General features: G+C 48.4%; 202 protein-coding genes and 1 pseudogene (1 of these 203 cut by a window edge). 107 read left to right on the plus strand and 96 right to left on the minus strand.

Annotation, left to right across the window (positions count from 1 at the left end; genetic code table 11):
- Positions 1-295 precede the first annotated feature (295 nt).
- From ACMHKJ_RS03500 to ACMHKJ_RS03510, 3 genes are all read left to right on the plus strand, one after another.
- Complete coding sequence (locus tag ACMHKJ_RS03500) at positions 296-1081, plus strand: endonuclease/exonuclease/phosphatase family protein (protein ID WP_413492113.1); 786 nt, start codon at positions 296-298, stop codon at positions 1079-1081.
- A gap of 141 nt (positions 1082-1222) precedes the next feature.
- A complete protein-coding gene (locus tag ACMHKJ_RS03505; RefSeq protein WP_413492114.1) occupies positions 1223-2410 on the plus strand; it encodes an NAD(P)/FAD-dependent oxidoreductase in 1188 nt (395 codons plus the stop codon).
- Between the two features lie 14 nt (positions 2411-2424).
- Positions 2425-2817: a helical membrane plugin domain-containing protein gene (locus ACMHKJ_RS03510; protein WP_067368292.1), complete on the plus strand. Its 393-nt coding sequence runs from the start codon at positions 2425-2427 to the stop codon at positions 2815-2817.
- Positions 2818-2877: 60 nt separating this feature from the next.
- Here the strand turns inward: ACMHKJ_RS03510 and ACMHKJ_RS03515 are convergent, their stop codons facing one another.
- Complete coding sequence (locus ACMHKJ_RS03515) at positions 2878-4314, minus strand: amino acid permease (protein WP_413492115.1); 1437 nt, start codon at positions 4312-4314, stop codon at positions 2878-2880.
- Positions 4315-4462: 148 nt separating this feature from the next.
- Between ACMHKJ_RS03515 and queE the strand changes: the two genes are divergently transcribed.
- Entirely contained in the window at positions 4463-5134 is a 672-nt protein-coding gene (queE, locus tag ACMHKJ_RS03520) for a 7-carboxy-7-deazaguanine synthase QueE (RefSeq protein WP_413492449.1), read from the plus strand.
- 121 nt (positions 5135-5255) lie between these two features.
- On the opposite strand, the gene queD is transcribed toward queE, so the two are convergent.
- Positions 5256-5618: a 6-carboxytetrahydropterin synthase QueD gene (gene queD, locus ACMHKJ_RS03525; RefSeq protein WP_413492116.1), complete on the minus strand. Its 363-nt coding sequence runs from the start codon at positions 5616-5618 to the stop codon at positions 5256-5258.
- 269 nt (positions 5619-5887) lie between these two features.
- On the opposite strand from queD, the gene ftsB reads away from it, so the two are divergent.
- The 4 genes from ftsB to truD are packed head-to-tail and all read left to right on the plus strand — an operon-like array spanning position 5888 to position 8527.
- A complete protein-coding gene (gene ftsB, locus ACMHKJ_RS03530) occupies positions 5888-6202 on the plus strand; it encodes a cell division protein FtsB (RefSeq protein WP_413492117.1) in 315 nt (104 codons plus the stop codon).
- A 26-nt stretch (positions 6203-6228) separates the two neighbouring features.
- Positions 6229-6996 carry a 2-C-methyl-D-erythritol 4-phosphate cytidylyltransferase gene (ispD, locus tag ACMHKJ_RS03535; RefSeq protein WP_413492450.1) on the plus strand — a complete coding sequence of 256 codons (768 nt, stop codon included), beginning with the start codon at positions 6229-6231 and terminating at the stop codon, positions 6994-6996.
- Positions 6997-7004: 8 nt separating this feature from the next.
- Entirely contained in the window at positions 7005-7484 is a 480-nt protein-coding gene (gene ispF / locus ACMHKJ_RS03540; RefSeq protein WP_413492451.1) for a 2-C-methyl-D-erythritol 2,4-cyclodiphosphate synthase, read from the plus strand.
- Positions 7481-8527, plus strand: coding sequence for a tRNA pseudouridine(13) synthase TruD (truD, locus tag ACMHKJ_RS03545; RefSeq protein ID WP_413492118.1), 1047 nt, complete (start codon positions 7481-7483; stop codon positions 8525-8527). Before ispF ends, truD begins: the two co-directional genes overlap by 4 nt.
- Before the next feature lie 64 nt (positions 8528-8591).
- On the opposite strand, the gene ACMHKJ_RS03550 is transcribed toward truD, so the two are convergent.
- Positions 8592-8993, minus strand: a complete 402-nt coding sequence (locus ACMHKJ_RS03550) for a YfeK family protein (RefSeq protein ID WP_413492119.1) — start codon at positions 8991-8993, stop codon at positions 8592-8594.
- Positions 8994-9162: 169 nt separating this feature from the next.
- Here ACMHKJ_RS03550 and surE point away from each other — a divergent pair, with 169 nt between their 5' ends.
- The 4 genes from surE to rpoS all read left to right on the plus strand — a co-directional run bounded on the left by surE (position 9163) and on the right by rpoS (position 12850).
- Positions 9163-9924 carry a 5'/3'-nucleotidase SurE gene (gene surE, locus ACMHKJ_RS03555; RefSeq protein ID WP_413492120.1) on the plus strand — a complete coding sequence of 254 codons (762 nt, stop codon included), beginning with the start codon at positions 9163-9165 and terminating at the stop codon, positions 9922-9924.
- Entirely contained in the window at positions 9921-10547 is a 627-nt protein-coding gene (locus ACMHKJ_RS03560) for a protein-L-isoaspartate(D-aspartate) O-methyltransferase (RefSeq protein ID WP_413492121.1), read from the plus strand. The genes surE and ACMHKJ_RS03560 overlap by 4 nt, the downstream gene beginning before the upstream one ends.
- 141 nt (positions 10548-10688) lie before the next feature.
- Positions 10689-11798: a murein hydrolase activator NlpD gene (gene nlpD, locus ACMHKJ_RS03565; protein ID WP_413492122.1), complete on the plus strand. Its 1110-nt coding sequence runs from the start codon at positions 10689-10691 to the stop codon at positions 11796-11798.
- Between the two features lie 50 nt (positions 11799-11848).
- Entirely contained in the window at positions 11849-12850 is a 1002-nt protein-coding gene (gene rpoS / locus ACMHKJ_RS03570) for an RNA polymerase sigma factor RpoS (protein ID WP_413492123.1), read from the plus strand.
- Positions 12851-13011: 161 nt separating this feature from the next.
- On the opposite strand, the gene mutS is transcribed toward rpoS, so the two are convergent.
- Both mutS and ACMHKJ_RS03580 read right to left on the minus strand, forming a co-directional pair.
- Complete coding sequence (gene mutS / locus ACMHKJ_RS03575; RefSeq protein ID WP_413492124.1) at positions 13012-15573, minus strand: DNA mismatch repair protein MutS; 2562 nt, start codon at positions 15571-15573, stop codon at positions 13012-13014.
- Positions 15574-16362: 789 nt separating this feature from the next.
- Positions 16363-16542: a hypothetical protein gene (locus tag ACMHKJ_RS03580; RefSeq protein ID WP_413492125.1), complete on the minus strand. Its 180-nt coding sequence runs from the start codon at positions 16540-16542 to the stop codon at positions 16363-16365.
- 600 nt (positions 16543-17142) lie between these two features.
- On the opposite strand from ACMHKJ_RS03580, the gene ACMHKJ_RS03585 reads away from it, so the two are divergent.
- The 3 genes from ACMHKJ_RS03585 to ACMHKJ_RS03595 are packed head-to-tail and all read left to right on the plus strand — an operon-like array spanning position 17143 to position 20413.
- Positions 17143-18120, plus strand: a complete 978-nt coding sequence (locus ACMHKJ_RS03585) for a hypothetical protein (RefSeq protein WP_413492126.1) — start codon at positions 17143-17145, stop codon at positions 18118-18120.
- Positions 18120-19262, plus strand: a complete 1143-nt coding sequence (locus ACMHKJ_RS03590; protein ID WP_413492127.1) for a BamA/TamA family outer membrane protein — start codon at positions 18120-18122, stop codon at positions 19260-19262. The genes ACMHKJ_RS03585 and ACMHKJ_RS03590 overlap by 1 nt, the downstream gene beginning before the upstream one ends.
- On the plus strand, positions 19262-20413 hold the full coding sequence (locus tag ACMHKJ_RS03595) for a DUF4056 domain-containing protein (protein ID WP_413492128.1): 1152 nt from the start codon (positions 19262-19264) through the stop codon (positions 20411-20413). The genes ACMHKJ_RS03590 and ACMHKJ_RS03595 overlap by 1 nt, the downstream gene beginning before the upstream one ends.
- Here the strand turns inward: ACMHKJ_RS03595 and ACMHKJ_RS03600 are convergent.
- The 5 genes from ACMHKJ_RS03600 to ACMHKJ_RS03620 all read right to left on the minus strand — a co-directional run bounded on the left by ACMHKJ_RS03600 (position 20393) and on the right by ACMHKJ_RS03620 (position 26159).
- Positions 20393-20872 carry a GNAT family N-acetyltransferase gene (locus ACMHKJ_RS03600; RefSeq protein WP_413492129.1) on the minus strand — a complete coding sequence of 160 codons (480 nt, stop codon included), beginning with the start codon at positions 20870-20872 and terminating at the stop codon, positions 20393-20395. The two genes, ACMHKJ_RS03595 and ACMHKJ_RS03600, sit on opposite strands and share 21 nt — an antisense overlap.
- An 83-nt stretch (positions 20873-20955) precedes the next feature.
- Positions 20956-22038 (minus strand): aldehyde dehydrogenase family protein, encoded by a 1083-nt coding sequence (locus ACMHKJ_RS03605; RefSeq protein ID WP_413492131.1) that lies wholly within the window; start codon positions 22036-22038, stop codon positions 20956-20958.
- Between the two features lie 19 nt (positions 22039-22057).
- Positions 22058-23056, minus strand: coding sequence for a long-chain-fatty-acid--protein ligase (locus tag ACMHKJ_RS03610; RefSeq protein ID WP_413492132.1), 999 nt, complete (start codon positions 23054-23056; stop codon positions 22058-22060).
- 515 nt (positions 23057-23571) lie between these two features.
- On the minus strand, positions 23572-25044 hold the full coding sequence (locus ACMHKJ_RS03615; RefSeq protein ID WP_413492133.1) for a DASS family sodium-coupled anion symporter: 1473 nt from the start codon (positions 25042-25044) through the stop codon (positions 23572-23574).
- 176 nt (positions 25045-25220) lie between these two features.
- The gene (locus tag ACMHKJ_RS03620; protein ID WP_413492134.1) at positions 25221-26159 is read right to left on the minus strand and encodes a helix-turn-helix domain-containing protein; all 939 of its coding nucleotides are present in this window, start codon (positions 26157-26159) and stop codon (positions 25221-25223) included.
- Positions 26160-26241: 82 nt separating this feature from the next.
- Between ACMHKJ_RS03620 and ACMHKJ_RS03625 the strand changes: the two genes are divergently transcribed.
- On the plus strand, positions 26242-26844 hold the full coding sequence (locus ACMHKJ_RS03625) for a TetR/AcrR family transcriptional regulator (protein WP_413492135.1): 603 nt from the start codon (positions 26242-26244) through the stop codon (positions 26842-26844).
- Positions 26845-26908: 64 nt separating this feature from the next.
- Here the strand turns inward: ACMHKJ_RS03625 and ACMHKJ_RS03630 are convergent, their stop codons facing one another.
- Complete coding sequence (locus ACMHKJ_RS03630) at positions 26909-27559, minus strand: LysE family translocator (RefSeq protein ID WP_413492136.1); 651 nt, start codon at positions 27557-27559, stop codon at positions 26909-26911.
- A 381-nt stretch (positions 27560-27940) separates the two neighbouring features.
- On the opposite strand from ACMHKJ_RS03630, the gene ACMHKJ_RS03635 reads away from it, so the two are divergent.
- From ACMHKJ_RS03635 to loiP, 6 genes are all read left to right on the plus strand, one after another.
- Positions 27941-28363 carry a hypothetical protein gene (locus ACMHKJ_RS03635; protein WP_413492137.1) on the plus strand — a complete coding sequence of 141 codons (423 nt, stop codon included), beginning with the start codon at positions 27941-27943 and terminating at the stop codon, positions 28361-28363.
- Positions 28363-28842 carry a hypothetical protein gene (locus tag ACMHKJ_RS03640; protein WP_413492139.1) on the plus strand — a complete coding sequence of 160 codons (480 nt, stop codon included), beginning with the start codon at positions 28363-28365 and terminating at the stop codon, positions 28840-28842. The genes ACMHKJ_RS03635 and ACMHKJ_RS03640 overlap by 1 nt, the downstream gene beginning before the upstream one ends.
- A gap of 515 nt (positions 28843-29357) precedes the next feature.
- On the plus strand, positions 29358-30671 hold the full coding sequence (locus ACMHKJ_RS03645) for a dicarboxylate/amino acid:cation symporter (RefSeq protein ID WP_413492140.1): 1314 nt from the start codon (positions 29358-29360) through the stop codon (positions 30669-30671).
- A 444-nt stretch (positions 30672-31115) separates the two neighbouring features.
- Positions 31116-32774 (plus strand): fumarate hydratase, encoded by a 1659-nt coding sequence (locus tag ACMHKJ_RS03650; protein WP_413492142.1) that lies wholly within the window; start codon positions 31116-31118, stop codon positions 32772-32774.
- A 26-nt stretch (positions 32775-32800) separates the two neighbouring features.
- Entirely contained in the window at positions 32801-33391 is a 591-nt protein-coding gene (gene cobO, locus ACMHKJ_RS03655) for a cob(I)yrinic acid a,c-diamide adenosyltransferase (RefSeq protein ID WP_413492143.1), read from the plus strand.
- Positions 33392-33660: 269 nt separating this feature from the next.
- Positions 33661-34413: a metalloprotease LoiP gene (gene loiP / locus ACMHKJ_RS03660; protein ID WP_413492144.1), complete on the plus strand. Its 753-nt coding sequence runs from the start codon at positions 33661-33663 to the stop codon at positions 34411-34413.
- Positions 34414-34488: 75 nt separating this feature from the next.
- Here loiP and ACMHKJ_RS03665 read toward each other — a convergent pair whose 3' ends face one another.
- The 22 genes from ACMHKJ_RS03665 to ACMHKJ_RS03770 all read right to left on the minus strand — a co-directional run bounded on the left by ACMHKJ_RS03665 (position 34489) and on the right by ACMHKJ_RS03770 (position 52775).
- Positions 34489-35397, minus strand: coding sequence for a LysR substrate-binding domain-containing protein (locus ACMHKJ_RS03665; RefSeq protein ID WP_067368221.1), 909 nt, complete (start codon positions 35395-35397; stop codon positions 34489-34491).
- A 30-nt stretch (positions 35398-35427) separates the two neighbouring features.
- Positions 35428-36489 (minus strand): nicotinate-nucleotide--dimethylbenzimidazole phosphoribosyltransferase, encoded by a 1062-nt coding sequence (gene cobT, locus ACMHKJ_RS03670; protein ID WP_413492145.1) that lies wholly within the window; start codon positions 36487-36489, stop codon positions 35428-35430.
- Positions 36490-36596: 107 nt separating this feature from the next.
- Complete coding sequence (gene cobC / locus ACMHKJ_RS03675) at positions 36597-37223, minus strand: alpha-ribazole phosphatase (RefSeq protein WP_413492146.1); 627 nt, start codon at positions 37221-37223, stop codon at positions 36597-36599.
- A gap of 2 nt (positions 37224-37225) precedes the next feature.
- Positions 37226-37993: an adenosylcobinamide-GDP ribazoletransferase gene (gene cobS / locus ACMHKJ_RS03680; protein ID WP_413492147.1), complete on the minus strand. Its 768-nt coding sequence runs from the start codon at positions 37991-37993 to the stop codon at positions 37226-37228.
- Positions 37990-38535, minus strand: coding sequence for a bifunctional adenosylcobinamide kinase/adenosylcobinamide-phosphate guanylyltransferase (gene cobU / locus ACMHKJ_RS03685; protein WP_413492148.1), 546 nt, complete (start codon positions 38533-38535; stop codon positions 37990-37992). Before cobU ends, cobS begins: the two co-directional genes overlap by 4 nt.
- Positions 38532-40067: a cobyric acid synthase gene (locus ACMHKJ_RS03690; RefSeq protein ID WP_413492149.1), complete on the minus strand. Its 1536-nt coding sequence runs from the start codon at positions 40065-40067 to the stop codon at positions 38532-38534. The genes cobU and ACMHKJ_RS03690 overlap by 4 nt, the downstream gene beginning before the upstream one ends.
- A complete protein-coding gene (locus tag ACMHKJ_RS03695) occupies positions 40064-40912 on the minus strand; it encodes an ATP-binding cassette domain-containing protein (RefSeq protein WP_413492150.1) in 849 nt (282 codons plus the stop codon). The genes ACMHKJ_RS03690 and ACMHKJ_RS03695 overlap by 4 nt, the downstream gene beginning before the upstream one ends.
- On the minus strand, positions 40909-41586 hold the full coding sequence (locus tag ACMHKJ_RS03700) for an energy-coupling factor ABC transporter transmembrane protein (protein ID WP_413492151.1): 678 nt from the start codon (positions 41584-41586) through the stop codon (positions 40909-40911). Before ACMHKJ_RS03700 ends, ACMHKJ_RS03695 begins: the two co-directional genes overlap by 4 nt.
- Positions 41573-41851 carry an energy-coupling factor ABC transporter substrate-binding protein gene (locus ACMHKJ_RS03705; protein ID WP_067403461.1) on the minus strand — a complete coding sequence of 93 codons (279 nt, stop codon included), beginning with the start codon at positions 41849-41851 and terminating at the stop codon, positions 41573-41575. The genes ACMHKJ_RS03700 and ACMHKJ_RS03705 overlap by 14 nt, the downstream gene beginning before the upstream one ends.
- Positions 41848-42582 (minus strand): energy-coupling factor ABC transporter permease, encoded by a 735-nt coding sequence (locus ACMHKJ_RS03710; protein WP_067368195.1) that lies wholly within the window; start codon positions 42580-42582, stop codon positions 41848-41850. The genes ACMHKJ_RS03705 and ACMHKJ_RS03710 overlap by 4 nt, the downstream gene beginning before the upstream one ends.
- Before the next feature lie 15 nt (positions 42583-42597).
- Complete coding sequence (locus ACMHKJ_RS03715) at positions 42598-43323, minus strand: cobalt-factor II C(20)-methyltransferase (protein ID WP_413492152.1); 726 nt, start codon at positions 43321-43323, stop codon at positions 42598-42600.
- 13 nt (positions 43324-43336) lie between these two features.
- Positions 43337-44119, minus strand: a complete 783-nt coding sequence (cbiK, locus tag ACMHKJ_RS03720; RefSeq protein ID WP_413492153.1) for a sirohydrochlorin cobaltochelatase — start codon at positions 44117-44119, stop codon at positions 43337-43339.
- 17 nt (positions 44120-44136) lie between these two features.
- A complete protein-coding gene (locus tag ACMHKJ_RS03725) occupies positions 44137-44925 on the minus strand; it encodes a cobalt-precorrin-6A reductase (protein ID WP_413492154.1) in 789 nt (262 codons plus the stop codon).
- Complete coding sequence (locus ACMHKJ_RS03730) at positions 44922-45647, minus strand: precorrin-3B C(17)-methyltransferase (protein WP_067368188.1); 726 nt, start codon at positions 45645-45647, stop codon at positions 44922-44924. Before ACMHKJ_RS03730 ends, ACMHKJ_RS03725 begins: the two co-directional genes overlap by 4 nt.
- Positions 45641-46708 (minus strand): cobalt-precorrin 5A hydrolase, encoded by a 1068-nt coding sequence (locus tag ACMHKJ_RS03735; RefSeq protein ID WP_413492155.1) that lies wholly within the window; start codon positions 46706-46708, stop codon positions 45641-45643. Before ACMHKJ_RS03735 ends, ACMHKJ_RS03730 begins: the two co-directional genes overlap by 7 nt.
- Positions 46683-47462: a cobalt-precorrin-4 methyltransferase gene (locus tag ACMHKJ_RS03740; RefSeq protein WP_413492156.1), complete on the minus strand. Its 780-nt coding sequence runs from the start codon at positions 47460-47462 to the stop codon at positions 46683-46685. The genes ACMHKJ_RS03735 and ACMHKJ_RS03740 overlap by 26 nt, the downstream gene beginning before the upstream one ends.
- Positions 47455-48024, minus strand: coding sequence for a decarboxylating cobalt-precorrin-6B (C(15))-methyltransferase (locus ACMHKJ_RS03745; protein WP_413492157.1), 570 nt, complete (start codon positions 48022-48024; stop codon positions 47455-47457). Before ACMHKJ_RS03745 ends, ACMHKJ_RS03740 begins: the two co-directional genes overlap by 8 nt.
- Positions 48024-48638, minus strand: a complete 615-nt coding sequence (locus ACMHKJ_RS03750; RefSeq protein ID WP_413492158.1) for a cobalt-precorrin-7 (C(5))-methyltransferase — start codon at positions 48636-48638, stop codon at positions 48024-48026. The genes ACMHKJ_RS03745 and ACMHKJ_RS03750 overlap by 1 nt, the downstream gene beginning before the upstream one ends.
- Positions 48635-49792, minus strand: coding sequence for a cobalt-precorrin-5B (C(1))-methyltransferase CbiD (cbiD, locus tag ACMHKJ_RS03755; protein WP_150385000.1), 1158 nt, complete (start codon positions 49790-49792; stop codon positions 48635-48637). Before cbiD ends, ACMHKJ_RS03750 begins: the two co-directional genes overlap by 4 nt.
- A 2-nt stretch (positions 49793-49794) precedes the next feature.
- Positions 49795-50424, minus strand: a complete 630-nt coding sequence (locus tag ACMHKJ_RS03760; RefSeq protein ID WP_413492159.1) for a cobalt-precorrin-8 methylmutase — start codon at positions 50422-50424, stop codon at positions 49795-49797.
- A 9-nt stretch (positions 50425-50433) separates the two neighbouring features.
- Positions 50434-51393, minus strand: a complete 960-nt coding sequence (cbiB, locus tag ACMHKJ_RS03765) for an adenosylcobinamide-phosphate synthase CbiB (protein ID WP_413492160.1) — start codon at positions 51391-51393, stop codon at positions 50434-50436.
- Entirely contained in the window at positions 51390-52775 is a 1386-nt protein-coding gene (locus tag ACMHKJ_RS03770; protein ID WP_413492161.1) for a cobyrinate a,c-diamide synthase, read from the minus strand. The genes cbiB and ACMHKJ_RS03770 overlap by 4 nt, the downstream gene beginning before the upstream one ends.
- 796 nt (positions 52776-53571) lie before the next feature.
- Between ACMHKJ_RS03770 and cobA the strand changes: the two genes are divergently transcribed.
- The 12 genes from cobA (at position 53572) to ACMHKJ_RS03830 (ending at position 66624) form a co-directional block, all read left to right on the plus strand.
- Positions 53572-54357, plus strand: coding sequence for a uroporphyrinogen-III C-methyltransferase (gene cobA, locus ACMHKJ_RS03775; RefSeq protein ID WP_413492162.1), 786 nt, complete (start codon positions 53572-53574; stop codon positions 54355-54357).
- Positions 54358-54514: 157 nt separating this feature from the next.
- Complete coding sequence (gene cobD, locus ACMHKJ_RS03780) at positions 54515-55627, plus strand: threonine-phosphate decarboxylase CobD (RefSeq protein ID WP_413492164.1); 1113 nt, start codon at positions 54515-54517, stop codon at positions 55625-55627.
- Positions 55620-56480: a GHMP family kinase ATP-binding protein gene (locus tag ACMHKJ_RS03785; protein WP_413492165.1), complete on the plus strand. Its 861-nt coding sequence runs from the start codon at positions 55620-55622 to the stop codon at positions 56478-56480. The genes cobD and ACMHKJ_RS03785 overlap by 8 nt, the downstream gene beginning before the upstream one ends.
- Before the next feature lie 345 nt (positions 56481-56825).
- Entirely contained in the window at positions 56826-57197 is a 372-nt protein-coding gene (locus tag ACMHKJ_RS03790; RefSeq protein WP_413492166.1) for a hypothetical protein, read from the plus strand.
- 150 nt (positions 57198-57347) lie between these two features.
- Positions 57348-58004: a precorrin-2 dehydrogenase/sirohydrochlorin ferrochelatase family protein gene (locus tag ACMHKJ_RS03795; RefSeq protein ID WP_413492167.1), complete on the plus strand. Its 657-nt coding sequence runs from the start codon at positions 57348-57350 to the stop codon at positions 58002-58004.
- 846 nt (positions 58005-58850) lie between these two features.
- Entirely contained in the window at positions 58851-59294 is a 444-nt protein-coding gene (gene glmS, locus ACMHKJ_RS03800) for a methylaspartate mutase subunit S (protein ID WP_067424063.1), read from the plus strand.
- A complete protein-coding gene (gene glmL / locus ACMHKJ_RS03805) occupies positions 59294-60685 on the plus strand; it encodes a methylaspartate mutase accessory protein GlmL (protein ID WP_413492169.1) in 1392 nt (463 codons plus the stop codon). Before glmS ends, glmL begins: the two co-directional genes overlap by 1 nt.
- A 21-nt stretch (positions 60686-60706) precedes the next feature.
- Positions 60707-62152 carry a methylaspartate mutase subunit E gene (locus ACMHKJ_RS03810; protein ID WP_413492170.1) on the plus strand — a complete coding sequence of 482 codons (1446 nt, stop codon included), beginning with the start codon at positions 60707-60709 and terminating at the stop codon, positions 62150-62152.
- A complete protein-coding gene (locus ACMHKJ_RS03815; RefSeq protein WP_067403519.1) occupies positions 62152-63393 on the plus strand; it encodes a methylaspartate ammonia-lyase in 1242 nt (413 codons plus the stop codon). Before ACMHKJ_RS03810 ends, ACMHKJ_RS03815 begins: the two co-directional genes overlap by 1 nt.
- Positions 63394-63402: 9 nt before the next feature.
- Positions 63403-64776: an acyclic terpene utilization AtuA family protein gene (locus ACMHKJ_RS03820; protein WP_413492171.1), complete on the plus strand. Its 1374-nt coding sequence runs from the start codon at positions 63403-63405 to the stop codon at positions 64774-64776.
- Positions 64773-65090, plus strand: coding sequence for a DUF4387 domain-containing protein (locus tag ACMHKJ_RS03825; protein WP_067368143.1), 318 nt, complete (start codon positions 64773-64775; stop codon positions 65088-65090). Before ACMHKJ_RS03820 ends, ACMHKJ_RS03825 begins: the two co-directional genes overlap by 4 nt.
- A 241-nt stretch (positions 65091-65331) precedes the next feature.
- Positions 65332-66624: a dicarboxylate/amino acid:cation symporter gene (locus ACMHKJ_RS03830; protein ID WP_413492172.1), complete on the plus strand. Its 1293-nt coding sequence runs from the start codon at positions 65332-65334 to the stop codon at positions 66622-66624.
- A gap of 119 nt (positions 66625-66743) precedes the next feature.
- On the opposite strand, the gene nirD is transcribed toward ACMHKJ_RS03830, so the two are convergent.
- The 5 genes from nirD to ACMHKJ_RS03855 all read right to left on the minus strand — a co-directional run bounded on the left by nirD (position 66744) and on the right by ACMHKJ_RS03855 (position 72893).
- On the minus strand, positions 66744-67082 hold the full coding sequence (gene nirD, locus ACMHKJ_RS03835; RefSeq protein WP_413492452.1) for a nitrite reductase small subunit NirD: 339 nt from the start codon (positions 67080-67082) through the stop codon (positions 66744-66746).
- A gap of 2 nt (positions 67083-67084) precedes the next feature.
- Positions 67085-69625 (minus strand): nitrite reductase large subunit NirB, encoded by a 2541-nt coding sequence (gene nirB / locus ACMHKJ_RS03840; protein ID WP_413492173.1) that lies wholly within the window; start codon positions 69623-69625, stop codon positions 67085-67087.
- A 219-nt stretch (positions 69626-69844) separates the two neighbouring features.
- Positions 69845-71110, minus strand: coding sequence for an MFS transporter (locus ACMHKJ_RS03845; protein WP_413492174.1), 1266 nt, complete (start codon positions 71108-71110; stop codon positions 69845-69847).
- An 83-nt stretch (positions 71111-71193) separates the two neighbouring features.
- Complete coding sequence (locus ACMHKJ_RS03850; protein ID WP_413492175.1) at positions 71194-72165, minus strand: sugar phosphate isomerase/epimerase family protein; 972 nt, start codon at positions 72163-72165, stop codon at positions 71194-71196.
- Between the two features lie 17 nt (positions 72166-72182).
- A complete protein-coding gene (locus ACMHKJ_RS03855) occupies positions 72183-72893 on the minus strand; it encodes a UTRA domain-containing protein (protein WP_413492176.1) in 711 nt (236 codons plus the stop codon).
- Positions 72894-73463: 570 nt separating this feature from the next.
- Between ACMHKJ_RS03855 and eutS the strand changes: the two genes are divergently transcribed.
- The 23 genes from eutS (at position 73464) to ACMHKJ_RS03970 (ending at position 95883) form a co-directional block, all read left to right on the plus strand.
- Complete coding sequence (gene eutS / locus ACMHKJ_RS03860) at positions 73464-73799, plus strand: ethanolamine utilization microcompartment protein EutS (RefSeq protein ID WP_067368124.1); 336 nt, start codon at positions 73464-73466, stop codon at positions 73797-73799.
- Positions 73800-73826: 27 nt separating this feature from the next.
- The gene (eutP, locus tag ACMHKJ_RS03865; protein WP_413492177.1) at positions 73827-74273 is read left to right on the plus strand and encodes a EutP/PduV family microcompartment system protein; all 447 of its coding nucleotides are present in this window, start codon (positions 73827-73829) and stop codon (positions 74271-74273) included.
- Positions 74274-74285: 12 nt separating this feature from the next.
- Positions 74286-75053, plus strand: coding sequence for an ethanolamine utilization acetate kinase EutQ (gene eutQ / locus ACMHKJ_RS03870; RefSeq protein WP_413492179.1), 768 nt, complete (start codon positions 74286-74288; stop codon positions 75051-75053).
- 11 nt (positions 75054-75064) lie between these two features.
- On the plus strand, positions 75065-75910 hold the full coding sequence (gene eutT / locus ACMHKJ_RS03875; RefSeq protein ID WP_413492180.1) for an ethanolamine utilization cob(I)yrinic acid a,c-diamide adenosyltransferase EutT: 846 nt from the start codon (positions 75065-75067) through the stop codon (positions 75908-75910).
- On the plus strand, positions 75900-76922 hold the full coding sequence (gene pta / locus ACMHKJ_RS03880; protein ID WP_413492181.1) for a phosphate acetyltransferase: 1023 nt from the start codon (positions 75900-75902) through the stop codon (positions 76920-76922). Before eutT ends, pta begins: the two co-directional genes overlap by 11 nt.
- A gap of 38 nt (positions 76923-76960) precedes the next feature.
- A complete protein-coding gene (eutM, locus tag ACMHKJ_RS03885) occupies positions 76961-77254 on the plus strand; it encodes an ethanolamine utilization microcompartment protein EutM (RefSeq protein ID WP_067368103.1) in 294 nt (97 codons plus the stop codon).
- 143 nt (positions 77255-77397) lie between these two features.
- A complete protein-coding gene (gene eutN / locus ACMHKJ_RS03890; protein ID WP_067368098.1) occupies positions 77398-77685 on the plus strand; it encodes an ethanolamine utilization microcompartment protein EutN in 288 nt (95 codons plus the stop codon).
- 38 nt (positions 77686-77723) lie between these two features.
- Positions 77724-79157: an aldehyde dehydrogenase family protein gene (locus ACMHKJ_RS03895; RefSeq protein WP_413492183.1), complete on the plus strand. Its 1434-nt coding sequence runs from the start codon at positions 77724-77726 to the stop codon at positions 79155-79157.
- A 69-nt stretch (positions 79158-79226) separates the two neighbouring features.
- Complete coding sequence (gene eutJ, locus ACMHKJ_RS03900) at positions 79227-80072, plus strand: ethanolamine utilization protein EutJ (RefSeq protein ID WP_413492184.1); 846 nt, start codon at positions 79227-79229, stop codon at positions 80070-80072.
- Positions 80062-81264 (plus strand): iron-containing alcohol dehydrogenase, encoded by a 1203-nt coding sequence (locus ACMHKJ_RS03905; protein ID WP_413492185.1) that lies wholly within the window; start codon positions 80062-80064, stop codon positions 81262-81264. Before eutJ ends, ACMHKJ_RS03905 begins: the two co-directional genes overlap by 11 nt.
- Before the next feature lie 45 nt (positions 81265-81309).
- Positions 81310-82581 carry an ethanolamine utilization protein EutH gene (eutH, locus tag ACMHKJ_RS03910; protein ID WP_413492186.1) on the plus strand — a complete coding sequence of 424 codons (1272 nt, stop codon included), beginning with the start codon at positions 81310-81312 and terminating at the stop codon, positions 82579-82581.
- Positions 82578-83996: an ethanolamine ammonia-lyase reactivating factor EutA gene (gene eutA, locus ACMHKJ_RS03915; RefSeq protein ID WP_413492187.1), complete on the plus strand. Its 1419-nt coding sequence runs from the start codon at positions 82578-82580 to the stop codon at positions 83994-83996. The genes eutH and eutA overlap by 4 nt, the downstream gene beginning before the upstream one ends.
- Before the next feature lie 11 nt (positions 83997-84007).
- Complete coding sequence (locus ACMHKJ_RS03920) at positions 84008-85369, plus strand: ethanolamine ammonia-lyase subunit EutB (protein ID WP_413492188.1); 1362 nt, start codon at positions 84008-84010, stop codon at positions 85367-85369.
- 18 nt (positions 85370-85387) lie between these two features.
- A complete protein-coding gene (gene eutC, locus ACMHKJ_RS03925; RefSeq protein ID WP_067368074.1) occupies positions 85388-86281 on the plus strand; it encodes an ethanolamine ammonia-lyase subunit EutC in 894 nt (297 codons plus the stop codon).
- Positions 86282-86294: 13 nt separating this feature from the next.
- Entirely contained in the window at positions 86295-86951 is a 657-nt protein-coding gene (gene eutL, locus ACMHKJ_RS03930; RefSeq protein ID WP_413492189.1) for an ethanolamine utilization microcompartment protein EutL, read from the plus strand.
- Between the two features lie 165 nt (positions 86952-87116).
- Positions 87117-87686 (plus strand): BMC domain-containing protein, encoded by a 570-nt coding sequence (locus ACMHKJ_RS03935; protein ID WP_413492190.1) that lies wholly within the window; start codon positions 87117-87119, stop codon positions 87684-87686.
- Positions 87679-89031, plus strand: a complete 1353-nt coding sequence (locus tag ACMHKJ_RS03940; RefSeq protein ID WP_413492191.1) for a 4Fe-4S dicluster domain-containing protein — start codon at positions 87679-87681, stop codon at positions 89029-89031. Before ACMHKJ_RS03935 ends, ACMHKJ_RS03940 begins: the two co-directional genes overlap by 8 nt.
- A 2-nt stretch (positions 89032-89033) precedes the next feature.
- Complete coding sequence (locus ACMHKJ_RS03945) at positions 89034-89588, plus strand: BMC domain-containing protein (RefSeq protein ID WP_067368057.1); 555 nt, start codon at positions 89034-89036, stop codon at positions 89586-89588.
- 34 nt (positions 89589-89622) lie between these two features.
- A complete protein-coding gene (gene eutR / locus ACMHKJ_RS03950) occupies positions 89623-90654 on the plus strand; it encodes an HTH-type transcriptional regulator EutR (RefSeq protein ID WP_413492192.1) in 1032 nt (343 codons plus the stop codon).
- Between the two features lie 289 nt (positions 90655-90943).
- Positions 90944-91987 (plus strand): L-asparaginase 2, encoded by a 1044-nt coding sequence (gene ansB, locus ACMHKJ_RS03955; protein ID WP_413492193.1) that lies wholly within the window; start codon positions 90944-90946, stop codon positions 91985-91987.
- Between the two features lie 280 nt (positions 91988-92267).
- Positions 92268-94229 (plus strand): TonB-dependent receptor plug domain-containing protein, encoded by a 1962-nt coding sequence (locus ACMHKJ_RS03960; RefSeq protein WP_413492194.1) that lies wholly within the window; start codon positions 92268-92270, stop codon positions 94227-94229.
- Between the two features lie 12 nt (positions 94230-94241).
- Positions 94242-94961 carry a (2Fe-2S) ferredoxin domain-containing protein gene (locus tag ACMHKJ_RS03965; RefSeq protein ID WP_413492195.1) on the plus strand — a complete coding sequence of 240 codons (720 nt, stop codon included), beginning with the start codon at positions 94242-94244 and terminating at the stop codon, positions 94959-94961.
- Positions 94962-94965: 4 nt separating this feature from the next.
- Entirely contained in the window at positions 94966-95883 is a 918-nt protein-coding gene (locus ACMHKJ_RS03970; protein WP_413492196.1) for an ABC transporter substrate-binding protein, read from the plus strand.
- A gap of 8 nt (positions 95884-95891) precedes the next feature.
- Here ACMHKJ_RS03970 and ACMHKJ_RS03975 read toward each other — a convergent pair whose 3' ends face one another.
- Positions 95892-96614: an NUDIX hydrolase gene (locus tag ACMHKJ_RS03975; RefSeq protein WP_413492197.1), complete on the minus strand. Its 723-nt coding sequence runs from the start codon at positions 96612-96614 to the stop codon at positions 95892-95894.
- A gap of 201 nt (positions 96615-96815) precedes the next feature.
- Between ACMHKJ_RS03975 and ACMHKJ_RS03980 the strand changes: the two genes are divergently transcribed.
- Both ACMHKJ_RS03980 and ACMHKJ_RS03985 read left to right on the plus strand, forming a co-directional pair.
- Positions 96816-97838 carry an SPFH domain-containing protein gene (locus tag ACMHKJ_RS03980; protein ID WP_413492198.1) on the plus strand — a complete coding sequence of 341 codons (1023 nt, stop codon included), beginning with the start codon at positions 96816-96818 and terminating at the stop codon, positions 97836-97838.
- Positions 97835-98761, plus strand: coding sequence for a diacylglycerol kinase catalytic domain-containing protein (locus ACMHKJ_RS03985; RefSeq protein WP_413492199.1), 927 nt, complete (start codon positions 97835-97837; stop codon positions 98759-98761). Before ACMHKJ_RS03980 ends, ACMHKJ_RS03985 begins: the two co-directional genes overlap by 4 nt.
- 657 nt (positions 98762-99418) lie before the next feature.
- Here ACMHKJ_RS03985 and ACMHKJ_RS03990 read toward each other — a convergent pair.
- The 8 genes from ACMHKJ_RS03990 to ACMHKJ_RS04025 form a co-directional block, all read right to left on the minus strand.
- Positions 99419-99643 carry a hypothetical protein gene (locus ACMHKJ_RS03990; RefSeq protein WP_413492200.1) on the minus strand — a complete coding sequence of 75 codons (225 nt, stop codon included), beginning with the start codon at positions 99641-99643 and terminating at the stop codon, positions 99419-99421.
- A 280-nt stretch (positions 99644-99923) separates the two neighbouring features.
- Complete coding sequence (locus ACMHKJ_RS03995) at positions 99924-101291, minus strand: NCS2 family permease (protein ID WP_413492202.1); 1368 nt, start codon at positions 101289-101291, stop codon at positions 99924-99926.
- A gap of 61 nt (positions 101292-101352) precedes the next feature.
- Positions 101353-102669 (minus strand): guanine deaminase, encoded by a 1317-nt coding sequence (gene guaD / locus ACMHKJ_RS04000; RefSeq protein ID WP_413492203.1) that lies wholly within the window; start codon positions 102667-102669, stop codon positions 101353-101355.
- 62 nt (positions 102670-102731) lie between these two features.
- Complete coding sequence (locus tag ACMHKJ_RS04005) at positions 102732-105602, minus strand: molybdopterin-dependent oxidoreductase Mo/Fe-S-binding subunit (RefSeq protein ID WP_413492205.1); 2871 nt, start codon at positions 105600-105602, stop codon at positions 102732-102734.
- Between the two features lie 3 nt (positions 105603-105605).
- The gene (ygfM, locus tag ACMHKJ_RS04010) at positions 105606-106382 is read right to left on the minus strand and encodes a molybdopterin-dependent oxidoreductase FAD-binding subunit (RefSeq protein WP_413492206.1); all 777 of its coding nucleotides are present in this window, start codon (positions 106380-106382) and stop codon (positions 105606-105608) included.
- 57 nt (positions 106383-106439) lie between these two features.
- A complete protein-coding gene (ssnA, locus tag ACMHKJ_RS04015; RefSeq protein ID WP_413492207.1) occupies positions 106440-107768 on the minus strand; it encodes a putative aminohydrolase SsnA in 1329 nt (442 codons plus the stop codon).
- Between the two features lie 3 nt (positions 107769-107771).
- Positions 107772-110882: a putative selenate reductase subunit YgfK gene (ygfK, locus tag ACMHKJ_RS04020; protein ID WP_413492208.1), complete on the minus strand. Its 3111-nt coding sequence runs from the start codon at positions 110880-110882 to the stop codon at positions 107772-107774.
- 336 nt (positions 110883-111218) lie between these two features.
- The gene (locus ACMHKJ_RS04025; protein ID WP_413492209.1) at positions 111219-111893 is read right to left on the minus strand and encodes an NTP transferase domain-containing protein; all 675 of its coding nucleotides are present in this window, start codon (positions 111891-111893) and stop codon (positions 111219-111221) included.
- A gap of 59 nt (positions 111894-111952) precedes the next feature.
- Here ACMHKJ_RS04025 and yqeC point away from each other — a divergent pair, with 59 nt between their 5' ends.
- From yqeC to ACMHKJ_RS04045, 4 genes are all read left to right on the plus strand, one after another.
- Complete coding sequence (gene yqeC, locus ACMHKJ_RS04030) at positions 111953-112768, plus strand: selenium cofactor biosynthesis protein YqeC (protein ID WP_413492210.1); 816 nt, start codon at positions 111953-111955, stop codon at positions 112766-112768.
- Positions 112769-112807: 39 nt separating this feature from the next.
- A complete protein-coding gene (yqeB, locus tag ACMHKJ_RS04035; RefSeq protein WP_413492211.1) occupies positions 112808-114424 on the plus strand; it encodes a selenium-dependent molybdenum cofactor biosynthesis protein YqeB in 1617 nt (538 codons plus the stop codon).
- Between the two features lie 157 nt (positions 114425-114581).
- Positions 114582-115130, plus strand: a complete 549-nt coding sequence (locus tag ACMHKJ_RS04040; RefSeq protein WP_413492213.1) for a toxin-activating lysine-acyltransferase — start codon at positions 114582-114584, stop codon at positions 115128-115130.
- A complete protein-coding gene (locus ACMHKJ_RS04045) occupies positions 115127-115471 on the plus strand; it encodes a hypothetical protein (protein ID WP_413492214.1) in 345 nt (114 codons plus the stop codon). The genes ACMHKJ_RS04040 and ACMHKJ_RS04045 overlap by 4 nt, the downstream gene beginning before the upstream one ends.
- A 26-nt stretch (positions 115472-115497) precedes the next feature.
- Here ACMHKJ_RS04045 and ACMHKJ_RS04050 read toward each other — a convergent pair whose 3' ends face one another.
- Positions 115498-115881 (minus strand): LysE family translocator, encoded by a 384-nt coding sequence (locus tag ACMHKJ_RS04050; protein WP_413492453.1) that lies wholly within the window; start codon positions 115879-115881, stop codon positions 115498-115500.
- A gap of 20 nt (positions 115882-115901) precedes the next feature.
- Here ACMHKJ_RS04050 and ACMHKJ_RS04055 point away from each other — a divergent pair, with 20 nt between their 5' ends.
- From ACMHKJ_RS04055 to ACMHKJ_RS04065, 3 genes are all read left to right on the plus strand, one after another.
- Positions 115902-116048: a hypothetical protein gene (locus ACMHKJ_RS04055; protein WP_413492215.1), complete on the plus strand. Its 147-nt coding sequence runs from the start codon at positions 115902-115904 to the stop codon at positions 116046-116048.
- A 48-nt stretch (positions 116049-116096) separates the two neighbouring features.
- The gene (locus ACMHKJ_RS04060; RefSeq protein ID WP_413492216.1) at positions 116097-116990 is read left to right on the plus strand and encodes a PhzF family isomerase; all 894 of its coding nucleotides are present in this window, start codon (positions 116097-116099) and stop codon (positions 116988-116990) included.
- A 241-nt stretch (positions 116991-117231) separates the two neighbouring features.
- Positions 117232-118437 (plus strand): mechanosensitive ion channel family protein, encoded by a 1206-nt coding sequence (locus ACMHKJ_RS04065; protein WP_413492217.1) that lies wholly within the window; start codon positions 117232-117234, stop codon positions 118435-118437.
- Between the two features lie 91 nt (positions 118438-118528).
- Here ACMHKJ_RS04065 and ACMHKJ_RS04070 read toward each other — a convergent pair whose 3' ends face one another.
- Positions 118529-118861, minus strand: a complete 333-nt coding sequence (locus ACMHKJ_RS04070) for a hypothetical protein (protein ID WP_413492218.1) — start codon at positions 118859-118861, stop codon at positions 118529-118531.
- Positions 118862-119195: 334 nt separating this feature from the next.
- On the opposite strand from ACMHKJ_RS04070, the gene ACMHKJ_RS04075 reads away from it, so the two are divergent.
- Both ACMHKJ_RS04075 and fghA read left to right on the plus strand, forming a co-directional pair.
- Complete coding sequence (locus ACMHKJ_RS04075; protein WP_067368004.1) at positions 119196-120305, plus strand: S-(hydroxymethyl)glutathione dehydrogenase/class III alcohol dehydrogenase; 1110 nt, start codon at positions 119196-119198, stop codon at positions 120303-120305.
- Between the two features lie 232 nt (positions 120306-120537).
- Complete coding sequence (gene fghA / locus ACMHKJ_RS04080) at positions 120538-121368, plus strand: S-formylglutathione hydrolase (protein WP_413492220.1); 831 nt, start codon at positions 120538-120540, stop codon at positions 121366-121368.
- A 40-nt stretch (positions 121369-121408) separates the two neighbouring features.
- Here fghA and ACMHKJ_RS04085 read toward each other — a convergent pair whose 3' ends face one another.
- Positions 121409-121945, minus strand: a complete 537-nt coding sequence (locus ACMHKJ_RS04085) for an RNA 2'-phosphotransferase (RefSeq protein WP_413492221.1) — start codon at positions 121943-121945, stop codon at positions 121409-121411.
- A 94-nt stretch (positions 121946-122039) separates the two neighbouring features.
- Entirely contained in the window at positions 122040-123263 is a 1224-nt protein-coding gene (locus tag ACMHKJ_RS04090; RefSeq protein WP_413492222.1) for an MFS transporter, read from the minus strand.
- 246 nt (positions 123264-123509) lie between these two features.
- Here ACMHKJ_RS04090 and ACMHKJ_RS04095 point away from each other — a divergent pair, with 246 nt between their 5' ends.
- Entirely contained in the window at positions 123510-125132 is a 1623-nt protein-coding gene (locus ACMHKJ_RS04095) for a DUF4139 domain-containing protein (RefSeq protein WP_413492223.1), read from the plus strand.
- Positions 125133-125232: 100 nt separating this feature from the next.
- Here ACMHKJ_RS04095 and ACMHKJ_RS04100 read toward each other — a convergent pair whose 3' ends face one another.
- The 12 genes from ACMHKJ_RS04100 to ygeW form a co-directional block, all read right to left on the minus strand.
- Complete coding sequence (locus tag ACMHKJ_RS04100; RefSeq protein ID WP_413492224.1) at positions 125233-126177, minus strand: hypothetical protein; 945 nt, start codon at positions 126175-126177, stop codon at positions 125233-125235.
- Between the two features lie 197 nt (positions 126178-126374).
- Positions 126375-127199 carry a fimbrial biogenesis chaperone gene (locus tag ACMHKJ_RS04105; RefSeq protein ID WP_413492454.1) on the minus strand — a complete coding sequence of 275 codons (825 nt, stop codon included), beginning with the start codon at positions 127197-127199 and terminating at the stop codon, positions 126375-126377.
- Positions 127153-129705: a fimbria/pilus outer membrane usher protein gene (locus tag ACMHKJ_RS04110; RefSeq protein WP_413492225.1), complete on the minus strand. Its 2553-nt coding sequence runs from the start codon at positions 129703-129705 to the stop codon at positions 127153-127155. The genes ACMHKJ_RS04105 and ACMHKJ_RS04110 overlap by 47 nt, the downstream gene beginning before the upstream one ends.
- A 38-nt stretch (positions 129706-129743) precedes the next feature.
- Positions 129744-130454: a fimbrial biogenesis chaperone gene (locus tag ACMHKJ_RS04115; RefSeq protein WP_413492226.1), complete on the minus strand. Its 711-nt coding sequence runs from the start codon at positions 130452-130454 to the stop codon at positions 129744-129746.
- Positions 130455-131048 (minus strand): fimbrial protein, encoded by a 594-nt coding sequence (locus tag ACMHKJ_RS04120; protein WP_413492228.1) that lies wholly within the window; start codon positions 131046-131048, stop codon positions 130455-130457.
- Complete coding sequence (locus ACMHKJ_RS04125; protein ID WP_413492230.1) at positions 131014-131712, minus strand: fimbrial biogenesis chaperone; 699 nt, start codon at positions 131710-131712, stop codon at positions 131014-131016. Before ACMHKJ_RS04125 ends, ACMHKJ_RS04120 begins: the two co-directional genes overlap by 35 nt.
- Positions 131713-131792: 80 nt before the next feature.
- Positions 131793-132347, minus strand: a complete 555-nt coding sequence (locus ACMHKJ_RS04130) for a fimbrial protein (protein ID WP_413492231.1) — start codon at positions 132345-132347, stop codon at positions 131793-131795.
- A 752-nt stretch (positions 132348-133099) separates the two neighbouring features.
- Positions 133100-134035, minus strand: a complete 936-nt coding sequence (gene arcC, locus ACMHKJ_RS04135) for a carbamate kinase (RefSeq protein WP_413492232.1) — start codon at positions 134033-134035, stop codon at positions 133100-133102.
- A 47-nt stretch (positions 134036-134082) separates the two neighbouring features.
- Positions 134083-135474, minus strand: a complete 1392-nt coding sequence (gene hydA / locus ACMHKJ_RS04140) for a dihydropyrimidinase (RefSeq protein ID WP_413492234.1) — start codon at positions 135472-135474, stop codon at positions 134083-134085.
- Between the two features lie 58 nt (positions 135475-135532).
- Entirely contained in the window at positions 135533-136750 is a 1218-nt protein-coding gene (locus ACMHKJ_RS04145; protein WP_067367972.1) for a YgeY family selenium metabolism-linked hydrolase, read from the minus strand.
- Positions 136751-136829: 79 nt separating this feature from the next.
- Positions 136830-138029: a diaminopropionate ammonia-lyase gene (gene dpaL, locus ACMHKJ_RS04150; protein WP_413492236.1), complete on the minus strand. Its 1200-nt coding sequence runs from the start codon at positions 138027-138029 to the stop codon at positions 136830-136832.
- Positions 138030-138087: 58 nt separating this feature from the next.
- A complete protein-coding gene (gene ygeW / locus ACMHKJ_RS04155; protein WP_413492237.1) occupies positions 138088-139275 on the minus strand; it encodes a knotted carbamoyltransferase YgeW in 1188 nt (395 codons plus the stop codon).
- Between the two features lie 590 nt (positions 139276-139865).
- On the opposite strand from ygeW, the gene ACMHKJ_RS04160 reads away from it, so the two are divergent.
- On the plus strand, positions 139866-141773 hold the full coding sequence (locus tag ACMHKJ_RS04160; protein WP_413492239.1) for a sigma 54-interacting transcriptional regulator: 1908 nt from the start codon (positions 139866-139868) through the stop codon (positions 141771-141773).
- Positions 141774-141844: 71 nt separating this feature from the next.
- Here ACMHKJ_RS04160 and nfsB read toward each other — a convergent pair whose 3' ends face one another.
- On the minus strand, positions 141845-142498 hold the full coding sequence (gene nfsB / locus ACMHKJ_RS04165; protein WP_413492241.1) for an oxygen-insensitive NAD(P)H nitroreductase: 654 nt from the start codon (positions 142496-142498) through the stop codon (positions 141845-141847).
- A 122-nt stretch (positions 142499-142620) separates the two neighbouring features.
- Between nfsB and ACMHKJ_RS04170 the strand changes: the two genes are divergently transcribed.
- On the plus strand, positions 142621-142992 hold the full coding sequence (locus tag ACMHKJ_RS04170) for a winged helix-turn-helix transcriptional regulator (protein ID WP_413492242.1): 372 nt from the start codon (positions 142621-142623) through the stop codon (positions 142990-142992).
- A gap of 146 nt (positions 142993-143138) precedes the next feature.
- Here the strand turns inward: ACMHKJ_RS04170 and xdhC are convergent, their stop codons facing one another.
- Genes xdhC through xdhA form a run of 3 tightly spaced genes read right to left on the minus strand, consistent with a single transcriptional unit; the run spans position 143139 to position 146805 of the window.
- The gene (gene xdhC / locus ACMHKJ_RS04175) at positions 143139-143618 is read right to left on the minus strand and encodes a xanthine dehydrogenase iron sulfur-binding subunit XdhC (RefSeq protein ID WP_413492243.1); all 480 of its coding nucleotides are present in this window, start codon (positions 143616-143618) and stop codon (positions 143139-143141) included.
- Positions 143615-144493, minus strand: coding sequence for a xanthine dehydrogenase FAD-binding subunit XdhB (gene xdhB, locus ACMHKJ_RS04180; RefSeq protein WP_413492244.1), 879 nt, complete (start codon positions 144491-144493; stop codon positions 143615-143617). Before xdhB ends, xdhC begins: the two co-directional genes overlap by 4 nt.
- A 5-nt stretch (positions 144494-144498) precedes the next feature.
- Positions 144499-146805, minus strand: a complete 2307-nt coding sequence (gene xdhA / locus ACMHKJ_RS04185; RefSeq protein ID WP_413492245.1) for a xanthine dehydrogenase molybdenum-binding subunit XdhA — start codon at positions 146803-146805, stop codon at positions 144499-144501.
- A 945-nt stretch (positions 146806-147750) separates the two neighbouring features.
- On the opposite strand from xdhA, the gene ACMHKJ_RS04190 reads away from it, so the two are divergent.
- Together ACMHKJ_RS04190 and ACMHKJ_RS04195 are read left to right on the plus strand one after the other, a co-directional pair.
- A complete protein-coding gene (locus ACMHKJ_RS04190; RefSeq protein ID WP_413492246.1) occupies positions 147751-148212 on the plus strand; it encodes a hypothetical protein in 462 nt (153 codons plus the stop codon).
- The gene (locus ACMHKJ_RS04195) at positions 148209-152051 is read left to right on the plus strand and encodes an FKBP-type peptidyl-prolyl cis-trans isomerase (protein ID WP_413492247.1); all 3843 of its coding nucleotides are present in this window, start codon (positions 148209-148211) and stop codon (positions 152049-152051) included. The genes ACMHKJ_RS04190 and ACMHKJ_RS04195 overlap by 4 nt, the downstream gene beginning before the upstream one ends.
- A 596-nt stretch (positions 152052-152647) precedes the next feature.
- Here ACMHKJ_RS04195 and ACMHKJ_RS04200 read toward each other — a convergent pair.
- Positions 152648-153277 (minus strand): response regulator transcription factor, encoded by a 630-nt coding sequence (locus ACMHKJ_RS04200; RefSeq protein WP_413492248.1) that lies wholly within the window; start codon positions 153275-153277, stop codon positions 152648-152650.
- Between the two features lie 405 nt (positions 153278-153682).
- On the opposite strand from ACMHKJ_RS04200, the gene ACMHKJ_RS04205 reads away from it, so the two are divergent.
- The 5 genes from ACMHKJ_RS04205 (at position 153683) to ACMHKJ_RS04225 (ending at position 160211) form a co-directional block, all read left to right on the plus strand.
- Complete coding sequence (locus tag ACMHKJ_RS04205; protein WP_413492249.1) at positions 153683-154681, plus strand: LacI family DNA-binding transcriptional regulator; 999 nt, start codon at positions 153683-153685, stop codon at positions 154679-154681.
- A gap of 842 nt (positions 154682-155523) precedes the next feature.
- Positions 155524-156432 (plus strand): EamA family transporter RarD, encoded by a 909-nt coding sequence (gene rarD, locus ACMHKJ_RS04210; protein ID WP_413492250.1) that lies wholly within the window; start codon positions 155524-155526, stop codon positions 156430-156432.
- Positions 156433-156535: 103 nt separating this feature from the next.
- A complete protein-coding gene (gene purT / locus ACMHKJ_RS04215) occupies positions 156536-157714 on the plus strand; it encodes a formate-dependent phosphoribosylglycinamide formyltransferase (RefSeq protein ID WP_413492251.1) in 1179 nt (392 codons plus the stop codon).
- Positions 157715-158107: 393 nt separating this feature from the next.
- Positions 158108-159697 (plus strand): phosphoethanolamine transferase, encoded by a 1590-nt coding sequence (locus ACMHKJ_RS04220; protein WP_413492252.1) that lies wholly within the window; start codon positions 158108-158110, stop codon positions 159695-159697.
- A 4-nt stretch (positions 159698-159701) separates the two neighbouring features.
- Entirely contained in the window at positions 159702-160211 is a 510-nt protein-coding gene (locus tag ACMHKJ_RS04225) for a WG repeat-containing protein (protein WP_413492253.1), read from the plus strand.
- A gap of 21 nt (positions 160212-160232) precedes the next feature.
- On the opposite strand, the gene ACMHKJ_RS04230 is transcribed toward ACMHKJ_RS04225, so the two are convergent.
- A complete protein-coding gene (locus ACMHKJ_RS04230) occupies positions 160233-160745 on the minus strand; it encodes a DUF3592 domain-containing protein (protein ID WP_413492254.1) in 513 nt (170 codons plus the stop codon).
- Positions 160746-161078: 333 nt separating this feature from the next.
- On the opposite strand from ACMHKJ_RS04230, the gene ACMHKJ_RS04235 reads away from it, so the two are divergent.
- Both ACMHKJ_RS04235 and yjiA read left to right on the plus strand, forming a co-directional pair.
- Positions 161079-163229 carry a carbon starvation CstA family protein gene (locus tag ACMHKJ_RS04235; RefSeq protein WP_413492256.1) on the plus strand — a complete coding sequence of 717 codons (2151 nt, stop codon included), beginning with the start codon at positions 161079-161081 and terminating at the stop codon, positions 163227-163229.
- A gap of 155 nt (positions 163230-163384) precedes the next feature.
- Positions 163385-164344, plus strand: coding sequence for a GTPase (gene yjiA, locus ACMHKJ_RS04240; RefSeq protein WP_413492455.1), 960 nt, complete (start codon positions 163385-163387; stop codon positions 164342-164344).
- A gap of 92 nt (positions 164345-164436) precedes the next feature.
- Here the strand turns inward: yjiA and ACMHKJ_RS04245 are convergent, their stop codons facing one another.
- The 4 genes from ACMHKJ_RS04245 to ACMHKJ_RS04260 form a co-directional block, all read right to left on the minus strand.
- A complete protein-coding gene (locus ACMHKJ_RS04245; protein WP_413492257.1) occupies positions 164437-165744 on the minus strand; it encodes an L-cysteine desulfidase family protein in 1308 nt (435 codons plus the stop codon).
- 466 nt (positions 165745-166210) lie between these two features.
- Positions 166211-167581: a C4-dicarboxylate transporter DcuC gene (gene dcuC, locus ACMHKJ_RS04250; RefSeq protein ID WP_413492258.1), complete on the minus strand. Its 1371-nt coding sequence runs from the start codon at positions 167579-167581 to the stop codon at positions 166211-166213.
- A 2-nt stretch (positions 167582-167583) separates the two neighbouring features.
- Entirely contained in the window at positions 167584-168831 is a 1248-nt protein-coding gene (gene pepT, locus ACMHKJ_RS04255; protein ID WP_413492259.1) for a peptidase T, read from the minus strand.
- A gap of 408 nt (positions 168832-169239) precedes the next feature.
- Positions 169240-170586 carry an MATE family efflux transporter gene (locus ACMHKJ_RS04260; RefSeq protein ID WP_413492261.1) on the minus strand — a complete coding sequence of 449 codons (1347 nt, stop codon included), beginning with the start codon at positions 170584-170586 and terminating at the stop codon, positions 169240-169242.
- Positions 170587-170859: 273 nt separating this feature from the next.
- Here ACMHKJ_RS04260 and ACMHKJ_RS04265 point away from each other — a divergent pair, with 273 nt between their 5' ends.
- From ACMHKJ_RS04265 to mtr, 4 genes are all read left to right on the plus strand, one after another.
- Positions 170860-171753 (plus strand): diaminopimelate dehydrogenase, encoded by an 894-nt coding sequence (locus tag ACMHKJ_RS04265; protein ID WP_413492262.1) that lies wholly within the window; start codon positions 170860-170862, stop codon positions 171751-171753.
- Between the two features lie 416 nt (positions 171754-172169).
- On the plus strand, positions 172170-172268 hold the full coding sequence (tnaC, locus tag ACMHKJ_RS04270; protein WP_413492264.1) for a tryptophanase leader peptide: 99 nt from the start codon (positions 172170-172172) through the stop codon (positions 172266-172268).
- 142 nt (positions 172269-172410) lie between these two features.
- Positions 172411-173808 (plus strand): tryptophanase, encoded by a 1398-nt coding sequence (gene tnaA, locus ACMHKJ_RS04275; protein WP_413492265.1) that lies wholly within the window; start codon positions 172411-172413, stop codon positions 173806-173808.
- Between the two features lie 82 nt (positions 173809-173890).
- The gene (gene mtr / locus ACMHKJ_RS04280) at positions 173891-175135 is read left to right on the plus strand and encodes a tryptophan permease (protein WP_413492266.1); all 1245 of its coding nucleotides are present in this window, start codon (positions 173891-173893) and stop codon (positions 175133-175135) included.
- A 130-nt stretch (positions 175136-175265) separates the two neighbouring features.
- On the opposite strand, the gene ACMHKJ_RS04285 is transcribed toward mtr, so the two are convergent.
- Both ACMHKJ_RS04285 and ACMHKJ_RS04290 read right to left on the minus strand, forming a co-directional pair.
- Positions 175266-177377 (minus strand): peptidase domain-containing ABC transporter, encoded by a 2112-nt coding sequence (locus tag ACMHKJ_RS04285; protein WP_413492267.1) that lies wholly within the window; start codon positions 177375-177377, stop codon positions 175266-175268.
- A gap of 289 nt (positions 177378-177666) precedes the next feature.
- Positions 177667-178932 (minus strand): annotated as a pseudogene (locus tag ACMHKJ_RS04290) (HlyD family secretion protein); the annotation flags it as partial.
- Positions 178933-179467: 535 nt separating this feature from the next.
- On the opposite strand from ACMHKJ_RS04290, the gene ACMHKJ_RS04295 reads away from it, so the two are divergent.
- The 4 genes from ACMHKJ_RS04295 (at position 179468) to ACMHKJ_RS04310 (ending at position 182118) form a co-directional block, all read left to right on the plus strand.
- On the plus strand, positions 179468-179761 hold the full coding sequence (locus ACMHKJ_RS04295; RefSeq protein ID WP_067367890.1) for a hypothetical protein: 294 nt from the start codon (positions 179468-179470) through the stop codon (positions 179759-179761).
- Between the two features lie 371 nt (positions 179762-180132).
- On the plus strand, positions 180133-180423 hold the full coding sequence (locus ACMHKJ_RS04300) for a class IIb bacteriocin, lactobin A/cerein 7B family (RefSeq protein ID WP_413492268.1): 291 nt from the start codon (positions 180133-180135) through the stop codon (positions 180421-180423).
- 549 nt (positions 180424-180972) lie between these two features.
- Positions 180973-181266 carry a class IIb bacteriocin, lactobin A/cerein 7B family gene (locus ACMHKJ_RS04305; RefSeq protein ID WP_413492269.1) on the plus strand — a complete coding sequence of 98 codons (294 nt, stop codon included), beginning with the start codon at positions 180973-180975 and terminating at the stop codon, positions 181264-181266.
- 555 nt (positions 181267-181821) lie between these two features.
- Positions 181822-182118: a hypothetical protein gene (locus tag ACMHKJ_RS04310; RefSeq protein WP_413492270.1), complete on the plus strand. Its 297-nt coding sequence runs from the start codon at positions 181822-181824 to the stop codon at positions 182116-182118.
- Positions 182119-182267: 149 nt separating this feature from the next.
- Here the strand turns inward: ACMHKJ_RS04310 and ACMHKJ_RS04315 are convergent, their stop codons facing one another.
- Together ACMHKJ_RS04315 and ACMHKJ_RS04320 are read right to left on the minus strand one after the other, a co-directional pair.
- Positions 182268-183095, minus strand: coding sequence for a phosphoenolpyruvate hydrolase family protein (locus ACMHKJ_RS04315; protein ID WP_413492271.1), 828 nt, complete (start codon positions 183093-183095; stop codon positions 182268-182270).
- A gap of 11 nt (positions 183096-183106) precedes the next feature.
- Positions 183107-184321 carry a Tm-1-like ATP-binding domain-containing protein gene (locus ACMHKJ_RS04320; protein ID WP_413492272.1) on the minus strand — a complete coding sequence of 405 codons (1215 nt, stop codon included), beginning with the start codon at positions 184319-184321 and terminating at the stop codon, positions 183107-183109.
- A 222-nt stretch (positions 184322-184543) separates the two neighbouring features.
- On the opposite strand from ACMHKJ_RS04320, the gene ACMHKJ_RS04325 reads away from it, so the two are divergent.
- Positions 184544-185194 (plus strand): TetR/AcrR family transcriptional regulator, encoded by a 651-nt coding sequence (locus ACMHKJ_RS04325; RefSeq protein WP_413492273.1) that lies wholly within the window; start codon positions 184544-184546, stop codon positions 185192-185194.
- Positions 185195-185199: 5 nt separating this feature from the next.
- Here the strand turns inward: ACMHKJ_RS04325 and ACMHKJ_RS04330 are convergent, their stop codons facing one another.
- Positions 185200-185685, minus strand: a complete 486-nt coding sequence (locus ACMHKJ_RS04330) for a hypothetical protein (RefSeq protein WP_413492274.1) — start codon at positions 185683-185685, stop codon at positions 185200-185202.
- 210 nt (positions 185686-185895) lie between these two features.
- Between ACMHKJ_RS04330 and ACMHKJ_RS04335 the strand changes: the two genes are divergently transcribed.
- Positions 185896-187512, plus strand: coding sequence for an amidohydrolase family protein (locus ACMHKJ_RS04335; RefSeq protein ID WP_413492275.1), 1617 nt, complete (start codon positions 185896-185898; stop codon positions 187510-187512).
- Between the two features lie 73 nt (positions 187513-187585).
- On the opposite strand, the gene fbpC is transcribed toward ACMHKJ_RS04335, so the two are convergent.
- The 7 genes from fbpC to ACMHKJ_RS04370 all read right to left on the minus strand — a co-directional run bounded on the left by fbpC (position 187586) and on the right by ACMHKJ_RS04370 (position 196029).
- Positions 187586-188626, minus strand: a complete 1041-nt coding sequence (gene fbpC, locus ACMHKJ_RS04340; RefSeq protein WP_413492277.1) for a ferric ABC transporter ATP-binding protein — start codon at positions 188624-188626, stop codon at positions 187586-187588.
- 16 nt (positions 188627-188642) lie between these two features.
- On the minus strand, positions 188643-190721 hold the full coding sequence (locus ACMHKJ_RS04345) for an ABC transporter permease (protein WP_413492278.1): 2079 nt from the start codon (positions 190719-190721) through the stop codon (positions 188643-188645).
- A 180-nt stretch (positions 190722-190901) separates the two neighbouring features.
- The gene (locus tag ACMHKJ_RS04350) at positions 190902-191933 is read right to left on the minus strand and encodes an ABC transporter substrate-binding protein (RefSeq protein WP_413492279.1); all 1032 of its coding nucleotides are present in this window, start codon (positions 191931-191933) and stop codon (positions 190902-190904) included.
- 16 nt (positions 191934-191949) lie between these two features.
- A complete protein-coding gene (uhpC, locus tag ACMHKJ_RS04355; protein ID WP_413492280.1) occupies positions 191950-193254 on the minus strand; it encodes an MFS transporter family glucose-6-phosphate receptor UhpC in 1305 nt (434 codons plus the stop codon).
- An 84-nt stretch (positions 193255-193338) separates the two neighbouring features.
- On the minus strand, positions 193339-194886 hold the full coding sequence (locus ACMHKJ_RS04360) for an MASE1 domain-containing sensor histidine kinase (RefSeq protein ID WP_413492281.1): 1548 nt from the start codon (positions 194884-194886) through the stop codon (positions 193339-193341).
- 3 nt (positions 194887-194889) lie between these two features.
- Complete coding sequence (locus ACMHKJ_RS04365; RefSeq protein ID WP_413492282.1) at positions 194890-195519, minus strand: response regulator; 630 nt, start codon at positions 195517-195519, stop codon at positions 194890-194892.
- A gap of 165 nt (positions 195520-195684) precedes the next feature.
- Positions 195685-196029 carry a YacC family pilotin-like protein gene (locus ACMHKJ_RS04370; RefSeq protein ID WP_413492283.1) on the minus strand — a complete coding sequence of 115 codons (345 nt, stop codon included), beginning with the start codon at positions 196027-196029 and terminating at the stop codon, positions 195685-195687.
- A 207-nt stretch (positions 196030-196236) separates the two neighbouring features.
- Between ACMHKJ_RS04370 and cueO the strand changes: the two genes are divergently transcribed.
- Positions 196237-197868, plus strand: coding sequence for a multicopper oxidase CueO (gene cueO / locus ACMHKJ_RS04375; RefSeq protein ID WP_413492284.1), 1632 nt, complete (start codon positions 196237-196239; stop codon positions 197866-197868).
- 186 nt (positions 197869-198054) lie between these two features.
- Positions 198055-198594 carry a hypoxanthine phosphoribosyltransferase gene (gene hpt / locus ACMHKJ_RS04380; protein WP_413492285.1) on the plus strand — a complete coding sequence of 180 codons (540 nt, stop codon included), beginning with the start codon at positions 198055-198057 and terminating at the stop codon, positions 198592-198594.
- A 488-nt stretch (positions 198595-199082) separates the two neighbouring features.
- Here hpt and ACMHKJ_RS04385 read toward each other — a convergent pair whose 3' ends face one another.
- Both ACMHKJ_RS04385 and can read right to left on the minus strand, forming a co-directional pair.
- A complete protein-coding gene (locus ACMHKJ_RS04385; RefSeq protein ID WP_413492286.1) occupies positions 199083-199673 on the minus strand; it encodes a hypothetical protein in 591 nt (196 codons plus the stop codon).
- Between the two features lie 231 nt (positions 199674-199904).
- On the minus strand, positions 199905-200564 hold the full coding sequence (gene can, locus ACMHKJ_RS04390) for a carbonate dehydratase (protein ID WP_413492287.1): 660 nt from the start codon (positions 200562-200564) through the stop codon (positions 199905-199907).
- A gap of 183 nt (positions 200565-200747) precedes the next feature.
- Between can and ACMHKJ_RS04395 the strand changes: the two genes are divergently transcribed.
- From ACMHKJ_RS04395 to ACMHKJ_RS04425, 7 genes are all read left to right on the plus strand, one after another.
- Positions 200748-201674 (plus strand): ABC transporter ATP-binding protein, encoded by a 927-nt coding sequence (locus tag ACMHKJ_RS04395; RefSeq protein WP_413492288.1) that lies wholly within the window; start codon positions 200748-200750, stop codon positions 201672-201674.
- Entirely contained in the window at positions 201671-202441 is a 771-nt protein-coding gene (locus tag ACMHKJ_RS04400; protein ID WP_413492289.1) for an ABC transporter permease, read from the plus strand. The genes ACMHKJ_RS04395 and ACMHKJ_RS04400 overlap by 4 nt, the downstream gene beginning before the upstream one ends.
- A gap of 360 nt (positions 202442-202801) precedes the next feature.
- Complete coding sequence (locus tag ACMHKJ_RS04405; RefSeq protein WP_413492290.1) at positions 202802-204256, plus strand: serralysin family metalloprotease; 1455 nt, start codon at positions 202802-202804, stop codon at positions 204254-204256.
- Positions 204257-204375: 119 nt separating this feature from the next.
- Positions 204376-204678, plus strand: coding sequence for an AprI/Inh family metalloprotease inhibitor (locus ACMHKJ_RS04410; protein ID WP_413492291.1), 303 nt, complete (start codon positions 204376-204378; stop codon positions 204676-204678).
- Positions 204679-204805: 127 nt separating this feature from the next.
- Positions 204806-206566, plus strand: a complete 1761-nt coding sequence (locus ACMHKJ_RS04415; RefSeq protein WP_413492292.1) for a type I secretion system permease/ATPase — start codon at positions 204806-204808, stop codon at positions 206564-206566.
- Positions 206556-207872: an HlyD family type I secretion periplasmic adaptor subunit gene (locus ACMHKJ_RS04420; RefSeq protein WP_413492293.1), complete on the plus strand. Its 1317-nt coding sequence runs from the start codon at positions 206556-206558 to the stop codon at positions 207870-207872. The genes ACMHKJ_RS04415 and ACMHKJ_RS04420 overlap by 11 nt, the downstream gene beginning before the upstream one ends.
- Before the next feature lie 4 nt (positions 207873-207876).
- Entirely contained in the window at positions 207877-209217 is a 1341-nt protein-coding gene (locus tag ACMHKJ_RS04425; protein WP_413492294.1) for a TolC family protein, read from the plus strand.
- On the opposite strand, the gene panC is transcribed toward ACMHKJ_RS04425, so the two are convergent.
- The 5 genes from panC to sfsA form a co-directional block, all read right to left on the minus strand.
- Positions 209195-210055, minus strand: coding sequence for a pantoate--beta-alanine ligase (gene panC, locus ACMHKJ_RS04430; RefSeq protein WP_413492295.1), 861 nt, complete (start codon positions 210053-210055; stop codon positions 209195-209197). The two genes, ACMHKJ_RS04425 and panC, sit on opposite strands and share 23 nt — an antisense overlap.
- A gap of 52 nt (positions 210056-210107) precedes the next feature.
- Entirely contained in the window at positions 210108-210590 is a 483-nt protein-coding gene (folK, locus tag ACMHKJ_RS04435) for a 2-amino-4-hydroxy-6-hydroxymethyldihydropteridine diphosphokinase (RefSeq protein ID WP_413492296.1), read from the minus strand.
- Positions 210587-211969 (minus strand): polynucleotide adenylyltransferase PcnB, encoded by a 1383-nt coding sequence (gene pcnB / locus ACMHKJ_RS04440; RefSeq protein ID WP_413492297.1) that lies wholly within the window; start codon positions 211967-211969, stop codon positions 210587-210589. Before pcnB ends, folK begins: the two co-directional genes overlap by 4 nt.
- Before the next feature lie 688 nt (positions 211970-212657).
- Positions 212658-213113: an RNA polymerase-binding protein DksA gene (gene dksA, locus ACMHKJ_RS04445; RefSeq protein WP_413492456.1), complete on the minus strand. Its 456-nt coding sequence runs from the start codon at positions 213111-213113 to the stop codon at positions 212658-212660.
- A 187-nt stretch (positions 213114-213300) separates the two neighbouring features.
- The gene (gene sfsA, locus ACMHKJ_RS04450; RefSeq protein ID WP_413492299.1) at positions 213301-214011 is read right to left on the minus strand and encodes a DNA/RNA nuclease SfsA; all 711 of its coding nucleotides are present in this window, start codon (positions 214009-214011) and stop codon (positions 213301-213303) included.
- Positions 214012-214103: 92 nt separating this feature from the next.
- Between sfsA and hrpB the strand changes: the two genes are divergently transcribed.
- From hrpB to ACMHKJ_RS04470, 4 genes are all read left to right on the plus strand, one after another.
- A complete protein-coding gene (gene hrpB, locus ACMHKJ_RS04455) occupies positions 214104-216554 on the plus strand; it encodes an ATP-dependent helicase HrpB (protein ID WP_413492300.1) in 2451 nt (816 codons plus the stop codon).
- Between the two features lie 257 nt (positions 216555-216811).
- The gene (gene mrcB / locus ACMHKJ_RS04460; RefSeq protein ID WP_413492301.1) at positions 216812-219322 is read left to right on the plus strand and encodes a bifunctional glycosyl transferase/transpeptidase; all 2511 of its coding nucleotides are present in this window, start codon (positions 216812-216814) and stop codon (positions 219320-219322) included.
- Positions 219323-219454: 132 nt separating this feature from the next.
- Entirely contained in the window at positions 219455-219733 is a 279-nt protein-coding gene (locus tag ACMHKJ_RS04465) for a type II toxin-antitoxin system RelE/ParE family toxin (protein ID WP_413492457.1), read from the plus strand.
- Positions 219733-220098 carry a HigA family addiction module antitoxin gene (locus ACMHKJ_RS04470; RefSeq protein ID WP_413492302.1) on the plus strand — a complete coding sequence of 122 codons (366 nt, stop codon included), beginning with the start codon at positions 219733-219735 and terminating at the stop codon, positions 220096-220098. The genes ACMHKJ_RS04465 and ACMHKJ_RS04470 overlap by 1 nt, the downstream gene beginning before the upstream one ends.
- 96 nt (positions 220099-220194) lie before the next feature.
- Here the strand turns inward: ACMHKJ_RS04470 and fdnI are convergent, their stop codons facing one another.
- From fdnI to ACMHKJ_RS04490, 4 genes are all read right to left on the minus strand, one after another.
- Entirely contained in the window at positions 220195-220854 is a 660-nt protein-coding gene (gene fdnI / locus ACMHKJ_RS04475; RefSeq protein WP_413492303.1) for a formate dehydrogenase-N subunit gamma, read from the minus strand.
- Entirely contained in the window at positions 220847-221740 is an 894-nt protein-coding gene (gene fdxH / locus ACMHKJ_RS04480) for a formate dehydrogenase subunit beta (protein ID WP_413492304.1), read from the minus strand. The genes fdnI and fdxH overlap by 8 nt, the downstream gene beginning before the upstream one ends.
- Positions 221741-221749: 9 nt before the next feature.
- Positions 221750-224797, minus strand: coding sequence for a formate dehydrogenase-N subunit alpha (gene fdnG, locus ACMHKJ_RS04485; protein ID WP_413492305.1), 3048 nt, complete (start codon positions 224795-224797; stop codon positions 221750-221752).
- A 272-nt stretch (positions 224798-225069) separates the two neighbouring features.
- Complete coding sequence (locus tag ACMHKJ_RS04490; protein WP_413492307.1) at positions 225070-225855, minus strand: AraC family transcriptional regulator; 786 nt, start codon at positions 225853-225855, stop codon at positions 225070-225072.
- 360 nt (positions 225856-226215) lie between these two features.
- On the opposite strand from ACMHKJ_RS04490, the gene ACMHKJ_RS04495 reads away from it, so the two are divergent.
- The 4 genes in view from ACMHKJ_RS04495 to dmsD are tightly spaced (at most 12 nt apart) and all read left to right on the plus strand, a layout consistent with a single transcriptional unit that may run on beyond the window.
- Positions 226216-228636 carry a DMSO/selenate family reductase complex A subunit gene (locus ACMHKJ_RS04495; RefSeq protein ID WP_413492308.1) on the plus strand — a complete coding sequence of 807 codons (2421 nt, stop codon included), beginning with the start codon at positions 226216-226218 and terminating at the stop codon, positions 228634-228636.
- On the plus strand, positions 228633-229277 hold the full coding sequence (locus ACMHKJ_RS04500; protein ID WP_413492309.1) for a DMSO/selenate family reductase complex B subunit: 645 nt from the start codon (positions 228633-228635) through the stop codon (positions 229275-229277). The genes ACMHKJ_RS04495 and ACMHKJ_RS04500 overlap by 4 nt, the downstream gene beginning before the upstream one ends.
- On the plus strand, positions 229270-230181 hold the full coding sequence (locus tag ACMHKJ_RS04505) for a dimethyl sulfoxide reductase anchor subunit family protein (RefSeq protein ID WP_413492310.1): 912 nt from the start codon (positions 229270-229272) through the stop codon (positions 230179-230181). Before ACMHKJ_RS04500 ends, ACMHKJ_RS04505 begins: the two co-directional genes overlap by 8 nt.
- A gap of 12 nt (positions 230182-230193) precedes the next feature.
- A protein-coding gene (gene dmsD, locus ACMHKJ_RS04510; RefSeq protein WP_413492311.1) for a Tat proofreading chaperone DmsD crosses the window boundary here: on the plus strand, positions 230194-230686 show its 5' portion. 83 nt of this gene lie beyond the right edge of the window; 493 of the gene's 576 nt are visible here — the first part of the coding sequence; it begins with the start codon at positions 230194-230196; its stop codon lies beyond the right edge, outside the window.

Raw genomic sequence — 230686 nt, forward strand, 5'->3', positions numbered from 1 at the left:
TGACAGATATTATAAAAACAACTGAATAAACAACACCGCCGCCGTTTTTTCCTCCGCTGATATTCCCCGGTTATCCTTCTCCTGGACAATGTTGCATAACTTAAAGTAAGAGCCACCGGGAAAATTGCCGGAATAATACTCCGCTGGAACATATCTTCCGCAGTAGTATGTGATAAAAAAAGAAATAGACGAATTTACACAGAAAGACCACTCAGTACCGTAAAGTATGTAATAAAATTTGTTAAGATAACGGACACAGATAACGGGTGTAGACGCAAATAACCTGAGGGTCGTGTTGAACAAGAAAAAAACCTGGTCAGTCCGCTATGTTGCAGGGCTTCCGGCTCAGCAAATTCCACCTATGTCAGCAGATATGTTGGGATCCCGGCTTCCGGTAGGCTTACCTATCTCCACACCGGCGCAACCTATTCGTGTTGTCGTCTGGAATATCTATAAACAGCAGCGACCAGACTGGCAGAAAACGCTTGATAAACTGCTGTGTGACACACATCTGGCTTTATTACAGGAAGCCCAGCCATCGCCGGGATTGGTTAATCTATCGGCAAAACATCTGCTTATAGCGGATCAGGTTCCTGCGCTCCGCTTTCAGCAGCACCCTTCAGGTGTGATGACACTCGCAACTTCGCATCCTATCTATTGCTGTCCGCTACAGCAGAAAGAGCCGTTATTACGTCTGGCAAAATCGGCTCTGATTACGGTTTATCCGTTACCGGATGGTCGCCAACTGATGGTAATAAATGTTCATGCAATTAATTTTAGTTTTGGTGTAGATGTGTACCGCCGTCAGTTAAATACGATTGGTTCGCAGATCCGTTGTCATATCGGACCGGTTATTATGGGCGGGGATTTTAATACCTGGAGCAGGCAGCGAATGAATATATTGAAACGGTTTGCCCGAACCCTGCGTCTGAAAGAAGTTATTTTCCCCCATGACATCCGAACCAAGGTATTCGGGCATCCGCTGGACTATTTATTTTATCGCGGATTCAAATTGATACAGTCAGATGTCATGCTGACTGATGCCTCGGATCATCATCCTTTGATTGCAGAATTTCAATAATAAGAACCGTATCATATAAATGATATATTAATATAAATTATGTAAGTAAATATAATTATCAACCTGCTATAGTTAAACCGGTGTTATTGTTTTGTGTTGTTTATTTAATTTCATTGTTAAATAATTTACCGGAGAAACTAAATGCAGCGTATTGTCATTGTAGGTGGCGGGGCTGGCGGCACGATGGTCGCGAATATCCTGACTAAGAAGTTGTTAAATGATATTTATCAGAAGAAAGTAGAGGTTGTACTGATTTCAGACAGTGAATGGCACTATTATAAACCTGCGTTTATGTATGTTGCGTTTAATCTGTATCAAAAAGATGAGTTACGTAAATCTCAACGCTCTCTGCTGCGTCCTGAAATTAAGTTTGTCCATGATCGGGTTGAGCATTTTGATTTTGCTTCGCAGACATTGCAGGGAAAAAATGGCACAAAATACGGCTATGACTATCTTGTTATTGCCACCGGCTGTCAGCCAAGACCTGAACGTATCTCCGGGATGAAAGAAGCTGCCGATCATTTCTATCAGTACCAACCTGCCCGTCAGCTGGCAGAAAAACTGGCTAAGTTTGAGAAAGGCCGGATTTTCATTACAGTCTCTTTCCCGAATACACCGAATGTTCCTCATCAGTGCGGTATCGCCCCGATGGAAACGACACTGATGCTGGATGATTATTTCCGCCAGCGCCGTGTCCGTCAGGATATCGAGATTGTTTATACCTACCCGACCGTCTCCCAGTTATTACGCAACTGTCTGTTTATGCAAAAGGATGTGTGTGAAGTTCTGCCGGCTGTTTTTCAGGAGCGTGATATTCAGGCTCAACGCGGTTTTACCTTAGAACGCGTTTGTCCGGAGAAAAAAATCGCCTATTCGAAAGAGGGTGAAGAGCAGCCGTTTGACCTGCTGATAGGCACTCCGCCTATCTCAGCCGTCGAAGCAGTACGTAATACCGGACTGTGTGACGGCGATCCGGAAGAGGGATGGCTGCCGACTGATCCGGAAACATTGCAGGTTTATGGGCTGAAAAACGTGTATGTGTTAGGGGATACCGTGGATCTGCCGGTCAGCAAGGCTGCGGGCAGTTGTCATAACCAATCCACGGTTGTGGTGGATAATATTATCGGTGAGATGCGTTTCGGCTATACCACTGCTATTTATGACGGGCGTGTTCAGGCGGTAGCGCAGATGGGGCTGAATGCAGGTATGCCGCTTCAGTATGATTACAAACATGATGTTGTACCGACACCGCCGACAAAACTGGGCGGATTACTGCGCACCGGTTTTAACCGCGGGCTGTACTGGTCAACTGTCCGTGGCCTGGTATAAGAGAGGAACTGATAATGCCGACAACTGAACACAACACTGAACAGGCACCGCAGGCGCCGGAATTTTCTGCACAAACACGGGACAAACTGGCAGTATTAATGCAGATGAACCGGTTTGATAACGTGATAGATGCGCTCTCTTTAGTCGCCGACCTGGTTGATATCATCGGAAAGAACGAGGTGAGTAAGCTGGCAGATAATACAGAATCTGCCATTGCCCAGTTATGGGAAGGTGGCCTGGCACTGAATCAGGCTAAAATGGAGATGATGTATAATGATGAGAAATACAACTTCCGCAATACATACAAATTACTGAAAGATCCTGAGACATTAAAAGGTATTCACATGGTGCTCAGAACCTTGCAGATTATGGGATCCCGCGTTCAGCGTATTGACAGTGAACCCTGATTATCGATAAAAAAGGGGAGCTGATAGCTCCCCCGTTCTATGTTATGTCACTGATCGGAATTAATGCATAAACGGTAATGCACCGTTTACACGGTAATAATTAGTGATGAAACCAATGAGAGACAGTGCTATTAATGCAAGAATAGTGCGGGTCTTTTTATAGAAGGCCAGCGTCAGAATGACCACCCAGCCCATCCCTACAGCAAGTGCCACCCTGGTATCCGGGAAATAGCCCAGCAGTACGATAACAAAAACCATAAATACAATAGTGACAGCAGGTGCTACCGGCCACATCGGCACCGGGAACTTCAGGGTTTTGACTTCTTCCGGTGTCATCTGACGGCGCATTGCCACCTGGGATAACAGAATCATCAGCCAGACCCAGACGGTCGCAAAGGTCGCAATAGAGGCGATAATGATGAAGATTTTTTCCGGCACCAGATAGTTCAGCACCACACCGGCAAGCAGCACGATACTCATTACCAGCACTGTCATCCATGGTACGCCATTTTTTGTCAGCTTCATGAATGATTTAGGTGCCTGACCTTCCTGTGCCATGCCGTACATCATACGCCCTGCACCGAAAATATCGCTGTTGATGGCAGACACTGCCGCAGTAATCACTACCAGGTTCAGAATATTTGCCGCATAAGAGATATTCAGTTTTTCGAAAATCTGTACAAACGGGCTGCCGTTATGACCAATTTGGTTCCACGGGAAAAGACACATCAGGATAAACAGTGTCAGTACATAGAATAGCAGAATACGCAGCGGTACGGCGTTGATCGCTTTCGGAATGGTTTTTTCCGGATCCTGCGCTTCGCTCGCGGTGATACCGATAACCTCAATCCCGCCGAAAGCAAACATCACAATGGCAAGGGAGGCTATCACCCCACTTATACCGTTCGGCATAAAGCCGCCGAACTCCCATAAATTACTGATACCGGTAGGATGATCTGTTGCCTGACCAAAGCCGAATATCATGATGGCGGCACCACCGACAATCATGGCAATAATGGCGGTAACCTTAATGATTGACAGCCAGAATTCCATTTCGCCAAATATTTTCACGTGGCATAAGTTCAGCGCACCAATAAAGCAGACAATCCCCAGCACCCAAATCCATTGATCCACATCCGGGAACCAGAGTTTCATATAGAAGCCGAATGCAGTGACATCCGCGAGACACACGATGAGCATTTCGAAGACATAGTTCCAGCCGGTCAGAAAGCCTGCCAGCGGTCCCATATAATGGCTTGCATACTGTGAAAACGATCCCGGTACCGGATGGTGAACCGCCATCTCGCCCAGCGCACGCATTACCATAAATACGGCTGCGCCCCCGACAAGGTAAGCCAGCAGAACAGCAGGACCCGCCTGCTCAATTGAGGCTGCGGAGCCGTAAAACAGGCCGGTGCCTATCGCAGAGCCGAGCGCCATAAAGCGGATATGCCGCCCTGTCAGCCCGCGCTTTAGCGTGGTGCTATTTTCATTCATCTATTTATCCCGTCGCTGTCATGACATGCAGCGTTTTTTCTGGTGTGGAACGCGGTCAAATTCAGCCCGGTACTTTACCATAAAGAGTCATACCGGCGGGATAATTATCTGCAATAATAGAGCCTCAAACGCAAGGAAAAGATGAGTGATGCATTACCCAATTAATGAAATTTTTCAGACATTGCAGGGCGAAGGAGTATTTACCGGCGTACCGGCTATTTTTGTTCGTCTTCAGCGCTGTCCGGTCGGGTGCAGTTGGTGTGATACAAAACACACCTGGGAGCAGGACCCGGAAAAAATCTGTTCAGCTGATGTGATGATGAATAAAACACAGGAAGATGACCGCTGGGCATCTCTGAGTGCGCAAGACATTATTATGCAATTTACCGCGCAGGGTTACACAGCGCGGCATGTGGTGGTAACCGGCGGAGAGCCGTGTCTGTATGATTTGCAGCCACTGACAGCAGAACTGGAAGCGCAGGGCTGGCAGTGTCAGATTGAAACCAGCGGCACACAGCCGGTCTTGTGCAGTGAAAAAACCTGGGTTACGGTTTCTCCGAAAGTGAATATGCGGGGGGGTTATGATGTTTTAACCTCTGCGCTTATCCGCGCGGATGAAGTGAAACACCCGGTCGGGCGGCAGCGGGATATTGATGAGCTGGATTTATTGCTGGCGAAACTGCCGTCCGGTAAATATCCGGTGGTGGCATTACAGCCGATCAGCCAGAAACCGGCGGCAACGGAGCTGTGTATTAAAACCTGCATCGCCCGTAACTGGCGTTTTTCAATGCAGACTCATAAATACCTTAATATACTCTGAATAATTCGGGATGCCTGTAGGCTGGCTTTGCGCAGTCAACAGCATCCTGAAGTATGACAAGTATATCGCCTGATATCATCAGGACAATCAATGCCCGGCTGTCCGGACATTGATTATGTGATTATTGACCCCGGTAAACACAACCGGCGGTGCAGGTTTCTTTAACCATCACCGCACTCAGCAGCGGCAGCAGGGGTTTGGTCTGTTGCCAGATCCAGTGTGCCAGTACTTCGCTGGTCGGGTTTTCCAGCCCCGGGATCTCATTGAGATAATGATGATCCAGTCTGTCATAAATGGGCTTAAATGCCTGTTTCACCTCAGCAAAGTCAATCAGCCAGCCGGTATGGGGATCCACGTCACCACTCAGTTCAAGACGGATCAGAAACGAGTGTCCGTGCAGACGTCCGCACTTATGACCTTCCGGGACATGCGGCAGGTGGTGGGCGGCTTCGAACTGAAATTCTTTAAAAATAGTGGTGATCATGATGTTCTCCGGATGATGACGGACAAAAAATGGTATTTTACGCAAAAATAACCGGAAATGTTACCGATAAACGGCAAAGCAACTGACAAATATTGCTTATACCGCAGCCCTGTTTTATCTGTCGTCCGTGATTTTTGATTCAGTCCGGTATTGACGGATAAATACCGCTCCTGCTGAATGTTTACTGATCTTATTACGGAATAACCGAGGGAGTAGTAGCATCTGCGCCGATCTTATGGGAAGATTAGCCGATCTTTTCGGGGGCAGTGATGGGCAAACTGACGCTATTACTCTTAATAATTCTGGGCTGGCTGCAATATTCATTGTGGTTAGGGAAAAATGGTATTCACGACTATGTACAGGTCAGTGAAGACGTCGTTGCATCAGAACAGGTGAATGTGAACCTCAAAGCCCGTAATGAACAGCTGTTTGCTGAGATCGGGGACCTGAACGACGGGCTGGAAGCTATTGAAGAACGCGGGCGCAGCGAGTTAGGTATGATCAAGCCCGGTGAAAGCTTTTACCGCGTCCTGTCTGAAAAGCGGACTCCGCAAAATGTGCAGTCGCAAAGCCGTACTAACTAATCCCTATGATGATAATTCCTTCCGTAATGACCGGCTCACAACCGGCACCGGACATATCCGGTATTTCTGATCCCGTTCCGGTGACAGCGCTGATCCCCGCTGCCGGTATTGGTACGCGGATGCAGTGTGAATGCCCCAAACAATATCTTATCATTGCCGGAAAAACCATTTTAGAACATACCCTTGCCATCTTACTGGCACATCCCCGTATTTCACAGGTGGTTGTGGCACTGCATCCGGATGATACGGTGTTCAGGACTCTGCCGGTGGCACAACATCCCCGCATCCGGACAGTCACCGGTGGCGGCGAGCGGGCAGATTCAGTCCTGGCCGGTCTTGATTATCTGGCGGCTCATGTAACTGAAAAAAGCTGGGTTCTGGTTCATGATGCAGCGCGCCCCTGTTTGCATATCAGCGATTTAAACCGCCTGCTGGCTGTGCTGTCTGAAGAAAATATGGACGGACAGATCCGCGGGGCGATTCTGGCGTCGCCGGTTCGCGACACCATGAAACGGGGCGTGACATTATCCGGACATACAGGCATCGACCATACAGTGGATCGCACACAACTGTGGCATGCACTGACCCCGCAATTTTTTCCGCTTCATCTGTTGCGTACCTGTCTGCAACAGGCGCTTTCTCAGCGGGCGGTGATAACCGATGAAGCATCCGCACTGGAATTTTGTGGTTATCAGCCCCTGTTGGTTACCGGACGTGCGGATAATATTAAAGTCACACAGCCGGAAGATCTCGTGCTTGCCGGGTTCTACCTGTCCAATAACAATAAGGAATAAACATAATGATGAGAATCGGACACGGTTTTGATGTTCATGCTTTCGGCGGCGAAGGCCCGATTGTGATTGCCGGTGTGCGCATCCCTTATGAACAGGGGTTACTGGCACATTCTGATGGTGATGTTGCCTTGCATGCCGCGACAGATGCCTTATTAGGTGCGGCGGCGATGGGTGATATCGGTAAGTTATTTCCTGATACCGATCCCGCCTATAAAGGTGCGGACAGCCGTGTTTTGCTGCGTGAAGCATTCCGCCGCATTCAGGAAAAAGGCTATAAACTGGGCAACCTGGATATCACTATTATTGCGCAGGCCCCGAAAATGTTGCCGCATATCCCACAGATGCGAGTCAATCTGGCGGAAGATTTACAGTGTCACATGGATGACATCAATGTGAAGGCGACCACGACTGAAAAGCTCGGCTTTGTCGGACGTAAAGAAGGGATCGCCTGCGAAGTCGTCGTATTGCTTGTTAAGGTTGCACAATGAGCCTGAATGTCAGTTGGCTTCACGGAAAACCGGTTGCGACCGGCATATTAAAAGCACAGCCGGAAGATTTCTTTGTTCAGGAAGACCTGGGATTTGAGCCGGATGGCGAGGGCGAACATGTCATGGTGCGCGTCCGGAAAGCCGGCTGTAACACACGGTTTGTGGCGGAACAACTGGCAAAATTTTCTAAAATCGCAGCCCGATCAGTCAGTTATGCAGGGCTGAAAGATCGCCACGCAGTGACTGAACAATGGTTCTGCCTGCAAATGCCGGGCAAAGAGACACCGGATTTCAGTAAGCTGGAAGTGGAAGGCTGCGAAGTGCTGGATGTCACCCGGCAGAAACGTAAGTTGCGCATCGGTACACTGAAAGGTAATCACTTTACCCTCGTGTTGCGCCAGATTAGTGATCGTGCGGCTGTGGAACAGCGTTTGCAATCCATTACTGAGCAGGGTGTACCGAATTATTTCGGCGAACAACGTTTCGGGCGCGGTGGTCAGAATCTGTATTTTGCCCGCCGCTGGGCAAACGCAGAGATCAATGTAACCGATCGAAGCAAGCGCAGTTTTTATCTTTCTGCGGCGCGCAGTGCGATGTTTAACTCGGTGGCAGATGCCCGCATTACTCAGCATTTACAGGCAACAGTGCTGTCCGGCGATGCGGTACAGCTTGCCGGTCGCGGCAGTTGGTTTGTTGCACTGACGGATGAACTGGCAGATGTACAGCAGCGCCTTGATAACCGGGAGTTGCGTATTACGGCACCGTTACCGGGTAAAGGTGATTTGGGTACTCAGGATGCTGCGCTGATATTTGAAACGGAACAATTGGCTGACTGGCAGACATTATGGCAGTTGGCGGCAAATGAAGGGGTGGAGAATACCCGCCGCGCCGTCATGCTGTATCCGGAAAATTTTGTCAGTGAATGGATAGATGACGAAACTGTCCGGCTTTCGTTCTTCCTGCCGGCAGGCTGTTTTGCGACCAGTGTTATCCGCGAAGTGATTGAGCTGGCAGCCGATCAGGCTGCAGAGTTCAGCGAATAGTTAAGCAGGTAGCTCAGAGAATAAAAACGGGCAGGTGATACGATCACTTTGCCCGTTGTATTTTTTATTGTGCTTTCACGGCTTTATCTGTCTCTGACAGTAATTGTGTCAGATATACCTGTGCATCAACAGGCGGTTGCCCCGGAAGTTTCACCTGATAGGGCGTTCCGGTAATGGAGGACTTTGATGCTACGTTATCCACAAATTGTTCTGCGGTTTTCAGCCGTTTTTTAGTTTTTCCCAGTTTCAGCCGCAGGTGAGACTCTGCCTCTGCGGCATTATGCTCACTGCCATTGCGGATAAAGAGTAGTTGTTCCTGCTTACCGACAGCAATCAGTAAATTATCGACTCTGGTCTCTTCCTGCGGAGTCAGCGCAAACGCTTCAGATACCAGTAAAAGACCCGCAGTCAGCGCCGTAATAATGACGGAAAAAAAGCGGACTGTTTTTTTGTGCGGTGTATACATTCAGAGATCCTGTCAGTCATAACAAAGTTATGAAAAGTATCATGGCGATAAATATGTAAAAAGCAATCAGACTAAATCTGTTATAACGCTTTTTTATCGCTGTTAACTTGATAAAATAGTTTACCATTGTGAAAGATAATCTGTTGCTGATAAAGAAAAGGATACCGTTTTGCTGCGAATTCTGGTGAGTAATGATGACGGCGTCAGTGCGCCGGGGATCCGGGCGCTCTCTGAGGCGCTGCGGCGTACTTATCATGTGCAGGTTGTCGCCCCCGATCGCAACCGCAGCGGGGCATCTAATGCCCTGACGCTTGATCGTCCGTTGCGGACAGTCATTCATGAAAACGGTGATATTGCGCTGGTGGAAGGGACACCGACAGATTGTGTTTATATCGGTGCCAATCATCTGATGCGTCCGCGCCCGGAAATCGTTGTTTCCGGCATTAACTGCGGGCCGAACCTGGGTGATGATGTTATTTACTCAGGAACGGTTGCCGCCGCCATGGAAGGACGGCATCTCGGGTTACCGGGAATTGCCGTTTCACTCAACGGTGACACACATTATGATACCGCCGCACAAATCACCTGCCGCCTGCTCGCCATGTTACAGCAGGTTCCGTTGCGGGCGGGCAATATCCTCAATGTGAATGTGCCGGATGTACCACTCAGTGAAATCAAAGGAATCAAAGTCACCCGTTGCGGCACGCGCCGGGCGCCGGACGTGGTGTACACTCAGTTGGATCCGAAAGGCAATCCGCTTTACTGGCTGGGGCCTCCGGGTGATAAACTGGATACCGGACCGGATACTGATTTTGCTGCAGTGGATGCGGGTTATGTTTCCATCACCCCCCTGCAGGTTGATTTGACCGCTTATAATGTACAGGCAAAAATTGAAGACTGGCTGAAAAAAACAGGAGAGGCAGAGGAATGATCCGCCGGGTAGTACTGGATCTGATAACACAGTTACGTCAGGCAGGGATCCGCGATGAACGTCTGTTACAGGCGATGGCGGCTGTCCCCCGGGAAAATTTTGTCGACGAAGCCCTGACTCACAAAGCGTATGACAATACGGCATTGCCGATAGGCTACGGGCAGACAATCTCCCAGCCTTTTATGGTGGCGAGAATGACAGAACTTCTGCAACTGACGCCGCAGGCACATGTGTTGGAAATCGGTACCGGTTCCGGCTATCAGACAGCTATCCTCGCGCATCTTGCCGCTCACGTTTATTCTGTGGAGCGGGTCAAAGGGCTGCAATGGCATGCCCGGCGCCGTTTAAAACAGCTGGATCTGCATAATGTTTCTGCCCGCCATGGTGATGGCTGGGAAGGTTGGTCATCCCGTGCCCCGTTTGACGGTATTATTGTTACCGCCGCCGCCAGTGAAGTGCCGGTCGCACTGCTCAATCAACTGGCGGATAACGGGCGGATGGTGGTGCCGGTCGGTGAACAGCAGCAGACTCTCAAATTTATCCGTCGTCAGGGCAATGATTTTCATACTCAGTCGATCGGAACTGTCCGGTTTGTTCCTCTTATCCATGGTGATTTGGAATAAAAATGGCGATTTCAGTAACAACACTTTTTCATTTCGCTTAGTATCTGTTTTAATAATACAATCCTGCCATGCAGACGATTTTCGCATGGCGATTTTCTGATTGTCAGTTTTCGCAACCTTTCCAGTTTTGGGAGAAGAAATATGAACTCAAGAAACCCTATGAAAACAATGCGATGGGTTGCTTTTGGGTCGCTGGCGAGCACGGTTTTGGCCGGATGCTCAACGCCGTATCATGCCGCACCAATCAGTAGTGTGGAAGAGAGCAGCAGTGCGCCTGTGATGACGGCGGGTAATGACAACAATAATTCTTCGGTTTCCACACCGATGCCGGGACGTCCGCAACTCAGCTCAGAAAATTCACAGCCTGTGAGCCGGACAGCGGTACAGCAACAGCCGCGTTCCGCAAATATTCAGACCAGTAATGATGGTCGTATCCGCTATAACCGGGATTATGAATCTATTCCGAAAGGCAGTTACAGCGGAAATACGTATACCGTTCAGCGCGGTGACACCTTATTTTATATCGCTTATATTTCCGGATCTGACTTCCGCGAACTGGCATCACAGAACAATATTCCCGAGCCTTACGGCCTGAACGAAGGGCAGGTGATACGGTTAAGCAATGGCGGCGGTAATAACATTGCACCGGTCAGCGGCGGCACTCAGATAGCAACAAATAAGAATACTCCGCAAAACAGGGTGGTTGATTCTCAACCAACTAATGCGTATTCTGAATCAGCAGGCGCAACATCAACCGGCGGTAAGATGCTGTCACCACAGGTCACCGCACAAGCGAAGGGTAACTCAGGCGCAGTCACACCAGCCGTCGTTAAGTCACCTTCAGTCACAACCAGCGCGCCTGTTGCCGTAAATAGTGGTTCCTTTAAATGGGGCTGGCCAGCGGAAGGCAATGTCATTTCCAACTACACAGGACCTACCAGCGGTAACCGGGGTATTGATATCGGTGGTACACGTGGACAGCCTGTTTTTGCTTCAGCGCCGGGTAAGGTGGTTTATACCGGCAATGCGTTACGCGGTTACGGCAATCTGGTTATCATCAAACATAATGATGATTTCCTGACGGCATACGCACATAACGACACCATTTTGGTTAAAGATCAGCAGGATGTTGCTGCCGGTCAGAAAATTTCCACAATGGGCAGCAGCGGAACCACATCAGTCAGATTACATTTTGAAATTCGTTACAAGGGAAAATCAGTCAACCCGTTGCAGTATTTACCGCAGCGATAAACGGCAGAACAGCTTGTTCTGCCTGAATTATCTAGGGTAGGAGCAAGCTGATGAGCCGTAATTCACTGAACGTTAACGAGTCATACGACGAAACATTTGTCGCAGAGCAAGCTGAAACTGAGGAAGAAGAGGCGCTGTTTGATGAAAAACAGCAGTCAGAAGAGGCGGAACAGGATGACCTCAGCTCTGATATTGAGTTATCACAGAATGTCAGTCAGCGTGTCCTGGATGCCACTCAGATTTACCTGGGTGAGATAGGCTTTTCACCACTGCTCAGCGCAGAAGAAGAAGTTTTTTTTGCACGACGCGCATTGCGGGGCGATCCCGCTTCGCGTCAGCGTATGATTGAAAGTAACCTCCGTCTGGTGGTTAAAATCTCACGTCGCTACAGTAACCGTGGTCTGGCGCTTCTGGATCTTATTGAAGAGGGAAACCTCGGATTGATCCGCGCAGTCGAAAAATTTGATCCGGAAAAAGGATTCCGTTTTTCAACCTATGCCACCTGGTGGATCCGTCAGACTATCGAACGGGCTATCATGAACCAGACCCGCACCATCCGCCTGCCAATTCATATTGTCAAAGAACTGAACGTTTACCTGCGAACCGCCCGTGAATTAGCACAAAAACTTGACCATGAACCTACTGCGGAAGAAATAGCACAACAGCTTGATCGTCCGGTGGATGATGTCACCCGTATGCTGCGTCTTAATGAGCGCATTACGTCAGTGGATACGCCGGTCGGCGCGGATTCAGATAAAGTGCTGCTGGATATTCTATCTGATGAGAATGAGGTCACGCCGGAAAACCGCCTTCAGGATAACAATATGCAGCAGAGTATTGTTAAGTGGCTGTTTGAGCTCAATCCGAAGCAACGGGAAGTTCTTGCGCGCCGTTTCGGGCTGCTGGGCTATGAAGCGGCAACACTGGAAGACGTGGGGCGCGAAATAGGATTAACCCGTGAGCGTGTGCGTCAGATTCAGGTGGAAGGATTACGCCGCCTGAAAGACATTCTGCATAATCATGGGTTATGTGAGAATTCATTATTCAACTAATTGACTGGCTGAATAATGGCTCTCAAAATCGTCACGAGTAATAAGTTAACGAATACTATTTAACGGTAAGCATTAACAGTAAATAATAACGGTAAATAATAACGGTAAATAATTAAAAGGGGGAATCGCTTCCCCCTTTTCGCTGTCTTTTTTTGATTGTCTCAGAGCATATCTTTCAGTCGATACAGTAAGTCCAGTGCCTGGCGCGGTGTCAGCGAGTCAGGATTGACGGATGCCAGCGCATCCAGCGCAGGGGAGGATTCTCCGGGGGTATCCAGCAGTGTCATTTGCGGCGTAGCCACATGCCCGGCTGTTGCATTCAGTGACAGCGTTTCAAGCTCACGCAGTTTCTGTTTTGCCCGTTTAATCACATCACGCGGTACACCGGCGAGCAGTGCAACTGCCAGACCATAGCTTTTACTTGCCGCGCCATCCTGCACACTGTGCATAAACGCAATAGTATCGCCGTGTTCAACGGCATCAAGATGAATATTGGCCACACCTTCCAGTTTTTCCGGCAGTGTTGTCAGCTCAAAATAGTGAGTGGCAAACAGCGTTAGTGCTTTGATACGGTTTGCCAGGCTCTCTGCACAGGCCCAGGCAAGAGAGAGCCCGTCATAAGTGGATGTGCCGCGCCCGATTTCATCCATCAGTACCAGGCTTTGCTCCGTGGCATTATGGAGAATATTGGCAGTTTCCGTCATTTCCACCATAAAGGTGGAGCGGCCTGATGCGAGATCATCAGAAGCCCCGACACGCGTGAAAATCCGGTCTACCGGGCCAATCAGCGCTTTTTCTGCCGGCACAAAACTGCCGATATACGCCAGTAAGGTGATCAGCGCAGTTTGCCGCATATAGGTACTTTTACCACCCATATTCGGACCGGTAATGATCAGCAGGCGGCGCTGTGGTGACATAGTCAGCGGGTTGGCAATAAACGGCTCAGCCAGCACATGTTCAACCACCGGATGGCGTCCGCCGGTTATCCGGATACCGGTTTTATCTGTCAGTTGCGGACAGGTATAGTTCAGTGTTTCCGCCCGCTCTGCCAGATTCGTCAGCACATCCAGCTCTGCCAGTGTATCGGAGCTGCGTTGCAGCGCTTCCAGATGTGGCAGCAGCAGATCAAACAGTTCCTCGTACAGCCCTTTTTCAATCGCGAGCGCTTTGCTTTTGGATGTCAGGACTTTATCTTCATACTCTTTCAGTTCAGGAATAATGTAGCGTTCGGCATTTTTCAGTGTCTGGCGGCGCACATAGTGGATTGGCACCAGATGGCTCTGCCCGCGGCTGACCTGGATGTAGTAGCCGTGAACGCCGTTGAACCCGACTTTCAGCGTATCAAGACCCAGTTTTTCCCGCTCACGGATTTCCAGCCTGTCGAGATAATCAGTCGCCCCGTCTGCCAGCGCGCGCCACTCATCCAGCTCTTCGTTATAGCCCGGAGCGATAACGCCGCCGTCACGCACCAGTACCGGCGGTGCTTCCACGACAGCCCGTTCCAGCAGCGCCTGTAATTCATCAAACTGACTTATACGTTTTTGTAATGTTTCAATATAGGGATCGGTAATACTGCTCAGCTGTGCCTGAATATCCGGATACTGAGTGAATGCATGACGCATCCTGGCCAGATCCCGCGGGCGGGCTGTGCGCAGAGCAAGGCGCGCAAGAACACGTTCGAGATCGCCGATTTGGCGCAGGAACGGTTGGATATCAGGGCTGATGCCCATCAGTGCGCCGATGGTTTTCTGGCGGTTTTCCAGCACAGTGCGATCCCGCAGCGGAGAGTGCAGCCAGCGCTTGAGCATCCGGCTGCCCATTGGTGTGACGCACAGATCCAGAACGGATGAGAGCGTATTCTCTGTTCCGCCGCTGAGGTTTTGGGTGATTTCCAGATTACGGCGGGTGGCGGCATCGAGGATCACATTTTCCTGAAGGTTTTCCAGCGTCACACTGCGGATATGCGGCAGTGAGGTGCGCTGAGTATCTTTCACATATTGCAGCAGACAGCCCGCCGCCTGTAGTGCAAGAGGTGCGTTTTCCACACCGAACCCATGCAGGTCGCGGGTGCCGAACTGTAAATTCAGCTGCTGGCGGGCAGTACCGATTTCAAATTCCCAGAGAGGGCGACGGCGCAGACCCTGCTGATGCTGAATAACAGCAAAATCAGTCATGTCTTCCGGATAGAGTAACTCGGCCGGGCGCGTGCGTTGCAATTCTGCCGCCATCGCGTCTTTATCTTCCAGCTGTAAAATACGAAAGCGACCGGATGTAATATCCAGTGTGGCGTAACCGAACCCGCGCGCATCCTGCCAGACTGCTGCCAGCAGGTTATCCTGGCGCTCTTGTAACAGCGCTTCATCACTGACGGTTCCGGGTGTCACAATGCGGATTACTTTGCGTTCAACGGGTCCTTTGCTGGTGGCAGGATCGCCGATTTGTTCGCAAATCGCCACAGACTCCCCGAGCTGTACCAATTTTGCCAGATACCCTTCCACAGCATGATGTGGTACACCCGCCATAGGAATAGGTTGTCCGGCAGTCTGACCGCGTTTGGTCAGCGAGATATCCAGCAACTGCGATGCCCGTTTGGCATCGTCAAAAAACAGCTCATAGAAATCCCCCATGCGGTAAAACATCAGGATATCAGGGTGCTGGGCTTTCAGCCGGAAGTACTGTTGCATCATGGGTGTGTGTGAGTCGAGATTCTGGTTGTCAGTCATAGGTATTCTGTGGTCACGCTGAAAAAGTTGTTATTTATCAACCATACGCATTGCTGTACGGTTTTCGCCAATACGTTTAAAATAGCACAGATTCTGATGGAAAAGGGACATCCTTCATACAGTGGCGTGAATTATTAAAAAAGATGGAGTGGGATCGCAGATTTAAGTCTTCCTGCGACTAACCGGTTTTTAATACTAAGTGGTAGTTAAAGAAATTGTAACCATTAAAAAGCCACGCAATTTTCATTACGTGGCTTGGGAGGGTAATAGCTGATATAAAAATATCAGTTATTTTACTATTAAACGCGTTATTGCAAACTACATCACAGATAAACGGTTAATTTGATTTTAAATATTGAGCGGAGTTCTAATCCGTGAACAGACACTCTCTATTTATCTGAATTAATAATATTATATACGGGCTGCTATCCGTAGTTTTAAATATCAACTCAGTAATGCTACACTCAGAACTAATAAGGGTGCCGAACTATTTTCATGTCTTAACAAAAAGAATATGAGGTACTATTAACGGTTGCTCGGGCACAATATCCGTTTTTACTTAATACTTATGTAATAAAGTATCTTATTTTCAACAATAATAATAATCTTAAGTAAAAAGGTTTTATCTTATGTGCTTAGCCCTAATTTAGAACATTTCACGATAATATCAACAAGTAAATGTGAAATTTGTTTTAATTAGGTAAATACCTCACTTTTTTACTGTATATTCAGCGGGAGTCTATTATTGTTTTGTTAATCAACATATGTGAACCTGTGATGTATTATTTATTATACTTCTGAGTAAGCGGTTGATCTCACGGTGTACTTACCATTTGCATCTTCACCACCCCGGAAGATATACAGACGGCCAGGGATAAAGAAGAAATTGAATGTTTTGCGATCTTCAATTTCAAAATTAAACTCGTGTGTACTGATTAACCCACCATTCGTGGTTGAAAATAGCTCCATAGATTTACTTTCTAAGCTAACTGCACAGAGGTAAGTTGTGGCAGTAAGGTCATCATAAGCAGCTTGCATAATATCATAATAACGGCCGAAGTTTTTGATAACAATACTTTCACCAAGCGTACCATTATCATAAATAGGCTTGATCAGATAATTACTGCCTTCATCTTCTGCCAGAATATAGTTTTTTTGCCAACCTGATATACAACAGTCAGTGGATAAATATGTCCGAACTCACCTTTATAAACTGTCTTAATTGTAGTTTTACGAGTCATTGTATTACTCCGTTTGTGGATTAAGCTTAGTATTACGTGGTTCGGCAATAGCTGTAAGGGAATGGAGTAATGCCTGCAATATTGAAAGCTAATGACCTTATTATTTTAATTATTGTAAATAAAATAAAAATATATGAGAATATTATATAGATGTTTTATTTGTTTTTTATAGAACATAAGATAATAACCCAATGCTATTATCGCGATACGAGATAATACCATTGGGTGCGTAGCAATAATTGTTAATATCCGCACATAATGTTCGCAATTTAAGGTGTTTAGCCGTTAGAATTCACCACCATTTAATTAAATAATACCGGCTTATATTATGTTACGCCCGATACTCCATTCCCTGATTATTACCGGCTCCCTGAGCCTGAGCGCTTTTTCCTTTGCTGACGGACCTTTACTTTCATTAAGTGTCAGCCAATCCGGGGCTGCATCACACAATGATGACGGCTCAATTGATGCGACGCGCCCGTCAGAATCCCAATCCCGTATTCTGCCTATCTGGGGTGATGACGCCCGCGCCCGGGGATATGATATCCCGGAGCCGTTTGGTATCGGTTATAACTATATGAATCTGCACCAGGATATTGTGGTAGATAAAATCGGTTTTATTTCACCCCGAATTCCCGGTTTAGAAGATATCATTGATGTTGATGCCGGACATACGCGTGAAAAGAGCGAAACGCATATGTTAAAACTGGATTCCTGGATATTTCCGTTTATGAACGTTTATGGTTTGTACGGAAAAACAAAAGGATCTTCAAATGCGGCGATTAACAGTATTAAACTCGGTGGGCAGGATGCAGGTTATGATCCCATGGATTTTAAACTTGATTTTGAAGGGAAAACTTACGGCGCTGGTATGACGCTTGCCGGTGGGTATGAACAATTTTTTGGTACAGTCGATTTTAACTATACCAAGACAAACCTGGATATTCTCGACGGGGATATTAAAGCGCTGGTTATTTCACCGCGTGTTGGTTATGAATTTATTTTTTCGCCGTTAATTTCCGGACAGGGTAATACAAAATTACAGGTCTGGACCGGGGCAATGTATCAGGATATTACCCAGCGCTTTAAAGGGGATATCAGCGGATTAAATTTACCCCCTGATTTTCAGGAATTAGTGGGTATGTTTGACTCTGATATGAAATTCGATGTCGAACAACACCTTGCTCATAAATGGAGCAATTTAGTCGGCGCACGTTTAGAAGTAACCCGCAATTTTAATATTATTTCAGAAGTGGGTTTTAATAATCGTAATAGTTTCTTTATCTCCGGCGAGTTCCGTTTTTAATGACGTTTCGTATTTACGTTACCGGGCTGGTACTGATCGGCCTGGTAACTGCACACACAGCAACTGCCTCCGTTTTACCTTCCCGTGACGATATTGATCATGCGTTGTCCGGGCTTGGCAGTAATAATCAGTTTGATCGAAGTAAAACCATTGACTGGGGTGTTTTACCTGGTCCTTTTTATACCCCGGAGCTGGAATTAGGCGTCGGTGTTGCATTGGTGGGGATGTATCAGGCGGACCGTGCTCCGGAGAGCAAAATTTCCACACTGTCACTCAGCGGATTTGCATCATCAACCGGGGCTTTCGGGCTGAATCTGAATAACTATACGTATCTTGATGATGACCGCTGGCGTTTTTATCTGAGCGGCACACTCAATAATGTTCCGACAAACTATTGGGGAAAAGGCTATCAGGCAGGGCGCCACAAAGATCATTTTGCTGAATATAAGTCACAGCAGCTGCGGCTGACGCCGTCACTGTTACGCCGGGTGGCTGATAATACGTATCTGGGATTGGGCTGGGATTTCAGCACACTGAATGTGGCATCACCGGATAAACCATTTCGTGATTATATGGCGACAAATAATGTTGGTTCACATTCGGTGAATTCCGGTGTCAGTGCCACATTCAGCTATGACAGCCGGGATTTCCTGCCGAATGCACGTCACGGACAGGCACTTGATCTCCGCTATACTTATTATGCGCCGTCAATCGGCAGTGACAGCCGCTTTAATACCACTGAAATTCAGTACAATTATTATTATCCGCTGGATGAAAAAAACGTTCTGGCATTTGATAATTTCGCGCGCTTTGCGTCCGGCGATGTACCGTGGGATCAATTTTCTCACCTGGGAAACGGGCGGCAGATGCGCGGCTATTACAATGGTCGTTATCAGGATAATCATATTTTTGCCACTCAGGTGGAATACCGTCGCAAGCTGGACTGGCGACACGGTATTGTATTCTGGGCGGGCAGCGGAACAATGAGTGACAGCGCACGCCATCTCGGTGGCGGTCACTGGTTGCCTAATGCGGGTGTGGGGTACCGGTTTGAATTTAAGCCACGGATGAATGTGCGGCTTGATTTTGGTGTCGGTAAGCAGAGCAGCGGTTTTTATTTCCAGGTCGGGGAAGCATTCTGATGCGCGGCATTATCACCGGTATTGCGTTTATTTTACTGCTGTCCGGTTGTCAGAGCCGGGTGGCAGATATTCCGTTTGTGACGGCGAATCTCACGCCACAGACCGGCGAAGTTGCCAAACAGGTATTTCCTGTCTCTGAGAAAGTCCCTGCGCCGGAAGGGCTGCGTCCTTGCTGTGCGTTCGGGTATGACCTGGGCACAAAACTGGGTCCGGTTCCTGTTCCCTTTTACCGGATAGGTAATGTTCTGACGACAGAAAGCCTGGGCGAGCATGCCTATAATGACAGTTTTTGGCTCGGGATAACGGAAGTCATTGGTTTAAGTAGTGAAAATTTAGGTATTATTTATTCCCTCAAAGGGGGATTTATTGATATCGCCCATGTACGGGATACCGCAGATTACACCTATTACTTGTTCACACAGATTTACCCGCGCCTTGGTGAGGCGTGGATGCTGACATTAACTGATGAGCTGGCCTCCCGCCGTATTCAGTTCCGGGCGTTTACGCCGCCGGATAATGCCGGCGATCGCTATACACTGAGTGTGTATCTGGCCGCACGCCTCGCGTTCCGGATAGCGGTATGGCATGAAATCGCCCAATGGTACGGTTATCATTCTGTTCCGGGGTTTTCAGAAGAAATCTCGGCATTTACCCCGGAAGATCTCTATTCGAATCTGCTGGGTGCCCGTCTTGCAATAACCTTGCTGCTTGAGGGACACGGTAGGTCGGTTGCGGATTTTAACCGTGGAATGCAGGGCATTTTACCATCAGCACTGGCACAGTTATCCGTGCAACCTGCGGATGCAACGCGTGCTGCATTTGACAGTATTGACGGGCGCTGGTGGGATAAACGTCAGCGGGTGCCGGAGAAATTTCTGGTGTTGTACCGGGATTATAATGTGGAGGATGATCGTTTGCCGTCGCAGCCGGAGCAGGAAACGGAGACTGCGATGCGATTGGCGCTACCGCAGCATTATCGCAACTGGTCACTGGCGGATTTAGCCGCATTTGAATTATGGCCTGCCCGCGATATGGGTAATTTACCGGCTACGGTGCTACCGTTTACAGAGCGTGATTTTCCGGCATTGATCCGGCATGCGGCGGCGGTTGACGCAAAAACTGCGCCGCCATCAGTGCAGAGAGATAAGTAACAGCGGCAGTACCCGCCCCGGCATAGATTCCGATGGTGTTTCTCCGATTCGGATAGCGCCCTGGCGGATATAAAAAGCTTCTGCATTCGGATCTGCATCGATCAGCAATGCACTCACGCACTGTGCCTGTGCCGCTGAAACTGCCCAGTGATACAGCGCACTTCCAATCCCGAGCCGTAAATAATCCGGATGAACAAAGAGTTTGGACAGCTTGCCGTTCTCTTCCTGGCGGTTGATTGTCAACTGAACTATTCCGGCGATTTTTCCGTTGATACGGGCAGTCATCAGCCAGGAGTGGTCAAAGTCGGCCGCCGTAATGGTCAGATCATCACGACAGGTTGCCATAAATTTTTCATCATATCCCCAGTACTGCTTTGAGCGCAGACACAGAGTTGTCAGGTATTCGGCTTCGTCGCGCTGAGGTGGAGAGAGTAAAAAAACGGGTGCTGCGATGGTCATCAGACTCAGATCCGTGGTTATGATGAGACACCTGATGATACCAGATCATGTGTCAGGCTGCGTAAGTTTGATGTGTGCGGACGTTACATGTTCTGCTGTGCCGTCAGAGTCGTTTTTGCCTTACTTTCATCGATGATAAATGTGACGGTGGAACTGAGGCAAAGCGGATGATTATGCATCTGCCCCGCGGCACAGTGACGGGTAAAGCGTGAGGCTTTTATCGCCGGCAGATCAGCGCGTCCGTGATAACTGAGCGTCTCAAGCTGCCCCGGCCAGTGTTTTGCTGCCCGTTTCAGGTTTTCTTCCGTATCACCTGCGATTAAATTAAACCCGTACGGTAAAAACTGGTCAGGATCACATGTCCGTTGCAGTGTTATTCCCCAGCCCGAACCGGGGCTGTAAGCGGCGGGTTTTAATGGCGGAGTCAGAATATGGCGCAGTGTCAGTTCTTTGCTTTTTGCCATCTGTAATAAACGGACCGATTCCGGCAGGCGGGGCAATTCATCAAGAAGCTGAACCAGTGAGAGATAAAGCCGTTCTGCTATCATCGGGCTGTCCAGCAGGATAAAGCGTGGCGAGCTGTTTACCTGCTGTGAGAACAGGCAGGTATCCCACAAAATCAGTTCCGGCGCAGGCAGATCCGCACCACATATCGCCATCGCACTGATTTTCGGTGCCGATTCGATAAGCCGGATATACGATGGTGTGATAGTCCGCCAGTGGCGGATAAGAGCATCATCACCTGCCGTGATAACGGTATCCGTGCCGCGCAACAGAGCGGCATCACTCAGCCCGGGGCAAACAACATCATACTGCGTATTGCCCGGGTCCAGATGTCGGCACAGCGTTGTCAGCCACTCCCGGTGGTGCCGGGTTTTAATGCGGATGGCAGATCCCGTAAGGCAGGCGGCAAGAAAGGTATCCAGAGTACTGAGCGGGTTGCATACGTCATCAATGATAAGGACTTGTTCCGGTGCCAGCCAGGGAGCTTGTCCCGGATCTTTTTCTGACTGATGCTCCAGTGCATTACTGTCCGCCAGCCATTGCAGGCGCAACTGACAGAATGATTGTGTTGCCGGATCAGCTGAAAACAGCAATTTCCGGGTCTGCGGGTCACTGAGCCAGGTTTTTACCGCGCTGATGCGTTGTCCTATCTCATCTGTCATAACATATACCCTTATTCATTTAAACTGCAGATTCGTTAGCGGCACAGTTGTTTTCCGGGGATGTAACAGTGCGGTGATAATGAATCCGGGGCAGTACGCAGCCGCATGGGCAGCCGGTTTCCTGCTCACATTCATCCATTGTCAGCAGGCGTTGGGCTGATAACCGGGTAAGAAGCGGCGTTTCAAGCTGAAGAAGCCCGCGTTTTCCGGGCGCCACCGGGTTGCCGTCTTCACCAATGAGGGCAACGCGGGCGAATGCAGGGATATGAAAATAGCCTTCTTTGCAGCTGATATAATGCAGCGGGTGTTCAGGAACGCCGTAAATTTCACGCAGATCAGTTGACGCTGCACGGAGTGTCAGCTGTAATTTTCCTGTCACTGCCGGGCTGTCAATATACTGCCCGCGCCCGGTTAAACCTTTAACCGTCCCTTTCAGCAAAAACGGCTCAGGGCAGTGCTGCGCGAGACGTTCCATGTGATGCGTTAACCCTAAGATATAAACAGGATCGGACTCTTCTGCCCAGCGTTTCAGTACAGACCAGGCCAGTGCCGCGTCTGTGTTTCCGCCGGCCGATACAGTACAAACACACTCTTTGACCGGGGCAAATAATGTTAAGCCCGGGAAAATCGCGGTATCACCATCCCGCACAGCAGTGATTAAACCGTCTGACAGCAACAGAAAACGTGATGGTGTAGTGGTCGTGAGTCCGTTCTCTCTGAGAATCGTCTTCATGGCGCGCTGAATGTGTCTGGTATTTTTATCATCAGTTTGTATTGCCGGGCATATACTGTTAAACAGTCCGGCAGGAATAACCGGGGACGGGCAGGCGTTATATAGCCGTGCGTAGACAGGATTATGTTCACGGTGGTAATTATCGGCTTGTGTCAGCGCCTGTTGATAGCGTGTTTCTGTTGAAGGCGTGACAGCGGAATAAGGTGCGGGGATATCTGCGAGCTGCTCAATAGCCCGGGTAGCCTCTGTATCGGCGGACTCCGGCTGTATTTTCATTGTCTGCATAATCCCTTCCGTGAAATAACTGATAAGACAGACCGGTTATTATATAAGGATTCCTCATCCGATAATTCTTAATTATACCCTTATTCATTCAAACTGCAGGTTCGTTGGCTGCACTCAGCCAGCCGGGTCACATACTGATGTATGCTCCCCGGCTATCTTCCCTTGCCGGCTGCCTGCATTCTGAATGACGTTGGGTATACCCTTATTCATTCAAACTGCAGGTTCGTTAGCTGCACTCAGCCAGCCGGGTCACATACTGATGTATGCTCCCCGTCTATCTTCCCTTGCCGGCTGCCTGCATTCTGAATGACGTTGGGTATACCCTTATTCATTCAAACTGCAGGTTCGTTAGCTGCACTCAGCCAGCCGGGTCACATACTGATGTATGCTCCCCGTCTATCTTCCCTTGCCGCCTGCCTGCATTCTGAATGTCGTTGGGTATAAACACAAAGGCTATCCGGAAAATATTGAGCCCGGATATTCCTGAGCGGAAATAGCTGTTTTGTGACAATACATTACCAGTATCCGAGGAATTTCCACCACAGGCTGCCGGTAACAATCCAGATAATCAGATTAACAATGCTCATCACCAGTCCTGTTTTCCACCATTCACCGAGAGTGGCATAGCCGGAGCCGAAAATAATCGGCGCTGTTCCTGTGCCGTAATGGGTCAGAGACATCATCAGGGAAGATGAGAATGCCAGTGTTAGTCCGAGCAGCATAGGCGGGGCGCCGAGTGATAATCCGGCGGCATAAAAGGCGGCAAACATGGCTGTAATATGAGCGGTGGTGCTGGCAAAGAAATAATGAGAATAGACATAGAACAGAACCAGCAGCAGCATGCCGCCCATCCAGCTTATTCCCATGTGGTCGATACCGCTGCCGACGGTGAGCGACACCCATTTTATCAGCCCGAGTTTTCCGAGGAACGACGCCATCATCACCAGGGCGGCGAACCAGACTACCGTATCCCATGCGCCTTTGTTTTTCAGAATATCATCCCAGCAGAGCACACCACTGCACAGCAAAGCGGTAAGGCCGATAAAGGCGGCGGTTGTCGGATGAACATTGTGTTCTGCACCGAACAGCAGGCCCGGAATACCTGCCCACAGTGCCAGAAGCAGGATAAATACGCCGAGTGTGATTTTTTCCGGCAGGGAAACGGGTCCCAGTTCATTGAGCCGCGCGCGGGCGAAATCCGGCGCATCAGGTGTGGCGGTAATCTCCGGTTTATACAGGAAATAAATAACCAGCGGCATAGTGATGAGTGAAATAAGCGCAGGTAAAAAGGCGGCAACAGCCCACATGGACCAACTGAGTTCGCTGCCGGCACCGGCTTCCTGAACAATCAGAGTGACAATCAGCGGGTTAGGTGCGGTGGCCGTAATAAACATGGCGGAGGTGATAGGGTTGGTATTGTAATTAACGAGCGCAAGATAGCGTCCTATTTTACCTGACGTACCATCTTCCGCTTTTGAATTAAAACTGTCAGCGATGGAGCGCATTATCGGGTGAATTATCCCGCCGCCACGGGCGGTATTACTCGGAGTCACCGGGGCAAGAACCGTTTCGGCAATGGCCAGGGAATACGCAATTCCCAGCGTTCGTTTGCCGAACAGTGAAATAAAATAGTAGCCGATACGCGCACCCAGCCCGGTTTTATTCAGGCTCAGGGAAACCATAATAGAAATACCGATAAGCCAGATCAGTTCATTGGAAAAGCCGCTTAGTGCATCATTAATTGCACCTTTGACTGAATCAGGATTAGTCACGCCGGTTACGGCAACCAGCGCAATGGCCACAATAGCGACAGCGCCGATAGGCAGCGCTTTACCGATAATCGCCGCGATAGTCCCGACAAACAGAGCGAGCAAATGCCAGGCATTCGGATCAACCTTGTCAGGAACAGGAATAACAAACCAGATAATTAAGGTAATCGTGATAGCAATTAAGGCGGGAACCGGTTTAAGCGGGGTCAGTTTATTCATAAATCCATCCGTAGTGATTTTATTTAACTGCCGGTGGGTGAATGCTCAGTACTGATATATTATATTGATTTTCTGGTGGTTGTATTTTGACCGGAATCGATTTTTTACTATCAGCCGGCTATTTTTATGTTACAAAAAATAAACCGGCGCAGTATTAATAATTGGCGGGGTATAACTCAGAGGACAGGAATATAGTAATCGACCCGCAGCCGTTGCGGCAAATTGTCACTTATTTCTTCTGTGCGGGTATGTTTTTCAATATCAAGGCCGGGACGACGGCATAATCCAAGCTGCGGTAATGAATAAAGGTACATATTGAAGGTAAAGTCGCGGTAATCACTGAATAAACCATCAAAATGAAACTTTGCGTATTTCCCACGGCTGATAACCGCCGGTGTGAGCTGATTTTCCTGACGGATTAACTCAGCATCATCAACACCGATATGATAGCTGATAGCAATACCTTCCGGATCATCGGCCATATTGTCCCAGGCAGTCCGGACATAACAGTGCTGAATATCCGGTGATACCAATTGGAAAAAATCGCGCCAGAATGTACAGCGGATCTCTTCATGTAAATGCCCTATTTCATCTAATGATGACAGATAGTGATAACCTTTTTCATGCAAAGAGATAGCATCCAGAACCACAATTTCCGGCTGTGGCAGCGCGGTTACGTCTGTGCGCAGCGGAGGTTGCAGCGTGTTCAGATCCCAGTTCGGACTCTGGCGGTACTCTGTCGGTGTCATCTCAAACACGGCTTTAAAACGCCGGGCAAAGGATTGCTGAGAATCAAACTGATATTTAAGGGCGATATCCCCGATATTTTTTGTGGTCAGGCGCAGCTCAGTCGCGGCTTTGGTCAGGCGACGCCTGCGGATATACCCGGCGAGTGTCAGGCCGGTAAACCGTTTGAAGATCCGCTGGAAATACCATTTGGTATAACCGGATCGCTCTGCAACCACATCCAGTTGCAGTGATTTATTCAGGTTATGCTCAATCCATAAAATAATGTCTTTTATCACGCTGAGATAAAAGGCATTTTCATCCTGTTCTTTCTCCGGAACTGATGATAAATCAACGGGTTCGGATGTGGCGGTGTTATGTTTCAGCATACGGATTTCCGGCTCATTGGCACACAAAAAAATACTGTGATACGATTACATACCAACGGTATGTAACAGGGTTATATTTACCATGAACACATTGACCGGGCAACAGGAAAGTTCAGCGCGAACGCGCCTGGCATTGCTCAATTCTGCTCATCAGCTTTTTATTGAAAAGAGCTATCAGGCGGTTTCTGTTGATGAAATTGCCCGTGATGCCCGGGTAACAAAGGGCGCTTTTTATCATCACTTTAAAAATAAACGTGATGTGTTACTGCACTGCTATGAAGCACAGTTACAGCGGATAAGCGCCCGGCTTGATGCCATTGTGCCGCCGGAGGATAAATGGCAGGAACTGGAAGACATTGTCAGTTGTTTTATTGATTACCTACAGGGGCATTACCGCGAGCTTATTCCTATTCAGGAAGTTATGTCTGTGCTCGGCTGGTATGAATTTGAACATATTAACCGGTGTTATATCAGCAGGCGGGTTGATAGTATTCTCAGTGATCTGAAAGCAGAGCAGTGTATTAAAAACTATAACATCGATCTGCTGTGCAGCTTAATCCACGGCTTTATGAGCCATATTACGCTGAATATTAAAAACCTGGTCGATTATCCGGATTTTAAAGAAAATTTTATTGAAATTTATAATAATTTTCTGCAAACACTAAGGAAGATCCCGGATAATTAAAGCGGCTGTAAATGACCGAATCGGTTTTTTAGTTTTGATGACATTATTCCGTGTGAAAACGGGGCTAAGACGGATTTTTAAATGTCATATGAAGTATTTTCAGTCCGACCATTCCGAGAATAACACCCGCCGTTTTATCTATCCAGTATGCGCAGCGGTTAAATTGATGGCGTACCGCCGGGCGGGTCAGAAGATACATAATCAGACTATCCCATATTAACACCGCCATTATCATCCAAAGCGCGATGCCGGTTTTAAATAATGCAGAATTATCCTGACTTTCCAGTACGACAGTGAACAGACTTAAATAGAATAATAAATTTTTCGGGTTTAATAACCCTGATGATAAGCCAACCAGGAATTCCTTAAAAAAAGTACTCTGACGGCGTGATTCTGTATTTTCAGCAGCCTGTGCCATCAGAAAAGCATAATCCGATTTTTTTGCCCGCAGTGCCTGCCACGCGATATAAAGCAAAAATAACCCGCCAAATAACTTTATGATGATCATCAGCGTGACTGATTGCGCGAGAATAGCGCCGGCACCGGCTAAACAGAGCATAATATAGAGCGCATTAGCCGTAACAATACCGGAGACTACACCGAATGCGACCCACCGGGTATTGCGCAGTGTGCTTTTAATAATCAACAGAAAATCCGGTCCCGGGCTTATCAGTGCAATAAAGTGGGCAAGAGCAACTGCCATAAAAATCATCATGCGGGCCATCCGGTAAATAAAATAATCGCAGAAAAAAACATAACACCGAACGGGTTACGGTTGTACGTTAATATGCAGGAAGTGCACATAATGCACAACAACCCCGCAGGGCGGTAACAGGTAATGATTAATAACGGATTACATCATTTATTTTTCTGATAATTACATCGTTAGAAAAATAAGGTGGATTGGTGATAGTGGAAAAGAATCTGCGGTAATAACAGGTTTATCCACTGTATAAAAATAATCATTCTGCTATTCAGGTCATTTCCTCATTATTCTGTCTTTGCAGATAAAACATACCGGAAACTGTATCTGTACCCCCGGAAATAATGATTGATAATATCGGGCTTATAGTCATCAAATATAATGAGATAGCAAATGAAAACCACATTAAAATTAAGTGTATTAGGTTTTGTTGTTTTACTGGCAGCGGCATGTGACAGTCTGGATCCTGATAGTACAAAAAATGAGTTTTGGTACAGTAATCCGGCGAACAGCGCTCTGACATTTAAGGTGGATGATAAAGACTATACCCTTGAACCCGGAACTACCGGCAGTCTTAAATTATCACCTGGTATGCACAGCATTCAGAATGCAAAAGGTGAGAAATACAATTTTATGGTGTATGAAAATAACAGTGGCGGCATTATTAATCCGGATAATCACGTTTATTATATGTTATCGGAAATCTATGCGACAGAAGGTCAGAGTACCCGTTTTAAACCGGTACTTTTTGATGTCACTATTAATGGTCATGAATTACAGATGCCGGTACGCAGCAGTAATGCAGTAATGCAGTAATGATTGATCATAACCTGTTTAATTGCAGCTATCCGGTTGGTAAGCCATTCCCTGATGAAATTACCACCGGTGACCGCAAGTCAGTCGGTAATATTAAAACAAAATGTTTTGATAAGGCAGAATTAGTCGCTTATATCGCATCTGATTATGGTCAAAAATTGGCTCCGGCGGCTCCCGGAAATGAAATCAAAGACAGTGTGAATATGACCTTTGATTATACCATTCCGGTACCTGCTTTTAAGGATGCAGAGACACAGAAGCAGGCTGTAAAATTAACCGGTCTTCTGACACAGATAAAAGAGTCAGATAATGCGGATATTCACGATAAGCTCAATGATGAAATCCATCAGACAACAATGGCTTTTGTTTCTGCTTCGGCAAAAAGTGGCTCTTCAAATACCGTTGCAGAGAATGAGTATCACAATGATTTTATGAAACAGACAGGTAATTTCCGTGGTTATGGTATTCTGCCAAAATAAACGGATTACAGGATGGTTTTCAGAGAGGGCAGCACTGTGTGCAGCCCTTTTTTTATAAATAAAATTAATAAAAAAGAAGATATTGGTGTTTTTATCAGCAACAAAAAATTAAACAATAAAGCGCGTCATATCAAATAAAAAAGGAGTATGATTTTCTGAGAGCCATATTTCTTAATGAAAAACAGGCCATTCGTATAAAAAACAAACATCATTGTTGATGTGATGTGAATAACGTTAATAAAGTAACTTTATTGCGTAACATCGATTACGTGATCCTTAATCTGCAACAAAATAATGGCTGAATTGTGTTCAGTTCAGTGGGTAAAATTACGCATTGCTATGTGAATGGCGGTGTATTTTATTGATCATTTTGTTAAAGGCAGACGTCAGTATTGTTCTTAACTCCCCTTCTTTCTGTGTATGGTTTTTTCTGTTGCAGGCAATAACAGAGATAATCAATCAGATTTATTTAAGTCTCCCGGGAGAATAATACACATCAGCATAACGGAGATAGTATGAAGTCAAAAAGTTTAACGACCTGGATTGTCGTCGCATTATTTTTCGGGGTGATCGTCGGATTTGCTTTGAATAATCTGGCAACGGCTGAATTTAATCAGCAGTATTCTACCGATATTTCAATTGTCACTGATATCTTTTTACGCCTGATCAAGATGATTATCGCCCCGTTAATACTCTCCACGCTGGTGGTGGGAATTGCAAAAATGGGCGATGCAAAAACCCTCGGACGGGTTTTTTCCAAAACGCTATTTCTGTTTATTTGTGCATCATTTATTTCAATCACCCTCGGGCTGGTGATTGTTAATCTGCTTAAACCCGGGGCTGGTATTAATTTTGTGGCACCCGCTGATGCCACTATAGATAATGTTTCTGTAGTGTCATTTTCGGTGAAAAATTTTATCGCGCATTTGATCCCGACCAGCATAGTTGATGCAATGGCGCGCAATGAAATATTGCAAATTGTTGTATTTTCAATCTTTATGGGAATTGCCCTTTCCGCCATCGGCGAAAAAGGCCGGCCGATTCTGGCTCTGCTGGAATCCGTTGTCAGCCTGATGCTGAAACTGACCGGCTATGTGATGCTGTTTGCGCCATTAACGGTGTTTGCGGCTATTTCAGGCATGATTGCAGAGCGCGGGCTGGTGGTCTTGCTGAACGCCGGGATTTTCATGGGTGAGTTTTACCTGACCCTGGCGACATTGTGGCTGGTATTAATTGGTTTGGCGGTGCTGATTGTCGGGCGTTGTGTTTTGCGCCTGACTAAGGGGATAACTGAGCCAGCTTTGCTGGCATTCACCACTTCAAGCTCTGAGGCGGCTTTTCCGGGCACGCTGAAACAACTGGAGCAGTTTGGTGTTTCTAACAAAATTGCCAGTTTTGTTCTGCCTATCGGCTATTCCTTTAATCTTGTCGGTTCAATGGCATATTGCTCTTTTGCGGTTATTTTTATCGCGCAGGCGTGCAATATTGACATCTCTGTGGGCGATCAGGTAACTATGCTGCTTATCCTGATGCTGACTTCCAAAGGAATGGCCGGGGTGCCGCGGGCATCGCTGGTGGTGATCGCCGCCACACTGACGCAGTTTAATATCCCGGAAGCCGGGCTTATCCTGCTGATGGGGGTTGATCCGTTCCTGGACATGGGGCGTTCAGCGACAAATGTGATGAGCAATGCAATGGGCGCTGCGATTGTCGGGCGCTGGGAAGGTGAGCATTACGGGGAAGGGTGCCACGGAAAGCCGCCGGTGATCTCTGTACAGGCATCTGATGACGATTTAACAGAGCCGGCGCCTGTCAGAACTGTCATCTGAACCGGACTTCACATGCTGTAAAAACGCAGGCCGTATTTTCCGGCCTGCATTTTTTTGTTCGCGACAGAATATCCTATGACCAGCTTAACACTTTTACACTTTAGTTATTTTGTATTTAGTAGTCTGGATCTCATTTTTTATAAAATAAAGTTTGGGTTTTTATTTTATAAATTTATAACCATCATTAAATATGATTTTAATATGTTATTTTATCATTTTAAATTCGTTAATTAATATTGTATTTTATTGTTTTATAACTTATTTATTATTTTAATGAAAATGTAGTGATATACATTGGTTTATTCTTTAAATTCACCAACTCCTTCATTTTAATCATTTGTTTTCAGCGGCGATAAACAACCATAATCAGTCAGGATATGTCTATTTTTAAATCTTATGTCGGATGTTCTTCATTCTCTTTCTGATTTAATACGAGTGAATATAATGACAAATAAAACTTTTGAGTATCAGGATCCTTTCCCGTTATCTGAAGATAAAACGGATTATTATTTGCTGAGCAAGGAGCACGTTTCAACGGTGACATTTGAAGGTCGTGAAATGTTAAAAGTTGAACCGCAGGCTCTGACACTCATTGCTGAGCAGGCCGTCCATGATGCCTCCTATTTCCTGCGCCCGGCGCATCAGCGCCAGGTTGCCCAGATATTAAGTGATCCGCAGGCCAGCGAAAACGACAAATATGTCGCGCTGCAACTGCTGCGTAATGCCGAAATTTCGGCGAAAGGCGTGCTGCCGAACTGCCAGGATACCGGAACGTCCACGATTGTGGCGAAAAAAGGTCAGCAGGTATGGACCGGCGCAAATGATGCTGAGTGTTTATCCCGTGGTATCTACAATACTTTCCGTCGCGAAAACCTGCGCTACTCGCAAAATGCGGCGCTGGATATGTACCGGGAAGTGAATACCGGCACCAATTTACCGGCACAGATTGATATTTTTGCAACCGAAGGAGCAGAATATCACTTCCTGTTTGTCAACAAAGGCGGCGGCTCAGCAAATAAAACGGCACTGTACCAGGAAACAAAAGCTATTCTGGAACATGACCGTCTGAAAGCCTTTCTGATTGATAAAATGAAATACCTCGGTACAACGGCCTGTCCGCCGTACCATATTGCATTTGCTATCGGCGGTACTTCACCGGAAATGAACCTGAAAACCGTAAAACTGGCATCCACCAAGTATTACGACAATCTGCCGGACAGCGGCAATGAGCTGGGTCGTGCATTCCGTGACAGAGAGCTGGAGCAGGAACTGTTGGAAGCGACCCGCGAATTTGGTTTCGGGGCACAGTTCGGCGGTAAATATTTTGCGCATGATATCCGGATTATCCGCCTGCCGCGTCATGGCGGTTCATGCCCTATTGGTTTGGCGCTCTCTTGTTCATCTGACCGTAATATCAAAGGGAAGATAACAAAAGACGGGATCTGGCTGGAGAAACTGGAGTACAACCCGGGAAGCTACATTCCGGAGTCCATGCGTACTGAAGATGAAAGTAACATGGTTAATATCGACCTGAACCGGCCGATGGCAGACATTCTGAAAGAGCTGAGCAAGTATCCGGTTTCAACCCGCGTATCACTCAGCGGACCGCTTATTATTGCCCGTGATATCGCACACATGAAACTGAAAGAGCGTGTGGACAGAGGCGAGGGCTTACCGCAGTACTTCAAAGATTATATGGTGTACTATGCGGGACCGGCGAAAAAACCGGAAGAGCTGGTTTCCGGCTCTCTGGGGCCGACAACCGGTAACCGTATGGATCCGTATGTGGACTTGTTCCAGTCGATGGGCGGCAGTATGCTGATGCTCGCGAAAGGAAACCGCAGCCAGGCAGTGACGGATTCCTGTAAAGCACACGGCGGTTTCTATCTGGGCAGTATCGGCGGATCAGCGGCTATTCTGGCACAGGAATATGTGAAGAGCCTGGATATCCTGGAGTACCCTGAGCTGGGTATGGAAGCGGTCTGGAAAATGGAAGTGGAAGGGCTCCCGGCATTTATCCTTGTGGATGATAAAGGGAACAATTTCTTCGAGCAGGTTCAGACTAAAAAATGTGATAAATGCGTGGCGGGTCAGCCTGCCTGAGCCAACACTTTCCCTGAGGAGTTTGCATGAGTGACGAACGTTATCAACAACGACAACAGAAACTGAAAGATCATGTCGATGAGCGCGTTGCCGCTGCTCAGAAAACCGGTGGCGTTCTGATGGTATTCACCGGAAACGGGAAAGGGAAATCCACAGCGGCTTTCGGGACGGCAACCCGCGCCATCGGACATGGTATGAAAGTCGGTGTTGTGCAGTTTATCAAAGGTCAGTGGGAATGCGGCGAGCGCAATGTTCTGGAAAAACTGGGCGTTGAGTTTCATATCATGGCGACCGGTTTTACCTGGAACACGCAGGACAAAGAAGGTGATACCCGTGCGGCACAGGAAGTGTGGCAGTACGGCAAGGCAATGTTACAGGATGCATCTTATGATCTGGTTATCTTTGATGAACTGACCTATATGGTGCGCTACGGGTATGTTGACCTGGATGAAATTATTTCCTTACTGAAAAATCGTCCGGAAAATCAGAGTGTGATTATTACCGGGCGGGGCTGCCACCGGGATATCACGGATTTGGCCGATACCGTCAGTGAGTTGCGACCGGTCAAACACGCCTTTGATGTCGGTATTGCTGCTCAGAAGGGTATTGACTGGTAAGTCTCTGCTCTGCTGTGAATTCTGCTGTATCTGTTTTAAATATCGCCTCCGTTATTCACGGGGGCGATTTTTTATATAGTTATATAAAAAATACTAATGATTTAATGGCAGTGTAACCGTATTTTATTACCCATAAAAATGAGTTTTTGATCCCGGAATGAGAACATTCTGTGATTTTTCAGAATAGGCTGCTTCCGGTCTGTGACTGAAAATTGTTACTTTCTGATACGTCGTATAAAACTAATTTATAATAAATGGATAGGGAAATAATGAAACTGAAAACAGCTCTGGCTATTGCATTAACAACAACAGTACTTGCAGGGTGCCAGAACATGAATTATGACGCACTGGCGCAATCCGGCGGACAGTTATTTCAGGCCGCAACATTAACGGATGCGGATATGGTGAAACTGACTGACGGCGCCTGTAAAGAAATGGATGCGCAGAACAAGGTTGCTCCGGCATCAAGTAAATACACTGCCCGCATGAATAAAATTGCCAAATCATTAGGTTCTAATATTGATGGCACTAATGTTAATTATAAAGTGTATATGACAGAGGATGTGAATGCCTGGGCAATGGCAAATGGCTGTGTGCGTGTATACAGCGGCCTGATGGACATGATGACTGACAATGAGGTTGAAGGTGTTCTGGGTCATGAAATCGGTCACGTTTCCCTTGGTCACTCCCGTAAAGCGATGCAGGTTGCTTACAGCACCGTTGCAGCAAAAACAGCGGCAGGCTCTGCCGGGGGTATCGCATCACAGCTGAGTAACTCTCAGTTTGCTGATATGGGTGTGAAGTTAGTGAATTCGCAGTTCTCTCAGCATCAGGAATCAGAAGCGGATAATTACTCTTATGACCTGCTGAAAAAACGTAACATTTCCACCGAAGGGTTGGCAACCGGGTTTGAAAAATTCGCCGCTCTGGATAAAGGCAAGAGCAGCATGTTTGACTCTCACCCGCCATCAACTGAGCGCGCTGAGAATATCCGCAACAGAATCGCGAAAGACAAAAAATAAGTCTCAGTGTCTTTGATGCAAAAGAAAAAGTGATACCGTGAGGTATCACTTTTTTTGTCCGGTACTTGTTTGGTATTAAGGCAATATCAGCTCTTTTTCCCGTGATTTCTGATGGATCCAGTCACTGAATTTACGCAGATTCAGGGATCCCTTTTTGTCCTCTTTATAGGTGAGAACAAAACGGTTGCCGGTGCTCATCGGCAGGTCGCACGGAATAACCAAATCACCGTTTTCCAGATCTTTTTGTATCGCAAAGCGCGGCAGAAGTGCCACACCGAGATTGGAGCGGATTGCGGAGATAAGCATAGAGAGCAAATCAAAGCGCGGGCCGACACGGGTTTTCGGATTGTGAATTCCGGAAAGCTGGAACCAGTCACTCCACGCGTCCAGCCGTGTGGTCTGGTGCAGCAGGGTAAATTCTTCCAGTACCTGGCTGGTGGTGAGTTTGACACTGTCATCACACAGCATCCGGCTGCATACCGGTACCAGTTCTTCTTCAAACAGATATTCAAAGTCCGGCCACGGATTGCAGAAATCTTCCCGCATAATTGCCGCGTCATATTTCAGGCTGGTAAAATCGGATGGTGTGGTTAATGCACTGATGCTCAATGCGATTTCCGGATGTTTCTCACGAAACCCCTGAAGATTGGGGATAAGCCAGTGTGTGCTGAATGTCGGCGTGACCGCCAGTTCAAACAGTTGCTGGGAGGATTGCCAGGACATAATATCCTGCGTGTCTTTCTCCAGTTTATCCAGAGTTTCATGTACCAGCCCGAGGTAATGTTTTCCCGCATCACTGAGAAAAATACGTTTACGGACGTGATGAAACAGCGACACATTTAAAAACTCTTCCAGCCCGGCTATCTGGCGGAAAACGGCACTCTGGGTCAGTGATAGCTCTTCCGCTGCCCGCGTGTAGCTTTCATATTGTGCGACAGCCTCAAAGGTTATCAGTAAATCCGTTTTTGGGATCTTCTTTCGCATTGCGTTTTACTCCCTAAAAAAATATCCATTTTACCGGGTCGGAGACGGCGGCAGCGAGAAACCACTGGCGGCCTGATGTCCCATATAGCAGTACATACTGCACGCGGCGTTGATGACTGACATTGCTAATGCCGCGCCACTGCCTTCACCCAGGCGGAGATCTAAATATAAGAACGGTTTGAGTCCGAGTTGCTCTAAGGCGATACCCGCGCCTTTTTCCGCAGAAAAATGAGACGGGATCAGATAATCACGGACTTTTGGTGCCAGGCGACAAGCGGCTATCGCACAAGCGTAGGATAAAAAACCATCAAGAACAACCGGGATACCGCAGGCGGCAGCGCCAAGGATAACCCCGGTCATCCCGGTCAGGTCATACCCGCCGATTTTGGCAAGCACATCAACCGCATCCGCCGGGTCCGGCTGATTCAGCGCGATAGCCTGACGCACTATCGCTTCTTTATGGGAAACGCGATCCAGCGGAAGATTGGCACCGATCCCGACAGTATCATGTGGATCAAGCCCGCACAGCACACTGATCATGGCTGAGGCCGGAGTGGTATTGGCAATACCCAGCTCACCGGTACCGATCACGCGGATACCCTCTGCCACGCGGGTTCTGACTAATTCTGCACTGGCTACCAGCAGGTGTTCGGCATCCTGGTAAGACATTGCCGGACCTTTGGCGATATTGCCGCAGCCCCGTGCCAGTTTCAGGCTGATCATGCCGTCGATAGGCTCACAATCAATACCGATATCCACCGGCAGCACGCTGGTTCCGCTGCTGCGGGCAACCGCACAAACACCGGTCAGCTGCTTTTGGATATTACGTGCCTGAATAGCGGTAACATTCTGTGGTGTGACGGCGACGCCTTCTTCAAATACGCCGTGATCCGCACACATCACAATAATTTCTTTTGGTAAATCATCGAGTTTATCAATACCCGGCATGCCTGCGAGGAGAACAGCAAGGTCTTCCAGCCGTCCCAGGCTGCGCGGGGGCTTGGCTAATCCCCCGATATGCTGCTCTGCCATCTGCATGGCGGTGTGATCCAATGGCGGTATTGCACGGATCAGGTCTTCCAGTGTCGTCATTGTCGTTTGCTCACATTATTATTTTATAATTAAACAACAGGCGTATACCCTTATTCATTCAAACTGCAGGTTTGTTGGCTGCATCCTGAATGACGTTGGGTATATAATTAAACAACAGGCGTATAAGGTGACCGCCCGTTAAATACAGATAACGTCATAAATCCGGCGCGGCATTCGACCACGCTGTAACTGTCCTGCTCACAGGGAAACTGCCACATGGCATCAGCAGGCAGACCAAACCAGCGGGCAATCATCAGCCCCAGAACACCTTTATGTGCCACAATAAGCCGGGTGCCGGGGTTGCCTGCTGCTTGCTGGCGCAGCGTGTCAGCAAGAGTTTGTACCCGCGCGGCGAAGACCGGAAACGGCTCTCCGTTTGTAGGCGTCGCGTTCTGCCAGTCATTTATCCAGCCTTCCCAGTCTGCCGGGAAACGGGTGGCTATCTCACTGAAATGGCACATTTCCCAGTCACCGAAGTCCATTTCATTCAGTTGTGGTTCAGTGGTGTATGTTTTTCTGTCCGGCGCAATAATATGTTCTGCGGTTTGTTGAGCACGCAGTAACCCGCTGGTCAGCACGCTATCAATATGTACCTGCTTCAGATAGTCCGCGACAGCGGCGGCTTGGTTGTGACCGGTATCTGTCAGGGGAAGATTCGTGCTGCCGTAAAATAAACAGTCCCGGTTACCGGTGGTTTCACCGTGACGGACAAGAATAAAGCGGCTGAGGCTCACAGTCACATCCAGAAGAGTGCGAGCAGAAACAGAATCTCTCCGCACTCTTCAGCGGCACCGAGGGTATCTCCGGTTTGTCCGCCGAGGTGATGACAAAAATAGCGCCCGAGCCCGTAAATAATAAAGGCAGTAATAATCAGCGCGCCAAATGCTTTCATGCCGCCGAGCAGCGTAACAATGACGGCGCCGGTTGCCAGCGTGGTGATAAACCGGCGCAGGCTGATGCGCCCGATATAAATATTGCCCATACCTTCCCCTTCGCGGGCGTAGCGCTGGTTATACATCAGCAGCGACATACAGGTGCGCCCGGCGACCGGAGCACAAACCAGCAGCCCGGCGGCGGTCATCAGAGAGAGGGGATGTAACATAAGGACTTCATAAGCGGCGGCTGATTTTGCCATCAGCGCAAAAACCAGCGCCAGACAACCATGCGTACCGATGCGGCTGTCGCGCATAATCTCCAGCATCCGCTCTCGTTTCCGGGCGGAGAAAATACCGTCGCAGGTATCAGCCAGACCGTCGAGATGAAACCCTCCGGTCAGTAACATCAGGGCAAATACATATCCGAGTGCTGCAATCAGCGGGCTTTGCGCGGAGTAATCTATCCAGACGGTGAACAGTGCAGCGATGACGCCGACAATTAGTCCGGCAACCGGAAAGTACGGAACCCCGCGGCGGTACTCCTGAAATTCAGTTCCTTCACTCCAGTGCGCAGGCACAGGGATGCGGGTGATAAATTGCAGTGTCGCCCACAGGTATTTCAGATTCATTTGATTTGAACTCCGATCCCGGAAACGACCAGCCAGACCTGTTCTGCCTGACGGGCAAGCTTTTGGTTAATACGCCCGGCGATATCCACAAAGTGGCGCGCCAGGCGGTTTTCCGGCGTGATGCTCATGCCCAGCTCATTAGTGACGATATACACCGGGCATTCGCTCTCTTTGCAGGCATCGATGATATGGTCGATTTCGCTGTTGATGCCGATTTCCAGTTTTGCATAATCCAGCGTATCGGGATCAGCGCCCCCTGAGGCATCATAAAGCAGGTTGGCGATAAGTGTGGTGATGCATTCCAGCATAATCCCTTCGCCGGGTTTGCGCTCATAACGGATGGCATCTGCAATGTTTTTAAAGCCCTCCCGGGTCCGCCAGTGCTGCGGGCGATCAGCTTTATGGCGGGCGACACGTGCCGCCATTTCATCGTCAGTAATGACAGATGTGGCGATATACAGTGCGCTGTGGCACCTTTCCGCGACAAGATTTTCGGCAAAACTGCTTTTTCCGCTGCGGGCGCCGCCGGTGATAATAATCATGCTGTTTTTTCCTTGTGCGCGCGCATCAGACGGGTGATCTCTGCGATATCCAGATGTTCCCGCATCTGTGCGGCGAGAATATTGAACTGCTCTTCCTTGTGCAGGGCATAATCAAAAATACTTTCGGGCAATGGCTCAAGCCCTTTAGATTCCCGTAATTTATTTAGCAAAGGGCGGGTGAAATTATTTCTGTCGAATATTCCGTGCAGATAAGACCCCATCACGCTGCCGTCCGGGCTGACTGCGCCATCTGCATGATTGCAGGGCTCCCGGTTTTTCTGATGCATGTGCGCAAACGCCAGTGCATCCGGACCTAATTCTGATACGCCCATGTGGATCTCATAACCGCTGACCGGCTGTGTGGTGCATGCCGACCAGATCCCCGGCAGTGTGCTGCTGATGGTTCCGGCGGTTTGTGTGGTATTTTTTTCCGGGGAAAAACGGGTGGTGATATCGAGCAACCCCAGTCCCGGTAAATCTGACATGCCGGATTCGATATCGTCATAAATATGTTTGCCGAGGATCTGATACCCGCCGCAAATACCGGCAACCGGCGTGCCTTTTGCGTGTTGTGTCAGGATCGTTTTATCCATGCCTTTCTGGCGCAGCCACAGCAGATCACCCAGGGTATTTTTACTGCCCGGGATAATCAGCAGATCCGGTTCACCGAGGGCTTTCGGATCTGATTCATAACGCAGGCGGACATCCGGTTGCGTGGCAAGGGCATTAAAATCAGTAAAATTAGCAATGTGCGGTAACTGAACCACGACAATATCCAGCACTTTCTCTGTTTTGCCGTCATATTTACCGACCTGCAATGCCACGCCGTCTTCATCTTCCAGATCGACATCCAGCCACGGTAACACGCCCAGAACCGGAACGTTGGTGAGCCCTTCGATCTGTGTGATCCCGGGCATTAACAGAGCAACATCGCCACGGAATTTATTGATGATAACCCCGATTACCCGGGCGCGTTCCTGATCACTGAGCAGGGCCAGGGTGCCGTAAATAGAGGCAAATACCCCGCCGCGATCGATATCTGCCACCAGGATCACGGGTGCGTCGATCATCTCCGCCATACCCATATTGACAATGTCGCCATCGCGCAGATTGATCTCCGCAGGGCTGCCCGCACCTTCCAGCACGATGATGTCGTGCTCAGCGGCAAGACTGTTATAGACCTCGTGGATCAGTGTCCGCAGCTGTGGTTTATAGTTGTGATATTCCACCGCGTCCATGTTGTTGGCGACTTTACCCATCAGTACCACCTGAGATTTGCGGTCAGAGGTCGGTTTGAGTAAAACAGGGTTCATGCGCACATCCGGCTCAATACCGGCGGCTTCCGCCTGAAAAATCTGGGCGCGTCCCATCTCCTTGCCGTCACGGGTGATCCCCGAGTTCAGTGCCATGTTCTGTGATTTAAACGGGGCGCAGTGATAGCCGTCCTGAGAGAAAATCCGGCAGAATCCGGCGACTAATACACTCTTTCCGACATCGGAAGCAGTGCCCTGGATCATCAGTGAAACTGTCATGCCATTACCTCTAGTGTCCCGGCGGCGGGAGTTGTTTGCTGTTGCAGTTGTGCAAACAGCGCCTGTTCAGTTTTACACAGCGGCAGACCGGTCTCACAGTGAAGTTTGACCAGCCAGGGCTGTTCCAGACCGGCGGCGGTTATCATCTCTTTTTGCAGAAAAACCGCTTCCGGTGTGCCGTGGCCACACACTTCGCCGTGCGACATCACGTAAATACCATCACAAACCTGATAGATAAGGTCAATATCATGGCTGGAAATGACAATGTGTTTGCCTGCGGCGGCAATGCGGGCGAGCAGGGAAATCATATGTTGCCGTCCGGCGGGATCAAGTCCGGCGGTGGGTTCATCGAGCAACAGATAGTCCGATTCCATGACCAGCGCACCGGCGATCGCGACCCGTTTTTTCTGTCCGAAACTCAGGTGCTGAATCGGCTTATCGCGGAAAGAGAGCGCATCGACCAGGCGCAGCGCTTCATCAGTCCGGCGTTTTATCTCTGCTTCATCCATCCCGAGATTACGCAGGGCAAAGGCGATATCGCTGTCCACGTCAGTATAAAAGATCTGTAAATCCGGGTCCTGGAAGACTGTCACAACGTGTGAACGCAGCTCAAGAAGGGCTTTTTTGTTATAATTCAGCGGCTTGCCATGCCAGAGAACCTGTCCGTGCTGCGGTTTGAGAATACCGGATAAATTCATAAACAGGGTGGATTTTCCACAGCCGTTTGCGCCGATAATTCCGGTTACCTGATGCTCACTGAAATCCATTGTCAGGTTTTTCAGAATATTATCATCCTGATAGCGGAAAGTGAGGTCATTAACGGCTAATTGAGGGCGCTGGTTCATATATGAAAATTCCCCTGATATAACTTCACATCGAGTGCAACCGACATCTGCTGATAGCGCATCATGACTCTGGAAAATAGCATGGTTACCAGCATGGCCAGCGAGCGGTAGCCCGTACACAGGTTGCGGTAGCCGAAGCGCAGGGACTGTGCGTGATAAATCACTGCGGCTTCTTCCAGAAAGATAAAAATAAACCGCCACGTCAGCAGGATTTGTTCGATAAGCACCAGCGGAATACGTCCGTGTTTCATCAGTTTTATCAGCTGTTCAAACGGCATATTGAGCATAAACCAGAATGTCGCGGCAAGTGCCGCCATACTGCGCCAGAATGTCAGATTTGCTGTTGCAATACCTGCGGGATCTAATCCTATCCAGTACTTTCCGAGATGAATACTCCACAGTAATACATCCGGCTGGCGGGCAAAGGAAATAATAATGGCCACCAGACCGACCGCCAGAAAACTGAACGGGATCAGCAGCCATTTCAGATAGCGCAGCGGTGATACCCGTAATAACCAGCAGGTAAACGCTGCGATAATAATAAGTAAAGCCGCCTGGCCTGCCGGAGGCAGGCTCATCGCCAGCACCATCATCAGAACGTAGAGGGCGAATTTCGTCCTCGGATCACGCTGACGCCAGCGGCTTTGATAACTCAGCGCATCAAGGCTTTGCATTTTTCCGGCCGCTGCGGTAGTAACCGAGCACATAGAAAATAACTGCGGTGCCTAAACAGCCCTGTAAGGTAAATAACAGGCTTTCGATTTCACCACTGGCCGGTTCATACAGGGATTCAAACCAGGGTTCATAATCCGGCGCGATAGCAAGGATCTGCTGTTCAGCCTGATCATCTGATCCGCCATATTCACCACCGTGATCGATAAAAAACGGGATGATAAAAATAGCGATGGTCAGAAACAGTAAAATCAGTGTCTTTTTCATGCCCGTACCTCATTTCCCACCAGGTTTCGTTTCACTAACTGGTCATAAACCATCACAGTGAGCAGACCTTCAGCAATGGCAATCGGCACCTGAGTCAGACAGAAAATACTCATGAATTTCAGGATAGCCGCGCCCATACCCATTTGTGGATCAGGGAAGGCGACACCGAGCTGAACAGAGGTGACAAAGTAGGTGGTCAGATCGGCAAACACCGCCACAAGGAAGACGCAGACATCTTTACGCCAGCCGAGTTTGGTGGTGAAACGCCAGATAAGATAACCGACCATCGGTCCGATAACTGCCATCGACATGCCGTTGGCACCCAGTGTGGTCAGCCCGCCGTGTGCCAGCATCAGTGCCTGGAACAACAGAACAATAGAGCCGAGCACCGCCACAACTGACGGCCCGAACAGAATAACCGCCAGCGCCACCCCGGTCGGGTGAGAGCAGCTTCCGGTTACTGACGGGATCTTCAGTGCGGAGAGCACAAAGATAAATGCGCCGCACAGTGCCAGCAGTACTTTCTGGTTGGCATCTTCCTGAACAATCGCTTTGAGACGGACAATCCCTGCCACAAGAAACGGCAGGAAAATCAGCCACCAGGCAATAGCCCACATCGGCGGTAAAAAGCCTTCCATGATATGCATGGCAAAGGCTTCCTGAGGTGCGATCATCAGCAAAATTGTGACGGCGGCACCGGTTAACGAGAACTGCGTGAGTTTCTGTTGCATAACAACCTCACCGAATTATTTCCGGGTTTTATTAATTAATACCGTTGAGAAATAAGGCAGTGTCTGTTCGTCGTCTATCTCATCCAACCGTGTCCAACACTGTTCGCTTTCCAGCGTCGCGTCGGCCATCAGTATGGCATGGTCAAATAAGTCATGGCGGCGGAGCAGATCGCGTACCTGTTGTAAACGACCATAAACTTTCATTAAAACAATACAATCGTGATGGGTAATCGCATGCTCAAGTTCTTCGGGCGATGCGGTACACGCCATAACGGCAAGGCTCTGGGTTTCCATCGCCAGCGGCACAACCGCGCGTGAGGCGATGGCGGCAAACGAGGTCACGCCCGGTACGACTTCCAGCCATGGCTGGTTGCCGATGCGTTCCAGTAAGGAGACCCAGGTACTGAACAGCATGGAATCACCCAGGGTAATGAAACCGACTTTTTTACCGTCAGCCACATCTTCCTGAATTGCTTTTGCAACATCATCCCAGACTGCTTCTTTCGCTTCCTGCGGGGCTTTCATCAGGAAGTGATAGGTTTTCACCGTGGTTTTTCCGGTGATATACGGGGCAACAATAGTATGTGCCAGGCTCGGGGCATCTTTTTTCCCGGCCGGTGCATACAGAATGTCCAGTTCACTGATGATCCGCGCACCGCGTACTGTAATCAGATCGCTGGCGCCGGGACCGGTGCCGATAGCGTAGAGTCTGCCCTGTGGTTGTTCTGTTTGTTCGCTCATGTATGTAAGGACCTTACTCCGCGTTATCCATTGTTTGTGCGAGATGTTCGACAAACATCTGGCGGATCATGTTGTTTTCGCCCATGCCCTGTAACCATGGCATAGCTTCAATACCGGCCTGCTCAAGCTGTGTGCGCCATGAATCTTCTTCGTCAGATGCCATGTCGTTAATGGCATGGTCACCGGCAACCAGCATCAGCGGCATAAGATGCACTTTGCGGATATTGTCGGCTTTCAGTCCTTTGATAATTAAATCAATTTCAGGATAGCTTTCGACGGCACCAACGCGACCCGGAAAACCGCTGTTGGTCATCATGTGATCAAGACAGGCGTATGCGGAGAACGCATGGTGCGAGGCACCGTGCCCCATAAAGACCACGCGTTCATCGTCTTTGAGTTCCGGCATCTGGAAATGCAGAGCATCAATCAGTTGTGAGTAATCGTCAAAGCTGCTCAGCAGTGGTTTACCCACGCGCAGATAACGGAAGAACGGACGGTATTTTTCGACCTGGCTGACAATTTTTTCGTACTCACCGCCATTAATCACATGCAGAGACTGTATCGCCACATCCTCATAACCCTGCTCGTGCAGGTGACGCAGTGCTTCTTCGGGGTTATCGATATGCAGGTTATCGCGCGTTTTTAATTTGCGGATAATCATACCGGACGTAAAGGCACGGAAAAAATCACGGCCGGGAAACGCTGCCGCGAGCTGTTTTTCACAGCTTTCAATATTTTTTTCCCTGGTTTCCGCGTAACTGGTGCCGAAACTAATCACTAATAACGCTTTTTTCATCTCATAACCTCAGTAAATCAACAGACAGAAAAACGGGATATCAGATACTGCTCTACCCCGGAAAGATTATTTAATTCAGTTACATCACCGGACACCTGTGTCTGCGGGCGAACCACCACAATGCAGGGGATCCCCAGCGCCAGGCAGGGTGCTACTTTCTCACTGAATCCGCCCTGAGCGCCGGACTCTTTGGTGATAACCACATCCGCATTACAGTAGCGGTAAAAGGATTCATTAAACTCAGCAGAAAACGGGCCTTTCAGGGCAAAAATCTGGTCGATAGTCAGCCCGTAAGATTCACACTGTGCGAGAACATCCTGTGTCGGTAAAACGCGTGCCAGTACGGTTTTACCCGGCAGGTGCGCAATATAGTCCGCCAGTTGTTTACTGCCCGTTGTCAGTAAAATCCGCTCCCCGAGCTGCATTGCCAGTTCACAGGCGCTGTCAATGGAGTCCACTTTATGCACCAGCGGGTTATCAACGGTGTCAATGTGACTCGGGCGGTTATAACGCACCAGCGGAATTTCCAGCTCGCGCTGCACCTGTAAGATATTCTCACTGAGTACAGCGGCGTACGGATGGGAGAGATCAGCCAGTACGCTAATCTCATGACGGCGGCAGAAATCTGCCATCTCATTTGCATCCATCCGGCCCTCGAGGATCTCACCCTGTAACCCCGCAGCCTGCTGACGACCTGCCGGCGTGGCGACAGAGAGCTTGTAAGCCACTCCCTGTGCATCCAGGCGCTCACAGAGCAGGCGGGCATCCCCGGTCCCGCCGAAAATCAGCAGCCCGCGCGGGATCACAGTACGTATCCCCGTGGTGTGATCATCAGGTCATCACTGATATAAGTGGATTTATTACCGACGATCACCAGGCTTGTCATATCAACGCGCTCATATTCCATCTCACCGAAGGTGGTTATCCACTTCTCTTCTTTCTTACGCGCTGCCGCTTTGACAACCCCGACCGGCGTTGTGGCTGCTTTGTACGGCGCCATCAGTTCAAATGCACGCGCCAGATGACCTTCACGACCATGGCTGCGGGGGTTATAGAAACAGATAACAAAATCAGCATCAGCTGCTGCAATAACGCGTTTTTCGATGACTTCCCACGGCGTCAGCAGGTCACTCAGACTGATGTGGCAAAAGTCATGCATCAGTGGCGCACCCAGCAGGGACGCGGCGGCGATACTGGCGGTAATGCCCGGGACAACACGAACTTTGATATCCCGTTTTTCTTTGGTGACAATTTCGAGGATAAGCCCGGCCATGCCGTAAATACCGGCGTCACCGCTGCATACCATCGCAACGTTTTTACCTTCCTGTGCCAGATCGATAGCCAGACGGCAGCGCTCAATCTCTTTACACATCCCGGTTTTGATCACTTCTTTATCGCCTACCAGAGGTTTCACCAGATGGGTATAGGTTTTATATCCCACAACCACTTCCGCTTCTTTCAGTGCGGCGATGGCTTCTCCGGTCATCATGGCTTCGCTGCCGGGACCAATGCCTATAACGGTTAACATATTGTTTCTGCTCCTAACGTAATGGTGATCCCCTGGTCTTTACGGGTTTGTCCGATCAGGTGACCACGGCTCATAAGCCAGGCCACCGGTTGGGAAACACTCCCTACGCCCACGGTTTTCTTAACAAATTCGGATGCCGGGAACTGCGCCGCAACGGGTGCCAGTTCCTCAGCACTGAAAACAGTAAATGGCACGCGGTAATGCTCCGCGAGTGCCAGTAAAGCTGGTTCTTCTGCTTTTAATTCGATGCTGCCGATAGCCCGGACGGCCTGCGGCAGCAGATTATTTTCTGCCAACTGCTCTGCAAACAGGCGCAGGACCGCCTCAGTTGCAGTTTCTTTCCGGCAACCCATGCCCGCTATAATCCGGCGCGGAATAAGTTTATAAACCGGTATAGACAGTAATATTTCTTCACTGCGATAGCTTACACAGACTAAAGCATCCAGTTCCGGCAGATTGCGCAGGTTATCCACCTGTATCAATCCGGGAGTGGCGTACTTATCCTGTTCACCGGCAACGTCCGGATGCCACCAGATCCCGATACGCTGACCGCTGACCATCATCTGATTTAGCGTTTTGACGGTTTGACGGAAATCGGTGAATGTGGCATCCATCTCCTGAGCCAGCAGATCAAAACTGGTTACCTGATTGACATCAGTGGCGGTGGTTATCACCGCCTGTCCGCCGATCCGCTCTGCCAGCCAGACTGCCAGTTCATTTGCGCCGCCGAGATGTCCGGAGAGCAGGCTGATAATAAACTGCCCTTTTTCATCCATCACAATTACGGCAGGATCACTCATTTTGTCTTCAATTACCGGCGCGAGAACGCGCACCGTGATACCGGTTGCACCAATCACGATTAATGCATCGTTATCACGGAATGCCTGTTGCAGCCCTGCTCTGAAACCACCGATAAAGGGCTCAAAGCCGTCTGACACCAGTTTTTCGCTGGTGTAACAGGTCACCGGTAGCAACGGGCGGATTTTTTCCGCCAGTGCTTTGCCGCCCGGTGTCAGACAAAACAGCGCAATGCGCTTACTCTGAGGCTTTCCGGTATTCATGGCTGAAGCCTGCATCGTACAGTTTGGAATAATGGTATTCGTTGCCCAGGAAAGGCCCGACCAGAATCAGCGCTGTTTTGCGGATTTTCGCATCACGTACCGCGACAGTGATATTTTCCAGTGTGCTGCGCAGCACCTGACAGTCCGGCCAGGTGGCTTTGTACACCACGGCAACCGGGGTTTCTGCCGGATAACCGCCCCCGGTTAATTGTTCAACCACACCGGAGATATCCTGCACGGAGAGGAAAATAGCCATAGAGGTCTGGTGAGCGGCAAAGCTGCGCAGGCTCTCTTTCGGCGGCATCGGCGTGCGGCCTTCAATGCGGGTGATAATCAGGCTTTGTGACACTTCCGGTACTGTGTATTCCACGCCCAGTTCTGCGGCAGCGCCCAGGAAAGAACTGACTCCCGGGATCGCACTGAAGCCGATATTGTGCTCATTGAGCACTTCACCCTGTTCGCGGATGGAGCCGTAAATAGAGAGGTCACCGGTCTGTAAGCGCACCACCAGTTTGTTACTTTTCACACCATCAACCATGACAGTGATGATATCGTCCAGGGTCATGCCCGCGCTGTCATAGCTCACAACACCGTCTTTGCAGTAATCCAGAAGCTCTGTATTAATCAGTGATCCGGCATAAATGACGATGTCAGCCTGTTGTAAAATACGGTAGCCTTTCAGGGTGATAAGACTGATATCCCCGGGACCGGCGCCCACAAACCAGACTTTTTGGTGGTCAAACTGTTCAGCCACAACGGGCCTCCTTACGACAGGAAATAAGATAGGTAGGGTTATTCGGTTTAAAATAGTAACTGTGTCCGAGCGCGGTCATGTGACCCGCCTGTAATTCACAGCAATCCAGCTCAGTAACTTCGCACTGTTTCAGATGGGTAATCGCCTGCGTCAGGTTATCCAGCAGGATAAAGGTCATGACCAGGGTGCCGTCGTTATGCAGATGGTCAAGTGACCAGTCGATAATCTCTGTGAGATTGCCGCCGGTGCCGCCGACAAATACGGCATCTGCTTTTTCGGCGATTTCCACAGGCGCATACGCTTCAATCAGGCGGATCTGCGGGCACTGAAAGTGGAGGCAGTTCTCTTTGATAAGTGCGACGGCGTCCGGTTTTTTTTCGATGGCAATAATATCCAGCGCCGGATAGCGGAGTGCAGCTTCAATAGCAATGCTGCCGGTGCCCGCGCCCACATCAATCAGCCGTGCAGCGCCCTGTAAATCAAGCCGTGAGAGCGCAAGCGCCCGCACCGGCTCTTTGGTCATCGGGATTTGCTGCCCGCGCAGAAAAAGTGCGTCTTTCATCAGAAAACCTCACTGCCTTTTTTGTCGATTAACACGACATTCATGTCGTAGTCGCCCATAACCTGATCCGCATTGAGAATGGTTATCCGTTCATTGCGCATCGACAAATTTTCACCAATTATCAGGCGGCGGTTCTGTCGGCGCTGAATAATTTCAGAGGCAATTTCTTTAGGGCCGATATTTTTATCTGTGACCATACCAATACGCTCATGACCGAGCAGCCAGTCAAAGTCCGGGCTGCGGTTATGGCTGCTGGTGAGATAGATATCATTCATATCCATGCCCACTTTGGCGCACAGATACTGCACCGAGCTTATCCCCGGGATTATCTGTACCTGCTCCGGTGCAAAGGTGTCACAAATTCGTTTGCCGATACCGAAATACATCGGGTCGCCGGACGCGAGGATCACAATACGGCGATCAAGACGTTCCGCTATCCAGTGCATCAGTCCGCTGACATCGGCATCAATTACTTTGGTTTCAATATGCAGATCGGCAAATTCATTCAGGTGACGCTGTCCGCCGATTAAAATATCCGCACCGGAAATTGCATCAGTTGCCCGCCGGGTCAGATACGCCTGTGACCCCGGACCCACGCCGGTTACATAAATCATCGGAATCCCTCCGTAATGGCGCTCAGCGGACGGTTTGTCCCCAGCACCTGATTATCAAATGAGAACAAAATGGCATCGCATTGCGGCGGTGAATCAGAAAAGCGCAGCATCTGATTAACGCGATCACAGATTTTCTCTGCAATGCGCGGGTAAACCGCCTGAAAGCCCTGAGCATTGATAAGCTCAATTGCTGCTTCTGTTGTGGTGCAGTCGTCAACTTCCTGTAACAGGGAGAGCGGCGCGCCGATTAAAGCAAGATTTGAAATGAGTGTTTCCATCCTCGCATCCGCAATATGGCTGTGAGTGTGGAAAATACCGGCGGCGATTTTAACCAGCTTGCCGAAATGCCCGAGGATCACGACATGCTCGAATTTCAGCCGCGTGACTTCCTGCAACATGTAACCCACAAAGTTACTCATGGTGACGACATAGTTGCCGTCCAGCCCGAGCTGTTCATTAACAAAACGCTCGCCGTGGTTGCCCGGCACTAAAAAGATCCGAGTCAGACCCTGCGCACGTTTCATCTCTAATTCAATGGAGAGCGAGCGCTTCCAGCTCTCTTCCGACATCGGTGTGACAATACCGCTGGTGCCGATCACGGAGATCCCGCCGAGAATACCCAGGCGTCCGTTATAGGTTTTTTTCGCGCGCTCTTCGCCTTCGGGGGCAAAAATCGTGACATCCGCACCCCGGTTTGGTCCGATGGCTTCACGGACAGCGGCTTCTATTGTCTGGCGCGGGGTTTTGTTGATCGCGGCATCGCCTATCGGCAGCCCGACCCCGACTTTCGTTACCCGCCCGACACCTTCACCACCGTCTAATGTGATGATTCCACTGTCATTGATAACCACGCGGGCAAAAATCAGCATGCCGTGGGTGGCATCAATATCATCACCGCCATCCTTGCGGATAGCGGCGGTGGCGGTTTGTCCGCAAATCAGCGGCTCTTCCACATTCAGGGACAACGCGACACCAGACGGTGTGACGATAGAGACCTGCTGAATAACTTCCTGACGCAACACCATCAGCGCAGCGACTTTCGCCGCTGCTGTCGCACAGGAGCCGGTTGTATAACCTTTGCGCAGTGCTTTGCCTTTGTGCCAGACAACACCGGTTCCGTTGTCATCTGTGGCTGTGGTGTTTTCCTGCGTCATGATTACGCCTCCGGCATCCGGTAGAGGATAGCGTTAATAATCGCGGCGGCAACATTACTGCCGCCTTTACGCCCGAGGGCGGCGATGCACGGCAAATTACTCGCCGCAAGAGCATCTTTGGATTCAGCCGCGCCCACAAAACCGACCGGGACACCGACAACGGCAACCGGTTTTTCTGCGTGCTCCATAACCCGGAACAGGGCGGTCGGTGCATTACCGAAGACAAAAATTTTCTCACCCGGCTCCTGCATGGCGATATCAACCGCGGCCATCGAACGGGTGATTTGCTGTGCTTTTGCTGCGGCAACCACTCGCGGGTCGCTGACATAGCAGCGGCATTCTGAGCCGTATTGTGCCAGGCGGTTTTTATTGATCCCTGACAGCGCCATGGTGGTATCGGTATAAAGCGTACAACCGCGGGCGATACCGTCGCGGAGAGTCTCAATCACTCCCTCAGAGAAATGCAGAATATCCAGCCAGTCAAAATCAGCCGTTGTGTGGATAGCGCGCTTGATAATGGCGGCGTGATCATCACTGGTAAAGCGGTACTCCGGGCGAGAATCCCGGATAATGTCATCAATGATCAGGAAACTATTTTTTTCGATTTCCTGCGGTTGTTGTATATAACTCATCATTTTCCCTTACAAAATCCACTGTGACAGAAGATAAACGACAGCAAACAGTGCCAGCGCGGCGGAGGAAGCAACCCACATCAACCGGATGGTGCTGAGAATATCGTCTGCATTAATTTCCCGCGTATCGTTGCCGAGCCATGGTTTATCAACTAACTGACCAAAATAGGTATTCGGGCCGCCGAGGCGGACACCGAGCGCACCGGCAACCGTTGCTTCTGACCAGCCGCTGTTTGGGCTGCGGTGATTAGCGTGGTCGCGCAGTCCGATGGTGTAAGCGAGCTGGTTATTGAGTTTTAAGATACGGGCGGCAAAGGTGAACAGCAGCCAGCTCAGGCGTGCCGGAATATAATTGGCGACATCATCCGCGCGGGCGGAAAACATCCCGATATCGCGGTATTTATCATTTTTATAGCCCACCATGGAATCGAGAGTATTGACGGCTTTGTATGCCATCGCCAGTGGTGCGCCACCGAGTAATAAGAAGAACAGCGGGGCTATCACGCCATCGACGGTATTTTCTGCAACCGTTTCAGTGACTGCCCTGGTGATTTGCGGCGGCATCAGTTCGCTGGTATCCCGCCCGACAATCCATGAGAGTTTTTCTCGGCTTTCGGCTAAATTTCCGGCTTTCAGGGCGTGATACACCCGCATGGCAGAATCCTGTAAACAGCGGGTTGCCAGCGCGGTGTAAGTCATCCAGACAGTAACCAGCCAACCAAGACTGGTTTCGAGATAAAAGGCCAGCGCCAGCACGCCGTAGCTGATAACCCAGGTGCCGCCGACAATCACAATCCACAGTACGATGCCGCCCCGGCGCAGTGCGGCGTCACTCCGGCAGCGGCTGCGGATCATACGTTCTGTTTTGCGGATAGCATTGCCAATCCAGCGGATCGGGTGCGGCCAGTGCTCCGGGTCACCGAGGCGCCAGTCGAGGAGAAAGGCAATCAGCCAGCTCAGCAGTGTCATAACACGCACCGCGCAAGAGAGAACCAGTGATCGAGTAATCCCGGACGCTGGGCAAAATGCACATGCAGATAACCGGCAAAGGTATTTCCGACCTGGTAACCGCCCGTCCAGCGTTTTTGCACTTCGCCGTCCCGCTCTTTGATAAATTCAAACGCAGGCGCCAAATCAGTCACGAAATCAGAATAATGGAACTCATGCCCGCGCAGGCGATCACCTGCTTTAACCAGTGTGGTATCTGTCAGCGCGGTTCCCTCACAGTAGCCGAAACGCCTGAGACGGTTACCCATTGTGCTGTGTCCGCTGATAATGCCGGTCATCGGGTAAGCCTGGTTGTTGCTGTCGGTCAGGGTGTCCCCGAGATACATCAGACCGCCGCATTCAGCATAAACAGGAATACCGTGCTGGTGGGCGGCAAGTAAAGCCTCCCGCATCTCTTTATTGGCGGACAGTTGCTCTGCGTAAACTTCCGGGTAGCCCCCGCCGATATAAATCATATCGCACGCGTCAGGCAGTTTTTTGTCATGCAGCGGGCTGAAAGTGATGATTTCTGCGCCGGAATGGCGGATGAGATCCAGATTATCGGGATAATAGAAGTTAAAGGCGGCATCCTGTGCCACCGCGACTGTCAGACCGCGTCCGGCATCCGGAGTGGTCAGAAGCGGAGTCGCACAGACCTGCGGTGCCTGCCACTGTGTCAGTGTGAGTAACTTGCTGATATCGGTTGTTTTTTCAATCTGCTCAGCCAGCCGCTGCCAGCGTTCTGTCTGTTGTGTCTGCTCCTGCGGCGGAATAAGTCCCAGGTGGCGGGAAGGCAGTTCAATATCGGACATAACCGGAATGTAGCCGAGAACAGGCACGTCGCAATAATGTTCAATCGCGTGTTTCAAAAGCTGATAGTGATTGTCACTGTTGACCCGGTTAATCAGCACACCGGCAATATTCAGTGTCGGGTCGAAATGCTGAAAACCCATAACAGAGGCGGCAATAGAAGTGGAAACCGCTTTGCCGTCGACCAGTAAGATGACCGGACAGCCGAGTTGTTTTGCCATCGCGGCAGTACTGCAATAGTGCGGATCAGTACCAAAACCGTCATAGAGCCCCATCACGCCTTCAATAACACCTGCGTCTTTATCCTGCATATAATGATGAAACTGAGAAGTCAGGATGGATTCCGGCAGCATAAAAGCGTCCAGATTACGGGAGGGGACACCGGTTACTGTGGTATGCCAGCTGCTGTCGAGATAATCAGGGCCGACTTTGCAGGGCTGAACCGTCAGTCCGCGGGCACTCAGCGCCCGCATAATTCCCAGCGTAATGGTGGTTTTACCGCAACCGCTACTGGTTCCGGCAATAACAAAAACCTGTTTTTGTGCCTTATTCATACGCTACCTTTGACACTATATTGTTGCCAAAAAAACGTCCTGATAACAGGAAAGCAAAAAAAGGTTAAATAAATTAACCCGGTGACTGTCTTTTTATTTTCATGATCATTAGCAAAATGAAAAATGCTGAACAGCGACATGAAAAAAATTAATGATCATTTAATTAACATTGCCGATTTTTGATATAGTAAATTTGTTACGGCTATTTATATTCGGGTTTAATAAAACATAAAACTCTGTTTTTATATATCGACATATTACAGTTTGTGATGTTGTTCACATAAATACTTGATTTGTGATCAAGATAAATAAAAACAGATCTATTTAATTTCACAAATAGACATTAATATGTGAAATAAATGTTCTTATTATCATAAGTTGTTAATTTAAAATAAAACAATAGTAATTTGTTTGTTGTTGATAATGACTTGGTTTTAGGCGGATCATGTAAAAAATCATTTATTTCATGTGTTTGAAAATTATTGATCTTCTTGATTTTTTTGTATGAACTCTTCCGTAGCGTGAACGTATTATTGAGACATAAATCATGTATTTTTTTCTGTTATTATTCGATAATACAAAATATTAAACAGAATTGTCTTTATTAAGCATTTATCGTGAGCAGATCAAAGAATATCGGTAATGATTAATTAATACTGCTGTTCATCTATTAAGACATCATTAATAAGACGTATTTTTAATAGTCATCAGGGTGTAAGTATTACCAGCACAAATGATGATGATAACAATGGTGTTGTTTCTTTCTGTTGATTACTTTAATTGATAAGGCAATAAAATGAGCGAAGGTAAAGTATGGCTTGTCGGAGCCGGACCCGGAGATGCATCATTAATTACCGTAAAGGGACTTCATTGTATACGCCATGCCGAAGTATTAGTGCATGACCGTCTTGTCAATCCTGAGTTAATCGCTTGTGCGCCGTCCGGATGCAAAATTATTAATGTCGGCAAAACACCGAACCATCATCCGGTTCCGCAGGATGAAATTAACGACATTCTGGTGAAATACGCGTCAGAAGGCAAAAATGTTGTCCGTCTGAAAGGCGGGGATCCGTATGTATTTGGCCGTGGCGGTGAAGAGGCGGAATCACTGGCACAAAAAGGGCTGGATTTTGAAGTCATCCCGGGGATCAGTTCTTCTATCGGCGGGCTGGCATACGCGGGTATCCCGGTCACACACCGCGACCACGCATCCAGCTTCCATGTTGTCACCGGTCACATGTGTCAGGGGAATGAACCTCAGAACTGGCAGGCGCTGGCCGCATTAAGCGGTACCCTGGTTATTCTGATGGGGATGACCCGCCTGGCAGAAATCAGTCAGTTATTAATTGATAACGGAAAATCGCCTGATACCCCGGCGGCTGTTGTGATGTATGCAAGCCAGCAGCGCCAGCAGGTGGTTACCGGCACACTGACCACATTACCGGACGAAGCCGCGCGCCTTAAACTACACCCGCCGGCACTGATTGTTGTCGGGGATGTGGTTAATCTTCATCAGGTTCTGGCATTTGCTGCCACACAAATTGATATTACGCAGGAACCCCCGTTAGAAGCGGTGTCATAGTGTTATCCTTAAAATAATATTACCCAACGTCATTCAGGATGCAGGCAGGAGGCAAGGAAGACTGACGGGGAGCACAGATAAACTATGTGACCCGGCTGGCTGAGTACTGCCAACGAACCTGCGGTTTGAATGAGTAAGGGTATAAGCATCCGGTTGTATGCAGATCATACTGTGTGCAGCCTCAGATTTGGAGGAGGCTATGAGTGAACACGGTGGTAATGTAGTTGAAGTGGCTGAGCATCTGGGGATCTCACCCGCATCAATTTTCGATTTTAGTGCCAATATTAATCCGCTGGGACCACCCGACCGGGTTAAAGCCATTATCCGCGACAACTTATCCGTTATTGAGCGCTATCCTGATATTGAATACCGTTACCTGCACGCTGCACTGGCTAAAGGTGCCGGATGTGAACTGGGGCAGGTCATTGCCGGGAACGGTGAAACCGAACTGATTTACTCGCTGGTGCGCCATCTGAACCCGCACAGCGCACTATTATTAACCCCCGGATTTGCCGAGTACCGCAGAGCACTGGAACACCTGGGTTGTGACATCATTGAACACGCACTGACAGAAGAGAATGACTTCCAGCCGGATGACTCTCTGCTGGCAGATATTGAAGCCCGCCGCCCTGATTGTGTTTTTATTGCCACACCGAATAACCCGACCGGTTTGATGCCGGATATTGCATTGCTGCATAAACTGGTTTCTCTGTGTGAATCCCGCCATATCCATCTTATTGTCGATGAAGCTTTTATTGATTTCCTGCCGGAAGGCTCACCGCTGACCGCACGTCTGCCGGAAACCCGCTATTTGTATCTGCTGCGCTCCCTGACGAAATTTTTTGCCATTCCGGGACTGCGCCTGGGTTATCTGCTTTGCGGTGACAGTCATGTTATCAGTAATCTGAAAGGATGGCGGGAGCCCTGGACGATTAACGGACTGGCGGCGCTGGTGGGAGAAGTCCTGCTGGATGATAAAGAGTATATCTGTAAAACTCAGGAACTGATTGCTTCACAGCGTGAGTATTTGTGTCAGGAATTGCGTCAGTTTCCGCTGCTCAAAATCCGCGAGCCGACAGCAAACTATATTTTTATCCGCTGTCTTAATGGTGTGGAATTACAGTCTGCCCTGCTTAAATATAAGCTGCTTATCCGCCGCTGCCAGAACTATCCGGGGCTTGATGGCTCGTATTACCGCATCGCTGTCCGCAGCCAGGCGGAAAACCGCCATCTTATCGGCGCATTAAAACAGGTATTCCAACATGGCTGAGGCACACTGTCCGGCATCCTGTGGTGAATTATTACAGGGATGGATCCTCGGGGGCGAGAAACTGGTTTCCTGTCCGATCAACTGGTTCAGCTATGTATCTGTCACTGAAGATGTGCCGCTGGGGCTGGAGCGCCCCCGCATGCGCCAGATGCTGGAGCGGGTACTCAGGCATCTGGATATTGTTCCGGAAGCGACCGGCATGCTGCGTATTGAATATGACTCAACAATCCCTGTCGGCAAAGGGCTGGCGAGCAGTACCGCAGATATTGCAGCAACTGCACAGGCAACGGCGCGGTTTTACGGACACGAATTATCACCGGAAACCCTGGCAGCACTGTGTGTGGATATTGAACCGACAGACAGTACGCTTTTCTCTTCTCTGACACTGTTTGATCATCAGACTGCCGGCACGCAAATCTCTCTCGACTGGGCACCAGACCTGAACATTCTGTTACTGGAAAGCCCGGATATTGTGCTGACAGAGGATTTTCATAAGCGGGATCGCCGTGCGGCGTTGTTAGCCCGTGAAACTCAGCTGGAACAGGCGTGGAAGTGCCTCAATACAGCCTGTGAACAGCAAAGCCCGCAACGCCTGGGGGAGGCCGCAACACTGAGTGCGATAGCCAGCCAGGATCTTCTGCCCAAGCCCGGTTTTAACGGGCTGTTTGAACTGGCAGAGCAAAATAAAATTTACGGGCTGAATGTCGCACACAGCGGCAGTGTTATCGGGCTTATCTACGATGATGTACAGCACGATAAAGATTTTATTTATGACTGGATCCAGCGCCACCAGCTGGATATATTTTATCCTCAAGTACACGAAGTGTGCATGACGCCGGGCGGCGTTCGCTAATCCCGCGTCATCCTTCAGCCTGTGGCTGTGTTGGCTGCGCTCAGAAATCCGGGTCACATACTTGTGTATGCTCCCCGGATTTCTTCACTTACCGCCTTGCCACAGACTGAATGATTATCCGCGTCATCCTTCAGCCTGTGGCGGTGTTGGCTTCGCTCAGCTATCCGGGTCACATACTGATGTATGCTCCCCGACTATCTTCACTTGCCGCCTTGCCACAAACTGAATGATTTAGCGGATATATTTCACCTTTTTTAAAATCTTAATTCTTACAAATTGAATTTTATCTCTGTCTTTTATAAATGTTCATGTAAAAGGCAGATAACGGGCAGGCGAACGAAAAGCATGCGCGCCATGGATGGCGCGCCTGAGCTTACAGGGATGTATTTACAGCGACTTTTCGTTTTGCCCGTTATCAGCCCGCCCCCGGTGCTGAAATTAGTACTCCCTGATGCCAAATCCGCGTCATCCTTCAGCCACAAACTGAATGATTTAGCGGATACATTTTCGCCTTTATTTTTAAATCTGAATTCTTTCAAATTGAACGCGATCTCTGCCTTTTATAAATGCCCATGTAAAAGGCAGATAACGGGCAGAGAAACGAAAAGCATGCGCGCCATGGATGGCACGCCTGAGCTTACAGGGATGTATTTACAGCGACTTTTCGTTTTGCCCGTTATCAGCCTATCTACCGAAGCTGAAATCAGCACTCCCTGATGCTAAAGACATTCCTCCATACCCCTGTTTGCCCGCCGACAGTTTCCGGCGCTGTACCGCAAAGTCAGCAGCGGAGTGCTGCGTGGATGACGCGGGCGGGATATGATGCGAAAAATACTTTCTGACCGAATAATCCGGAGAAAAAACATTATGCTGCGCTATCCGTTGTTTTGTGACTTACAGGGAAAAATGTGCCTGATTGTAGGCGGGGGAGAGGTTGCTCTGCATAAATGTCAGGCGCTGTTGCAGGCCGGCGCAAATGTCACTGTAGTTGCACGCTATTTTCACAGCGACTTTGCCACACTGGCGGAACGCCCGCAACTGACATGCACTGAAGCGCCGTTTGACAGCACGTTGTGGCCGGATGATTGCTGGCTGGCATTTGCAGCAACTGATTCACCGGAGGTTAATCAGCAGGTACTGGCTCTGGCAAACAGGCACCGCTGCTTTTGTAATGTGACTGACTCACCGGAAACCGCCTCATTTATCTCTCCTGCGACAATTGATGTACTGCCGGTACAGATAGCGCTGATCTGCGGCGGAAACCCCGTATATACCCAATTCCTGAAACACCGGGTGATGCAGGCAATACCCGCAGATGCCCCGGTGAAACTACAGCTTGCCGCCCGTGTCCGGGAGCAGGTAAAAGCCACAAATGCCTCCCGTGATGCCAAGCGGCTGTTCTGGCAAAAATTCTTCACAGATACCGCACTGGAACAGCTTTTATCATTACAGGATGATGATCTGCTGACAGATTACCTTTCCTATCTGCTGGCACAGTTTACCGAAGAGCAGGGTACGCGCTGAAACATACTTTAAGATTATCGTCATGAGCATATACCCTTATTCATTCAAACTGCAGGCTCGTTGGCCGCGCTCATCCGGCCGGGTCACATACTAATGTATGCTCCCCGTCAGTCCTCCCTTGCCGCCTTCCTGCATCTTGAATGACGTTGGGTATAGACGCCCGGTATATATTGATAAAACCGGGCTTTTATTTATGGATAAGAATAATATTATTACCGCGTTTTTTGAGCTGAATGGTTTAGTTTAAAATTATAATGCGTAAAATAACCAAAATAAACTAACGGTATTATCATATTAATAGTAATTAATTTACTTTTCCGCATCATTTATTTTTATATGTTTCATAATATTGACGTTTCATCATTAAATAAGATGTACGTCACACTATTAAGGTGATGTGTATCAAAATGCATTCATATCAAATATACTGTAAAATATAGTTTAAATGTTAAAATTTAATTGTTGTTTTTATTTGATCCAATAATATAACGATGATCACAAAAACAAGAATGATTTATTATCCATTATATTTAAATAATTGTTAATTAAAGTTTTTATATGTTTATTTTAATGGTATCCATATGATTTTTATCATAAATTTAATGTGATCCGCGTCTTGTTTTGTACCTTACTAAAAACCATTCCGTTTTTGCAAGATATCCTTACTTTATATCAATTGTTTTTAAATCCCCTGGATTGCACATTAGAATCAGTGGAAAGTTAAGGGATTAAATAGGAATGAATACATAATTTGTACTTAGTTATCTTCTTAATTAACGCCAAACGGATTTTATAAAAATTGTATTGACTTTAATTCCGAACATTTAGTCTATTTAGAGGTATATCATGCAGAATCCTACCATTGTTATTGGTGTAATTGGTGCCGATTGCCATGCCGTCGGTAACAAAGTTTTAGATCGCGTTTTCGCGCAACACAATTTCAACGTGATCAATCTTGGTGTCATGGTAAGCCAGGACGAATATATTGATGCTGCCATTGAAACCGGTGCGCAGGCAATTGTTGTTTCTTCTATTTACGGACACGGTGAAGTTGACTGTTTAGGAATGCGCGACCGTTGCATCGAACGTGGTCTGGGTGAAATTCTGCTGTATGTCGGCGGTAACCTGGTTATCGGTAAACAGGCACCGGCTGAAATCGAGAAAAAATTCTCCGCTATGGGCTTTAACCGCGTGTTCTTCCCGAATACTGACCTGGAATTTGTCTGCGATATCATGAAGAAAGATATCGAGAAAAGCCTGTCAGCTAAAAAAGAAGGAATGACCGCGTAATGATCTCTGTCTCTATAGATATCGGTTCTACCTGGACGAAAGGTGCCGTGTTCGACGTGGGCAGTGATGATCATATTGATGTAAAGAATTATGCCCTGACCCCTACGACGACCGACCATCTGGCTGACGGATTTTTTACGGTACTGAATAAAATCCTCAATGTGTCTGATGCACGTCCTTTACTGGAAGCAGGAAAGATAGATATCAGCTATTCCTCTTCTGCAAAAGGCGGGTTAGCGGTAGCGGCACTTGGTCTGGTTCCGACTATAACCCTGGAGTCGGCGAAAGTTACCGCTCACTCAGCGGGTGCAAAAGTGTCACAGCACTTTGCTTATAAACTTAACCGGACTGATATCCGCGCACTCGAACAGACACCTCCGGATATTTTTCTCTTTACCGGCGGGACGGATGGCGGCGATGTCGGGTACGGACTACAGAATGCCAGAATGCTGGCGGAATCTGACCTGAACTGTTCCATCATTTATGCGGGTAACCGCGATATTCAGGATGATGTTGCTGAGATCCTCGGCCATAAAGATCTGACTATCGTAAACAATATTTTACCCAGTCTGGATAGCCCGAATCCGTTCGATGCACGTAAAGCTATCTGTGACATCTTTCTTAAAAAGATTGTTAAGGGCAAGGGACTGGATGTCATCGTTGAACAGACAGGCGAAGAGCCTCGTCCGACACCGTTCTCTGTCTTTGAATTAGTGCAGCAAATACGTGACACCATTCCCGGCTGGGAAGAGTTTGTTCTGATGGATATGGGTGGCGCAACGACGGATGTCTATTCGTCCTGCAACAACAGTTTACTGCCGGATACCATTTTACACGGTATTCCGGAGCCGAAAGTGAAACGGACGGTGGAAGGTGACCTCGGTATGCGGGTGTCAGCAGTCATCGCCGGTGAAGCAGGCCGTGAGCTGGCAGAAGCACAGTTTGTCAACCATCCGGAGCAACTGGACGCGTTTTACCGGTATACCCATTACATCAACGCGCATCCTGATTATTTGCCGCAGACAGACGAAGAACGTGTTTACGACCATCTGTTAGCAGGAATTTGTGTCGCCCTCGGTACAGAGCGCCATGCAGGGACCAAACAACAGGTCACAACATGCGCAGGAACGGTGGATTTACAGATCGGACGTGATTTATCACGCGTTCGTAAAATCATCGGCACCGGCGGCTGGTTATCACGCACGGATGATTTTGCCATTCAACAGTATATGAAGTACCGCAAATTCGATAACAAAGGCCGCCAGATTTTGCTGCCGGACGAATTTGAGTATTACCGGGATTCACAAGGATTATTTCCTCTGTTAGCCAATGTCGCCTGTCGGCATCCGAAAGCAGCAGCTCAGACTGGCGTACAGATTTTGACCAGATAGCGATATTATTGGAGCCATTAAATGGAACTGAAAAATAAAAAGATTGCGATCGATGACTTTATGTCTGAGCGCAAAGACGTTTTAAAGACCTGGGTAACAGGGAAAGATGTAACCAATTTTGAAGATGGCGTGAAATATCAGTCGACTATCTCTGCTGATAAAAACTTTGCGAAAAAATTATTTGAAGCAGACCGCGATGGCATCACATTAAGCCAGCCGCGTGCAGGTGTGGCATTAATCGAAGAGCATATCGAGCTGCTGAAAAAATTACAGGTTGAGTGTGACCTGCTGCCGACAACTATCGATGCGTATACCCGTCTGAACCGCTATGAAGAAGCGGCTGTCGGTATCCAGAAATCAGTTGAAGCCGGTACATCCAAACTGAATGGTCTGCCGGTGGTAAACCACGGTGTGGCAGCCTGCCGTCATATTACTGAATCCCTGGATAAGCCTCTGCAGATCCGTCACGGGACACCGGATGCCCGTCTGCTGTGCGAAATCTCCATGGCGAGTGGTTTCACCAGTTATGAAGGCGGTGGTATCTCTTATAACATCCCTTACGCAAAACGTGTCACCCTGGAAAAATCTATCCGTGACTGGCAGTACTGCGACCGCGTAATTGGTTTATATGAAGAAAATGGTATCCGTATCAACCGTGAGCCATTCGGTCCGTTAACCGGTACGCTGATCCCGCCATTCATTTCTCATACTGTGGCGATTATCGAAGGTCTGGTTGCACTGGAGCAGGGTGTTAAATCTATCACTGTCGGTTACGGTCAGGTCGGTAACTTAGTGCAGGATATCGCGGCAATCCGCTCTCTGCGTGAACTGTCCCACGAATATTTCCGCTCTTACGGCTTCGAAGATTATGAACTGAGTACCGTATTCCATCAGTGGATGGGTGGTTTCCCTGAAGATGAATCCCGCGCAGCGGCAGTTATTTCCTGGGGTGCAGCGGTCGCCGGTATGTCCGGTGCAACTAAAGTTATCACCAAATCTCCGCATGAAGCATTCGGTATCCCGACTGCAGAAGCGAACTGCCAGGGTCTGCGTGCTTCAAACCAGATGCTGAACATGATGCGCGACCAGAAATTCCCGCCTTGTAAAGACGTCGATCTGGAAGTGGAACTGATTAAACGTGAAGTTCACGCTGTCATGAAGAAAGTGCTTGAGCTGGGTAACGGTGACATTGCAGTCGGTGCTGTCCGCGCATTTGAAGCCGGTGTACTGGATATTCCGTTCGCTCCGGCGATGTGTAACTCCGGCAAAATGCTGCCTATCCGCGACAACAACGGCGCAATCCGTGTGTTCGACGCAGGTGCCGTTCCTCTGCCGGCTGATGTACTGACTATGCACCAGGATTTCGTTGCTGAGCGCGCCCGTGTTGAAGGCCGTGAAGCTTCATTCCAGATGATTATTGATGACATTAACGCAGTATCTCACAGTAAATTGGTAGGAAGACCATAATGAAAATTAAACATGCATTGTTCACGGCGGGTAACTCATCTTTCTATTTTGATGATCAGCAGGCGATTAAAGACGGCGCAGGTCACGATGGTTTCGTTTATACCGGTAAGCCGGTAACGCCGGGCTTTACTGCAATTCGTCAGGCAGGTGAGTGCGTATCAGTTCAGTTAGTCCTCGAAAATGGTTCTGTGGCTATCGGTGACTGTGCGGCTGTTCAGTATTCCGGTGCGGGTGGTCGTGACCCGTTATTCCTGGCGGAAAACTTTATTCCGTTCCTGGAAAAACACATCAAACCACTGTTGGAAGGCCGTGATATCAGTGAATTCCGTGCTAACGCCAAGTTCTTCGATGAACTGAAAGTGGAAGGCAAACAACTGCATACTGCTATCCGTTATGGTCTGTCTCAGGCACTGCTGGACGCTGCGGCATTAGCAACTAACCGTGTGAAAGCGGAAGTTGTCTGCGACGAATGGCATCTGCCGGTTGTAGCTGAGCCGATTCCTCTGTTTGGTCAGAGCGGTGATGACCGTTATAACGCTGTTGACAAAATGATCCTCAAACACGTTGATGTGCTGCCGCACGGTCTTATCAATAACGTGGATGAAAAACTGGGTCGTCAGGGTGAGAAACTGCGTGCATACGTTTCATGGCTGGCAGAGCGCATCGTTGAATTACGCACAGAAGACAGCTACAAACCTTCTCTGCACATCGACGTTTACGGCACTATCGGTATCATTTTCGACAAAGATCCAATCCGTTGCGCAGATTATATTGCAAGTCTGCAGGAGCAGGCCGGTGATTTAGAACTGTACATCGAAGGCCCGATTGATGCCGGTAACAAACCAGACCAGATCCGCCTGATGAAAGGCATTATGGATCACCTGAAAAAAATCGGTTCAAAAGTCAAAATTGTTGCTGACGAATGGTGTAACACCTGCCAGGACATCATTGATTTCACTGATGCAAAATGCTGTGACATGGTTCAGATTAAAACCCCTGACCTGGGTTCAGTTCATAATATCGCTGACGCAGTGCTGTATTGCCAGAAGAACGGTATGGAAGCATACCAGGGCGGTACTTGTAACGAAACAGACGTCAGTGCACGTACCTGTGTTCACATCGCTATCGCAACACGTCCGATGCGTATGCTGATCAAGCCGGGTATGGGCTTCGACGAAGGTATGAATATCGTTAACAACGAAATGAACCGCACACTGGCTGTACTGAAAGCAAAAGGGTAAGGAAACATTATGTCTGAGACATTTAAAATTCTGTCTCCCACTGCCATTCTGGGGTACGGATTTCCCGAAGAGAGTTTCATGAAGGCGATGGAAGAATCGCCGGACCTTATCGCCGTTGACGCCGGGTCTTCTGACCCGGGTCCGCACTACCTCGGTTCAGGTAAAGCATTTACCGACCGTGCCGGTGTGAAACGCGATCTGCGTTATATGCTGAAAGCCGGTGTGAAAAATAACATTCCGGTTGTTATCGGGAGTGCAGGTGGTTCCGGCGCGCAGCCGCATCTGGAATGGTGCCGTGAAATCATCCTGGAGCTGGCGAAAGAAGAGAACCTTTCTTTCTCTATGGCGCTTATCCCGGCTGATGTTGATAAGAAAACCGTTCATGAAGCACTGGATGCCGGTAAAATCACACCATTGCATTTCGTGCCTGAACTGACCCACGAAGTTATCGACGAAAGTACGTATATCGTTGCACAAATGGGTATCGAGCCGTTCCAGGAAGCGCTGGCAGCGGGTGCTCAGGTTGTTCTGGCCGGTCGTTCTTATGACCCTTGCTGTTTCGCGGCACTGCCGATTATGAAAGGGTTTGATGAAGGTCTGGCACTGCACTGCGGTAAAATCCTGGAGTGTGCGGCAATCGCCGCAACACCGGGTTCCGGTTCTGACTGTGCGATGGGTATCATCGACAAAACCGGCTTTACCCTGAAAGCGTTCAACCCGCTCCGTAAGTTCACTGATACCTCTGCAGCGGCGCATACCCTGTATGAGAAATCAGATCCGTATACTTTACCGGGTCCCGGCGGTGTGCTGGATCTGAAAGAGTGTAAGTTTGAAGACTTGGGTAACGGACAGGTTCGCGTAACCGGTTCACGCCACGTTGCAACGCCGTACACGGTTAAACTGGAAGCAGCACGTCCGGTTGGTTATCGCACCATCACCATCGCGGGGACACATGATCCAATCATGATCGCCGGAATGGATAAGATTTTGGTTGAAGTGCGTAAGAGTGTTGAGAAAAACCTCAGTATTGACCCTGACAGTGTGAAAATGAATTTCCACCTGTATGGTAAAAACGGTGTGATGGGTGATGCAGAACCAGAAACCGTGACTAAGAGTTATGAACTGGGAATTCTGTTAGATGTTGTTGCACCGACTCAGGAGCAGGCTGACAGTATTTGTTCTCTGGCACGTTCCACCATGCTGCACTACGGATACGACGGTCGTATCGCTACAGCGGGTAACTTAGCCTTCCCATTCTCACCATCGGATATTCGTGCCGGTAAAGTGTATGAGTTCTCCATCTATCACCTGATGGAATATACACCGGACATTAAATTTAAATTCCGGATGGAGAATGTGACACCAGAAGGAGTGACGAAATGAAACAGTCAATTTTAGAATTAGCAAAAGTTGTGCGTTCTAAAAACTCCGGCCCGTATGAAATTGTAATGGATATTTTATTCAAGGATAAAGCAACTTATACCGCGGTAAAGAATTCAAAACAGTTTAATAAAGAAGTCGTGGCTGGTTTATATTGTGTTAAACCTGACTTTATCGATAATATTGTTTGGTTTGACCCGGCTAATGCTGTAAAAATCGTAATGCCGAGACATATTGTTTCTGGTGCTGTCGGTGATACCGATGTTTATGGTGCTCAGCAACATGCGCCTTTGTTAAAACTGGAATTTGATATTTAGTTAATATCAACACTCCATCATCTCTATAGTTCGACAACTCGGTGTGGTGAGAGAGGCGCTTACTCTATCCCTCTCCCCGCATCGATTTCAGAAACAGAAATCGTCATTTTTCTCAGTATGTTGTCTAAATTTATTTAATATTTAAAGTCATGGAAGACCGGGTAAAAATAACTGAAATAAAATTTCAGAGGATATTAAGTGAGTTGAGAATAAATGCGACCCAACACAGAATGGAATTATTATGAAATCGAAGAGTTTAACTACTTGGATAGTCCTTGGTCTTATTATCGGTATCATTGTTGGCTTTAGCTTTAATGAAATGGCCTCGGCTGAATTTACTAAGGTCTATGCAAAAGATATTTCAATTATTACTGATATCTTCTTAAGACTGATTAAAATGATTATCGCACCATTGATTATATCAACACTGGTTGTTGGTATTGCGAAAATGGGTGATGCGAAAACGTTAGGTCGTGTTTTCTCTAAAACATTATTCTTATTTATCTGTGCATCGTTTATCTCAATCCTGTTAGGACTGGTTATTGTTAACCTGTTCCAGCCGGGTGCCGGGATCAACTTTGTGGCAGATACTGCGGTTGCAGTTGAAGGTTTGGTTGAGCCAGTTCCATTCTCGTTCAAAACCTTTATTGCTCATGCTATCCCGACCAGTATCGTTGACGCCATGGCGCGTAACGAAATCCTGCAAATCGTTGTATTCTCAATCTTTATGGGTATCAGCCTTTCCGCTATCGGCGATAAAGGCCTGCCGATTGTGAATGTGCTTGAGTCTCTCGTCAGCCTGATGCTGAAATTAACCGGCTATGTCATGCTGTTCGCACCGCTGACTGTATTTGCCGCAATTTCAGGCATGATCGCAGAGCGTGGTCTGGGTGTTCTGGTCAGTGCCGGTATCTTTATGGGTGAATTCTACTTCACACTGGCGCTGCTGTGGATCATTCTGATTGGTCTGGCGGCCCTGGTTGTCGGTCGTTGTATTTTCCGTCTGACTAAAGGTATCACTGAACCTGCACTGCTGGCATTCACCACATCAAGTTCTGAAGCTGCATTCCCGGGTACCCTGGAAAAACTGGAAGAATTCGGTGTTTCCAACAAAATTGCCAGTTTCGTATTGCCTATCGGTTACTCTTTTAACCTTGTTGGTTCAATGGCTTACTGCTCGTTTGCAGTCATCTTTATCGCCCAGGCATGTAATATCACCTTAACAACAGGTGAGCAGATTACCATGCTGCTGATTCTGATGCTGACATCCAAAGGGATGGCGGGTGTACCACGCGCCTCTCTGGTTGTTATCGCGGCAACACTCAACCAGTTCAACATACCGGAAGCGGGTCTGATATTACTGATGGGTGTGGATCCATTCCTCGACATGGGTCGTTCAGCAACGAACGTGATGAGTAATGCGATTGGTGCTGCAATGGTCGGTCGCTGGGAAGGTGAGCACTACGGTGAAGGCTGCCGTGGTAAGCCAAAGGCTGTCATTGAACCTCCGGTGTCGCAGGCAACCACTGCCTGACCATTGATAGCTCAACATAATGCAGTCAGAGCGGTACGGTAAGACATATCACCTGTACCGCCCGTAAAAGAAATGTGTTGTCAGCGAAACGCAAAAGGACCTCCGCCTTTTGCGTTTTTTTATTGTTGTGGTGCCGTATGAATGCGGATCGCTCCGCCTTCTGTCCGTACGGCAAAATGGGCAACAGAATAGGCGGCATCCTCAAGACACAGACCATCCGTTAAGCGAAAGTGCTGTTTTTTCAGCGGGCTGACAATCCACAATTCATTGTCATGTTCTGCGATTAACCCACGTGACAACACACTGGCTTTTGCAAAGGGATCAATATTGCTTAATGCAAAAATCTGGTCGTCATTGTAAGGGCGGAACAGCGCAACCTGCTCTCCATTTACCAGTGCACAAACGCCGGTTCCCGGCGTGATATCACTTACCTGACATACTGTTATCCAGTGGCTCATCATTACTCCTCCCCGATAAGTGTTACAGCTATCCGTTCTTCAGGACGGGCCGGGCGATGTTGTAAGCGCTCACTGACTATTTGTACATCCGGGTCCGGCAACGGGCTATTAATAAAGTGATTAAAGCGCTGACGTGCATGCAGATTATCCACGGTTTCCTGCCATTCGCAGATGACTTTTTTGCGCAGATGAGTCAGTTCCTGCTCCAGTTGGGTATTCAGCCCGAGTTTGTCGCTGACAATCACATCACGCAGATAATCAATGCCGCCCTCCAGGCTTTCAAGCCAGGTGGATGTCCGGTTCAGTTTATCCGCAGTACGGATATAAAACATCATAAACCGGTCGATATAGCTTATCAGTGTCTCTTTATCGAGATCCGCCATCAGCAGATCGCCGTGACGCGGTTTCATACCGCCGTTACCACAGACATACAGATTCCAGCCTTTGTCCGTGGCAATAATTCCGATATCTTTTCCCTGTGCTTCTGAGCATTCGCGGGTGCAGCCGGAAATACCAAATTTCATTTTATGCGGTGTGCGGATGCCTTTATAGCGGTGTTCGAGTTCAACACCCAGCCCGGTACTGTCCCCGACACCGAAGCGGCACCAGGTTGACCCGACACAGGTTTTTGCCATACGCAGTGCTTTGGCGTAGGCGTGCCCGGTTTCAAACCCGGCAGCAATCAGTTTTTCCCAGATAGCCGGGAGATCCTGTTTATGTGCGCCAAACATAGCCAGACGCTGAGAGCCGGTAATTTTGGTGTATAAATTGTATTCCTGTGCAATGGTACCGACAGCAAGCAAGCCCGCCGGGGTAATTTCTCCGCCCGGTGAGCGGGGGATCACAGAATATGTGCCGTCTTTTTGTATGTTGGCGAGAAAATTATCGTTGGTATCCTGGAGGGAAACCAAATCATCCCGCAGGATATAATCATTCCAGCAGGACGCCAGCAGAGAGCCGATGGTTGGTTTGCATACTTCACAGCCATAACCTTCGCCGTATTTTTTCAGCAGGTCATCAAAGTTCTTTATTTTTTCCACGCGGATCAGGTGATACAGCTCCTGGCGTGAATACGCAAAGTGTTCACAAAGGTGATGATTAACCTCAATACCCAGGTTAGTCAGTTCGGCATTCAGTACCTGTGTTATCAGCGGAACACAGCCACCGCAGCCGGTGCCGGCTTTGGTTTGTGCTTTGATAGCCGCGACGGTCTGGCAGCCGTTTTGAATAGCCTGAATAATGTCACCTTTGGTGATATCAAAGCAGGAGCAAATCTGCGCGCTGTCCGGCAGGGATTCAACACCAATAGCCGGTTTACTGCCTGCATGAGCCGGTAAGATCAATGTATCCGGATTTTCCGGTAGTTCGATACGGTTCAGTGACAATTGCAGCAAAGTACCGTAATCTTCAGTATCACCGACCAGCACCGCTCCCAGCAGATATTTATTGTCCTTACTGACAATAAGACGTTTATACACCTCATTCGCTTCATCCAGATAAATATAGCTGTGGCAACCGTCTTCGTGACCGTGTGTATCCCCGATCCCGCCGACATCCACACCCAGCAGTTTCAGTTTTGCGCTCATATCTGCGCCGGTAAACTGATTATCATTGCCCAGCAGGCTATCAACCGCAACCTGTGCCATTTTATAGCCCGGGGCAACCAGTCCGTAGGTTTTGCCATGCCACGATGCACATTCGCCGATGGCGTAGACATCCGGGTCAGAGGTCTGACACTGGTCATTAATCACCAGACCGCCGCGTTCAGCAACGACCAGCCCGCACTGACGGGCAAGTTTATCCCGCGGGCGGATCCCGGTGGAAAATACGACAAAATCGGCTTCCAGTGATGACCCGTCGGTAAAGTGCAGAATTTTACGACTGTTACCGCTGTCTGAACGGGTGATTTCTGCGGTGTTTTTACGGGTGTGAACGGTCACACCCATCCGCTCAATTTTTTGTTTCAGTTGCTCACCACCCAGTGCATCAAGCTGTTCCGCCATTAACACCGGCGAAAACTCGATTACATGGGTTTCAATACCTAAATTTTTCAGTGCTCCGGCGGCTTCCAGCCCTAATAACCCGCCGCCGATAACCACACCTTTGCGGCTGCGGCGGGCGCAGGCTTCAATAGCATTCAGATCTTCTATCGTCCGGTAGACAAAGCAGTCCTGAGTATCATTGCCTTTGATAGGCGGAACCCACGGGTACGATCCGGTGGCGGTCACTAATTTGTCGTAATGAACGGTGCGTCCGGTATTGGTGTGCAGCACTTTTTCCTGCCGGTTAATGGTGATTACCCGTTCACCGGTCAGTACAGTGATATTGTGCTTTTCATAAAAACCCGGTTTAACGAGGGACAGCTCTTCCGCCGTGTGATGGGAAAAGTAAGAGGAAAGATGCACCCGGTCATAGGCTACGCGCGGCTCTTCACAAAAAACGGTAATATCAAAATACCCGCTTCCGGCTTTATCGGTAAGTTCTTCAATAAAGCGATGCCCCACCATGCCGTTACCGATTATCGCTAACTTGACGTTGCTCATTTAAGCCTCATATTTTGTATGGATTAAGGCTAAAAATACGGCGATCCGGGTTTTTCTCATTGATGTATATCAAATGCAGCTTAATCAATTCAGCTAATGTAAAACAAAGATGTGATTATTTTTTGTCAATACCTCTCAGGTGGTAGGTATGACTCCGGTTTAATGCAGTTATGCCGCTGAATAGTCAGCGGCATAACCGGTACCGGAAAGAGTAAGCGATTACTGTGCAGCTAATTCAGCCCGTGCTTTACGCTTTTTAATATTAATAATTAAAATACCGGAAGCAAAAGCACCACAGAAAGCAAATAATGCCATTAAACCAAAGACGATTTTATAGCCTGTTATGCCCGGGTAGATATCCAGAATATGACCATACAGACTGAAGCAGAACATGGCAGGTGCGTAGCCGATAAAGCTGCCCAGCGCCATGGCAGAGCCGGTATTGGACTCTTTAATATTAGCTTCACCGATAGGTGCAAAGAAAATAGCACGTTGCGTGAAGACGATGGTTCCGAAGCCCAGCGTACACACCATGCCTAAATAAACCGGCATACTTTCATGCGGCAGGAAAATAAAGACAACCAGTACGATCACACTGAGAATAAAGGTATAGAACAGGTATTTGGTTGGTGATTTTAATATTTTATCAGCAATTAACCCACCGATAGGACCACCGACCATTTTCAGACAATATTGATTCAGAATACCGTAAACACCCACTAATGCGATAGGCAGTGCATAAATATTACTCAGGAACGGAATGAAAAAGGTTAATCCGCAATATACCGCGTAGACAAAGAAAATACTCAGGGCGATAAGCCACACGGTGCCGTCTTTTAATACTGCACCCACACCCGGTTTTTTCTCTGTACTTTCTTCTTTGGTTATCTCTTTTGTGACAACGGTTTTGTCATCTTTCAGGAACAGGAAGATAACACCACCAACAAGAATAGCCATGCCGGAATAGAATAAAATGCCCATTTTAAAACCAAGTAAACCACTGCCGAACCAGGTAAATACCGCCAGTGCGGAAAACGCAACAATGGTGTCGATAACACCGCGACCGGTTTCAAAGAAACCAAAAATCCGCCCTTGTTGCGAGCTGTTACCCAGCAAACTGACGGATTTTAATAATACCGGCCAGTTGAGCATGTCACAGGTAACACCAAATAATGCCCAGACAAATAATATTCCCCAATAGCCCGGCATAGTGGATAAATAAATACCCAGTAATCCGGTTGCTATTAATGAAAATGAAATTGTCAGACGGCGGGGCAATTTATCTGAAAAATAGATAGATAAAAAGAAGCCGATGGTAGTGACAACGGAATTTACCGACATCGCATTACCTATCTGACCATTTGTCAGATGAAAGAATTCCTGCATCGGAATATAAAATGCATCTTTAAGTGAAGGCAGTTTATATATCGTACCGCCGCATAAAACTAATAAGCTGAATATTGCCCATCTTTTTTTATCAAGCATAGTGCCTCCAGCCTGAAAAGTAGTTTACTTTTTCAGCCAGTATGAATTGTTATTTTCAGAGTTTTCTGTGTATAGAGCAGGTATTAATTAGAGTATAGAAGAGCCTCAGTTTTAATTTCATTTATTATTTTACGGACATAATTGATTTGATTAATGGCATCCTTTTTTTCCAGGGCTAAACGGGCACTTATTTCATTTTCCGGCAGCGGTGTTTCACTCATCTGACGCCACGGGATCCACGGGTCGGCAACTTCATCTGCAAAACGGAATGCCGGTGCGTAATAATCCACTTCTTCTTCCAGCCCGTAAGAAATAACCTGCGGACGCTCTCCGCCCAGACATATCAATGCCTGCAGCATCTCTTTAAACGGCAGATTTCCCTCGCCGGAGCGGCAGGCTTTATGACCGAAACCCTGTCCTTCTTTCAGGATCACCGCATCTTTGATATGCACCTGAGTGATATGCCCCTGCATGGCAGACAATGCATCCATCGGCAATTCGCAGGCATTGATCATATTACCGAAATCAAATAGCAGAGTAAGTTGCGGGAAACCGGCATTTTTTATCAGCTCAACCAATTCATGGCTTTTTAAATCCTCATGTTGTTCGAGGACAAATGTCAGGCCGCTGTGCTGATAAGTTTCTTTGAGATAGCGCAGGTCGGCGGCAATGGTTTTTAACACCTCTGACAGTAAACCTTCATAACGCGGATAGAAACGGACAGAGCTTGCGCCGGTTTTCAGTGCAATTCTGATAGCGTCATCAAGGGTTTTATTGTCTGACGCACTGGTTTCAATATTAATATCGAGATTATAACGCGTTGCTTTTTCGCCGAACTCTGCCAGTTTTTCATCATTCATGGTGGACAGCGATTGTGTTTCACCATCCAGCACATGTATTTTGACACCCGGCAAATTATGCTCGTGTGCAATATCAAGAAGATCGCCGGGTAGCAGTTTTTCAAAACGCATATTCAGGTGGTAGGCATACGCGTGCAGATACAGCGGCAAATTATCTGCACGTTCAATAATCCGGCGGGCTTCATCTGAAGTCATGGGTATATTTCCTTATCTCAAAGCTCAACAAAAAAATTAACAGATTCAAAACGCCAATATTCGATATCTATCTGAACAATATTATGTGCAGGATCGCAGCGGTATTTTTCGACCCGGATCCCCGGCGAATTGGCGGTACAGCCGATTTCTTTACTGGCCGCTTCAGGCATACGGGCAGGTTTAAATGCCAGGCTTGCCGTGGTGGTGGTGAGGTGGTATTCCTCTTCCCAGATAGCGGCAAAAGAGTGATTATCCAGTTTGTCAGTAAATCCGGGACCGACTGCCGGGTTGATATACGTCTGGTGCCGGAATACTTTATGCCCGTCGAGTGCGCCCCAGCCACAGATACAATAAACCGGCTCTCCTGCCGCAAGCCCCAGTTTTTCAGCTATTTCCGCAGGCGGGTTGGTTATCAGTGATTTATCACTGTATTCCCACGACGGCTCCCGCCCCTGTGCTCTTGCTGCCTGATTAAAACTGGCGGGTGATTTCGGGTTGTAATTAAACCGCGGAAGCGCGGCAAACCAGCCACTGCGGTTTTTGCGGAAAATTTTCCCGTCACTTTCCATGCTCAGTAATGCCTGGCGCAGTGACATCCGGTTAACACCGAGCTGTTCCGTTAGCGTGCGCTCAGCGGGTAATTTATCGCCGGGTGTAATTACGCCGTCTGTAAGCAGTATTTCTAATTTTTCTCTGGCAAGGTCAGCCGCAGTTTGTGAGTTTTTCATATTATTTATTTTTGGTTTAAACCAGATTGATTGTAAGTTACGTCAGTCGCATTGCGCGCGCAAGTGAGGAACCCGGGGATAAGTGTCAATTTGCGAGATACTTCACATTCTGATACTCCCCGGTGACAGGGAAAATAACAGATCAATTCATTATATGGTAAATATTTGCTGTTCATAAACGATACCCTTATTCATTCAAACTGCAGATTTGTTGGCGGAACGACGCTACCCGGGTCACATACTTGCGTATGCTCCCCGTCTATCTTCCCTTGCCGCCTTCCTGCATCCTGAATGACGTTGGGTATAGCGATAATAAGCAACCTGTTGAATTACGTATTTATATGTAAGTGATAATATGTATTTTCGTTATTTCCTGCCGATTTATCTTTTTTGTCACAATACGATCATGATGAAACCTCACTATTTCCCCTCCGTGATCTCTGCCTGTTACAAATTAACATTTCTGTCAATTAGTGATCTGTTTCAACTTTTGGGCGTGCTTGCCGATTTTTGTTATCCCCTTTTTAAGAGTATGACTAGGATTGAATTAATTCTTATGAGGAGAGTGCGATGGAAAAGGAACGTATCATCCAGGAATTTGTTCCCGGTAAACAGGTAACCCTGGCGCATCTGATTGCGCATCCCAGCCCGGATCTGGCTAAAAAAATCGGGGTTCCCGGTGCCGAAGCCATCGGCATTATGACACTGACGCCCGGCGAAACCGCCATGATTGCCGGCGATATTGCCACTAAAGCCGCTGGTGTTGAAATCGGTTTTCTTGACCGTTTTACCGGTGCGCTGGTGATTTACGGCTCAACCGGGGCGGTAGAAGAAGCCTTGATTCAGACTGTACGCGGACTGAGCCAACTCCTCAAATACGCTATTTGTGATATCACCCGCAGCTAGCCGGGTGCAGTTAAGGATGCCGTCTGAATGAAACGAATTGTGTTTGTGGGTGATGTGGGAGCAGGAAAAACGACATTATTCAATGCGTTGCAGGGTGATTTTGAACTGGCACGTAAAACACAGGCGATTGAATTCAATGAAGAAGGTCGTGTTGATACACCGGGTGAATATTTCAGCCATCCCCGCCTCTACCATGCATTGATTAATACGCTGGCAGACTGTGATGTTCTGATCTACGTCCACGCAGCAAACAATCCGGAGTGCCGTATTCCGTCCGGATTACTGGACATCTACTCTCACATGCGTCGTTTTGCCGTGATAAGCAAAATTGATGCAGCCGATGCAGATGTGCCGGCAACCCGTGAACTTCTGGCCTCACGCGGCTTTGAAGAACCGATGTTTGCTATCAACAGCCTGAATCCTGACGACATTCTGCCAGTGAAACAGTTTTTGGCCTCACTCGACAGCCAATAAGAGGAATATCCGATGAAGAAATTAATTACGGCCAATGACATCCGGGATGCACACGCAGCGGGCAAAACCCGTCTCGATGTTGTGCTAAAAGGTAGCATTATTACCCCGGAAGCCCATGTTGTGGCTGAACAATTGGGCTTTGCCATTTGCGAAGTGGCGACTGCACAAAATACCGCGCTGACAGCAGCGCCGGTTGCAGCAACCGCCGGAACAGAACCCAATATTTCATCCGCAGAGCGGCAGAAAATCCGCGAATGCATCATTGCACAACTGCCTGCCGGTAATGTGACTGAAACCCTGATCGCCCAGTTGGTTGATAAAGTGGTTCAGGAGCGTATGGCGCAGATCAAAGCAAAAGTGGCGGCATTTAAACCGGCCGCTGCTGAGAACACCGATACCCCGAATACCCAGAGCTACCGCAGTGTTACCGGCAAAGGCGGCATTAAAGTTGTCGACAGCAGTTCGGTAAAATTCGGTAATTTTGATGGTGCCGGTCCGCACCGTGTCGGGATTGCTGATTTGATAACTGCGCAGGATAACAGCAGCATGGCTGCCGGCTTTATGCAGTGGGACAAAGGTTTCTTCCCGTGGACACTGAATTACGATGAAGTGGATCTGGTATTGGAAGGTGAGCTGCATGTGCGCCATGAAGGCGAAACTATGATAGCGAAAGCCGGTGACGTGATGTTTATTCCGAAAGGCTCTGCTATTGAGTTCGGAACAACTTCCACTGTCCGTTTCCTCTATGTGGCCTGGCCGGCTAACTGGCAGGAGTGCTGAGGAGTATCGCCATGACCTTTATCACTGAAGACTGGCTGCGCGACAACTTTACCCTGAGTGAAGGCAGTGAAATTCATCTGCCTGCGGACAGCCGCATGACGCCGTCCGCCCGTGAATTGATTGAAGGCCGCCGTTTACAGGTGAAATTTCAGGATAAACAAGGTCGTCTGTTTGTGGAAAAACCGGATGCGTCCGGTAAAACCGAAACGGTCGTCCCTGATCTGAAAGCAGTACACGGATTAACCAGTAAAGATAAAGCGGATGTTGCAGCCTGCGAGCTGTGCCATCAGCCGGTGGCGAAAAAGCCTGATACCCTGACGCATCTGAATGGTCACACCATGGTTGCTAAAAATGATCCGCGTCTGGCATTTCGCGCCGCGCTGGATGCAACCATTGCAGAAGCGGTCTGGTTACAGACTGAATTTGCCCAGACGCCGCTGAAAGGCTGGCTGGCAGATATCCGATCTGTTCTCGGCAATATTATGCGTGCCGATGCACTGAACGAGCCGTTAGACGACCAGCGTATTGCAGACCTGAGTGCGGATGAGCTGCATAAGCTCTCTCATAACCCGCTGAAATACCTGGGTCACGACCATATTGTTCCGGATGTGAGCCACGGGCGTGATTCCGCAATACTGAATCTGCTGCGCACCAAAGTCCGTGAAACAGAAGTCAGTGCCGCGCGTATTTATATCGATTGTTATTTTCAGGTTATCCGTCCGGACATTATGCAGGCGCTCAACCGCCTTTCAAGTGCGGTCTATGTCCTGATGGTGATGGTGGTCCGCGAAGGCGGTTTTATGACCACACAAGCCCTGAAACAGGCGCTGACCAAAGGAGAAACACATGCTCATTGAACGATGTCGTCAACAGGCAAAACGGAACCCGCCACGGGTGGTTCTGCCGGATGCACTGGATGAGCGGGTTATCCACGCGGCGCGTTACCTGAAACAAAATGGTCTGGCTGAGCCGGTTCTGCTGGCAAACCCGTTTGCACTGCGTGACTTTTCACTGCGCACGGGTGTCATTATGGACGGACTGACCACGATTGACCCGGATAATGCTGATGAATGGCGGGCAGAATTTGCCTCTGCGATCACTGAACGTCTCGGCGAAAAAGCGCCGGAAGATGCGGATAAAGCCATGCGCCAGCCGCTCTGGTTTGCCGCAGCAATGGTTGCTGCCGGAAAAGCGGATCTGTGTGTGGCGGGGAATATCTCGTCAACGGCCGCCGTACTGCGTGCCGGACTGAAAGTGATTGGTCTGAAGCCCGGTGTTAAAACATTATCCTCTATTTTCATCATGTTGCCGCCGGGAACGGAAGGCAATGTACTCGGTTTTGCAGATTGCAGTGTCGTACCTCAACCCACTTCAGCACAACTGGCGGATATCGCGCTGAGCAGTGCTGAAACCTTCACCGCAATCACCGGCGAAACCGCGCGCGTCGCAATGTTATCGTTTTCATCCGCAGGCAGTGCCAAACACCCGAACGTGGCAATGGTGCAACAGGCAGTAGAAATGATCCACGCACGCGCACCGCAGTTAAAGGTGGATGGCGAATTGCAGTTTGATGCGGCGTTTGTGCCGGATGTTGCTGCAAAAAAAGCGCCAGACAGTGAGTTAAAAGGCCGCGCAAATGTCATGGTCTTTCCGTCACTGGAAGCCGGTAATATCGGTTATAAAATTGCCCAGCGTCTTGGCGGTTACCGGGCTCTCGGCCCGCTGATTCAGGGATTAAACGCACCGGTACATGATTTATCACGCGGCTGTAATGCCCGCGACATCATTGAACTGGTGCTGGTAGCACAAACACAGTTAGCTCAGGCAGAACAACCTGTTCTCCGCCCTGAAGCAGAAAACGTTATTTAAACCGGTCCCTGATGGGATCTCAATGAGAGGAAGATATCATGGAAGCATTAGGACTGATCGAAACTAAGGGTCTGGTTGCATTAATCGAAGCATCTGACGCGATGGTCAAAGCAGCACGCGTTAAATTAGTCGGCGTTAAACAAATCGGCGGCGGTCTGGTAACTGCTATGGTGCGCGGTGACGTTGCAGCATGTAAAGCAGCTACTGACGCAGGTGCAGCAGCAGCTCAGCGTATCGGTGAACTGGTTTCTGTACACGTTATTCCGCGTCCGCACGGTGACCTGGAAGAAGTGTTTCCTATCAAAATGTCCAGCGATCAATCTATCGATTAATTGTTGTTAGCGTGGCGTTGATCTGACGCCACGCTTATTTAATCTCCCCGGTTTTTTTGCTGTCACTCAGACGGCAGGGGATTTTTTTACCTGAAATCCGTAGCCGGCTGTATTCAGGCTGCTGAAATATAAAGGAGGTGAACATGAAACTCGCTGTTGTTATCGGACAGATCGTGTGCACCGTGCGTCATCCCGGATTGGATCACGACAAATTACTGCTGGTGGAAATGATTGACCGCCAGGGAAATCCAAACGGTGAGGTGGCCGTCGCAACCGACAGTATCGGTGCGGGTAATGGTGAATGGGTGCTGATCGTCAGCGGAAGCTCGGCGCGGCGTGCCCAGAACAAAGAAGCATCACCGGTTGATCTCAGTATCATCGGCATTGTGGACGAGGCCGTTATGGAAAGTCAGGTGATTTTTCATAAATAAATCGCCGCAACGAGTCACAGAAAGAGGCGTGGGTGAATATGGATCAGAAAGAAATTGAAAATGTGGTCAAAGCAGTTCTGGCCAGCATGAGTGCAGGCGCACAACCGGCTGCATCAGCAGCACCACAGCAGGCGTCAGCCTCACAGAATAATGGCTCCGGGGTTTTCGACTCATTAGATGACGCCGTACTTGCCGCAAAAGAAGCACAAAAATCATTAAAAACTGTCGAAATGCGCAAACGCTGCATCGATGCTATCCGTCATGCCGCCGCAGAACATGCACGCGAACTGGCTGTTATGGCAGTTGAAGAAACCGGCATGGGCCGCGTGGAAGACAAACTGGCAAAAAACCTGGCACAGGCAAGCGGTACGCCGGGTGTTGAGTGTCTGCGTCCGGAAGTCTTAACCGGCGACCGTGGTTTGACCCTGATTGAAAATGCACCGTGGGGCGTCATTGCCTCTGTTACGCCGTCAACTAACCCGGCGGCAACCGCAATCAATAATGCGATCAGTATGATCGCGGGCGGTAACAGTGTGGTCTTCGCACCGCATCCGGCAGCAAAAAAAGTATCACAGCGCACTATTACTGTTCTGAATCAGGCGATTGTCGCCGCAGGTGGTCCGAACAACCTGCTGGTTACTGTTGCAAATCCGGACATTGAAACCGCGCAGCGTTTATTCAAATACCCGGGGATTGGTCTGTTAGTCGTGACCGGCGGTGATGCAGTTGTTGAATCTGCCCGTAAACACACTAACAAACGTCTGATCGCAGCCGGTGCCGGTAACCCGCCGGTTGTTGTTGATGAAACGGCTGATATTGAACGTGCGGCAAAAGCTATCGTTCATGGCGCGTCATTTGATAACAACATCATCTGTGCTGATGAAAAAGTACTGATCGCGGTTGACAGTATCGCCGACAAACTGGTCACAGAAATGCAGCGTAATCACGCGGTATTACTGACCCGTGAGCAGAGCGAGAAACTTATCCCTGTTCTGCTGAAAAATGTGGATGAGAACGGACACGGCACTGTAAGCCGTGACTGGGTCGGTCGTGATGCAGCGAAAATTGCTGCTGCTATCGGCATGACAGTTCCTGCTGATACCCGTTTGTTGATCGCAGAAACGGATTGCAAACATCCGTTTGCCGTCACTGAGCTGATGATGCCGGTTCTGCCGATTATCCGTGTGAAAAATGTGGATCAGGCAATCGATCTGGCGGTGAAACTGGAAGGCGGCTGCCACCATACAGCAGCAATGCATTCCAATAACATCAGTAACCTGAACCGCATGGCAAATGCCATCGATACCAGTATTTTCGTGAAAAACGGACCGTGTATTGCGGGACTGGGTCTGGGCGGTGAAGGCTGGACAACCATGACGATCACCACACCAACCGGTGAAGGTGTGACTTGTGCGCGGACTTTCGTTCGTCTGCGCCGCTGCACCATGGTGGATTCATTCCGCATCGTGTAAGCCACTGCGGTGGGATCTGCTATCCCACCGCCTTTTTTCAGACGTTACGTTTTCAAACCGGAGGAACCGATGGTTCAACGCAATCAGGAATGGCTGGCATCACGCTTACAGCAGGCAGCGACAATCTGTAATCAGCCGGCAACGGATGATAAGAAAGATGCGTCGTTGTGGCTGGGGATTGATCTCGGCACCTGTGATGTGGTGTCCATGGTGGTCAACGCAGAAGGTCAGCCGGTCGCGGTTTGCCTCGACTGGGCAGATGTTGTCCGTGACGGCGTTGTCTGGGATTTCTTCGGTGCGGTAACTATCGTCAACAAACATCTGGATGCGCTGGAAAAACAGCTGGGTTTCCGGTTTGACGTTGCCACCACATCCTTTCCGCCGGGAACCGACCCGCGTATTTCAGTCAATGTGCTGGAATCTGCCGGGCTTACAGTCTCCAGAGTGCTGGATGAGCCGTCTGCGGTTGCTGACATGATGGGGCTGGATAAAGCCGCTGTTGTTGATATCGGCGGGGGCACCACCGGCATTGCTATCGTGCAGAACGGGGAAGTTGTCCGTTCCGGTGATGAAGCGACCGGCGGGCATCATATCTCTCTGACCCTGGCGGGTAATCAGCGTATTGAGCTGGAAGTCGCCGAGCAGATGAAACGTGAGCGCGGCGAAAGTATCTGGCCGGTGATCCGTCCTGTATATGAAAAAATGACGGACATCGTTGAACATCATATTCGCGGTGAAGATGTAACCGAACTCTGGCTGGCGGGCGGCTCTTGTATGCAGCCCGGTGTGCAGTCGTTGTTTCAGGCGCGTTTCCCGCATCTTAATGTAGTACTACCACAGCAATCTATCTTTATGACACCGCTGGCGATTGCCGTCTGCGGTGTACCTCAGGGGGAAAAGCATCATGCCGGATAATAAATTACCTGCGGACGCGATGCAGTCCGCAATCTATCAGGCACTTGACCTGGTCAATGCCCGTCAGGTGCGCGAGTTTTCTGTTCCGCCAACCACATTAATCGGTCCGGGCGCGGTCGGGCGCAGCGGGGATGTTCTCGCTGAGCGCGGTATTAAGCACGTTTTCATTATGGTTGACGGCATGCTATTGCAGGCCGGACTGACTGACGTGCTGGAACGTAATCTGACCCGCAGCGGCATAGCCTATGAAATCTGGTCGTGCCCGCCGGGTGAGCCGATGGACAAAGATGTCTTCAATACTGTTGAGCATCTGCTGAAAGTGAAATGTGACGGGATCATTGCCCTCGGCGGCGGTTCTGTTCTCGATGCAGCAAAAGCGGTCGCGGTCCTGGCAGCAAATCCCGGTCTGCCGCTGGCAAATTTAATGCCCGGTGCGGTACTGAATCCGCGCCTGCCGTTTATCGCTATTCCGACCACTGCCGGAACAGGCTCTGAAGCCACCAATGTTTCCGTCATTATTGAAGAACAAAATCATATCAAACAAGTACTGGCACACAGCCAGTTGCTGCCGGATCTTGCCATTATCGATGCCTGTCTGACACTCGGCGTGCCACCGCACATCACTGCCATGACCGGAATTGATGCCTTAACGCATGCGATTGAGGCTTATGTGGCAAGCAATGTCACTCCGCTGACTCAGGCACTGGCACTGCGGGCGATCACCATGATCAGCCACGCTTTGCCGATTGCGGTTGGTCAGGGGCATGATATCAACGCCCGTGAAGACATGATGCTGGCGTCCTATATGGCCGGCATGGCGTTCTCCAATGCAGGTCTGGGATTGTGCCACGCGATGGCGCACCAGATTGGTGCGGCGTACAACATTCCGCACGGCAAGGCGAACGCCATTATGTTGCCGTGGGTGATGCGTTTTAACCGCCTGGTGTGTAAACAGGCGTACAGCGAAATTGGTCATGCCCTGACTCAGCGTCAGATGACCGACATAGAGGCCATCGGGGCCGTGGAACAACTGATTAGCGACGTGGAACTTGCGCAAACGCTGCCATCTCTGGGCGGGAAACGTGAGGATTTTGATGGTTTTGCCAAAGCTGCATTGCAGGATATCTGCATCAAAACCAACCCGCGTGCGGTCACAGCGGCTCAGATAGCGGCGATTTACGAATCTGCCTGAGTCAAATAAGAACAGCCTGCGCGACAGGCACGGAAGGAGTAAGGTATGGGCATTAACGAAATTATCATGTACATCATGATGAGTTTTATGCTGATAGCAGCTGTGGATCGTATCTTCAATCAGTTCGGTGGTTCAGAAGCTATCCTCGGCAAAATTGGTCTGGGTAAAGTCGGGAAAGGCATTGCCGGTTCCGGTGAGCAGTTTGAAGAAGGGTTCATGGCAATGGGTGCGCTGGGTCTGGCAATGGTCGGTATGACTGCGCTGGCACCGGTTATTGCCATGTTGCTGGGGCCGGTCATTATCCCTGTATATGAAATGCTGGGCGCGAACCCGTCAGTATTTGCGGGCAGTATCCTGGCTATCGACATGGGCGGCTTCTTCCTCGCGAAAGAGCTTGCAGGCGGTGACGCCGCAGCATGGTTATATTCCGGCGTGCTGTTAGCCTCCATGATGGGTGCCACTATGGTGTTCTCCATCCCTGTTGCACTCGGCATTATTGATAAAAAAGACCGTCGTTTTCTGGCACTCGGTGTACTGGCAGGCATTGTCACCATTCCGATTGGCTGTATTGCGGGCGGACTGGTCGCGAAATTTTCCGGTGTTGAATATAACGGTGAGATTGTTGATTTCAGCATGACCATGTTACTGGTCAATATGATCCCTGTGATCATTGTGGCAGCGCTGGTTTGTCTGGGTCTGAAATTTATCCCTGAAAAAATGATCAACGGCTTCCAGATTTTCGCCAAAATCCTGGTCGGCATCATTACTATCGGCCTGGCGGCTGCGGTGGCTAAATTCACTGTGGGCTGGGATATTATCCCGGGGCTGGATCCAATCTTTATGACAGAAGGGGATGTACCGGGACAAGTGATGCGCGCCATCGAAGTTATCGGTTCTATCTCTGCGGTACTGTTAGGGGCTTACCCGATGGTGCTGCTGCTGACCCGCTGGTTTGACAAATCCTTTATGAAAATCGGCAGCCTGCTGAAAATTAACAATATTGCAGCCGGCGGCATGATCGCAACACTGGCGAACAACATCCCGATGTTCGGCATGATGAAAAACATGGATACCCGCGGCAAAGTTATTAACTGCGCATTCTCTGTATCAGCCGCATTTGCCCTCGGTGACCACTTAGGTTTCGTGGCAGCCAATATGGCACCGATGATTTTCCCGATGATTGTCGGCAAAATTGTGGGCGGTATTACGGCGATTGTTGTTGCCATCATTATGATGCCGAAAAATATTGAGCAGGAAGATGTCGCAGCAGACGCTGAAGCACAGGCTGACAATGCAGCGGAGGAAAGCCGCGCATGAAAACCCTCGAACTCTTAAGTGTCGGTATTGATGTGGGCACGACCACCACTCAGGTGATCTTCTCCCGTCTTGTTCTGGTAAACCGCGCGGCGGTGTCACAGGTGCCGCGCTATGAGTTTGTGGATCGCTCGATTATCTGGCAGAGCCCGATATTATTCACGCCGGTGGACAAAGACGGTCACTTGCGTGAAGAGGAGCTGCTGGCGCTGGTGCTGGCACAATATAACGCCGCCGGAATGGACCCGGCGACGATAGATTCCGGTGCCATCATCATTACCGGTGAAACGGCAAAAACCCGCAATGCGCGTCCTGCTGTGGTGGCGTTATCCCAGAAACTGGGGGATTTCGTGGTAGCTACTGCCGGTCCGCATCTGGAATCGGTGATTGCCGGTTTCGGCTCGGGCGCACAGACACTCTCAGAACAGAAGATGGCGCGGGTACTGAACATTGATATCGGCGGCGGCACAGCAAACTATGTGTTGTTTGAAGCCGGTCATGTTATCAGCTCCGCCTGCCTGAATGTCGGCGGACGTCTGTTTGAAACCGATGCTCAGGGGCGTGTCAGTTATGTGCATGCGCCGGGACGTCTGATTGCCCGTGATTGTTTCGGGGAGCAGACGGATCCGATGTCACTGACTATCGCGCAGCTTAATATCATTGCCGATCGCATGAGTGAGCTGCTGTATGAAGTGATCAGCGGGAAGTTATCGCCGCTCGGTCGTGAATTACTGATGACGGATGGTTTGCCGGAAAACAGTTCCTATTATGCAGTCACACTTTCCGGCGGTGTCGGCGAGTGCTACAGCAATCCTGAAACCGGTAATGATTTCCGTTTCGGGGATATCGGACCACTGCTGGCGCAGGCTATCCGCCGCGATGCCAATTTCAATGCATTACCGATGCAGACCCCGGCGCAGACTGTCCGCGCGACAGTTATCGGAGCCGGTGCGCATACCTTATCACTCTCCGGCAGCACCATCTGGCTGGACAGCATCACTTTGCCAATCCGCAATATCCCGGTTGTCCATCCGGCACTTGGTCGTGCGGATGATGAGGATCTGGTCAATACCTGGAGCCGCGCTCTGACGCAGATGGATCTCAATCCGCAGCAGGATCTTTATGCACTTTCTCTGCCGGACTCTCTGCCGACCAGTTACGCCTCGGTGCAGTTCTGCATTGATGCCCTGGAACGCTTTACAAAAATGTACCCGAACACCATGCCGCTGCTGGTGATCGCCGGTCAGGATTTTGGTAAGGCGCTGGGTATGTTGCTGCGCCCGCTGATGAACGGCCGCGAACTGGCTGTCATTGACGAAGTTATCACGCGTACGGGCGATTATATCGATATCGGCTCACCGCTGTTCAGCGGTTCGGTCGTCCCTGTTACTGTTAAATCACTCGCATTTCCTTCCTGAGGGAACGTTATATGAAATTAAAAACAACGCTGTTTGGTCAGACCTATCAGTTCCGGGACGTCAAAGACGTCCTCGCGAAAGCTAACGAACTCCGCTCCGGTGATATCCTGGCGGGTGTTGCGGCAAGTAACTCACAGGAACGTGTGGCGGCAAAACAAGTGCTCGCTGACCTGACTATTGCCGATGTCCGCAATAACCCGGTTGTTCCGTATGAAGAAGACTGTGTTACCCGTCTTATCCAGGATGATATTAATGAGACGGAATATAACCGTGTCAAAAACTGGACTATCGGCGAACTGCGCGAGCATGTACTGAGCGACACCACTACTCTTGATAACATCAACCTGCTGCGCAAAGGGCTGACGTCTGAAGTTATCGCCGGTGTGGCAAAAATCTGCTCTAACGCCGACCTTATCTACGGCGCGAAGAAAATTCCTGTCATAAAACGCGCGAATAACACCATGGGTCTGCCGGGTCACTTCAGCGGCCGTTTACAGCCGAATGACACCCGTGATGAAGTGCAGAGTATTGTTGCACAAATCTATGAAGGGCTTTCTTATGGTTGTGGTGATGCGGTTATCGGCGTTAACCCGGTCACCGATGATGTGGATAACCTCAGCCGCGTGCTGGATGCTATCTACGGCATCATCGACAAATACGACATTCCGACACAGGGTTGTGTGTTATCACACGTTACCACCCAGATGGAAGCCATCAAGCGCGGTGCGCCGGGAGGTCTGATTTTCCAGAGTATTTGTGGTAGTGAAAAAGGTCTGCGTGAGTTTGGTGTTGAGCTGGAAATGCTGGATGAAGCCCGCCACGTAGGCGCGCAGTATAACCGCATCGCCGGACCTAACTGCCTCTATTTTGAAACCGGACAGGGTTCTGCACTATCAGCAGGCGCTCACTACGGCGCTGACCAGGTCACTATGGAAGCCCGTAACTACGGACTGGCACGCCATTATGATCCGTTTATGGTTAACACCGTTGTTGGTTTTATCGGACCTGAATATCTTTATAACGACCGCCAGATCATCCGTGCCGGTCTTGAAGATCACTTCATGGGTAAACTGAGCGGTATCTCTATGGGTTGTGACTGCTGTTACACCAACCATGCGGATGCAGACCAGAACCTCAACGAAAACCTGATGATCCTGCTGGCGTCTGCGGGCTGTAACTTCATCATCGGGATGCCGCTGGGTGATGACATCATGCTCAACTACCAGACTACCGCGTTCCACGATATCGCTACTGTCCGCCAGCTACTCGGTCTGCGCCCTGCGCCGGAATTCGAAGCCTGGCTGGAAACAATGGGGCTGATGGAAAACGGACGTCTTACCAACCGTGCCGGTGACCCGTCACTGTTCTTCTGATTGTTGAGGTAAATCATCATGGATCAAAAACAAATTAATGACATTGTACGCAGTGTGATGGCTCAGATGGGGCACACGGGTACCAATGCAGAAGCGGTTGCTGCGGCAACACATGCGGCGCTGAATCAGGGTAATACCTCTGTTGAGTCAGTTGCATTAGATCTCGGCTCTCAGGAAGCAAAACAGTGGATCGGGGTTCAGAACCCGCACCGCGCCGAAGTATTACAGGAACTGCGCAACAGCACCGGTTCACGTGTCTGCTCCGGTCGTGCCGGTGTGCGCCCGCGTACACAAAGTCTGCTGCGTTTCCTGGCGGACCACTCCCGTTCAAAAGATACCGTTCTGAAAGAAGTCCCGGCTGAGTGGGTGAAAAAACAGAATCTGCTGGAACTGCAATCTGAAATTGCTGACAAAAACCAGTATCTGACCCGCCCGGATATGGGGCGTATTCTGAACAAAGAATCCATCGAACTGCTGAAAACCAAATGTGTGCAGGCGCCGGATGTGCAGGTCATCATCTCTGATGGTCTGTCTACAGATGCGGTTACGGCAAACTATGATGAGATCCTGCCGCCGCTGATGAAAGGTCTGGAGCAGTCCGGTCTGAAAGTCGGCACGCCGTTCTTTGTTCGTTATGGTCGCGTGAAAATTGAAGACCAGGCCGGTGAAATACTCGGCGCGAAAGTGGTTATCCTGCTGGTGGGCGAACGTCCGGGTCTGGGACAGTCTGAAAGTCTCTCCTGCTACGCGGTGTATTCACCGACTGTCGCGGGCACAGTAGAAGCTGACCGCACCTGTATCTCGAATATCCACCGCTCCGGTACACCACCGGTTGAAGCGGCAGCGGTTATCGTGGATTTAGCCAAACGTATGCTGGAGCAGAAAGCGTCCGGCATCAACATGAATCGCTAACGGGGAATTTACTATGCCTGTATTAGATCTTATCCGTCCGAATATCACTGCAATGCGTCTGATTGCTAATGTGCAGCAAGATTTCTGCCGTGAACTGAATTTACCGAAACACATCCGCAGTCTGGGCCTTATCACTGTTGACTCTGATGATGTGGCGTATATCGCCGCTGATGAAGCAACCAAGCAAGCGATGGTGGAAGTGGTGTTCGGGCGCTCCCTGTATGCAGGGGCGTCAAACTCACCATCACCGACCTCCGGCGAAGTGATGATTATGCTGGGTGGTCCGAACCCTGCGGAAGTGCGCGCAGGTCTGGACTCAATGATGGCAACAATCGAGTCAGGCCCGGCATTCCGCTGGGCAAATGACAAAGAAGATACTGCATTTCTGGCGCATCTGGTATCGCGTACCGGGTCGTATTTATCGGGCGGTAAAATCCGTGCCGGTGATCCGATTGCGTATCTGGTGGCTCCGCCGCTGGAAGCCACATTTGGTATTGATGCTGCACTGAAAGCCGCTGATGTACAGTTAGCAACCTATGTGGCGCCGCCATCAGAAACTAACTACTCAGCCGCTTTCCTGACCGGCAGCCAGGCTGCATGTCAGGCCGCGTGTAATGCCTTTACAGAAGCGGTTCTGGATATTGCCCGCAACCCGATTCAGCGCGCCTGAGTCCGGGAGTACCCAACGTCATTCAGGATGCAGGCAGGCGGCAAGGGAAGATAAACGGGGAGCATACATCAGTATGTGACCCGGTTGGCTTCCCTGCGCCAACGAACCTGCAGTTTGAATGAGTAAGGGTATAGTCAGTTCAGTCATTAATACAGGAGAGAGGTCATGATCGATTCGTTGGGATTACTGGAAGTGTACGGTCTGGTGTCCGGCATTGATGCGGCTGATGCGATGCTCAAGTCGGCCAATGTCCGCATCCTTAATTATGAAATGGTGATCCCGGGGATGGTGACCCTTGTTGTTGAAGGCGATCTGGCGGCATGCCGTGCTGCTGTTGACGCGGGCATTGCTGCCGCATCACGCACCGGCAAAGTGGTTGGTCATAAAGTGATTGGACGCCCTGACAGTGATACCGAATGGCTGGTTACCGGGTTCAGCGGCGTGCCGGTTAAGGTAAAACCTCAGCCTCCGGCACCGGCTGCTGCTGTTTCTGTTGCTGCGCCGGTTTCCGCACCTGTGGCTGAAGCTGTAACTGCACCGGATACGGATGCACTACTGGCGTTTACTGCGAATGCGCAGCATCGTCACGGCGTGACCGCCGGTGAAGCCGCCATGCACTTCAGTTGCCTGATTGAAGAGAGCCGCGATGCGCTGGAAAACTTGTTTAAACAGGGAAAACTGCGCAAACGCGGCAGTCGCTACCGGGTGAAACAGGAAGGAAACCGCGATGAGTAGCCTGACTCCGGGTCTGCATGAGTACGGGCCCGACATTATTCGTCAGCGGGTGCAGGATGCTGGTGTCGTCGGTGCAGGCGGAGCGGGGTTCCCGACTCACGTCAAGCTGGCGGCACAGGCTGAAATTTACCTTGTGAATGCGGCTGAATGTGAGCCGCTTTTACAGGTGGATCAGCAGCTTGCTGTCCGTGAAGCTGATGCCCTGATCCGTGGCTTGCTGTATGCCATGCGGGCGACCGGTGCAAAAGAAGGCATTATTGCCATAAAGGGTAAATATCAGGCGGCTATTGATATCCTGAATACCCGGCTGCCTGATACCCTTCGTCTGCATATTTTACCGGATGTCTACCCGGCGGGTGATGAAGTGATCACTATCTGGCTGGCAACCGGACGACGCGTACCACCTGCGGCACTGCCGCTCGCGGTCGGTGTGGTGGTGAGCAACGTCCAGACACTGATCAATGTGGCGTATGCCGTTGAAAAAGAGCAGGCGGTGATTTACCGGGTCTTAACCGTCAATGGCGCGGTTCATCATCCGGTCACGCTTTCCGTCCCTGTCGGTACCACTTTGCGTGAAGTGCTGGCGCTGGCGGGTGGCGTAACCATCAGTAATCCTGCTTATATTAACGGCGGGCCGATGATGGGGAAATTACAGACATCACTTGATGATGCGGTGACCAAAACGACCGGCGGATTATTAGTGCTGCCGGACGATCATATTTTAATTCAGCGCCGGACGCGTTCAGAGCGCACGGTGATTAACCAGGCGCGCACGGTGTGTGAACAGTGCGGAATGTGTACCGAGCTTTGCCCGCGCCATATTATTGGTCACGAACTGCCGCCGCACCTGATTGTCCGCGCGGTGGGTTACGAGCAAATCTCGTCTCCGTCAGCGGTTGTGGCAGCACTGACCTGCTCGGAATGTGCGATTTGTGAAGCCTGGTCCTGTCCGGTCGAAATCTCTCCGATGCGTCTGAATCAGATGCTGAAAGTGAAGTTGCGCGAAGAAGGTATCCGCTACGAAGGTGAATTGCGCCCGGAAGATCCGATGGCGCAACACCGGATGCTGCCGGTAAAACGGCTTGTCCGCCGTCTGGAACTGACGCAGTACATGCACAAAGCGCCGATGACAGATGATATTTACGCGCCGCAGCAGGTCATTATTCCGCTGCGTCAGCACATTGGCGCACCGGCAGTGCCTGTGGTCAGTGAGGGTGATAAAGTCACCGCCGGTATGCTTATCGCAGCGATCCCGGAAAAAGCGCTGGGCGCACCGGTTCATGCCAGTATCAGTGGCGTTGTCCGCCATATTGACAGCACCGCTGTCACGATAGAGAGAGAATAAATATGCACAGCGCAATTGCGATGGTTGAGCTTTCCAGCATCGCCAAAGGCATGGAAGTGACCGACTTTATGCTGAAAAGTGCCGATGTAAAATTGCTGATGGGCAAAACAGTCTGCCCCGGCAAATATGTTGTCATGGTCGGCGGTGATGTTGCTGCTGCGCAGCAGGCGATGCAGTGCGGTGTTGAAAAGGGGGGCGCTCAGGTGGTGGATGAGTTTCTGCTCAGCAATATCCATCCTGATGTCCTGCCTGCCATCGGCGGTGTGACAGAGGTAAATGCCCGCGAAGCCGTGGGAGTAGTGGAAACCTTTAGTGTTGCGACCTGTATTGAAGCGGCAGATTTTGCTGTTAAAGCAGCAGGCGTCACGTTAATCCGTCTTCATATGGCGTATGGTATTGGCGGTAAGTGTTACTTTGTAATGAGCGGCGATGTCGCCGATGTCGAAACCGCGAAAAAAGCGGCATCACAGGTAGCTTCTGATAAAGGTGCGCTGGTCTACAGCATGGTCGTACCTAACCCTCATCCCGATTTCTGGCAGCAACTGGTCGCAGGTTAATATGATGACGGCCGTTCACTTTGGGGAAAAACTGATGAAGAAAATCACGCCTGATTTGCATCACCTTAATGATGACGTGCCGCAGGACCGCGATCTCAGCCCTATTGTGATCGAGCAGAATTTTACCCAGCGCTACACCCATGATGCCTATGATCAGGCTTGTGCTATCACCGCCTGGCAGCAGTTGTATGATCAGCTCACGCCGGGCCGGTTCGAGGGTGAACTGACTGAAACTTTGTTTGACGGGCTTCAGGTGTTCCACGAATACACAAACCTCTCTTTGCGCCAGTCCTGTATGGTCTGGCCGAACGCGTTCTGGTTCGGTATTCCCGGAGAGCAGCAGAATACCGGCTACATTGGCAATCAGATGCTGTGCAAACAGAAAATCGCCGTGCGTCCCGGTGGTAAAGAATTTGAGCTGAGTACGCCGGATGATTATCACATCCAGGGCCTGGTTATCTCTTACGATATCCTGAAAAAACATTCGGTTGTGCTGCAAAACCCGGAACGGCTGATGAATCTGCTCAGTGAAAACCCGGCAATCGGCGTGAACCCGTTTAAAAAAGAAGCGATCTGGCAGTATATCCGCCATGCACTCTGGCACGCAAAAATAGAGCAGGAACGTAACCAGAATGTCAGCCGCGTGCTGAGCCACAATCTGCTGACCTCTTTCCTGGGATTACTGGAAGATGCCAGTACGGTGGCGGATGAACATTACACCAACCGCGTCAACTACCTGAAACTGGTCTCCAAAGCCCGCGAATATCTGTTTGAAAATGCATCAGAGCCGGTCACTGTTCTGGAATTGTGTAATGAGCTTTATGTCAGCCGCCGTACATTGCAAAATGCTTTTCAGCAGGTGCTGGGAATTGGTCCGAACGCATATCTGAAAACCATCCGCCTGAATGCAGTGCGCCGTGAACTGATAAGCCCGTATTCAAAACAAACCACCGTCAAAGACGCCGCCATGCAGTGGGGATTCTGGCATTTAGGTCAGTTCGCTACAGATTATCAGCGCTTATTTAATGAAAAACCGTCGGTGACATTAAGTAAGCGATTGATGTAAATAATTATTTTTATATCCTTATTCATTCAAACTGCAGGTTCGTTGGCTACGCTCAGCCTGCATCTTGAATGACGTTGGGTATAGTCCCCCCTCTCCGGAACCGGTATTGTTTGCTTAGTCCCTGATTTATTTCCTTCCTGGTTATTTTCATCGCTGTTTTTTTGCTACCCGTCCCATTTTCGATATTTTTTTATTATTATTTCCCCTACGTCACCTTTTAATATCGCATTTATTGCTTTTTAAGCTAATAATTTATTGGAAAATATTGTTTATTAATGGGGTTTACGGCATGAAAAATAGCAATAAGGCATTATTGGCGACATTGATCTCACTGTTTATGGCACCGGCTCTGGCATTACCGTCCGTCACCATACTGGCGACCGGCGGTACGATTGCCGGCAGCGGGGATTCTTCAACCTCTTCCGGCTATCAGGCAGGCAAAGTCAGCGTGGATGCACTGATTAATGCAGTGCCTGAAGTGAAGGCACTGGCGAATCTCAGTGGTGAGCAAGTTGTGAATATCGGGTCACAGGATATGAACGATCAGGTATGGCTGATGCTGGCGGATAAAATTAATCAGACGTGCGATAAGACTGATGGATTTATTATTACGCACGGTACCGATACGCTGGAAGAAACAGCGTATTTTCTTGATTTGACTACAGCATGCAAAAAACCTGTCGTATTAGTGGGGGCGATGCGTCCGTCGACCGCATTGGGGGCAGATGGTCCGCTCAATCTCTACAACGCGGTTGTCCTTGCCACCGATAAATCGGCGGCGGATCGTGGTGTCCTGATGGTTATGAATGACAGCGTTATCAGCGGGCGCGATGTCGTTAAAATGAATACAACAGAGGTTCAGGCATTCGCTGCTGTTAATGCGGGTGCGCAGGGATTTATCCATGATGGTAAGGTGACTTATTATCACGCAGCAGTACCGCGTGAGTCCGGCGCGGTATTTGATGTCAGTAAACTCAGTGCATTACCGGATGTCGGGATTGTTTATAACTATGCCAATGCTTCAGCCGCACCGGTTAAAGCGCTGCGGGAAGACGGTGTGAAGGGAATTGTCAGTGCCGGGGTGGGTAACGGCAATATGTATAAAAGTATTTTTGATGCACTGGCGACGGCGGCAAAAGAGGATGTTGTTGTTGTCCGCGCCAGCCGTGTGCCGACCGGTTATACAACACGCAATGCCGAAGTGGATGATAACGCTTATGGCTTTGTGGCATCAGAAAGGCTGAATCCGCAAAAAGCACGGGTATTGCTGCAACTGGCTCTGACGCAGACAAAGGATCCGAAAGAAATCCAGTCGTTGTTTGAAAAGTATTAATTGACCAGAACTGACCGCAGTCATCAGTAATATGATGATTGCGGTTTTTTTTCGGGTGTGAAACAGAATAGTTACTTTTTATGATAGTTAACAAATGAAACAAAAAAGATACAGGTGACTACAGGAATTTAAAGAAAAACGGGTCTGAATCCGTTTGTATTCACAAAGCAGTAAAAAGAATTATTCTCATATTTACCCTTTGAATTTGTTCAGTATATTGACTGGCTATAAGTTTTTAATTTGCCGTATTTATCACGATAAAATAAAAAATGAGAAGGGTATGACAGCGACTAAATTTGTACTTGCACCATTGGCAGCAATGGTGATTTTACCGCTTTATGTGCAGGCGGAAACACCTGAGAAAAATGACACTATTGTTGTAAATGCATCGACGATTGAATCGACAAAAGTGAATGAACTGGCAGATTACGGTAATAAACTGCATGTCATTACCCGTGATGAAATAGAACGTTCCGGCCCCTCTTCCGATTTAAACCAGGTATTACAGCAATATGTTCCCGGCTTATATGTCTCTATGGGACAGGGGGCTTTTGGTTACGGAAAATATTCTTTTATGGGCGGACGCCCGGATGACACCTTAATTTTAATTGATGGTGTCCGCCTTAATAACCGCCTGTTCGGCGGGATCTATCTTGATACCCTGCCGCTGGTCGCGATTGACCGCATTGAAATTCTTCAGGGCGCACAAAGTCTCTCTTTCGGGACTCAGGCAATCAGCGGTGTGATTAACATCGTGACGAAAAAACCCACCTCTGAAACCTTGTCCGGTGAATTCAGTGTGGGTGCGGATACAGACAAAGGTCGCTCCGGGGAAGGTTATGTACAGAAAGCGTTTGATAATGACATTGGCAAAACCGGGCTTATGGCGTGGGTCAGCCGTCATAAATCTGAGGGCTATCAGCCATACCGTGACCGTGATTACAACGGCAAAATCGGTGATAAAAAACGCGGCTATGACCTGACCTCTGTGGGTGCTCAGGTTACACAAGTCTTTGCGGATAAAGCACAGTTACAGGCATTTTATCAGTATACGGATGCCGACCTGGATATGGTCACGCCGAATAATCACCGCAGCGCGGTAAACAAGCGCGACCATCATCTCGGCACACTCTCTTTCGAGCACTTTCTGACTGCCGACACCAGCTATTCCCTGCGTGCGCACATGAATGACTGGAATACCCGCTATGACCGCAGCCGGTATCTGGCGGATGGCTCAGTCGAGGTGCAAAACGATGATTCGTATTGGGGATTCCGTGATTACGGCATCCAGGCACAGTTAAAAAGCTATCTGTTTGGTGAGAATGAATTTGTCTTAGGCTCTGATAACCAGTGGTATAAGGGCAAAGATGAGGTGATGAAAATTGAGACAGATACAGCAAAAGCCAATGCGCTGTATTTGCAGGTGCGCCCGGCGATCACCTCTCTTCCTGAATTAAAACCCGGACTGGGTGTGCGCTATGAACGCTTTGAGGGCGGGCAGGACGCAACTGTCTGGATGGCAAGCACGGCTTATGAAGCGAGCGATAACCTGACACTGCGCGGGCAGGTCGGAACTGCCTTCAAACTGCCGAATGCGGAGCAGTTATTTGTCAGTGATGCAAACAAGCAGGTGGTGGGCGACCCGGATCTGAAAGCCGAGAAAAGTAAGAATATTGAAGCCGGTTTTGATTATCTGACACAGTGGGAAAACGGCGGTGCATGGCAGTTTGGTGCCACAGGATATGCCCGCGAAATCAATGATCTGATTACAACGGTGAAAGTCGGCAATGTGGATCGCTGGGTTAATGGTGATGGTGAAATCCGCACCAAAGGCGTGGTGCTTGCCACCAAACTGAATTTCAGTGAAGAGTGGTATGTCTCCGCAGATATGACCCGCAACTGGCTCGATACCAAAAACGGCGCAACACTTAATGATATCCCTGATTTCTTTACCCGCGGGCGCGTTGGTTATGATGCCCCGGCGAAACAGTGGGGCGCGGAGCTGTCCACCCGCTATGTCGGTGAGCTGAAATCCGGCGGGGTATCTTATGGTCATTACACTGTGTTTGATGCGGGCGCATATCGGTATGTCGATCATGCACAGCAGCACAAACTCTCTCTGTTAGTGGAAAACCTGCTTAACCGTGATTATCCGGCAGGGCTGACCAGCAACGGTCTGGTCAAAGTGGATAACCTAGGGCGTCCGTTAACCGCAGAACTGCGCTATACCTACCGTTTCTGAGGAGTCTGAAAAATGGGAAAGAGCATCACACTGTATCTGGATACTTTACAGAATGCAGATTTTTTATCTCCGGATTTCCGGGGTGCGCTCAGTGAGAGAGGCTTTCCCGCTGATATAGCCTGCTGCTCAGACAGTGAGATGGTATTACAGCAGTTGGCACAGCAGATAACGGATAACACCCGGCATCTGTTGCTGCTGGTATTTACCGGTGCGGAACAATCCGGTGAGGCGCTGATGTCTCTGACATCCGGGCTGGAGCAGAAAATAACAGTGCAGTATCCGCAGTTACGGCTTCACCGGCGTTTGTGTGTACTCACCGGGGCGGATAACACACTGAATTCAAAACAAGCCGCAGAGCTGCTGACTGATCTGGAAAAGCAGTCGCAGAGCCGTGAACCGAAAGCAGAATCCAATCCGAACTGGGAAAAAACACCGCCGCACCGCTATCATCTTTTCTTCTGTATGGGACCGCGCTGTGTTTGCCGGGGGGCAAAATCACTGCTGACACAACTGCGCCACCAGCTTGCGGCACGTAATCTGTTTGAAAATGAAAAGGGAGTATTGCTGACCCGCTCGCATTGTCAGTATCCCTGTAATCAGGGGCCGCTTGTCACTGTTTATCCTGATAATTTATGGTATCGGCTGACTACGCCGGAAGAGATACATCTGTTTGTTTCCGAGCAGATTGAGCAGGGAAGACCGGTTCCGTCTTTGCTGGTGGAGCATAAATAACATTATGTATATTCAGCATTTTATCAGGATGGCAATCAGCGGGGTGCTTCTGTTTCTCTCTTTCGCTGCGGCTGCTGAAAAGCAGTGCGAGCCGCTGTGGACAAAAGCGACACCGCCGCAACATATCATTGCGATGAATCAGCACGCCGCAGATATGCTGCTGGCGCTGGATGCCGGAGAGCAAATGCTGGGCGTCAGTTATATCGATGACTCAGCCGACGCTATTAAAACCGGGTTCTATCATAAACTGCCTGTTTTTTCGGTTAAATATCCTGGATCAGAAAAATTAATCGCCTCCGGCGCTGATTTTGTTGTTGCCGGGTTTTCTTCCGCATTTACAGCGTCGGTGAGCAGCCGCACTGATTTGCAGCGGGCTGATATCGGCAGCTATTTACTAACCTTTGCCTGTGAACGTCAGGCATACAGCGGGTTTGACGGGATCAGAATTGATTTGCGCAGATTAGGTGTGGTTCTTCACCGGGAAAAAGAGGCAGATGCTGCGATAGCCCGCGTCGATGCGACTCTCGCACAGGTAAAAGCACTGCCACCGCTGCCACGTAAGCCAGTGGTTTTTTACCTGGACAGTCAGAGTGACACTCTGATGTCGCAGGGGAAGAAAGGATTTATGACGGAAATGATCCGGCTTGCGGGCGGTGAAAATGCGTTTATAAACATGCCGATGGCAGGCATTCAGGTATCACCGGAGATTCTGCTCAGCAGTCAGCCGGACTATATTATCCTGGCTGATGCGGTCTGGTCGCCGGCAGAGAAGAAAAAAGCCTGGCTGGCAAATCACCCCGCGCTTTCTCACCTGGAAGCGGTTAAAGCACAGCGCTACATTGTTATTCCTTTCAGCGCGATCTATCCGAATATTAAAAGCCCGGACGCATTGCTGACAGTCGCAAAGGCTATTCGTCAGTAAGTGGTCACTTACTCTTCATCTGTTTCCAGATTGCGGATAAACCGGTAATCCTTCGAGGCCGGCTTTAAGCGGTACAATGCTGCCGGACGCCCGCGATCAGCCCGTTTTTCTCCGGTCTCAATCAGTAAATCAGCCTGCTCCAGACGACGGCGGAATGATTTTTTCTGAATCGGCTGTCCGATAAGAATTTCATGAACCTGTTGCAGCTCCGGCAGGGTAAAGGTTTCCGGCAACGCAAACCCCGGGACAACGGAATAGAGTGATTTTTGCCTCAGGCGCGCTTTCGCCTGTTGAATCAGCGACTGATGATCAAATGCCAGGCTCAGCTGTTCCGCTTCTTTCAGTGATACCCATTTCACATTACTTACAGTATCAATATGTTTTTCACATACCTGGTGCGCGATCAGTGCGGTATAGCAAACCGTGACTGACCAGCCGCGTTTATCCCGACTATCATTGCCGGTAGTGCATAACTGCTCAATATATGGCGGCAATATCCCGGTTTTCTCGCGCAGTTTGCGCATCACGGTATCTTCCAGACTCTTATCCTGTGATTCATCGATAAATCCGCCCGGCAGCCCCCACTTACCTTTCTCCGGGTGCTCTGCGCGCTCAACCAGCAACACTTTGAGTGTCTCTTCGTGACAGGTAAAAAGAACGGTATCCACGGTTATCAGCGGGGAGAGAAAGTCGCGGCGCTGATAATGCGCAAGGTAAGTTTGTTCGTCCATCGGGCTATCCTGTTCAGGTATGAGAATGCAGGTTCGTTGGCGAAGGGAAGCCAGCGATTTGGATGACGTTGGCTATATTGTAAGGAGCCTGCGACATATTGCAAATTAAATGTCATTGAGACACTAATTATACTTGACATCAATAGTGTCTATGAGTCACTATTGATTTATTGTCATAAGGACACTTAATGGAGCGATATCATGTTAAATCTCAGATTCTTTAAAGCAGACCCGTCCACATTTGTTATTAAATCCGTCAACGGAACTGTCCGTTATCAGGGAAAAGGGCTGAGTTTCTGGTACAACACGGCGACAACCTCTGTTTCTGCGCTACCGCTCAATGCGCAGGAAACGCCGTTTATCTTTAATTTCCAGACAGCCGATTTTCAGAGCCTGCGCGTGCAGGGACAGCTCTCATTTCAGATAAGTTCGCCGGAAAAAACTGCCGGTGTGCTTAATTTCACACTGAATAAGGATGGCAAAACCTATGCCTCAGAAGACCCGATGAAACTGAGTGACCGGGTTGTCCGTGCCGCCCAGACTATTATTCAGGCCGAAATTCAGGCAACGCCTCTGCGACGCGCCTTGTTACTCAGCCAGTCTCTTGTCGCTCTGGTGCAATCACGTTTATCACAACTGACCGCACTTGAGGCTCAGGGGCTGGCGGTACTGGATTTTTCTGTCACGGCAATTACACCGACACCGGAAACTGCAAGAGCACTGGAAGCCGAAGCCCGCGAATCCCTGATGAAAGAGGCCGATGACGCGATTTACGCGCGGCGTAAATCGTCTGTAGAGCAGGAGCGGACCATCAAAGAAGCGGAGCTGGAAACCGATCTCTCTATACAGCAAAAGGAGCAGGAGATAGAAGAAGCCCGGCTGGAAAATGAGCGCACATTATTACGTGAGCAGGCAGAAATGGCGCAGGAGCGCCTGGCTGCAGAGATCGGGGAAGAGGAGCAGCGCCGGACACTGGTTTCACTCAGTGCCGGAAATCAGCGGATTCAGTCAGAGGCAGATGCATATTCCATTGAAACAAAAATGAAAGCATACCGCGAATTGCCGGTAGAGAATCTCAAAGCCCTGGCATTAAGCCGGATGGCACCGGAGCAATTGATGGCGATGGCATTTGAATCCCTGGCACAGAATGCCGGAAAAATTGGTGAGCTGAATATTTCACCGGATATGTTCAGCCAGATGATGAAAAAAGGGAGCAAAGCATGAGTATAAAAGAAGATATCCGCGTGGTGCTGGTCACCCGGAAAACCCGTTTGCAGGAGCTGACCGAACGTTTCAATACCTGGCCGCAGGCAAAATTTTATCTGGAACACAGCGGGGTCTCAGTCAGTGATTATCTCGCGGAGCATGACCTTTACCAGGCGCAGCTGACACAAGCAAAACAGATCCTGCAACCGTTTGGTCACTTTCAATTGCTTGAGCGCACATTGCTGCCGGGCTATCAGTTTTCTGCCCGTGATCTTGTGGTGGTGATAGGCCAGGACGGGCTGGTTGCTAATACACTTAAATATCTGAGCGGCCAGCCGGTTATTGCGGTTAACCCTGATCCGCAACGCTGGGACGGACCATTGCTGCCTTTTGAGCTGGCACAGTTGCAGGATGTGGTGACGAACACGCTGAACGGAAAAATGGACTGGAAAACCCTGAGTTTTGCACAGGCGACGACCAATGACGGGCAGCAGATGCTGGCGGTAAATGATTTGTTTATCGGACCGAAAAGTCACACCTCCGCGCGCTATGTTCTGAGCTGGTCAGGTGATACGGAAACACAATCCTCTTCCGGAATTATTATTTCAACCAGTCTCGGATCAACCGGCTGGCTGCAATCCATTCTTGCGGGCGCGCTGGGCGTGACCGGTCAGGTATCTCACCCGCTACAGCAGGGGGTAAGCTGGGCAGATAAGAGGCTGCGCTTCAGTGTCCGCGAGCCGTTTCCCGGACGCATGACCGGTACCAGGCTGGTATTCGGCACCATTGATGATGCCGCACCGCTGCAACTGGAATCGCTGATGCCGGAGAACGGCGTGATTTTCTCCGACGGCATCGAATCAGATTTCCTGCACTTTAATGCGGGCTGTATTGTCACTATCGGGACAGCAAAAACAGAAGGGCGGCTGATATGGGGATAAAATAACACAAGGGACTTTAATTACGTAAAGTTCCTTTATAAAAATAACAGATTAATACGGTATCAATATTATTTACGGCTTGCTTTAACCCATGATGAAATCAGGGAAACAGATTGATCTACGATAGTACCAACACCGCGACCAATTAATGCACCTGCATCAGAATAGACACCGGCACCGGAAACCATATCAATTTCAATTACGCTTAATTGTTTTATTTTATATCCTTATTAAATGTTTATTATTTAAAAGTATATTACCCATTATGTGGTTGGTATATATTAGCGTAACTGTTTTAAATTAATCCCGGTGAAATGGAGTTGCAAAAAATGCTGACCAGCATATACAGGATTAAATAAAAATAGACATTTTTTTGTTTTTTATTTTGTAAGTATAAATATATCATGAAAGGTAATATCTTTGTGATAAAAAAGAGTAACCAGGCGTTTTTCCCTGATGGTGTTTTTTTGGTAATAAAATCATGATGATATGAACTGCATCAGATATTGAATAAGTGTGTGGAAAGGAATGAAGTATGAAATATAAGGAATTTAAGAAAAATCTGTTTTATCAGGGGAAATACTTAAAGGGGCCGGTAATATCCGACCCCTGAGATAACACGGTTATGGAACAAAGATTCTTAATACGCTGTGCGTATTATTTTCTGACAGATTTAAACCATGAAGAAATCATAGAAATAGATTGGTCAACGATACCACCAATGGTTTTACCAAAATCTAAACCAATCTTTGCACTCTGCTCTTCAGTACCTTTGTAGTGACCAACAATACCACCGATAGCCTGGCCAATTAATGTACCTGCATCAGAGAAAATACCAGCACCGGAAACTGCCTGAATTTCTGCTACGTTTAATTCTTTCATTTTATATCCTTATGAATTTGTCCATTTTTAAAATAAGCTGCTCTGTACGCACGTCGGCGTTACAGACAACGACTTATTGTCTGACTTAAAAAATAACAAATCAATTGGTAAGAGTTGTTAATGAAATAATAAGAAGATTAAATGTGTTACAGTTATATAATAAAAAACCGGTACTGAAATGCACCGGTTTTATACTTTTATTTATTCAGATAGCTGGCTTACCGGCTGATATCTGCCTGTATCCGGAATGACACCGGGTATATAAATCACTCAGAAAATATTAAATCGCCCAGCCTCCGGCATAGAACGCGACTAACACAATAGCAATAATGACGGTACCGGCATTCAGTTTGCGCCACTCTCTGGCGACCAGACGCCCGATTACCAGGGTGACATAACCCAGCATAATACCGGTGACGATATTACAGGTCAGCACGATAAAGACGGCACAGACAAGCCCGGACATGGCATCCACAGAGTCATCGAAATCCAGTTTTGCCACATTGCTCAGCATCAGCAGCCCGACATACATCAGAGCGGGTGCGGTTGCATAGACCGGGATCAGATAGGAAAGTGGTGAGAAAAAGAGGATAAGCAGGAACAATACGCCGACAGTGACGGCCGTCAGTCCGGTTTTTCCGCCCGCTGCCGTACCGGCTGCGGATTCAATATAAACCGCTGCAGGTGATGCGCCGACACAGCCTGAAATAATGGAGCTGACGGAGTCCACTGTCAGCGCCTTGCCGCCATTGATAATCTGATTATCTTCATCCAGCAGATTTGCCTGACCGGCAACCGCGCGGATAGTCCCGGTGGCATCGAAGACGGCGGTCATCACCAGCGCAAGAACACTCGGCAGAACGACAGGTTGTAATGCACCCATAATATCCATACTGAATATCAATGAATTACCATTGGCATCATTCAGCGACGGCATTGCAATCAAACCCTGATAGGTGACATTCGGGTCAACTATCAGACCAATAACGGAGATCCCGACGATAACCAGCAGGATGCCGCCCGGAACGTGCATTTTCTCCAGGCTGACAATCATCGCCAGACCAATCAACGCCATGGCAACCGGGAAAGAGGTAAATGCACCCATTGCCACCGGCAGACCTTCCAGCGGGTTTTTGATAACCAGTCCGACGCCATTTGCGGCAATCAGCAGCAGGAACAAGCCTATCCCTATCCCGGTGCCGTTTGCTATCCCCATAGGGAGATTGCGTAGTATCCATTTTCGCACACCGGTGACAGAGATCAGGGTAAAAATAACCCCCATCAAAAACACAGCGCCGAGGGCAACAGGGATACTGATGTGTTGACCGAGCACCAGACTGAATGCGGTAAAGGCGGTGAGTGAGATAGCACAGCCGATTGCCATCGGCAGATTTGCCCACAGACCCATCATGATGGAACCGATACTGGCGACAAGGCAGGTGGCGACAAAGATAGCTCCGGGCGGAAACCCGGCTTTGCCGAGCATGGAGGGTACGACGATGACAGAATAGACCATGGCGAGGAACGTGGTCACACCTGCCAGGATCTCCCGTTTGACACTGCTGCCACGGGAGGAAATTTTAAAGTACGTATCAAGTGCGCCTTTAGCAGCGGCTCCTGAATGATCCGGTGTTGTATTATCAGACATAATTGCAGACCCCGAGAATGAAATGAAAAAAAAGTTTTTTTATTCACTACGCCGGTGTGCGTCAGGTCCGTTCATAGACCAGGCGTCCATCGATATAAGTCCGGTAAATCGTGCGGTCATCACCAAGCGCAATCAGCACAAATAATTTTTCCGCCAGCGTGCGTGAGTTGTCATAACGCAACTGCTGGAGCGGGGTCGCGGTCGGTTCCAGTACCACAAAGTCGGCTTCTTTGCCGATATCAAAGTTACCAATACAGTTATCCAGTCCCAGTGAATGTGCGCCGCCGAGAGTGGCGAGGTAAAAGGCTTCAAAGGCGGATAAACAGGTTTTCTGCAACTGCATCACTTTGTATGCTTCACTCAGTGTTTGCAGCATATTGAAGGTCGTTCCGGCACCAACATCAGTACCAATCCCGACTTTTACTTTTTTGGCGAGCGCTTTTTTCAGATTAAACAAGCCGCTGCCGAGATACAGGTTTGAGGTCGGGCAGAATGCCACGGCAGAGCCGGTATCGTGCAGGCAATCCCACTCTTCTTCCTCTAGATGGATACAGTGAGCAAACACACTGCGCTCACCGGTTAAACCGTAATGGTGATAAACATCCAGATAGTTTTTACTGTCCGGATAAAGCTCTTTCACCCAGGCGATTTCATCTTTATTTTCATTCAGATGCGTATGTACCCAGGTATCCGGATACTCTTTACGCAGACGCTGACAGACGGCCAGCTGTTCCGGGCTGGAAGTCGGGGCAAAGCGCGGGGTGATGGCATAGAGCAGACGCCCGTTTTTGTGCCAGCGTTCGATAAGCGTTTTGCACTCTTCATAGCTGCTTTCCGGGGTATCGGTCAGATAATCCGGCGCATTTCTGTCCATCATCACTTTACCGGTGATCAGCCGCATATTGAGCTGGCTGGCGGCATCAAACAGGGCATTGACGGATTCAGGGTGTACAGTACTGAATACCAGCGCCGTAGTGGTGCCGTTGCGTAACAGTTGTTTGATAAAAAATGCAGACATTTCCCGTGCGTAATCAATATCCTGATACAGTTTCTCTGTCGGGAAAACGTGTTTATTCAGCCACTCAAGCAGTTGTTCGCCGTGAGCGCCAATCATTTCACTTTGCGGATAGTGAACGTGGGTATCTATAAAGCCCGGTACAACCAGTTTTCCGGTGTAATCACGCACGCGGACAGATTCAGGAATAAGGTGTTTTCCCTCTTCCCACTGACCGAACCACTCTATTTTTCCGTGGCGAAGAAGCATTAATCCGTCGTCAATCAGGCGGACCGCGCCGGGCAAATCATCCATTGAGGTTACTACACGGGTGATATCGAGAAACTTCCCGCGTACCGCCTTGACGGTATGTTCCGAAGACATAGCTGACTCCTCTGCTTACAAAAAGCCCTCACCGGAACCGGTGAGGGCGGGTGTTGGCCGGATTACATTTTGCCCATGCCGCGCAGAATTTTTTCCGGAGTGAAGTGCCATTCACGCAGCCAGACACCACAGGCGTCATGGATAGCGGTGGCGATGGCAGGAGAAGCCCCGTTGACGGCAATTTCAGAGATAGATTTCGCACCATACGGACCGACTTTATCATCACTCGGCACCAGGAATGCGCGGAAGTCACGCGGGATATCGCCGATTTTTGGTGCGCCGTAAGTTTTCAGGTCGCGGGTCAGCGGTACACCTTTCGCGTCGTAGCGGATCTCTTCTGACATACTGTGACCAATGGCACGCATGGATGCGCCGTAAATCTGACCTAATGCCAGATCCGGGTTCACCGGGGTACCGCAGTCGAGCAGCGCATAGAATTTATCCAGGCGAATTTCACCGGTACGGGTATTCACTGACACTTCAGCAAAGTTTGCGCCATACGGGAAAGCAAAGTCCGGCGTGATATAACTGGCGTTCGCCACCAGCACACCAAACCCGGTTCCGCCTTCTGCGGCATGTGCCAGATCCCCGAAAGAGATTTCTCCTTTTTTACCACGTACCACACCCGGCGCGGCAAGCGCGACATCTTCCACCGGTTCGCCAAGCTGTGCTGCGCCGTGGAACAGGATTTTTTCGCGCAGATTTTCAGCTGCCATTTTCGCCGCATTACCGGAAAAACAAGTCCCGGATGAGGCATACGCGCCTTTATCAAACAGGGCGTGGTCGGTATCACCCGAAATGACATGGATATCATCAAGATCACAAAGCAGTACTTCGGCAGTCAGTTTTTTCACAACCGTATCAAGCCCGGTACCGATATCAGCCCCGCCTGAGTGGACAATAAAGGTACCGTCAGATTCCAGTTTCACCATACAGTTTGCCTGGTCGATATCCGGAATACCGGATTTCTGCATGATAATGGCAACGCCGCGCCCGGTTTTCCAGTCTCCGTTCTGTTTGCGCGGGGAATCCCAGTTAATCAGTTCGCGGCCTTTTTTCAGGATAGGACCGAGGGCGCAGCTGGCTGCGCGTGGTACGGAGGTCGGCATTTTACCTTCCCCGATAGCGCCGAGGATTTTCAGTTCCTGACCTTCATGCACACGGTTTGTTTCGATCAAATCAAGCAGGTCGATATTCAGTTCTTTTGCCAGTTCTGCCAGGATCATAGTCAGCGCAAAGTTACCTTTTGGCGCGCCATATCCCTGATAAGCCCCGGTCGGACAGATATTCGAGTAATACGTGGTTACCTGAAAATCGACGTTATCACACGGATAAAGCGGCAGTGACAGTGCAGGGCCGTTACTCGGTACAGTCAGTGAGTGGTTACCATAAGGACCGGTATTTGCGAGAAATTCCATATTGATGGCAGTGATTTTGCCGTCTTTGGTGGCACCCAGCTTAATTTTCACTTTTGCCACGTGGCGGCTGGTATTGGCGATAAACTCTTCTTCGCGGGTGTAGCGGAAAGAGACAGGACGCCCGGTCACATAGGTTGCCCATGCGCAGACTTCTTCCAGCAGTATGTCCTGCTTGGAGCCGAAGCCGCCGCCGACACGTTCTTTGATGACATGCACTTTATTCTGTTTCAGACCGAGGATACGCGCCACCTGGCGGCGTAAGTGCCACGGCACCTGAGTGGAGGCATGAATAACCAGGCGGTCGTCGTTCATATAGGTGTAACAGATGTGCGGCTCAGTCGGACATTGCTGAACCTGGCGGGATTCGTATGTGCGCTCCAGCACAACATCCGCCTCTTTAAAGCCCTTATCCAAATCACCGATATGACCATGCACGCCAGCGGCGATGTTTTTGCACGGTTTTGAGCCGATAGGGAAATTAATCTGCATGTGCTCGCCGCGATCGGCAGCATTCTTGTTTTGTTCAGCCAGATCAGCGGGTGCGCCGTTGACATAAATAACCGGCTCATCATGCACCAGCGGTGCGCCATCGGCTTTGGCTTCATCAATATTCAGCACAGGCTTCAGTACTTCATATTCCACACTGATCAGAGATAATGCTTTCAGTGCGATTGCTTCATTTTCAGCGACAACAGCGGCAATACGGTCACCGACGTGGCGGACTTTTTTGCCGAACATGCGGCGGTCAAGCGGAGACGGCTCCGGCGCACTCTGTCCGCCAGGGGTGTAATAAATATCCGGACAGTTTTTATGTGTAATCACATGCACCACGCCCGGCAACGCTTCCGCTTTGCTGACATCAATATGAGTGATCAACGCATGCGCATGCGGGCTGCGCAGCATTTTTATCACACAGGTATTGGCAGGGATGCGGTCTTCCACATAGCAGGGTTTTGCCTGCACCATAACGGCGGCATCGGTTTTCGGTGTGACTTTCCCGACAACTGTCAGATCGTCGCGGAATTCCGGTGCGGTATCGGCTTTATAACGGGGGTCTTTGCGGCGTTTGATCAGTAATTCGATAACCTGATAAAACTGCTGATAACCGGCATCACGGCTGAATAAACCGGAGAGTGCATCATCAATTTGTGCGCGATCAGGCTCCGGAATGCGGTTGATCAGATCAGTCAGGATTAGGGCAGCGGCAGGATCGTTGTAACCGGACTGGATCACACCGACATCCACCATTGCCTGCTGAACATCGCTCAGCTCATTCCATTTGCCGAGGGATTCGGCGGTCTCGATTACCGCACCTTCCAGCTGGGCGGCGATCAGCAGTGAGGCATTAACAATATTGCCGTTGAGTAAAATGGCATCAGAGCCGGCAAAACCAAAGCCGTCATCACTGTTACGTACTGAGTGCATTCCTAAACCAAACAGAATATCGCGGACATTTTCGCCCGGGATACAATCAAGTGAATGCGGGGTGCCGTTAAGTATAAAATGGACGTTCATCTATTATTTCTCCCCCATTTGCCGGCAGTCTGTCAGCAGGTCTGATACTAAAATTCCGGTGATATAGCGTTTGTACTCTTCGCTGCCCGTCAGGTCAGCTTTCGGACTTACCGCCTGACTGACTGCTTTTTCCAGGGCTTCGCCACTGAGTTGTTTTGCTTCAATCTGTGGCAGCCGGGCAATCGCACAGCCAACACCATCCACAGCAATTCGTTGCTCATTGTTGCCGGTCAGTGCAACGGCGGCGGTAACAACAGACCAGCCATCGGCAGTTTCACGGATTGTCCGGGTCGCGCAGCGGCGGAACGGATCCTGCAGAACTAAGTGAGTGATCAGGCGCTCATCCGGTTTAGCGAGGTAGCTTTCCAGCGAAATAACATCATTGCTGTTGGCGAGTTGTACCTGTGCATCCAGCACCAGCAGAACCGGCAGCAGCGCATGCTCGCGCTGGCAGGCGGCAATTTCCCCGCCGATAGTTGCCTGGTTGCGGATATGGCGTGAATAAATAAAACCCAGTGCGTCATACAGCGCGCGCGGAATAAGCGGGCTTTCACGCAGGGCTTCCAGCGTGACAGTTGCTCCGATACGCAGAATACCGTCCTGCCATTCAATGGTTTTCAGCGGCAGAAGAGACAGCGAAATCGCAATATTGCGGCTGGTTTTTGTGAGTAAGGCATTCAGCTTACTGCCGCCGGCAAGCCAGACAGCACTGTCCTGAAACCGGTTTTTCAGCTCAGTTGCCTGCGATAAAGTGGCAGGACGGAAAAATTGTTCGATCATGGGTTACCCCTACATTGCTCTTCAGACCTGCGGTATAACCGCAGGCCATGGTTTTATTTATTTCAGTGCGTCCATCCGGGCCCACATTTTCTTCGCGGCTTTGCGCGCATCGGCAAAAATTGGTTCGATATCAAACGGGAACTGTCTGTTTTCATAGACCATCACGCCATCCACCATCACACTGTGAACGCTTGATGATCCTAATCCGAACGCCAGATGACCCGGCAGATTGTCACCGACAAACGGGGTCGGCGGCATGTAATCACAAATGGTTAAATCTGCCTGATAGCCGGCTTCGACGCGACCAAACTGTTTACCAAAGTTGCGCGCCAGCAATTTGTTGCCGTTCCACAGGAAGCGGGTAAAGCTGTCCGGCCACATAGAACCACCGGCATCGCGGTGTTTGAAGAACGCGAATTTAAGCTCTTCAAACATATCGGAGCCGATACCGTCCGTGCCGAGCACCACATTGTTATAATCACCCAGGCGGTGGTTATAACCGACATGGTTATTCATATTGGAGCGGGCGTTGTGAACAAGGAAACCATCTTTTTTATTCAGCAGGTCAATATCTGCGGAAGATAAATACAGCCCGTGAGCAACAAGGGTTTTCTCATTGATAAGATCAAATTCACCCAGGCGGATCAGCAGGTCTTTGCCATATTTATCATGACTGTATGATACATCGTAGCTGTCTTCCGCCGCATGAATGTGCAGCCCGCGCCCCGTTTTTTTGATGGCATCGCGCAGCATTGCCAGACCTTCATCAGCAACAGTGAACGGCGCGTGCGCCCCGATATGGGCTTCCACCAGATAGCGGGATTTACCGCTTTTGCGCTCGCTGTCAATCAGCTCTGCAAAGGCGATATTTTCTGCCACACCGGCTTCCAGCTCTTTCAGTCCGCCGTTGCGATCAGTGGTTTCATAACAGGTCATTCCGCGCAGACCGGCTTTCAGGAAGCCGTCACGCAGGGTTTTCAGGGAGCCGGCGATATAATCGGGTGATGCGTGATGATCGACCACGGCGGTACAGCCGCTTTTAATCGCCTCGAGTGAGCAGATAAGCCCGCTGTAATAAAGAGATTCTTCATCCAGCGCGCGATCCAGCCGCCACCACAGATTTTTCAGTGTGGAAATAAAATCCGGGCTTGGTGCGATATTCGCCATGATCCCGCGGGATAAACCGGAATAAAAATGGTTATGGGAGCAGACAATCCCCGGCATCACCAGACGACCATGCATCTCTTTGGTTTCCGACCCCGGATAGCGGGAATTCAGCCCGCTGCCGGTAGCGACAATTTTGTCACCGTCGATGGCGATATCAATCCCTTCGCGGATAGCCGCCGGTTCAAACTCAACAACTGTGGCATTTTTCAGGATCAGCATGGTTTATACCTCCACCCGGCCTAACAGATAGTGATAGTGCTTATTGACGTGACTCATAATGCGGCACATCGCTTCCAGTTCCGGCGGAACATTACTGAATTCACCATCACTGTTCAGTTTCATCTCGCAGACCTTGCCATCCAGACGCACGGTAAATTTATCGCCGTCAGCCAGGAAACCCGGGTTGGTGCTGTTGGTGAAATCTTCCGGCAGACTGAAGATAGTGACTTTGTCTTTGTAAGGCTTACCCTGCCACGGACAGAACTGCGCACAGTTGCCGCACTCATTACACATTGCATCAAGGTGGAGTGTCTGATAACGGTCACGGAAGCCCGGGATAGGCAGTGAAATATTGGCGCGGTTCGGACAGACATCCACACATTTCGCACAAACGTAATTACATTCCAGGCAGCGCTGTGCTTCCTGTTTCACAAAGGCTTCGCGATCGTCACTGTTTACCATCTGTACAGCGATTGCGCCTTTGCGGTCAGTGATTTCCTGCGGATCGGCATTGAGCCAGTATTTATTACCATAGTGAGAAAGGATATTTTCGCGCTCAAGAATGGTATCGACCGCATGTCCGGCGTCACCGATAGCGGCAACAATCGAGGATGGACCGCTCTGCACATCACCAATCAGGAACACATTGGTGCGGGTGGTTTCACCGCTGTTGCGATATACAGCAGGCCAGCCGTCATCACCCATCGGCACGCCGATTTGTGATAATGCTTCGCAGTCCTGCTGTTCGCCGATGGCGGTTATCACGCTGTCAATTTTCAGAGTGACGGTTTCATCAGTTGCAACAGGGCGGCGGCGGCCTGACTCATCCGGCTCACCAAGTTTCATAGTGCGCACCAGCAGTGTGCCGTCAGCATTAAACTGTTCCGGGTTATGCAGGAACATAAATTTCACATCATCTTCAACCGCTTCTTCATACTCTTCCGGCCAGGCCGGCATTTCAGATTGAGAGCGGCGGTAGATAACGGTCACGTCCTGTACACCGGCAATGCGTTTGGCGGCGCGGGCGCAGTCCATTGCGGTATTACCGGCACCGATAACCGCAACGTGTTTACCCATCTGTAATGGCGCGTTGTTGTTGTAATCGTGCAGGAACGGCAGAGATTTGTAGACATTGCGGTTATCACCCGCCAGTTTCACGCCGCTGTTTTTATCTGTTCCGATCCCGACCAGCACATAATGGAAACCCTGCTCCAGCAGTTTATCGACAGTCAGTTTCGGGTCGCAGCTGTATTCAAATTTTACGCCGTGGTCGGCAACAAACTGAATATCATGTTCAATGGTTTCACGCGGAATACGGAAATGCGGAATAATATTGGCGACGACACCGCCCGCATTGGCTTCTTTTTCAAAGATAGTCACCGGGTGACCGGCGCGGGCGAGGAAATACCCGGCAGCCAGACCGGCAGGGCCGGCTCCAATCACAGCAACAGGATTTTTATCACCGGTTCCGGCGGGTTTATGCCAGCGCGCTTTATACTCTTTCCAGCCTTTTTCCACGGCGATTTTTTTCAGTTCGCGGATATTCAGCGCACTTTCATAATCCAGGCGGGTACAGTTGTACTGGCATTGGTGATCACAAATATGACCGGTGATAGCCGGCAGGGCATTGCGCTGATAAATCAGCTCCAGTGCATCGGCGTAGCGGCCTTCGCCCAGCAGGCGGATATACTCAGGAATATCCTGCTTAATCGCACAAGCGGTCACGCAAGGTGCGACATAGCAATCTGTCATCGGCAGCGGGCCGCCGGCATCAATTTCCTGGTCTGATTTCCAGTGTTTCTGGGTGTATTCCATGCTGACAGAGCGCTCAGCAAGTGCATTCAGTTTGCCCACATCAACCTGTGTCATGCCCCAGGCGTCTGAGTCTTCCAGTGCATTCAGACACTCAGTCTGGCGCATGTAACCACCGGGTTTCAGCAGGTCAGTTGCCATGGTGATCGGACGAATACCGGACTCAAAAATATCGCGGATATTAAATTTGCTTGCACCACCCGAGTAGGAAATCGGCAGTTTGCCGTCAAAGTGGCGGGAAAGCAGGGCGGCAACATTAATAGAGAGCGGAAACAAGGCGCGCCCGGACATATACATCTCTTCACCCGGCAGACGACCTTTGTGATTAACAGTGCCGAGGGTATTGGTCAGTTTCACGCCGAAGCCGCGCTTCACTTCTTTCCCGAGATCCAGCAGACGCTGTAACATTTCCAGCGCGCGATCCAGTTTCAGGTCATGTGAGAAAGACTCTTCACTCAGCCCGATATAATCAAATCCGCAGGTATCAAGAATCTCACGCACGCGGGAAAAACCGAGCAGTGTCGGGTTCAGCTTCACATATGTGTTGATGTGCTTCTCTTCCAGCATATAGCGGCAGATAGCTTCAATCTCATCCGGCGGGCAACCGTGCATGGTGGAAAGTGTCACACCTCTGGATAAATCGCCCGGAACCAGGTCGGCGACCACCAGCAGATCAGCTTTGCGGCTCTCTAAACCCAGTTCGGCAAGGAAACCCGGACGAGAGATAAAGGCTTTCATTTCGTCGCGGTACTGCGCGAAAGACGGCAACTGAGAAGAGTCCATCATGGCGTGAATATACTGCTGCATACGCGGCTGCTTAATTCCGTCAAGGTTATACCCGACACTCATATTAAAGATGAATGACTTGGCTTCGCCTTTGGTGCGCGGGTCAAAAATGGCTTCTAATAAATGGAGGGCAAACCAGGCTTTCAGATATTCATCGTGGGCTTTCGGCAGGGTAAATTCTGTGGACCATTCGGTGTTGAAACATTCATCCTGCGCATCAATGCAGGGTTTTTCCAGTTCCAGGGTATCGATTATCTGAACGGTTTTCACCTCGATAAAGCGACCGCCGGTAAGCCATGACACCACTATATTTTGTGCAAGCTGAGTATGGGGACCGGCTGCGGGGCCGATCGGCGTCTCATAGGTTTCACCAAATACGGACAGAAGCGGGTGCTGCTGAGCCTTGCGGTAAAATTGCCGTTCATTGATCCCAAAAATAGAACGGCTCGCCTTATATTCTTCAAAGATCCGGTTCAGAAGTTCGCCGAACGGAACGGGACGCATTATATCTCCCATAAAAACTCTCCTTGCTGCAATGTGAGGGGGCATGCCGGTGGAGCGGGACATGCAGCTGTATAGACTCAACGGTTGCAACAATTACGCCAGATAGCGCAATTCATCATCGGGGAGATAAAAAAGTGTGAGACAAATCTAATATTAATGACAAAGTGTGAAACAGCTCGCACCATGCTAAATGCGAATATGAATCAATAAAAAACATCTTGATTACTATGGGGTTAACATATGAATGAGATTCTCAAAAAAAAGAAAATCCGTATCAGATTGATAATAGCAAAAGCATATTAAGGGTTAATGTTATTAATGAGACGGATGTAATAGTGTGCCGATGGCTTACACGCGATAATACTGCTGATAAACATCCCTGGTGTCGATGTCGGTTACCACCGCATCGTTCTCCATATCAAGGAAGTGATGGGGTCCCGCAAGCAGGCGTTTTTTCATATTATTGCCCTCCGGCAGTGCCAGCGCATTCAGCAGGCAGTCGCGGGAGAGCAGCACGGGATGGCCCGGAACTTGCTTGTATCGGGGAAGCAGTGCGGCATCACTGCGCAGTGCCCATAACTGCTGCCAGATGTCAGGAATGAGAAACGGCACATCACCGTGAGTAAGAAAGCAGTAGTGAGTACTCACAGCCTGCGCAGCAAGGCGCTGTGAGGAGAGCAGGCCGGTTTCAAAATCCGGATTATGCAGGATCTGAATACGGCTGACTGACTGATAACGCGCCGCCAGCTCTGCGCCACGGTAGCCGGTCACCAGGATGATGTGGTGACAAAAGTGCAGCGCATTATACAGGCTGGTATCCAGTAATGTGCCGGTACCGTCGCCCCAGGGCAGCATCATTTTCCACTCGCCCATCCGTGAGGAAAGCCCGGCGGCGGTCACAATGCCCGTCGTTTCCTGCGGGCAGAGCGGCGCAGGCAAATCATGCAGACAAGGCACAGAAGAGGATGCAGAACAGGAAAACCAGGACAACGCAGTATCGGCTGAAGCCGGGTGAGACGGCATAATAGGTGTGAACTCCGCTGATGGTTTTTAAAAAGTGACCGACATTCAAAGGCTTAGAGATGACAATGACAAGTGCTCTGAACACCCGGATACCTGCCCGTAGTTGCGCCACTATACCTGAACCGCTGCGCCGGTTATGTGATACACATCCGGGCGGACACGCCATGGTGATAAGTATTGTCGGCGCAGGCGGCAAAACCAGTTGCCTGTTCTGGCTGGCACGCGCTTTTTCTCAATTAGGGAAAAAGGTGATGATCACCACGACGACCCACATGTTTCTGCCCGACGAGGGCTTTCCCGTCATTTTTGCCTGCCACCCGTCGCGGTTACCGGATGTAGTTACCAAACGCGGATCGTTTGCCTGTTATGCAGGCTGGAGCCCACAGAATAACAAGGTTTGCGGCTTCACCTCCGCAGAAATTAATGCACTTGCTGAAAAAAATGCAGTTGATGTTATTTTGACCGAATCTGACGGAGCCCGCGGTTTTGGCATAAAAGCGCCGGGTGAGCATGAACCTTGCATACCTGAATACAGTGATTGTGTTATTGCTGTAACGGACGGGCAGCTCCTGGGCGCGGCCGTCGGGCCTGATAATGTTCACCGGTGGTCACATTTCTCCGCTATAACCGGCTTAAACAGCGGCGATACGCTGGATTTGAGCGCAATAAGCCGCCTGATCCGGCACCCGCAGGGGATGTGGAAATCAGCACCACCGGACGCATTACGGATCTGGCTGATAAACCGTTTTTCTCAAAATGAGAATTTCTCGCCGGATGCGCTGGCAGACTGGATCCGCGGCACGTCACTGGATGCTGTCTGGTTCGGTGCCGTCAGGGAACACCCCGCAATCACACATATTTTGCAGCGACAATAATATCAATGATAAATGCAGGGTATCCATTGAGGTCTGTTTATGAAAATTTTTACCGAAGCAGCGAAATTGGTTGAGAAAAACTGCCCGTTTGCCATGGCAGAAATTATCGAATGTTCAGGCAGTACGCCACGTCACAGCGCACAAATGCTGGTGCTGGGGGACGGAAAAACCATCGGCACCATCGGCGGCGGTATGGTTGAGCGCAAAGTCATCGAAGAAGCGGTAGAGGCATTGCACGAAGGCCGCTCAAGAATGTTCCACGGGCGCATGGCGCGTAACGGGCAGCATGCGGTCGGTTCTGACTGCGGCGGTGCGATGTCAGTTTATATTGCGGTACATGGCGTGCGTCCGCGTCTGATTTTACTTGGCGGCGGGCATGTGAACCGCGCAATCGCCCAGATGGCGGCATTCCTGAATATCGATATTCATGTGGCGGATGTTTATGCGGGCAGCCTGGAGCCGGACTTGTTCCCGCCGTCCACCCGCCTGTGGCATGTCCCTTCATTTACTGATGCCGTTGCTCAGCTTGATCCTCAGCCTGAGGATTATGTGATTATTGCCACCAACAGTCAGGATCTGGAATCCCTCAATTGTCTCATTGATAAACCGCTGAAATACCTTGGCTTACTCGGCAGCCGCCGCAAAGTACAGACATTCACCAAACAATTAAGTGAATCCGGGGTATCAGAAAATCAGTTAGCGAAACTGTATGCGCCGATTGGCTATGACATCGGCGCGGAAACCCCCCATGAGATTGCGGTCAGTATTCTCGCGGAGTTATTACAGATTATGCATGGCGCGCCGGGCGGGGCGATGAAACAGAGCCAGACGGAAAGCCGAAGACCAAAACGGGTAGTTATCCGCGGGGCGGGCGATCTTGCCACCGGCGTGGCGCTGCGCCTTTATCACAGCGGCTTTGATGTGATTATGCTGGATATCAGCAAACCAACTGTTATCCGCTGTACTGTCTCTTTTGCCCAGGCGCTTTACGACGGTGAAAGCTGTGTGGAAGGTGTCTGTGCCCGTTATGCCCATGATATTGATGAAGTAACCCGCTATCTGAAAGAGGGCACTATCCCGGTGCTGGCGGACGAAAACGGCGAATTATTACCGGCGCTTCAGCCGGATGTTGTGATCGACGCCATTATTGCCAAGCGCAATATCGCCGGGACACACCGCAAAATGGCACCTTGTACAATTGCACTCGGTCCCGGCTTTGAGGCGGGAGTGGATTGTGATGCTGTGATTGAAACCCAGCGCGGGCATCATTTGGGGCGTGTTATTACCCACGGCTGCGCGGCACCTAACTCAGGTATTCCCGGCAATATCAACGGTAAAACCACAGAACGTGTACTGCGTGCACCACACAGCGGCATGATGACGCGGCACATTAATATCGGCGATGTCGTTCATGAAGGTGATGTTATCGCGCGCATAGGCGAAACAGAAATTCTCTCCCCTATGGACGGTATGGTGCGCGGTCTGCTGAATGAAGGTCTATGTGTTCCGGAAGGCTTTAAAATTGCGGATGTTGACCCGCGCGGCGCACTGGCAGATTTCAATTCTGTTTCTGATAAAGCCCGTGCGATTGCCGGTGGTGTGCTGGAAGCGATAATGACCCGGCTGAATAAGATGGATAATGCCAAATCCTGCTGACAGACAGCCGTAAAAGAAACCGCCGGGATAGTATCAGTGATCCCGGTTTTTTTATGGCTGTAATCTCTGATTTTCGCGGATTTCGGATGATACCGACTCCGGTCTCTTACGTATTGCGCTACCCTCTTTCAGGGCAGTATAAGTGCAAAAAGGAAGGATGATGAAAATCGGCAAATACACAGTCTACGCGCCGTTTCTGGCTGATGATAAGCCCAGCGAGGCGGAGATTTGGGGGGCGGCAGTCTGGTTATGGATGCTCTCCCCCCGGCACAGTAAAACGCCGCTGCGTTCGCTGGGAAAACTGCTGTTGCCGCTGGTGAAACAAAAACAGTATGTGCTGGCGCTGGATAATAATCAGCCCTGTTTTTTCCTCAGTTGGGGCGCGTTGAGTGCGGAGGTTGAACAGCGCTATTTAAGCGGCTGTGATGAATCTGACCTGTATCAGCAACTGCGCACAGGTGAGCGCATCTGGTTATTTGACTGGATAGCGCCTTTCGATGACGACAATGAAATGTCAGCTATTTTAATGAATTCTGTTTTTCCGGATCGCTGTTTTCGTATGCTGCGCCTGAATGAAACAGAAAAAAGTATAAAAATCATTGAATTTAAAGGAAATAACCTCAGTGAACAGCAGGCGCTGGCGTGGCGGGCGGCGCATCCGGTTACGTATCCTGATAAAACAAGCCCGGAGAAAATAAAACAGTGAAAAAAATATATCTGATCATTGCACTGTTATCAGCCGGGTGTGCAGATGAATCCATTTATCCTGCCTATACTTCTGATTCGCTGATGATGCATGCCAACGTGGCAATAACAAAAGACTTCTCCGCGAATGATATTTCAGATCTGACCATTACGGATGTTGTTGAAAGCCCACCGTCATTTACCGGGAAAAGAGAGGTTTGTTTTACCGTTTCTTCCGGTATTACAAAGAAAACGTATGATTGCGTCCGCTCCGACTATGCTGCCCGCCGGTTTGGTGAGCAGGTTATGAACCCGGTATCGCCCGGTAATATGGAATGTAGAATACAAAATAATCAGGGCTGAACACTCTTCAGCCCCGGACGCGATATTTAGTTTATCGTAAAGAAAACCAGTGAAATACCCAGCAGCATCAGCAGAATGCCAATAACTTTATCCATCAGTAATTGATGATTAAGAATTTTATTACGGATAACCGGATTAGAAAAAAACAGCGCGATCAGGCTGAACCATAGCAAATGGACAAACGAAATAAATAATCCGTAACTAAAATTCATCAGCAGGGAATTATGGCTGCTGATGACTTGTGTATAAACGGACACCACAAAAAATAGGGTTTTCGGGTTCAGGGCATTAACAAAAAAACCATTGCGGAATGCGCCGACAGCAGACAGCGCAGCGCTTTCCGTATTATTTACCGAAATCCGGGTTTTATTGGTGAAGGATTTAAATCCCAGCCAGACCAGATAAATAATCCCGAACGATTTCGGGGTTTATGACAGACAATACTGCGTATTATCTGCTTTTCCCGTCAGTGCCGGAAAAAGAGAGTCCTGCATGGGTTTTTTCCCTTTGGCTGCGTGAAAACATTAATGAAAGCCTGGCGGCATTGCATATCCGCAGCTTCCCGCCGGGAGAGTGATATGATTGGGTCAGATATCTGTTTTTTGCTGTGTTACCGGAGAAAACCATGACACCACATCTTTTTCATGTTGATGCATTTACCAAAGAGTTGTTCAGAGGGAATTCAGCTGGTGTAGTGCTGCATGCTGATGAGTTAACTGAAGAACAAATGCAGCTGATTGCCCGTGAACTGCGCCATTCTGAAACCGCGTTTGTTCTGAAAAGCGAAGAAAGTGATATACGTATCCGTTATTTCACACCATCAGCGGAGGTGCCGATTTGTGGTCATGCGACAGTATCGGTGCACTATGTCCGGGCAAAAATGCTGGGACTGAAAAGTTGCACACTGTATCAAACCTCTCTGGCAGGTCGCCATCGTGTTGATATTGATTATAAAAATAATGATTACATCATCACCCTGGAGCAGGGGACGCCTTCATTTGAGCCGCCGCTTGAAGGCGATATCCGTACCCGGATCATCCGTGCGCTTGGGTTAAGTGAAGACAATATTCTGACCGGATTGCCGGTACAGATTGTTTCCACCGGACATTCCAAAGTGATGATCCCGCTGAACCCGGATGTGTCTGTTGATAATATCAATCCTGATTTACCCGCACTTGCGGCGATCAGCGGTGAAATTGGCTGCAACGGATTTTTTGTTTTCACCATCCGTCCCGGCACCTGTGAAACTGACGGGAGAATGTTTGCCCCGGCGATTGGTATTGCTGAAGACCCTGTGACCGGCAATGCTAACGGACCGATGGGCGCATGGATTGTCCGCTACGGACTGATGCCGCATGATGGTAAAACATTGCGGATCAAAGGGCATCAGGGACGGGCTATCGGGCGTAGCGGGACTGTGCATGTGACGGTGAATATTAAAGACAATCAGCCGCAGAAAGCCAGTATTTCAGGGGAAGCGGTTATTTTATTTGATGCGCCATTGCCGCTGTTGGGTTGATCTGCACTGAAAATATCGTAAAGAGGGGAAGAGATTCCCCTTTTATACTCTAAATAATTCGGGATGCATGTAGGCGACAAGCGAAGATAGACGGGGAACATAGATAAACTATGTGACTCGGCGAGCTTTGCGTAGTCAACAGTTGGGTATCCTGATGTATGACCGGGTATGTCATTAAATTTTCTTATTTTACCTGTGTCAGACTCATCAGCTGATATTTTGATGTATGCTGTGGGGTATTATGGAAAAGTTAATTGAGATATATGATTTTATCGCATCAAGCGCCATATTATCGGCGGTATTTTTGTTTGCGGTTTTATTAGTCACCTGGTTTCTCGGGCGGATGATTTTTTTGCGGGTCGCAAAACGCCTGCTGTCATTATTTACCAACCTGACTGATGACGAGACTATCCACAGCGTTGCCAAAAAAAGTGCCTCTGTCGTTTCAGTCACGCTTGTTCTTTATATTAATAAAATGCTGCCGACATTCTCGGCAGAAATGAATATTCTGTTCAACACGGTATGCAGTGTTTTTCTTATTATCAATCTGGCATCACTGGTTAATGATGGTCTGGATATTTTTATTCTGCGCCATTCCGGACGGGTATCTAACCGAAACAGCTCAATAAAAGGCTACATTGAGATTGCGAAAATCGGGGTGTGGGTCGTCACATTCATCTTGATAATAGCCCTGATGACATCTCAGTCACCCCTGATTATTATTTCCGGTTTTGGTGCTATTGCCGCTGTACTGATGTTTGTTTTTCAGCATACGTTATTATCATTTGTGGCAAATATTCTGGTTTCAAACGGTAAAGTACTAAAACTGTATGACTGGATAGAACTGCCCAACAGTAATATCAGCGGGGAAGTGATTGATATTGCACTGCATACTATTACTATCCGTAACTGGGATAATACCATTTCCCGCATTCCGACCAAGGATTTCCTGACAGAAAAATACACCAACTGGCAGCCGATGTTCTCTTCCGGCGGACGCCGTATAAAACGCAGTTTTTATATTGACCAGTCTTCAGTTTCATTTGCCACAGAGGATCTGCTGGCGGAACTGCGGGATTCTGAACCGCTGCGCCGTCCGCTGGACGCTATGTTAGAAGAGAGCAATCATAGCGGTGATATTAATGAGTGGATGGTAAGCAACGGAGTGACTAATTTACAGCTCTTCCGTAAATACATTCTTAACTGGATAAAGGCGCGGGGTGATGTGCGGGCTGATATGTATCTGGTGGTCAGAACGATGCCGCCGACCCCGAACGGGCTACCGGTTGAGATATATTGCTTTACCCGTTCAACAACCTGGGTGGATTATGAGGAAACACAGTCGCAGATTTTTGAGTATGTGAATGCGTCAGCAAAATATTTTAAACTGGATATTTATCAGCATCCGTCAGGGAACGATCTGTCAAATATAAGACGCTACTTGTGATAAATAATATATAACAAGACACCGGCAGATGTACAATATCGTGCCGGTGTTGATTTCAGTCTGCATTAAAAAATAAAACAGATTTAATATATTAAATGCCGTTGGTTATTTCATCGAATTTAAGGCGAAATACGGATTTCATCTGTACTCTGCACTTAATATCAACTTTGCCATTTCCGGCCTGGCGGATGCGGTTAGCCATTTTCCCTAATTGTGATGCGATATAGCCGATACCTGGCATCGCGCCTGCGGGGGTCGGAACATATGCCATCATATTTGTGCATTTTTCTGCTTCAGACAGCATTTCCCAAATGACAGTAACCGCTTTATCGGTCATGGGTACTCTGCCCGCATAAACCGGGTCGTAGAAATTAGCTAAAATCACGCGTGCATTATTTCTGTCAATATCTGTAAACTGTGACATATTATCAGATTCCTTTATATATTTGATAATAAAAGTAATTCATCCATGTTGTATTGCTGTCACATGTTAATTCATTAGCTGCGAAATAGTCAAAATATAAATATTTAGCAATTTACATCCAATTAATAATTATATTTACGTATTTTTATATCTGGTTTTTATTCTTATTCCTGCATGCATGAAGCATCCGGGATAATATTCCGGTTCACTGGTTATGTATTATTTTCGGACCCGGCACCCTGCTGACCCGCGCTATACAGCCGGCGGTATTGTGCGGTATGGTTACGCCATCCGTGCTTACCATCTGTGAGCCTAAGTTGATAAAGGAACCGTTATGAAATCACGCGCAGCAGTTGCCTTCGGGCCGGGGTTACCCCTTGAAGTTGTTGAAATCGATGTTGCTCCGCCGAAAAAGGGTGAAGTACTGATTAAAATCAGCCACACCGGCGTGTGTCATACGGATGCTTATACCCTTTCCGGGGATGATCCTGAAGGGCTGTTCCCTGTGGTGCTGGGTCATGAAGGTGCCGGGGTGGTGGTCGAAGTCGGTGAAGGTGTGACCAGTGTGGTGCCGGGTGATCATGTGATCCCGCTGTATACCGCCGAGTGCGGCGAGTGCGATTTCTGTACCTCCGGCAAAACCAACCTGTGTGTGGCGGTACGCGAAACTCAGGGGAAAGGGGTGATGCCGGACGGCACCAGCCGTTTTTCTTACAATGGTCAGCCGCTGTATCATTATATGGGTTGCTCTACATTCAGTGAATACACTGTGGTTGCCGAGGTTTCTCTCGCGAAAATTAACCCGAAAGCGAATGCAGAGCAGGTTTGTCTGCTCGGCTGTGGCGTGACCACCGGCATCGGCGCGGTCCACAATACCGCGAAGGTGCAGGAAGGGGAGTCAGTTGCTGTATTCGGCCTTGGCGGTATCGGGCTGGCGGTTGTGCAGGGCGCACGTCAGGCAAAAGCCGGACGCATTTTTGCCATTGATACTAATCCGTCAAAATTTGAACTGGCAAAACAGTTCGGCGCGACTGACTGTATCAATCCGAATGATTATGACAAGCCAATTCAGCAGGTGCTGGTTGAGATGACCAAATGGGGCGTTGAGCATACCTTTGAATGTATCGGCAACGTCAATGTGATGCGCTCAGCACTGGAAAGTGCGCACCGTGGCTGGGGACAGTCTGTGATTATTGGTGTGGCGGGGGCGGGGAAAGAAATTTCCACCCGTCCGTTCCAGTTGGTGACCGGGCGTGTCTGGAAAGGCACAGCATTCGGCGGCGTGAAAGGGCGGACACAATTGCCCGGCATGGTCGAAGATGCCATGAGCGGAAAAATTGAGCTGGCACCGTTTGTCACGCACACCATGGAACTGGATAAGATTAACGACGCGTTTGACCTGATGCATGAGGGTAAGTCTATCCGTACGGTCATCCATTACTAATATACCCTTATTCATTCAAACTGCAGGTTCGTTGGCTGTGCTCAGATAACCGGGTCACATACTAATGTATGCTCCCCGTCTATCTTCCCTTGCCGCCTTCCTGCATCTTGAATGACGTTGGGTATATATCCTTATTCATTCAAACTGCAGGTTCGTTGGCGGAAAGACGCCCGCCTGCATCCTGAATGACGTCGGGTATATACGTGTCACAGATATTATTTAAGGGAATATTATGGAACGGATCGAACACCATCAGTGTTTCGGCGGGAGCCAGGAAGTCTGGCGTCATTATTCAGAGACGACTAATACGCCGATGACGTTTTCTGTATATTTGCCGCCACAGGCAAAAACAGAAAAGTGCCCGGTGCTGTATTGGCTCTCCGGGCTGACCTGTGACGAGCAGAATTTTATTACTAAAGCCGGTGCGCAGCGCTACGCCGCCGAACACGGCATTATTATTGTTGCACCGGATACCAGCCCGCGCGGCAGTAATGTTGCGGATGATAAAGAGTATGATCTGGGGCTGGGTGCCGGGTTTTATGTGAATGCCACACAAGAGCCGTGGAATGAACATTATCACATGTATGATTATGTTCTGAATGAATTACATGAGCTGGTTACCGGGCACTTTGAAACATCACCAAAACGCAGTATCTGCGGGCACTCAATGGGCGGTCACGGCGCACTGGTTCTGGCATTGCGTAATCCGGATGCCTTTTGTAGTGTCTCTGCGTTTGCGCCGATTGTTTCTCCGTCACAGGTGCCGTGGGGGGAGAAAGCATTTTCAGCTTACCTCGGTGCAGATACGGCGGCGTGGGAACAATATGACGCGGTAAAACTGATCGAATCCGGGCACAAAATGGCGGATATTTTTGTCGATCAGGGGCTTGCGGATCCCTTTTTCAATAAGCAACTGAAAACCGGATTACTGAAATCTGCCTGTGAAGCCAATGGGATCCCGCACAATATCCGTATTCATGTCGGGTATGATCACAGCTATTACTTTATTGCGAGTTTTATCCCTGAGCACATTGCGTATCACGCCGCACGGCTGAACGCATAAATCTGCGCAGTAATCTTAACCCGGCTGAGCCGGGTTTTTTCTATGAGAAGTATTTGATCGGGACATGCGGGGTCTGCCAGACGCCGTCATCCGCCAGATAAAACGGATACCCGGTTTTAAACATTTCCCCTGCCGCAATGGTCAGCACAACAGGATCGCCGTGGCGTGCACCGGCTGCCAGCGCCGTGTTTTCGTCAGCACTGAGATGTACATTGTTCCTCTTTCCGGCTATCAGGCCTAATTCACAGATATCACTGATAAAGCGGATCGCTGTGCCGTGAAACAGAATATCCGGCGGGGTCTGCGGCGGATGGTCAACTGCTACCTGTGTGGCACAATGTCCCTGTGCAGAGCGGATAAACAGCCCGTCCGATGAAATCGTGAAAGGATCTGTCGTGTTATCGTGAACAATTTTCTCAAGCGTTTCCCGGCTGAGCAGCGTGCCGTGTATCTGCATCTGACGGAGTAATATTGCGATATCAGTCCAGCCGTCATTATCCGGGTGAATCTCAATGAATTCAGGTTCATGTCTCAGGACATGGCTTAATAATTTGCTGACTCTTTCGTATTCATTCATCTTATTGTTTTCTGTTGTTTATTCTCCGGCAATATAAACAGATATATTGCATATGAATGATATCTGTTTATTACCGGCAACAACCTGATGCAGGTCAGATTGAGCTAAGTTCCCGGTTTTTAGTTTCCTGCCCGAGGAAGATAACCGCGAGGACAGCGACCACAATGGCCAGACTGAAAATCAGAAAGAGACTGCTGACAGCAAATTGATACTGGATCATATATCCCGCCAGCAACGGGCCGATGATCCCGCCTATCCGCCCGACAGCCGTTGCTGTGCCTGTACCGGTTGCTCTGATACTGTCCGGATATTGCTCCGGCGTATAGGCGTACAGTGCGCCCCACGCGCCGAGGTTAAAGAAAGAGAGCAGCATCCCGGCTATCACCAGCATGGTGGCGGAGTCCGCACAACTGAACCAGTAAGCACTCACGGCGGTTCCGGTGAGATAGGTGACTAACACAAATTTTCGTCCGTATCGTTCAATCAGCCAGGCGGCACTGAAATAGCCCGGTAACTGCGCCAGGGTCATAATCAGAACATACTGGAAGCTCTTGATTAAACTGAACCCTTTGAGCATTGCCACGCCGGGAAGCCAGAGAAAAATGCCGTAATAGGAAAATACAACGCAGAACCAGAGGATCCACAGCATCAGGGTGGCACGGCGGTATTGCGGCGACCAGATAAGCGACATGGACTGCGCGATGGTGAGTTTCGGGCGGGTTTGTACCGCATAACGGGATGTCGGTTCCGGCAGTTTTGCCCGCAACCATAGCGCATACAGTGCGGGCAGTGCGCTGAGAAGCATAGCGGTACGCCAGCCGTAATCCGGAATGACGTAATAGGCGATCAGTGCCGCGATCAGCCAGCCGACTGCCCAGAAGCTTTCCAGCAGCACAACAATGCGCCCGCGTTCATGAGGTGCGACACTTTCACTGACCAGTGTTGAGGCAACCGGCAGTTCACCACCCAGCCCCATGCCGATAAAAAACCGCAGAATCAGGACAACGGCAAGTGAGCCGGCAATAGCGGTCAGTCCGGAGCCCAGACTGAACAACAACAGTGTCAGGATAAAGACCGGTTTGCGTCCTTTCCGGTCTGCCATAATGCCGAATACAAAGGCACCGATTGCCATTCCGGCTGCATTTATACTGCCTATCCAGCCGAGTTGTGCCGCGCTCAGCCCCCAGTCAGCCTGCAATGCTGCCAGCAGGAATGCCAGCAATCCCACATCCATGGCATCAAATGTCCAGCCCATCCCGGCTATCCATAATAGTTTGTTCCGGGAGAGTGTTGCCGGTGCCTCAGGTGTGTTCGCCATGCCTTTTCTGCCTATCCGGATAAGTGTGTTTAGTATACTAAACAAAAAGTGAGGTGATGTTAATACTAAAATACAGGTTTAAAAAAACAGTAACATGTTTACAGGTATGAAAGTGTCACAGGTTACTTATTTTTAAGGTTATTCCGTTATCTTCCTGCAGATTGCGGATTTATTATAAAAGGTTATTAACCGTATACCCTTATTCATTCAAACGACGGTAATTCTGATAATCAGGGAGTCAATGAAATGGCATTAACGTACAGCGTGAAAAGTACGCTGCTGGTAGCCGGTATGGTGATATCGGCAGGTGCGGCAGCAGAAGCACAAAATGTAATTGTTCAGGATGTAAAACTTAACAGTGCGACGATTTTTCTGCGTGGCGCGGAACTGTTTAACAGTGCCACACTGACACTGCCTGCCGGAGCAAGCGAAATTGTGCTGTCAAATGTGGCAAACAATATTAATCCCGCCAGTCTCTCTGTCATATTGAATAATGATGATGTGACGATTCAGTCAGTCAATTTGCGCAGCGAAGCAAAAGAGCCGGTTTATCCTGCGGATATCAATGCACTGAAAGCACAGATTGACACCGGTGAGCAGGCTGTTGCGCAGCTGAATATGTTTATTCAGATAAATGATGAACAACTGGGATTACTGCGGGATCAGGATTTTTTCGGCAGCAGCGGGGCATTATCCACGGAGCAATCCGTGCAGAAGCTGGCGTTTATCCGTGAACAGATGACAAAAATCTACGGTGAACAACTCGGTTATCAAAAACAAATCAGTGATAAAACAGAAGAAATCACCCGGCTGAAGGCTCTGTTTGCAGAAAAAACCGCCCGGTTTGACGGACGTCAGCCACAGATTGTCGTCAGTGTGGCGGCGAAAAAAGCGGTTACCGCAGAGCTGGATATTGCTTATATCACCGCCGATGCCGCCTGGGCACCTGCGTATGATATCCGCACCACCGGGCTGGATAAGCCGGTTACACTGACATATAAGGCAGATGTTATTCAGAATACAGGCATTAACTGGGATCAGGTAAAATTGACATTATCATCGGCAGACCCGGTACAGACTATTGCGGCACCACAGCTTTTCCCGTGGTATCTGGCTCAGGTTCAGGACTATGAAACCCGGAATATGATGGCAGATATGGTTGCAGCACCCGCTCCGATGGTGATAGCGAGAGAGAAGTCAGCGAAAAATAAAAAAGTAAGCCGCGGGATAGCTGACTTTGTCAGTACAGACAGTAATGGTATCAGTCTCAGTTATAATATCGCGCAGCCGTATTCACTGCCGTCATCACAAGAGTCGCGTTCGCTGACCATCAAACAGACAGAGCTGACCGGGAAATACCGCTATATCACCCGACCTAAGCTGGATGAGCATGTTTATCTTCAGGCGGATATTGATAATGTCCCGGCACTTAATCTGCTGAGCGGCAACGCTAATATTTACTTTGCTGACCGTTATATCGGCACCTCGTTTATTGATGCCCCTACTCTGACGGATAAACTGGCGGTTCCGTTCGGGATGAATAAAGATATTCAGGTATCCCGTACTGTGAATGCGAAACTGAAAAAACAACCGGGTATTCTCGGCTCTGCCGTTGAGCAATCTGAAGGTTATATTATCCGTCTGAAATCGGTTTACAGCGAGCCTGTTACGGTACATGTCTTTGATCAGCTTCCTGTTAGTCAGGACAGTAAAATCCTGGTGAAAGAGAGTGAATTTGGTGACGGAAAACTGGATAAAATAACCGGTGAAATTGAGTGGGAAGTGACATTAAAGCCACAGCAGGAAGTGGAATTACCGCTGAACTATACCCTTAAATATCCGAAAGATACCCAGATTTACGGGTTATAATCTATACCCTTATTCATTCAAACCGCAAGTTCGTTGACTGCATCTTGAATGACATTGGGGATATATGAAAAGCCGGTTAAAATAACCGGCTTTTTTATGATTAATTAAATGTGATGGCAACTTCTGCGGTCGCATTTACTTTTCCGTAGGGTAACGGATCTGATTTATTCCCTGCGGAGCACAGTCGCCATGTTACAGGTGTATCAACTGATTTAGTCTTTTCGGCTGGTGTGATAGTGGCAATTTTTATTTTACTCTGATTAAATTTGATACCATTAGATAAATTACACTGCCCGTTAAAATTAGCACCGACAGCGTTTTTTATTTCACCGGTAATATATCCGCCACCTTCTTTTAATTTCAGCCTGGAGTAATCACCATTATATATTCCGGATACGGCTCTGAATTCCAGGTTCATATTATAATTAGATCCCTGGCCATTCTGCGAACAGCTTGCATTAATCACTGAGGTTGTTTTACCCAGTTCTTTACCTGCTTCATTACTGTAGGGGACATCGCCGAAGTTGATGGTTGCCGGTGTGCTGACATTACATTCCAGAGTAGATACTTTGATGATAGTTTCAGGGGAGAATAATGATTCAACCTGTGTGCTTGCTGCCCATAACGTGGTATGTGCCCGGAAGTCGGTGATAGTGGTATTTTTTTGTGTACCATCACCGTGAATAGACCAGCTTCCGACCATCCATACCCGCCGGGTTGGTGAACCATGAAACGGAGATACCGTATTTACATCACCAAAGTTTGCACAGTTTGCGTATTTTTGTGAGAGCTGAAGTGGCGGAGAGCTGGCGATATTGGCTGACAGAAATGGATTCGGACCAAATTCACCGCCAGCTTCTACTACTCTGCCGGCGGTATTGGTGTAAGTGACCTGAAAACTGGCCTGAGGAACGATAATAATACCGGGAGCCAGCCTGACCCCCTGGGCTCCGTTTACCATGGCGGAATAATCTTTTTCGGAACAAAAAATATAATTACTGCCAAGAGCCATTGCAACATTAGGGAAGCCGAAATTAGGTGCCATATTTGTTACGCCAGTTCCCGTCATTGTTATGTTGAACGTCTTACCCGACCAGAGTTGTCCCTTCCCGCCATTAATTGTAATGGTTTCAGCGTATACCGCAGAGTGAAGTGTTAATGACAGTATACCTGCCGAAATTAAGCATTTAGTTATACTTCTTTTTATTGTTGTCATTTTTTTTACCTGAAAAATAATAATCACTATTGACTGCAATCAGATATAGTTTGTTTTTCTGATGGTGTTATCCAGCCACTTTCATCAATCAGCGTCCATTCCGCTTGCTGATGATTTAAATCACGTTTAATTTCATACGGATAACTTTCATGAGGCGGTATCATATGGCGTAATTGTTCCTCGCCGATATTTTCTTGATCCGTTTTAAGGGAGCTGAATACTATCCAGTATGGCGTATTGTTTTTTGCAATCAGTATATTATCTTTTTTGCATAATGCCGGTAATGAAGATGATGCATAAATAAAATCCCGGGTTAATTCTTTTGGCCGATAAAATAATTTTAGATTAATAACAGTAGCCAGAACAATACTATTATCAGTGGCATCAGGTTGCTCAGTAACCGGAATTGCTTTTAACGAAATAAAGAAAGCCGATTCATTCTTATTTGATAGCGGAATGCTGTTTACCCGGCGGATATGCAGTGTTTTTTCACTGTGTGCTGTAAATTTATCAAGCGGTGGTGTAATGATAAATGGCATCTTTTTACGTTCTGACTGACTTACGCCTCCTGTTTGCGGATCAATATCACGGACAGTGGATTGAAGAAGGTAGTCATTATCTGAGTTATTTATAATGTTGAGCGTAACGCCTTTCTGGTCATCTTCATGAAAAATAACCCGGGTAACATGCAAGGATAATCCGCCGCTATTATCAGGTGCTGCCTGAACAGTTGTCAGCGAACTTAATAAAATACATAAAATCATAAAGAGATATTTCATAATAAGCACCATTTTTTGATAAGTCTTACTGACACTGTAGTGAAACTTCTTTAATAAAATGATTATCGTCATCAATTGATGTACTGTCTTTTTCCAGGTTGTAATTACTGCGGCAGGACTGGTTTGCCGAATTACCCCATTTTGCCAGTATAGTTCCTTCAGCAGGAAGACCGGAAAGATAAACCTGTCCGCTGTCACCGACAATTCCGCTATTTGTGTTATCACCTTCAGCGGAAACAATTGTACCAAATGGTAATTCATTTCCGTTATGGCTTAGTGTAAAGAGTACCTGATATCCCTGCTTTGTTTTAAATTTTGCGAGAACAACGGCATCTTTTGTCGGATAAACATTAATAACAGAGCTGTCTACTTCCACATTATCCGGCAGGGTTGTGACGTCTAATGCAACTGAATTTTTATTATAGGGATTACCGGCAAAAACTAATGCCTGTCCATTGCTGTTTATATCGGAAAGCCCTGTATTAATTTTTGTACCACCGGCACCCGGTGCGTCAATGAGGACTAATGCCGTATTGCCCGCCTGTTTAGAAAAAATTACCCCTTTTTCATGGAGAACAATTGTACCATTAATATTGGCATTCAATGAGTTATAGTTATTCCCATAACTATAACCGACACTGCTGTTTGTAATGTTTCCGGTATAGTTGGCATTCAGGTTTGTATTATTAGTCTGGTCGCTGTTATGTGAGTAATCCTGATTTAATGACAAACCCACTTTATTATCAAGAAAAGAGGTTCTTAAACCAAGATTATTCGTTGTCGATGCATTCCTGCTGCCATTGAGTGAATAGGAAGCTGATGAATTTTTTGCAAATTCATTATTACTCATCACAGATAAAGGGATCTGTATATTGGCGGTCCAGCGCCTGTCTTCCGGCCAGGTATTGTTATCACCTTTCTTTTTTTCAATACTGTAAGAAAGAGAGTAATTTATATTGTTGAGAGACCCGTTATAACCCATGGATAAATTATTATTTACTGTTTTATTATCCCAGAAGTCTTCACGGTTACCGGCAACAAAAACAGAGCCATACTTACCCAGTTGCTGGCTGACACTCAGGCGTAAACTTGAGCGCTGTTTTCCGTGCGTCCATGCATTATCGGTATACTGAAAATTATTAATTTCATTGAAATCATGATAATTTTCAGTCGAGTAGCGGTACGCCGCCAGGTCAATAGTAGTTCCGGTGGATAACATGTTTTTTGCATATTTTATCCGGTAAGACTGACCTTTTTCCCGCTGATGAGTATTTTCCGGTGTTGTATCTGATGTCGTAATATCAACAGACAGTGCGCCGAATTTACCCAGAGATGTACCGACACCCATAACGGTGGAGTAATATTTTTCTGAAATCAGGGCACCACCATATACGGTGATATTTTTTGGTAAACCATAACTGAATGCCCCAAGAAGGAATGACTTCTTTTTTGAGTTTTTACTGTTATATTCCCCTGACGATACTTCATATTTAAATCCGCCTTCCCGCTCCATAACAGGTAGTCCGCTGGATGCATAAATCTGTTTTCTGACCGTACCATCGGCTTCTGTTATTGTTATTTCTAATTCCCCGGATAACTGCGATTGCCGGATATCATCAATCGAAAAGGGACCGGGAGAAACATAGGTCTGATAAATTACATTATTATTCTGACTGACAGTGACGGTAGCATTGCTGTTGGCATAACCGGTGATAGTCGGTGCAAACCCACGCAGTGATTCCGGGATCATGTCGTTACTGCTTGATAATGATATTCCTTTGATAGGAAATGACTCAAAAATATCTGAGGATGGAAAAATTTCACCAATTTTAAGATTGGATTTTAATGATTTAATGTCACGGTATAACCTGACATTATTAATATCATGATTGTTATTGGATGTAGTTTTTCCATTTAAACTTGATTTATAGTAGTTATTACTGGCATTCATTCTCAGACGCCATGCCTGAAAATTTATACCACCATATAGTTGTGTGAATAAATTTTCGGATTTAGTGCCATTTGATTCTGTTTTCCCACCCATAACATTATAGTTTAGTATTAATGCAGGTACGCCATCATCCCAAAGCAATGGATCAGTAGATCCATTATCTTTATTTTTCATTACAATCTGAGGGAAGCTGAACAGCAGATCCAGTTTATTTTCATTAAATGTAAACTGATAATCTGGTATTAATTCAGATAAATTAATAATAGGTTCATCTTCAGGTAAATTCTTTAGGTAAGGCGTATCTTTTACATTGACACCAAAACTAATTAACTGCAATGGTGTTAATAATGGCACAAGTTTATTTTCTTTATTAGTGTGGAAAGTAATTAGTTCTTCACTGTTAAATTTTTTATTAACACTAATATTTACGTAATATTCACCTGGAGGGAGTTGATCATCTTTTTCATAACTGGATAAATCCAGATCAGATACTGTATTATCACCAAAGGATAAAAATGCAGGATCAAAAAAATCATCTGCAAATGCATGGTTTGCAGATAAAAACACAGATACTGGTATTATTGTTAATACAAAAAAATGTTTATTTTTTATTTTATGTTTTTTCATTTTTAAGTATTTCCTTGTGTTAAAAATAATGTCTTTTATTAATTATTCTTTATTCTGGTATCACAGTACTTAGAATGAATTCCATAGTCATTGATATATCTCCATTTTATTTTTTGTATTTCCGGAGCTATATTTATTTTCACATTACCAAAAGGGTAAATCATTACGGGTCTGTCTAATATATTCTTGTCATCATTCACTATTATTTCACTTATGGTGATGAAATAAGCTGTCGTGTTGGTTGCTGTAACCTGTTTGTTCATTGTTTTTTCAAAATTCAGGCTACATACTGAATGATGACTGGGTTCAGGCAATGATGTTGGTCTTATAAATACTTTAATAACACTTCTTAATCCAACTGAAACGTAATCATTATTAATATAGCTTTCAGGCGTTGACGGGATCGCCAGAACAGATAGATACGCAATATCTTCACGATCTGATACATGATGTTTCTTTTTCCACAGTTTTATGGTCTTTGTTTCATTTCCCTTTATTTTTAGTAACGGAGGAGAAATGATCATGCTGTCATTTTTTTTGTCGTTAATTTCAGGTCCGGTCAATATATCGCTTTTGATAAGATACGTATCATCGCTGTTATTTTTTATTGATAAGCTATCAGTATCATTGACAATAATTACTCTTGTTTTATTAAGTATTATCCCATTTGTGTTGCTTTGTGCATGACAATTAAATACGGATACGAATAATATTGTTAAAATAATCTGATTAAATATATATTCTTTCATTTAGTCATATCTGAAATCAAAATAAACAATGGCTTTCATTTCACCCGGTTCTTTTTGTGCTTTATTACAGGTTACAGTATCACCACACGTAAGCCCGGCATGAAAATTTATGGATTCACCTATAGGGAAACCCTGTCCATTGTAGTTAAACTCAACTCTGTCTCCGGGATTTAATTCTTTATCCTGGTATATCGGCGATTGATTTTTATGAAATATCATCGTGCCGATATTTTTAAGTTTTGAATTATCCTGTCTGAATATCCACTTTCCATCCTGACTTTTAAATCCATTTCCTGAGATAACCACCTGAGGTTTCAAACCGGTTCCGGGTAATCCGGTACAATTTTTAATATTAACTGAAAATTGTTTTATATCTGACAACTGTGATCCTTTCAGTTGCGACGCTATTACCCGGTTAAATCGTATACTTGAATTTGATACTGATAACTCACAGGACAAACGCAAAATATTTGCTGTAAAATTTAACTGGGCAGTCGTTGCTGCCTTAGCTTGAAAAAATGGTAATAATATCAATAAACTGATGATTATTTTTTTTATGTTAACGGGTAAACTCCAGCAGGCCACCAGCATCATTGATAATTGTCCATTTTATTTTTTTGTCAGTGACCATTTTATTCAGCAGGTATGAATGCTTTTCAAATGGGGCAAGCATTGGTTTTTCTGAAATAACAATATTTTCACTACCTATTTTTACATTGATTAAATTGATGTAATAAGGTGATGAATTTGTAATGGTCAGTTTTTTATCAGTGACAGAAAATGTAAGGTTTTTTTGTGCATCATCTATAGTTACCGGAAGGTTAGCGGGTCTGTAAAATAGTTTAATAACAGATGCGATTCCGATATTAACGCCACCACCTACGGCTTTATCATCATTATCATTTTTATTTGCAGCACTCAGTGCTTTGCTGTTTATATAAAAAATAGATTCTCTATCTTTAGGTAATTCTCTGTTTATCTGAATTATTTTTATCTGATTAGATGAACCCGGTAACACTTTAGTTAGTGGTGGAATAACTTTGAAGTCATTTACTGCTTTTCCTTTCGGATCATCAATAATTATCGTCTGTGTCAGAATAGGCGTATCCGGAGAGTTGTTAATGAGATCCAGTGGAGCACTTTTTTGCCCCTCATTATAGACAACCCGCAGTGCGCCTAACTGAAATGACATACCTGCTGTGTTCGCATGAGCAGATAGTGTAATAAGTAAAAGAAAAGGAATTAATATATATTTCATTTTTTTTCTTATAAAGAGGGAGGGATATACACTGGTATTCAGATAGCCTGAATAGCGTGGGTACCCTCCCTGAAAATTAATTACTGATAAACAAATGAGAACAGAACAGGTGCGTTGAAAGTACCGACTGTTACGTTTTGGGATGTTGCAGTAGATGCGTATGCAGCCGTTAAGGTGACGGTATTATCAGTCAAAGGATTTAAGGCGCCGCCTTCCCCCTGAGTTACTTTACCAATTTCAACGAGTGAACCGTTTTCTACAGGATTTGCACCATTCATCAGCATAACACCGACATTACTGGTTGGATTTTTAGATTTCTGCAGGAAGATGTTGTTGGTACCTGATACGGTATCACCACTCACTTCCAGTGATGCAGTACCCGCTGCTGCAGGTGTATCACAGCCGGTTAATGCAATCTGGAATTCTTTCTGTCCGGCAGTGATGGCGCTGTTGGCAGTTGAAAAATCAGATGTTTTTACTGTACCCAGAGAGACCTGGCTCTGACCATTCACGCTAATATCACAGCTGATTGCCTGAACGTTACCCAAAAACTCAACACTTGTTTGGTTTGCAGCCTGAGCCGCAGTAGTTCCGAATAAAGCAGCAATAGATAAAACGATTAATTTCTTATGCATAATATACCCCGGTTTGTTTATACAGATAATAAACGGATTGTTGATTTTTATTTTTTTAATAAAATAAAAATAGATAAATAAATTAAATATATCTTTTTACGAGTGTTTTAAATGTTGAAATCAATATTCAAAAATAATTAATTTAATATGTCAGGATGATTTCAGGTGTTCGATTATACGTATTAAATTATCCATTGATATATATTAATTATTTTTACTTATTGTTTGTATGGTTTTGTTTATTGTGTTTCGTTTATTTTTATTTTAAAAATCAATAAATTACCTTCAATTGTGTATTTTTTGTTATTATTTTCTGGTTTTTTATTTAGAATTTAATCATAAAAAGAATGAAAATAAGTTATTTGTATTTCTTATTTTTGATTTTATGGTTGCATATCTCTCATGGCTCTGTCTGTTACAATTAGCGCGAGTAATTTGTTTCAATGTGTAATTCATTATTGCGATTTATTGTAATTATGTCATTTGCGTATTTTGATTTTATTTAGTAAGTTGAATTCAATGGTTTTTTTTAAAATAAGTTATTTTTTAATCTGATGATTTTGTTTTTTATCTATATATTTCATTATGTGTCGTATGAAAACAATAGAATGCATTAAGTGAAAAAACTTATTATTTTATTAAAAATAAAACAAATATCATTTTATACCAGATGAAAAAAATGACCGGATATCCGGTCATTTAGTTATTAATGATTTTTGTACCATCAATAAAAAGGGAATTTAACAGAAAATCTATTCGTCACTGATAACAGTTCCTGTTTTACCTTCGATCCCGTCTTTTGCTTTGCTCAGCAGGGTAATCAGCGCTTTACGCCCTTTACGGCTGCGGCTGAATGACAGTGCCGCTTCCACTTTCGGCAGCATCGAACCCGGTGCAAAATGTTTTTCATCGATATAGCGCTGCGCATCTGCGGATGTCAGTTTATCCAGCCACTGTTCGTTTGGTTTGCCGAAATTAATCGCAATTTTTTCAACGGCAGTCAGGATGATCAGCATATCTGCATCAATCATTTCTGCCAGTTTGGCGCTTGCCCAGTCTTTATCAATAACCGCATTTGCGCCGCGCAGAGTATTGCCTTTACGGATAACCGGAATACCGCCGCCGCCGACAGTGATAACCAGTTGATCAGCATCCAGCATCGCTTTGACAGTTTCTTTTTCAATAATATCAACCGGTTTTGGTGAAGAGACAACACGGCGGTAACCGCGCCCGGCATCTTCACGCATTTCAAACCCTTTTTTGGTCAGCTCATCTGCTTCTTCTTTGGTATAAAATGCGCCGATAGGCTTGGTCGGGTTAAGGAATGACGGATCGTTTGCATCCACTTCAACCTGGGTCACCAGTGTGGCAACCGGTTTATTAATTCCTCTGTTCAGCAGTTCTTCCCGCAGTGCATTTTGTAAATCATAGCCGATATAGCCCTGGCTGAGTGCCACACAGACTGACATAGGCAGAACCGGCGATTTGGCTTCAGTCTTGCTCGCAGCTTCAAAGGCTTGTGTGATCATACCGACCTGTGGTCCGTTACCGTGTGTGACTACAACGCGGTATCCCTGCGCTATCAAATCAGCAATAACAACGGAGGTGGTTCTTACTGCTTCTCTTTGCCCCGGAAGGTCATTCCCCAGTGCGTTGCCGCCCAGTGCTAATACGATTGTTTTTTTCATTCTTTCTTACCCGTATTGAATTAGTTGAAACGATAATCGGACAATGATTAATAGTGCCGGAGCGGAGCCTGAAACGGACGCCGTTTCAGGAAACGACCGCGTCCGGGCTCTGCGATAAATTCGCCGTCACGGTAAATAATCTCACCGCGTGACAGGGTGCAGCGGACAGCTCCCTGTAATATCATGCCCTCATACGGGCTGTAGTCTGCATTATCATGCAGATCCGCGTGGCGGATAGTGGTTTCCTGTGCCGGGTCGATAATGGTAATATCACCGTCTGCTCCCGGGCGGATAACGCCTTTTTCCGGCCAGATCCCGAACAGTTTCGCCGGCATGGCGCTGGTCAGTGATACAAAGCGCTCCGGTGAAATCCGCCCCTGCATAACGCCGGCTGAGAACATCAGCAGCATACGGTTTTCCACGCCGGGCAGCCCGTTAGGGCAGCGGGTGAAATCGCCTCCGGAAAGCACCTGTCGTTGCTGATACGGGAAGGTGCAATGATCGGTTGCTACAACATCCACGGAACCATCGCCTATCCCGACCCACAATGCATCAAGTTCCCGCTGATTACGCAGCGGCGGGCTTAAAATAAATTTCAGTGCATCACTGCGCTCATAGCAGCGCTCATCCAGAAACAGATATTGCGGACAGGTTTCTATCCAGACCGGCTGATGGCGGGCTTTTGCCATTTTCAGGTAATCCAGACCCAGCCCGTTGGACAGATGCACAATATAGAGCGGGGCATTACCGGACAATTGTGCCAGGTTGATCATTCTGCCGATAGCTTCCGCCTCACATTCAGCCGGGCGGCTAAGGGCATGGAAAATCGGTGAGGTCTGACCTTTTTTCACAAATTCAGCTTTGCGCTGCGCTATCACCGCATCATTTTCCGGATGCACGGTGGTCAGTGCGCCTGACCGGTTAAGTTGTTGCAGTGCGCGTAAAATATCGGGGTCATCCAGTTTGTACTGATAAGTCAGATAGAGTTTAAAACTGCTGATCCCGTCCGCGACCATCAGCGGAATTTCATTGAGGATATCATCATTGATATGCTGAATAACACCATGAAAACTATAATCAATAACAGCGCGTCCCTTGGCGTAGCGGTGATAATTCTCAAGCTGGTGATGCAGTGAGCAACCCGCAGGACCAAATCCCATATGATCGATAATGGTGGTTGTTCCGCCACAGGCTGCTGCACGCGTACCGGTATAAAAATCATCACAGCTGCGGGCAAGTCCGACATCAATATTAAAATGGGTATGAACATCAATCCCGCCGGGGAAGACGTAACATCCCTGCGCATCAATGACCTGACAGTCATCCGGAGGATTTATGGACGGAGCAAGCTGTGCGATGAGACCATTCTCTATCAGTACATCCTGCCGGTGTTGTCCGTCAGCATTGACGACGGTGCCGTTGATAATGAGTGTGCGCATAGGGGGTACTCCGGAAAAAGCCCCGCACATGAGTGCGGGGCAGATATTACTGACAAGATTATTTTTTCAGTTCAGCCATATAGCTTAACGGAATGGCTGCATACATTGCCGCACAGGTAACCAGATGGTCTTTCCAGGTTTTTTCATTTGGTGCGTGAGCTTCAGGCTCTTTACCCGGGCCAAAACCGATAACCGGAATACCATGACGACCCATGATAGACACGCCGTTAGTGGAGAATGTCCATTTATCAACAACCGGCTCTTTGTTGAACAGGCCGCGGAATGCGCGATCCAGGGTTTTGACAGTGAAATGATCTTCTTCCACTTTCCAGGTCGGGAAGTAACACTCTGTCGGATAGACCAGGCCGGTCCATGATGCGCGCTCATAAGTGTACATAGTCACCACACCTTTTGCGGCTTTCACTGCCGGTAATGCGCGGATTTCTTCCAGTGCGCCTTCCCAGGTTTCGCCCCAGGTCAGACGGCGGTCGATAGACACGGCGCAACTGTCAGCCACGGCACAACGGCTCGGAGAGGTGTAGAAAATTTCAGATACAGTTAATGTCCCCTGACCCAGGAATTCGTCAGTTGCCAGACGTTTACCCAGTTGCTGCAATTCACCCAGGATCGGCCCCATTTTAAAGATAGCGTTATCGCCGCGCTCTGGTGCAGAGCCGTGACAGCTTATCCCCGGAACATCAATGCGGATTTCCATACGCCCGCGCTGACCACGGTAGATCTGGCAGTCTGTCGGTTCAGTACTGACCACAAATTCAGGTTTGATTTTATCCTGCTCAATAATGTACTGCCAGCACAGACCATCACAGTCTTCTTCCTGAACGGTACCGGTCACTAACAGGGTGTACTGATCTTCCAGACCTAAATCTTTGATGATTTTACCGGCATACACCATAGAAGCCATACCGCCTTCCTGGTCAGATGTACCACGTCCACCGATAATTTCGTCGTTTTCCATTCCTTCGTACGGGTCGAATTCCCAGTTTTTGATATTACCGATACCCACGGTATCGATATGTGCATCCATTGCAATCAGGTGCGGACCATGACCGATATAGCCGAGGATATTACCCATCGGGTCAATATCCACTTTATCAAAGCCGACTTTTTCCATCTCTTCTTTAATGCGGTGGATCACTCGTTTTTCATCACAACTTTCGCTGGGAATTGCCACCATATCGCGCAGAAAGCGGGTCATGTCTTTTTTATAGTGTTCTGCTTTTTCGACAATTTTATCAAACGGGATTTGCTTAGCCATCTTTCAATTCTCCAATCAGTTAAATTCGCAATCAGTTAAATTTGTCATGGCGGATACATGCGGCACCGCCATAAAATGATTATTTATGAGCCGGGTTTTTACCTTCCCAGACAACTTCACGATAATGTTTTGTATCTGTGTCACCTTCGGTGTTGATAACCAGAATGACGGAATCACTGTTAAGACCGAGTTTTGCCATCAGTTCCGCGCGTTTCGGGTGATGATGAACCGCTGCCAGCACGCCGAGACCCACCGCGCCGGATTCACCGGAGATCACTCGTGTATCATTGCCGTACGGGTTACCGAGAACACGCATGCCGAGGGCGGCAACCGCATCTTCACAGGAGATAAACTGCGTCGCACAGTTGCGCATCAGTTCCCAGCCAATCGGGTTTGGTTCGCCACAGGCAAGACCTGCCATGATGGTTGCCATATCCCCGCCGACATTGACGATTTCGCCTTTCAGGCTTGAGCGGTAGAGGCAGTCTGCCAGTTCCGGCTCAACAATAATGGAGTGCAGATCTTTTGCGCCGAACTCATCAACCAGATAGCCCAGCACGCCGCCTGCCATCGCACCCACACCTGCCTGTAACAGAACGTGAGTCGGGCGTGTGATCTTCATTTCTTTCATCTGGGCGACCGCTTCGGCAGCCAGCGTTGTATAGCCCTGCATAATCCAGGTCGGGATCTTGGTATAGCCTTCACAGGCGGTATCCTGCACCACGAGCCAGCCATGTTTTTTGGCATTTTCCATGGTGAGACGGACGGTATCGTCATAATTCATGTCAGTGACGATGCACTCAGCGCCGAGACCGGTAATGTGATCCACGCGCTCCTGTGCGGAGCCTTTCGGCATATAAACAACGGCCTTCTGACCTAATGCACGGGCAGCCCATGCCACACCACGTCCGTGGTTACCATCAGTTGTGGTGGCAAACGTCATTTTTTCGGTCAGTGTGCTTTTGAGTTTCTCAAAGGAGAAATCATCAATATTCATGTTGTACTTTTCGCACAACAGGTGGGCGATGGCATAAGAGCCGCCCAGAATTTTGAAGGCATTGAGTTCAAAACGCTGTGATTCATCCTTTACCAGGATGTTGCCCACGCCGAGTAACCCGGCGAGATCTTTCATGTCATACAGCGGGGTAGGATGGTATCCCGTAATTTTCTCATGAAATTTCAGCGCTTTGTGAGCTTCAGCGCGGGAGAAAAGCGGGGAATGTTTTCCGTTAAAAAAACGGTTATCTGAAATATCTAACTTTAGTGAGAAGACAGACATATTGCCTCACCTCATATCATCGGGAAAAGGACCCGGCCGCTGGCGACCGGGTTCCGGATTACAAAATACGTTTACGTGCGTTTTTCAGCAGTTGCTCAAGCACGACGGCAGGCTGCGGGAATTTGCGGGCCAGGATCATGGCGGAGATAATATATGGCTTCCAGCTCGCTTCTTTGTAAGTGGCGATACGGTATTTCTCAAATACAGCTTCTTCCACTTCACCCTCTTTACAGGAAACGCCGGAGATATCCGCAGGCAGACAGTGCATATAGAGTGCTTCGCCGCCTTTGGTCAGCTTCATCATCTCTTCAGTACAGTGCCAGTCTTTGTGATTGGCATTCTGTGCCAGGCAGCTCTGTTCCAGCGCTTTCAGACCGTCATGGTCATCCGCACGAAGCAGACCGGTGCGGGCTTCCATGACTTTGTAAGGAGCCCAGGATTTCGGATATACGATATCCGCATCTTTGAACGCTTCAGCCATAGACGTCACTTGTTTAAAGCTGCCGCCGGACTGTTTGGCATTATTTTTTGCCACATCAATCACATCAGGGATCAGGTCATAACCTTCCGGATGCGCCAGAGTCACATCCATACCATAGCGGGTCATCAGACCGATAATGCCCTGCGGAACAGAGAGAGGTTTACCGTAACTTGGTGAATACGCCCAGGTCATGGCGATTTTTTTGCCTTTCAGATTTTCCAGTGACCCGAAGTGCTCACGTAACCAGGCCAGATCCGCCATTGATTGTGTCGGGTGGTCGATATCGCATTGCAGGTTAACCAGCGCAGGGCGCTGCGGCAGTACGCCTTCTTCAAAACCTTCATCCAGCGCGGCACCGACCTCACGCATGTAAGCATTACCGGCTCCGAGGTACATATCGTCACGGATACCAATCGCATCCGCGCAGAAAGAGATCATATTCGCGGTTTCACGCACGGTTTCACCGTGGGCAATCTGCGATTTTCCTTCATCAAGATCCTGCTGAGCCAGACCGAGCATATTCAGTGCGGATGCATAGGAAAAACGGGTACGGGTGGAGTTATCACGGAAAACAGAAATACCAAGGCCATTCGTGAACACATTGGTTGCGATATTATCGGCACGCAATCCTTTCAGCGTCGCAGCAATATCAAGCACCATCGTCAATTCATCCTGACTCTGCTCCCAGGTGAGTAAAAAGTCTTTTTGATGAAGATTCGATTTCAGTCTGGCGATATCTTTCAATAATTCATTAACGTTTTTCATCTTTAAATCCTATGTGAAATGGCCGGTGACAATTGAATATGCAGTGAGACGAAGGCATTTCTGCATCTGTACTCTGACTATTAACAATAAGCATGCCAGGTAAGCCCGTAAGGTGGGTTTTGGTCTGAATACAGGATGAAGTTGCGAGGATGGTCACAAATATAAGGGGGTTTTAGATAGCTTATGTCTGACAAATGCGAATAAAAGTTATTTTCAGTAACGACAGAACAGGGTCAGAATCAGACAGGTGAGAGGGCAAAACAGAGGGAACGGGGCCAGAATGATAAAGTCAGTGCGGTGATTATCATATTGATAAAATAAAGTGATCACGCTTGCATTTTCATTATCAAAGCTAAAGAAAAGTGTGATTTTCGTACATGTGTTAGAGTTTCGGCGGGAGATATCTGGCAATGTGCAGTTACGTTATACCCTTATTCATTCAAACTGCAGGTTCGTTGGCGGAACGACGCCGGCCGGCATCCCGAATGACGTTGGGTATACACTATATAACTATAATAAAATCATTAAATTACCGCGTTATGCACTTTCTTTCATATTATGTCATTTGAAGAGCATAGGAAGTCGTAAGCATGATCACTGAAAAATCACTGTCTGTGCTGATGCAGATACAACCGACGATCGTTCATTTCAGCAAGATGCTCGCCAGCGTGCTGCAACTTGATGTGGAGATCGTCGATGACAAACTGACAAGGATTGCCGGAACCGGGCTGTTTAATCAGCATCTGGGGCATCGTCTGACGAACAATTCGCAGCTTCTGCGCTATGTACTGGAGACAAAAAAGGAAAAAATTGTCACCCATTCCTGTTTTGATCCCCTGTGCCTGAATTGTGAGGATAAAGATAACTGTAAGGAGAAAGCCTTTATCGGTACGCCGATCATTTTTCAGGATCGCTGTATCGGTGTGATTAGCCTGGTGGCGGTCACATCAGAACAACAGGAACGGATCCGCGATAATATTCACGATTTCTCGGATTATGTGCAGCATATTTCAAATATTTTTGTCGCTAAACTGCTGGATGAACAAGAAGGTCGCAGCGGGGCGCAAAAAGTCTTACTGAGTCTGATTGAATTTATGGATCAGGGCGTATTGATCCTTGATGATTCTAATCATCTGAAGTTTGCCAATCCTCATGCACTGAAAATTCTCCATATTCCGTATGAAAAAATCTCAGGCAAAATTGTAACCATCCGTCCGCTGACTTACTTCAAGAGCCTGAACAGCGGGCATTTACAGCACATTGTGTCATACGATGGTGAGAGCAATATCATTATCGGTCAGTTGCATGTGGTGAATGGCTGTCAGATGTTCCTGATGGCATTTCATCAGTCTCATGCGGCGATTGATATGAGTGAGGCGCGTCAGGGTGAGAACGGATTATTTATTGAGCATCTGGTCGGGAAGTCCGAACCTGTCCGCCAGCTCAAACACCTGATTTCCCGTGTGGCACCCAGCCCGTCGAGTATTCTTATTACCGGTGAAAGCGGCACAGGGAAAGAAGTGGTGGCGCGCGCCATCCACAAGCTGAGTAACCGCAGCGAAAAACCGTTTATTGCAATTAACTGTGCCGCCATTCCTGAGCAGTTACTGGAAAGTGAGCTGTTTGGTTATGTGAAAGGCGCGTTTACCGGGGCATCCGCCAACGGAAAACAGGGGCTGATTCAGGCGGCAGACAAAGGCACTTTATTTCTTGATGAAATCGGGGATATGCCGCTGCTTGTTCAGGCGAAATTGTTACGGGCAATCGAATCCCGCGAAGTGCAGCCCATCGGGTCAAGCCGGACCATTCCGGTGGATATCCGCATCGTGTCTGCGACCAACCAGAACCTGGAGCAGTTTGTCAGTGAAGGCAAATTCCGGGAAGATCTCTATTACCGTCTCAATGTTATCCCGATAGCTCTGCCGCCGCTGCGTGAGCGCTATGGCGATGTGGAACTGCTGGTACATCATTTCCTCAATGTGCATACCAAACGCCTCGGATTGGTGTATCCGGGTATTTCGGATGAGGTGATGGCGGTGATTAATGCCTGGCCGTGGCCGGGTAACCTGCGGGAGCTGAGTAACCTGATGGAATATCTGGTGAATGTGGTGCCGCCGGGCGAAGTGATTGATATCTCACTGTTACCGCCGAACTTTGCGAAACATGCCGGACAAACAATAAATGCACCGGCGTTGCCGGGTCAGACTGGCGGGGATGTGTATCAAAGCGACATAACTATTCCGGTTAAAAGTATTCCGGTTAAAAGCATTCCTGTTAAAACTATTCCGAACAGCGCCGTGCCACTCAGAGGTATTCCGCCGCTGCCGGCAGATGACCCTGTATTGCACGGGGAAACTATGCTGGAAGAGATGGAAAAGCAGATGATCCGCGAAGCACTGCAACGTTATGATAATAAACGTCAGGCGGCGGAAGAGTTAGGGATAGGGATAGCCACACTGTACCGGAAGATTAAAAAATACGAGTTATCAGCAGACTAGCTATGGGTGCTGATACAAAAAAGCCGCCGGATTTTACTTTCGAGCGGCTTTTTTACTGTTAAATCATGCTGTTAAATTATGGAGATAATCTGCTCTTCCGGAAAACGGGATTTTGGCAGGGCGGCATTGAAATCATCCGCACTGCGATAGCCGAGAGACACAACGGCAACCGGGGCTAACCCTTTGGCAGACAAACCAAATTCATTATCCAGCGTACCAAAATCCATACCTTCCATCGGTACAGCATCTACTCCCAGAGCGCCGGCACCCAGTAACAGCGCACCAAGGTTCAGAAAGGTTTGTTTTTCCAGCCAGTGCGGCAAATCACCGAGTTTTTCCTTATGGTAATTGACAAAGAAATTCCGTCCGCCGTTATTCATTGCTTTGTGCTCTGGTGTGGCAAAACGTCCGTCTTTGTCTTCCTGCTCCAGCACGGCATTGATATGGGCGTCATCAATATCTGTTTTTGCACACAGCAGCACAACATGGGAAGCCTGTGTAATTTTCGCGGTATTAAATTCATAGCCCGGCTGAGTGGATGTGGCAATACGCTGCTTGCCTTCCTCTGTTTGCGCAATAATAAAATGCCATGGCTGGATATTGACGCTGGACGGGCTGTAGCGCAGCAGGGTTTTGATATCTTCCATAACATCCGCGCTGATTTTCTTTGCAGGATCAAATGATTTGGTGGAGTAGCGGTGCATTACAGCCTGTGTGATTGTCATAACGGGATCCTTGTTGATTAATGTGTGCTGGTTAACTTGTGTTGCTGATTTTTCAATGGTGCTTATCATAAGCTATGATATGTTTTTAACAAGTACGCACATTTTTGGTATATAGGTACAAAATGGATACTGTAAAAAAGACCCGCTACGAGTCATACGCTTATGAAGCCTGTCCGGTGGAAGCATCACTGGAACTGATGGGCGGAAAAGGGAAAGGGATGATCCTTTATCATCTGATCAGCGGAACTAAGCGGTTTAATGAACTGAGGCGGCATCTGGTGTTTATCACACCGCGTATGCTGACAAAGCAGTTGCGTGAGCTGGAAGCCGCTGAACTGATCCACCGCAAAGTGTATCCGCAAGTGCCGCCGAAAGTGGAATACAGCCTGACGGCAGCAGGTGAATCACTGACGCCGATATTACTGATGCTCAAAAGCTGGGGAGAAGCGCACGCGCTGCCGGTATTGCTGAAAAAACAGATGCCGCAGCCCTGAAACCGGCCGCGGCATTCTATTTTATACCCTTATTCATTCAAACTGCAGGTTCGTTGGCTACGCTCAGCCAGCCGGGTCACATACTTCTGTATGCTCCCCGTCTATCTTCCCTTGCCGCCTGCCTGCATCCTGAATGACGTTGGGTATCACTGATTTTTCTGAAGTTTATCGGCTGCGTCTGCCACCATCTGATAACCGGTACAGCGGCACAGGTTACCGGCAAGTCCGTGGCGGATCTGGCGGATAGTCAGGGGATGCCCCTTATGTTTCTCCAGAAGTCCGGTGGTCATCATAATCAGCCCCGGTGTGCAAAACCCGCACTGTACGGCACCGCTTTCTGCATAAGCCTGCTGCACTGCTGAAGGTTTGCCGTTCTTCATTTCACCTTCCGCCGTGCGGATCTGTTTTCCGTCTGCCCAGACAGCAAGATACAGACAGGTATCGATAGCCACATCATCAATCAATACCGTACAGGCACCGCATTCACCCACAGAACAGCCATGTTTCACGCTGATCAATCCCTGCTCCCGCAGAACATCAGACAGCCTTGCTGCCGGAGAGACTGTCAGCTCGCGTAATTTCCCGTTCAGCGTGCAGCTGATGGTTATCCACTCTTTCATATTCATGCGATTTTTTCTCCCAGGTGCTCAGCCGCCGCGCGGATCACCCGTTCACTCAGAACACGGATGAGATGTAAGCGGAACTCTTTTTCGGCGCGCCATGAGGTGCGCGGTGCAACATCCTGCTCAATGGCCTGACTGACGGCTTTCAGTGTTGCCGCTGTGACCGGTTTTCCGACAGCTGCCGCTTCAGCGTGTTCACAGCGCACCGGCGTGGGTGCGGCAACACCAAAGGCAAGGCGCAGTTCTTCAAAGCGCCCGTCGCGGATATCACACAGAGCCGCACAGTTGATTGTGGCAATATCCATCGCACCACGCATGGCGTATTTATAGCTTGCCGCACCTTTGTTTTGGTAATTCTCCGGCGAAAAATGGAAGGCAACCAGCAGTTCGCCCGGCTCAAATGCCACTTTTCCGGGACCGGTATGGAAGCCGCGCAGTGGTCTGCGCCGGATGCCGTCCGGTGTGGCTATCTCCAGCTCTGCCTGATAAATCAGGGAAGGGCAGGCGGAGTCACCGCTGGTGGCACCGTTACAGATATTTCCGCCGTAAGTTGCCACATTGCGGATTTGTGGTCCGGCAATGGTTGCCGCCGCTTCACTCAGTGCAGGAAGGCACTGATTAATCAGCGGGCTGTCAATCAGTTCGGAGAATGTTGTGGCGGAGCCTATCCGGATATGACCGTTATCATCAGCGCTTATTCCGCGCAGTGCCGGTAAATCATGGATATCCACAATATGACGGAAGCGCTCATTCAGGTGATGTAACTGAATTAAGACATCTGTTCCGCCTGCCAGTAGTTTTGCCTGCGGGTTCTCAGCAAGCAGGGCAACGGCATGAGTGATGCTCCGGGCGCGTTTGTAAGTTTCAAAATCATACATCGTCATTATCCCCTGATTAGCCCGGCGTTGACAAATTCACGGAACAGCCGTTTTGGTGTCATCGGAATTTCATTAATGGAAATACCTGTTGCCATCCGGATGGCATTACGGATAGCGGCAGCCGGGGAAATAATCGGCGGCTCTCCCAGTGATTTATGACCATAAGCGGATTGCGGCTCGTACGTCTCGACAAAACCGCATTCCAGATCCGGCAGATCAACCATGGTCGGCATTTTGTAGTCGAGCAGATTAGGGTTATGAACAACGCCGGATTTTTCGTTGATCAGCATCTCTTCAAACAACGCCCAGCCGATCCCCATTCCCATCCCGCCGTGAACCTGACCGGTGGCCAGTTGCGGGTTCAGGATCTGACCGGAGTCATGCATATTAATAATGCGGTTTATTGTCACCTGACACATCGGGATATCGACCGTGACATCAACGAACGTACAGCCGAATGCCGGCGGATTAGTTTGTGTCTTATAAGAGGATTCTGCGGAGAGCTGTCCGCCGATTTCCTGATGATAAAAACTGTGCATTGCGACTTCGGCAACCGTGGTAATGACGATTTCCGGTTCTGCTTCCAGAACAACATCCCCGTTGAGGATTGTCATATTAAAGGCGGCCTGGTGAGTCATCAGTGAAGCATGAGCCAGGATCTTCTGCCGTAATGTCAGTGCCGCCTCTTTCAGTGCGGGAGCTGTAACATAACTCTGCCGTGACGCAAACGCACCCGGGTCAAATGGCGTGATATCGGTATCCTGTGTGGAAATTAACTGAATGGTGCTGACGGGCACACCGAGGGTTTGCGCGACCATCTGGGAAAATACCGTATCAGATCCCTGCCCGATTTCGGTTGCACCGACCTGCACATTGATGGTGCCGTCCTGGTTCATCAGCAGGCGCGCACTGGCAATTTCCACGCCGACCGGATAGGTGTTGGAGGAATAACTGAAGCAGGCAACACCGACGCCCCGGCGGATATCGCCTCTGGTTGCCAGCGCCAGCGCTTTGCGTTCATCCCAGCCAAACAGTTCTCTTCCCTGCTTCAGACATTCAATTAAGCCCGCGCTGTAAATCGTTTTTTTATTGACCGGGTTGCAGTCTCCGGTTTGTGCCGCATTACGCAGGCGGATCTCAACCGGGTCGATATTCAGTTGTGCGGCGGCATCATCCATCAGGCATTCAAGTGCGAATGTAACCTGTGGCGCGCCATAGCCGCGCATAGCCCCGGCTGCCGGGAAATTGGTATACACAGTTGCTGCGGAATAACCGTAATCGCAGCGGGGATAAAGATACGGGATTTTATTTCCCCCGGCGGAAGCAATGGAGTGCCCGTGAGAGGCATATGCGCCGGTATTGGATATCACATCCAGATGATAACCATTAAGCGTGCCTTCTGCGGTCAGCCCCATTTGCGCATCGATATGGAAAGCATGACGGGTGCGTGTGGCAAAAAAGCACTCTTCGCGGCTCAGTTCCACTTTGACCGGGATCCCGCCGAGTTTGAGTGTCAGCCAGGCGGCCATCGGTTCTTCCAGAACATCCTGCTTGTTACCAAAGCCGCCGCCGATATACGGCTTAATCACACGAATGTGTGACCAGGGCACATCCAGTGCCTGCGCGACGACCCGGCGGACAATATGCGGGATCTGTGTGCTGGATACGATAGAGATTTTATGATCATTTTCCTGCCATGCGTAGCAGGTAACGCCTTCCATATGGCAGTGCTGGACGACCGGTGTATCAAAATGACCACGGAACTGATACGGCGAACGGCTGACGGTCGCTATTGCACTCTCTGCATTAATGGATGTGCGTTTGAGCAGGTTACCACCGGCATGGATCGACGGTGCATCAGCGGTCAGTGCCGCTTGTGGTGAGGTAATCACCGGCAGTTCGTCATAAGTGACTTTCACCCGCATGGCCGCTTTTTCTGCGCTCAGTTCATCACGGGCAACCACAATAGCCACACCGTCGCCGTGGTGGCGGACATGTCGGTTGAGTAGCAGGCGGTCAGCCACATCGCGTTTGGCAGGCTCCAGTGACCAGGCGTGTCCGGCGGTCGCAAACGGGATTGGCGGTACATCGTCACATGTAAAGACGGCAACCACGCCCGGCATCGCGAGCGCCTCTGCGGTATCAACGGAGGTGACTATACCGTGTGCAATAGTGCTGCGGACATATTTGGCGTAATGCATACCCGGCATGGGCATATCATCGGTATAGCGGGCACGCCCTGATGTTTTACTCAGAGCATCGACGCGCAGGTAAGGTGTACCCACGGCGTGTTTTCCGACTGCTTCAGACATTATTGTTTCTCCGGCTTTCAGGAAAATAGTGCATACCTGAAAACAAGCAATAAATACGCCAGCAGGGAAAAATAGCGTAATTTACAGAGGAATTTGTGACTAAGGTAAAAAAAATAAGGCGGAGAGCGGCAAAACGTCAGTTTATTTTCCGGCGCTCTCTCATATTGAGAGAGAAAATACCGTCATTATTGATAATCCGGCACTAAGCAGAGACATAATGATAATCCATCGTTTGATAGCGATATCAGTCATATTAAGCGTAATAAACCTGATAAATCCTGCTAATTTTAAATTATGTACAGATAATGGCTTTATCATTAAATAATAAGGAAAATAAGCAGGTAAGGCGGAACACAAGCGCTGTCGCATAATTAAGAAAAAAGAGATAACACACATAAAATATTCATTTATACTCCGGCTGAGAACTCAGGATAACATCAGGTTGCGCACTTATCCTGTAATCATCGTAATGCTTTCAGATTTACAGCAGAGTTGTCTGTGGCGGTTAATCGATTTTATTCGTGGATAAGATATAATAGCCCATCGGGGATAGTTTCATTTTTACGTTCTTTTTTGGACGTGTACACATACCCTGATACATGTTTTTATTAATTATTACAGAATTTCCGGCAATTATCCGGAACGTATCCTGTAAAATAAATTGGCTGATTTATGTTCTCGGTCTGCTACAACGGACCGGCAGAGCAGAATAATAACGAAGAAAAATTGTTAGCGCGATAAGCATGAAAATTCAGATTGTGCGGCTGTGGTAAGGTGTTCGGATAACAAAAAACGAATAATTCAGACTCACCCGCGGCGTAATGTATGTTATATAAGCCTGAGTTGTGACAGGTTAGAGTTTATTTTCAGAAGCTCTGGCTATACAATTGGTGCCTATTTTTGCACAACGCAGCAGTGGCCAAATTATTTCTCTAAGGTGAAACTATGTTATCCAAGACAGCACTGAACAAAATGACGGGGATACTCCTGTTAGGAGGCGTGGTAACCCTGTCAGGTTGTTCATTATATACTCCGCCTGCCCCGGCACCAGTGGCACAACCGGTTCAGCCGGTTCAGTCTGAGCCGGTGAGAACATCAGCACCTTTGCCAAGGCCTGAATTGCAGCACTCTTCCGGACCGATCTCCCCTGAGCTGAGTATGTGTGTAAAAGAACTCGATTCACTGAAAACCATTTCACCGAAAGACTATAGTCAGATGGTGTCTGCGTTCAGTGAGATCAGCCAGATCAACGGACTGTATCGTCAGCTTGAAAAAACTGCCAGCCCGGATACGCTTAAACTGTTGAAAATGACTGTTGAAGCGAAAACCAAAGTCCTGTGCGCGCAGGTTCGTTACTACTCTGTTCTGTCTATTGAGAATACCCTGGAGAAGGTTAACGGGTTATGAGACTGAACATTAGGTTGTGTATTACGGTAGCATTGTTTGCAGTAGTACAACCGGCAACGGCATCTGAATTTAATCAGGTTATAGAAGATTTTGATCGTTATATTCAGACTGAGAAAGACTCAGGCAGTTTTCCTGCTTCCGTCCGGCAACCTAACAAGTATCCCGCTTCGCGGGTTGACCGGGCTCCGGCAGTAAAATCTGTGGGGAAAACCACCGGGTCGTCACGCAAAGGCACTCAAAAAGTGTCCCGCGCAGAAAGAAATTCTGTCCCGCCGGCGTCTGAACGCGCAACACGGACAGTGAGTACTCAGAAAGCGGAAACAACAGCCCCGGCAATTTCTGTGCCGGCACAATGTGAAACCATTGTGGTTAAGGAACCGGTTGTTGTAACCAACCCTATTCCTGTCGGATACCCTCAGTGGTCACCGGCTTATCTGGTTCGTGACAGCCAGAAATGGAGCGGAAAACACAAGGGGTTTGTTTTCTCACCAATCCCCGGACGCCAATCCTCCTCACTTATTCTCACACCGGAAATTATGTTCTCCATGTTGGGTGAACCTTTCCGTTCAATGACTTATTTCTCAGAACTGCCGCTGACTGTGGCCCGTGTGCTGGAACCTGAAAACTGGTTTAAGCCGACGGATGCACAGAAACAGCTGCGTCTCACCCGTATAAAACTACAGGATGTGAGCCGTGAACTGGCGGCATTGAACGAAAAGTACCAGCAGGTTAAGCGCGACTATGATGATTCCCTCATTGAGATTGCGAAAAACGAGATGGCGTTAAAATCGCTGACTCTGGCAAACAATGAGCTTAAAGTCGCCGCAGAAGGTGGTAATACGCAGTTAGCCGCTGAACTGGATCAAAACAGAAAAACGATTGATTCACTGAATCAGCAGATAAGTGAAAATTTATCACGCTACGGGCAGTCAGAAAGTCAGATTACGGCACTGACCGGTGAAAAAACAGAGTTGGAAAAACAGATTTTATCTCTTAATAAAGAGAAAGAACTGTCAGATAAAAATATTGCATTGCTGGAAAATAAAAATGCCGATGTGGCAAAAATATCACAGCAACTTATTGAATTAGAAAAAAAAGTTGCTATCCGGGACACTGAGAAATCAGCACTGACTGAACAACTTTCGCAGAAGAATGCGGATAACAGTAAACAAACGGAGTTACTGAAAGCAGATTTGCTGGCACTTACCGCAGAAAAAAATGCGTTGGATAAACAGATAGCAACACTGACGGCTGATAACCTTTTGTCAGAGAAAAATCTGGCTCTGTTGCAGGACAAAAATGCCGACATGGCAAGCGTCTCACAGAAACTGACCGGGCTTGAGAAGCAGCTTGCGGTTCGTGATGCAGAAAAAGAGAACCTGACGACTCAGTTACGTCAGCAGGCGGCAGATAACAGCAAGCAGAGCGAACAGCTGAAAAAAGAGTTACTGGCACTGACTGCCGATAAGACGCTGTTAGTAAAACAGATTGCACAACTGAATACAGATAAAGTCCTGGCAGAGAAAAATATGGCTCTGTTACAGGATAAAAATGCCGATATGGCGGCTGTTACGCAAAAAGTGACCTCGCTGGAAAAACAGTTACAGCAGCGGGAAGCGGATAAGCAGCAACTGACTGAAAAAGTGCTGGCGCTGACAACCGATAAAACAAAAGAAAGTGATGCCCTGAAACGGGATTTACTGGCACTGACGGCAGATAAAGCCGGGCTGGAAAAACAAATTACCGGGCTGACATCAGACAGCGCTGCGGCAGAAAAAAATATTGCTCTGTTGCAGGATAAAAATGCTGATATGGCAAAGGTATCGCAAAAGCTTACTGAGCTTGAAAAACAATTGCAGACACAAGAAGCTGAAAAACAGCGGCTTACTGCAAAACTGCAATTACAGGATACTGAAAACAGCAAACAGAATACACAGTTGAAAACCCGTATTGCAGCATTAACGACAGAAAAAGCAACACTTGAAAAACAGGTTGCACAGATGAGTACGGATCAAAATCTGTCGGAAAAAAATATTGCCTTACTCAGCAGCAAGAATGCGGATATTGCAAAAATATCACAGCAACTGGCCGCGACTGAAGAAAAATTAAAACAAAGTGATACGGAAAAATCGTCGCTGACAGCTCAACTGGCCAGCCGCGGAACAGACAGTGATAAACAGAGTGCTCAACTGAGAAAAGAGCTGATTGCTCTGACAGCGGATAAAGCCGGGCTGGAAAAACAAATTACAACGCTGATGGCGGATAACGCAGCATCAGTAAAAAATGTCGGATTGCTGAATAATAAAAATGCAGATATGCAGAAAATGACGCAGCAACTGGCTGATTTAAATAAACAACTTCAGGCAAAGGATGCTGAAAAGCAGGTGCTTGCTATGCAGTTGTTACAAAAAACGACAGATAGCCAGCAACAAAATTCGCAGTTGAAGAAAGATGTGTCAACGCTGACAGCCGATAAAGCTGTTTTGGCTGAGCAAATTGCCCGTCTGACGGAAGAACAGACTCAGGCCGGCAAAAATATCATGCAGCTGAATAGTAAAAATGCAGATATGGCAGCAGTCACTCAAAAACTGAGTGCGCTGGAACTGCAACTGAAACAGCGTGATGCTGAAAAACAGGCGCTGGCAGTACAACTGGCAGATCGCAGTAACGACAGTGATAAACAGAGCGCACAGCTGAAAAAAGAGCTGGCAGCACTGAGTTCGGATAAAGCCGGACTGGAAACACAGATTGCTCAGCTGACGGCAGATAAAGAGCGTTCTCGGAAAAGTATAGCTCTGCTGAGTTCTGAAAAGACGGATATGACCAATGTCTCCGGTCAGTTACAGGTGCTGGAAAAAGAATTACAGCAGCGCGATGCTGATAAGCTCAAGCTGATGGCACAGTTACAGAGCAGAGAAGTTGAAAATGTCCGTCAGAGCGACAATCTGAAAAAAGATCTGGCCGCACTGGCTGTTGATAAAGCGACACTTGAGCAAAAAATTGCTCAGTTGACCGCCGATAAAAAAGTGTTATCAGCAAAAGTCTCCGGTTCAGAAAAAGAGAGCGGAACAATACAGACAGATAATGCTGAGCTGAATAAGAAACTTGCTGCTGAGCAGCAGCGGGTTGCCCAACTGGATAAAGAGTTAAAAGAAAAAGCGCAGCAGGTTGAAACCTTAGCTAAATCTGATGTGGCCTTAGCAAAGTTGAATACGCAACTGGATAATCAGAAAAAACAGCTGGAAGATAAAGATGCCGAGCTGGTAAAAGCCACAGCGAAGCTGAAAGAGAATGCAGATGTAGCCGCTAAATATACGGCATTACAGAAAGAGATGGATAAACAGAAAGCCGATATCAATACACAGCGTACGGTTAATAACACGCTGAATACGAAGATAGCTAAAGAAGAAGAAAAAAATAAAGCGGTTACTGCGTATACATTCCAACAGGTTGGCGAGCTGAATAAACGGAAAAATAAAGAGCTGATAACCCGGCTGGAAAGCCAGAAGTACGAAAAAATGTCACCGGATGTCTATTTCCGTGTGACAAAGCAGGGGCAGAAAAATAAAGCCCTGAAAGGTAAAACAATTACGTTTGCTATGCGTGAAGAGCTGACAGATGGCTCAGTAACAGTTTCTCATGGTAAAGATGCACCTGCGGTGGTTCCGTTTAACGAGCTGCCGGGAGATTTAGCGAAATTTGTTTCTCTTGCCGGTGTCGGCGGACAGGTTGATGTTTATATTAAACCAGAGGGTGGCTACGGTGTTGAAGGAATTGAAGGTCAGATCCCGCCAAACTCAATGTCGATGATTACGCTGAATGTACTGAAAATTGAATAACGTATGTATAAAGATATAAAAAAAGCATCCAATGGATGCTTTTTTTATATCTGATGATCCGGATAGCTGAGAATCTCTGCGAAAATGAAAAAATTAACATGACATTATTGAGTTACTGAATACGTTCTCAAAAGAGAACAATATTATTTTGACATGATAAATAAGCAGAAGATTTGAAGGGGAACTTAGCAGACAGCCATCCTTTGTTACGCATAACCGGCGTAACAAGGTCGGGTGTCAAAATTGTAACAAGATACTAAAATGCGTAATTAAATATAAATTTATTATCTTGGATTTTTATTTATTTAAGGCAAAAGCAGTATCATAAAATTAGTTTTTCAGACTATATCACTATTACAGTATGTACTAACAGCGCATACATAACGCAGATACGTTTAGTGTGTTATTTCGTTACTAATTGTTGTAATAAGTAAAATAGTAAGTTTTAGGTGGGATCACGGTTAATATACCTGATCCCACATTGACGGAGATATGCCAAAGACAGTTAAGTGAATTAGACAAGAGTAAAAATATAAAATCATCGGTATGTTATTTTCTTATAAATAACGGAATATAAATAATAATATCAATCTAAATCAGATAGAATCGGAATAATTTTTGTAGAAATCGTATTCCTGGACAAGCTGAGGTAACGATTTAATACGCAATTTGGTATACATATTAGAACGATGAACTTCAACGGTACGCGGAGACAGAGACAGTTTCTGTGCTGCTTCTTTGCTGGTATTTCCATCCAGGATCATATCCATAACTTCTTTTTCGCGTGCGGATAATTTGCTGAATTTATCTTTAAGTCGTTGATAAGTATGGTATTTGATAAGGCTTTTTTCATATTGACCAAATGCATCATGAATTGCATTAACTAACAATTCAGAATTAATTGGTTTTTTAAAGAACTCCAGTACACCGGCTTTGAAGGCACGGCGGCAGGTTTCAAAAGAGGGATATGCGGTAATAACAATCGTCGGAATAATACTTTTCAGGCGTTTAAGTTCATCAATCAGATAAAATGCTTCTGCTGAAGATTCGCCGACTTCCAGAATAATACATTCGCGGGCATGCTCTTTTGGTGTATTAACATAGTATTTAAGAAAAGCCTGCTCAGATGAGTAGGATTTTACTTCACAATTCATATCGTCGAGCATGAAGTTGATATTGTTGCTTGGCAGGTCCGCACAGTTGATCAAATGAATAACGGCATCCATAAATAACTCCTTTATTAAAATAGGATACTGAAATAAAAAGGTATTTGCTGATAAAAATACACGGGTGTTAAATTTACCTAAGTTTATCTACGCACTACTTGTATTGTAGACAAGATAACTTCAATAAAATGTTTAAATACATAAGAAAATTTCATTTCCTAATCAGTGTGCAGTCTTGAATAAAAGTGATGATAATGTGGTGTTTTTTCTTATTTTAAAGATAAAAAACAATGTGTTATATCTGGTCTGGTTTCTCTTAATTATAGGTCATTACGCTGTTTTTGTGAAACAAATATTTACATTTACTCTTGGGGTTATAGTGCTGATATGTTATAAATGATTGCTCATACTTTTCTTTATCTTTCTTACTACAGAAACTTACACTTATTTTCTACTGATAATAATATGGCATCACTTAAAGATGTTGCCCGACTGGCATCAGTATCTCTGATGACAGTATCGAGAGCGATAAATAACCCTGAGTTATTGAAGCCTGACACTCTGAAACAGGTTCAGCATGCTATTGACGTTCTGAATTATGTACCTGATTTATCAGCCCGTAAAATCAGGGGGAAGAGTACAAAACTGTCAGGGTTAGGTGTCCTGGCGTTTGATACAGCGTCGGCCCCTTTTTCCGTAGAGCTTCTTCTTTCTGTTGAACAATGCTCCAGAAAATATGGGTGGAGCAGTTTTGTTGTCAATGTTTCATCACAGGATGATTTAACTAACGCTGCCAGACAAATACTGTCTCAAAGGCCTGACGGCATTATTATCACCAGTATGAAGCTGCGCGAAATCGAGATCCCTGAATTATTACGTGATAAAAATCTGGTATTAACGAATTGCTTTGATTCATCTGATGATTCATTACCGGCTTATATTCCGGACGATTATCATGGTCAGTACAATGCAACTAAATACCTTATTTCGCAGGGATACCGTCATCCACTCTGTCTCTGGCTGCCCGCAGAGTCTGTCTCTGCCGGTATCCGCCGTGATGCTGTTCAGGATGCCTGGCAGGATGCACAATTATGTCCGGATAACCTTATCCAACACAATATCAGACACCCTGATACACAATACCGCGACGCTATTTCGCTGATTGAGCGGTATTGCCCTGATAATAAGCCGCTATTTGACAGCATTATTTGCGGAAATGACCGCATTGCATTTATCACCTACCAGGTCTTGTTAACCCGCGGGATACGCATTCCTCAGCAGATTGGTATTCTTGGGTTCGATAATATGGCGGGTATTGGTGAGTTATTTTATCCGCCACTGACAACAATCCAGTCACCTTATTACCAGTTAGGTGAAGCTGCTGCATTACATCTTATTGAAGAACGTCAGTCACAGGGGCGTGTTTATGTGCCTTGCCGCGTTCTGAACCGGGATTCACTCTGAAACCCGGTTAGTCTCAAAATGTTACTTTCTTTGCTGATATTCCGGTTAATTTTATTTATTAACCGGCGGAGATCCGTCCGGATACGGTTTATAATATGTTCATTTCTCCACTGGTGGGTTTATCTGTCAATTTGAGAAAAAAAATAAGCCAATCTTACGGAATCACTAAACATAAAACTTTCAATTACGTTTTTTTATGCTGTATGATCTATTTGTATATCATAATTATAATTAATCATACCTATCTTATGATGTTAACGTTAAACTTTTTAATTTAAAAAAAAATAGCCACATTTTTTAAGGACAAAGCTACCGCACGGATGATTTTTAAATCTCCGGAGGGGGGAAGTCTGAGTTGTTACTCTGATTATCATGAAAATGAACATTAAATGATTATTTATCTTTTATCATCAACGTATTAACAGTAATAATGATTTTCAGGGTATAAAAAATCAGGGGATCTATCTAGCTATAACTACGCTAAGTTAACGTTAACATCCAATATTAGGAATAATACCCAAAATTGATTTGTTAATGATACTTATTATGTTAACGTTACCAGTGAAAAAATCAAGTTAAATTGATGTTTTGTAGTTATATGCACGTAATCCTCAGGTTGTTTTTCATGAACATATTTTGAATGTTATGCAGTGAATTATAAATACGTATTTTTCCTGTGGTGCACTGACAAATTTAATTCTTTTTTGTAATAGTAAAAACCACGCCCCGGTAATAATGTCTTCACTTTATCGCAGATATTTAAATTGAGCTGGCTCATGGGATTTCCGGAGCAGAGGGGTATGATAGACGTCAGGATAATAATGAACAGGACTGACTGAATTATGTTTTTACGATCTGGCGCGATGCTGGCGATTTTCTCTTATTTTTTATGGGGAATAACACCGCTGTTTTATCGTCTTTTGCCGGGCGTCCAACCCCTGGAGTTATTATCTCAGCGGGTTATCTGGTCAATTCCGTTATTACTGCTTGTCCGTGTGTTTTTGAAAAACCGTACCCGTTTTAGTGGGGTATGGGCAGATAAGCGATCGTTATTTCTTTGTTTTTTCAGTACCGGTGTCATGGCGGTGTCATGGTGTACTTTCACATATTCGATGACACATGATTTAGTTCTTGAAGCCAGCATGGGCTATTTTATTACGCCGCTGTTTTCTATTGTGCTCGGTGTGGCGTTTTTACATGAACGCCTGAAACCGGCTGAAAAAGTTGCATTGTTATTTGTCTGTGCCGGGGTCGGTTATCAGCTGATTCAATATGGACGTTTGCCCGGGCTGGCGCTGATGATGGGCTCTGCATTTGCATTTTACGGGTTTATCCGTAAATTTATCCGCTATGATCTGACTACATCACTGTTGGTTGAAAGTCTGTGGTTGCTGCCGGTCGCGGTTGTGCTTTATTTCTGGCTGGAAAGCACCGGGCAAAGCACATTTGCCACAGCAGATGATTTTACCCGCCTCTGCTTTATCCTGACCGCGCCGGTGACCTTGTTGCCGCTGCTCTTTTTTACCGCCGCTGTGCGTTCAACCACGCTGACGACCATCGGGCTGGCACAATACCTGGAACCGACTATTCAGTTCCTGCTCGCTGTATTCCTCTTTAATGAACATTTTGATGCGGTAAAAAGCGTGAGTTTCTCACTTATCTGGCTGGGATTATTGTTCTGTATCCTCTCACTTATTCGCCACCACTGGAAAAATACCGCAAAAATTGGCTTGGGTATGAAACCGCGTTAAGTATTCACATTAATTTACTGCCCGGTTAGTTCGCTACCAAAGCAAACGATTGCGTGTATAATGATGCCGCTATTTTCCGGTATTTTCTGAACAGGTGACAGTAATGACAATGTTAGGCACGGCGTTACGTCCGGGAGCAACAAAAGTGATGCTGCTCGGGGCGGGTGAATTAGGTAAAGAGGTGGCAATTGAGTGCCAGCGTCTTGGAATCGAAGTGATTGCTGTTGACCGTTATGATAATGCGCCGGCTATGCATATTGCGCATCGCCGTTATGTTATCAATATGCTGGATGGTGCTGAATTAGAATCCGTCATCCGCAAAGAGCAGCCGGATTACGTCGTACCGGAAATTGAAGCGATTGCGACAGATACTCTGTACCGCCTGGAGCAGGAAGGGCTGAATGTTGTTCCGTGCGCCAATGCCGTGAAGCTGACAATGAACCGGGAAGGTATCCGCCGTCTGGCAGCAGAAGAGCTGGGTTTGCTTACATCGGAATACCGGTTTGTTGATGATGAAGCTGCGTTTGTCCGCGCCGCCGGTGAGATTGGTTTTCCCTGTATTATCAAGCCGGTGATGAGTTCATCGGGTAAAGGACAGAGTGTTATCCGCAGTGAAGCCGGACTGAGCGCGGCCTGGCAGGCGTCCCAGGATGCCGGTCGTGCGGGGAAAGGGCGGGTGATTGTCGAGCGGATGATCCCGTTTGATTATGAAATTACTCTGCTGACAGTCCGCGCCGTTGATGGTGTGCATTTTTGCGCACCTGTCGGGCATCGCCAGGAAAACGGGGATTACCGCGAATCATGGCAGCCGCAGTCGATGTCAGACTCCACACTGGCACGGGCGCAGCAGGTGGCAGAGACGATTGTTAACGGGCTGGGAGGTTATGGTCTGTTCGGCGTGGAACTGTTTGTGCGCGGCGATGATATTATCTTTAATGAAGTTTCACCACGACCGCACGATACCGGGCTTGTGACATTAGTTTCGCAGAATATCTCTGAATTTGCACTGCACGTACGGGCATTTCTGGGACTGCCGTCGGGGGATATTATTCAGTATGCGCCGGCGGCGTCAGCCGTTATTTTACCTTCTCTTACCAGTGATAATGTGTGTTACAGCGGGCTGGAAAATGCACTGCACGGAACGGTTCAGTTGCGTTTATTCGCCAAACCGGCAATTGATGGCTCCCGCCGGATGGGGGTTGCACTGGCAACGGCATCCGATACAGACAAGGCGATATCTGTGGCAAAACAGGCGGCTGCTGCCGTGGTGGTTACCGGTTAATTTTGTTTGCTGATACAGCAGAAACAGCAGAGTGAGTTTTCTGCTGTTTCTGTTTTAACTGACTTTATAATATCCGCCCTGTTTTATTCATTATGCCGGATTTTAATGATTAATTAATTTATGACGGACAATAGTGTCATAGTCTCTCTTCAATATATTCGTCATACTTCAGGATGTCCGGGTGTTGACTACGCTACGCCCGCCGGGTCACATAGTTTATCTATGCTCCCCGGCAGGCGTAGCTTGTCGCCTACATGCATCCCGAATTATGTAGAGTATAAAAAATTAAGGACTGTGATATCGCGCTGACTTTTGAATTGACACATTCTTTGGTTATGGAACAATACCGCGCAATAAATACCAGAATAAATCTCCCATATTGTCTGTCAGGTTATGCATAAAAAAATCCGATTCTCAGCATTTTTGCCTCCGGCATCATTAATTCTTTTTGTCTGTCTTCTGCATATCAGTTTTGGTTATCCGCTAAAGCTGGTGTATGTCTTTAGTGCGCTGGCATTTTTCGCCTTTATTGCATCCGTGAGCCGCAAGGTATATCTGGTTGTGATATTACTCTATGCGCTGACCGGTATATTTTATGCGCCGGTAGGAATTAATTACGGCTTTCCTGATGTGAATTCAGTCGGCTCACTGATTTATACTAACAGCCGTGAGTCTGCCGAATTTTTTATGGGAATATCTCTGCGGATTTACCTGTTTATGGCAGTATTGCCCGGCAGTGCAATAGCGGCAATGCGGTTAAAGGTGAATGTCAGAAAACCTGTGCGCTACTGGTTGTTTGCGCTTTTCTTTATTCCTGCGTTCTGGTCGCCGGTAAAAAATGTAGTTAAAGCGGGCTGGAATTCTGAATTCAGTATTGTGGATTCCGGTCTGCCTGAATTACGTTTCTTTTATGATATTGCCCGGAGTTATAATGAAGTGATGGCGTCCAACAGCCATTTCGCGAAAATAATTCAGACCCCGGATAACTGGAAACCTGTTGCTGTTTCCGGAAAGTATGACACTTATATTCTGGTCATCGGTGAAAGTGTCCGTAAAGACTTTATGCAGGCGTATGGTTTCCCTTATGCGGAAAATACGCCCTGGATGAGCCGGGCAAACGGCACATTATTTACGGATTTCATTTCAGCCGCCGGTGCCACTCAGCCTTCTCTGACTAATGCGTTTACTCTGCATGAAAATACCAGGCGGGATCTGAATAACAGTATAATTACTCTGGCAAAGCGCGCCGGGTTTGAAACGTACTGGCTCTCTAATCAGGGATTGCGCGGCAAATATGATTCTCCGGTTGCCATGATAGGAAAACAGGCGGATCACACTGTCTTTCTGAAAGAAGGGAATGCGGGCGATCGAGATTATTTACCGGATGAAAATCTCCGTCCGGATATCCTGCATCTCCTCGCAGAACCGTCGGATAACCGTAAGCGTCTGATTGTTATTCATCTTATGGGATCACACCCACAGCCTTGTGCGCGGACCAATAATCAGTTTGATAAATTCATTACGTCTGAAAATATCTCCTGCTATGTGCAAAGCATTGCGGATACTGATAAATTTCTGTCAGAGATAGCGCTGGATGCGGGAAAGCATCATGCAAACTGGACGATGATCTATTTTTCCGATCATGGTCTGCGTGTGACAGACAATGGTCTTGATACGATGAACCTGGTGCATTCTGATGAATTTAAACAAAATTATCAGGTACCGTTCTTTCTGACCGCCTATGATGCAACGGAACAAAAAACGGTTCAGTCACGCCGCAGCGGGCTTTCTATGTTGCCGTTCCTGGCTCAGTGGATGGGGATCAGCGAACCGCGCCTGTCTCAGCAGTGTGCCTGGCGTGATGATGTTCCTTGTGAGGATCAATCCGGCTATATTTCGTTTCATAACAAAGTACAATCTTATGATGACTTGCCGGATGATTTACCAACATTGATAACGGACGATAATAAAACTGTGGAGTAACAGAATGATGCGCAGGTTTCTGAGTGTGGTGCTTTTGTCTGCGGTGTCGTTGTCTGCGGCGGCGTATTCTGAGGCTCAGGCGGTGAAAGCCCGGGAATGGGTTAAGGCGAAATCAGCAACCCCGTCAGATGCCGAGGAGTGCTTTAAACCGGATAACCCGTATCAGATCTGTCTCTATCAGGACAAAAAAACCTACGGTTTTCATTTTACAGATATAAATTTGCAGGAGCCTTACGAGCCTTATTATTTTGATAACGGACCTGATTATCCGTCAGAGGGACGTTACCGCGTCAAAATCGGGAATAAAATCGGCTTTGCTGACAGCGCCACCGGAAAATTAGTGATCCCCGCCATTTATGACTGTGCGCATCCGTATAGCGGAGGAATGGCGCAGGTAGGTGTGGGGTGTGACACTGAAGGTGATGGTGAGCACCACTGGTGGGTCAATGGCTACTGGCTGCGCATCGACCCTTACGGACTGATTACCGGGTTTGAATCGCTGCCCCGCCGGTAATGCTTAATTATAAAGTGCCAATTATAATGTGTCGTGACGGCGGCGCATCAGAATACGCAGACGCCAACTGTGCAGAATATAGGTACACAGCAGCACAAAGGCGATAACTCCCCAGACAATCATTTCACCATAGCGGGCGCCGAAGTCCGCGATCTGTGCTTTCACCGGGTTATCTTTTTGATAATAAATGCCGGTCGGGCCGGTTTGGCATTCTGACTGACAGACCAGGCTATCCGGCGAGGTGAATGTCACAATTTTATTATCCGGCGTGACAAATTTAATCAGCGGCCAGCCGACAAGCTGTTGACCGGAGCGGGTATCACGCATTTCTGTCCGTGAATACCCGGTTATCTGCCCGTCGGTGTAAGCTTCATTCTGTTGTGTCTGCCAGGTCTGATAAATCATAAAACTGGCGAGAAAAAGCACGCAAAAGGTCAGAAGGCGGAGAAAGCGCTGTATCAGCATGCCGCGCTGTGTGTGTTTGTCGGTACAGGCCGGGTGGCGCATGTGATGAGAGTCAGATTTTTTGGTCATATCCGTTGGTGTCTTCTGTCGGTTTCAGGTTAGTTGTGTATAAAATAATACTTTTATAAAAAAAATGATAAAAATTACAAAAAAATTTAAAAATCATAACGTTAACCCGATCACAGAATTCAGTGCCTTTGGTACAGTATAAAACCGCCCGGCAGCAAATTGTGACCGCTTAATCCGCTATATTACCGCTTACGGGATAATTCCCGTTTCCTGCCTTGATTTTTCTATCATAAAACACACTTGCAGAAAGTTTCTATTTTCTTTTTTCCGGACCATTTTTCTCCGCACGGAAGCGGAACATTTGCTTATCACAGTCATACTTAAAGGTGTGTTATGAACTCTAATCGCTTATTTAAGCACATTCCCTGGATACTGTTAGGGATAATAGGTGCTTCCTGTCTCGGCGTAGTTGCATTACGCCGCGGCGAGCACGTCAGTGCATTATGGATCATTGCTGCATCGGTATCAGTCTATCTGGTAGCTTACCGCTACTACAGCCTGTATATCGCAACAAAGGTCATGAAACTCGATCCGACCCGGTCAACACCGGCGGTTATTAATAATGATGGTCTGAACTATGTTCCGACTAACCGTAACGTTCTGTTCGGTCACCACTTTGCCGCGATCGCTGGTGCCGGTCCGTTAGTCGGACCGGTACTTGCCGCGCAGATGGGTTATCTGCCGGGTACGCTCTGGCTGCTGGCGGGCGTGGTGCTGGCGGGTGCGGTACAGGACTTTATGGTGCTGTTTATCTCCTCACGCCGCAATGGTGCCTCTCTTGGTGAAATCATTAAAGAAGAGATGGGCACCGTTCCCGGGACTATTGCACTTTTTGGTTGCTTCCTCATCATGATCATCATCCTTGCGGTGTTGGCACTGATTGTGGTCAAAGCACTGGCAGAAAGTCCGTGGGGTGTGTTTACTGTCGTATCCACTGTGCCGATTGCCCTGTTTATGGGGATCTACATGCGGTATATCCGGCCGGGACGCATTGGTGAAATCTCCGTTATGGGTGTGATTTTACTGATCGCCGCTATCTGGTTTGGTGGTGTGATCGCAGCTGACCCTTACTGGGGCCCGGCGCTGACCTTTAAAGATACCACTATCACCTATGCTCTGATTGGCTATGCGTTTGTTTCCGCACTGCTGCCGGTCTGGCTGATTCTGGCACCGCGTGACTATCTGGCAACCTTCCTGAAAATCGGGGTTATCGTCGGCCTGGCTGTGGGTATTGTGATCCTGAACCCGGATCTGAAAATGCCTGCCATGACACAGTTCGTTGACGGTACTGGTCCGGTCTGGAAAGGGGCGCTGTTCCCGTTCCTGTTTATTACCATTGCCTGTGGTGCTGTTTCCGGCTTCCACGCACTGATTGCGTCCGGTACTACGCCGAAACTGCTGGCCTGTGAAACAGACGCCCGCTATATCGGTTACGGCGCAATGCTGATGGAATCCTTCGTGGCGATTATGGCACTGGTTGCCGCATCGATTATCGAACCGGGTCTTTATTTTGCGATGAACACCCCGCCGGCAGCATTAGGTATCACCATGCCTGATCTGCATAATCTGGGGACAGCGGATGCGCCGATGATCATGGCTCAGCTGAAAGATGTTACCGTGCATGCTGCGGCGACTGTCAGCTCCTGGGGCTTTGTGATTACACCGGAAGAAATTTTGCAGACTGCAAAAGATATCGGTGAGCCGTCCGTTCTCAACCGTGCAGGTGGTGCGCCGACACTGGCTGTGGGTATCGCACATGTCTTCCACCAAATCATTCCTGCTGCCAATATGGGCTTCTGGTATCACTTCGGGATCCTGTTTGAAGCGATGTTTATCCTGACGGCTCTGGATGCAGGTACACGCTCCGGCCGCTTTATGTTGCAGGATCTGCTGGGTAACTTTGTTCCGTTCCTGAAAAAAACCGATTCTCTGGTTGCTGGTATCATCGGTACAGCGGGTTGCGTGGGTCTGTGGGGCTATCTGTTATACCAGGGCGTGGTCGATCCTCTGGGTGGTGTTAAGAGCCTGTGGCCGCTGTTCGGTATCTCCAACCAGATGCTCGCCGCTGTCGCGTTAGTCCTTGCCACTGTTGTTCTGATTAAGATGAAGCGTACCAGGTATATCTGGGTGACAACCATCCCTGCGGTGTGGTTACTTATTTGTACAACATGGGCGTTAGGTCTGAAATTATTCAGTGATAATCCGCAACTGGAAGGTTTCTTCTGGCTGGCGAATGAATACAAACGCCGTATCGCAGAAGGGACGGATTTAACCCCTGACCAGATTGCGAACATGCAGCACATCGTGGTGAATAACTACACCAACGCCGGTCTGAGTATCATCTTCCTGGTTGTTGTTTACAGCATCATTTTCTACGGTGTCCGTACCGCTTTGAATGCACGTAAAAACCCGGAACGCACAGACTGTGAAACACCGTATGTGGCAGTGCCGGAAGAAGGGATTAAAACCGTCTCTTCACACTGATAACAGCATGTTTTACAGCCGATGTTTTACTGCTGAGTAATCCCGTCCCCCGTATGATGTGAGTCACATTGTCCGGGGGATGTTTTTTATCTGCGCTATTATTTGTTACTCTGATACTTTCTGTATTCCTGTCTGTCAGTAAGAAGGATCTGATGATGCAACCTATTTCTGTGACTATTCTGACCGGTTTTCTGGGCGCCGGAAAAACTACGCTGCTGCGCCATATTTTGCATGAAGATCACGGGCAAAAAATTGCAGTGATTGAAAATGAATTTGGTGAAGTGCCGATTGATAATGAAATTATCGGCGATCGCGCCACACAAATAAAAACCCTGAGTAATGGGTGTATCTGTTGCAGCCGCTCAGATGAACTGGAAGATGCACTGCTCGACCTGTGTGATAACCTGGATAAAGGCAACATTGATTTTGACCGCCTGGTGATTGAATGCACCGGTATGGCAGATCCGGGTCCGATTACACAGACTTTTTTCTCGAATGAAAAATTGTGCGAGCGTTATGTTCTGGACGGCATTATCACGCTGGTGGATGCAGTTCACGCGCCGCAGCAACTGGATCAGTTTACTATCGCGCAGGCACAGATTGGTTATGCGGATCGCATTCTGCTGACCAAAACAGATATTGCGCCGGATAATGAAGTACTGATCACCCGCTTGCAGCGTATTAATGCCAAAGCTCCGATCCATAAAGTGCTGAACGGTGATATCAAGCCGGAGCTATTGTTTAACGTGGGTGGTTTTATGCTGGATGACAATGTCACTGTCAGTCAGCCGTTGTTCCGTTTTGCCCCTAAACAGCAAAATGATATTCAGTCGCTGGTGATCACCATGGACAAGCCCGTTGAAATCAGTGCGATTTCCCGCGCGATGGAGACATTACTGCTCAGTTATGCAGACAATCTGCTGCGTTACAAAGGGTTATTGTGGATTGAAAATGAGCCGCGCCGCTTATTATTCCAGGGCGTTCAGCGCCTGTACAGTGCGGATTTTGACCGCGAATGGCGGGAAGGTGATACCAAACAGAGCGTGCTGATTTTTATCGGTATGCAACTGCCGGAGCAGGAAATCCGCAATGCATTTGCGACTCTGACGGCCTGACAGCGGGTAAATTCCAATTAAAAAAATGAAAAAACCGGCCGTTACGGCCGGTTAAGGAAAGGGGGCTTCCTCAAAAGCTAAACCCGGAAAAATCAGACTGATTTTGCCTTGTTTGCCATGATTTCTATAATCTGTACATCAGTGTGCTGCATCGAGAGGCTTGCCAGTGCGCATAGGTTGGCGATAGAGCCGTCCACATCGGCACACACAATACCGTCGTTACCACCGACACATTGTCTGTCCATTGCCATCAGTACTGCTTTGTAGGCGGCACTCACGCCACTGGAGACTTTCATGGCACAGCTGTTGGATGCACCATCGCAGATAATCCCGCTGATATCCCCGATCATACTGCTGATTGCCATCGCAACCGGCTCATATTTTCCTTCAAATAACCAGGCAATACCGGCAGCCGCGCCCATTGAGGCGGTTGTTGCCGCGCATAACGCAGAAAGCGGCGGAAACTGGCTGTGAATATAGATAGCCATCAGATGTGACAATGTCAGTGCGCGGATAAGTTGCTCTTCATCTGCCTGTAAATACTCAGCAACGACAACCACCGGCTGTGTGGCGGCAATTCCCTGATTACCGGAGCCTGAGTTGCTCATTGCAGGCAGTTGTGCGCCGCCCATGCGTGCGTCAGAGGCTGATGAGGTGCGGATCATAATGTCGGACAGTAAATCTTTTGCCAGTAGCCCGCGGTTGCGTTGCTTTTCCAGCGTACGCCCGATTTGTAATCCGTATGGGTTTGTCATGCCTTCGCGGGCGAGCGCGTCATTCAGAACGGCAGCCTCACGTATAAAATTGAGCATTGCGACAGGGGCTTGTGTGGCGAAATCATAGATATCCTGCGCACAGGCATCAGAAAACGGATTATCACTGCCGCCCTGATGCGCAACCGCATCATCCTGATAAATGATTTTACCATTGTGACTGATTTCAGTGACATGAGTGTGATCACCGCAAATAATGGCGGTTGCCTGCTCATCGCCGCTGTATACGGTTGCTTCGGAATAGAGTACATGGCTACAGGGCGCTTTGATTTCCACAGACACTGCGCCGGATGCGAGAAACGCTTTTCCTGCCGCAATATCATCCGGTGTCACGCCACACAGAACATTGAGACCGGCATCAGGTTGACCGCCGATAGCCCCGAGAGCTGCGGCAACCGGTAAGCCGGTCATGCCCGTTCCCGGAACCGTTACGCCCAACCCGTTTTTCATCAGGTTAGGTGAAACAAAGCAGCGGATTTGTGTCGGCGCGCCGCTCAGACAGGCCGCGGCTTTCGCTGCTGCCAGTGCCAGAGAAATGGGTTCGGTGCAACCGGTCGCCGGTTTCACTGACTGACGCAGTACCGTAACAAAATTATTCCATTGGGAAGGGGTGTGATGTGTTGCCATTTTTCAGCCTCAGTACGCTAATCCGTTATGCTGCACAGTGTAACGAAAGAGAAGCAGAAAAATCCTTTCAAAGTTCAGGGGTATTTTCAGAATCCGGAGAAAATCTTTCTCCGGATAATAAAAAATAGGGTAAAAAGGGGCAAAGGGAGCAAAAAATCAGACCACCGCCAAAAGACACAAGCCAGCTATTCTAATCATTTGATTTAAAAGAATTAATTAATATGATCTGCCGGCATTTGGTTATGCAAAAAATAAAAAGTGTGATATTCCACCGTGATACCTATCACGAATAGCTGTGGGGTAAGTGGTTTTTTGGAATATATCACTTTATTTTTGTTTTTTTATGAATAATTTCAGTGTTATTAACCAGATAATCTGTTTTTTTTAATAGCGCTGTCCTTAACGGATTACCGGTGGGGTGATTATAAAAATAAGGCGGGACAGCGCCGGGCTGCCCCGCCAATACTCAATAGAAAAGACCGATAATCGTACTGTGAATAACAAACCCGACCATCAGCGGAATAGCTGTGCGTTTAACGACATCAAACGGCTGGAGTTTTGCACCGCTGGACACGGCAATGATGACACCGGAAACCGGAGACATACCACGGCCCATATGAGACGCCTGCTGCATCGGCAGGATCATCGCAATGGCACTTGCTCCCATGCTGTGTGCGATTTGCGGAATAAGCTCAACAAAGGCGAGGAACGGCGCATTACCTGAACCCATAATAATAGCGGCAGCTAATGTGATCAGTGCAAATACCAGCGCCATGGCAAATGGCGGTAAACCGACGGATTCCGCCATCACAATCAGGTGATCAATCGCTCCGCTTACTTTGATACCATGGGCAAATACGCCGGCGGCAACCAGCAGCCCGACAACATTACTGAAGGCATGTCCCATCCCGTTAAGGAAATGCTGGAATCCGTTACAGACCGCTTTGAAATTACGCACCCGCAGTGTTTCAATCACCATACAAATGGCCATCGCGATCAGAACGATTGTCACCACATCAAGATGAATACCTTCAAAAAACAGGTTTGATGTTCCCACCGCCATGATAATCGGCAGCATCGGCAGCAGGGCATAATAACCCGGCGCACCTTTGGTTTTTTCCTTCTCATGAGCAATAACGGATTTGCCGATTTCAGGAATAAATCCCTGTTTCCGGTCACAGTGGCGTTGCCAGAAGATATGGGTGATCCCGACAGCCAGAACCGTGGCGAGAGCAGCAGGCCCCTGATAATAAAGCACATAATCAACGACTGACATATCTACGGCCTTTGCCCCGCGGATTGCATCAATCGCCGTCGGGGTATATGCCACACCCAGTGATGTGGCGATAACCCCGGCGGCAGATGCCGGTGATAATCCCAGCCCGATCATAATGGGGAACATGGTCCCCATCAGCAGAACGGCAAGCCCGGTCGCGGACGGAATAGCAAGTTGCAGGATGCTGGCGAGCAGAAAGGAGAAAAACAGCAGTACATAAGGTGAACGCATGTTTTTCAGCGGTTTAGTGGCAACATTGACCACCGCGTCATTGGCACCGATATGATCCATATAGTGAGCAAAGCCCATCAGCGCCATGATCATCAGACCAAGATCGGCGGCACGGCTGCTGAAGAGATCACGCATCACTTCAAACGGATCAAGCCAGGTTATCCCGGTTGTGGCAAGGTTTTTCGGTAAAATAGAGCCCCAGCCAAAAATTAGCGTGCAGCTCATCAGTGCCAGACCGGCGATAAATAACACCGGCTCGGCTTTGTAACCCTTCAGGATAAAACGGGCAACAAGGATAATGACGACAAGAACGGCCAGAATCGGGAGCATACTCAGACCCCCGGCTTAAAGCGGGAAGCGGTCAGTGTAACGACGTTTTTCAGTACATCGCTTGCGGCATACAGTGATTTCACCGGCAGATATTCATAAATTGAATGGAAGTTATGTGCGCCGGTAAAAATGTTCGGGCACGGCAGGCCATTTTGTGACAGTGCTGCGCCGTCGTAACCACCGCGCATCGGGATCACTTTCGGCTCAATACCACAGGCGCGGTAAGCGGCTTTGGCAATATCCACAGGATAGCCATTTTCACCCTGCAGGCTGTTGAATACATTGGAGTAACGATCAGCAAGTGAAATCGCCACACTGCCTTCACCCCAGAGTGCATCACACTGCTCAGCTAACTGTTTCAGAAAGGCCATCCGGCTCTGATAACCTGTTTCGGTAAAGTCACGCACATCCATTTTCAGTACTGTGCGCGCGCTGTTTCCGGATAGTTGTTTCACCCAGTAATAGCCCTCACGACCTTCGGTATACTCAGGTGCTTCACCGCCCGGCAGCATAGCAATGAACTTATGCGCCATCAGCAGTGAGTTTTTCAGTTTGCCTTTTGCGGACATCGGATGTGCGGACTTTCCGGTGAAAACAATTTCAGCATCACCGGCATTCCAGTTTTCATATACCAGTTCGCCGATACCACAGCAGTCGAGGGTATACGCAAAATCGGCACCGAACTCTTTAACATCAAACACTTTAGCGCCGCGCAGACCTTGTTCTTCATCCGGTACAAAGCCGACTTTTACCGTACCGTGTTTTATCTGAGGATTCTGTTTAAAGTATTGCAGCATATCCATAATGGATGCAATGGCTGCTTTATCATCTGCGCCAAGCAGACTGGTGCCGTCGGTCACAATAATATCGTCGCCCAGATAATCCGCCAGCTCCGGGAATTCACTTTTCCGCAGATAAATACCCAGCTCTTTATTCATGCAGATATCATCACCGGTATACGGCAAAATTTGTGCATGTGTATCATTAGTTTGTTCTGCACTGGTATCGAGGTGCCCGAAAAAGGCGACTGCAGGCACGTCGTAATCCAGATTTGACGGCAGTGTTGCAGTGATGATGGCGGTATCACGCAGTTTAATGTCGGTGAGCCCCAGCGCTTCCAGCTCCTGCACCAGCTGTTTTGCCAGTACACGCTGGCCTTCTGAGGACGGCATAATACCTGCCGCGCCTTTTTCTCTGTCAGTTGTTGTATTAATTTTTGTGTAAGCAATAAAGCGGTCAACGATGTTCATTATTCTTATTCTCCGGCTGCTTAATGTGATGTGTGTTTTTGTTTGCTTCCTTTACTACGTATTTAATCCGGCAATTTTTATGTGCCCCTTATTGTTTAACACATATTTAGTCTATTTTGATATCCGACCTGTTTATTTTCTGACTGTTTTTTACTGAGACAGGTTCTATTCGATACAAGTAAGTATATAATTATACTGAGTTATAATTCTGGAGGCATGTATTTTTCGTAACCGATTGAAATAGTAAAATATTTGATTTTTATCTTCGGTGATGGTTTATTTATTATGAATGTTTATTTTTCGGAATATTTGTTGCGTGATTCCGGGAAGGGAATAATAAACAGAAGTAAAGCGGGGGAATATTCCCCTCTGAATCAGAATAAAACAGAGGGGAAATAACAGAGCGGATCAGCCTTCAAGATCAAGACGTTTTGATTGCCATTTTTTAGAGCGCCAGCGCCAGGTGTTAACCAGACCGCGCAGCCATTCATCACACAGAAAACCCATCCAGATACCGAGAATGCCCATTTCCAGTTTTATCCCCAGCACGTAACCCACCGGCAGGGCAACGCCCCACATAAAGATAAGGGCAGTACAGAGCGGAAAGCGGGCATCGCCTGCGGCACGCAGGGCATTGACCATAATGATATTCAGGGTGCGTCCGGGTTCTAAAAAGACAGAGAGCAGGAACAGCGGCAGCAGCAGTTTGATGACGGATTGATCATCACTCAGCCCGTAAGCAAGGTGATCGCGGAACAGCCAGAACAAAAAGACGATAGGAATGGTGCTGAAAAACCCGGTTTTCAGGCTTTTCATTCCGCGCTGATAGGCATCGTCAAAGCGTTTTGCACCAACGAGGTGCCCGACAATAATCTCATTACCGATGCTGATGGTTATTCCGAACAGCATAATAAATAATGATAACTGGAAGTAGATTGTTTGTGCTGCCAGTGCGGTTTCCCCCATCAGGCCGATAAAGGCGATGGCAACCATGTAATGCAGCATCCAGACCAGGTTTTCACCGGCAGACGGCAGCCCGACATGCAGGATTTGGCGCAGCATATTTTTAGACCAGTGAAACAACATGCGTGGCACAAATTTGATCCGCAGACCATAAAAGAGCAGGGCGCACAGCAGTGCAACTGCTATCAAACGTCCGGCGACAGTTGACCATGCCACACCAACCAGCCCGTATTCGGGCAGACCAAACAAGCCATACAGCACAATACAGTTCCCAATGACGGTCACAACGTTGGCAACGAGAGTGACATACATGGCAGGCTTGGCTTTGCCGTACACGCGCAGACAGGCAGCCAGAATAATGGTAATCGCTTCCGGAATTAAGCAGATCCCCAGAATATGCAGATAATTAAAGGCATCTTCCATCAGATGTGCCGGCGTATTCATTAATTCCAGAATTTTATAGCCGAAAACGATGGTAAACCCGGCGGACACTAATCCGAGCAACAGGTTGAATGCAATGGAAATATGAATCGCCTGGCTGGCTTTATCGCGCCTTCCTGCACCGATGTACTGGGCTATTACCACACTGCATCCGACACTGATAAAGTTAAAAATAGTAATAAACAGGTCAAATGCCTGATTACCGACTGCCATTGCCGCCAGATATTTTGACGAGACGTGGCTGACCATCCAGGTATTAATCAGGAAAGTGGAAAAATGTAATAACAGGTCGATAAAAATCGGCCAACTTAATGAAAAGAGCCCGCGCTCTGTAACATCAGACTGATGCATGACAACCTTCTTGTTGTGAGTGATTTTCTTCCGTGAGGGGATCCGGGGAGCCGGATTTTACCAGGATAATATTGCTAAGAATAGCGAAAGGTAAAAAATAAAACATTTTTTTCATAACTATTTAAGAAATCAGTATTTCCTTTTATAAATAAGTGTGATTTTCTGACGTATACCCAACGTCATTCAGGATGCAGGCAGGCGTCGTTCCGCCAACGAACCTGCAGTCTGAATAAATAAGGGTATATAACCATCAATAATGACAGAGAGAATCCCGTGAAAAAAATACGTGCAGCCGTCGTCGGTTACGGCAATATTGGTCAGTATGCGATTGAGGCTCTGGAAGCCGCTGATGATTTTGAGATAGCCGGTGTTGTCCGCCGCAATCCGTCTGCTTCTGATGCACAGATTGCGTACCCTGTTGTGGCAGATATCCGCGAACTCGGATTGGTAGATGTGGCACTGTTGTGTTCGCCGACCAGGGCTATCCGTGCGGTTGCCGCAGAAATATTGGCACTGGGCATTAATACGGTGGATAGTTTTGATGTACATAGTGAAATTGTATCGCTGAAACAATATCTTGATCCGATTGCCTGTGCGGGAAAGAGCACTGCGATTATTTCCGCCGGATGGGATCCCGGGTCTGACTCGATTGTCCGCACACTGATGCAGGCTATGGCACCGAAAGGGCTGACTTACACTAATTTCGGGCCGGGTATGAGCATGGGGCACAGTGTGGCGGCTAAAGCCATACCGGGTGTGAAAGATGCGCTCTCCATGACCATTCCTATGGGTACCGGGGTTCACCGCCGTATGGTGTATGTTGAGTTATCCGAAGGTTATGATATCGACACCGTCACGACAGCGCTCAAAGCAGACAGCTATTTCTCTTCTGATGAAACTCATGTCCGTCAGGTTGACAGCGTTGATGCACTGAAAGATGTGGGACACGGCGTGTCGATGATCCACAAAGGTGTGTCCGGCAAAACGCATAATCAGTTATTTGAATATACAATGCGCATTAATAACCCGGCATTAACGTCTCAGTTTATGGTGTCTGCTGCGCGTGCTGCATGTCGCCAGCAGCCGGGCGCTTACAGTGTGATTGAAATTCCGCCGGTCAATTTTCTGCCGGGTGATGTGAACCACTGGATCCATAAACTGGTGTAATACAGATTCGTTGTCTGTATCTTTCATGACGCAGGATATATACCGGCGTCACAAAATGAAAATAAAAAAAGTGGTGAAAGCCACTTTTTTATTTTCCCCGAAACAGGTAATTAACTTAACTGTTATATACCAAATGTTATGGTTTCATAATGTTCTCACTGATATAAAAAATTCAATAAGAAGAGCAGTGATTGATGAAACTGCCATGTTCAATGATTCGTCAGAAATACAGGGCTAAATATAGATAAGATAATAACAATGGAAACTTGTTAAATTAGCTAATGTATATTAGTTGCTTCATGAATAATATCATTTATTTAATCATTTCATGTGTTAGTTATGAGATATTCATCATAGACAAAAGAATTATTCAATGTAATTTTGTACATTACTTATCCACTGAGGGGGGCTTGTGTATGAATTTCTTATCTATCCAAAGTCGTCTTACTGATGCCTGTCATACACAGGCGTGGTTTAATATTGATCATCGTATCTCCAATTTCTTCCCGAACTAATTCTCCTTTCGCGTATTTTCTTAAAATAAACAATTAAAAAACACACGAATAAATACCGTGGCTGTTTCTGTATCTCCTGTATTTTATATTTAATAAATCGGGGTGAGAAATAATAAACAGCTGCTTGCCGGAGAATTAAATAATGAAACGTATTCCTGAACCGTTCCGTATTAAAATGGTAGAAAATATCCGCATGACTACCCGTAATGAGCGCGAGGTTGCACTGAAGGAAGCCGGATATAACCCGTTTTTATTACCCGGGGATGTGGTTTTTATCGATCTGCTGACAGACTCAGGCACCGGTGCGATGAGTGATCGCCAGTGGGCCGGGCTGATGATGGGGGATGAGGCGTATGCCGGTTCCCGTAACTATTATCATCTGTGTGATCAGGTAAAAAAGCTGATTGGTTATCCGTTTACTATTCCTACCCACCAGGGGCGCGGCGCTGAGCAGATTCTGTTCCCGTCACTGATCGCCCGCCGGCGTAAAACCGGAGCGGATAAACCGGTCTTTATCTCAAATTTCCACTTTGATACAACGGCGGCTCACGTAGAGCTGAACGGCGCAAAAGCGATTAACGTCGTGACACCAAAAGCCTTTGATACCACGACATATTATGACTGGAAAGGGAACTTTGATTTAGATCTTCTCAATGCCGCGATTGCAGAGCACGGTGCGAAAAATGTGGCTGCTATTATCACAACCATCACCTGTAACAGTTCCGGCGGACAGCCGGTGTCGCTGGCAAACATGAAAGCGGTGTATGACATTGCGAAGAAGCATGATATCCCTGTGGTTATCGATTCTGCCCGTTTCTGTGAGAACGCCTGGTTTATTAAACAGCGCGAAAAAGGTTATGCAGATAAAACCGTCAAAGAAATCGTCAAAGAGATGTATAAATACGGCGATATGCTGACAATGTCGGCGAAAAAAGATTCTCTCGTTAATATCGGCGGGCTGTGTTGTTTCCGCGATGACGAAGACCTGTTTAATGAAGTCCGCATCCGTTGTGTACCGATGGAAGGTTTTGTGACATATGGCGGTCTGGCCGGACGTGATATGGAAGCGCTGGCAATCGGGCTGGAAGAGGGGATGGATGAAGATTATCTCCGCTACCGGATTTCGCAGGTTGAATATCTGGGTGAGCGCCTGCGCGAAGCCGGTATTCCGATCCAGTTCCCGGTCGGCGGACACGCGGTATTTGTCGATGCTAAAAAAATGCTGCCACATATTCCGGGCGATCAGTTCCCGGCGCATGCCCTGAATAATGCACTGTACCTGGAGTCCGGCATACGCGGTGTGGAAATCGGCTCTCTGCTGTTAGGGCGTGATCCTGAAACCGGTATTCAGAAACCGTCTCCGATGGAGCTGCTGCGTCTGACTATTCCCCGCCGTGTGTATACCAACGACCATATGGACTATATAGCAGATGCATTTATTCGCCTGATGGATAACGCATCGTCGATAAAGGGGCTGACATTCACTTATGAACCGCCGGTTCTGCGTCACTTTGTCGCCCGCCTGAAACCTATCATGTAAACCTGCCGTCTTACAGGAGGATGTTGCGGCATCCTCCTGAATTCAAAAATAATCATAATGTTAAGCCACCAGAGGTACTCTTATGGCTACTGTTCCTGCGTCTTTTGTTTCACCGTCGGTATTTGGCGGAGCAATGATTATCGGCGGAACTATCATCGGAGCGGGAATGTTTTCCCTGCCGGTGGTAATGTCCGGCGCATGGTTTTTCTGGTCGGTTGTGGCGCTGGTATTCACCTGGTTTTGTATGCTGCATTCAGGGTTAATGATTTTAGAGGCTAATCTTAATTACCGCGTAGGTTCCAGTTTTGACACCATTACCCGTGATCTTCTGGGAAATGGCTGGAATATAATTAACGGAATAACGATAGCCTTTGTTCTTTATATTCTGACTTATGCCTATATTTCGGCCAGCGGATCTATTCTGGGGCATACATTCGCTCAAATGGGTATTCATCTGCCCGGACGGATGGGCGGATTCTTATTTGCGCTGGTGGTGGCGTTTATTGTCTGGCTGAGCACAAAAGCGGTCAGCCGGATGACGACCATTGTGCTGGGAGCGAAAATTCTGACCTTTTTTATGACATTCGGCGGCCTGCTGTGGAATGTCAAACCGGCCGTATTACTGAATGTCGCCCAGCCGGATGCTTCTTATCTGCCTTATGTTCTGTTTACATTACCGTTTTGTCTGGCGTCTTTTGGTTTCCACGGCAATGTGCCGAGCCTGATGAAATATTACGGCAAAGATCCGGGTAAGATCCGCCGGTGTCTGACTATCGGCACACTGATGGCGCTGGTGCTTTATATCATCTGGATGCTCGGTACGATGGGAAATATTCCGCGGCCGGATTTTATTCCGATTGCGGAAAAAGGCGGAAATATTGATGTTCTTGTTCAGGCGCTGAGTGGTGTGCTGCACAGCCGCGGACTGGAGCTTCTGCTGATTGTATTCTCAAACTTTGCCGTTGCCAGTTCGTTCCTCGGGGTGACATTGGGGCTGTTTGATTATCTGGCAGACTTATTTAAATTTGACGACAGCAAATCCGGGCGACTGAAAACAGCCGGGGTAACCTTTATTCCGCCAATGCTGGGCGGACTGATTTACCCGGATGGTTTCATTTATGCCATTGGTTTTGCCGGTCTTGCGGCCACAGTCTGGGCGGCTATTGTGCCTGCATTACTTGCCCGTGAATCACGTAAACGTTTCGGCAGCCCGCAGTTCCGGGTCTGGGGCGGAGAGGCGATGATTTGGCTTATTCTGAGCTTCGGGGTACTTAACGCGGTAGTTCATATATTGTCGGGTTTTAATCTGCTGCCGGTATACAGATAGAAAATCCCGCCGTCAGAGGGCGGCGGGATTTATATACCCTTATTCATTCAAACTGCAGGTTCGTTGGCTGCTCTCAGCTTGCCGCCTGCCTGCATCCTGAATGACGTTGGGTATACATTTATTTATTCATTCACTCAGGAGGCTGACTCAGATTAATTATCCGGTCTGCCGACTCAATGGTCGACTCGCGGTGAGCAATAATCAGGCGGGTTATCGGCAACTGGCGGATAGCCTGGTTAACATAGGATTCACTGTCTTTATCCAGCGCACTCGTGGCTTCATCCATAAACAGAATACGCGGCTTGCGGTACAGGGCGCGGGCGATAAATACCCGCTGTTTTTGCCCGCCGGACAGACCTTCGCCCAGCTCACCTATCAGCGTTTCATAGCCCATCGGCATCTGCGTGATAACATCATGAATGAAGGCTGCCTGTGCGCAGGCTATCATCAGCGGTTCATCCGGGTTTTCGGTAAAACCGCAGATGTTTTCACGGATGGAGCCGGAGAACAGTTTGTCATCCTGCATAACGCAGGCGATCATTTTATGATAGTTATTTACACCGAGCTGACGGATATCAATGTTATCAAGGAAGACCTTGCCCTCTGTCGGCTCAAACAGCCCGCACAGAACTTTCATCAGTGTTGTTTTCCCTGAACCGGATGTACCAACAATAGCAACACTCTCTCCGGGTTTTACCGAGATATTAATATTGTGAAAAATCGGTGGTGACTGGCTGTCGTAACTGTAAGCCAGATCTTTGGTTTCCAGCCCGGCTGCTTTCATCTGCGGCTCATACGGGATATCCGGTTTTTTATTTTCCGGCTCATTCAGGGCGATATCTGAAATACGCTCGTTGTGCAGGCTCATCATCCGCAGTTGCAACAGAAATTCAATAACAGATGCAGCTCTGTCCGAGAATTGCTCGCGGTAAGCACCAAACGCGACAAACATACCGATAGTCATCTCGTTATCAATAACCAGACTGGCACCAACCAATAAGATAGCTATCTGGTCGCACGCCATAATAAAGGTATTTACCCCGCCGAACAGCAGGTTCATTTTTGTCAGGCGGATACCGGTATTGATAGAATCTACTTTCAGATTCAGCCAGTGATTACCCCGGCGCTCACTCATCCCCTGGGTTTTCACTGTGGTGATGCCGTAGAGGGACTCCATAAAATAAGAGCCGGCACGCGCTTCTTTTATCAGGGACTCTTCCGAGAGCTGGCGGTAATAACCATAGGTTGCCAGACGCAATGCAATGTATGCCGTGGTAAATGCAAGAACAATCCAGGTCAGATGTCCGCCGTAGAGGATCATCATGATAAACACGCCGATCAGCATGATGCCGTCCATGATCGCCCCGACCACACTGGTGGTAAAGGTTGATCGCAGAGCATCAAGGGAAGCAAAACGGGACTGAATATCCCCGAGCTTTCTTCGCTCAAAATAGCCGAGCGGCAGGCGCAGCATGTGGGTGAACAGCCCTGATTGCCACTGAACATTAATCAGCGTTTCCATGATCAGGGTTGCCCAGGCCCGGCACATACTGACGGCGGCGCGCAGCAGAATAAAGAAGAGCAGACCGATGGCTATCAATGACAACAGCCCTTTATCCCCGGCAGGTATTGCATGGTCCATTACCAACTGGGTACCTATCGGCATAATCAGCCCGATGGCCTCAATCACCACAGAGAAAGCAAAGATTTTCAGCAGCGCTTTTTTCAGCCCGTGAATATTCCCGATAAGCTTGCGCAGGCTCAGTTTTTTAACCACTTCCTGCTTGGTAAAGGTACTGCCGGGCCAGGCTTCCAGCGCAACCCCGGTAAAGTTGCGGGACATCTCTTCCATCCCGACTACGCGGCGGCCGTATGCCGGGTCGTGCAGGACAAAACGGTTGCCTTTTATTTTTACCAGCACCAGGAAGTGGTTGAAATCCCAGTGTAAGATACACGGCAGACGCAGGTTCGGCAGATCTTCCATATCCAGTGACAATGCGCGGGTCGTCATACCCAGCTCAGAGGCAATACCCGTCAGCCCGGCCAGTGTTGCACCACGGGCTGACAGGTTAAACTGCTGGCGCAGAGAAATAAGGTCGATACTTTTACCGTAATGCGCGGAAATCATTGCCAGACTGGCAAGCCCGCACTCGGAAGATTCAGTCTGGTGAATAACCGGAATGCGCTGACGAATATTAATGTCGAGCTTTTCAATGATGCCTTTGATTGACAAACGGCTCATGAAGCCTCCCGGTCAACAGGCAGGCCGGAGATTAGTGCCCGTTGTGTCATGTTTTATCCGCTCCCATTCCGTGGGCTGACGACGATGATGGTGGTGTGCCGAAAGCACCCAGTGACGGCCCGCCGGTTTCCGGTGGTGATCCCGTGTTATTTTCCGGTACCGTATCCTGAGATAAATACTCCGGATTAACAGGTTCAGACAGACTGAGTGCGGGTTGTACCGCTGACAGGCTGGTTAATTTTTGTGTTTCCTGAACTACGCCGGACAGTGGATTTTCATTCGCAAACTCTACCGGACCGGAAGCACTTTGTTTCATGTCATAGAACGGTGACACCATCCATTGATAAATCTTCCGTTTTTCCAGGAAGAGAGAAGTGTTGGCTTTCATTCCGTTTTGCAGGCTCAGTTCGCGGCCGTCATAAGCAATCATCTGTTTTTCCGGGCGCACAATGACTTTATAGTAAGGTATTGACTGAACTTGGTTATTTTTCGGTGCACCTGCATAAGTCATCATCTCTTGTTGTGATGCCGGTGTTTTGGAGATAACTTCAATTACGGCAGCGAACTGACCGAATTTTTCAGCCGGAAACGCTTCATAGCGGATATTGACGGCATCGCCGATATTCAGATATGGGAGTGCATCATTGGGAACCCAGAGGACCAGCCAGTATTGGGTAATATTCTCAGGAAGAATTTGCAGCAGTGTGTCACCCGGGTTGACCATCTGCCCGACAGTCACACCCAGTGAGTCAACGCGCCCGTCTGTCAGGGCACGGACGATAATTTCACCGCCGACATCGGTATTAACTAACTCTTTTTGTAACTCGTAGCGCTGTAACTCCATCTGATAAATCCGGTTATCAAATTCAGCCGCCTGAGTGTAGATCTGACTTTCCAGAGAGGTAATTTGCAGCGCATTTTGTTCATTTTGTCCGCTGAGACCTAACAGACTGTTTTGCTGAGAATAATAAGTCACTACCTGGTTAAGCAACTGATCTTTGTTAATCAGTCCTTTTTCCTGGTAACCGCGATAGTTTTCCATATTCTGCTTCATTATCGAAATCCCTTCTTCGGCACGTTTAACGATGCCGGTCGAACGCCGGAATGCGTCGACATAAAGGTTTTTCTGTTTCTCCAGGGCATCCAGCGTTGCACGTTTATTATCTTCCAGCCGGGCGATAATAGTGTCTATACGCTGTAACTGATTTTCAATCTCACGGCGCTGGTTCTCATTTACAACCCCGCTGGAGGTTGCTTTACTTACATCAATGACATAAACCGGTTCGCCTTTTTTAATATGCTGGCCTTCACGGACATACTGTTTTGTGACAAAGCCCTGAACATTCGCGTAGATAGTAACAGCACGTGGGTAAGTGGTAACTTCTCCGGTCGCAACCACCTGACGGGTGTAGGATCCGAAAATAATAAAAAGAAGAAAAATGAATAAAAAGGCTGAGCAACCAGCCGTAATTATCCAAAGCGGAATACCAGGTAAAAGCATTGCTTTTCCCCGCCATTTCATTTTTCTGTTATCGAGAGCTTCCTGCCGGAACAATATGGACTCCAATCCTTAATCAGGAGGTGAGTAAATAAAATTACTGAAGTGTTCAATCCTGTGATGTGATTATTTTAATCATCAGGAACGTTTTATCGTATCCGAAAATATACGTATTTACAGGAAAGGAACAGAGTAAAGGCATTAATAATTAGTATTATCAGAATTATCGTATCAGGATAAATAATATATTTTGTCTTCCATTCTCATTGTTTAGTGTGTTTTATACGGTATTGTTTTTATGTGGTGATAATTTTAACTGGCTAAGTTATGGCTACTTTACTTATACGTATGAATGCTTTTAAAAACAGGATTAATATGAACATGATGCTTTCATGTTAAGTGAAAACATTAATTAAGATTAATGTTAATTTTTAATAAAAATACATAACGAGACTTTTTATTACAAGCCAAGGGTGTATACTCCGCATCCGTTACAGTGAGTATATTAGCTTGCAGTAATGTATGCCAGCCCCGGAATGACGGGTAACTGGTTAGGGACAACATTTCCGAACGGAAAATAAAGGAATAAAAAATGAAAGAATTAACTACTCAACAAACCAATGATGTAAATGGCGGCCTGTTAGGTCTGGGTCTGGTATTCGGTGGTATTGGTGCAGTTATGGGCACAGCTATCGGCGGGATCGTTGATGCAGGTTGTAAAGCGGGTGGTTATACCACTAACTTTAAACAGTCTGGCGCAATGTTAGGTGGTGGTATCGGTGCTGCTGTAGGCCTGAGCCCAATCTTAGCAACAGCAGGTATCGGTTTTGGCGTGACCAGCATTGTTGGTAATGCAAAAAGCATCAAAGCACAGAAAGGCCTGTAATTTATAATATGTTATCCCGCTGATTCGGAGTAACGCTGTTATTCGGAATAAAGTGGGTGATAATATTATGGGTTTATTATAAATCCGCTTCTTCCTGAAGCGGATTTTTAATTTTAATATCATTCATAATACATATTGTATTCATGTGGTACGTACTTATCGCTAAAAAATAAATGATAATATAGTAATTTTGTTTACCTTACTTTCTGTTAATAAGCTATTAGTGCTGAATATTTCCTTATTCATGATGATTTTTTTGTTTTATGTATAATGGCGATTTCTGAAGCAAAGTTGGTTATTTATTTCTTCAGGTAAACACTCTTTCTGTTTTATTACGGATATCTCTCTGCTAAATATGATAAGGAAATACAATGAAAGAATTAAATATGAATGAAGTTAGTAATGTTTCCGGCGGCCTGATTTTAGGCGCTGCAATCGGTAGCATCGGTGCAGTTATGGGTACAGTGATCGGCGGGATTGTTGATGCAGGTTGTGCCGCTGGTGGTTACCAAACTAACTTTAAAGCATCTGGCGCAATGTTAGGTGGTGGTATTGGTGCTGCGGTTGGCTTAAGCCCTACTTTAGCAACAGCCGGCATTGGCCAGGGTGTTGTCAGTATCGTAAATAATGCGAACAGCATTAAAGCACAGAAACGCCGCTAGTCGTCATATCAGTAATATGATTGTTATCAGGAACAGTCAGAATTAATTTTTGATTTATCTGATTACTGATATTACATTTCTTATAAGAAAGATCTGATATTAAATTTTAAATTTAATCAGGTCTTTTTTTATTCCTGTTATTTATACTCATTTTTTAAGTGATGGGAATTATCCTATTATTTTTACTTCATATTTATTTTTTTAATAAAATAAACTTACTTATTTTCATTTAAGATTTTTCCATTTTATTTTCATTGCTCTTGTTCGTTTTTGTTTTTATTCATGTGGTTGTGATGTTATAGTTTCATTTGTATACCAATGAATTAAATTCCTGTTTACTGTTTTTTATTACCTGGTGTTAACTATATATTATATTTATGTGAGCTTTAATATTGAGGTAATTTATTTCAACTTATTTTATGACTATACTCAGAACAGCTGAAGGAAAGTATACCTCTCAGTTTGTATTGCATAGTGTGGCGCTTATTAGTTAACAGTGACGCACAGTCAAAGGATTTGATTTACGTGTATTTTCATAAGGAGATCACAATGAAAGAATTAACTAAAAGCGAACTTAATGAAGTCAATGGCGGCCTGTTAGGTCTGGGCCTGGTATTTGGTGGTATTGGTGCTGCATTGGGTACAGCTATCGGCGGGATCGTTGATGCTGGTACCGCAGCAGGTGGTTATAAAACCAACTTCAAACAGTCTGGTGCTTTATTAGGTGGTGGTATTGGTGCGATAGTTGGTTTAAGTCCAATCCTGGCAACCGCCGGTATTGGTATGGGTGTTGTCAGTATTGTTGAGAATGCCAACAGTATTCGTGGTCAGAAATTAGCTTAGTTCTTAAGATAAGGGTTAATACCTTTATTTTTTGGTAAGCTATCACATAAATACGATTATGTATTAAATCTGGATATTTAATTGCGATTTAATATTTAAGCCCGGTGATCTTTCGTAGACACCGGGTTTTTTAATTTCATGATGTAAGTAATGCACGCAGCATCAAATCTAAGAGAAAAGGTTTTAATTTAACTTTTTTCATCGCTACCCTGAATGCTTTTAAATAAAAATACAGTATATTTATTTGGTATGATTTTGGAAAGGCTCCGAGTGAATGTATTATATTCGGAGGTTTTTTTAATTCCTGAATGAGTTATGGTCATTCTGTTTTTTTAATATCTTAGTTTTGTGATTATTATAACGCAAAGATATAATAACTATTTAAAATTAATGTTTAATAACAATCTACATCCATTTTGTAATGATTTTATTTTTTTTAATTTAGGAGTGTGTAATAATATATATTATTACAATGCAGGATATATTGTAATAAGCACATTGCCATGTTAACTGGTAATATAAATAGTAAGTATTTTAATATATAGGGAAATAAAAATGAAATCTTTATCACAAACAGAATTAAATGAAGTAAACGGTGGTTTAATGCTTCTTTCTGCACTGGCTTCATCTTATGGTGCTTCTATGGGTCAGGCGATTGGATCTGTTGTTGATATGACCTATAAAACAGTTGGTCTGAACACTAATTTTGGTCAGGCGGCAGCCATACTAGGCAGTGGTATTGGTAATGCAGTTGGTTTATCACCGCTGAAAGCTGTTACGGGTATCAGCCAGGGTGTAAATCAGATTATTAATAACGTGAATATTCTGAAAGCAGTAACTAAACCTGCATAATTGATTTATCTGAAAGACCTGATTTTTATACAAAATCAGGTCTTTTGACTTCTCCGGTATGAAAAATATTTTATATAAAAATGCCTGTAATAAACATTACAGGCGTCTGGTGTCGGGCAATATCCAGTGTACCGGATAAAAATAACGTCTTATCTTTTTATATTTTTAAAGGCTTCTGTGGTAGCTTTCAGTGCTGTTTCTGCCGGTAAACGCTCCATCGAGCTGGCTCCGTAAAAACCGTGGCATTCAGGACAGTGTTCTAAAATATACTGTGCATCTTCCGGTGTGGCGATGGGGCCGCCGTGGCACAGGACAATCACATCCGGACGGATGGCTTTCGCCGCTTTCGTCCAGTCATTAATCATTTCAATGCAATCATCCAGAGTCGTTGCTGTTTCGGCACCAATATTACCGCCGGTCGTCAGCCCCATGTGCGGAACCAGAATATCTGCCCCGGCGTGTGTCATGGCTATGGCATCTTCGCGGCTGAAAATATACGGGGTGGTGAGCAGCCCTTTTTCATGTGCTTTGCGGATCATATCGACTTCAAGCGCATAACCCATACCGGTTTCTTCGAGATTGGCACGGAATTTCCCGTCAATCAGCCCGACCGTCGGGAAGTTTTGTACTCCGGAAAAACCGGTTGCTTTGATCTCATCAAGAAATTTGTCAAACTGACAGAATGGATCTGTCCCGTTTACCCCGGCTAAAACAGGGGTATGTTTTACCACCGGGAGGACTTCCTTTGCCATATCCATCACGATTTCATTAGCATTGCCGTAAGCCAGCAGCCCTGCCAGTGAACCACGCCCGGCCATACGGTAACGTCCTGAATTATAAATTACGATAAGATCGATACCACCGGCTTCTTCGCATTTTGCGGACAACCCTGTACCGGCACCGCCACCGATAATCGGCTCACCGCGTGCGATCATATCATTGAATTTTTTAAGTAGTGCGTCACGGGAAAGTGGCATGGTGTGTCTCCTTATTTCGCCCGTAGTATCTGGTGTTGGTTAATGACAAATCGGGTAAATTCCGGGTCATTAATATGATACGGGCATTTGTGTAAAATACGTTTTTCTGTTTGTTTATAATGAGTTTCAAAAGCATCAATAAAAGCGCGGTCTGCTTGTGGTGACCAGAACGGCGCACCTTCGGCATCCAGTGCGGAAAAGCCACCTTCAGGAATGATAAAAATGACGTCACCGTTACAGCGGTTGAGTTTTTCTGCGATCCAGCGTCCCATTTCTGCATTTTCTACAGGGGTGGTCCGCATCAGTGTGACCTGGGCATTATGGTGATAAAACTGCCGGTCTGCGTACTTTTCCGGTACGGTGGACGGGCGGCCGAAATTCACCATATCAAGTGCGCCGCAGGATCCGATATACGGTGTTTCCGAACGGGCAATAGCACCAAAGCGGTCTTCATCGCAGGCAAGAGCGCCGCCGAAAAGGTAATCGCACACTTCTGTCGTGGTCAGATCCAGAATGCTGTCGAATAATTTATCATCCGCCAGTTTTTCCATTGCCTTGCCACCGCTGCCGGTGGCGTGAAAGACCAGACAATCATAATCCGTATCCAGCTCTTTACTGAGCTGCTGAATACAGGGGGTGGTGACACCAAACATGGTCAGTGCTATGGCAGGTTTATCAGTTACCTGCTCTTCCTGACTAAAGTAAACCGCCCCGGCAATTTGATTTGCCGCGTTACGGAGAACTTTACGTGAAATTCGGTTCAGGCCGGAGACATCAGTGACAGAGTAAAGCATGGCAATATCGCTTGCGCCGATATAGCCGGAAATGTCGCCGGATGCCATGGTGGAAACCATGAGTTTGGGAATGCCGATTGGCAGGGATTGCATTGCTGGTGTAATCAGTGCCGTTCCACCGGATCCGCCTAAACCGAGAAGTGCTGCTATATCATGTTGTTTTGCAATAAAGCATTCAAATGCGACAGCCATCGCCGCAATAGCCTGACCGCGATCGCCGCAAAACACAGCACTTTCACCATCAGGGTGGCATGCTGCAACATCGCGGGCGCAAACATCGGCTTCCCGTGCTAACAGACCGGGTTTGGTGGTTAAATCTACCGTCCGTACGGTTAAGCCGGTGCGCTGAATTAACCCGCTGATGTAAAAAATTTCATCACTTTTCGTATCAAGCGTTGTGGCGATATAGATAGCGCCTTTATTGTTAGTCATTGTTAACCTCAAAGGTATACCTGATGTCTGATAACGCATGATAACCAAAGTGAGACGGTAGTATCATTTTGTTTGGCTGATTTTGAGACATTAGTCTCAATTTGTCTATCTTTAAATCATATTTATAATAAAAAATGGTCACAGTGGTGTTGCAGGCGGGGATGTTGTGTAAGATAGCGACGCAAAAACTTACAGAAAGCATGTTTAAAGGATAAATCAGTTATGGCCTGTACTGATGATGGTGTGCCTTATTCGGGCACCCGGAGAAGGACATTTAATTTACTTATTAACACGGCTCTGACCCTTTTTGAGCAGGGCGCTATCCCGTCAGTGTCTGAACTGGCAGCTGATGCCGGTGTTTCCCGTGCGACGGCATACCGTTATTTTCCGACACAGAGTGACCTGATTTCTGCCACTGTAAATGCCAGCCTCGGTCCCATTCTGACCTGGCGTTCGGAGAGCCCTTCGACACAAACCCGCATGGAGCAGTTGCTTGCATTCGCGTATCCGCAAATGTTTAAACATGAAGGGGCATTACGTGCTGCGCTATATGTGTCGTTACAGCAATGGGCGCAGGATCGCTCTGCATCTGCCAAATCGCTGGTTAATGATGAGAAAAAATTGGTCAGAGGGCATCGCAAAGCGATTCTGGCAAATGTGGTGGAGCCGCTGAAAAATCAGGTGGATAACGATACGCTGGATAAAGTTATCCGTGCGTTTTCATTGGTTTATGGCTCGGAAGTCTTTCTGGTGATGAAAGATATCTGGAAGATGGATGATGGCGGGGTCATCGATATTACACAGTGGATGGCAAAAGCGATTATCAACCAGGCACTGGCCGACAACCGGGCGGATCAGGATGAGCAGTCGTAACCTGATCATTCTTTGACCGTCAGGCGCAGGGAATAGACCGGATCAGAGGTGCCGCACATGGTGCGGTAGGACATGCCTTTTATATTTATCTGCACTTTTCCGGGTTCAGGCGGTGTGCCCCGCAAGTGGGCGGCGATCAACGGAGGTGTATCCGCCTTCATCACCCTGGTCTGCCACTCTTCTTCTGTAATAAGCGGTATCCATTCACCGGCGCTATTTTTTGATAAAAGCGTGACTGTCATCCATTCCGGCTTACCGGTGACATCAAAGGGGATCATCCCGGAGTGAGGGGCAACCTCAACGGTTTGGTCATACGGCTGAGCTACCACGGCATCCGGCACCGGGATTTTTGTTACCGACTCCGAAGGCGTGAACAGAACCATACTGCCGCACATCGCGCCATAAAATATCCCGCATCCGCTCAACATCCCGCACAGAATCAGAATAGATATTCTTCTGATAAATCCGTTAATTATCTGCGGTATTATCATTTTATCCCTGATATTGATACAAAAAACAGAGTCGTCAGTATAAGGAAATTTAATGGTGAAAACTGTGTGCGGTATCTGCCTGTGTATTAAATAACACAATATGTACTGGAGAATACGAATCACTCTTGTTAGACTCTCATTGTGTACTTGTGAGTACAAACTTACTTGTGCGTTGATAACTAACAGTGCGATAAGCGGAGTAATAACGAAATGACAGATAAAGCGCAGGATCCCTCAAGACGATCTTTTCTGAAAAATGCCGGGATTGGGACTATGGGGCTGGCGGCCGGGGCTATCGGCAGTCACTCAGCGTTAGCCGGCGGTAACCCGGTATTGACAGGCGCGGATGATAAAAATAAAGCCTATATTAAAACAGATAAACGTAAAAAGCTGATTTATAACGGTTATCTCATCACTATGGATGAGGAATACGGGGATATTGAAGACGGCGCAGTGCTGGTTGATGGCGATAAAATTATTGATGTGGGTCCGGTTTCAAAATTTGCCAACGTGGATGCCGAACTGATTGACGCGGATGGTGGCATTATTCTGCCGGGGATTATCGACAGTCACCGCCACACCTGGATGTCTCTGCTGCGCGGGATCTCCGCAGATATGTCACTGGCGGGCTTTCTTGGCTCCACGTTTTACGGCATCGGCTCCGTGATGGAAGCAGAAGATATTCGTATGGCGGCATTAGTCGGCTCTGTGGAAGCACTGAATGCCGGTGTGACAACAATTCTCGACTGCTGTGACTGTGTGAATTCACCTGATCACGCACCGGCGGCAATTGAATCTCTGCGCGCATCCGGGATACGCAGCATCTACGCCTACGGTATGCAGGCGTATGACTTTAAAGGTCCAAACCGTTTCCGCAGTCATCAGCAGCGTCTGGATGTGATGAAACAGATGCATCAGCAATATTATGGCTCCGGTAATAAAACCCTGAACCAGATGGGTGTCCTGCTGAGTGACTTCGGGACGCTTCCGTTTGCAGACACTGCGAAAGAGATCGAGCTGGCAAATGAACTGGGAATTTTTGTGGCATCTCATACCGGGGCGGCAGAAAAATCAATCCTGCTCAAAGGCTTGCATGAGCTGCAACATAATAACCTACTGAAACCGGGGCATTTACATATCCACTGTACTTCTCTGGATAACAGCGAGTGGGAGATCCTGAAAGAGACAGGCGGCAAAGTCTCCATCGCGCCGGAAACCGAAATGCAGATGGGGATGGGACGTCCGCCGTTCCGTGCCAGTCTCGATCACGGTTTTAAACCGGGTCTGAGCAGTGACATCGTGTGTGTCGGCTCTGGTGATCTTTTCTCTCAGATGCGTCTGGGTCTGCAATTCCAGCGCTGCATGGACAGTGAGGCTGAAGCAAACCGTACCGGAAAAACCACCACTAAGATTGGTTTAGGTGTGCGTGATGCGCTGACCTGGGCAACACACGGCAGTGCGGAAGCGATGGGGATGGAGAAAGAGATCGGCTCAATTACCAAAGGTAAAAAAGCAGATATCGTGATTGTTTCTCAGAAAGAAGCCTTTGTACCATCGAGCTATCCGGCAGGCTCTGTTGTGTTACAGACCACCGCATCGGGAGTGGATACTGTTATCGTGAATGGTGACGTGAAAAAACGCTTTGGTAAACTGACACAGCAGAATACGGATAAAATCCGTTCTGATGCGACAGAAGCACTGGGTCGTATTCAGCATGCTGCGAAAAAACTGCCGAAACAAACCGCAGAAGAAGTGGCTACATTCTTTGACGCGGCACAGGATCAGGCACGGGAGAATTTCTCAGCCGGTTACAGTTATAAAAAATAAGTAAACGTAAGCAGTGGCTAAAAAAAACCGCACCATTTTGGTGCGGTTTTAATATTAACATAACGTATTGTTTTTATTCTAGTATAAACATGCCGTACGGATGAATTTGCAGGAATAAATTGTCTCCCGCAGACGGCTGCAATTGAGTGGCATTGATTTGCAGCAGCATTGATTGCCCGTGCCAGTCTACTGTCACTTCATACTGCGGTCCCATGTAAGCAACGTGTGTTACTGTGCAGCGCTGGCTTTCATCACCCTGTAAACTCAGGGTAACCGCTTCAGGGCGAACCCCCACCGTGACACTGGTTTTATCTGTCACAAACTGCGGCGGACGCGGCAGGCGGTAATTGAAAATCTCCACAGCATCATTATTTAATGTGGCCGGGAAGATATTGGCATCCCCCATAAAGCTTGCCATAAATTTTGATGCCGGCTGGCGGTACAGCTCCTGTGGTGAACCGAGCTGCATGATCTTCCCTTTATTCATCACCAGAACCATGTCGGAGACTGCAAACGCCTCGCTCTGATCATGGGTGACATAAAGAGAGGTAATATTAAACTGCTGCTGTAATTCACGGATTTTTTCCCGCATGTTACGGCGCAGGTTTGCATCCAGGTTACTCAGAGGTTCATCAAATAACAGCACTTTCGGTTTGAGGATCAATGCACGCGCCAGCGCAACACGCTGCTGCTGTCCGCCGGAGATCTGATCGACAAAACGCTCACCAAACCCGGCGAGATCCACCATCTCCAGCGCTTCTTCCACGCGCTCTTTGATCTCCGCTTTCGGGCGGCCGAGCATCTTCAACCCGTAACCGACATTATCCCCGAGGGACATGTGCGGGAACAGGGCATAAGACTGAAACACCATACAGATATCACGCTGCTGGATGGAACGGTCAGTTACATCCTCGCCATCAATAAACATCTTCCCTTCAGTCGGTTTTTCCAGACCTGCTACCAGGCGCAGTACCGTGGTTTTTCCGCAGCCGGACGGGCCGAGCAGTGTGACCATGCTGCCTTGCGGAATGGAAAGACTTAAATCGTCGATGACCGTGTTGGTGCCAAAGCGTTTAGTCACATTTTTTAATTCAACAAAACTACGTTGTGTCATGTCGGTTACTCCGTGATTACTGTGCATTTTTGGCTTTGGAACGTGAAACACGGGCTTCGCCAATCAAAAAGTCGAACAGGAAGATAATCGCCAGCATCACGACGATAAGGATCGAACCATACGCAATCGCCACGCCGTATTCGCCGTCTTCCACCCGGTTCAGGATGTAAGCGGTTGCCACACGGGTGTCCGGTGTGACGAGGAACACGATGGCGCTGACCGTGGTGATTGCACGGACAAAGCTGTAGATAAGTGCTGAGAGAATAGCCGGGCGCAACAGCGGCAGCAGGATGTGAAAAATTGTCCGCATTGATCCCGCGCGCAGGCTGAGTGAGGCTTCATCCAGCGATTTATCTATCTGCCCCAGACCGGCGATACCGGCGCGAATTCCGACCGGAACGTTACGCATAGTCATGGAGATAATGACGATAGCGGCAGTACCGGTGATATAAAACGGTGAATCATTAAAGGCGAGAATGTAAGAAACCCCTGCCACGGTGCCCGGTACAGCAAAGCAAAGCATGGTGGTGAATTCGATGGTTTTCTTACCCCGGAACTCCTGGCGCACTACAATGTAAGCTATCAGCAGACCGAGAACTGCCGTGATTGGTGCGGCAATACCGGCGTAGAGCAGGGTATCGAGCAGTGAAGGCCACGCGCCGTCATTCATGCCCTGACCAAACAGTTTGACAAAGTTATCCAGGGTTAAGGTGTAATCCACGCCCCAGTTTACAGTGAAGCTGCCGTAGAAGATGCTGCCGTACAGTACAAGGTTGAAGACCACCCAGATTGCCAGGAAAACAGTCACAAAGGTGACCAGCGCCGCCGGTAATGGTTGTACATCACCACGGTAGGATTTTCCGGAAACCGTGACGTAAGAACGCTTGCCAATCCACATATACTGCACGCAGAAGATAAGCAGGGAGAAGACCAGCAGGGATGCACCCAGGGTACTTGCTGCCTGATAATCAAGCTGGGAGCCGGTGATATAGAAATAGATCTGTGTGGCGAGCACATCAAAGTTACCGCCGAGGACCAGCGGGTTACTGAAGTCTGCCAGTGATTGCACGATAACAATCAGGAACGCATTCGCCAGCGCCGGTTTCAGCAGTGGCATAAAGACGTTGAAAAAAGTCTGAAAACGGTTGGCGCGCAGGGTATAAGAGGCTTCTTCCAGCGACGGATGAATAGTTTTGATAGCGCCGTCGAGGATCATAAAGGACATCGGCGTAAAGGCGAGCACTTGTGCCAGCCAGATACCGGTGAAGCCATACAGCCAGTTGGTGTTTTCAAGCCCGGCGTAAGTCGCCAGAAATTCGGTTACATACCCGGAGCGTCCCATCATCAGCGTCACACCCAGTCCGACAATAAACGGCGGGGTGACAATCGGCAGAATAGAGAAAATACGACCGATAACGGCAGAGCGTTTGGCGATTCGGGTGGTATAAATAGCGAGGATCAGCCCGAAGAAAGTACATCCCGCACCTACGGCAAGGGAGAGGATGACAGAGTTCCAGATAACCTGCACAATATGTGATTGTGTCAGGATCGCGACAAAGGCGAAAGGCGCGAAATCCCCGTTATTGTCTGTGAACATCGGGATGAAAATCGCAACACTCGGGAAGACAATAAACAGTGCAATCAGTGCGACAACCGCAATCAGTGAGCCGATAACAAACTGATCGCCACCCAGCCATTCTAAGCGCTTGAGGGCGAGGGTCATTATCATGCCGAGTGAAATAAACAGCACAATGGAAGAGTAACCCAGACCTTTACCTTCCCATATTGCGCTGAGAATAGTGGCAACTAAGGTCAGTGCTGCAATGGCAATATCGGTATAATGCCGGCTCCGCTGGTTACGGGTAGCCGGTGTCAGCGGACGGAAAAACAGCACTGATGGCAGCAGATACCAGAGCCAGCTGATGTTAAGTCCGTTCCAGCCGTAAGCGGCTAAAATTTCATCTTGTGTGGAGTCGGTTAAACCATAATCCAGGCTCCATGACGGCAGCAGGGCAAAACCCAGCCACGCGATCAGTAACCATAAGAAGATGGTATCCCGTCCCTGTTTTGAAGACAGAGTCAGGGTCTGAGACATAGAAATCTCCCTTGCCCGCTCTCATTCAGTTTGCAGATGCGTTGGCTTCATTCACAATCCGAATCACTTACTGGTGTAAGTCTATCGGTTTGTTTCATTTGCCGACTGAATGAATCAGAGCAATATAATTATTATTTAATTTAATAAAGCCGTGCGGAGATCACCGCACGGCGGACAGCATTACTTACTCATTTTGACGTCAGTGACCCATTTGTTGATCAGGTTTTTACGGACTTCGGCGTCGCCGTATTTGTCCATATCGTAATTGATCAGTTTCAGGTCAGCGAGTTTCAGTGACATAGGTGAGGATTCAGCCGTGGTATTGGTCAGGATCTGGTAAGATTTACCCTCTTTCCAGCTGATTTCCTGTGCTTCTTTGGAGAGCACGAAATCGGTAAACAGTTTGGCGTTATCCATGTTGCGGGCATTTTTCAGGATACTGATCCCGCCGATTTCATAACCGGTTCCTTCACATGGCGCGATTAATTCCAGCGGCGCACCGTTTTCCACTTCCAGAGAATAGTCATGCAGGAAGCCGATACCAATGGCTGATTCACCACGGGCGGCGTTACGCGCCGGGGCAATACCGGATTTGGTGTATTGAGAGATATTACCGTTGAGTTTTTTCAGGTAATCAAAGGCTTGTGCATTGCCCCATAACTGATCAAAGGTTGCCAGAGCCGTGTATGCCGTACCGGAGCTTTGTGGGTCCGCAATCTGAATTTCACCTTTGTATTCCGGCTTGGTCAGATCTTTCCAGCAGGTCGGGATCGGCAAACCTTTCTCTTTCAGACGATCTTTATTCACACCAAAGCCCAGGATCCCGACATAAACGGCGGAAGAGTAGTTACCTTTGCGTTTGGCCGGATCACGGAACTGCGGCATGATCTGGTCTAAATTCGGGGATTTGTAAGGCTCCAGCAGATCCATTTCACCCGCCTGTGAATGCGGATCTAATGTACCGCCGTACCAGACGTCAGCCTGCGGGTTACGTTTTTCAGCTTCGATTTTAGCCAGCGTACTGCCGGAACCGTTGCGGACAAACGTGGTTTTGACATCATATTTTTTGGCGAATGCCTGGGTTTCGGCTTCACACATCGCATTGGTTGCACTGCAATAAACAACCAGACGACCGGCGGCGTTAGCTGAGGTGGTCACAGCCGCCAGCGATAAACCGGCAGCAACAAGAGCAGAGAGGGTGTTAAGTTTCATTATCAGTTCATTCCTTTTATAGGGTTCTGTCATCGGAGAGTGAAACAGAGCCTGCCAGATGCTCGCGTTTGCTGACATTAGCAATCAGAAGAGGCATCAGCAGTAATCCCGTCAGCGCCGCAGCACTGGTCAGCAGGGTAAACATTCCCTGCCAGCCGTAATGTGCCATGACCTGAGCGAGCGGCCACCCCGCCATTGCCGCCCCTAAATAGGCGTACAGACCGAGGTAGCCCGTTACCGTGCCGGCGGCTTTTTTATGGCAATATTCTGTCGCCGCCAGCCCGATTAACATTTGCGGCCCGAATACAAAGAAGCCGATACTAAAGAAACATACTGCCAGCAGCCCGTAGTGATGAATCGGCATTAACCATAAAGCGCTGACAGCAACAAATAAACCTAATGAAAACAGTAGGATCATCGGTGCCCGCTGACCACGGAACAAAATATCCGACCCCCATCCCGCGCAGACCGCACCGAGTAATCCGCCTAACTCAAAGAGTGACAATATGGCATTTGCACTCAGCAGATTTGCGCCGTGTGTTTCAGATAACCAGAGGTTTCCCCAGTCGTTTATCGCCATACGGATCAGATAAACGAGAATGTAGGAAAAACCGAGTAACCAAATCATCCGGTTACATAAAATCGTCTCTTTCAGAATGGTCAGCATCGGCTGCGGCGGCGATAACTGTTCCTGGCGCAACTCTGACGGGTCATGCCGCCATTGTCCGACTGTCGGCAGCCCCTCTTCCTGTGGCGTGCCGTGCAACCGGGTACAGAGCCACAGACCGGTCACCATCCCGATAATCCCCGGCACAATCAGTGCCATCTGCCAACTGTAGCGGGTTGCCAGCCAGGCGGTCAGCAGCGGCAGGGTAATGCCGCCGAGGTTGATGGAGATATTCCATAATCCCCACCAGAAACCGCGCTCGTTGCGCGAATACCAGTGTGTCAGGATGCGGGCGCACGGCGGCCAGCCCCATCCCTGAAAAAAGCCGTTCAGTGTCCAGACAATCAGCAATGCAGGAAACGACAGACACCAGGCAAATACAATATTGAGCACGCCGGTCATAAACAGTCCCGCGCCCATAAACCAGCGGTAACCTGTAATGTCGTGAAAAATCCCGGACAAAAACTTTGAGATACCGTAGCTGAGGTAAAACGCAGTGGCTATCCAGCCAATGTCGCTTTTATCCAGAAATAACTCGGCCTGCATAACCGGCATAACAAAATTGAAGCTTTTTCGGGTCAGATAAAACGTGGCGTAACCGATAATCATCGATAACATCAGTTTGTTGCGCCAAAAATGATACGTTTTATCCATAGATGCTCCCGCTCAGGATGAGAAATGTAATCAATCTGTCAATGAAAAGGATGAGATAAGGTAGTAGATGACTAGGAATTAGTCTTAGTTTTCAGTATTTTCATCAGAAAATGTGGGCAGGTTAACAATAATTCGGGTACCGCCGCTGGTGGTCAGTGTCCAGTCGCCGCCGAGCGCCTGCACCCGTTCTTCAATGCCGCGCAGGCCAAAGCCGCCGCTGCGTTTGTTATCAGGTATTCCGATGCCGTTATCACTCACATGAAGCTGTATCGTGTCACGTGTTTGTTTCAGGGAGATCAGAATATGGGTTGCTCCGGCGTGCTTGCTGATATTATTTAACAATTCCTGAACAAGCCGGTAGAGCGTAAACAAAACCGTCTCATTTTCCGGCGCCTGTTGCAGCTCATAATGAAAATCACATTGAATGGCGTTTTCCCCGAAGGCAAACTCCGCAATCAGGTGGCGCAGGGCATCTTCGAGTGACATTTCATTCAGTACTGGCGGACGCAGTTCACGCAGTAACTGGCGGGTGGATTGATGAATCTTTTGTGCCAGCTCGTTTATCTGTGCGGCGGCCTGACAACTGCGCGGATCAGGCGCTGTTTTTTTGACCAGCATGGATTGGATCTGAATAGCGGTAATGTTCTGCCCGATTTCGTCGTGCAACTCGCGGGCAATCGCTTTTTTGACATCCTCTTCCGTATGAACAAGCTTCTGCATCAGGTCACGGCGTGCCTGTAGTTCCTGCTCCAGCCGTTCCCGGTAGCGCTGCAAATTGCGTGATAACTGCTGCTGGCGGCTGATGGCAATCCCCAATCCGATCCCAATCAGTGCCTGGGTACTCATAAACATCTGTAATTCCTGAATATCAGCAAATGCGCCGTTAAACTGCCGCGCAAAAGTGATAATCAGGCTGCCGAGCAGGGCTGATAGCACGCCACCCTGCCAGCCATAGCGGTAAGCCATGAATACATTCGGGATAAACACCAGCAGCACCAGCAGGCGCTCAATCTCCGGGGTGAAAAACAGTTGTGCGCTCAGACCCGCCAGACAGAAAAGAAAACACCACATCAGCAGTGATGTGCGCAACTGCGGGTCTGGTGAGCCATAATCCAGGATCAGGCGGAAGTGTTGTTCATGGAGATATTCATAAATCAGATACACAAAAGGTGTCAGCAGAATGCCGCCGGTGAAGCTGGTAAGAAACACCTGACTGACACTCAGAGGAGTAAGCAGACCGAACAGGACTGTGTGCAGAATACTGTTGATACCGACACCGGCAAGCAGCAGTAACAGTCGCTGCCAGTACAGTGTGTAGCGCCACCAGATAGCCTGTACGGCAAAGGCGGTCAGCAGGCTTAGTAACGGGGAGAGCAGAATAGCGGTGTGCGGCATCAGCTGTTCCTGCGATAACCAGGTGCTCAGCAATAATTCAGACAGCAATAATACCGGCCAGAATCGACGCCACAGCAGGATCATCAGCGCCAGGCGTAATCCCTGCGGCAAAAATAAGGTGGACAGCATACTGTCCGGGCTGAGATAAAAACTGATGATCCAAAGCCCTATCCAGGTCAGCGAATAGGTAAACAGCAGAAAGACAGATTGTAACAGCAGACGCGCACTGCGGCTCATGGTTTATTGTCCCGCGATCAGATGATGCGCCAGGGCAAAATGAACCAGATCAATGGTGTTGTCACAGTGCAGTTTTCCCAGCACATTGGCGCGGTGAACATGCACCGTTTTGTGGCTGAGTGTCAGTTTATCCGCAATGGCTTTTACACTCATTCCGCCGACGAGCAGGTCAAAAATTTCACGCTCACGCGGCGTCAGGTCATTCAGTGCCCGGTTTTCCGGGGGAGACTGGCGCAGCGCACGCATTGCATCAGCACACAGATAGCAGCCGCCTTTATGTACAGAGCGCACTGCCTGTACAAGCTCTTCCGGACCACAGCGTTTGGTCAGATACGCCGCCGCACCTGCATCCAGTGCACTCTGCACAAAAGCAGGTGTGTCATAAATACTCAGAATGATGGTGCGGAAAGCCGCATTATGCTCACGCAGGCGGGTCAGTAACTGCAACCCGTTTTCGTCAGGCATGGAGATATCCATGATAGCCACATCAATATTCAGGCGGGTCAGTTCCGGCCATGCCTCTTTGGCACTGGCATATTGTCCGGCAATCGTGATATCCGGTTCCAGAGTCAGGAGTTGGGCAAAACCTGACCGTACGACTACATGGTCATCGATGAGCGCTATTTTTATCATGTCCGGACAGCGTGTTATCAGTCAGAGAGGGGGGAATTGGATAAAGGTTATATCAATATAGTGAATGATAATCGAGGGGATTCACGCAGAAATCAGCTATCCGGTGTTTTTTTTACAGCTAAACCGATTCGGTTGCGGGCAATTTACCGGCAACCGACAGGCTGATTATTTTACGTAGGCAAGCAGTGAGAGTGAATCGCGGGCAAGAGCGGTGCATTTATAGTTTTCTGAGAGCTTGATCTCTTTAATATCGAGATAATTCTCTTTATTCAATTTTGCCATCTCTTTCATGTTGTAATTGCTCATATCCCAGCGGTTACTTTGTGCAAATAATAAAATGGCTTTTTCGATACGGGAATTCTGCAGATCCTGATAGCCGCAATCATTTTTCAGATAGATAAAAACAGCAGTCAGCCCGGCAAGATCTTCAGCCTGTGACGGCGTCAGTGCTTTCGCAGGAAGGGAAAGCAACAAAGCAAAGCTGATAAAAAGACTAAGTAATATTTTCATAAAGGTAGTGTACCGGTAACGCTTGTCAGTTTAGGTGAAGATTTTAATAGTTTTGTCGTGAATTTAATAGTCTGACTAAAGTGGTGTAAAGCCCTTGTTTTCAGCGTGGCATTATATTGACCTTGCCCTTAGGTCAGGGTTTAGTCTTTGCTGTAACAGAACTAATTTGTCATAGCATATCATTATTGATGATAAAGGAAGCATATCATGCAACGACGCGATTTTTTGAAATATAGCGTATTCTTAGGCGCCGCCACAATGCTGCCGGCATGGAGCCGGTTTGCCTTTGCCGCTGAAAACCGTCCTTCCCTGGGGATACCTCCACTTTTAACCTCTGATAATGCACAAAAAATTACCCTGAACATTCAGCAGGGACAGATGTCTTTTGTCGCCGGAAAAACCACACCGACATGGGGATATAACGGCGATTTGCTCGGACCTGCGCTGAAATTGAAACGCGGCAAACCGGTCACCGTGGAGATTGTGAATAAATTACCGGAAGCCACCACGGTTCACTGGCACGGGCTGGAAATCAGCGGCGAGCAGGATGGCGGTCCGCAGGCGATTATTGAGCCGGGTAAAACCCGGACAGTCAATTTTACCCCGGATCAACCGGAGGCAACCTGCTGGTTTCATCCGCATACCCACGGAAAAACCGGGTATCAGGTCGCGATGGGGCTGGCGGGACTGGTACTGATTGAAGATGAAAACTCCGCAACCACCGGCTTACCGAATCAGTGGGGAGTGGATGATATCCCCGTTGTATTGCAGGATAAGCGCCTGAAAGAAAACGGCGAAATTGATTATCAGCTCGATGTGATGTCTGCGGCGGTCGGCTGGTTCGGCGACATGATGCTGACGAACGGCACTGTGTATCCGCAGCATATGGCACCGCGCGGCTGGCTGCGTTTGCGCCTGCTGAACGGATGCAATGCCCGCAGTCTGCGGATAGCCACCAGCGACGGGCGTCCGTTGTATGTGGTGGCGAGTGACGGCGGTCTGCTGGGTGAACCGGTAAAAGTGCAGGAATTACCGATCCTCATGGGAGAACGTTTTGAAGTGCTGGTGGATACCTCTGATGGTCAGCCGTTTGATATTATCACTCTGCCGGTACGCCAGATGGGCATGACGCTCGCTCCGTTTGATAACCCGCTGCCGGTGCTGGCTGTCCGTCCGACACTCGATGCTGCGCGCGGTAAACTGCCGGATGTTCTGGCGGCAATGCCGGCGCTGATTGATGCCTCCCGCCTGCCGGTGCGTGAGTTCCGTCTGATGATGGATATGCGCCTGGATATGCAGGGCATGATGATGCTGACAGACAAATATGGTCAGCAGGCAATGGCCGGTATGGGAAATCATGGCGGCATGGGGAACATGGGCAATATGAGCAATCATGGCAATATGGGTGGTGGCATGAAAGGTATGAGCCGCGGAATGCACGGCGGTGGCGGTAACAGCGGCGGTGGTCACTGTGGCTCCGGAAATATTGACATGATGAATGCTAACAGTATTAATGGTCTGCCGTTCTCAATGACAGAGAGTGCGTTTGATGTGAAACAGGGGCAAACGGAGCGCTGGGTTATTTCCGGTGTGGGCGACATGATGCTGCACCCGTTCCATATTCACGGCACGCGCTTTCGTATCCTAAGTGAGGGTGGGCGCAAACCGGCTGCACACCGGCAGGGCTGGAAAGATATCGTCCGTATTGAAGGCGATGTCAGCGAAGTTCTGGTGAAATTTGATCATCCGGCAACCAATGCACATCCGTATATGGCGCATTGCCATCTGCTGGAGCATGAGGACACCGGGATGATGACGGGCTTTACTGTTTCAGCCTGATTCATTTTTGTACACTCTGTTATCCGCGTCATTGTATGATATGGCGCGGATAGGTTTTGTTCTCCCGCCCGTTATCGCGAATTTATCCGGGGTATGCTAGACTAACGCGCTTTCTGACCAGTGTTAAACCCGTATTCGTTTAATACTGAACCACTGTAACAGCGTAGCGTTGACGGCAAAAAAATCATGAAGAAACATACCTTAGATACAATGATCTCCGAAGCGGAGATTCAGCAGCGTGTTGCCGAACTCGGCAGTGAAATTTCCGCACACTATCGTCACAGCGATAAAGATCTGGTCTTAGTCGGATTGCTGAAAGGCTCTTTTATTTTTATGGCTGATTTATGCCGTAAAATCGATGTTCCGCATGAAGTGGATTTTATGACCGTATCCAGCTACGGCAGCGGCACATCATCCACCCGTGATGTGAAAATTGTCAAAGATCTGGATGAAGATATCCGCGGTAAAGATGTCCTGATCGTGGAAGATATTATTGATTCCGGTAATACATTGCACCGGGTGCGCGATATTCTCTCTCTGCGCGGCCCGAACTCTGTTTCTATCTGTACTCTGCTGGATAAACCCTGCCGCCGTGAAGTGGATGTACCGGTGGAGTGGGTAGGTTATGCAATTGAAGATAAATTTGTCGTGGGCTATGGCATTGATTATGCCCAGAGCTACCGCCACCTGCCGTATATCGGACATGTGACACTGCTGGAAGAGTGATAGCTTTATTATCTTCATCTCAGACAAAATGGCGCCGGAAGGGCGCCATTTTTGTATCGGAATATTAGCGTTTTATCAGTTTCAGGATACTGGCCTGGATAAGTGGTGAAATTAATGCAGTTAACAGTAGTAACTGAAAATAATGAAACAGGGATGATGATATATAGTTCAGTTCTTCTGGCGCACTGGTACTGAAATATATTTTTCCGTAACAAAATGATACAAGTATCAGCACAATAATATTACTTGCCGTCATTAATATTGCGCTCATCACTGTTATTTTTTTCGTTATAGCGTAAATAACACCTAATGATATCAGGCTGATACATAAAAAACCGGCCGAAAATATCAGGCTTGTGATGAAAATGGAATTAATATCATTATAAATTAATGTGCTGCCGACCGGGAGATAAGCGTCAGCTGCAAACCGGACAAAAAAGTACCCGGTTAATAAATTGATAAAACCAAATAAAATGATTATCAGCAGATTATTTTTTTTCATAACCAGCCTTAATTAAATTCAATATTTTAGTGAAATCGCTTTCATTTTTGATGATCCCCAGATGGCGGTTTTTCTTATCAAATTTTCCCAATGCTGTAGGAATACCGGTTCCGCCCTGATCCATAAAAAATTGTACATGCGGGTTATTGTATAGTCTGACTGATGGTATCGGATCTTTTCCGTAAAGGTACGGACTCGGCAGTAAATCATTATTGTAGACATATTCGGTTGTCAGGGATTTTGGTAAAAAATTATCAAATCCGGCAACCGGTGTTATATAGGTATCAAATCCGGCATATTCTAATCCGACAATGGCTTTGCCGCTCTTTTTATCCTTCTGGGAGATAAGATCTTTATCAAACAGTGCCCGCAGTTGCTGCCAGGTACTGAGGTCGTTATGATTGATCTTTTTATTTTCGTAGAAAATATCCTGCTCAATTTTAAGCTGAAAAACCATGCGGTAAATTTGTTTCCCTGACGGGCCGATTGTATTGGCGAATGAGGGAAGACCGGATTTCGGGTAGATTTGTTCTTTGATAAAATAAACACCCGTATCTCTGATAATCATTGTCTGCATAAATATCCTTTTATGATGAACAAAATGAAATTTACGGGAAGTTATATTAAATTATCAGGGGAGGAGCAATGAAATCATGGGTTATCGGGTAACTATACGTAAACAAAAAATATGATATATACCCTTATTCATTCAAACTGCGGGTTCGTTGGCTGCATCCTGAATCACGTTGGGTATAAATAAAAACAGTATCCGAAAATACTGTTTTATTTTACTGTATGAATCGCAGGATCAGGATTGCTGCAAGCTGGAAAGCTTGGCAACCGCCTGACGATAGACCAGTTCCATTTTTTCCCGGCTGTCAGAGCTGATATCCAGATCGTGAAGCAGACCTTTGTTTATCCCGTAGATCCAGCCGTGGATCATCACCCGCTGACCGCGTTTCCACGCCGCCTGCATAATAGTGGAATGACCTAGGTTATACACCTGCTCAACCACGTTCAGTTCGCATAAGCGGTTGATTCTGTCCTGCGGGGCGAGTTCGCCCAGTAGTGAGCTGTGCTGATACCAGATATCGCGGATATGCAGCAGCCAGTTATTAATCAGCCCGAGCTCGGTACCCTCGATAGCCGCCTGAATACCGCCGCAATTGTAGTGGCCGCAGACGATAATATGCTCGACCTGTAAAACATCCACCGCATACTGAATAACCGAGAGACAGTTGAGATCAGTATGGATAACCAGATTGGCCACATTACGGTGAACAAACAGATCTCCCGGTGCGGCGTCGATCAGTTTTTCGGCGGGTACGCGACTGTCAGAACAGCCAATCCAGAGGAACCGCGGCTTTTGAGCCTGTGCGAGTTCTTTGAAAAAATCCGGATCTTTTTCATTTACGGATTCGGACCACTGTTTGTTATTGGCAAACAGCTCTTCGATTTTTTTCATCATGACGGATAGCCTGTTGGAGATCCTTTCGCTAGAATCTGTGTATAAAAAATTTGAATTTTAATAATTTGTTATTAAATGATTTCAGAAAAGAAGACAAATTGTCAAGAACCGATTCCGGTTCGCAGGTAATATTTTGGTTTATATTGCACTCAAATTTCTAAATTAAAAAGGTATTTTTCTGTTATGACCTATGCACTGGAAATATCACAATTAACCAAGCAGTATGCAGGTGGCGTGCAAGCTTTGAAGGGAATTGACCTGAAAGTCAGCGCCGGGGATTTCTATGCGTTACTGGGTCCTAACGGCGCAGGAAAATCCACCACCATCGGCATTATCAGCTCTCTGGTCAATAAAACCGCCGGGAAAGTCTCGGTTTTCGGCTATGACATTGATACCGACCTGGTGCTGGCAAAGCGCCAACTGGGGCTGGTACCGCAGGAGTTTAACTTTAACCCGTTTGAAACCGTATTACAGATAGTATTACAGCAGGCGGGCTATTATGGCGTACCGCACGATGTGGCGCAGGAGAGAGCAAAAATCTACCTGACGCAACTGGATTTATGGGGAAAGCGCAATGAACGCGCCATGCATCTGTCCGGCGGGATGAAACGCCGCCTGATGATTGCGCGCGCGCTGATGCATCAGCCGAAACTGCTGATCCTCGACGAACCGACTGCCGGGGTGGATATTGAACTGCGCCGCTCAATGTGGGGCTTCCTGAAAATGTTGAATGCGCAGGGGACGACTATCATCCTCACGACGCACTATCTGGAAGAGGCGGAAATGCTGTGCCGCAATATCGGAATTATCCAGCACGGCGAGCTGGTGGAAAATACCAGTATGAAAGCACTGCTCAGCAAGCTGGAGTCTGAAATCTTTATCCTGGATTTAGGTGCAAAAAGCCCGCTGCCGCAGCTTGAGGGCTATAAATATCAGTTAACAGACACCTCAACGCTGGAAGTGGAAGTCCGTCGTGAGCAGGGGCTGAATGGTATTTTTGCACAGTTGAATGCGCAGGGGATTGATGTGTTAAGTATGCGAAACAAAGCAAACCGTCTGGAAGAATTATTTGTGCATCTGGTTAATCATGATGCGGAGGTTGAAAAATGATGTCGTTGTACTGGGTGGCGCTGAAAACAATCTGGCGCAAAGAGATCACCCGCTTTATGCGGATTTGGATACAGACACTGATCCCGCCGGTGATTACGATGTCGCTCTATTTTATTATCTTCGGGAATTTGATAGGTAACCGGATTGGGGAGATGGGCGGCGTGGGGTACATGCAGTTTATCGTGCCCGGGCTTATCATGATGTCCGTGATAACTAACTCTTACGCCAATGTGTCGTCTTCTTTTTTTGGTGCAAAATTCCAGAAAAGTATTGAAGAATTGCTGGTCGCCCCGGTGCCGACTCACGTTATTATTGCCGGGTTTGTCGGCGGCGGCGTGGCGCGTGGTGTGCTGGTTGGCATACTGGTCACGCTTATTTCCCTGTTTTTTGTGCCGTTACACATCCATTCGTGGTTTATGATTGTCACCACACTGCTGATGACCTCGATCCTTTTCTCGCTGGCGGGACTGCTCAATGCGCTGTTTGCGAAAAGCTTTGATGACATCAGTATTATTCCGACTTTCGTCCTGACGCCTCTGACCTATCTGGGCGGGGTATTTTACTCCCTGACACTGTTACCGGCATTCTGGCAGGCGGTTTCCAAGCTCAATCCGATTGTGTATATGATTAGCGGCTTCCGTTATGGTTTCTTAGGTATCAGTGATGTTTCTGTGGCGACAACACTCGGCGTTCTGAGTCTGTTTATTGCGGTATTTTATATTCTGACCTGGCGTCTGATCGAGAAAGGACGCGGACTGAGAACCTGATCCTGAATCACTGCTCTGATAAAAACCCGGCAAAATAATTGCCGGGTTTTTTGTCTCATCACCCCACCATTTCTCTCCGTCATGTAATTATTTTTCCTCCGGCTATCTCTGATAGCTGAGCGCCTTCTTCCGTTTCCTGCCACTCCAAAACCAAATAACAGAATTAATGTGCATTTATTTATCACCCAATAGATTAGTTAAATTAATGTGTTTATCGTGTGCAGACTGATGGGATACATCAGTTTTATTGAATTTTTAAGGTGAGTTTCATTCTGTTTAACGACTATGCCTGATGTCATTCAAGATGCAGCCAACGAACCTGCTGTTTGAATGAATAAGGGCATATACCGGAGGTATTTTATGGGTGTGGTTGCATACGGCAAGGAAGGCGGGTGGTCATTTATTAATGATTTTCTTGATAGTCCGGGGCGGGGTAACGGGCGTTATATTAATAATAAAATCTCATACGATGCATTTGATGCGGGTGATCATATTGCCCGGAAAAATACAACATGGAATGGTATCGATAAAATAGGGCAGCCAGCGGAGGTGACATACTCCTTCCCGACATGGGAAGGTATGTACAGGAATGCTTTCGGTGATAAAGGATTACAGGGATTTAATGAAAACCAGCAGGCACAGGCGCGCCTATCACTACAATCGTGGTCTGATGTGGCAAATATTAAATTTACTGAAGTGAATGCAGGGAAGGGGGAGATATATACCAATATCACCTTCGGATATATTAATGATAAATATACTCAAGCCTACGCCATGCTGCCGTTCAGCCGTGATTCATCAGGGCAGCCGTTTACTGATTCACGCGGCTATGATGTTTCCGGTCAAACCTGGTACAGCTCAACGCCCGGCGCGCTGAACATCACACCAGAAGCGGGCAATTATGGCCGCCAGACTATTACGCATGAGATTGGTCATACTCTGGGGTTAATGCACCCCGGCGACTATAACGCGGGCCGTGGAAATCCGTCTTATAAAGATGCCGATTATGCAGAAGATACCCGTCAGTACAGTGTAATGAGCTACTGGAGTGAGAAAATGACCGGCGGGGATAATAAAGGAAGCTATGCTTCTGCGCCTATGCTGGATGACATCACGGCTATCCAGAAACTCTATGGTGCCAATTACAATACCCGGTCGGATGATACCGTGTATGGATTTAACTCCAATACCGGACGTGATTATTACTCGGCAAAAAGTGGCAGTGACAAACTGATCTTCAGCATCTGGGATGGCGGGGGCAATGATACGCTGGATTTCTCCCGTTATTCCAATGACCAGCGGATTATCCTGGAAGCCGGCAAATTTTCTGATGTGGGCGGGCTGACCGGTAATGTCTCAATTGCTCATGGCGTGGTGATTGAGAATGCCATCGGCGGGCGCGGCAATGATGTGATCATCGGCAATGATGCCGACAATATTCTCAAGGGTAATGCGGGGGATGATGTTCTGTACGGCGGTGCCGGGCAGGATAAACTCTGGGGCGGCACCGGACAGGATATTTTTGTCTTTTCTGCCGTCACCGATTCTCTGTATGCGCAGGCTGATCGCATTATGGATTTCTCAACAGGTCTGGATCGCATCGACTTACAGGGTCTGAATCAGAACCGGTTTGGTGACAAATTTATTCATTTTGTGGATGAATTCAGTGGCACAGCCGGAGAAGCCATGCTCAGTTATGATGATGACCGAAACCTGACAGAGCTTCTTATCAATATTGGCGGGCATCAGTATCAGCCTGATTTTAAAGTCGATATTGTAGGCACGGTAAATGTCGCGACTGACTTTATCGTGTAATGCAGCAGGCGGGCGCGGCAGGCGTGACTGCGGCGTCCGTACCGCACAGGGGAATGGTTGAAATGCTTGTCAGATACTTAATATTACCACTGTTTTTTCTTCTTTCTTCAGGATACAGCATGGCGGATAGTCAGGTTCTGCCCGCAGCGGGCGCATTAAAAGGTGAATGGAAGTTTACTGATGTGCAACACACTCAGACGGTCATTCTGACCGATATCCCGGATGACGCGGCAAACGGCTTTGTGCTCCGTTTCATTACGGGTGCGGCAAACCAGCCGGTTACCGCCTGGCGTCCGGAACCGGACGGTATTGCGTTTGTCACCGCAGACGGCACCGCCCGTTACTTTTTTTGTGCTGAATCTCCCGGTCATTACCGGGCCGAAATCTGGCGTGAAGGCGGCGCACAGCTTGTGAAAGAATAGCCCGCCATCCTGCGTGTCCGCAGCATCCTTATCAATAATACTATACCCAACGAACCTGCAGTTTGAATGAATAAGGGTATATCAATAACAAGACTCCTGAGCTATGACTCAGGCGGAGCACCTATTTATGTTTTCCGGGAAAACCAGAAATGAAATCACAACATTTATCACCACACGAAAACAACTGTTTACCACGCTCGCATTATTCACCGCACTGATTAATCTGCTTATGTTGGTGCCGTCAGTGTATATGTTACAGGTCTATGACCGCGTTTTACCTTCCGGTAATGACATGACATTACTGATGCTGACACTCATTATGATCGGGCTGTTTATCCTGATGGGCGGGCTGGATTTTTTGCGTAATCTGCTGGTTATCCGTATGAGTAACCAGTTTGATATGGCACTGAATACCCGTATTTACACGGCTGCATTTCAGGCAAAATTAAACCGTACCCCGGGTATCACACCATCAGCGGCACTGACCGATCTGATGCTGCTGCGCCGCTTTATTACCGGTAACGGTATTTTTGCCTTCTTTGATTTACCCTGGTTTCCGGTTTATCTGCTGTTTATTGCGTTGTTTAACCCGTGGCTGGGATTGTTTGCATTATGCGGGGCATTGCTCCTGCTGTTTCTTGCCATTATCAATGAGCGTTTTTCCGGGGAGCCGCTGACGGCGGCGAATCAGTTTGCCACCACCGCGCAACTGATGCAGAGCAGCCACTTTGAGCATACCCAGCCCGCTGACGCGATGGGAATGCAGCATCATCTGCGTCAGCGCTGGCTCAATAACCACCACCGCTGCCTTGAGGCGCAGACTCAGGCGAGTGATGTTGCCGCCAAAATGATGTCACTGACCAAAACTACGCGTATAGCACTGCAATCGCTGATGCTTGGGCTGGGCGGCTGGCTGGCGCTGGACAATACCATTTCGCCGGGCATGATGATTGCGGGATCTATTCTGATGGGGCGCGCACTTGCGCCTATTGAACAGGTTATCGGCGTATGGAAAAGTGCGAAAGAGAGTCGGCTGGCCTATCAGCGCCTGAAAACTCTGCTGGCAGCACATCCGTCACCGCCGGCAAAAATTGCGCTGCCGGTCCCAAAGGGAAACTTGTCCGTGTCTGTTATGCAGGCGGGGTACCCTCACTGCAATGTGCCGTTGTTACATAATCTGTATTTCAGTCTGGCGGCGGGAGAGGTCCTCGGGGTAATTGGTCCGAGTGGTGCCGGTAAATCGACTCTGGCAAAACTGCTTACCGGGCTGTGGCCGGCAACGCGCGGTGCTGTCCGCCTGGATGGCGCGGATATCAGTCAGCAGGACAAAGCGGAGATTGGTCAGTACATCGGCTATCTTCCGCAGGAAATAGCCCTTTTTGCCGGCACAATCGCCGACAATATTGCCAGGTTCGATCCTCATGCTGATGCCGATAATATTATTTGTGCCGCAAAAATGGCGCAAATCCATGAACTGATCCTGCAACTGCCACAGGGATATGAAACGCTCACCGGACCCAACGGAGAAGGGCTTTCCGGCGGACAGCGCCAGCGTATTGCACTTGCCCGCGCACTGTATGGTTCACCGGCGCTGATTATTTTAGACGAACCGAACTCTAATCTGGATGATGCGGGGATACTCGCCCTGGTCAATGCTATTAACACACTGAAAGAACAGAAAAAAACCGTCATTCTGATTACTCACCATAAACAACTGCTGTCTGTTACAGACAAATTGTTACTCCTGATTGACGGACACACAAAGCTGTCCGGACCAACTGCTCAGGTTATCGCACAACTGAATCATTCACCGGAAAACGATCCACCAGAAAATAATACCCAGGCGGGTAACGCACAGGGAAACCGGGCGGAACATAATGATAAATAAACATAAAAAAACAAAGTCAGACGCTGTGATTGTGCCGGTGGACACCCGGATGTACCGGCGGGCAGGTAGTGTGATGATTATCGCCGGTTTCTGTGGTTTTTTGCTGTGGGCAGGGTTTGCACCACTGGATAAAGGTGTTGCCGCATCGGGAACGGTGATCGTGTCCGGTAGTATAAAGCAGGTTCAGTCGCCGGTGGACGGGGTTATCTCTGCTATAAAAGCAGAAAACGGGCAGCGGGTGGATGAAGGTCAGGTGCTGGTCAGTCTCAGCCCTGTGCAGTCTCAGGCGCGCAGGGTGTCACTGGCGGAGCAACTTGACAGTACACAAGTCACTATCCGCAGGCTGGAAGCTGAACTCAGCGGGCAGAGCGGGTTTACACTGAATGCAGCTGATAAATACTACGCACCTGCGCCTTACGGAGAAGTGCAGTTACAGGCACAAAATGCATTACTGACCGCTCGCCGTCTTGAGCTGGAGAGTGAAATTCAGGGCTGGCAGGTGACCATCAGCGGGCTGACCCGGCGGCTCGGCACACTCAGCGATATTGCCCGCAACAAGCAGCAGCAACTGAGCAGCCTGACCACTCAGACGAAAAACCTGAAGTCACTGGCGGAGGAGGGCTATCTTGCACATCACCGCTATCTGGAGATCGCCCGCGAAAAAGCAGTGTGTCTCAGTCAGATTAATGAAAACCGCCTGCACATCAGCCAGGCAGAGGAGCAAAAGGCCTCTCTGATACAGCGGATAGCTCAGCGGCAGGCAAATTTTCAGCAGGAAGCGCGGGAAACGTTGGTGCGCCTGACGGTGCAGTATAGTGACCTGGAAAAACAGCGGATTATTGAAACGGATCTGACGGATAAACATCAGATAACCGCACCGGTGACCGGAACCGTGATGGATGTGTCCGTTTTCACACAAGGCGGTGTGGTGCGGGCGGGTGAGAAACTGATGTCGGTTGTCCCGCAGGAACAGACATTAATTATTGACGGAAAATTATCACCACAGTGGAGAGACAAAGTGGCATCCGGTCATCCGGTGGATCTTATTTTTACGGCATTCAACCAAAACCGGACGCCGAAATTGCGCGGTGAGCTGATATTTATCTCCGCTGACCGCCTGACAGATCCCGACACCCGCGAGCCGTATTATCAGATTCAGGTCGCTGTAGCACAGGAGCCCGGACTTCCCGCGATAAAGCCGGGTATGCCGGTGGATATTTTTATTAAAACCGGCGAACGCTCACTGCTCAGCTATCTGTTCAGACCGGTAACAGACCGCCTGCATTCCGCACTGGCAGAGGAGTAACAGCATGCACTATTTTTCAGGCGCACTCTGTGCGGCATTGTTGTGGCTGCTGACCGGGACGGCGCAGGCTATTACACTGTCTGACTTCTGGTTACTGGCGCTGGAGTCAGATCCGCATTTTCAGGCAGCACTGAAAACCCATGAGGCGGATTTGGCTCAGGCAGATGCCGGGCTGGCACACCTTTTACCGACAGCCTGGCTGAGTTATCAGAATGCGCCGCAAAACCGCCTGACAAAACGGGAGCCGGTTGCGGAGCAGCAGACTTACCGCAGCCACTCGCTGAATGTGGTGGTGACGCAGCCGCTGTTTGATTATGCGGCGTACAGTCAGTATAAAGCGTCACTTATCAGCCGTCCGGCGGCGGACAGCCGCAGACAGCAGCAGGTATCTGATCTGATGGTCAGAGTGACAAAGGCATATCTGACACTCGCTTATGTTCAGGACAAACAGGCACTGAACCGGAAACAGGAGGTATTGCATCACGCTCAGCTGGCAGCAGCGCAGCGGCTTTATCAGTCGGGAGAAGGTGTGCTGACGGATATTCAGGCTCAGCGGACACAGTTGTTACTGGCACAGGCGCTGGTGGCGGATACAGAGCCGGAGATTGAACATGCCCGCCGTACCCTGGCAGACATTATCGGTCAGCCGCAATTGCGGGCCGATGATATTGCCCGGCTGAATTCTGGGGATTTTCAACCACCGGCGCTGTTACCGGCAGAATACCCGGCATGGGAACAGCGGGCGCTGGCAGAAAACCCGCAGATCCTGGTGGCACAGTACGAAGTGAGCCTGGCAAAACAGGCGGCGGAAGTACAGCGCGGGGCGTTCATGCCTACTGCGCAGATCTTTGCATCCTGGTCTGATAATAAATCTGACAGTAATAACATGATTAATCAGCGTTATGAATCACTCAGCGCCGGAGTTCATCTCTCTGTGCCGCTGTTCAGCGGTGGGAAAGATGTGGCGGGAATGCGCCGTGTATCGGCACAGTATCAGATGGCGCAGCATGAGCGGGATGCGGTGGTGCAGACGCTGCTGCGTGAATTATCACGCCGGTATCAGATTTGTCTGGGCGGCAGGGTAAAACTGCTGGCGTATGACCAGGCCGTGGCGGCGGCACAATTGCAGATTCAGTCGACACAAAAAAGTATTGCAGCCGGACAAAGCAGTCAGCAGGATATGCTTAATGCGCGGATACAGTATCACCGGGTGCTGAGTGAGCAGATAAAAGCACGCTACGACTGGCTGGAGGCATGGATCTTGTTATTGCAGTACAGTCATACGCCGGACAGTGATACTGTCCGGCGTATTGAAGGATATTTCAGTCAGCAGGCGGCAGATTAACATGGAGGCAGTCAATCAGGCGGATGCTTCCCAGCCAGACTGAGGCCAGAATAACCGCTTTCTCACTGTTTACACGTACATCCTGTAAATCATCTGCATCACAGATTTCCAGGCTGACATCACGGAAACCTGCGGTGTTTAAATCTTCGCGGGCATTATCCAGGCTTTCACTGATGGCACTCGGGCGTTCGCGGATCATATCTGCCAGCGTTTGCAGCGTCCGGTAGAGATGCGGTGCGGCTTTTTTCTCATCCGTATCGAGCAGTGTATTGCAGGAACTGAGCGCCAGTCCGGTTTTTTCGCGGACGGTCGGAATAGTTGCCAGTGCAATATCATAGTTCAGGTCGCGGATAAGGCGGCGGATGGTCAGATAGCGGGGATGGTCGTTTGTGCCGAAGAAAACAATGTCCGGGCGGACAAGGTTGAATAATTTGCACATCACGGTGGCAATACCTCTCAGGCGTGTGCGCTGATGCGGCTCATCACACTGATGAACCAGCGGCGGCACAACAACCTGTGTCTGATGTGTCAGCCCCTGAGGATAAACATCACTGACGGCGGGGGCATAGACCAGATCAACCTGTGCTTTACTCAGTTTTTCACAATCGGCCTGCAAGGTTCGCGGATAGCGTTGTAAATCTTCTTCACGCACAAATTGCAGCGGGTTAACAAAGACGGAGACCACCACAATATCAGCCTGGGCGCGGGCTTCTTTAATCAGCGCCAGATGACCATCGTGCAGGTTTCCCATTGTCGGGATAAACGCAACACGTTTGTTGTCAGTGCGCAGGCGGGCGATCTCGTTGCGCAGGATAAGCGCGGTTTCAATAATCCGCATCAGTGTCTCCTTGTCTGTCCGGTAAGCCAAAAGTACAGAGTCCCGGCATGTCTCACGACCAGAGCGTGAGCCCGTTTTCCGGGGTCCGGGTGATAACGTCTGCAAGTGATTCGCCATCCGGCAGGATAAGCCCGGGCGCTATCTCTGCCAGCGGGTACAGCATAAATTCACGTTCTTTCAAACCATAATGCGGTACGGTCAGCCGTTCATCATGAATGACTTTATCACCAAACAGCATAATATCTAAGTCTAACGTGCGCGGACCCCAGCGCTCATCTTTGCGCACACGACCTTGTGACAGCTCGATAGCCTGGGTGGCATCAAGCAGATCATGCGGGGTCAGTGTGGTTTCCAGCAGGGCAGCCAGATTGAGATAATCAGGCTGACCGGCAGGTCCCATCGGTGCGGTGCGGTAGAATGCAGAGTGGCGCACCAGGCGGCTTTGCGGTATATCATTTAATGCCGCAATCGCCCGGTTGACCTGATCCAACGGAGAGTCCAGGTTACTGCCGATGGCAATATAGACCTGGATCACGATGCATTGTTCTCATTACCCTGACGGGAACGCGGGTGACGACGGCGCGGGCGGCGTTTGAGTGTATCACTGCCCAGGTCTGATACCATCGTGCGCTGCTGCGGGGCATTCGCCAGTTGGAAATCAGCCCACCAGAGTGTCAGTTCCTGCAATTCGTGACGACCTTCCACTTTTGCACGTAATTCCAGCAGATCAAATGCCGCACGGAATTTCTGGTTTTCTATCAGACGGTTAGCCCGTTTACCCTGACGGCGCGGCAGGCGAAGCTGTAACTGCCAGATATCCCGCATTGCGGTTGTCAGGCGTTTAGGAATAGCAATTGCGCGGCACTGTTCATCCAGAATATCGTTGATGGCGATAGCAAAGGCTTCATAGTAGGCCAGACCGCTTTCCTGGGCGAGTTTCTCCGCATGTTCGCACAGCGGATACCACAGCATTACCGCAAACAGGAACGCCGGGTTGACCCGCTGATCATGATGGATACGGTAATCGGTATTTTTTAGTACCTGGTCGATAATACGTGCCAGCGGCGTGTTGCCACTCTCTTTTAATGGTCCGGCGACCAGCGGGAACAGCATATCCAGCAGATTGTATTCACGCAGCAGATTGAATGTTTTATATCCGTCACCGGCCTGTAACAGCTTCAGCACTTCTTCAAACAGACGGGCTGCCGGGATATCACGCAGCAGTGTGTTCAGGGTGCGGATGGGTGCAGCGGTTTGCGGCTCAATGGTCATGTCCAGCTTACCGGCAAAACGGATAGCGCGTAACATCCGCACCGGGTCTTCGCGGTAACGGGTTTCAGGATCACCAATCAGGCGGATAATCCGCTGCTGTAAATCTGACAACCCACCGACATAATCCCGTACTGAGAAATCGGACACACTGTAATACAGGCTGTTGATGGTGAAATCACGTCGCACTGCATCTTCTTCGATTGTGCCGAAAATATTATCGCGTAGCAGCATACCGTTCTTACCCTGCTGGGAACGGGTTTTTTCATCGGTTTCGGTGGGTTCTTCCACATTGTCATGCGGACCACGGAAAGTGGCGACTTCAATAATATCCTGCCCGAACATAATATGTGCAAGGCGGAAACGACGACCGACCAGGCGGCAGTTACGGAACAGTTTTCTGACTTCGTCCGGTGTTGCGTTAGTGGCAATATCAAAATCTTTTGGTTTGCGATCAAGCAGCAGATCACGGACACCCCCGCCGACAAGGTGGGCGTCAAAACCTGATTTATTCAGGCGGTACAGAACTTTAAGCGCATTTTCACTGATGTTCTGACGGGAGATAGCGTGACCGCTACGGGGAATGACTGTCGCCCGGATTGTTCCGCTATTATTATCCATTTGTGCCGGTTTTTTACGTTTCACGGCAGGATGCGCGGGCTTAGCCCTGCGGGTTGATGGATTCTGCGGCGCATGGTCAGCATTCGGGGCCGGCCTTTCAATGGCAGCCTCTGTGCAATCTGTTTTATTTTCGCGTGAAATCAGACTGCGACAGAACTTTGCGACTCGATTTAAAATGGTACACCTCTGTATAACAATTAAATGATCTAAAAAATAAGCGACTAATAATATCGTACACTTGTATTTTTGAGAATGCTTTACCAAAGGTAAAGCTAAATTATTCCCTGCTTGCAATCATATTGTCACGGGGAATACAGGCCGTTTGCCCGGAGAGTTTACGCGCGGCAGGGCCTGGCATCAAGTAAATGAATATATACCCTTATTCATTCAAACTGCAGGTTCGTTGGCGGCATGAAGCCCGCCGGGTCACATACTGATGTATGCTCCCCATCTGTCTTCCCTTGCTGCCTGCCTGCAACTTGAATGACGTTGGGTATAAGTGATTTACAAAGCCGGTGTTTATTGTGGCGGCGGAACGCAAGACAGCCCCTGGTACACGACCGGAGAGCCGGAAAGAGGTGCCGGAGGAAACAGGTACGCCGCATCGGCAGAGCAGATTGCTGTTTTCACTACATAGGATACAGGATACAGGATAAAAACAAAAACGGACGGCGCTGTAAAAGCGCCGTCCGACGTATCCGGGGTAAATGTATCAGCCTGCCATCTGCTTTTCGCGGATTTCAGCTAACGTTTTACAGTCAATACACATATCTGCGGTCGGGCGCGCTTCTAAGCGGCGGATCCCGATCTCGACTCCGCAGGACTCACAAAAACCAAAATCGGCGTCCTCAACCTTCTTGAGGGTTTTTTCGATTTTTTTGATCAGTTTTCGTTCGCGGTCACGATTACGAAGTTCCAGGCTGAATTCTTCTTCCTGAGCCGCGCGGTCGACCGGGTCCGGGAAGTTTGCTGCTTCATCCTGCATGTGGGTAACAGTACGGCCGACTTCGTCTCTCAGTTGGTTGCGCCATGCTTCAAGTATCAACTTGAAATGGGCCAACTGAGCGGCATTCATGTATTCTTCGCCTGCTTTTTCGTGATACGGCTCAACGCCGGCAATGGCAAGAATGCTCAGGGACGAGGTTTTACGTTTTTGCCCTTCCTGCATAATGCTTCTCCTACACACGCATGTCTGACAATATCCCTTAGAGGGGAAAAAATAGGTCGCTATTGATAGCAGATGATTACGGGTAATGCAACCCTGGTTCTCATTAGTTTTGTAAGGTGTGAAGAACAGCGTGTTTATTCGCCCACAGCTAACAAAACATCCTACTTATTATTAAAAAAACTGATATTCACCCTGTGAATGTAAAGGGTGTTTTTTCCTCAACCCTTATGCCATCCGGTGTTATGCGCATCTTGTAGCAGATAATTTCCATTCCGGATAGTCCTGCCTGCTGCAATAGAGATGAATATTTTTTATCAATGTGTGCGGCTCCTGATACTGACTCAATCCCTGAATGCAGTACAGCAAAAAAGAGAACTGCACGGTTTCCCGCTTCAGCAGTTGCTTGTAACTCACGCAAGTGTTTTTGTCCACGTAAAGTTACGGTATCGGGAAAATAACCTTGTCCGTTTTCCAGCAATGTGACGGATTTTACCTCGATGTAGCAGGGCGCTTTATGCGGATCTGTCAGTAAAAAATCTATCCGGCTATTTTCGCCGCCGTATCTTACTTCCTGCGCCTGAGTTTTATACCCGGCAAGCTCCGGGATTTCCGCCTTTATCAGTGCTTCACTCACCAACTGATTCGCCCGCTGGGTATTGACACAAATCAGATGTCCGTTTTGTGTCTGTGTCAGCTCCCAACTGTGCGGATACTTGCGCTTCGCATTGGCGGATTCGGAATACCAGACCGTATCACCCGGCGTTGCACAGCCTGTCATCGCGCCGGTATTGGCACAATGAATGGTGATAGTACTGCCGTCCTGCGTGATAATATCGGCAAGAAAACGCTTATAACGCTGAATCAGTGTTCCCGCCTGTAACGGGGGATGAAACTCCATAGCAACTCCTGTCAATGTGACTGCACTTTTCAGGGGGCGGCAATGCTACAATGTTGCGCGTCGAAAGTTAAGCAGAAGATGATGAGGTTTTTGTGACATATTCCCCTGTTTGTAACATTTACCCTGCGCTGAGTGCGGCACTCAGGCATGCGCCACAAGTATTATTACAGGCTCCGACCGGTAGTGGTAAGTCCACTATATTACCCTTGCTTATGCTTGATGATGCATCAGTTACCGGGCGGATTATCATGCTGGAGCCCCGTCGTATCGCGGCTCGCAGCGTGGCGCACCGGCTGGCATCACAGCGCGGGGAAAAGGTGGGTGAGACAGTCGGTTACCGGATGCGCGGCGAAACCCGCGTCAGTAAAACGACACAAATAGAAGTTGTAACAGAAGGTATTTTAGTCCGGATGTTACAGCAAGATCCGGAATTATCTGACGTAAATATTATTATTCTTGATGAATTTCATGAGCGCAGTTTACAGGCTGATCTCGCTCTTGCACTACTATTAGATGTGCAATCTTCACTGCGCAGTGATTTGCGGCTGCTGATTATGTCCGCCACATTAAATAATGAACAATTATTATCTCTGCTGCCGGATGCTGAAGTGATCACTGCCGAAGGCCGGGCATTCCCGGTTGAGCGGCGCTGGCAGTCTCTTAACCCGCATCAGCCATTTATCAGCGAAATTGCCCGTCATGTGTTGCAGTTGTATCAGCAGGAGTCCGGGTCTGTGCTGGTCTTTTTGCCGGGGCGTGCTGAAATCTGCCGTTTACAAGAGCAACTGACCGGAAAAACGGATGCGGACACGCTTATCTGTCCGCTGTACGGAGCGCTTTCTCTTGATGAGCAACAGCAGGCAATTGAACCTCCGCCTGCGGGCATGCGTAAAATTGTACTGGCAACTAATATTGCAGAAACCAGTCTGACAATAGAAGGTGTCACACTGGTTGTGGACAGTTGTCAGGAAAAAGTGGCTCAGTTTGATCCGCGCAGCGGGTTGACCCGCCTTGTGCGCAGCCGCGTAAGCCGTGCTGCCATGATACAGCGCGCGGGACGTGCCGGGCGGCTCAGTCCCGGAATTTGCCTGCATTTGTGCGGGCAGGCGGAGGCAGAGCGGGCGGCGGCACACAGCGAGCCGGAAATCTGCCACACGGATTTATCCGGATTAATGCTGAACCTGGCGCAGTGGGGCTGCCGTGATGTATCGCAATTGCTCTGGCTTGATACACCGCCTGCTGTTGCTGTACGCGTTGCACAAAAATTGCTGACAGATATGGGCTGTCTTCTGCCGCAGGGCGGGTTGACGGCAAAAGGTGAAGCGATGGCGGGAGCCGGTACTGAACCCCGCCAGGCGGCATTGTGGTTATATACGCTGAATGAGTTTCCGCAGCAGATTTATTGGGCGGCAAGATTGATTGCTGTACTGGAAGAACCCCCGCGTGAGGGGAACGGAAACCTGTTGCATGATCTGACTTACCCGTCTGCGCGTTGGGACAAGAGGGCGCAGCAATTACTGCATGCCGCAGGGTTGCCGGTCAGAAAAACGGCACAACAGCCGGACAGTGACTGGCTGTGTCGCACCTTATTACAGGGCTTTCCTGATCGCATTGCCGGTAACCGCGGGCGTTTTGGTCTTTTTCAGCTGGCAAACGGTGTGGGGGCCGCGACAGATGAAAGCAGCCCGCTCGGCAATGAAAACGGGCTGATTGCTCCGCTGATTTTACAACATGATCAGTACGCAAATGCGCGTATCCTGCGTGCAGTGCCGTTTTCACTGTCACAATTGCAGGATATTGCCCCGCATCTGCTGAAAACAGAGAATCGTCTGACCCGTGATGAGAGCCGCGGAACATGGCAGGCATGGCGGGCGGTCACCTGTGGTCAGCTGATTATTGAGCGCAGACAACTTGCCGCACCTTCTGCTGACATTGTCCGTGAGGCATTACTGGGCTGGATAGGTGAGCAGGGTTTATCTGTGCTGACCTGGCGTGATGAGAGTCAGCAGTTGCTCATCCGCTTACAGTTAGCGAAAATCTGGTTCCCGGAGAAAACGCTGCCGGGAGGGGATGATGAAACGCTGCGTGACACACTCGCGGTCTGGCTCTCTCCTTACCTGAATAATGTGCGCAATCAGCAGCAACTGGCGGGAATTGATCTGTATGGCGCATTGCGCCAGCGCCTTGACTGGTCACAGCAGCAGTGGCTGGATACGCAGTTTCCCCGCCATTTTGATGTTCCCACCGGCTCACGGATCCCGGTAGAATATACATTGGATAAACCACCGGTGATGGCAGTACGTATTCAGGAGATGTATGGTGTGGGTGAAACACCCTCTGTGGCGCAGGGACGTCTGCCGGTCACTGTCAGTCTGCTGTCTCCCGCGCACCGTCCGATTCAGGTCACCGCAGACCTGAAGGCCTTTTGGACAGGGAGCTACCGGGAGGTACAAAAAGAGATGAAAGGGCGTTATCCCAAGCATTTCTGGCCGGATGATCCGGCAAACGCGCAACCGACAAAGCGTGTAAAAAAGTTTATGTAAATGCAAAGATTGCTTTTTTTAACGCGATTTTTGCTGTGTCTGTTGCCGGAATCGGCGACAATAACAACTGTATACCCTTATTCATTCAAACTGCAGGTTCGTTGGCTGCGGGAAGCCAGCCGGGTCACATACTGATGTATGCTCCCCGTCTATCTTCCCTTGCCGCCTGCCTGCATCTTGAATGACGTTGGGTATATATATTATCGCCTGTCCCGCTGAAACAACGGACGGCGGCAGACAGACTGACAGGAGAGAGCATGTCTGATTTTGATCGTGAACGCACCGGCCGCAGTGGCAAAAAAGCCGCTGGTGGTAAGAAAAGGCGCTCAGACCGCCGTCGCCGGGACGCGGATTATGACGACGATTATGAGTATGACGATGAATTTACTGATGACGAATCTGAAGATGATGACGATTATGATGATGAGGAAACTGCTCGTATGAGTAAAAAAGGGCGCAAAAACAAGCCGCCTAAGCGCCGCTGGCGCTGGATTTGGTTCCTTGTCAAAATTGGTGTTGTTATGGCGGTACTGCTGGGAATTTATGGCGTGTATCTGGCCAGTAAAATCAGCGAGCGGCTGGATGGTAAAGTCTGGGATCTGCCTGCGGCGGTTTACGGGCGTACAGTGAATCTTGAGCCGGGCATGGATTACAGTCAGAAAGAGATGGTGAAACTGCTGGAAGGCATGCAGTACCGCCAGGTGACTAAAATTACCAGCGCCGGTGAATTTACCGTTAACGGCAATACGATTCAGTTGCACCGCCGCCCGTTTGACTTCCCTGACAGTAAAGAAGGGCAGATTAACGCTCGTCTGGTCTTCGGCAGCAGCGGACTGGAAAAAATCGAAAACGTGGATAACGGCCGGGAATTCGGCTTCTTCCGCCTCGATCCGAAACTGATTACCATGCTGCAATCCGCCAATGGTGAGCAGCGGTTGTTTCTTGCCCGTAACGGTTTCCCTGATGTACTGGTAAAAGCATTGCTGGTCACAGAAGATCGTAATTTCTATGAGCATGACGGGATAAGCATTACCTCTATCGGGCGTGCTTTACTGGCAAACCTGACCGCCGGACGTGCGGTGCAGGGCGGCAGTACTCTGACACAGCAACTGGTGAAAAACCTCTTCTTATCGAATGAGCGGACACTGGTACGTAAAGCAAATGAAGCCTATATGGCGCTCATTATGGATTACCGTTATGACAAAGATCGCATCCTCGAACTGTACCTGAATGAAGTCTATCTGGGGCAGAGCGGTGATGAGCAAATCCGCGGCTTCCCGCTGGCAAGCCTTTACTATTTCGGGCGTCCGGTGGATGAACTGAGTCTTGATCAGGTTGCATTGCTGGTGGGGATGGTTAAAGGTGCGTCGTATTACAACCCGTGGCGCAATCCGCAAAATGCCCTTGAGCGTCGTAATGTGGTGCTTAAATTGTTGCAGACACAGGGCAATGTTATTGATCAGGATATGTATGATGTCCTGAGCGCCCGTCCGCTGGGAGTGAAAGAAAAAAGCGGGGTTATCACACCGCAACCGGCCTTTATGCAACTGGTTCGCCAGGAACTGCGTGAGAAGCTGGGTGATAAGGTAGATGATCTCTCCGGCGTGAAAATTTTCACCACCCTTGATCCTGTATCGCAGGATGCCGCTGAAAATGCGGTGGAAGAGGGGATTAAAGCTATCCGTGAAGAGCGGAAAAAACCGGCTCTGGAAGGCGCGATGGTTATCGTTGACCGGATAAGCGGGGAAGTCCGTGCAATGGTCGGCGGCTCTCAGCCGCAGTTTGCCGGGTTTAACCGCGCAATGGCGGCAGAGCGCTCTATCGGCTCGCTGGCAAAACCGATGACATATCTGACGGCGCTGGGAAATCCGGATACTTTCCGTCTGAATACCTGGCTGGATGATAATCCGCTGACCATTCAGGTTCCGGGCGGCGGCGGTACCTGGTCACCGCGTAACGACAGTAAAACCTTCAGTGGCCGCGTCATGTTAGTGGACGGGCTTGCCCGCTCTATTAACGTGCCGACAGTCAACCTTGGTATGGCGGTCGGGCTGGATGCGGTAGCTGATACTTTTATCCGCCTTGGCGCACCGGCGAAAAATATACAGAAAATCCCGGCAATGCTATTGGGTGCGGTTAATCTGACGCCATTGCAGGTTTCGCAGCTGTTCCAGACTATCGGCAGCGGCGGTAACCGGGCAACATTATCAGCACTGCGTTCTGTTATTGCAGAAGACGGTACGGTGATTTACCAGAGCTTCCCGCAGGCACAGCGCGCGGTTGCACCACAGGCGGCTTATCTGACCTTATATGGTATGCAGCAGGTTGTGGTGCGCGGTACGGCAGCCCGCCGGTTAGGACCGAAATTCGGTAAATATAATCTGGCAGGGAAAACCGGGACCACCAACGAAATGCGCGACAGCTGGTTTGTCGGCATCGACGGGAAAGAAGTCACCGTGTCCTGGATGGGGCTGGATGACAACAGTCCGTCCGGTTTGTACGGCGGCTCTGGTGCGCTGGTACTCTATGCCCGTTATCTGGATAATCAGCCGCCGCTGGCGCTGAACCTGAATCCGCCGGAAGATATCACCGATATGTCGGTTAACGCAGATGGTAATTTTGTTTGTGACGGCGTGGGTGTCACCCGCACTCTGCCGGTCTGGACCACAGATGCCCAGGCACTGTGCGGACAGCAGGCACCTGTACAGCAGGAACCGCAGTCCGGCGAAGAAGCACCGGGCTGGTTAAAAGAGATGTTTGATCAGTAATCATTATGCTCTTTTATTTGCATTGAAAACCCGCCGTCAGGCGGGTTTTGTTTTTTTGTGGCTAAATATCAGTGTTGCATTACGTGTAACAGCATAGTAAGGTGTTACATGTCAGGCAACAGAGCTGAAATGATGATCAAATCATTCAAACACAAAGGGCTTAAGCAACTTTTTGAAAAGGGTATTATTTCAGGTATTCCGGCGCAAGATGCAATCCGGATAAATGATCGTCTTCAGGCTATTGATTCTGCAAGCATAATTGAAGATTTAGATATTTATATCTATAAATTACATCCTCTGCGGGGTGACAGAATCGGTATCTGGTCAATTACAGTAAGAAGTAACTGGCGTATTACGTTTGAATTCAGAAATGGTGATGCGCTTATCTTAAATTTGGAGGACTATCACTGATGAAACAAGCTATTGTTTCCCATCCCGGTATTATTGTATCCAATATCCTTACTGATCTTGGTGTGGGAGTCCGTCAGTTTGCTAAAAATATTGGTGTGACACCGGCAACGGTTTCCCGTTTTTTATCCGGTAAAACAGCTCTGACACCCTCTTTGGCTATCCGCGTGGCAGCTGCATTAGGCAGTAATCCGGCTTTTTGGCTGCGTTTACAGGCAAATTATGATTTGCACCGCCTGGAAAATGAAATCGATATTTCAGGTATCATGTTATACGACGATCCTGAAGATGATGCTTTTCTTAACTCACTTGTGGATGAAAGGATGGAATCCGCTGAGATAGTAAGCGTCTCTTTGGATGATTTATAATCCTGAATCCGAAAAGAAAGTATCGGGAACCGACTGATATAAAAAAACGCATCCGACCGGATGCGTTTTTTTGTTCAGAAACTGATTTTCAACAGCTTACTTCTGCTGTTTTTCGTCTTCAGCGGCTTCTTTGGCTTCCACTTCTTCATACCAGCGCGGGTGATGTTTCTTCGCCCAGCGGCGGCTGACTTTACCTTCAACCATTCCTTTAATCGATCCTTTCACCCAGAATGCCATATACATATGGATCAGGATGGCGTGGATCAGAATGATAGCGGCAGCCGCATGAATCAGCAGGCTCCAGCGGATCATCCACATCGGGAAGTAATGCGCGAAGTACGGACGCCAGATGACAATACCGGTGGCAAGCAGCACAAAAATCATGCTCATAATGCTCCAGAACATCATTTTTTGTCCGGCGTTGTATTTACCGACCCGTGCCACATTATGTTCATTGCCTTTCAGTACTTCCACAATATTTTTAACCCACGAGATATCTTCGCGGTCAGGAATATTGTGTTTGACGAAGCGGAAAAACATAAACATCAGCACGAAGAAAATCAGCACGCCAAAGAACGGGTGCAGAATACGCCCCATCTGTGGTGTCCCGAATGTTTCTGTCAGCCATTGCAGTGTCGGGAAGAACAAGGCAATACCGGATAAGGAAACCATAAAAAAGCAGATAACCACGGTCCAGTGACAGGCACGATCAACAAACTTTGTGCGCAGGATCATTTTGCTTTTTTTCTTACTCATGATGGTTTTCCTCCTCTTCTTCTTCATCGCTTACTTCTTTATTCGGTCCGATCCCCACATAGTGGAAGATAAGCCCGGCAAACGTGGCGATAAATCCGATGGCAGACAGCGGTTTCAGTACGCCTTTCCAGAGGTCGATCGGGGTGTCTATCTGCGGATCTTTCGGCAATCCGTGATAGAGCTCCGGGTTATCCGCATGTTGCAACACATACATGACGTGTGTGCCGCCGACACCTTCCGGGTTATAAATACCCGCATTGGCAAACCCGCGTTTTTTCAGTTTCTGTACGCGTTCATCCGCCACTTCCAGCATGTCTGCTTTGGTGCCGAAATGAATTGCGCCGGTCGGGCAGGTTTTGACACATGCCGGTTCCTGACCCACGGTGACCCGGTCAACACAGAGCGTACATTTGTACACTCTGTTGTCTTTCGGGTTGAGGCGCGGAATATTGAACGGGCAGCCCGCAATACAGTAACCGCAACCGATACAGTGTTCTGACTGAAAATCAACGATACCATTGGCGTACTGAATGATTGCCCCGGCAGACGGACAGGCTTTCAGGCAGCCCGGGTCTGTACAGTGCATGCAGCCGTCCTTGCGGATAAGCCACTCCAGCTTACCGTTCTCTTTGGTTTCACTGAACCGCATGACAGTCCAGGATTTGGCGCTCAGATCTGTCGGGTTATCATAAACCCCGGTACAGAATCCTACGTCATCACGGATATCATTCCACTCAGAACACGCCACCTGACAGGCTTTACAGCCGATACAGGTGGTGACGTCGATAAGCTTTGCGACTTCAAGTTTGTCGTCGCGTGCCTGCGGAGGTGGCGTTATGCTGTTAGTCGCAGAACGTTTGATAATGTCTTGAGATTGCATGGACATAATTCCTCCTTACGCCTTCTCGATGTTAACTAAAAACGCTTTAAATTCAGGCGTTTGTGAGTTGGCGTCACCGACTCCCGGCGTCAGTGTATTGGCGATAAAGCCTTTTTGTGTCGCACCTTCGAAGCCCCAGTGAATCGGGATACCGACCGTTTCGATGGGTTTTCCGTCCACCATCAGAGTTTGCAGGCGCGCTGTGACGACGGCAACGGCGCGGATAAAGCCGCGTTTGCTGCTGACTTTCACTTTATCGCCACTGCTGATCCCTTTGGCTTCACCCAGTGTTTCACTGATTTCGACAAACTGTTCCGGCTGCGCGATAGCATTAAGCCGCGCGTGTTTGGTCCAGGTGTGGAAATGCTCGGTCAGGCGGTACGTCGTACCCACATAAGGGAACTCGGTATGACTGCCCAGGCGTTTTTTGTCATCTTCAAAGATACGGGCGGCCGGGTTAGAAATCACATTCGGGTGAAGCGGGTTCGTCCCGAGTGGTGTTTCAAACGGCTCATAGTGTTCCGGGAACGGACCTTCCGCCATTTTATCAATAGCAAACAGGCGGCCTAAGCCTTCCGGTTGCATGATAAATGGCCCTGTACCGACTTCCGGCGCAGAGGTGTTGAAGTCCGGGATATCATTACCGACCCATTTCTTGCCGTTCCACTCGATAAGCACGCGGTTTTTATCCCACGGTTTACCCTGCGGATCCGCAGATGCGCGGTTGTAGATAACGCGGCGGTTCAGCGGCCATGCCCATGCCCAGCCCAGCGTATTGCCGATACCGGAAGGATCGCTGTTATCCCGGTTCGCCATCTGGTTACCTTTCTCCGTCCAGCTGCCAGTGTAGATCCAGCAGGAGGACGCGGTGGTACCATCATCGCGCAGGTGTGCAAAGGTACTGAGAAGTGCACCTTTTTTCGCCAATAGATTACCGTCGGCATCAAAAAGGTCTTCCAGAGCAACACCGTTATTTTCGCGGGCAACTTCGTCAGATTCCGGATGGAATTTACGCTTGTAATCCCACGACATCTTCATCAGCTGATCAACGCCTTTACCGCCTTCTTCTTCATATAATTCACGGATCTTATAAAGAATACCGGCAAGGATCTGACCATCGTTGCGCGCTTCGCCCGGGGCATCTGCTGCTTTCCAGTGCCACTGTAACCAGCGCCCGGAGTTGGCAATGGAACCATCTTCCTCAGCAAAACAGGTGGATGGCAGACGGAACACTTCTGTCTGAATTGATGCGGTATCCACATCATTCATCTCACCGTGGTTCTGCCAGAAATTTGAGGTTTCTGTAACCAGCGGATCGATAGTTATCAGGTACTTAAGTTTGCTCAGGCAACCGACGACTTTGTTTTTGTCCGGGAAAGAGGCAACCGGGTTGAAGCCCTGACAGATGTAACCGGTTATCTCATTCTTATTCATCATGTCGAAATACTTCAGCACGTCATACGCCTGATCCCATTTCGGCAGCCAGTCATAGCCCCACTGGTTTTCCGGCGTAGCCGCATCACCATAGAAGGATTTCATCAGACTGACAAAGAACTTAGGATAGTTGCTCCAGTAGTTCACCTGGTTCGGCAGTGTCGCTTTCGGTGTATTCGCTTTCAGGTAGCTGGTGATATCCGTCTGTTTCTCTGACGGCAGTGTCAGATAGCCCGGCAGGCTGGTCGAAAGCAGACCGAGATCAGTCAGACCCTGGATATTTGAGTGTCCACGCAGGGCATTAACACCACCGCCTGCCACACCCATATTTCCGAGCAGTAACTGGATCATTGCCATAGTACGGATGTTCTGCGCACCAACGGTGTGCTGAGTCCAGCCTAAGGCATACAGGAACGTGGCTGCGCGGTTCGCCGGGCTGGTAGAGGCCAGGATTTCGCACACTTTGAGGAAATCCGTTTTTGGCGTACCGCAAATTTTCTCAACCATATCCGGCGTATAGCGGGATACATGTTCTTTCATCAGGTTCCAGACACAGCGCGGGTTTTCAAGTGTATCATCGCGCAGCGCATGACCATTTTCATCAAACTGGTAGTTCCAGGTTGCTTTGTCATAGCGGCGTTTTTCAGCATCATAACCACTGAATAAGCCGTCATCAAAAGTGAAATCCTCACGAACCAGTAATGCGGCATTGGTATAATGGCGCACATACTCGTCATGGAATTTCCCGTTCTCTGTCAGATACAGAATAACCCCGGAAAGGAAGGTAATATCAGTACCCGAACGGATAGGAATATAATGATCCGCGACGGAGGCCGTCCGCGTAAAGCGCGGGTCAACCACGATCAGCGTAGCATCGTTATTATTTTTAGCTTCCATCGCCCAGCGGAATCCGACAGGATGCGCTTCTGCCGCATTCCCGCCCATGACCACAACGACATTGGCATTTTTGATATCAACCCAGTGGTTGGTCATCGCACCGCGACCAAATGTTGGAGCAAGACTTGCTACCGTTGGTCCGTGTCAGACACGCGCTTGGTTATCAACTGCCAGCATCCCGAGGGAGCGGGTAAATTTCTGGGTTAACATGCCGGTTTCATTACTGGCAGCGGAAGCGCAAAGCATTCCCGTTGTCAGCCACCGGTTAACCGTGGTGCCTTCGTTGTTTTTTTCAATGAAGTTGGCATCACGGTCAGCTTTCATCAGGCGGGCGATACGCTCAAAGGCATTATCCCAGCTGATACGCTGCCACTTATCTGAGCCGGGAGCCCGGTATTCAGGGTAGCGCAGACGGCTGTTACTGTGGATATAATCAAGTAAACCGGCACCTTTCGGGCATAATGCCCCGCGGTTAACCGGATGATCAGGGTCACCCTCGACGTGGAAAATCGCTGATTTAGCATTCATGGCACCATCGCCCATGCTGTACATCAGCAATCCGCACCCGACTGAACAATAGGTACAGGTGTTCCTGGTCTCTTTCGAGCGGAGTAATTTGTATTCCCGTACATTAGACATTGCTATTGACGGCATAAAGCCTAACGCGGCGGCTGTGGTTCCGGCCAGCCCGCCCGCACAAATCTTAAAGAACTGTCTGCGGCTGAAATTCATCGCATCCTCTTTTTTTTATATATTTGTAAAAAATCATGAGGAGAATATCAGCAAAGGTTGAATTTATATTGCCTGAAATCAATGAAAGTGAACTTTAATGTTTAATTAAAATTAATCGGGAGATTAAGCACAATTTGAATAATCACAAAGTAGTAGTTACTTCTTCGCAATTGACGCAGATCAATTAATATAAATATCTGCTCACAGAGGGGATGAATTAAATCAACTTTAACTTCGGTGTCATAATAAGTTTAAATGTCAGAAAAGACAAATTAAAAATGCCGGATATCCATTTCATCCACTTTAAAATGGGAAGGTGACTGACCCATTTGTTTCTTAAACATAATAGAAAAAGCCCCCGCGCTATTATAGCCAAGATCATAAGCAATTTCTGTAATCGATTTTCCCGATAATATATGAGAAAGAGAATTAAGCAGGCACGCCTGCTGACGCCACTGCGAAAATGACATCCCGGTTTGTGTGCGGAAAAACCGGCTGAATGATCGCTCACTTTTATGCAGTTTTTCAGCCCAGGCGCCGGGCTGAGAGGTTATCACCGGGCTGCGTATAAACTCACGGCACATAAGGCCGAGCTTTTCATCCCGGGGAACGGGGACGAAAAATGGCAAGGGCCGGGCGCGGCTAAGTTCACAGAGGATCAGCTGCATCAACATTCCGTCACGTCCCTGAATATCATATTCGGCGGGCACATCAGCGGCTTCAAGCAGTAACTGGCGCAACAGCGGAGAGACACTCAGGACTTCGCAATCTGCTGAGTGACGCGGCTTTGCCGCCGGTTCGATATATAAGCTGCGGGTACTGACATTCAACATGCGGGTTTCGTGGGCAACCTGTTGCGGGATCCACACGCCGCAAGAGGGCGGAATAACCCATTCACCGCCTGCGGTACTGACCTCAATCAGCCCTGTAGCGGGGTAGAGAAACTGCGCCCGCCGGTGAGAATGGTACTCCAGCAGGGTATCCGGCAGATAATCGGTTCCGAGCGCGATGACATCCCGCGCAATATTATCCACGCTTTTTAACGGAATATTTCTCATAAGTGATGTACTCCCCATTTTCTGACTGAAGATGATTGCCTGCAGCCAACGAATTTGTAGTTTGAATGAATAAGGGTATACATTCGGGTGTTTTGAGCAACAACTATAACGCATTAAATTAACAGCAGGCAAAAAGAGGCTGAAATTCAAATGTCCTTGTCCGGTTTGCGTATGGCAGCAATATATTAATCCATTACCATTTTGCTGCCGCCATTCTGTTTATTCAGATTCTGATTACTTCCGGTTATTAATGTGTTACCGGGGGTGCGGCGTTATTTCCGGTCATTTAAAATTAAATATTATTTATTATTTTCTGTTTTTAAATACCGCTCTCTGTTTCTCATCCGGGGTAAATCCATTATGAGTCATCAATCCGGCCATGATAATGAAGGTTCCGGCGCTATCGGTGAAATAAGCCGCCGGCGCTTTATACAGGTCAGTTCTGTATTATCTGCGGTGCCATTTCTGGCATCAGAAAGTATTGCTTCCGTTTCACCTGATCCGGCTCACATTCCTGTGCATCCGGTGGATGACGGCGTGCGGGTTATTCCCACATGCAGCAGTTTTGACTGTGGCGGCAAGTGTGATATCCGCGCTCATATCAAAGATGGTCAGGCTATCCGTATCACGACGCGCCCGGATGCTGATTTGAATGAAGATATGCCAATCATGCGTGCCTGCGTACGCGGGCGCGGTTACCGGAAATTTATCTATCACCCTGATCGCCTGAAATACCCGATGAAACGCGTTGGTAAACGGGGTGAAGGGCGCTTTGAGCGGATCAGCCGGGAAGAGGCAACATCACTGATTGCGCAGCAATGGCAGCGGATCAGTGACAAATACGGTCCGGCATCGCGCTTTGTCAGCCTGAGTACCGGGGTGACAGGCGGGATTTTCTCCGGGGCCAATATGCTGCGCCGCCTGTTTAACCTGACCGGCGGATTTCTGGAAAATTATCACTCGGTCAGTAACGGCAATACCATGACGGCAACGCCGTACACCTACGGCACGTCTGCCAGCGGCAGTACACTGGATACACTTGAAAATACCCCGCTGGTGATTTTGTGGGGGCATAACCCTAACGAAACGATTTTCGGGCACAGCAACCACTATTTCCAGAAGATGAAAAAGAACGGCACAAAATTTATTGTCGTTGACCCGCGCTATTCCGATACCGCCTCTTCTCTGGCGGATCAATGGATACCGATTCTGCCGACTACAGATAACGCCATGATGGATGCGATGATGTATGTCATCGTGACAGAAAACCTCCACGATCAGACATTTATCAACAAATATACCCTGGGATTCAGTGAAGGTCAGATGCCGGAAGGCGTTGCTGATAATGAATCGTTGGTGGCGTACCTGACCGGGGAAAAAGACGGTATCGCCAAAACGCCTGAATGGGCAGAGAAAATCACTAAAGTCCCGGCGGACACTATCCGCCAACTGGCGCGTGAATATGCCTCAACCAAACCGGCGGTGCTCATGCAGGGCTGGGGACCGCAGCGCCATATCTGTGGCGAGCGCAGCGCCCGGGGTGCCACTTTGCTGGCAACGATCACCGGAAACGTGGGTGTACGCGGCGGTTGGGCGGCCGGTTACGGCATGGCACTGAATCCGGATCTGCGCAAAACCATTTCCGGACCGTCGCTGTTTGATAATCCGGTTAAAGAAAAAATCAATATCACCAACTGGGTGCAGGCGTGTGAAGACAAAAATCTGGTCACACCGGCAAACGGCCTGAAAAATGCAGAGAAACTCGGTACAGAGATCAAAATGATCTTCTCGATGGCGGGTAACTACATGACAAATCAGAACACAGACATTCTGTATGCCGCAAAAGTGCTGGAGGATGAATCGAAGGTTGAGTTTATCGTGTGCAGTGATCTCTATCTGACGCCGAGTGCGAAATATGCCGATCTGCTGCTGCCGGAAACCAGTTTTCTGGAGCGCTGGAATATCGGCGGCACCTGGAGTTACGGCGATTACCTGATCCTCTCGGAAAAAGCGATTGAACCGGATTTTGAGCGCCGCACAGATTATGACTGGTTATGTGAAGTAGCAGAAAAACTGGGTGTATATGATGAGTTTACCGCCGGTCACCGCACTGATCGTGACTGGATTGAATTCTTGGTAAATGATGCGGCAGCTAAGCGTCCGGAAGATAATATTCCGTTCTTTGATGAACTGCTGGTCAAACGTCGTCATTTATTAACACACCGTCCGCATACGCAGAATGTGGCGTTTGAAAAGAATATCCGGGATATCGAAAACAATCCGTTCCCGACTCCGTCCGGTAAAATCGAAATTTTCTCCAAACGTCTGTATGACATGGATAACCCGGAAATTCCGGCGCTCTCCCATTATGTACCTGCGGTTGAAGGTCCGGAAGATACGCTTACCACAACCTATCCGCTGCAATTAATCACCTGGAAAGGGCGGAACCGCGCAAACTCTACGCAGTTCGCCAACCCCTGGTTGCAGGAAGTGCAGCGCCAGGAACTGTGGATCAACCCGTTTGACGCACAAGAGCGCCGTATTAATGACGGCGACAAAGTGAAGATCTATAACGAGCGCGGCATCACTATGATCCCGGTAAAAATTACCCAACGAATTATGCCGGGTGTGGTTGCACTCCAGGCAGGTGCCTGGTGGCTGCCGGACAGTAACGGCGTTGATCAGGGCGGCTGCGCCAATGTGCTTACCTCGTCACGCAGTACGGCGCTGGCTCATGGCAACGCGCATCAGACACTATTAGTTGAGGTGGAAAAAGTATGAATAAATTCATTATTTATCCGGCAGTCAGTGAAAAACAGTTAGGGTTTTATATTGATTCTGCCCGCTGTTCCGGCTGCAAAGCCTGTCAGGTTGCCTGTAAAGACAAAAACAATTTAGATGTCGGACGCCGTTTCCGCCGCGTGTATGAAATGACTGGTGGTGGTTACAGCCGTAACAAAAATGGTGCGTTGATCAACAATGTATTTGCTTACACGCTCTCCATTTCCTGCAACCACTGCAAAGACCCGATTTGTGTCCGCAACTGCCCGACGACAGCAATGCACAAGCGCGAAGGTGACGGTATCGTGATGGTCAATACAGATAAATGTGTCGGCTGTGGTGCCTGTGCGTGGTCTTGTCCGTATGGTGCGCCGCAGATGAACCCGGAAACCAAACAGATGTCGAAATGCGATTTTTGCATCGATTTACAACAAAAAGGTGAGCAGCCGGTATGTGTCAGCACTTGTCCGCTGGGCGCGATTCAGTTCGGGCCGATTGATGAATTGCGGGCGAAATACGGAGATCTGGATTATGTGACCGGTCTGCCTGATCCGTCCATTACACAGCCAAACCTGGTGATCAATGCGCATCACGGGGCACGTTTTGATGACATAAACAGTGAGAGAAAAGAAAATGAATGAGTGGTCGCTTTTAATTTTCACTTACATGATGAATGCGGCGGTGGGGTTGTGCGTTGTGAGCGGGGTGTTTGCCGCACCGCTCTCCCGCCGCCTCACGGCAGACAGTTTTAAACGCATGATGATGCTGACAATCTTTATTATCTGCATTATTGCGGGGATCGGATCAGTGGCATCAATCACTCACCTTGGTGTGCCGTTAAATGCCCCGAATGCTATTAATAATGTATTCACCGCCTGGCTCAGCCGTGAAGTGGTGGTGACCGCAGCATTTGTCGGCAGTCAGGGGGTGACGCTTCTCTGGTTGTGGAAGTCGGGAAAACTCTCTTTCCTGTTGTTTGGCGCGGCAATGGCGATTGGTTTGGCTGACATTTACTGTATGGCGTCGATTTATCGCTATACCTCGATTCTGACGTGGAATGATGCCAATACCTATCTGATGTTTTTCGCCACCATGCTGAGCCTCGGTGCGGCGCTGTATGTGTTGCTGATGATGTTTGTTCAGCGTTTTGGTCAGAAAGCCGGGATTATTGTCCCGGCAGATTTTCTGTCAGTATCCCGTTTATGGCTGCTGTGGAGTGTGATGACGGTAAGCCTGACCTGTCGTTTGTTGTATCAGCCATTTTATGAGCACTGGCTGACCGTCACGCAGTTATCGCAGAAGTCGGTTACTTTTCCGCTCTCACCAATCACCGCCTATTACAGCATTGCCGGGCTGCGGATATGTACCTGGATTATGGCGGTTACCGGGCTGCTTTTGTGTGGCATCGCCTTGGTTCGCGCAAGGGTATCGAAAAGGCAGAATACAGAGTTTCAGACAGCGGGCGGTTTGTTTCTTACCGGGTGTCTGCTGACCATTATTGCAGAATTTATGCTGCGTTATGTCTTCTATTATATTCATGCCTGACGGGAGCGCCTGATGAGTAAGATCTCCCATTATGCGGCGGCATTTAACGTGCTGGGTATTTGTTATCTGTTCTCACCGGATGATGACAGTAACCGCGTTGCTATGCGACTGTTTACTCAGCCGGGGTTTGCGCAGCAATGGCCCTGTGAGGTGGATGAGGCGCTCCGCACACAGTTAAGCAGTTCAGCCGGTTGTGGATCAGAAACACTGAAAGCGGCCTGGCAGAATTTGTTTGCCGGTCCAGGGGCACTACCGGCGCCGCCGTGGGGCTCGGTTTACCAGGATGCGGAAGGGTTGTTACAGGGGGATTCCACGCTGGCACTGAATGCATTTTTAAAGCAGGAAAGGCTGAAACTCAGCACGGCATATCCGGAACCGGCGGATCACATCGGGCTGATTTTATTTCAGGCGGCAGTATTGGCATCAGAAATGCGGGCACCAGCGGTAAATACACTGCTGAGTCAGCATCTGCTCACCTGGCTGCCTCATTACGCAGAACGCCTTA

This window comes from Morganella psychrotolerans (assembly GCF_965118875.1).
GTDB lineage: Bacteria > Pseudomonadota > Gammaproteobacteria > Enterobacterales > Enterobacteriaceae > Morganella > Morganella psychrotolerans_C.

What these genes read in the sequence shown, in the direction of transcription:
- ACMHKJ_RS03505 (WP_413492114.1), top strand. Translation starts at nt 1,223, where the DNA reads ATGCAGCGTATTGTCATTGTAGGTGGCGGGGCTGGCGGCACGATGGTC.
- ACMHKJ_RS03510 (WP_067368292.1), top strand. Translation starts at nt 2,425, where the DNA reads ATGCCGACAACTGAACACAACACTGAACAGGCACCGCAGGCGCCGGAA.
- ACMHKJ_RS03515 (WP_413492115.1), bottom strand. Translation starts at nt 4,314, where the DNA reads ATGAATGAAAATAGCACCACGCTAAAGCGCGGGCTGACAGGGCGGCAT.
- queE (WP_413492449.1), top strand. Translation starts at nt 4,463, where the DNA reads ATGCATTACCCAATTAATGAAATTTTTCAGACATTGCAGGGCGAAGGA.
- queD (WP_413492116.1), bottom strand. Translation starts at nt 5,618, where the DNA reads ATGATCACCACTATTTTTAAAGAATTTCAGTTCGAAGCCGCCCACCAC.
- ftsB (WP_413492117.1), top strand. Translation starts at nt 5,888, where the DNA reads ATGGGCAAACTGACGCTATTACTCTTAATAATTCTGGGCTGGCTGCAA.
- ispD (WP_413492450.1), top strand. Translation starts at nt 6,229, where the DNA reads ATGACCGGCTCACAACCGGCACCGGACATATCCGGTATTTCTGATCCC.
- ispF (WP_413492451.1), top strand. Translation starts at nt 7,005, where the DNA reads ATGAGAATCGGACACGGTTTTGATGTTCATGCTTTCGGCGGCGAAGGC.
- truD (WP_413492118.1), top strand. Translation starts at nt 7,481, where the DNA reads ATGAGCCTGAATGTCAGTTGGCTTCACGGAAAACCGGTTGCGACCGGC.
- ACMHKJ_RS03550 (WP_413492119.1), bottom strand. Translation starts at nt 8,993, where the DNA reads ATGTATACACCGCACAAAAAAACAGTCCGCTTTTTTTCCGTCATTATT.
- ACMHKJ_RS03560 (WP_413492121.1), top strand. Translation starts at nt 9,921, where the DNA reads ATGATCCGCCGGGTAGTACTGGATCTGATAACACAGTTACGTCAGGCA.
- nlpD (WP_413492122.1), top strand. Translation starts at nt 10,689, where the DNA reads ATGAACTCAAGAAACCCTATGAAAACAATGCGATGGGTTGCTTTTGGG.
- rpoS (WP_413492123.1), top strand. Translation starts at nt 11,849, where the DNA reads ATGAGCCGTAATTCACTGAACGTTAACGAGTCATACGACGAAACATTT.
- mutS (WP_413492124.1), bottom strand. Translation starts at nt 15,573, where the DNA reads ATGACTGACAACCAGAATCTCGACTCACACACACCCATGATGCAACAG.
- ACMHKJ_RS03580 (WP_413492125.1), bottom strand. Translation starts at nt 16,542, where the DNA reads ATGGAGCTATTTTCAACCACGAATGGTGGGTTAATCAGTACACACGAG.
- ACMHKJ_RS03585 (WP_413492126.1), top strand. Translation starts at nt 17,143, where the DNA reads ATGTTACGCCCGATACTCCATTCCCTGATTATTACCGGCTCCCTGAGC.
- ACMHKJ_RS03590 (WP_413492127.1), top strand. Translation starts at nt 18,120, where the DNA reads ATGACGTTTCGTATTTACGTTACCGGGCTGGTACTGATCGGCCTGGTA.
- ACMHKJ_RS03595 (WP_413492128.1), top strand. Translation starts at nt 19,262, where the DNA reads ATGCGCGGCATTATCACCGGTATTGCGTTTATTTTACTGCTGTCCGGT.
- ACMHKJ_RS03600 (WP_413492129.1), bottom strand. Translation starts at nt 20,872, where the DNA reads ATGACCATCGCAGCACCCGTTTTTTTACTCTCTCCACCTCAGCGCGAC.
- ACMHKJ_RS03605 (WP_413492131.1), bottom strand. Translation starts at nt 22,038, where the DNA reads ATGACAGATGAGATAGGACAACGCATCAGCGCGGTAAAAACCTGGCTC.
- ACMHKJ_RS03610 (WP_413492132.1), bottom strand. Translation starts at nt 23,056, where the DNA reads ATGCAGACAATGAAAATACAGCCGGAGTCCGCCGATACAGAGGCTACC.
- ACMHKJ_RS03615 (WP_413492133.1), bottom strand. Translation starts at nt 25,044, where the DNA reads ATGAATAAACTGACCCCGCTTAAACCGGTTCCCGCCTTAATTGCTATC.
- ACMHKJ_RS03620 (WP_413492134.1), bottom strand. Translation starts at nt 26,159, where the DNA reads ATGCTGAAACATAACACCGCCACATCCGAACCCGTTGATTTATCATCA.
- ACMHKJ_RS03625 (WP_413492135.1), top strand. Translation starts at nt 26,242, where the DNA reads ATGAACACATTGACCGGGCAACAGGAAAGTTCAGCGCGAACGCGCCTG.
- ACMHKJ_RS03630 (WP_413492136.1), bottom strand. Translation starts at nt 27,559, where the DNA reads ATGATGATTTTTATGGCAGTTGCTCTTGCCCACTTTATTGCACTGATA.
- ACMHKJ_RS03635 (WP_413492137.1), top strand. Translation starts at nt 27,941, where the DNA reads ATGAAAACCACATTAAAATTAAGTGTATTAGGTTTTGTTGTTTTACTG.
- ACMHKJ_RS03640 (WP_413492139.1), top strand. Translation starts at nt 28,363, where the DNA reads ATGATTGATCATAACCTGTTTAATTGCAGCTATCCGGTTGGTAAGCCA.
- ACMHKJ_RS03645 (WP_413492140.1), top strand. Translation starts at nt 29,358, where the DNA reads ATGAAGTCAAAAAGTTTAACGACCTGGATTGTCGTCGCATTATTTTTC.
- ACMHKJ_RS03650 (WP_413492142.1), top strand. Translation starts at nt 31,116, where the DNA reads ATGACAAATAAAACTTTTGAGTATCAGGATCCTTTCCCGTTATCTGAA.
- cobO (WP_413492143.1), top strand. Translation starts at nt 32,801, where the DNA reads ATGAGTGACGAACGTTATCAACAACGACAACAGAAACTGAAAGATCAT.
- loiP (WP_413492144.1), top strand. Translation starts at nt 33,661, where the DNA reads ATGAAACTGAAAACAGCTCTGGCTATTGCATTAACAACAACAGTACTT.
- ACMHKJ_RS03665 (WP_067368221.1), bottom strand. Translation starts at nt 35,397, where the DNA reads ATGCGAAAGAAGATCCCAAAAACGGATTTACTGATAACCTTTGAGGCT.
- cobT (WP_413492145.1), bottom strand. Translation starts at nt 36,489, where the DNA reads ATGACGACACTGGAAGACCTGATCCGTGCAATACCGCCATTGGATCAC.
- cobS (WP_413492147.1), bottom strand. Translation starts at nt 37,993, where the DNA reads ATGAATCTGAAATACCTGTGGGCGACACTGCAATTTATCACCCGCATC.
- cobU (WP_413492148.1), bottom strand. Translation starts at nt 38,535, where the DNA reads ATGATTATTATCACCGGCGGCGCCCGCAGCGGAAAAAGCAGTTTTGCC.
- ACMHKJ_RS03690 (WP_413492149.1), bottom strand. Translation starts at nt 40,067, where the DNA reads ATGACAGTTTCACTGATGATCCAGGGCACTGCTTCCGATGTCGGAAAG.
- ACMHKJ_RS03695 (WP_413492150.1), bottom strand. Translation starts at nt 40,912, where the DNA reads ATGAACCAGCGCCCTCAATTAGCCGTTAATGACCTCACTTTCCGCTAT.
- ACMHKJ_RS03700 (WP_413492151.1), bottom strand. Translation starts at nt 41,586, where the DNA reads ATGCAAAGCCTTGATGCGCTGAGTTATCAAAGCCGCTGGCGTCAGCGT.
- ACMHKJ_RS03705 (WP_067403461.1), bottom strand. Translation starts at nt 41,851, where the DNA reads ATGAAAAAGACACTGATTTTACTGTTTCTGACCATCGCTATTTTTATC.
- ACMHKJ_RS03710 (WP_067368195.1), bottom strand. Translation starts at nt 42,582, where the DNA reads ATGCAACAGAAACTCACGCAGTTCTCGTTAACCGGTGCCGCCGTCACA.
- ACMHKJ_RS03715 (WP_413492152.1), bottom strand. Translation starts at nt 43,323, where the DNA reads ATGAGCGAACAAACAGAACAACCACAGGGCAGACTCTACGCTATCGGC.
- cbiK (WP_413492153.1), bottom strand. Translation starts at nt 44,119, where the DNA reads ATGAAAAAAGCGTTATTAGTGATTAGTTTCGGCACCAGTTACGCGGAA.
- ACMHKJ_RS03730 (WP_067368188.1), bottom strand. Translation starts at nt 45,647, where the DNA reads ATGTTAACCGTTATAGGCATTGGTCCCGGCAGCGAAGCCATGATGACC.
- ACMHKJ_RS03735 (WP_413492155.1), bottom strand. Translation starts at nt 46,708, where the DNA reads ATGAATACCGGAAAGCCTCAGAGTAAGCGCATTGCGCTGTTTTGTCTG.
- ACMHKJ_RS03745 (WP_413492157.1), bottom strand. Translation starts at nt 48,024, where the DNA reads ATGAAAGACGCACTTTTTCTGCGCGGGCAGCAAATCCCGATGACCAAA.
- ACMHKJ_RS03750 (WP_413492158.1), bottom strand. Translation starts at nt 48,638, where the DNA reads ATGATTTATGTAACCGGCGTGGGTCCGGGGTCACAGGCGTATCTGACC.
- cbiD (WP_150385000.1), bottom strand. Translation starts at nt 49,792, where the DNA reads ATGACGCAGGAAAACACCACAGCCACAGATGACAACGGAACCGGTGTT.
- ACMHKJ_RS03760 (WP_413492159.1), bottom strand. Translation starts at nt 50,424, where the DNA reads ATGAGTTATATACAACAACCGCAGGAAATCGAAAAAAATAGTTTCCTG.
- cbiB (WP_413492160.1), bottom strand. Translation starts at nt 51,393, where the DNA reads ATGACACTGCTGAGCTGGCTGATTGCCTTTCTCCTCGACTGGCGCCTC.
- ACMHKJ_RS03770 (WP_413492161.1), bottom strand. Translation starts at nt 52,775, where the DNA reads ATGAATAAGGCACAAAAACAGGTTTTTGTTATTGCCGGAACCAGTAGC.
- cobA (WP_413492162.1), top strand. Translation starts at nt 53,572, where the DNA reads ATGAGCGAAGGTAAAGTATGGCTTGTCGGAGCCGGACCCGGAGATGCA.
- cobD (WP_413492164.1), top strand. Translation starts at nt 54,515, where the DNA reads ATGCAGATCATACTGTGTGCAGCCTCAGATTTGGAGGAGGCTATGAGT.
- ACMHKJ_RS03785 (WP_413492165.1), top strand. Translation starts at nt 55,620, where the DNA reads ATGGCTGAGGCACACTGTCCGGCATCCTGTGGTGAATTATTACAGGGA.
- ACMHKJ_RS03790 (WP_413492166.1), top strand. Translation starts at nt 56,826, where the DNA reads ATGCGCGCCATGGATGGCGCGCCTGAGCTTACAGGGATGTATTTACAG.
- ACMHKJ_RS03795 (WP_413492167.1), top strand. Translation starts at nt 57,348, where the DNA reads ATGCTGCGCTATCCGTTGTTTTGTGACTTACAGGGAAAAATGTGCCTG.
- glmS (WP_067424063.1), top strand. Translation starts at nt 58,851, where the DNA reads ATGCAGAATCCTACCATTGTTATTGGTGTAATTGGTGCCGATTGCCAT.
- glmL (WP_413492169.1), top strand. Translation starts at nt 59,294, where the DNA reads ATGATCTCTGTCTCTATAGATATCGGTTCTACCTGGACGAAAGGTGCC.
- ACMHKJ_RS03810 (WP_413492170.1), top strand. Translation starts at nt 60,707, where the DNA reads ATGGAACTGAAAAATAAAAAGATTGCGATCGATGACTTTATGTCTGAG.
- ACMHKJ_RS03815 (WP_067403519.1), top strand. Translation starts at nt 62,152, where the DNA reads ATGAAAATTAAACATGCATTGTTCACGGCGGGTAACTCATCTTTCTAT.
- ACMHKJ_RS03820 (WP_413492171.1), top strand. Translation starts at nt 63,403, where the DNA reads ATGTCTGAGACATTTAAAATTCTGTCTCCCACTGCCATTCTGGGGTAC.
- ACMHKJ_RS03825 (WP_067368143.1), top strand. Translation starts at nt 64,773, where the DNA reads ATGAAACAGTCAATTTTAGAATTAGCAAAAGTTGTGCGTTCTAAAAAC.
- ACMHKJ_RS03830 (WP_413492172.1), top strand. Translation starts at nt 65,332, where the DNA reads ATGAAATCGAAGAGTTTAACTACTTGGATAGTCCTTGGTCTTATTATC.
- nirD (WP_413492452.1), bottom strand. Translation starts at nt 67,082, where the DNA reads ATGAGCCACTGGATAACAGTATGTCAGGTAAGTGATATCACGCCGGGA.
- nirB (WP_413492173.1), bottom strand. Translation starts at nt 69,625, where the DNA reads ATGAGCAACGTCAAGTTAGCGATAATCGGTAACGGCATGGTGGGGCAT.
- ACMHKJ_RS03845 (WP_413492174.1), bottom strand. Translation starts at nt 71,110, where the DNA reads ATGCTTGATAAAAAAAGATGGGCAATATTCAGCTTATTAGTTTTATGC.
- ACMHKJ_RS03850 (WP_413492175.1), bottom strand. Translation starts at nt 72,165, where the DNA reads ATGACTTCAGATGAAGCCCGCCGGATTATTGAACGTGCAGATAATTTG.
- ACMHKJ_RS03855 (WP_413492176.1), bottom strand. Translation starts at nt 72,893, where the DNA reads ATGAAAAACTCACAAACTGCGGCTGACCTTGCCAGAGAAAAATTAGAA.
- eutS (WP_067368124.1), top strand. Translation starts at nt 73,464, where the DNA reads ATGGAAAAGGAACGTATCATCCAGGAATTTGTTCCCGGTAAACAGGTA.
- eutP (WP_413492177.1), top strand. Translation starts at nt 73,827, where the DNA reads ATGAAACGAATTGTGTTTGTGGGTGATGTGGGAGCAGGAAAAACGACA.
- eutQ (WP_413492179.1), top strand. Translation starts at nt 74,286, where the DNA reads ATGAAGAAATTAATTACGGCCAATGACATCCGGGATGCACACGCAGCG.
- eutT (WP_413492180.1), top strand. Translation starts at nt 75,065, where the DNA reads ATGACCTTTATCACTGAAGACTGGCTGCGCGACAACTTTACCCTGAGT.
- pta (WP_413492181.1), top strand. Translation starts at nt 75,900, where the DNA reads ATGCTCATTGAACGATGTCGTCAACAGGCAAAACGGAACCCGCCACGG.
- eutM (WP_067368103.1), top strand. Translation starts at nt 76,961, where the DNA reads ATGGAAGCATTAGGACTGATCGAAACTAAGGGTCTGGTTGCATTAATC.
- eutN (WP_067368098.1), top strand. Translation starts at nt 77,398, where the DNA reads ATGAAACTCGCTGTTGTTATCGGACAGATCGTGTGCACCGTGCGTCAT.
- ACMHKJ_RS03895 (WP_413492183.1), top strand. Translation starts at nt 77,724, where the DNA reads ATGGATCAGAAAGAAATTGAAAATGTGGTCAAAGCAGTTCTGGCCAGC.
- eutJ (WP_413492184.1), top strand. Translation starts at nt 79,227, where the DNA reads ATGGTTCAACGCAATCAGGAATGGCTGGCATCACGCTTACAGCAGGCA.
- ACMHKJ_RS03905 (WP_413492185.1), top strand. Translation starts at nt 80,062, where the DNA reads ATGCCGGATAATAAATTACCTGCGGACGCGATGCAGTCCGCAATCTAT.
- eutH (WP_413492186.1), top strand. Translation starts at nt 81,310, where the DNA reads ATGGGCATTAACGAAATTATCATGTACATCATGATGAGTTTTATGCTG.
- eutA (WP_413492187.1), top strand. Translation starts at nt 82,578, where the DNA reads ATGAAAACCCTCGAACTCTTAAGTGTCGGTATTGATGTGGGCACGACC.
- ACMHKJ_RS03920 (WP_413492188.1), top strand. Translation starts at nt 84,008, where the DNA reads ATGAAATTAAAAACAACGCTGTTTGGTCAGACCTATCAGTTCCGGGAC.
- eutC (WP_067368074.1), top strand. Translation starts at nt 85,388, where the DNA reads ATGGATCAAAAACAAATTAATGACATTGTACGCAGTGTGATGGCTCAG.
- eutL (WP_413492189.1), top strand. Translation starts at nt 86,295, where the DNA reads ATGCCTGTATTAGATCTTATCCGTCCGAATATCACTGCAATGCGTCTG.
- ACMHKJ_RS03935 (WP_413492190.1), top strand. Translation starts at nt 87,117, where the DNA reads ATGATCGATTCGTTGGGATTACTGGAAGTGTACGGTCTGGTGTCCGGC.
- ACMHKJ_RS03940 (WP_413492191.1), top strand. Translation starts at nt 87,679, where the DNA reads ATGAGTAGCCTGACTCCGGGTCTGCATGAGTACGGGCCCGACATTATT.
- ACMHKJ_RS03945 (WP_067368057.1), top strand. Translation starts at nt 89,034, where the DNA reads ATGCACAGCGCAATTGCGATGGTTGAGCTTTCCAGCATCGCCAAAGGC.
- eutR (WP_413492192.1), top strand. Translation starts at nt 89,623, where the DNA reads ATGAAGAAAATCACGCCTGATTTGCATCACCTTAATGATGACGTGCCG.
- ansB (WP_413492193.1), top strand. Translation starts at nt 90,944, where the DNA reads ATGAAAAATAGCAATAAGGCATTATTGGCGACATTGATCTCACTGTTT.
- ACMHKJ_RS03960 (WP_413492194.1), top strand. Translation starts at nt 92,268, where the DNA reads ATGACAGCGACTAAATTTGTACTTGCACCATTGGCAGCAATGGTGATT.
- ACMHKJ_RS03965 (WP_413492195.1), top strand. Translation starts at nt 94,242, where the DNA reads ATGGGAAAGAGCATCACACTGTATCTGGATACTTTACAGAATGCAGAT.
- ACMHKJ_RS03970 (WP_413492196.1), top strand. Translation starts at nt 94,966, where the DNA reads ATGTATATTCAGCATTTTATCAGGATGGCAATCAGCGGGGTGCTTCTG.
- ACMHKJ_RS03975 (WP_413492197.1), bottom strand. Translation starts at nt 96,614, where the DNA reads ATGGACGAACAAACTTACCTTGCGCATTATCAGCGCCGCGACTTTCTC.
- ACMHKJ_RS03980 (WP_413492198.1), top strand. Translation starts at nt 96,816, where the DNA reads ATGTTAAATCTCAGATTCTTTAAAGCAGACCCGTCCACATTTGTTATT.
- ACMHKJ_RS03985 (WP_413492199.1), top strand. Translation starts at nt 97,835, where the DNA reads ATGAGTATAAAAGAAGATATCCGCGTGGTGCTGGTCACCCGGAAAACC.
- ACMHKJ_RS03990 (WP_413492200.1), bottom strand. Translation starts at nt 99,643, where the DNA reads ATGAAAGAATTAAACGTAGCAGAAATTCAGGCAGTTTCCGGTGCTGGT.
- ACMHKJ_RS03995 (WP_413492202.1), bottom strand. Translation starts at nt 101,291, where the DNA reads ATGTCTGATAATACAACACCGGATCATTCAGGAGCCGCTGCTAAAGGC.
- guaD (WP_413492203.1), bottom strand. Translation starts at nt 102,669, where the DNA reads ATGTCTTCGGAACATACCGTCAAGGCGGTACGCGGGAAGTTTCTCGAT.
- ACMHKJ_RS04005 (WP_413492205.1), bottom strand. Translation starts at nt 105,602, where the DNA reads ATGAACGTCCATTTTATACTTAACGGCACCCCGCATTCACTTGATTGT.
- ygfM (WP_413492206.1), bottom strand. Translation starts at nt 106,382, where the DNA reads ATGATCGAACAATTTTTCCGTCCTGCCACTTTATCGCAGGCAACTGAG.
- ssnA (WP_413492207.1), bottom strand. Translation starts at nt 107,768, where the DNA reads ATGCTGATCCTGAAAAATGCCACAGTTGTTGAGTTTGAACCGGCGGCT.
- ygfK (WP_413492208.1), bottom strand. Translation starts at nt 110,882, where the DNA reads ATGGGAGATATAATGCGTCCCGTTCCGTTCGGCGAACTTCTGAACCGG.
- ACMHKJ_RS04025 (WP_413492209.1), bottom strand. Translation starts at nt 111,893, where the DNA reads ATGCCGTCTCACCCGGCTTCAGCCGATACTGCGTTGTCCTGGTTTTCC.
- yqeC (WP_413492210.1), top strand. Translation starts at nt 111,953, where the DNA reads ATGACAATGACAAGTGCTCTGAACACCCGGATACCTGCCCGTAGTTGC.
- yqeB (WP_413492211.1), top strand. Translation starts at nt 112,808, where the DNA reads ATGAAAATTTTTACCGAAGCAGCGAAATTGGTTGAGAAAAACTGCCCG.
- ACMHKJ_RS04040 (WP_413492213.1), top strand. Translation starts at nt 114,582, where the DNA reads ATGATGAAAATCGGCAAATACACAGTCTACGCGCCGTTTCTGGCTGAT.
- ACMHKJ_RS04055 (WP_413492215.1), top strand. Translation starts at nt 115,902, where the DNA reads ATGACAGACAATACTGCGTATTATCTGCTTTTCCCGTCAGTGCCGGAA.
- ACMHKJ_RS04060 (WP_413492216.1), top strand. Translation starts at nt 116,097, where the DNA reads ATGACACCACATCTTTTTCATGTTGATGCATTTACCAAAGAGTTGTTC.
- ACMHKJ_RS04065 (WP_413492217.1), top strand. Translation starts at nt 117,232, where the DNA reads ATGGAAAAGTTAATTGAGATATATGATTTTATCGCATCAAGCGCCATA.
- ACMHKJ_RS04070 (WP_413492218.1), bottom strand. Translation starts at nt 118,861, where the DNA reads ATGTCACAGTTTACAGATATTGACAGAAATAATGCACGCGTGATTTTA.
- ACMHKJ_RS04075 (WP_067368004.1), top strand. Translation starts at nt 119,196, where the DNA reads ATGAAATCACGCGCAGCAGTTGCCTTCGGGCCGGGGTTACCCCTTGAA.
- fghA (WP_413492220.1), top strand. Translation starts at nt 120,538, where the DNA reads ATGGAACGGATCGAACACCATCAGTGTTTCGGCGGGAGCCAGGAAGTC.
- ACMHKJ_RS04085 (WP_413492221.1), bottom strand. Translation starts at nt 121,945, where the DNA reads ATGAATGAATACGAAAGAGTCAGCAAATTATTAAGCCATGTCCTGAGA.
- ACMHKJ_RS04090 (WP_413492222.1), bottom strand. Translation starts at nt 123,263, where the DNA reads ATGGCGAACACACCTGAGGCACCGGCAACACTCTCCCGGAACAAACTA.
- ACMHKJ_RS04095 (WP_413492223.1), top strand. Translation starts at nt 123,510, where the DNA reads ATGGCATTAACGTACAGCGTGAAAAGTACGCTGCTGGTAGCCGGTATG.
- ACMHKJ_RS04100 (WP_413492224.1), bottom strand. Translation starts at nt 126,177, where the DNA reads ATGGCACCTAATTTCGGCTTCCCTAATGTTGCAATGGCTCTTGGCAGT.
- ACMHKJ_RS04105 (WP_413492454.1), bottom strand. Translation starts at nt 127,199, where the DNA reads ATGACGATAATCATTTTATTAAAGAAGTTTCACTACAGTGTCAGTAAG.
- ACMHKJ_RS04110 (WP_413492225.1), bottom strand. Translation starts at nt 129,705, where the DNA reads ATGAAAAAACATAAAATAAAAAATAAACATTTTTTTGTATTAACAATA.
- ACMHKJ_RS04115 (WP_413492226.1), bottom strand. Translation starts at nt 130,454, where the DNA reads ATGAAAGAATATATATTTAATCAGATTATTTTAACAATATTATTCGTA.
- ACMHKJ_RS04120 (WP_413492228.1), bottom strand. Translation starts at nt 131,048, where the DNA reads ATGATGCTGGTGGCCTGCTGGAGTTTACCCGTTAACATAAAAAAAATA.
- ACMHKJ_RS04125 (WP_413492230.1), bottom strand. Translation starts at nt 131,712, where the DNA reads ATGAAATATATATTAATTCCTTTTCTTTTACTTATTACACTATCTGCT.
- ACMHKJ_RS04130 (WP_413492231.1), bottom strand. Translation starts at nt 132,347, where the DNA reads ATGCATAAGAAATTAATCGTTTTATCTATTGCTGCTTTATTCGGAACT.
- arcC (WP_413492232.1), bottom strand. Translation starts at nt 134,035, where the DNA reads ATGAAAAAAACAATCGTATTAGCACTGGGCGGCAACGCACTGGGGAAT.
- hydA (WP_413492234.1), bottom strand. Translation starts at nt 135,474, where the DNA reads ATGCGCACACTCATTATCAACGGCACCGTCGTCAATGCTGACGGACAA.
- ACMHKJ_RS04145 (WP_067367972.1), bottom strand. Translation starts at nt 136,750, where the DNA reads ATGGCTAAGCAAATCCCGTTTGATAAAATTGTCGAAAAAGCAGAACAC.
- dpaL (WP_413492236.1), bottom strand. Translation starts at nt 138,029, where the DNA reads ATGTCTGTCTTCTCACTAAAGTTAGATATTTCAGATAACCGTTTTTTT.
- ygeW (WP_413492237.1), bottom strand. Translation starts at nt 139,275, where the DNA reads ATGAAAAACGTTAATGAATTATTGAAAGATATCGCCAGACTGAAATCG.
- ACMHKJ_RS04160 (WP_413492239.1), top strand. Translation starts at nt 139,866, where the DNA reads ATGATCACTGAAAAATCACTGTCTGTGCTGATGCAGATACAACCGACG.
- nfsB (WP_413492241.1), bottom strand. Translation starts at nt 142,498, where the DNA reads ATGACAATCACACAGGCTGTAATGCACCGCTACTCCACCAAATCATTT.
- ACMHKJ_RS04170 (WP_413492242.1), top strand. Translation starts at nt 142,621, where the DNA reads ATGGATACTGTAAAAAAGACCCGCTACGAGTCATACGCTTATGAAGCC.
- xdhC (WP_413492243.1), bottom strand. Translation starts at nt 143,618, where the DNA reads ATGAATATGAAAGAGTGGATAACCATCAGCTGCACGCTGAACGGGAAA.
- xdhB (WP_413492244.1), bottom strand. Translation starts at nt 144,493, where the DNA reads ATGTATGATTTTGAAACTTACAAACGCGCCCGGAGCATCACTCATGCC.
- xdhA (WP_413492245.1), bottom strand. Translation starts at nt 146,805, where the DNA reads ATGTCTGAAGCAGTCGGAAAACACGCCGTGGGTACACCTTACCTGCGC.
- ACMHKJ_RS04190 (WP_413492246.1), top strand. Translation starts at nt 147,751, where the DNA reads ATGTTATCCAAGACAGCACTGAACAAAATGACGGGGATACTCCTGTTA.
- ACMHKJ_RS04195 (WP_413492247.1), top strand. Translation starts at nt 148,209, where the DNA reads ATGAGACTGAACATTAGGTTGTGTATTACGGTAGCATTGTTTGCAGTA.
- ACMHKJ_RS04200 (WP_413492248.1), bottom strand. Translation starts at nt 153,277, where the DNA reads ATGGATGCCGTTATTCATTTGATCAACTGTGCGGACCTGCCAAGCAAC.
- ACMHKJ_RS04205 (WP_413492249.1), top strand. Translation starts at nt 153,683, where the DNA reads ATGGCATCACTTAAAGATGTTGCCCGACTGGCATCAGTATCTCTGATG.
- rarD (WP_413492250.1), top strand. Translation starts at nt 155,524, where the DNA reads ATGTTTTTACGATCTGGCGCGATGCTGGCGATTTTCTCTTATTTTTTA.
- purT (WP_413492251.1), top strand. Translation starts at nt 156,536, where the DNA reads ATGACAATGTTAGGCACGGCGTTACGTCCGGGAGCAACAAAAGTGATG.
- ACMHKJ_RS04220 (WP_413492252.1), top strand. Translation starts at nt 158,108, where the DNA reads ATGCATAAAAAAATCCGATTCTCAGCATTTTTGCCTCCGGCATCATTA.
- ACMHKJ_RS04225 (WP_413492253.1), top strand. Translation starts at nt 159,702, where the DNA reads ATGATGCGCAGGTTTCTGAGTGTGGTGCTTTTGTCTGCGGTGTCGTTG.
- ACMHKJ_RS04230 (WP_413492254.1), bottom strand. Translation starts at nt 160,745, where the DNA reads ATGACCAAAAAATCTGACTCTCATCACATGCGCCACCCGGCCTGTACC.
- ACMHKJ_RS04235 (WP_413492256.1), top strand. Translation starts at nt 161,079, where the DNA reads ATGAACTCTAATCGCTTATTTAAGCACATTCCCTGGATACTGTTAGGG.
- yjiA (WP_413492455.1), top strand. Translation starts at nt 163,385, where the DNA reads ATGCAACCTATTTCTGTGACTATTCTGACCGGTTTTCTGGGCGCCGGA.
- ACMHKJ_RS04245 (WP_413492257.1), bottom strand. Translation starts at nt 165,744, where the DNA reads ATGGCAACACATCACACCCCTTCCCAATGGAATAATTTTGTTACGGTA.
- dcuC (WP_413492258.1), bottom strand. Translation starts at nt 167,581, where the DNA reads ATGCTCCCGATTCTGGCCGTTCTTGTCGTCATTATCCTTGTTGCCCGT.
- pepT (WP_413492259.1), bottom strand. Translation starts at nt 168,831, where the DNA reads ATGAACATCGTTGACCGCTTTATTGCTTACACAAAAATTAATACAACA.
- ACMHKJ_RS04260 (WP_413492261.1), bottom strand. Translation starts at nt 170,586, where the DNA reads ATGCATCAGTCTGATGTTACAGAGCGCGGGCTCTTTTCATTAAGTTGG.
- tnaC (WP_413492264.1), top strand. Translation starts at nt 172,170, where the DNA reads ATGAATTTCTTATCTATCCAAAGTCGTCTTACTGATGCCTGTCATACA.
- tnaA (WP_413492265.1), top strand. Translation starts at nt 172,411, where the DNA reads ATGAAACGTATTCCTGAACCGTTCCGTATTAAAATGGTAGAAAATATC.
- mtr (WP_413492266.1), top strand. Translation starts at nt 173,891, where the DNA reads ATGGCTACTGTTCCTGCGTCTTTTGTTTCACCGTCGGTATTTGGCGGA.
- ACMHKJ_RS04285 (WP_413492267.1), bottom strand. Translation starts at nt 177,377, where the DNA reads ATGAGCCGTTTGTCAATCAAAGGCATCATTGAAAAGCTCGACATTAAT.
- ACMHKJ_RS04295 (WP_067367890.1), top strand. Translation starts at nt 179,468, where the DNA reads ATGAAAGAATTAACTACTCAACAAACCAATGATGTAAATGGCGGCCTG.
- ACMHKJ_RS04300 (WP_413492268.1), top strand. Translation starts at nt 180,133, where the DNA reads ATGAAAGAATTAAATATGAATGAAGTTAGTAATGTTTCCGGCGGCCTG.
- ACMHKJ_RS04305 (WP_413492269.1), top strand. Translation starts at nt 180,973, where the DNA reads ATGAAAGAATTAACTAAAAGCGAACTTAATGAAGTCAATGGCGGCCTG.
- ACMHKJ_RS04310 (WP_413492270.1), top strand. Translation starts at nt 181,822, where the DNA reads ATGAAATCTTTATCACAAACAGAATTAAATGAAGTAAACGGTGGTTTA.
- ACMHKJ_RS04315 (WP_413492271.1), bottom strand. Translation starts at nt 183,095, where the DNA reads ATGCCACTTTCCCGTGACGCACTACTTAAAAAATTCAATGATATGATC.
- ACMHKJ_RS04320 (WP_413492272.1), bottom strand. Translation starts at nt 184,321, where the DNA reads ATGACTAACAATAAAGGCGCTATCTATATCGCCACAACGCTTGATACG.
- ACMHKJ_RS04325 (WP_413492273.1), top strand. Translation starts at nt 184,544, where the DNA reads ATGGCCTGTACTGATGATGGTGTGCCTTATTCGGGCACCCGGAGAAGG.
- ACMHKJ_RS04330 (WP_413492274.1), bottom strand. Translation starts at nt 185,685, where the DNA reads ATGATAATACCGCAGATAATTAACGGATTTATCAGAAGAATATCTATT.
- ACMHKJ_RS04335 (WP_413492275.1), top strand. Translation starts at nt 185,896, where the DNA reads ATGACAGATAAAGCGCAGGATCCCTCAAGACGATCTTTTCTGAAAAAT.
- fbpC (WP_413492277.1), bottom strand. Translation starts at nt 188,626, where the DNA reads ATGACACAACGTAGTTTTGTTGAATTAAAAAATGTGACTAAACGCTTT.
- ACMHKJ_RS04345 (WP_413492278.1), bottom strand. Translation starts at nt 190,721, where the DNA reads ATGTCTCAGACCCTGACTCTGTCTTCAAAACAGGGACGGGATACCATC.
- ACMHKJ_RS04350 (WP_413492279.1), bottom strand. Translation starts at nt 191,933, where the DNA reads ATGAAACTTAACACCCTCTCTGCTCTTGTTGCTGCCGGTTTATCGCTG.
- uhpC (WP_413492280.1), bottom strand. Translation starts at nt 193,254, where the DNA reads ATGGATAAAACGTATCATTTTTGGCGCAACAAACTGATGTTATCGATG.
- ACMHKJ_RS04360 (WP_413492281.1), bottom strand. Translation starts at nt 194,886, where the DNA reads ATGAGCCGCAGTGCGCGTCTGCTGTTACAATCTGTCTTTCTGCTGTTT.
- ACMHKJ_RS04365 (WP_413492282.1), bottom strand. Translation starts at nt 195,519, where the DNA reads ATGATAAAAATAGCGCTCATCGATGACCATGTAGTCGTACGGTCAGGT.
- ACMHKJ_RS04370 (WP_413492283.1), bottom strand. Translation starts at nt 196,029, where the DNA reads ATGAAAATATTACTTAGTCTTTTTATCAGCTTTGCTTTGTTGCTTTCC.
- cueO (WP_413492284.1), top strand. Translation starts at nt 196,237, where the DNA reads ATGCAACGACGCGATTTTTTGAAATATAGCGTATTCTTAGGCGCCGCC.
- hpt (WP_413492285.1), top strand. Translation starts at nt 198,055, where the DNA reads ATGAAGAAACATACCTTAGATACAATGATCTCCGAAGCGGAGATTCAG.
- ACMHKJ_RS04385 (WP_413492286.1), bottom strand. Translation starts at nt 199,673, where the DNA reads ATGCAGACAATGATTATCAGAGATACGGGTGTTTATTTTATCAAAGAA.
- can (WP_413492287.1), bottom strand. Translation starts at nt 200,564, where the DNA reads ATGATGAAAAAAATCGAAGAGCTGTTTGCCAATAACAAACAGTGGTCC.
- ACMHKJ_RS04395 (WP_413492288.1), top strand. Translation starts at nt 200,748, where the DNA reads ATGACCTATGCACTGGAAATATCACAATTAACCAAGCAGTATGCAGGT.
- ACMHKJ_RS04400 (WP_413492289.1), top strand. Translation starts at nt 201,671, where the DNA reads ATGATGTCGTTGTACTGGGTGGCGCTGAAAACAATCTGGCGCAAAGAG.
- ACMHKJ_RS04405 (WP_413492290.1), top strand. Translation starts at nt 202,802, where the DNA reads ATGGGTGTGGTTGCATACGGCAAGGAAGGCGGGTGGTCATTTATTAAT.
- ACMHKJ_RS04410 (WP_413492291.1), top strand. Translation starts at nt 204,376, where the DNA reads ATGGCGGATAGTCAGGTTCTGCCCGCAGCGGGCGCATTAAAAGGTGAA.
- ACMHKJ_RS04415 (WP_413492292.1), top strand. Translation starts at nt 204,806, where the DNA reads ATGTTTTCCGGGAAAACCAGAAATGAAATCACAACATTTATCACCACA.
- ACMHKJ_RS04420 (WP_413492293.1), top strand. Translation starts at nt 206,556, where the DNA reads ATGATAAATAAACATAAAAAAACAAAGTCAGACGCTGTGATTGTGCCG.
- ACMHKJ_RS04425 (WP_413492294.1), top strand. Translation starts at nt 207,877, where the DNA reads ATGCACTATTTTTCAGGCGCACTCTGTGCGGCATTGTTGTGGCTGCTG.
- panC (WP_413492295.1), bottom strand. Translation starts at nt 210,055, where the DNA reads ATGCGGATTATTGAAACCGCGCTTATCCTGCGCAACGAGATCGCCCGC.
- dksA (WP_413492456.1), bottom strand. Translation starts at nt 213,113, where the DNA reads ATGCAGGAAGGGCAAAAACGTAAAACCTCGTCCCTGAGCATTCTTGCC.
- sfsA (WP_413492299.1), bottom strand. Translation starts at nt 214,011, where the DNA reads ATGGAGTTTCATCCCCCGTTACAGGCGGGAACACTGATTCAGCGTTAT.
- mrcB (WP_413492301.1), top strand. Translation starts at nt 216,812, where the DNA reads ATGTCTGATTTTGATCGTGAACGCACCGGCCGCAGTGGCAAAAAAGCC.
- ACMHKJ_RS04465 (WP_413492457.1), top strand. Translation starts at nt 219,455, where the DNA reads ATGATCAAATCATTCAAACACAAAGGGCTTAAGCAACTTTTTGAAAAG.
- ACMHKJ_RS04470 (WP_413492302.1), top strand. Translation starts at nt 219,733, where the DNA reads ATGAAACAAGCTATTGTTTCCCATCCCGGTATTATTGTATCCAATATC.
- fdnI (WP_413492303.1), bottom strand. Translation starts at nt 220,854, where the DNA reads ATGAGTAAGAAAAAAAGCAAAATGATCCTGCGCACAAAGTTTGTTGAT.
- fdxH (WP_413492304.1), bottom strand. Translation starts at nt 221,740, where the DNA reads ATGTCCATGCAATCTCAAGACATTATCAAACGTTCTGCGACTAACAGC.
- ACMHKJ_RS04490 (WP_413492307.1), bottom strand. Translation starts at nt 225,855, where the DNA reads ATGAGAAATATTCCGTTAAAAAGCGTGGATAATATTGCGCGGGATGTC.
- ACMHKJ_RS04495 (WP_413492308.1), top strand. Translation starts at nt 226,216, where the DNA reads ATGAGTCATCAATCCGGCCATGATAATGAAGGTTCCGGCGCTATCGGT.
- ACMHKJ_RS04500 (WP_413492309.1), top strand. Translation starts at nt 228,633, where the DNA reads ATGAATAAATTCATTATTTATCCGGCAGTCAGTGAAAAACAGTTAGGG.
- ACMHKJ_RS04505 (WP_413492310.1), top strand. Translation starts at nt 229,270, where the DNA reads ATGAATGAGTGGTCGCTTTTAATTTTCACTTACATGATGAATGCGGCG.